This is a genomic window from Stenotrophomonas sp. YJH_SMC_65 (assembly GCF_059369475.1).
Genome location: NZ_JCAFSR010000007.1, coordinates 1 through 222,554, shown reverse-complemented (window position 1 = coordinate 222,554; position 222,554 = coordinate 1). Strand labels below are relative to the sequence as shown.

Sequence of the window (222,554 nt, the reverse complement as noted above, 5' to 3'; positions counted from 1 at the left end):
GGGGCGCCGGCACCGGGCCGGGCAGGGGGATGACCTGCGGTGGCGGCGGCGGAGGGGGTTCCGGAGCGGGTGGCGGCACCGGCCAGGGAGCGTTGATCATCTTCGCGCAGGTGGCGGTGACCGCTGCGTTGCTGACCATGCCTGCACCCTGCTGGCGCGCGACGGCGTTGTGCATGGCGGTGCCCAGCGTCTCCAGCATCACCATGTCCAGCATGCTGAAGGACTGCGCCGGACCCTGGGCTACCAGCAACGTCGAGGCGGCGCTGACGCTGTCGACGATCTGGCTGTTGACGGTGTTCTCACTGCTCATGACGGAACGGCTCCCTTCTGGATGATCAGGGCCAGGACCTGGGCCAGGCTTGCGCCGGCGGTCACCTGGCCGCGTTGCTGGTTGGCCACCGCGTTCTGCATTGCCAGGCCGAGGCTGTCGGCCATCGCCAGGTAGGTGGCGGACATCGCGAACGAGGGGGCAAGGGCGATCGCCACACCGGATCCGGCGCTGGTGGTTGCCAGCAGGTAGCCGGTGGCGGGCGATGCGGCCATCGATCAGGGGCCCGACGTGACGCCGCCCTGGGCGGGGGCGCGGTGGTTGGCGTCACGCCGGGCCGACACGTCAGCGCAGGCCCAGGATTTCGCGGGTGGCCACGCCGTTGGAGGCGGTGTCGATCGCATACAGCGTGGACACCCCCTGGGTGGTCGACGCCTGCATGGTCACGTAGGACTGCTGCTGGTTGTTGGTGGCGTTGTGCGCGGCGTTGGACAGCGCCTGGCTGGTGGCCACGAACAGGTTGCCCATTGCGATGGCCGGCGCATCGCCAAGCACCTTGGTGTTGACCTGCGAGACCGAATCGGTGATCTGGCTGTTGACGGCGGTGGGAAATGCCATGGTGGAAGCTCCTAGGGTGGACAGCACTACAGGAACGGAGATTGCCGGCACTCAATGGAATCAGCCGAGAATCTTCCGGGTGGCGGCGCCGGTGGCGCCGGTATCGACGGCGTAGAGCAGCGCGACGCCCATTGTGGTCGCGGCCTGCGCCGTGACATACATCTGCTGCTGGGCGAGCGTCGCGTTGTGGGCGGCATTGGCCAGCGCCTGCGCGGTGGCCTGGTACAGCGTGCCCATTGCCGTGGCAGGCGCCACGCCCAGCACCTGCAGGTTGGCCTGGCTGACCGAGTCGGTGATCTGGTCGTTGACGGCCGTGGGAAATGCCATGGCTCAGCTCCTTGCCTGCCGGCGCATCACGCGCCGAGGATCTGCTTGGTGGCCACGCCGGTGGTGGCGGTGTCGATCGAGTACAGCGTGGCCACGCCCATGGTGGTGGCCGCCTGCGCCGTCACATAGGACTGCTGCTGCGCATTGGTGGCGTTGTGGGCGGCGTTGGCCAGCGCCTGCGCAGTGGCCTGGTACAGATTGCCCATGGCCACGGCGGGCGCGTCGCCCAGCACCTTGGTGTTGGCCTGGGTGACCGAATCGGTGATCTGGTCGTTTACAGCGGTCGGGAATGCCATGTCGATCTCCTTGAGGTTGGCGGGTCAGCGATGGAACGACAGATCAGGAGCCCAGGCCGCGGACGCGGGTGCTGAGGATTTCCTTGCTCGCTACCGCCGTGGTGGCGGTATCGATCGAGTACAGAGTGGCCACGCCCATGGTGGTGGCCGACTGCGCGGTGACGTAGGACTGCTGCTGCGCGTTGGTGGCGTTGTGGGCGGCATTGGCCAGCGCCTGTGCGGTGGCCTGGTACAGATTGCCCACTGCCACGGCGGGCGCGTCGCCCAGCACCTTGGTGTTGGCCTGGGTGACCGAATCGGTGATCTGGTCGTTTACCGCGGTTGGAAATGCCATGTCCTGCTCCTGCGAAAGGGTGGAAGTGCGTGGTATCCAGTGTCACGGTGCGTTGCCTGCAGCGGCCTGGGCTTCACCGTGGGGCCAGAGTAGGAAATGGCGCCGCCGCCGGATTGGCGGAATCGACGGAGAATGCGGTGGGATCACCGTGAAGGTGCGGCGTGAATACGGCGGAACTGATGATCATCGCCGTCGTCGCCAGCGCTGGCGCGTTGCCCTGGAGCACACACAGGGCCTGCGCGTGGGCAGCGCGATCCGGCGGCGAGGGGCTGTCGGCCACAGCGTCGCCGGATCGGGCGGGTCAGAGCATGTAAGGGATCTTGAACGCCAGCGTGAAGTCCGGTGCATCCGGGGTCAGCCCGATGCCCAGCAGGGTCACCAGCGTGGTGTGCTGGTTGAGCGCATACGTCACACCCAGATTCAGTGACGCCGCGTTGGCGTCGCTGCCAATCACTTTCATCCACTTCCCGCCCTGGAAACGGGTGGAAGCGCGGGCGCTGATGCGGTCGCTGAAGGACAGGCTGAGACTGGTGCGCTCGTTGAACGCAAAGGCCACGCCGGCGCCGAAGTAGACCGAGCCGCCGAGCTTCACGTCACCTGGGTTGACCGTGTCGGGGTTGCTGTCGATGTCACTGAAACCACGCGGGAACGAATGCACGTAGCCGAGGTTGGCGAACAGGATCGCCGGATCGGCTGTCTTGACCATCGACAGCCCGACGTTGGCCTGCCACACGCCATTGCCGGTTGGTTGTTCCTTGGGCACGGCGAAGCGGATGTAGTCATCGTCATCGCGCTCGATCACTTTCCAGTCCAGGCCGTAAGGCGCACGCCCGGTGGGCGCGGTCACTCCGGCGGTGAGTACGGCTTCCGGGAGCCAGCCGCGCTCGCCGAACAAGCGGTAATTCGCACTCAGGCCGATATCGCCCAGGCCGTTGCCATTGGTCTCTTCCTGCGCGATCGCGGCCGCCGCACCGCCGGCACCGCCCTTCTGGTAGACGGTGCGCCGCGCCAGGTATGGCACGTCCAGGTTGAGCGTCAGGTTCGGGCTGACGCCCCAGCGCGCGGCCAGATTGTAGGTGAGCGAATCGGACTCGACGTTCTCGATGGCGATGTTGCCGAGGAAGATTGCATCCAGCGCCAGGAAGCCATTGAGGGTGAGCTGCTTGCGGTCGTAGCGGGCGTAGGTGAGGCTGTTCTCGACGGTGAAGCGGCGCGAGAACAGCGCCGACTGCTGCTGTTTCACATCATCCACGCTGCGCCGCGATTCCTGCTTTGCCTGCTGCGCCTCGGCGGCACTGCTGGCATAGCCTTCGCTGCCCGGTGACGTCTGCAGCGGCGAGCCATGCTCGACGGGCGCAGCCGTAGACGGGGCCATCGGGCCAACCTTCCCACTCAGGCGCGCCTGCATCGCCTGCACCTGCATGTCCAGTTCGCGCAGCCGCCGCACTTCCTGCGCGTAGTTGGATTTGAGCTGCTCCAGCTGGCTGGCCAGCGCCTGCACGTCGGCGCCATCATCCGCCGCGGGTGGCGCGGCGAAGGCGGTGCCCGCCAGCGCCGCCAGCGCCAACGGGGTGATCCTCATCAGGGTGTGCATGTTCGTGTCCTGCGTTGTGGAGCGCTTCCCCCAACGCCGTGCCGTGGTACTACCGGCCCGGCCCCATGCCGCGGTTCATCGCAATCGCCTGGGCCACGTTCTGGCTCAACGGCAGGTTGCCGCCCGCGGTATCCCGCACCAGCTCCAGCCGCAGCTGGTTGCTGGCGATCTGGCCGTCACCGGCCAGGGCGATGCCCTGGCCGACGCTGCCGTTGCGTATCCATTGCTGGACCAGGCCCTGGCCATCCACCTGCAACAGCAGGCGTGCCTGGTTGCCGTCGAGCACCGCAGAGGCCGAGACGCCTGCGGCGTGTGCACTGATCGAATGGGCACCGTCATCCGGCAGGGCCGGCACCGCGCCATTGCGTACCACCAGCGTGGTCGCATTGCGGGCGACGTTGCCATCGCCGGCCACCTGCACGCTTTGCACCACGCCGCTGGCGTTGGCCAGGCCGCTGCTGTCGATGTGGCGACCCTGCGTGTCCGGCAGCGGCGCATCTGCGGCGGTGACGTGCACGCTGGGCTGGAAGCTCAGTTTCGGGCTGCCCCCGCCGCGGAAGTCCATGCCCAGGGTCAACGCACCCTGCAACACGCTTCCGTTGCTGGCCTGCCACTGCGAGACCATCGTCACCCCGAACCAGGCGACAGTATTGCCGCCCACGGTGTAACGGCCCCGCATCAGGTTCAGTTCGGGATCCGGGATTTCCTTCAGGCCGCGCCCGGGCGCCGCGTCCGCCGCCTGCAGGGGCAGGGCGGGGCAGGCCAGCAGCAGGACCATCAACAGGCGGTGACGGAACATGGCGGAACCTCCTTCAGAACAGGTCGGCGTGGCTGAAGCCGAAGTCGACCAGTTCGGCATCGGTGATCGGCCCCTGTCGCGCGTAGAGCGCGCGGGCACTGGGCCGTTCGCTGGGTTGCAGCAGAACCGTGTTGCGATCGAAATCGCTGCCGATCACCACGAAGACGGCACGCGATGGCCACGCAGCGAGGAATTCAGGCAGCGCCAGGCTGCGGTTGCCGAGGATGGGATCTGCCACCTCGACCACACCGTCGCGCACCTGCTTGAGCACCACGAAGTGGCGGAAGCCGCGCACGTCCATCAGCACAAGACCGGGAACGCGAAGCGTGCGCAGGCGTGTTTCATCGATACGATAGCCGCGCCCGCGCATGCCCAGCGATTCCACGTAGCGCTTGATGTCGAGCAGCGAGAAACCACGCTCGGCCACCAGTGCTGGATCGGACACCCCCATCATTCCTTCGATCACCGTCGCTTCGTCGGTCTGCAGGTGATAGGCATGGCGCAGGATGGTTGCCAGTGCGGCCGCCCCGCAGCTGTAATCGGTGTGCTGGCGCACCACGTTGCGGTAGCGCCGTTCCTGCATGCTTTCCACCTTCTGCTGCAGCAGTGCGCCATTGGGTAGCACGCTGGCGAAGCCGACATCGCCCGCCCACGCCGATACACCGCCCAGCAACAGCAGGCAGGCCAGCAGGCATATCGACAGACGGTGGCCGATCATCACGTTCTCCAGCAGCAGGAGGGAGCCCCTGCCCCAAGGGGGAGGAGGAACAGGGGCTCCCGGGAACCCGGCCATTGGCGGACGGCCGGGGTGGTGCTCTTACTCGCCGTTGCCGCCACCACCGCCGGTGCTGGGCTGGGCTACGGCCAGGGCCAGGCTGTTGGCCTGCAGGTTGCCGGTGCCCGCCGCCACGTTCACGCCGATGTTGCCGGAGGCGCCGGAGAAGGCACTGCCGGACAAGGCCGACGTGTTGGTGGCGTTGACGTTCACCCAGCGCGTGGTGCTGACCGTGCCGCTCAGGCTGGCGTACAGATCGGCCACGCCCAGTTCGACGAACTGGCTGGTGCCGCTTTCACGCGTATCGAAGCCCAGCCCGCCCACCCCCGGCCGGTTGGGGTTCATCGTGGCGTTCTGGATCTGGTTGTCCAAGTCGATGTGGCCGGTGCTGTTGCCACCCGGGTGCGGCAGTTCGCCATTCCAGGTGTCCAGATAGTAGTTCGCCATCTGGTAGGCGTTGCCGGTGCCGCGGTAGGTGCCCGCGCCATAGGCCAGGGTCAGGCCGCTGACACCGCCACGCATGCCGACCTGCACGGTATCCGTGTAGGACTGCACGAAGCCGGCGTTGCTGACCGTGTTGCCGGTGGAGACCTGGTTCGAACTGATGCTCGACTGCGCTACCGCCGTGGTTGCGACCGAGGCCGCGAGCGCGTTCTTCTGCTCGTTGTTGTTGCCCGAAGCAATGTTGACACCGATGTTGCCTGACGCACCGCCGAAGGCATTGCCACCGAGACCTGCGGCATTGGTGACGCCGGAGTTCATGGTCGCGTTGCCGAAGCCGGCCTGGTTGACGAACACCTCGGCGTCGGCCATGCCGAAGCTGAAGGACGCATCGGCAGCGGACAATGACGCGGCATTGTCCTGGGCGTTGTTGTCCCCCGATACCACGTTGAAGCCGAGGTTGCCGGAGGCGCCGGCACCCACGCTGTCACCGATGGAGGCACTGTTGGTGACCAGGCTGTTGCTGGTGGCGTTGTTGCTGATCGACTGGCGGTTGTCGATCACCGCAATGGCCGCCGAGTCGAGGTCGATGTCACCGGTGATGGTGGGGTCGCCGGAGAAATTGACGTCGGTGCTGAGGCGCAGGTCCTTCTCCAGGTTCACGTCGACGCCGTGGTTGTTCTTTTCCTTGCGCTCGTCGGCCTGGATGGTGCTGTGCTTCTGAACATTGACGTTGACGTTGACGGTGCGGTTGCGTACGTCGTTGTGGGTGTCGTTGCGGGTTTCGCTGACGGTGTGGTTGTGGTTGATGTTCGCGTTGGCGTTCTGGTTGTCCCAGCCATTGGCCGCAGCGGCGGTCGAGGCAGTGGCAATCGCCATGGCGAGCATGGTCCGTTTGACGGTCGCTTTCATGGTGCCCTCTCTCTCATCGGGTGGTGCATCGGTTGGGTGGTTGTCACGGGCGGTCCTGCACGACCAGGCCCAGCACATTGGCCGTGTCGTTGCCGCTGCCCGCGATCTGATTGAGTTGCAGGACCCCGTCGAATCCCCGCAGCGCGGTGCTGGTGACACCGGCGCTGCGGGTGCCGGTCGCGACGCCGCGACCGGCGTCGTCCCGCCCCCCTGCCAACGCGGAACCTTCGGCGGCCAAAGCCGTATCGTCGGATTCGCGTATGCCCTGTCGAGCCAGCGTCGCGCTGACGACGTTGAGCGTCGTGTTGGCGATGCCGCTGGCCTGGTTGATGGATGCGATGCCGCTGGCACCGGCCAGCGCGTTGCCGTCGATGACGGCGGTGGCGTGCGCCGGTGCGCTCAGCACGCGGTTGCCGGCCCGCAGTTGCCGGTTGCCGATCAACACGTCGGCGCGTTCGCCGGTGGCGATGCCATGCAGGTTGGCCTGCAGGTTGAGGTCACCGGCCGCCTGGTTCAACGCGATGGCGCCGTTTGCACCCGCCAGGGCGTGACCGTCGATGCGGGCCACGTCGAGGTAGGCGAGCATGCCGCTGTAGTCGTCGGCCTGCGCCATCAACGGCGTGGCAAACAGGACCAGCAGCAGCCAACGTGCCCGCTTCACTTGCCACCTGCCGGGGCCGGGCCCTGCAACGGGAACTGGGCGAGCGCGCCGCGCACGGTATCGCCGATGCCGCGGGTGCTGTTCCCGACCGCGCCCAGTGGGTCACCCAGTGCGCCACCGAGGCTGCTGCCGAGCATGCCGTCACTGCTGCGTCCCAGCGTGCCGCCCAGGGCCTGCTGGGCGACCCGTTCGACGGTGGTGCCCGTGGGGGTCGCGGTCGCAGCCGTGTGCCCCGCCCCCATGCCGGCATAGTCCTCATCGCTCAGCTCGTCCATCGCGTTTGCCGGGGTACCCGCACCGAGCGCCGTCGTAATCTCGCGCTGCGGTTTCGGGTCGGCGATCAGCGCCATGCCCGGGGGCGCCATGCGATAGGCCGGCCGCGCGGCCACATCCCGCAACAGGACGATTTCGCCCGGTTGTGCCTTCACGCCCTGGCGGGCACCGGAGGCAGAGGCGCCCGCGGCGCCCGACAGCAGGGCCACGGCCAGCATTGCCAGCAGGCCGCGAATGGGGGTGATGCCGTCCATGCCGATCTCCCGTGATGGGTGCGGCGGAACCACGCATCAACCGTGCCAACCCTGAAAGTCTTGGCAGCCAGGGGGGCGGGCACTGGCAGGCGTGGGGCGTTGCTGCCGCGTCGTTACAGCAGCGTGGGAAAAATGTTGGGATTGCGCAGCGCCAAGCGCCGCAGGGCAAGGCGGGCGCCCGACTGTCGCACGGGTGTTACAGGTGCCGCCGCGGACTGTAACGATGCCGCTTCAGCCAGTGCTTTCTTGACGCGCCGCTCATTGCGCCGCCGTTTAGCGCAGCGCTAGGATCCGCGCAACAAAGGCCGCCGCGGTGGCCGTAGAGGTCCCGGCGGAGGGGCGGCACGCCGGTGATTGCCTGACAGTCCGCCGACGGTGTCCGGATGCTGGGGGAAGCATGGCAGCGGTCCCGGAGGCTTCTGCGTCACGATGCGTGCTCTGGTTCGGCGAGCCGCTGGCGAACGAGCGCAGCGCGCTGGCAGCCGCAGGCTGGTACGTGCGTCGCATCCATCCCGACCCGGCGATGGCCATCGGCCTGCGCGGGCGCGACCGGCTGCTCGCCGTGCTGGATCTTCGCCATCTGGATGCGCCGGCCCTGCAATTGCTGGCGCCGTGGATCGAACAGCACGCGCATCTGACGTGGCTGGCGGTGCTGCCGCCTGGCGCAGGGCCCACGCCTGCCGCGTGGCTGCCCTTGTTGCAGCGTTGCATCTCGCGGTTCACGCTGCCTTTCGGCCTGCAGGACCTGGTGGCGGCGATGCGCCAGCAGTTCGACGCGGAGGATACGTCTGCCGACGAAGTGTGCAGCGGGCAGGGGCCGCGCGCATTGATCGGCGAGAGTCCTGCGCTGCATGCGGTGCGCACCGTACTGCACAAGTTCGCGCCGGTCGATCTGCCGGTGCTGGTCACCGGCGAGACCGGCACCGGCAAGGAGTTGGCGGCACATGCACTGCACGCGTTGTCCGGCCGTGCGGGCAAGCCGTTCATCGCGGTCAACTGCGGTGCCATCCCTGCGAACCTGGTGCAGTCGGAGCTGTTCGGCCACGAGCGTGGCTCGTTCACCGGTGCTGACAAGCGCCAGATCGGCGTATTCGAGGCCGCATCCGGCGGCACCGTGTTCCTTGACGAGGTGGGCGACCTGCCGGCCGAAGCGCAGACCAGCCTGTTGCGCGTGCTGCAGGAAGGTACGTTCGAGCGCGTGGGCAGCAGCCAGCCGCTGCGGGCGGACGTGCGTGTACTGGCTGCCACCCATGTGGAACTGGAGCACGCGGTGGCGCAGGGGCGGTTCCGCAGCGATCTCTACTATCGCCTCAACGTGCTGCGCCTGCTGATGCCACCGCTGCGCGAGCGCGGCGCTGATGTGCAGCTGCTGGCGGAGCATTTCCTGCGCTGCTTCCGCCTGCGCCACAGCGTGCGTGCACGTGGCTTTGCACCCGCTGCGCTGCAGGCGATGCGGCGTTTCGAATGGCCCGGCAACGTGCGCGAACTGCTGAACCGGGTGCAGCGGGCGGCGATCATGGCCGAAGGCGAGCTGATCAGCGAGCGTGACCTCGAACTGGGAGGGCCCGTGCATGCGCCGCCGGGGGCGATGCTGCACGATGCCCGCGGCCAGGCCGAACGTGATGTGCTGCTGCAGACGCTGCGGCAGACCGGCTACAACGTCTCCGAGTGCGCGCGGCAGATGCAGATCTCGCGGGTGACCGTGTATCGGCTGTGCCGCAAGCATCGGCTGGAGCTGCCGGCGCAGCGCTGATCAGCCGGCCGGCACGTGCTTGAACAGGCGCAATGGCGTGCCTGGAAGACGCTCGATCACGCCCTTGGCCTCCAGGTCCAGCTGCACGGCTTTCAGCCACCAACCGGCCGTGGCGCCTTGCGGAAACAGCGATGCGGGCAGGTGCGGCAACAGCGCCTGCTTCGCCTGCGCCACCGTCATCCCGGGAGGTTGCCTGGGCAAGGCACGCAGCAGGGCCGCGCGCATGGCCATGTACTTGGCGCGATCCACGCGCTGGATGTGCCCGGGCGTGGTGATGCTCTCGATCTCGATCCGCTCGGGCTCAGGCATGGCTGTCTCCCGTGATCTCGATGCGTGGGCTGCGGAAGCCCATGGAGATCCACGCCTTCAACAGCCGGGCATGGAACCGCAGCGAGTGGGTCTTCAGGTTGGGCACATCGCCGGGAAGGACAGACGCGTCGGGAAGATCGTTGACCATCGTCCGCATCTCCACGGCGGGGCGTATCGCGTCCGGCCACAACAGCCCATACAGGCTCAGCCAATGGCCACCGCTGAACTCCAGGAAGAGCGGCGTATTGCAGCAGCCCGCCACGACGCGGCGGCTGCCGGCCGTGCTGGACAACCGCCACGCGTGCAGCCGGGAATGCCCGGCATCGATGCGGACGCGATCCTTGCGCTGCATTACGAAATGCGTCTGGCCCTGAGGCCCCAGCACCTGCGGTGCGCCGGGCATCGCCTGCATCCGGGCGCCGGCCCTGCGGCAGCTGTCGCAGCAGCATTCGACGCTGGCGATGGGGCTGCCGGTGGTGGTCAGGCGGACCTGGCCGCAGGCGCAGGCAAGGGACTGTTGGGAAGGCATCTGCATTTTCTCCTGGGGTACTCAACCTCTCGACGAACGGGCGCGTGGGAAATCGACACCCACTGCCTTCAGGGCGGCATCATCCGGTAGCGGACGCGGTACAGGTCCAGTCCCTCACCACCGGCGCGTCGCGCCGAGTAGGTCAGCGCGTCGCGGCGCGAGCCATCCAGCATCGCGCCGTAGCTGTCGCCGCTGGGCGCGTTCACGGGCGATGGCAAGGCATGGCCTGCGTCATAGCGGCCTCCACGTTCGTAGGCAATGAACTGGCGCACCGGTGCGCTGCCGAAGTCCTGGGCGCGGGCAAATACCACCGTTCGGCCGTCGCCCAGGAAGGTGGCATCGAACTCCTGCGCTGCGGTATTGAGGTCTCCCGCCAGCGGCCGTGCCGGCTGCGCGACGCCGCCGATCATCGCCGCGCTGTAGAGGTCATGGCCGCCAGCACCGCCCGCACGATCGCTGGAGAACAACAGCGTACGACCGTCGGGCGAGAGCATCGGCGCGAACTCATCGGCCGCGCTGTTCACTGCGGGGCCAAGATTGACTGGCTCCCCGAATCGACCGTCGCTCCCCATGCTGACCCGATACAGATCGTCACCGCCCTGGCCGCCTGCGCGGTCCGAGCAGAAATACACGACGCGCCCATCTGCGGAAAATGCGGGATCGAAGTCGCGCCCCGGCGTGTTGAACGGCACTGGCGTGGCCGGCCGCCAGCGGTCACCTTCGCGGTGCGAGATCCAGATGTCGTAGCCCCCAGGCCCCCCCGGCCGGTTGCGGCTGAACCACAGGGCGGTATTGCCGTCCGGACTCAGGGTCAGCCGGATCTCGTCATGCTGTGTGGAGGCAATGCCGGGGGCGAAGCGCTCGGCGGGACCGATGATCCGCAGCACCACGGGCGGGGAGGGCACGGGCAATGCCGATGCCAGCAGCATCACGGCCAGCAGCGCCTTCATGCCTGTCGCTCGAAGTCGCTGACCCAGTTGGTTTCCCAACTGCGTCCACCATCGGCGGAGGCCGCCTGTTCCCAGCGCGCCGAACGCGGGGTGATGCGTGACCAGATCACCCGCGTCTGGATCGCCCGTCCCTCGTGCTGGTCCTCGCCGAAGAAGCGGCCGACACCGGCCTCGAACCCCCCGCGCAGTGGCGCGCCGATCCGGGTCGGCGCGCGGCCATCCAGCCACCAGCTGAGCCAGTGCCGCTCGGCCGCATTCCAGGCGCGGATGCCCATGCCGCGCAGCGGTGCTCCAGGCACGTCCATCAGGTTGTCGCCCACGTTGCCGAATCCGCCCAGTACCGGCCAGTTGTGCAGGGTGCCGTTGAACGCGTCCCACGCATCGCTGCCTGCCAGCCGAGCGCGCAGGCGGCGATGGCGCACGTTCCAATGGCCCACCAGGAAATCAAAATCGCCCGGTGCATCCGGCAGCTTCGGAAGCGGAGTGGGGATCGCAGCAGTGCGGCGGAACCAGTTGCGCCAGTTCACTTCCCAATGGGCACCGGCATCGTCGGAGAACGCCTGCTCCCACCACGGCTCATCGCCGTGGATGTCATGCCAGCGGAACCAGACCTCGATGGGGCGTCCCTTGAAGTCATCGCGACCACGGAAGCTGCCGCCATCGCCTGCGAAGGCGCCGCGCACGGGCGCTTCGATATGGGCAGGGGTGCGCCCATCGATCCACCAGATCGACCAGGTGGAAGACACCGGATCGAAGGCACGCACGCCCAGGCCCCTGTAGGGGCCCGAAGGCAGTGCCATGACGTTGTCATCGATGGTGCCGAGCCCGCCCAGGGTGAGCCAGACCGCGCTGGCGCCGGTGAAGGCGTCCCAGCGGGTATCGCCCACCAGGCGCTCCTTCAGGCGTTGGTGCCGGACCTGCCAGTTGCCCTGCAACCATTTCCAGTCTGCGCTGGGGCTGGCCAGGGCCCACCCGGAGGGCAGGGCGGTGGACGCTGCCGTGGCGGCCAGGGTGGCCAGGAACTGCCGTCGATCCATGTGCGTTATCCCGTGCCGGAGGTGCCTCCATCGTTGCGCGTGCGAGGGGGATTGACCACGCGGAAATCGGGGCTCAGGCTAAGCCACACTTATGGTGACCCAACGCCAGCTGCCATCGCTTGTCGCCATCCGCGCCTTCGAGGCGGCGGCACGGCTGGGCAGCTTCGCCCGCGCCGCCGATGAGCTCGACACCAGTGCGGCATCGGTGAGTTACCACGTGCGCCGGCTGGAGGCCCAGACCGGGACCTGCCTGTTCCTGCGCCACGCCCAGCATGTGGAATTGACCGCCGCCGGTGCGAGCGTCGCAGTGGAGGCCACCCGGGCCTTCGACGCGCTGCGCGCCAGTTTCATGCGCGCCGCTGACATGGATGCGGCACGACTGCGCCTGTCCGTTCTACCGACGCTGGGCACCAGCTGGTTGACGCCGCGCCTGGGCAGTTTCCGCGCGCGCCATCCAAGCATCGTGCTGGAACTGGACCTGTCGGCAGAGCCGCAGGACCTGGCCGCCGGGCGTTTCGATGCCGCCATCCGCAACGGGCATGGTGCGTGGCCCGGGCTGCAGGCCACGCCCCTGTTCCCCAGCATTTTCACTCCGCTGTGCGCGCCAGCGCTGCTGCCGGCGGCAGACGGGCTCGGTCGGCGGGCGTTGGAGGTTCCACTGCTCGGCAGGCCTGACTGGTGGGCGCTGTGGTTTTCCGCACATGGTGCTGTTCCGCCACCGGACCCGGAGAGCTTCGTCACCCCCTTTGCGATGGAGCATCTGGATGTCGGTGCTGCCATTGCCGGGCAGGGCATCGCCATCGGCTCGCCGATCCTGTTCCAGGCCGAACTGGACAGTGGGCGCCTGGTGCAGGCACATCCCGGTGTGGCCAGCGACGGGCGTGGTTTCTGGTTCGTGGCACCGACGGCGCGCAGCCGCAGCACCAAGGTCATCGCATTCGGTGACTGGCTGGGCGAGCAGGCCGCGCAGGCCAGGCGTGCGTCGCGACATCATCTGGCACACGCGGTGACGCCATGAACCAGAGCCCGGAACTGTTGCGGCGCCTGCTGCGTGCCAAGGACCGGATGGACCACGCCAGTCACGAGGACTGGCCGGTGGCCCGCCTGGCCGAGGTCAGTGCGGTATCGCCTGCGCATTTCGCGCGTTCGTTCAAGCAGGCATTCGGCCTTCCGCCGCACCGCTACCTGCTCAGCCGCCGCATCGAACGGGCCGTGGCGATGCTGCGTGACACCGAGCTGCCGGTCACCGAGATCGCCGCGCAGACCGGCTGGAGCAGCCTGGGCACCTTCGGGCGCATCTTTCGTGACATCACCGGCGACAGCCCGGGCAATGTGCGCCAGCGCGAGCGCGCCGGCGAGGCGACGCCGGCCAGCGTGCCGGAATGCCACGCACGTGCCGCGCAGCGACCGGACCTGAACATCGCAGTTTTGGAGAAGCGCCGCCGCGAGGCGGTTGCTAACGTGGATCCCACCTGAGGGAGGTCCCATGACAAACACTGTGAACACGGTCGGCCTGTATGTGCGCGACCAGGATGAGGCGCTCGCGTTCTACGTCGGCACGCTCGGCTTCGAAGTGCATACCGACGTGCGCAATGGCAGCTACCGCTGGCTGACGGTGCGCAGCCCCGGCCAGGACGGATTCCAGCTGGGCCTGTTCGTGCCCGGTCCGCCCACCCACGATGCGGCCACCGCGCAGGCGCTGCAGCAGCTGGTGGCCAAGGGCGCAATGCCGCCGCTGGTGCTGGCCGTGGATGACTGCCAGGCGCGCTACACGCAATGGCTGGCGCAGGGCGTGGAGTTCACCCAGGCGCCGGTCGAACGCTACGGCGCCATCGATGCGGGGTTCCGCGACCCGTCCGGCAATGGCTGGAAGATGATCGAAGCGCGCTCCGAAGCGAGGCGCCGTCAATGAGCCGCGGTGGCTGGGCGCGGCCCGTACATCGCTGGACCTCGATCGTCTTCACCCTGGCGGTGATCGCCAACTTCGTCGTCCGCGGGCTGGGGCAGGGCGAGCCTGCAGCGTGGATCACCTATTCGCCGCTGCCGCCACTGTTCCTGCAGCTGTTCACCGGCCTGTACCTGTTCGTGCTGCATTATGCCGGGAAACGCCGCGGCGCCGCGCTGGGCGCTGCGGGCTGAGGCCGCCTCAGGCGGCTGCGTCGGCGGCGTAGGCCGCCAGCACTGCCGGCAGCTGCTCCATGCGCTGGAAGATCACCTTCGCGCCCGCAGCGCGCAGGGCCTCCGGCGTGCTGTGGTGCGGGCCGCCCTCGCTGAAACCAAACACGGTCGCACCTGCCGCGACGCCGGCGGTGGCGCCGGTCACGGTGTCTTCGATCACCGCGCAGCGCTTCGGGTCCACGCCCAGCGCTGCGGCGGCGGCCAGATAGACATCCGGGTGAGGCTTGGTGTTCGGCATGTCCTGGCCACTGAACACATGGGCACCGAAGGCATCAAGGATGCCGACCTTGCCCAGCTGCAGCTTCACCTTAAACAGGTCGGCACCGGAGGCGCAGGCAATCCGCCCGCCGGTGGCCGCGGCAATCGCACGCACGGCCTCGGGCGCCCCCTGGATCGCCTCAAGGTCCTGCTCCAGCGCACGGTTGCGCTGCTGGCGGAATTCCTCCAGCCATTGCTCGGTGAACGGCTTGCCGGTGCGCTCTGCGATCAGCCCGGCCAGATGAGCCACGGATTGGCCGAGGAAGACCTCGCCCGCCTGCGCCGGGGTCAGCGGCCAGCCGCGTGCGGTCAGCATTTCCGAGAGCACACGGGCCACCAGCGGCTCGGAATCGACCAGTACGCCGTCGCAGTCGAACAGCACGGCATCGAAGGGGAAACGGGACATCTACTACTCCGGGAACAGCCAAAGGGGCGACGTGCCCGCCATTTTCCCATAGCGGGTCGGGCGGGGCACGCGGGCCACAGGAACGCTAGACTGCCAGGTCAGCCCGCCCAGCGCCTGCACGGGAATACGCCTTGAACCGATTGCGATCATTCTTCAGTGCGTACCCCATCCAGTTCGCGATGGCCGCCAAGCTTTACGTGCTCTGCCTGTATCTGCCCGTAGCCCTCCGCCTGGTCGAATTCGGGCGCCGTCTGGGCCCGCCCGAGGCCTCACGTGAAATCGGCTACGCGCTGGCGGAGCTCGGTTTCAGGCTGAGTCTCTTCGCCGGAGCGGCGGTACTGGTGTCGATGCTGGTGTTCGGGCGTCGCGGCGCGCTGCGGATCCGCCACCCGGTGATCGCTTCGATCGCCTTTTTCGGGTTGCTCGTCGTGCTGGATCGCGCCATGCGCATTCCGATGGCGCAGTTGCCGTTTCCAGTCTACAGCGTCGCAGCCATCAGTCTGATGCCGCTTGCGCATGCACTGGTCCTCACGCTGCTGGCCTTGGTGCCGGCGCTGCTGATGCAGCGGCGCATCCCTGCCGAGGGCGGGCACCATCACCTCATCAGTGCCAGCATCGCCGGCGCGGTGACGCTGGTGGCCGGCAGCTGCCTGCTTCCCATCCTGGTGGCGCAGCTGCCGGTGGGATTCTCGCCCGGCGAGTTCATCATGCCCGTTGCCGACGGCGCCGCGCAGCTGCAGATTGCGAGCCTGATCCTGCTGGTGGCCTGCGCGCTGGCCACGTTTGCCGGCCTATGGGCCGGCGCGCCGTCGCCGGAACCCGCATCGACGGCGCGCACGATGGTGGTGTCGCTGATCCTGCTTGCCACGGCGCTGCTGATCATCCTGGCCAGCATGGCTTATCTTCTGCGAGCGCTGTCCGCTGGGGCGCCGACGACAGGTCGCGGGCTTGTCGTTGCCACCGTCGTCGGCGCCGCAGTGCAGTTCCTGCTGGCCAGAGTGCTGGCGTCACGATGGCTGCGCGCACAGGCATCGTGACGTTCCTCTGCCCCCCGATCAGCCCAGGTCACACCCGGCCGGCTGCGGCCAGGTGGTGGCCGGCAGCATGTTCTTCAGCGAGGCCGGCGCGTTGATCGCCACGTAGCTGGCGCCCAGCAGTTCCTCCAGATCCGCAATCGTCACCAGGTAGTTGTCCAGGCTGCCCAGGTTGGCCTCGTTGGGGATGATCCAGCTGATCGCCTTGGCGGTTCCGGTGTTAGGGTCGCGGGTGATGATCGTCTTCCAGAAGAACTCCGGCGTCGGAATGCCATGGCTGGCCAGGAAATAATCGTTGGCGGCATCGCCGTAGACCACGCCACCGTAGACGTCCACCGGCGCGATGTCGCGGTAGCACTCGGCCACGTTCTCGGCCTTCACCCAGATGCCCTGGTTGAAGCTGGACACCTGCGGCACGATGTTGGTCATGTAGTTGGCGCGACGGATGTAGGTCGCGTCGTAATCCATGTGGTTGGACGTGACCAGATGGCCACGGTCATAGCCGGATTTGATGCTGGCGTAGGACGCGGTGCTGGTCTGGCCCAAGCAACCGGCCGGCAGGTCCGGGTCCTTGTAGAAGCTGGACGGCCGTGCGGCCGAACCGGTATCGGCGGTGAGCGTGTACTCGTAACGGGTGGCGCTGTGGATGCCGCAGTCGTAGGTGAGCACGAAGCCGCCCTTGTTGAGGGTGACTACCTGGGCCTGGGCTGCGCCGGCAAAGGCGCTGAGGACGAAGGCAAAGACGAAGCTTGCAAGGCGCATTGCGATTCTCCAGCAAAGAGTTCAGGACGCAGCTGCCCGCCACGACCAGGCCCGGCCTGTGTCATGTGAAGGCGTTGCGGATACGGGTGATGCGGAGTGCAGTAGAGCGAGGCCGCGATGAGGAGGGCCCGGAAGGCCGCGCGGTGTCGCAAGCGTCACAAGCTGTCGTCTTTTGGTCAACGACGAGAACCCGAAGCTGTGACCGGGTGCAAGCACTGGTGATGTGTCAGATCACGCGGTCCGTGGCTGACATGCGTACGTGCTAAGCACCCTGCAGATGTGAAGTGCATGCTGGACCGCGCATCCTCCGCGGCCCGGCTCCGCACCGATTGGCTCTACAAGGAAGCCTCTTGCCCAGCATCCGGCGCCAGGCAGGCGGCCCTGCTTTGCTCGCTCGAGTCCGCAATGACCGCCTCGCTGAAACCACTTCGGCTCAAGTACAGGCGATTCCACCGATCCAGGGCATCGCCGTCACGCGCCCAACAGGCGTAGCGTGTAATGGTCTCCAGATTGTCGATGGTCGGGTAGCGCTGTGCGATTTCGTCCAGCCCCTGGCGCATCAGCGGCCAATCGGGTGTCGCCGCGCGGAAGTGATCGGCCGAATACGCGGTGGCTGACCAGTACAGCCGTGCGTAGCGCATGGCCCGCTTTTTCTTCGGGATACTGGCCATCGAGCGCCGTGCGAAGGCTTCCATCTTCCGTGCGCTGCCGCCCCAGGCCGGCGTGAAGTGCTGCAGGGCAATGAAGTGCAGCGGCTCGTAGTCGGGGAAGGCCTTCGCTGCACGGTCGACGAGCGTCAGTAGTTCTTCGTCATCCGCGCCCTCGCGCAGCGCGATCAGCACGCTCATCTCGTGCCAGAACGGGTCGCCGCCGGCAACGCCCTCATGCGATTGCAGGTAGGCCTGCGAAGCCGCGTTGTACTCATGGAACTGAGCCCAGTCTTCGGCATTGACGGTGTTGGCGTAACCATTTCCGCGGTAGCTCCAGGCCAGGTTGAGCGGAATCCGTGCAGTCATCAGGTGGGCTGCCGGCGACTTCGGCGCATGCTGAACCCAGCGCGCCGCCCAGGCCGACCAGCGGTTCCAGGCCTCCACCTCCTGCCGCGCCGTGCCGATTGCACGCGACATGCAGAGGTAGAAACGGCCCAGCCGGGATTCGCCGGCGGCGTTGAGCTCGCCCGTGCGGAGGCGCGCGGCCATCGCGTCCAGTGCCGGAAAGTCGTCGTTGGACATCAACTGCGCGATTTCGCTGCAGTCATCCGTGACGTCGGGGTCCCGGGCCGCCACGGCTGAAGGGGCGAACAGACTGGCCACGCTCAAGAGCGTGCCGACGAAGAGCGTCCTGCGCATCGGGGGGGGCATCCTTGCATTGATGGGAGCCTGCGGAGGACCGCAGTGCCGCGAAGCATACCAAGGTGCGCTTTGCGCCATGCTGCGTCGCAAGGTGCCAGCCACCATTCGCACTAGTACGGTCCGACCCGTTGCACCACCACCGACGGGGAGAGACGACGATGCGCAAGCTTTTGCTGCTGTTGATCCTGCTGACCGGCCTGGCGCCCACCGCCTGGGCCGCCACGGTCAAGACCACCCATCGCACCATTCCCAGCTGGGATGGCACGCCTCTCGGGGCCTTCGTCATCGAGCCGCAGGATGCCGGCAGCGGGCGCTATCCGCTGCTGGTCATGCCCAGCAGCTGGGCGGTGCCCAGCGTGGAGTACGTGGGCGTGGCACAGTCGCTGGCGCAGCGCGGCTATGTGGTCATCAGCTACAGCTCGCGCGGCTTCTGGGAGTCGGGTGGCAGCATCGACATCGCCGGGCCCGCCACGGTCGAGGATGTCAGCGCGCTGATCGACTGGGCGCTGGACAACACCCGCGCCGATCCGGCCAGGATCGGGGTCTCGGGCATCTCCTATGGCGCCGGCACCAGCCTGCTGGCGGCGGCGCGCGACCCCCGCATCAAGGCCGTTGCCGCACTCAGTGGCTGGGCCGACCTGCAGGCGTCGCTGTACAGCCATGACACACCCAGCGCCCAGGGCATCGCCCTGCTGGTGGCGGCGGGTCTGGCCACCGGCCGCCCCGGCGCGGAGCTGGCCACCATCAACCGCAATGTGCTGGTCGGCAATTACCAGGGGGCGGTGGACTCGCTGCTGCCGGTGGCCGCACAGCGCAGCCCGGCCAGCAGCCTTGAAGAGATCAACGCCAACCAGCCGGCAGTATTCCTCGCCAATGCCTTCAATGACAGCCTGTTCCCGCCGGGCCAGCTGGTCGATTTCTTCAACCGCCTGAAGGGGCCCAAGCAGCTGCAGTTGCGCCACGGCGACCATGCCCTCAACGAGGCCTTCGGTGCGTTCGGCATTCCCAATGAGGTCTATGCCGCCGTGGGCGACTGGTTCGACCACTACCTGAAGGGCGTGGACAATGGCATCGATCGCCAGGCAGCGGTGCAGCTGAAGTCGCAGAAGGGCAGCTGGAGCCGCTATCCGGACTGGCAGGCCACCAATGCGGGCGCCGTCAGCTACGGCCTGACCGCACCCTCCGGTTTGTTGCTGCCCACCGGCGGCCTGCCGGAGAACGGTGGCGCTACCGGCTGGAGCTACCGCATCGGCAGCGGGCTGCTGACGGCTGCCAGTTCCGGCGTGGTGATGGCCTCCGGTGCACTGCAGATGATCAACCTGCCGCCCGGCGCCTATGTACCGTTCGTCGGCCGCAACGCCGCCGGCGTCTGGCAGGGCCCGATCTACTGGAGCGCACGTCGCCTGGATGGCGCACCGGAGGTGCGGGTGACGGTGACGCCCAGCCGCGCCAATACCACGCTGTATGCCTACCTGTATGCCGAAGACGCGCTGGGCAACGGCCAGCTGGTCAGCCACAAGCCCTACACCCTGCGCGGGGCCACGCCCGGCCAGCCGAAAACAATCGATCTCCGCCTGGAAGCCAGCAGCTGGAACCTCCCGGCCGGCAGCCGCCTGACCCTGGTGGTCGATACCGTGGACCTGCGCTATGCAGGCATCAGCCAGCTGGGCGGTGCGGTGACCTTCAGCTCACCGGCCAACGCGCCTTCGGTGCTGAAGGTGCCCCTGCATTGAAGTGGCGCCGCGCCCGTTGCGGCGGGCGCGGCACGACAGACCTGAAAGCTGCCAGCCTGGAACGCAATCCAGTAGAGAGGTGAATCGATGGCGCTCGCATCGTTGCTGGTCGGTGCGGTACTGGCAGCAGGCACCCAAGGCTCTGCCACAGATTGGCCGAGCACGCTGTTGATGGATCTGGAGGCTGCTGACGCGGCCCTGCGCGACAGCCATCCCGGGGTGGTTGACCCGCACAATCCCGGCTTCGTCGCCCAGATGGACGGCGCCCTCAGTGTCTACATGGATATCAGGCCTCAGCCATTGCCCAGTGGGCTGAGCCGGATTTCGGTGCCCATGAAGGTCTACCGCGGTCGCGGGCGCGGTTCGAACGAGCCCTACGTGCCGGATCGCCGCTACGCGGGGGACATGCGGGACACGCAGGCGCTGGAGGCATGGATCCTGGAGGGCAGGGACTGATCGGACCTGATCGGAACCCGCCGCCCGCGCTGCGCTGATGGAGGATCATTCCCCCTGCGGCAACAGCACCCGGATCATCTCGTGCTGCCTGGACAGATTCGCCCGTTGCACGAAACCCTGGACGATCGAGGCTGCCACCTTGCGCTGGTTGTCCATGTCCAGCAACGGCGCGATGGCCTGCCCGGAACCGTCGGGGCTGTCCCGGAACGGGCAACCGACCGGGCCAGCCGTGGTGAATGTCAGGATCGCCTTGGCCACGCGCGCCGACGGCGAACGCGGCGCATCGAAGATCACCAGCGTTCGCTCGTAACTGATACCCGTCGCACGTACGGTCGAGTGCAGGGAATCCTCGATGGTCATGTGCGCGCCGAGATCCTCGGCAAGCGCATTCAAGCAGTTGGCCGCCGTCGCCCTGCGCAGCGTTGCAGGGTCGGTGCGGATGATCATCGCGCAGTCGACGTCGGAGATCGGTACCTGGGTGACATCCAGGTAGGGGTTCTGTGCCAGCGTCCCGATCAACGCCAGATCGTCGCTGTAGCCACAGGATGCGGCAGATGTCTGCAGGCGTTGCAGCAGCGTTGCGACCCGCTGCGCGACCCACTGCCGCCCCTGCCGCAGGCGATGCGTGTGGGTGGCCGACAGGGCGCCGTGATCGAATCCCGAAGATGACGCCTGCATGCGCATTTTGACCTCACGCATGCAGGCATCGACCTGCTGCATGCAGTCCCTGTCATCGGCGAACACCGGCGCGGCCGAGATGCCATCGATCACCCTGCCGAACGTCGCCAGGTCGCCCTGCTGGTCGCGGTACCAGTCGTGGATGCGCTGCACATTGCGGCGACGCTTCTCCAGCTTGTCCGCACCCGGCCAGCCCGGATAGGCGGCGATCTCGCACAGCATGGTCAGTCCTTCCCACAGGTGGTACTCCATGCTGGGCAGGGGCAGCCGCCAGCGCTCTTCCGCGCCGGCATCCTCGGCAATCACCAGATGGTTGCGGATGATGTCCGACCACACTGTCACGGCCTCCACGGTATCGCGGCGCGGCGTGGTCACATCGATCAGTTCCATCAGGATCGGCCGTGGCGTCACCGGGTCGTCGCCGGCAGGCGCCTTCGGATCCTTCACCCATCGCGCGTGCCAGGTGTAGCCCATGCGGTACAGCACGAACGGCTTGATGCCGTCGTTGAGGATGATGCCGGGTGGCGGCGGAGGGGCAGGGGGCGGCTGCACGGGCAGTGGCGGCTGCGGCGGGGGCAGCACGGACGGGCTGGCCAAGGCCGTGGAGGTGCCGATGCCCTTCAGCGGTTCGCTGGTGAACAGATGCAGGCCCGCGCGGTCACGCTGGTAGACCTTCCGGAACGCCTGCGGAGTGTCACAGGTCACCAGGCACTGCTGGCCGGGCGGCACATGGATGTCCACCGGTGCAAGATCCACCACTTGGCCGGCCAGCGGATTCTGGTTGGGTGGGAAGACACTGATCTCCAATGCGATGTTGAGGCCGGCGCCGAGCATCACCTCGATCACGATGTCCTCCACGCCGCCGTGCAGGGCGTCCTGGGCCGGGATCGGAATCCAGGGATTGATCACCACCTGCGTATCCCAGTCGGACCGGCCGAAATCGAACAGCGTCGGTGGCGGCTGGGCCGGGCGTTCAAGCAGTGCGTCCAGTGCGTTGCCGCCCTTGACGTAGAAGAACATCAGCGGCTCGTCGGGCTTCAGGCTGTAGTCGCGCCGTACCTTGCTGGACAGGCTGCGCAGCTGGTCCTTGATGTCCGACAGGGCCTTCACCACGACCGAGCGGACGTCGGGATACGCCTGCGCGTTGTTGATCTGCGCGGTGAGCTGCTTGCTGATGTGGCGCCGGGCCTCGCGCTCGGGCGTGCTCTCTTTCATGGTGGGCCTCGCTGGGCTTGCAGGGGATCACATGGGTTCGCGCTGGAGGCTCAGGCGGGTGACAGCAGAGCGGCGATCTCCCGGTACCAGTCGATCTCCTGGCTACCGGGCCTGGCGCCGGCCAGGGCCTCGTCAACCTCCGGTGTTCCTGCGCCCGGAACCTCCACCCTTGCTCCCAGGATGTTGCGCAGTTCGGTCACCGGTACCCGTCCGATGCTCGCCACCTCCCAGTCGGTCACCAGGCAGGACTGGGGGCGCGCAGGGCTGCTGGCACTGGCCTGGACGTTGTTCTCGGCCTCCTGCGCCATCCGCAGAAGCTCCTCGGCCGTGGTGCGGAAGCGAACCAGGGAGAAGCTGCCTCCCCCATCCGGAAACAGCCGGGCACGCAGATCGCATGCGGCGCGTCCCTGCCCAAGCCAGATGCCAAGCTCCTCCTCGAACTCGCGGCGCGCGGCGCGCTCCTTGCGTTCGTTGTTCAGGCGGCCGCCGCCGGGCAGGGCCCATTGCCCCGCCTGGTTCACCAGCGCCGGGGGCAGGCCATCCGACCACGCCCCGACTTCCGCCACCAGGCGTTGTGCCAGTATCAACGCAGCGGCCCAGTTCGGCGCACCCCGGGTGGGCGGCGGCAACGCGATGGAGAGCTCCCGCAAGGTTGCTCGCGCAGCGCTGAACGGGGGAGGGGTTCTTGCGTCCTCGCGGAACAGGCTCTGCAGAGCGGCCAGCGTCTCCATGGCGATGTCATCGGTCTGCGGATGCGTGCGTTCGGCGCTTTCAAGCGCCCGGTCCAGTGCGTCCATGGTGCGGGGCAGCGTGCGTTCGCCGCGGTAGGCGACTGACCCTGCGGCGCGCCAGGCGCCGGAAAGCAGCTTCTTCACCAGATCCCAGTCCTGCTCTGTGCCACCGCCGGACGCGTTGCGGATGGCCAGCACAGCGGCCATCGCCTCGGCAGAAAGTACGACCACGGAATTGCTGCCCCACCAGCTGTTGAGCACCCGTTTGCGGACGACCAGATAGTGGGCTCCATCCCAGACTGCGACGTAGACCTGGTTCATGGTGCACCCCTCCGTTCAACCTGCGTGGAGGGGGCTGGGCGCATTGCCGCTGTGCCAGCGATAGTCCGGGAAAGGCATGCCATGTCTCGCTCCTGTGGGCTCGAAAAGTGGGGGCGGCGGCGTTGCCATCGGGGGTGCAGGCCGTGCGTCGCCGCGAATCCACTGTAGGAGCGAGGGGCGAGGGAGGATCGGCGCCAGCCACGATGTATGCGGCGGAACCGACGGAACAGGAGCGCGGGTGCATTGATTTCCCCGCATTGGCGCAGAGCCCGTGGCCGCCCAGGGATCAGCGACTGCCGGCGCCTGCCTCCGGGGCGTGCAGCACGCGCAGCTTCTTCTTGTTGATCTTGCCGACGCTGATCACCTGGCTGTTCCTGAAGCACTACCTGCGTTGAGTGGCAGCCGCTGCAGCGTCAAGCCTGGCGGTCGAGACACCATGCTAGCCTTCCCCTTGGCAGAGGAGTGCCTGACAGGGGGAAGGCATGGACACACGACGCCGCGTTTCCAGCGTATTGACTGCATCCGGCATGCTCGCACTGGCACTGTCCGCCAATGCGCTCGCGCATCCGGGCGGGCTCGACAAGCAGGGGTGCCACACCAACCGGAAAACGGGTGAGTATCACTGTCATCGAGGCGCTCCAGCGGCACCTCGATACGTCGACACTCCGCGCAGCAGTTTCGCCCCCGCGCCCGCGCGCAGTTCCCGGGTGTTTGCCAACTGCGCGGAGGCCCGCGCCGCCGGGGCGGCGCCGGTACGGCGTGGTGATCCGGGCTATGGCCCGCACCTCGATCGTGACAATGATGGCGTGGGCTGCGAACCCTATCGCGGCCGCAGGTAGGGCATGGCCCGCCTGGCTTCAACTCCCGTTTCCCCGCATTCGTCGGCAATCGCCGGGGATCGGTCGCACGATCTCCCCGTATGGCAGGGCCATGCCCTAGGCTGTTGGGATTGAACTGCTGGGATGCAAGCAACCATGAACCGCTGGATTTTCCTGGCATTGGCCACGCTCCCGTTCACTGCCGGTGCCGTGGTCATCCGTGATGATGTGGACGACGCCCGGTATCAGATCGATGCATCGGCCTTCCCCGCGCTGGCCGACATGCCGGGCGAGGGGCACGGCGTCCTGATCGCGCCGCGCTGGGTGCTGACCGCCGCGCATGCCGCGCCGATGGAAGGGAGGGGCGCCACCATCACCATCAATGGGAACGGCTACGGCGTCGAGCGTGTCTTCCTGCACCCCGGCTACCGGAAGATGCCCGAGGCGCTGGGCAAGGAAGCGATGGCAACCGGGAGCGCGTCGAAAATCCACGCGTTCCTGGCAGCATCGGATGACATTGCGTTGATCAGACTTGCCGCACCGGTGAGCGATGTGCCGCCGGTCGCACTCTACCGGGGCGCCGACGAGGTCACGCAGGTCGCCGCCCTGATAGGGAGAGGCGCCACCGGCAATGGTGCGACTGGCCTGATGCCCGGCGGGCCGCATCGTACAACGCTGCGGCGGGCCTGCAACGCGATCACCGGCGGCAACACGCGCTATCTCTGGTACCGGTTTGATCCGCCTCCGCAGGGCCTTCCCCTTGAAGGCGTGCTCGGCAACGGCGACAGCGGCGGCCCGCTGGTGATCGAGAAAGATGGGGCCTGGCAGCTGGTGGGCCTCGGTTCCTGGATCACCGCCGTACCCGAGCATGCGCTGGAAGCGGGTTTCTATGGGCAGGTGGTCTACAACGTGCGTGTGTCCCGCTACATCGACTGGATCGAAAGCATCATCGAGCGTGACGCGTCACTTTAGTTCTTGTTCCCGTAGCCCGGCGGTGCGGAGCAGGCGTAGCGGAAGCAAGCGCGCCTTAACGATTCATGGTCTCGAACAAGCGCACGGTGCGGATCTCAGCCGGTGCGACGGGCGCTCGTATCCTTCCCGACATGAGTCCTCCCTTCGATCTTCCAGAGTTCATGACGGTCACCCGGCCCTCCGGCTGGGTACGGAGCGGCGAGCGCTGGGACCTGTGGTGGAACGGGCGCTCGGTGGCCAACATCGTGCCGCATGCCGAACTTGGCTTCCGGGTCTACCTGGATGCACGCAGGATGTCCCAGACCAAGGTGGTGGCCGCCACGAATGTGCGGCAGGCCAGGCGCTACGCCGAGCGCTGGTGTGCTGCGCGGCTCTGCCCACAGCTGCGGCTGCGCGAGGCAGTGGCACGCCTGGTGGACGTAGCGCCGGAAACAGGCGCTGCGCCGTCGCCCGCGCTTTCGCGGGAACAACGGCAGCAGGCCCGCCGCCTGGCCGAGGCCGGGGCGGGGGAGGTGGTACGGATCAAGCAGGCACTGGCGCCGCGACAGCCCGCGATGAAGACCCGACCGGAAGTGCAGGGGCGGGGTGGAGCCTGGTCGATACCCGGCCAGGCTCCGTCAAACCGACATTCGAACAACAATTCCTCCCCAGCCAGGGTTATGCCGAGAGTTCTTCGCGAACGATCCTCGCTCCCGCGCTGAGTGCGCGCAGCTTGCCCCTGGCCACGTCGCGCGCCAGTGGCGCCATGCCACAGTTGGTGCTCGGGTAGAGCTTGTCGGCGTCCACGAACTGCAGCGCCCTGCGCAGGGTGTTGGCCACGTCCTCCGGGGTTTCCACCGTGGTGGAGGCCACGTCGATGGCACCGACCATCACCTTCTTGCCGCGCACCAGCTCGATCAGGTCGATCGGCACATGGGAGTTGTGGCATTCCAGCGAGATGATGTCGAGGCTGGAGGTCTGCAGCTTCGGGAACGACTCCTCGTACTGGCGCCATTCCGAACCCAGCGTCTGCTTCCAGTCGGTGTTGGCCTTGATGCCGTAGCCGTAGCAGATGTGCACCGCCGTCTCGCACTTCAGCCCTTCGATCGCACGCTCCAGGGCGGCCACGCCCCAGTCGTTCACCTCGTCGAAGAACACATTGAAGGCCGGCTCATCGAACTGGATGATGTCAACGCCGGCGGCCTCCAGTTCCTTCGCTTCCTCATTGAGGATCTTCGCGAACTCCCAGGCCAGCTTCTCGCGGCTCCTGTAGTGCGCGTCGTACAGCGTGTCGATCATCGTCATCGGGCCCGGCAGCGCCCACTTGATCGGCTGCGTGGTCTGGCGGCGCAGGAACTTCGCATCCTCCACGAACACCGGCTTCGGGCGGCTCACCGCGCCAACCACGGTCGGCACGCTGGCGTCGTAGCGGTTGCGGATGCGCACGGTTTCGCGCTTCTCGAAGTCGACGCCGCTGAGATGCTCGATGAAGGTGGTGACGAAATGCTGCCGGGTCTGCTCGCCGTCGCTGACGATATCAATGCCGGCGTGCTGCTGTTCCTGCAGGGACAGGCGAAGGGCGTCCTGCTTGCCTTCAAGCAGCGCTTCGTCCTGCAGCTTCCAGGGTGACCAGAGTGTTTCGGGCTCTGCCAGCCAGGAGGGTTTGGGCAGGCTGCCTGCGGTGGAGGTGGGGAGCAGCGTCTTCGTCGGCATTGTGTCGTGTGTCCTGGGGCGGTTGGTAAATCGATGGATCAGCGGGCGGCCCACTGCTCAAGCACGGCGCGGTACGGCTTGATGAAGTGCTCTTCGGTGAACCTGCCCTGCTTGACCGCCAGCTGGCTGCGCTCTTCGCGGTCGTAGACGATGCGGGTGGAGGAGTAGTCCTGGTGCTTCAGGCTGGGCTGGTAGACCTTGCCGGCCACGGAATTGGCGTTGTAGATCTCCGGGCGGTAGATCTTCTGGAAGGCTTCCATGGTGCTGATGGTGCCGATCAGTTCCAGGTTCGAGTAATCGCCCAGCAGGTCGCCCTGGAAGTAGAACGCCAGCGGCGCGACGCTGCCCGGTGGCATGAAATAGCGCACCCGCAGGCCCATCTTGTCGAAGTACTGGTCGGTGGGGGAGCGCTCACCCTGGCGGTACTCCACGCCCAGGATCGGATGATGGTTCTCGGTGCGGTGGTAGGTCCTGCTGCTGGACACACTGATGCAGATGACCGGACCCTTGTTGAAGTTGGCGCGGTAGGCGTCCGACTCCAGGAAGTGCTTGAACAGCTTGCCGTGCAGGTCGCCAAAGCCCTCCGGAATGCCGAAGGTGTCCTTGCCTTCGTTGCTGGCTGGAAGCACGACGCTGAAGTCGTAGTCGCGCACATAGGACGAGAAGTTGTTGCCGACGATGCCTTCGGTGCGCGCGCCGGTCTGCGTATCGACGATGGTCGGCCGCAGCACTTCGATCAACGGGAACGGATCGCTGCCGTCGGCGCCGTCGATGTGCATCTCCACGGTGATGATGTCCAGCTCGACCGCATAGCGGTCCGCATTCGGGTTGTCCCAATGTGCCAGGTCGTTGAAGCGGTTGTTGATCATGCTGATCGTGTTGCGCAGGTTCTCCCGCCGCGACGCGCCACGGGCCAGGTTGGCGAAGTTGGTGGTGATGCGCGTGCCCTCGGCCGGCTGGTAATCCTCGTTGAAGGGGATGTGCGTGATGCTGAAGGTGAAGGTATCGGTCGTCATGGCGGCGTTCCGGGTTGCGGGGTGACATCCAGATGCAGGTCGGCGGCGTCTGGCATTCAAAGCGTTGCGGTGGCCTCTGCGGTAGCGGGAGGCGCGGCGCGATGGGACAGCGCCAGCAGGGGCATCGCCCGCTGCGCGGCCAGTCGCGCACGCTGGATCAGTGCGTCGTTGTTCACGCGGCCCTCGGCGAAATCGCGGTCGGTGGCGTAGACGCCCAGGGGCAGGGTGCGGGCCTGGAAGAAGCTGAAGAGCGGGCGCAGCTGGTGGTCGATCACGAGGGCATGGCGCTCGCTGCCGCCGGTGGCGGCCAGCAGGATCGGGGTGTCGACCAGCGCATCCTGGTCGATGAAGTCGAAGAAGTGCTTGAACAGGCCGGTGTAGGAGCCGCGGTAGACCGGCGTGGCCACCACCAGGACGTCGGCCTGTTCAACCGCAACCAGCTGCCGCTCCACGGCCTCGGGCAGCTGCGAGCGCCACAGCGCACCGGCCAGCTGCGGTGCCAGCTCACCGAGTTCGATCAGCTGCTGTTCGCTGTGGATGTCTTCGCCGATCAGGTCCAGCAGATGCTCGGCCAGGGCGGCGGCCCTGGAGGGGCGTTGCAGTCCGCCGGAAACGGCGACGATACGGAGGGGGCGGGTCATCTGTTCGCTATCAGCGGGGGAGGGGAGCGCCTTCGGGCATCTGCAGGTGCGCAGCCCTGCAGGCCGGCTGGGTCAGCAGGCTGGCAGGCAACCGAAGGCATGACCCGATCCTAGCCATGCCCTTCCATGACGTAAAATGGTATTACTTCACCAATCCATGAATGAGATTCATCGTCATGTTGGAACGGATCCACCTCAGCATCGTGCAGCAGGTCGAACAGCAGGGCTCGCTCACCGCGGCCGCCGGCGTGCTCAACCTGACCCAGTCGGCGCTCAGCCACAGCATGAAAAAGCTGGAGCAGCAGCTGGGCACCGATGTCTGGCTGCGCGAGGGCCGCAGCCTGCGCCTGACCCAGGCCGGGCAGTACCTGCTGGCGGTCGCCAACCGGGTACTGCCGCAGCTGGACCTGGCCGAGGAGCGGTTGGGCCAGTTCGCGCAGGGCGAGCGCGGCGCGCTGCGCATCGGCATGGAATGCCATCCGTGCTACCAGTGGCTGCTGAAGATCGTCTCTCCCTACCTGGCGGCGTGGCCGGACGTGGATGTGGACGTCAAGCAGAAGTTCCAGTTCGGTGGCATCGGCGCATTGTTCGGTTACGAGATCGACCTGCTGGTCACGCCCGATCCACTGCTGAAGCCGGGCCTGAAGTTCATCCCCGTGTTCGATTACGAGCAGGTGCTGGTGGTCGCCAGCAACCACGCCCTGGCCAAGGTGGACCACGTAAAGCCGCGCCAGCTCGGCCAGGAAGTGCTGATCAGCTACCCGGTGCCGTTCGAGCGCCTGGACATCTACAACCAGTTCCTGCTGCCGGCCGGCATCACCCCGCGGCGCCACAAGGCCATCGAAACCACCGACATCATGATGCAGATGGTGGCCAGCGGCCGCGGCGTGGCTGCCATGCCGCGCTGGCTGGTGGAGGAGTACGCCACGCGCATGGACGTGGTGCCCGTACGGCTGGGCGCCAAGGGCATCCCCAAGCAGATCTACCTGGGTGCGCGCGAGGCCGATACCGGTATCGACTACCTGCAGGCCTTCATCGAACTGGCCCGCAACAGCTCGCCGCTTGCCGGCAATGCACGCGAGGCGCGCTGATGCCGGCCGGTACCTCAGCGCACGCGGAATCCTTCATCAACGCCTTTTCACTGGAAGTCAGCGCGAAGGCCATGCCTGCGCTGCGCGCCGAGGCGGATCGGATCCCGCGCGGTACGGTCATCTCCATTCCCTGGCTGGCCAGCGAGGATGACGACGCCCGCCTGGCCGCCGTGCGCACCGTGCGCGCGCTCGGATTCGAGCCGATGCCGCATCTCTCTGCCCGCCGCATCCGGTCAGCCGCATCGCTTGCGCGCTTCCTGGAGCGCGCGGCCGGCGACGCCGGGGTCGCGCGTTGCCTGCTGATCGCGGGCGACCTGGCCACGCCCGCCGGACCGTTTGCCGATAGCGCTTCGATCATCCAGACCGGTGTTCTGGAGCACTCCGGGATCAAGGTCGTTGGTATCGGCGGACACCCGGAAGGGCATCCGGTAATGAGCAGTGACGAACGCTGGCAGGCGCTTGAGCGTAAATGCCAGAGCATCGAAGCGCGCGGCATGGCCCCCTTGATCGTCACCCAGTTCGCCTTCGATGCCGATGCCGTGCTGGCCTGGCTGGATGCACTGCGCGCGCGTGGCATCAGCGTCCCGGTGCTGGTCGGCGTGCCGGGCCCGGCCAGCGTCTCTCGCCTGCTGCGCTACGCCGCGATGTGCGGCGTGGGCGCCAGTGCATCGATGCTGGCCCGGTATGGCATCTCGATCGGCCGGCTGCTCGGCACGGCAGGGCCGGAGGTGTTCGTCGATTGCCTGGTGAAGGGGCTGACCCGCGCCCATGGCCAGGTCAGCCCGCATTTCTTCCCGTTCGGCGGTATTGCGCCGTCGCTGGAGTGGGTGGCGCAGTACCGGCGGCGCATTTCCGGCACCGATGGTTGAATCGCCTCAGCCCGGCAGGTCGCACTTCATCTTTCCGTCCACGTAGTAGGGCTTGGGCACGCTCGGGTTCGGGTTGGTCTTCTCGAAGACCACCTCGAACGAGGCGGTGTCGGCCGAGCCCTTGCGCTCGGTACACGCGTCCTGCAGCTTCTTCTTGACCGCAGTGATGCCGGCATCGCGGTTGGCACCCTCGGCACTGTTGGTCAGATTCACGGTCTCGGCCGAGGCCAGGGGGCTCAGCGCAAGCAGGGCGCCGGTCAGTATCAGGGTGTGCAGCTTCGTCATGGTTTTTACCTGGCAGGTCTCCAATGAGTGCCCCAGCATAGGGCCGGGCCGTCAACAGCATGTGCCCGGCCCGGCCCGCCCCGGCCGGGTCAGGCCAGGGCGTGCTCGCCACGGCGTAACCGGCGATGGCTGACAGCTGTCACTGGCTGCAACCCGGGCGGAAGCGAATAGTGAGCGCCAAGGCGAGGACACCTCGCCACCACTCAGCCACCACTCACCAGGGGGACCGCTCATGAACATGCTCCAGCAACTCGCCTCGCAGACGCCGATCTGGGTCTGGCTGCTCCTGGCCTTCCTGGTCACCCGTGGCATTGCCGCCATGAAGCCGGCCCAGACCTCGCTGCAGAAGCTGGCGATCGTGCCCGGCCTGTTTGCCGTCTGGGGCGCGTGGTCGATCAGCCATCGTTTCGGCGCGTCGCTGATCGCCTGGAGCGAGTGGCTGGCCGGCATCGCCACGGGGGCCGCGCTTGCCTGGCTGCTGTTGAGTCGATTGAAGCTGACGCTGGACCGCAGCACCGGCAAGCTCTGGCGCAGCGCGGACTTCAGCCTGCTGCCGCTGCTGCTGGTCACCTTCCTGGTGAAGTACGGCTTCGAGGTCGCATTTGCGGTGTCGCCGACGCTGACCGCCAGTGCCGGCTTCAGCGCCGCCTACCTGCTGCTGACCGGCGGGTTCACTGGCGTCTTCGTGGGCAAGTACTGTCGCTACCTGGCCTCGCTGCGGATGGATGCGGCGGGGAGGGGACTGGAAACCGCAGGTTGATTGACCTGGTAGTGCCGGTCGCTGGAGGCTCCGCAGGTCATCGGCAATCGAGTTTGGCGTTACCATCGGAGCGGCTGCACCTCCCGTGAGAGCCCGGGATGGATGGAACCATCTGAGCAGGAATCGATAGTGGAAGCGATATATCCGGTCGGCGTTGCAGGGGGAATGCGGATCATCTGGTTTGCCTGGGTATCAGGTGACCATGATCGGGTGATGTCCAGCAATGGAAGGCCTGTATGCGATAGCAGCAAGGAAGGGCTGGAGGGTCAGGTTGCCGCGCGCGGCCGAGTCCTGGACTGGGAAGGAGAGTCCGTCATTGACCTCGACTCGCTGATCTCGTCTGTAGATTCAGGGCGGGAGGTCGACCCCGGGGAGGTCGTGGATGCATGGAATTTCATGACGGACCTCTCCAGGGTGATCGACAACGCCCCCAATCAGCTGTTTCATGCCGAGTTGATGGAGACCTATGACATCTTCTTCTCGCAGTGCGAGGTCGCTCAATCGATTGGTCTGAGATCGATTTCCATTGCAAGGCGCGATCTGGATCGAGCCCTTGTTGTCCTGCGCGATGGAAGGCAAATGGTGCAGGGCATCCAGTTGAACATTGAAAGTCCTATGCCGTCGCCAACCGTCGGGCGCACGCATGAGATCCATTGATCTGTGGACAATGAAACGGAACGCCAGGAAGGCTGGGTTGCGGGTGGTTGGCAACTTTCTGATTGTTTCGTACACGCGCGATGTGATCTCCGGGTTTGCCATGGACCCAGCGCCGTCCTCCATCTATGTATGGACCTTCGCACTTCCGGTCTATGACGACCTGCCACACCTGCATATGTCTCTCGGCCAGAGGGTCGCTTGCCCGGAAGATCCAAAGGGCTTTTTCCGCGGCACGCACGAGGCTCACCTCGCAATGCTCGAAGGAGTGACAACAGCTGCGGACCTTCTGATGTATGTTGAAGAGGCCGGTTTCGAGGGCGATTACTGCCAATGGGTGAAGTACCTGTCCACCATTCGCCTGGGCGATTTCCCGGCCGCAGACGCTGCACTGAAGAATCTGCTCGCACTGCCGGTGTCCAGCGCGATCCGCGGAAGACTGGACAGGATGCTGGAGGCAATCGGGCGAGGTGGCGAATCAGGCGCGCGGCAGCTTCTGCAGGAATGGTCGATGCAGACGGCCCGATTGATAAGTGGCAGCAGCACATTCGCCTGGAGCCAGGACAGCACAAGCGCGTGAACCGCGCGGTTGCTCACGCCTCCCCACGCCACTGGCTCATCAGCATCTGAAGGAATCGCTCTGCGGTGGGCGAGAGCAGGGCACCCCGTCGGCGGACGATGCCGATCGTGCGCGACACCACCGGGTTGCCGATCGCGCGCGTCACCAGGGTGGGGTGATCCCCGTCCGGCGTGGCCATCTTCGGTAGCACCGACACGCCGATGCCGGCCTCGACCATGCCCAGTGACGTCGACAGGTGCGTCACCTCGTAGTGCCAGCTCAACTTGAGGTTCTCGCGCGCCAGCGCGCCGTCCAGCAGCGTGCGGTTACCGCTGGTGCGATGCACGGTGATCAGCTGGTGCTCGGCCAGATCAGCCCATTCCACTTTGCGCTTGCGGGCCAGCGGATGATCGCGCCGGCAGGCGAGGACGAAGGGATCCTCGGCCAGCACGTCGAAGTCGAGATTCGGATCGTTGGCGCCCATGAAGTTGATGCCGAACTCGACTTCACCACGTTCCACTGCCTGCAGACCCTCCGTGGCCGGGATATCCAGAATGCGGAAGCGCACGTTCGGGTGTGCTTCGTGGAAACGCGCCATCACGCTGGGCAGGAAGTAGAACGCCGCCGTCGGCAGGCACGCGATGGTCACGGTGGCGCCGCGGGTGTCCTCCCGGCCGCGCAGCGAGAACAGCGAGCCATCGAATTCCTCCAGCATGCGGCGCACCAGTGGCAGCAGGTTCTCGCCGACAGCGGTGGTACTGACGCTGCGCGTGGTGCGCTCCAGCAGCGGCGAACCCACGGCCTGCTCCAGCTTCTGTATCCGTCGGCTGAGCGCCGGCTGGGAGACGTGCAGGATTTCAGCGGCGCGATGGAAGCTGCGTGTCTCCGATACCAGCAGGAACGCGCGTAGATCCAGGATTTCGCAATTGATGCTCATTGGGTATCAATCATCCAAAAATCAGCAATTCACAGATCAATTAGGGTCATGCCAGTATCGAATCACAGAGGGGTCATTCATCCCCTATACGCATCAATCTAGCACACGTATGTCCAACGATCTGCTCAGCATTCCCTGCGTGCTCATGCGCGGCGGCACCTCCAAGGGCCCGTTCTTCCTGGCCAGCGACCTGCCGGCGGACACCGCCGAACGGGATCGCCTGCTGCTGGAAGTGATGGGCTCGGGCCATCCGTTGCAGATCGACGGCATCGGCGGTGGCAACGCACTGACCAGCAAGGTGGCGATCATCGACCGCTCGAGCCGGGCGGACGCCGACGTGGACTACCTGTTCGCCCAGGTCCGGGTGGAGCAGCAGGTGGTGGATACCTCGCCCAACTGCGGCAACATGCTGGCGGCCGTGGGCCCGTATGCCATCGAGCGTGGGCTGGTGCAGGCGCAGGATCCGCAGACCGAGGTGCGCATCCACAACGTCAACACCGGCAAGCTGATCATCGCCACGGTGGAAACGCCGGGCGGCACTGTGGCCTACCGCGGTGATACGCGCATTGCCGGCGCGCCGGGCGCAGCCGCGCCGGTCAGGCTGTCCTTCCTTGATGCGGCAGGCGCCCGCACCGGCAAGCTGCTGCCCAGCGGGCATGCGCAGGAAACCATCAATGGCGTGCCGGCCAGCCTGGTGGACTGCGCCATGCCGATGATGCTGGTGCGTGCCGAAGACCTGGGCGTGCGCGGTGATGCCTCGCCCGCCGAACTGAACGCGGACGCGGCGTTCATGCGCCGGCTGGAAGCGCTGCGCATCGAGGCGGGCGCCCGCATGGGCATCGCCGACGCCGGCAACAAGGTCATTCCCAAGCCGGTGCTGCTGTCGGCGCCGCAACAGGGCGGCGATCTGCAGGTGCGCTATTTCATGCCGCACCAATGCCACACCGCACTGGCCATTACCGGTGCGGTCGGCCTGGCCACCGCCGCCGTCACGCCGGGCACGCTGGCCCACACTTTGGTCGGATGCCGGTCCGTTCCCGGCAGCATTACCCTCGAACATCCGAGTGGGGCCCTGGAGGTGGGCCTCAGTCGCAGCTCGGGCGATTCGCCGGTGATTGCCAGCGTGGTCCGCACCGCACGCCGCTTGTTCGAGGGGCGCGTGTACGCGACTTCGCCCGCGCCCGCCACGGCCAGTGCCACCCAAGCCCGCCAATGGACGTCAGCGGCATGATCTGAACCCGGACGGGCCTGCGTAGACGCGCATGCCCGCCATTACAACGTAGATGCTTCACTCCTGGGAGGGATGATGTACAAGCAGTTCTTCTTGGCCGCGCTGTGCGCGGCCGGTCTGGCCGCGGCCGGATGCAGCAACAGCGGGCGCAGCGAAGGCGCATCCGCCGGCGGTGGCGACAATGCCCCGGTACGCATCAGCGTCGGCTCCTACAACCTCAACAACCTGCCGTTCTTCATCGCCGACGCCAAGGGGTACTTCAAGGACGTCGGCCTGCAGGTGAAGACCGAGAACTTCGCCCAGGGCGGCTCCAAGGTATTGCAGGCGCTGGTGGCCAATTCCACCGACGTGGCCGTCGGCTTCTACGACCACACCATCCAGATGCAGGCCAAGGGCAAGGACGTGGTGGCCTTCGTACTGCTCTCGCGCAACTCCGGCCTGGTGATGGCCGGCCGCGAGGATGCCACCTTCGATCCGGCGCGCCCGGAGACCATCAAGGGCCAGAAGGTCGGGATCACCGCGCCGGGCTCCTCGTCCGACTTCTTCGTCCGTCACTTCCTCGCCCAGCACGATATTCCGGCCGACAGCATCTCGTTGATCGGCGTCGGCTCGGGCGCCGCAGCGGTGGCCGCGCTCGAGCAGGGCAAGATCGACCTGCTCGTCAACTATGATCCTGCCGCCACCCTGATCACCGAGCGCAAGGTCGGCAGGATCATCCTCGACGCGCGCAGCGACGACGGCGCCCGCCAGGTCTATGGCGGCCTGTACCCGACCTCGGTGATGTACGCCAACCAGAGCTTCCTGGACACGCGACCCGAAGCGGCCGAGAAGATCGCCCGCGCCGAGCAGATGGCCTTGAAGTTCATCGCCGACAACAGTGCTGAAGACATCGTGGCCGCGCTGCCGGACAGCTACGTCTCCGGTGACCGCGCCACCTATGCCCGCGCGGTGGAGAACGCGCGCGCGATCTTCACCCGGGACGGTCACTTCACGCCTGCCGATCTGGAAACACCGCTGAAGGTGCTGCGTGAGTTCAACACGGATGTCGCCAAGGCCGATATCGATCTGTCCCGGACCTATACCAATGCCTTCGTCGAGCGTGCCAACGCTGCGGCGCCGGCTGCCCAACCGTAAGCGGAGGTAAACCATGGCCCTCAATGCCACCGTGCGCCAGTTCAATGGCGCGCCGCAGCTGGAGCCTGCACAGACCATGGTCGCCATCAACAAGGTGACCATGTCCTTCGGCGAATTCACCGCCGTACGCGATGTCGACATCCAGGTGGGTGACGGCGAGTTCCTTGCCATCGTCGGACCCACCGGCTGCGGCAAGAGCACCATCCTCAATTCCGTGGCGGGCCTGCTGAAGCCGTCGTCGGGCCAGGTCAGCATCGATGGCCGTGCCGTCAGCGGCGTGCAGGAGTCGGTCGGCTACCTGTTCCAGCAGGACGCGCTGCTGCCGTGGAAGACCGCGTACCAGAATGTTGAACTCGGCCTGCGCTTCCGCGGTGTGCCCGAGGCCGAACGCAAGGCCAAGGCCAACGCGTGGCTGGCCAAGGTCGGCCTGGCCGGCTTCGAGCATCGCTACCCGCACCAGCTGTCCGGTGGCCAGCGCAAGCGCGTGCAGATGGCCCAGGCGTTGATCGTCGAGCCGAAGGTGATCCTGATGGATGAGCCGTTCTCGGCGCTGGACATCCATACCCGCCACCTCATGCAGAACGAGCTGCTGCGGTTGTGGCAGGAAGACCGGCGCTCGGTGATCCTGATCACCCACGATCTGGAAGAAGCGATCGCCCTGGGCGACCGCGTGGTGGTGCTGTCCTCCGGCCCGGCCAGCCGCGTGGTGCGCAGTTTCGATGTGGATCTGGAACGGCCGAGGAACGTGGCCGAAATCAAGCTGGATGACCGTTTCACCGACCTGTACCGCGACATCTGGGCCTGCCTGCGCGGCGAAGTGGAGAAGAGCTATGCACGCCAAGACTGACAAGTTCATCCAGCTCGCGCTGGTGGTCGCCGTGTTCGGTGGCTGGGAAGGCGGCATCGCGCTGGGCGTGATCGATCCGTTCTTCTTCCCATCGCCAACCGCCATCGTGCAGCAGGCCTGGACCTGGCTGTCCGATACGTCGTTCTATCAGCATGTCTACATCACGCTGACCGAAACCGCGCTGGGCTACATCATCGGCACCGGCCTGGGTGTGGCCGGCGGCGTCTGGCTCGGCCTGAGCCGCCGCTCGGCACGCATCCTCGATCCCTTCATCAAGGGCTTCAACGCGATTCCACGCGTGGTGCTGGCGCCGATTTTCGTGCTGTGGCTGGGCCTGGGGCTGTGGTCGAAGGTGGCGCTGGCGGTCACGCTGGTGTTCTTCACCACATTCTTCAATGCCATGCAGGGCGTGCGCGAGGTGAATCCGGTGGTGCTGGCCAATGCCCGCATCCTGGGGGCGAGCCGCAGTGACCTGCTGCGCCATGTCTACTTCCCCGCAGCGGCGAGCTGGATCCTGTCTTCGCTGCGTACTTCGGTCGGCTTTGCCGTGGTCGGTGCGATCATCGGCGAATACCTCGGCGCCTCGGCGGGCCTGGGCTACCTGATCGCGCAGGCAGAAGGCAACTTCAACGCTGTGGGCGTGTTCGCCGGCATCATCATCCTGGCCGCCTTCGTGCTGGTCATCGACGCGCTGCTGGACGTGGTCGAGAACAAGCTGATCACCTGGCGTCCCAACGCCCAGGCACAGGCCACCAGCTGACCCGGACGGGCTGAGCCCGCCTGCCGCGCCGCCGGGCCGATCCGGCGGCGCGCGCTTCCTTCCCCGATCTTCCCCCGCACCACCGCAACGGGCCAGCGCCAGGCCAGGGGGCCGGCTGGCCGGAGAGAGCCCATGAACCATTCCAACGTGCTGCCGCTGGCAGCGCTGTCGGTCGCGCTCGGCCTGCTGTTGGCCAGTGGCCATGCCGACGCACAGTCCACGTCGTCGCTGCCCGCGCCGCTGAGCCAGGCCGAGCTGTCACGCCTGGTGCAGCAGCAGGCACTGCAGATCCAGCAACTGGAAGCACGCCTCCGCGCCGTCGAGGGCGGGCAGGGCAGTGCGAGGGCACCGTCAACGCCGCTCGCGCCTGCGCTGGAAACGCGGGTGGCCGCACTGGAAACCAGCCAGTCCAGGCTGCCGAAGGTCTCCTGGGCCAAGGGTGCACCGGAGTTCAGCAGTACCGACGGCACGACGGTGTTCCGCCCCCGTGGCCGCCTGTTCGTCGATGCCTCGAGCACCGACGGTTCGGCGGTCGCCGACCGCAACGTTTCGGGTACCGAGATCCGTTCGGTGCGCCTGGGGGCCGAGGGGCGCTACGGCACCCTGGGCTGGGTCGTGGAGGGCGACTTCGCCGACAACGCGGTGGCGTGGAAGTCGGTCTACGCCACGCTGGACCACACGCTGTTCGGCCTGCCGGCCGATCTCACGATCGGCAACCGCTTGAACGATCGCGGTATCGATGGCTCAAGCAGCACCTCCAACACGCCGTTCCAGGAACGCAACGTGGTCGGCACGCTGCTGCTGCCGCAGCGCGGCCTGTTTGGTGTCGGGCTCACCGAGCGGGTGCATGGAAGGGGCTGGCATGCCAGCCTGTCGGTGGCCGGCAACGACCTCAACAACGCCGGCACCGACAACGACAGCCAGACCTGGGCCACCCGCGTCCACTGGAATCCGCTGGACACCGCCGACGCCACGGTGCATCTGGGCGCATGGGCCTTCCACGAGAAGATTCCCGCCGGGGCCAGCGGCGTGGTGCGCAGTTCAGCCATCGCGGGGCATTTCAACGATCTGGTCAGGATCACACCGGGCACGCTGGTGGGCGCCGAGCGCAGCACCGCCTACGGCGCGGAACTGGCCGGCTTCTTCGGCCCGGCGTGGGCAACCGGCGAGTGGGGTACGCGAAGCCTGCGCGGGGCCGATGCCAGCGGGCGCTATGATCGCGACCACGAAGCGTGGGCGATCTCGGCCGGCTGGTTCCTGGCGGGCGCGCTGCCGTCCTACTCGGGCAAGGCCGGGACGTGGGGCAAGGTGAAGGTGGCCGATCCGGTGACGCGCGGCGGCAGCGGTGCGTGGGAGCTGAAGGGCCGCTATGAGGACGTGGACTATGCCGAACTGCCCAGTGGTGGTACCGGTCACGCGTGGACACTGGGCGCGAACTGGTACCTCAACGATTTCAGCCGGGTGATGTTCGAAGCCGTGCGTTGGCAGACCCGCCACCGCAGCGGCAGTGCTGCGGGCAGGGATGAAGGCACCACCTTCAATACCCGTCTGCAGCTGGTCTTCTAGGGCCGGGCCGCCGCCTGCATTCTGGTCACAGCAGCAACAACGCAGCGATGAGTGCAGGCGGCATCACCAGCGCGCCGACGCGCAGGAAGTCGAGCGCGCTGACATGCTCGCCCTCGCGGCGCAGCGCCACCAGCCACAGCATCGTGGCCAGCGAGCCGGTCACCGACAGGTTCGGGCCCAGGTCCACGCCGACCAGCAGTGCGGCACGGGTCTGTGCGGGCAGTTCAGCCATCTGGCCCAGCGAACCGGCGGCCAGGCCGACCGGCAGATTGTTGGCTACGTTGCTCAGCAGTGCAGCGGCGCCACCGGCCAGCCAGCTGGCCTGGTGGGGAGAAGCCTGCGCCATGGCCTGCAGCGCGCTTGCCGCAGTCTGGATGACGCCGGTCTGCGCCACCGCCTCCACCAGCACGAACAGACCGGCCACCAGCGGCAGCACGCCCCAGGCGACATGCCGCAGCAGCGGCAGCGGGCTATGGCGCTGGCGTATCACCACGACCGCCACGCTCAGCGCGCCGGCGCAGAACGTGGCCAGGCCCAGCGGTCCGTTCAGCGCGGACGTCACCAGCAGTACGCTGCCGGTGAACAGCACGCCCAATGCACTCAGTCGGCCACCCTCGGTCAGCGGGCGATGTTCCGGTGCGGCGACCAGCGGCTGCGCGATTTCGCGCCGGTGTACCCAGCGCAGCACCAGGTAGGTGGCACCGATCGCCGCCGCCGACGGCAGCGCGAACTGCGCCAGCCACTGCAGCAGTGGCGGCATGTGCTGGCCGTACACCACCAGGTTGGCCGGGTTGGAGATGGGCAGCACGAAGCTGGCCGCATTGGCAATGAAGGCGCAGACGAACAGGTAGGGCAGGGGATTGGCGCGCGCCGCCTTGCAGGCCGCGTAGACCGCCGGTGTCAGCACCACGGCCGTTGCATCGTTGGACAGGAACACCGTCACCAGCGTGCCGACCAGGAACACCAGGTCGAACAGGCGTCGCCCCGATCCGCCCGCATGCCGCACCGCGTACAACGCCAGCCAATCGAACAGGCCTTCGCGCCGCGCCAGTTCGGCCAGCACCATCATGCCGACCAGGAACAGGTAGACGTCGCGGCCTTCGGCTACCGCGCCCCATGCGGTCTGCAGCGATACCGCGCCCAGCAGCGGCAACAGGGCGGCAGCACCCAGCGCCCACACATACTCGGGGATGCGGAAGGGACGGAACAGCAGGCCGATGGTGGCAACGGCGACCGCTGCCCAGATCACGAGGGGGGAATGGGGGGCAAGCATGGAGTGGGGGCTTCAGCGGCACCGGCAGCGACCCCGGCGCAGGTGCTCCTGGCGCACGCGATCAGCGGATGGGCGGCCGCTGCAATCATCGCAGGTTCCGGGATCGCCGCATCATACCGTGCGCACTGGCATGGCGACTGCTGGGGGGCCGGGCGGGTTAGTGACGAACCCGGCGTCCAGTGCGGATGGGCAATCAAGCGCGGTATGACTTCAGGCACTGCAGTTTGACTACATGTGTAGTCAAACTGCGGGCACACTCACTGGAAGAGAACGCAATGCCAACGTCCTGCTGGTTGTCCTGCGCCCTGGCCCTCGTGATCGGCATCGCGGGGCCCACCCATGCGACGCCGCGTGCCGACGCCCTCGCCACGATCGAGCGCAACGCGCGTGCTTCGCATACCGATGCGGTGCTCGTGATGCACGACCGGGACACGCTGCTTGAGCTGAAGCCCGCCCCAGCGCAGGAATCCGTGCACCTGATGTCGGCAACCAAGTCCGTCGTCGCGCTGGGCATTGCGTTGCTGCTGGACGAAGGAAAGCTGGCTTCGATCGACGTACCGGTCAGCCAGATCTATCCGGAATGGAAACAGGGCAGGAAGAGCCGCATCACCGTGCGCATGCTGCTGGACCACACCTCCGGCCTGCAGAACGTGGCCAACGCGGGCGCCGAACTGGAAGGGGCCCCGGACCTGGTCAAACTGGCACTGGCAGCCGAGCTGAGTGACGACCCGGGCGCCGTGTTTTCCTACAACAACAAGGCCACCAACCTGCTGCCCGGCATTGTCGAGCGCCTGGCGGGCGAGCCGCTGGATGCCTACCTGGATGCGCGCCTGTTCAAGCCGCTGGGCATTGCCCACCACACCTGGATGAAGGATGAGGCAGGCACTCCGCTGGGAATGGCGGGCCTGTCCCTGCGTGCCGCCGATCTTGCCGCCATCGGGCAACTGTTGCTGGATGGAGGCGTGGCGCCGGATGGCAAACGACTGTTGAGTGAACGGTCAGTGGCATTGATCACTGCTGAAAGTGCCCGTTCGCCTGAGGTGGGCCTGTTGTGGTGGCGGATACCAGCGTGGGAACGCTATCAGCTCAAACCCCGGCTGGATGACCTGCTGGCCGGGCACGGCGTTGACGATGACGTGCGCCGCGCCGTGCAGGCCAGCGCGGGGCGCACGTTCGACAGCCGGGGGCAGTTGATCGCATTCCTCACCGAACGGTTGGGTGCGGACGGGCCGCAGGGTTACGCCAGCCAGATCGCCGCGCGCGGCCTGAAGCTCGCCGATCTCTACGACATCACACGGGGACCGGTCGTCGGCTTTGCCGCCAACGGCTACCTGGGCCAATACCTGATGATCGTTCCGGAACAACGCGTCGTCGCAGTGCGCCTGATCCATCGGCGCGAGAGCCACCACGCCCCACAGGACGACTACGCGTCCTTCTTCGCCGATGTCCTGCAATTGGCGCGGGCACTGCAGTAGGTGCTGCCATCATCATGTCCACGCGCTCTGAACAACTTCCTGGAGCCTTCTTCACTGTCGTGCCGCCTAAGGTGGGATGACCCCTTGGCCGCCGGGATACTGAAGCATGTTTGATTACCAGGACTGGACCTTCCACGCCAATGGGCGCACGGTGGTGGCGCGCGTGGCGCTGGACGGCGACGGGGGCGGCACCATCAACCGATACCAGCTGATGCCCGGGCCGGCGCAGTCGGGGCTGTGCATCAAGGTCGCCTCCCAGGACGAGGCCGCGCAGAAACTGGAGGTCGAAGTGATGAAGCTGCTGGGACCGGAGTGGTAGCCCCTGCGTAGCGCCACGGTGAGCGGCTCATCTGCTCCGTCCACGATCACGGCGTTGGCCGCGAAAACGGCGGAGCCGGACGGAACGAGTACGGCGAGCCGACTGCGGCGGCGATGCGCTGGAGAGCGTTCACGGTGCGTTCCTTTCTGGATGACCCGCAGGCGCGGGCATCTTTCCTGCGGCGGGTGAGCGGTGACCGGATGCAGCGGCAGCCCGGTCATCAGTAGCGGGGTGATTCCAGCGCCGCTACGCGCGCTGCCGATTTGCTGCGCTGCATGGTGACAAGCGCGAACCCGGGTGATTACTCTCCGCTGCAACGCGATGGTAGCGCTACCAGTCGGACGGGGATCCAGGGTCCAGGGGCTGCCTTCTTTGCCGCGTGTTTGTCCTGGCAGGCTTGAAAAGCAAGTGTAAGTCGCGGCGTGCTCCAGCAGCCGTGCTGTTCGGTTTGGAATGCGGGCCACGCCCGTGCGTGCCCCTGGGAGGGGGCGGTACATCCATTCGATCGTATGTCAGAGGGGACTTTCATGAGCACTTGCAGTTTCCGTGGCACCCCGGGCCCGAGGTCCGGTTCATGAGCCGCGCGTTGGCGAAGTTCCGGTCCCGGGCCATGTTCACCTTCGTGGGTGGCGCCCTGGTCATCAATCCTGCGTTTGCGCAGGACGCAGCACCGGCGACCGGGCAGCCGCAGAGCCAGCAGCCCACCCAGCTCGATGCAGTGCAGGTCACGGGCATACGCAACAGCCTGAGCCAGGCCATGGACATCAAGCGCGACTCGGCGGGCGTGGTCGACGCGATCAGCGCCGAGGACATCGGCAAGTTCCCCGATACCAATCTTGCCGAGTCGTTGCAGCGCATCACCGGCATCTCCATCGAGCGCCGTGACGGCGAGGGCGCGCAGGTGACCGCGCGTGGCTTTGGTCCGCAGTTCAACATGGTCACGCTCAATGGTCGCCAGATGCCCGGCGCCGATGCATTCGGTGCCTCCGGGCAGGTGGCCATCGGCGGTGTCGACGGCGGCACTCGCGCCTTCAATTTCGCGCAGCTGGCCGCCGAGGCCATCAATGGCATCGAGGTCTACAAGACCAGCCAGGCGCAGGTGCCCAGCGGTGGCATCGGCGCGACGATCAACATCCTGACCTCGCGCCCGCTCGACCACGCCGGCATCGTGGCCAATGCCGGGGCAAAGCTGGTCTCCGACCAGAGCCAGCCGTTCGACAACGACCTGACGCCGGAGCTGTCGGGCATCTTCAGTTACAGCAATCCGGAAAAGACCTTTGGCGTCAGCCTCAGCGCGAGCCAGCAGAAGCGCAAGGGCGGCTCGGTGCAGGCCACGGAGAACTACTGGAACGTGCAGCCCTGGACGGGGTCGATGCCGGGCAACCCGACCGTGGTGAACGCCCCGGCCGTCGGCCAGCTCTATGCGCGGCCCAACGACCTGCGCTACGCGTTCTCCGAATTCGAGCGCGAGCGAGTCAATGGCCAGGCCGTGCTGCAGTTCGCACCGACGGACAGCCTGACCCTGACGATGGATTACACCTACTCGACCAACGAGATCACCGAGAATCGTGGCGAGCAGGGCATGTGGCTGCAGAACAGCAACTACACCAATGTCCAGTTCGACACCTCCGGTGCGGTCGCCACCCCGGTCTACATCCGCGAGATCGCCGGCACCAAGGACTTCGGGCTGGAACAGCAGCGCAGCATGCAGGAGTACAAGCTGGGCTCGCTGGGCTTCAACGCGGTCTGGAATGTCAGCGACCGTTTCAAGCTCAGCTTCGATGCGCACAATTCGAAGAATGAAAGCCGCCCCAATGACCCACTGACCGGCGGCGGCTCCATCTTCATGAGCATTGCCGGCACCAACAACTGCACCCGTGGCCCGCATTGCGGTGGCTCCTGGGTACAGGAGTTGAACTTCAACAATGGCCTGCCGGTCGGCACCCAGGTCTGGTATCCCAGTACTGCCGATGCGATCGCCGGGACCAATGGCGTGGTCAACCCGGGCTTCCAGGAAGGCGAGATCGGCACCCAGGTGCTGCGCGTCAACGCGCAGACCCAGATCAGCAAGATCAAGCAGGCGCGTGTCGACGGCGAATGGAACTTCGACCACGGCCGCTTCCAGTTCGGCGTGGATACGAACAAGTCCACCACCCACCGCATCCAGGCCGCCGAGGCCTATTCGACACTGGGCGACTGGGGCGTGGCCAACGTGGACCGGGATACCGCCGCCGGCCTGATGGACCTGCTGCAGCCGGTCAGCATCGTCGGCCTGTTCGATGACTACAGTGCCAACAGCTGGCCGGCCTGGCGCGGCAATGCCGGGCAGCTCGCGCAATGGGCGTCGCGCGAGTACGGCGTCGGCCTGGGCGTGGATCCGCAACGCGCAGCCGACAACTTCGTGGAAGAGAAGACCAAGGCGGCGTACTTCCAGGTGGAGCTGGACGGGGAGCTGGGCGGCATGCCCACCAATACCCGCCTGGGCGTGCGCTATGAAACCACCGACGTGGTGTCGACCTCGGTCATTGCCGTTCCCGAGTCCATCGAGTGGCAGGCCAACAACGATTTCCGCATCGTGCTGTCCGATGAGCAGCAGCCCTTCACCGAGAAGGCCAGGTACAGCTACATCCTGCCCAACCTTGATTTCAGCATCGACCTCACCGAGGAACTGAAGGGTCGCGTTTCGTTCGGCAAGAGCATTGCCCGAGCGCCGTACGGCAACCTGTATGCAGGGCCCGGTGCCCAGCAGCCGTTCGGCTCGGTGCTGATCGATCCCTCGTCGCGCGCCAGCGGCAATTCGCAGAACCCGAGCTTGAAGCCGCTGGAATCGGACAACCTCGACCTGGGGCTGGAGTGGTACTTCGCCGACGCCAGCTATGTGTCATTGACCTACTGGAACAAGTCGGTCAGCAACTTCATCGGCAACACGGTCGTCCAGGAAAGCCTGTACAGCCTCACCGACCCGACCTCCGGGCCGGATGCGCGGGCGGCGTTGGACTTCCTGACCAGCGGCGCCTGCGTGGCCCAGGTCGGGCCGGCCAATGCGGCCGCCTGCTCAGCCAACGACACCTCGCTGTTCACCGCACTGGCGCTGCTGCGCAACAATCCAGCTGGCCTGGGCGCCTACAACGGCACCGATGCGCAGGTACTGGCCACCGAAGCGGCCTACGATCTGTATGGGCAGGCCAACGACCCGCTGTACCAGTTCAACGTCAATCGCCCGATCAACCAGAACAAGTCCAAGCTGCATGGCTGGGAACTGGGCGGCCAGTACTTCTTCGGTGACACCGGCTTCGGCGTGCTGGCCAACTACACCGTGGTCAAAGGTGATGTCGGCTACAACAATGGCGGCGATCCGGGTATCGACCAGTTCTCGCTCACCGGCCTGAGCGACACTGCCAACGCCATGCTGATGTACGAGAAGTACGGGTGGTCGGTGCGCCTGGCATGGAACTGGCGCGACCAGTACCTGATCCTGGCCAACCAGGGCTCCAGCCGCAATCCGTACTACGTGGAGCCGTACGAGCAGTGGGATCTCAGCGTCAACTACGCGCTGGATGACCACTGGTCCTTCAGCCTGGAGGCGATCAACCTGACCGGCGAGGATGTGCGGTGGCGCTCGCGCACCTCGCAGATGATCGTCAAGCTGGCCGACCAGAGCCCGCGCTACATGCTGGGCGTCCGCTACAAGTTCTGAGCCTGGTTGCCGATGCGTCCGGCACGGTACCGCTGCCCGCCAGCGGTGCCGTGCCGGGACGGTGTCGCCGCACCTGCCGCGCCTGCGCTACCCTGCTGGCCAGCCACCCCGCACTGGACTGGATACCTCGATGGCCCGCTATGAAATGCTCAACAACATCGCGCATCGGGACCTGAAGGTCGCCATCGGATTCGGGCCGCAGTTCGGCGATGCGGTGGGCATGGTGCCGGCCTATCCCAGCGAGTTCGCCGAACTGCAGCGCGAGTATCCGATCTTCCTGCGCCGGGAGGCCGGGACCGGGGCGTGGCAGTCCGTGGCCCTGCTGGGTTTCGAGCAGCACGAGAACCTGTACCTGCAGGACGGACGCTGGAATGCCTCCTACCTGCCCGGCGCGGCCGCAAAAGGGCCGTTCCTGATCGGCTTCCAGGAGCACTACGTGGACGGCCTGCTCACCCAGGACGCGGTGATGCACGTCGACCTGGACCATCCGCGTGTCACCTCCGGCGCCGGTGAGCCGGTGTTCCTGCCGCAGGGTGGAAACACGCCTTACCTGGACCACATCGCTGGCGTGCTGCGCGGCATCCACGAGGGCAGTGCCTTCGCGGCCGGCATGTTCACGATGCTCGACGACTGTGGCCTCATCCAGCCGGTCACGCTTGATGTGCAGCTCGCGCCGCATCACCGCGTGGGCGTGAGCGGATTGCACGGCATCGACCGCGAGCGACTGGCGGCGCTGGACAGTTCACGCCTGGCGGCGTTGAACCGCGCCGGTTACCTGGAAGGTGCGTACCTGATGCTTGCGTCGCTGCATAACATGCGCCGCCTGATCGCCGAGAAGCAGCGCCGTCTCCGCGTCCAGGACGGCACCGCGCAGGCGGTCAGGAACTGACCGGTGCAAGCCCGCCTGCCGATACGGATCCTGGAAGGCATCGATCCTGCTGGCTTGCCATTGGCCGCCCTGGTGGAGGCCGGTGAGCCGGTCGTACTGCGCGGCATCGCCAGCGGTTGGCCACTGGTCCAGGCCGGACTGGGTAGCGCGCGTGACGCGATGGCGTACCTGTGCAGCGTCGATGCGGGTGCGCCCATCCAGTACTCGTTCGGCGGCGCCGAGATCGCGGGTCGCCCGTTCTACAGCGCGGACTTCACCCGGCTGAACTTCGAAGTGCGGCGCGGTGTACTCGCCCAGGTGCTGGAAGAGATCGCCGCGACGTTGCATGCGCCGCGGCCGCCAACCTATTACGTGGCCTCGCTGCCGATCACGCGGGCACTGCTGCCGGCATTCGCGCAGGCCAACGATGCCGGGCTGGCGAAGCAGGGCATCGACGCCACAGCCAGCATCTGGATCGGCAACCGGGTGACGGCCTCGTGCCATTTCGACACACCCGACAACCTCGCCTGCTGCGCGGTGGGGCAGCGCGAGTTCACGCTGTTCCCGCCCGCCCAGGTCGACAACCTGTATCCGGGCCCGCTCGATCCCACGCCGGGCGGACAGGTGGTCAGCGTGGTGGACTTCGAGCGCCCCGACTTCGATCGGCATCCACGTTTCCGCGAGGCGCTGGCGCATGCACGCAGCGCGGTACTTGGGCCCGGCGATGCGATCTTCATTCCCAGCATGTGGTGGCACCATGTACGCAGCCTGGAACCGTTCAACGTGCTGGTGAACTACTGGTGGCGAAGCTCGCCGGCCTGGCTGGGGTCGCCGCTGGCGGCGCTGCAGCACGCGATGTGGTCCGTGCGCGACTTGCCAGCGCGTGAGAAGCAGGCCTGGGAAGGGCTCTTCCGTTACTACGTATTCGGCCCCGGCGAGCGCGCCGGGCAACACCTGCCTGACACGGCGCGCGGGGATCTGGCACCGTTCGACGAGCAGCGCGCCCGCCGCATGCGCGCGATGCTGCTGGGCAGGCTCAACCGTTGAGAGAGGGCACCGTGTTGGATACCCAGAGCACGCCTGCAGGGCGCATCCGCAAGGTGGTCATTGCCGGTGGCGGTACGGCGGGATGGCTGGCCGGCTGCGCGCTGGCGCATCAGTTCCGTGACCAGCTGCAGATCACGCTGGTCGAGTCCGAGCAGATCGGCACGGTCGGCGTCGGTGAGTCCACCGTGCCGCCGATCCGCACCTTCCATCGCTTCCTGCAGATCGACGAGCAGGAGTTCCTGCGCGCGGTGGCCGGCACCTTCAAGCTGTCGATCTCGTTCGAGAACTGGCACCTGTCGGGGGATCGCTTCTTCCATCCGTTCGGCACCATCGGCCACGGCACCTGGGCGGCACCCTTCCATCACTTCTGGCTGGACAGCCTGCGCCGCGGCATGCCCTCGGAGCTTGGCGACTTCAGCCTGGAGAGCATCGCATCGCATGGCGACCGCTTCTCGCTGCACACCCAGCCGCAGGCCAGCTATGCGTATCATTTCGATGCGAGCCTGTATGCGCGGTTCCTGCGCCGCAGGGCCGAGGCCCACGGCCTGCGCCGGATCGAAGGCAGGATCGCCCAGGTCAGGCAGAACGCGCACGACGGTTCGGTGCAGGCGCTGGTACTGGACGACGGCCAGGTGATCGAGGGCGACCTGTTCATCGACTGCACCGGCTTCCGTGGCCTGCTGATCGAGCAGACGCTGGGCACCGGCTACGAGGACTGGCACCAATGGCTGCCGTGCGACCGCGCCGTGGCGGTGCAGACCGAAGCGGTGGCACCGCCGGTGCCCTATACCCGGGCGATCGCCCACGAAGCGGGGTGGCGCTGGCACATCGCGCTGCAGCACCGCGTTGGCTGCGGGCTGGTGTATGACAGCCGCCACCTGTCCGATGACGAGGCCGCAGCGAAGCTGCTGCGCGATGCCGGGGCTCCACCCTTGCGCGATCCATGGAAGGTGCCGTTCCGCAGCGGGCGCCGGCTGAAGGCCTGGAACAGGAACGTGGTGTCGCTCGGGCTGGCCAGCGGCTTCATCGAACCGCTGGAGTCGACCAGCATCCATCTGACGATCAGCGCGGTAGTGCGCCTGATCCAGCTGTTCCCGTTCGATGGCATCAGTGCGTCGCTGGTGAAGCTGTACAACGATGTCAGCCGCCAGGAAATGGAGCACGTGCGCGACTTCATCATCCTGCACTACCACGCAACCCAGCGCCCCGAACCGATGTGGAAGGCGTGTCGCGAAATGTGCGTGCCCGAATCGCTGCAGCAGCGGCTGAGCGCGTGGCGCGAGCGTGCACATGCGTGGCAGGACCCCGGCGAGGTTTTCCGCGTGGAATCCTGGACCAGCGTGCTGCTCGGGCAGGGCATCGCACCCGGTCCCGCCCACCCGCTGGCGCGGGCCGTGAGCGACGCCGATCTGCGCACCCTGTTGAAGGGCATCCAACAGCCCGTGCAGCAGGCTGCCGCGCAGATGCCGGCGCAGGCGGAGTTCATCGCGCAGTACTGCAGGTCCGGCGTGGACGTGTGGCGTTCGACGGCAGCAGGCGCGTAACAGGGTTTTGCGTTGCAGCACGCTTTTTCCGCTGCAGCTGGTTACAGTGCGGCAACACCGCTGGCGATGACGCGCGCGGTGGCAACGAGGGGGCCGGACACCACGCCCCCTTTTTGAGTCCACGGAATGTTAGCGCTACCTTTTTTTGATCGGAGGCGGTTTCGATGGGTCTGGTTGCAGGGATCGATGCAGGGACGCAGAGCCTGAAGGTGCTGGTCTATGACCCGCGGACGCAGGTGGTGGTGGCCTCGGCCAGCGTGCCGCTCGCGCTGGACAGCGGTGCCGACGGCAGCCGTGAACAGGCGCCTGCCGGCTGGGTGTCGGCCCTGCGCGACTGCTTTGCCAGGATCGACCCCTCGCTGCGCGCTCGCATCGTCGCACTGGCGGTATCGGGGCAGCAGCATGGGTTTGTGCCGGTTGATGATGCTGGCGAGGTACTGGCGCCGGCCAAGCTGTGGTGCGACACCAGCACCTCGGCCGAATGCATCCAGATCATGGACGCCGTGGGCGGGTTCCAACGGACCATCGCGCTGGCGGGCAACCCGATCCTGGCCGGCTACACAGCGTCCAAGCTGCCCTGGACCCGGATCCACCGTGCCGACGCCTATGCGCGGCTGGCGACCATCCTGCTGCCACACGACTACCTGAATTTCGTGTTGACCGGGCAGCGGTTCTGCGAGCTTGGCGATGCGTCCGGAACCGGCTGGCTGGACGTGCGCACACGCACCTGGTCGCAGGAACTGCTGCGCGCCACCGATCCTGATCGTGATCTTGCCGCCTGCCTGCCGCCGATCGCCGCACCCGACGCCCTGTTCGATATCGCGCCGAAGGCCGCGGCCGCGCTCGGGCTTGCAGCGGCGGTGAAGGTGGCCGTTGGCGGCGGCGACAACATGATGGCGGCGATCGGCACCGGCTGCGTCACGGAAGGTCGACTGGCGATGAGCCTGGGAACCTCCGGAACGCTGTTCGCCTATTCCGGCTCGCCAATGATCGATCCGGACGGCGCGTGGGCGGCGTTCTGCTCGTCCACCGGTGGCTGGCTGCCGCTGATCTGCACCATGAACTGCACCGTAGCCACCGAACGCGTGGCCAGCGCCTTCGGTTTCCGCACCCGCGACGGCGATGCGCACCTCCACGCGACGCCGCCGGGCGCAGGGGGGCTGGTGATGCTGCCGTTCCTCAATGGCGAACGCACCCCCGACCTGCCGCTGGGCAAGGGCGTGCTGGCTGGCCTGGACATTGCCAATTTCACCCCGGCGCACGTGTACCGCGCCGCCGTGGAGGGCGCGACCTACAGCCTGAAGTACGGCTACGACGCCTTCGTCCGCGCGGGCATGCAGTTCGATCGCATCGTGCTCACCGGCGGCGGCAGCAACAGCGCGGCCTGGCGTCAGCTGGTGGCTGATGTGTTCGGCCTGCCGGTGGACGTCCCGGTGCAGGCCGAAGGCGCGGCGTTTGGTGCGGCACTGCAGGCGCTGTGGGCGCTCGCCCGGGCGCAGGGAGACGCCGCCTCGATCAGCGACATCACCGCGCGCCACGTCACCGTCGATCCGGCGCTGTCCGCACGGCCGGATCCGGCCCGCAGCGCTGCCTATGCACGGGCCTACGCACGCTTCCTCAGCCATCTTGATGCCATCACGCCGCTGCAGCGCGGCTGATGGCTCCTCCACGACACCCCGTACAACGACAGGAGCACGCACCATGAGCACGCAGCCCTTCATCGGCGCCAAGGAGTACTTCCCCGGCGTCGGCCGCATTCCGTTCGAGGGCAAGGGCTCGGACAATCCGCTTGCCTTCAAGGTCTACGATGCAAACCGGGTCATCGGTGGCAAGACCATGCAGGAGCATCTGCGCTTCGCCGTGTGCTACTGGCACACCTTCTGCAATGCCGGGCACGATCCGTTCGGCCCGGGTACCCGGCAGTTCCCGTGGGAGGCAGCCTCGCCACTGGCCACGGCCGAAGCGAAGGTGGACGCGGCGTTCGAGTTCTTCACCAAGCTGGGCGTGCCGTACTGGTGCTTCCACGATATCGACCTGGCGCCGGATGCCGACGACATCGGCCAGTACCAGAAGAACCTCTCGCACATGGTGGCCCTGGCCAAGGCGCGCCAGGAAGCCACCGGCGTCAAGCTGCTGTGGGGCACGGCCAACCTGTTCTCGCACCCGCGTTACATGAACGGCGCATCGACCAACCCCGACTTCGCGGTGGTCGCGCGCGCAGCGGTGCAGGTCAAGGCCGCGCTGGAGGCCACGGTCGAACTCGGCGGCGCGCACTACGTGTTCTGGGGCGGACGCGAAGGTTATGCGTCGCTGGCCAATACCCAGATGAAGCGCGAGATCGAACATTTCGCGCGCTTCCTCACCATGGCCCGCGACTACGGCCGCAGCATCGGCCTGAAGGGCAACTTCCTGATCGAGCCCAAGCCGATGGAGCCGATGAAGCACCAGTATGACTTCGACAGTGCCACGGTGGTGGGGTTCCTGAAGGAGCATGGGCTGGACAAGGACTTCAAGCTCAACATCGAAGCCAACCACGCCACGTTGTCCGGGCACACCTTCGAGCACGACCTGCAGGTTGCGTCCGACCATGGCCTGCTCGGCAGCATTGATGCCAATCGCGGCAACGCGCAGAACGGCTGGGACACCGACCAGTTCCCCAGCGATCTGTACGACACGGTGGGTGCGATGCTGGTCGTGCTGCGTCAGGGCGGGCTGGAGGGCGGGTTGAACTTCGATGCCAAAGTGCGCCGTGAGTCGACCGACCTTGAGGATCTGTTCATTGCCCATATCGGCGGCATGGATGCGTTCGCACGCGGGCTGGAGGTTGCCCATGCACTGCTGACCGAGTCGCCCTGGGAGCAATGGCGCAAGGAGCGCTACGCGAGTTTCGACAGCGGCGCCGGCCAGGAGTTCGAGCGTGGCACGCTCAGCCTGCCGGACCTGGCGGGCCTGGCCGCCCGCCTCGGCGAACCGCACCAGGCCAGCGGCAAGCAGGAGCGTTACGAAAACCTGCTCAACCAGTACCTGCTGCGCTGAGCGCGGCAACGGTGCACTCGAGGGGACGGGAATGAACCAGGCAGCAGGCAGCGGTGAGAACACCCGGCTGATCGTACTGATCAGCGTGGTAGCGACGATTGGCGGTTTTCTGTTCGGCTTCGACAGCGGCGTGATCAACGGCACCCAGGACGGCCTGCACCAGGCGTTCCGGTCCGGTGAATGGATGCAGGGGTTCGAGATCGCGTCGATGCTGCTGGGCTGTGCGGTGGGCGCGTTCAGTGCCGGCCGCCTGGCCGACCGCCTCGGCCGTCGCAACGTGCTGATCCTGTCGGCGGTGATGTTCCTGCTGTCGGCACTCGGTGCCGGGGCGGCGGCCTCGTCGGGCTGGTTCATTGCGGCGCGGGTGGTGGGTGGGTTCGCGGTAGGCGCGGCGAGCGTGATCTCGCCGGCCTACATTGCCGAGGTCGCTCCGGCCCGCTATCGCGGCCGCCTGGCCACGGTGCAGCAGATCGCGATCATCACCGGGCTCACCGCTGCCTTCCTGTCCAACTACCTGCTGGCGGCCGCAGCGGGCGCGTCGACCGAGCCGCTGTGGGCCGGGCAGGCTGCCTGGCGCTGGATGTTCTGGATGCAGGCCGCGCCATCGCTGGTGTTCCTGCTGCTGTTGCTGACCATTCCTGAGAGCCCGCGCTACCTGGTGGTGAAGCGGCGCAAGGACGACGCGCTGCGCGTGCTCACCCGGCTGCTCGGCAACGACAAGGCCCGCGCCACGCTCGAAGAGATCGATGCCTCGCTGTCCAACGACCACCATCGCCCGCGCCTGTCCGATCTGAAGAGCCGGGCGACCGGGCGGATCCGCCCGATTGTGTGGGTCGGCGTCGGACTGGCCTGCTTCCAGCAGCTGGTCGGCATCAACGTGGTGTTCTACTACGGCGCCGTGCTGTGGCAGGCGGTCGGCTTTTCCGAAAACGACGCGCTGCTGATCAACGTGCTGTCCGGCGCGCTGAGCATCGGCGCCTGCGTGGTCACGGTGCTGCTGATCGACCGGATCGGCCGCAAGCCCCTGCTGTGGTTCGGCTCGGCCGGGATGTCGCTGTCGCTTGCACTGGTGGTGGTCGCGTTTGCAAGTGGTTCACTGGCCGACGGGCATCTGCAGCTACCCGGGCGCATGGGCACGCTGGCGCTGGTGGCGGCCAATGCCTATGTCGTGTTCTTCAACCTGTCGTGGGGGCCGGTGATGTGGGTGATGCTGGGCGAGATGTTTCCGAACCAGATCCGCGGTTCGGCACTGGCGGTCGCCGGCGCAGCGCAATGGACCTCCAACTTCGTGGTCACGGTGACGTTCCCGATGCTGCTGGCCGCGGCCGGGCTGGCGGCCACCTACGGCATCTACCTGGTGGCGGCGATCATCTCGGTGATTTTCGTGGTCCGGCATGTGCACGAGACCAAGGGCAAGGAACTGGAGCAGATGGAAGGATGAGCGCCATGACATCGCAGACCTCCGTATCCCGCAGCGGCGTGCTGGTCGCCGTGCTGACGCTGGCGTTGCTGGGCTGCCACGGCCAGGACCGGCCCGCCGCCACTGCGGGAGCCGCCAGCGACCCGTGGCCGCAGGTCACCTGGCCACTGGCCGCGGATCCTGCTCTGGAGAAGCGGATCACCGACCTGATGGCCGGCATGACGGTGGAGGAAAAGGTCGGCCAGCTCGTGCAGGGCGACATTGCCAGCCTCACCCCCGATGACGTGCGGCGCTACCGCCTTGGTTCGATCCTGGCCGGTGGCAATTCCGACCCCGGTGGCCGCTACGATGCGTCGCCAGCCGAGTGGCTGGCGCTGGCAGACGCCTTCTACGACGCGTCCATGGACACGTCGAAAGGCGGCAAGGCCATCCCGCTGCTGTTCGGCATCGATGCCGTGCATGGGCAGAGCAACATCATTGGCGCCACGTTGTTCCCGCACAACATCGGGCTGGGCGCCACACGCAATCCGGAGCTGCTGCGGCAGATCGGTGGCATCACCGCGCTGGAAACCCGCGTCACCGGCATGGAGTGGACGTTCGCGCCGACCGTTGCGGTACCCCAGGATGATCGCTGGGGCCGCAGCTACGAGGGCTACTCGGAATCGCCCGAGGTGGTGGCCAGCTATGCCGGCGCCATGGTGGAGGGATTGCAGGGCAGGGTGGGAACACCGGAGTTCCTCGATGGCCGCCATGTGATCGCCTCGGTGAAGCACTTTCTCGGTGATGGCGGCACCACCGACGGCAAGGACCAGGGCGACACCCGCATCAGTGAGCCGGACCTGGTACGCATCCACGCCGCCGGATACCCGCCGGCCATCGCCGCCGGCGCGCAGACCGCGATGGCATCGTTCAACAGCGTCAACGGTGAAAAGATGCACGGGCACCGGCACTACCTCACCGATGTGCTCAAGGGACGCATGAACTTCGGTGGCTTCGTGGTGGGCGACTGGAATGGTCATGGCCAGGTCAAGGGCTGCACCACCACGGACTGCCCGGCCACGATCAACGCGGGCCTGGACATGGCGATGGCCTCGGACAGCTGGAAAGGCTTCTACGAGACGACGCTGGCTGCGGTGAAGGACGGCCGGATAACGCCGCAGCGCCTGGACGATGCGGTGCGCCGGATCCTGCGGGTCAAGTTCCGCCTGGGGTTGTTCGAGGCCGGCAGGCCGTCCACGCGGGCCGTTGGCGGCCAGTTCGCACTGATCGGCGCGCCGGCACATCGCGCGGTGGCCCGGCAGGCCGTGCGCGAATCGCTGGTCCTGCTGAAGAACCAGAACGGCGTCCTGCCGCTGTCGCCGAAGCAGCGGATCCTCGTGGCCGGCGACGGTGCCAACGATGTCGGCAAGCAGGCCGGGGGCTGGACGCTCAACTGGCAGGGCACCGGCACCACCCGCAAGGACTTCCCCAATGCGGACTCCATCTATGAGGGCATCGCGCACCAGGCCAGGGCGGCCGGTGGTGAAGCCGTGCTTGCCGTTGACGGTCGCTATGCAGTGAAACCCGACGTGGCGGTGGTGGTGTTTGGCGAAGACCCCTATGCCGAGTTCCAGGGAGACCGGCCGACGCTGGCCTACAAGCCCGGCAACGAAACGGATCTGGCGCTGCTCAAGCGGCTCAAGGCCGATGGCATACCGGTCGTCGCGGTCTTCCTGAGCGGGCGGCCGCTCTGGGTGAACCGGGAAATCAATGCCGCCGATGCCTTCGTGGCCGCGTGGCTGCCGGGCTCGGAAGGCGCCGGCATTGCCGATGTACTGCTGCGCGGAAGCGATGGCCGGGTGCAGCACGATTTCAAGGGCAAGCTCAGTTTCAGCTGGCCGCGCACCGCCACCCAGTACGCCAACAACGTCGGCCAGAAGGACTACGATCCGTTGTTTGCGTTCGGCTTCGGCCTGACCTACGCCGACAACGGCGACCTGGCCGCGCTGCCGGAGGCATCGGGCGTGACCGGCAACGAGGGCGCGACCGGCGTGTTCTTCGCGCGCGGTGATGCAGGCCCCGGCATGGCGCTGCGCCTTGAGCAGGCCGCAGGCCAGGGCCTGACCGTGACCCACGTGCCGGACGCGTTGCCCGATGATCGGCTGAAGATCACCGGCGTGGATCATCTGGCGCAGGAGGATGGGCGACGCCTGGCCTGGTCGGGCAAGGGCGAGGCCGTTGCTGCACTGCAGTCGCACACGGCGCTGGACCTGCAGCGCGAATCCAACGGTGACCTGATGCTGCTGACCACGCTGCGCGTGGACGCTGCGCCGGAGGGTGAGGCGTGGCTGTCGGTCGGTTGCGGCGTGGGCTGCTCGGCACGCATCGCCATCGGGCCGTCGCTGGCGGCCCTTCCACAAGGCCAGTGGAAGCGCGTTGGCGTGCCGCTGAAGTGCCTGGCCAAGGCGGGTGCAAAGCTGGACGCGATCGACCGACCGTGGTCGGTGGTGACGGCCGATGCGATGACGATCTCCGTGTCACGCGTCGCGCTGGGCGCACTGAACGAAGCCGAGGTCGCCCTTGGATGCGGCGCATGATTGCTGCCGGCCTGACCGGCACCCTGCCGCCTACTGCGCAGGCGCAGGCATGAGGGCGGGGCCTTCGCTACCGGCGCGTGGGCGGTGCGGCTACCGAACCGCGTGCGATCAGCCGATGCGGCATCACATGTTCGCGCAGCACCGTTGCGTCCCCCGCAGGCCGGCGGATGGTGCGCAGCAGGATGTCGATGGCCGCGTTGGCCATCGAGGCGATGGGCTGGTGGATCGTGGTCAGTTCCGGCCACACGGTGGTGGCGGCCGAGGTGTCATCGAAACCCACCACCGACAGGTCGCGTGGCACTTCCAGCCCGCGCCGATGCGCCACGGAGATGGCGGCGGCGCCCATGTCGTCGTTGCTGGCGAAAATCGCGGTCGGTGGCCGGCGCTGGGACAGCAGCTTCTCGGCCGCTGCCAGGCCGGACCGGTAGGTGTAGTCACCGTGCTGGACCAGGCCGGGCTCCACCGCCAGCCCGGCCTCGCGCAGGGCGGTGACGAAGCCGTCGTAGCGGAGCGCACTTGCGCTCAGGTCATCGCGCCCACGGATGAAACCGATGCGGGTGTGTCCCTGCCGGAGCAGGTGATCGGTCATTTCCCTGCCCGCACTGAAATCGTCGATGCGGACGCAGGACAGGGCCTCGCTCAGGCGACCCGATGCGATGGCCACCACCGGAATGCCAGCCTTGACCAGTTCGCTTACGGCGGCCTGCGATTCGCACAGCGGCGGCGGCAGGATCACCCCGTCGACGCGTCCGGCGAGCGCACGCGCCGCCCTGCGTTCGGATTCGGCATCCAGGTTGTCCCAGTAGTCGATGACCAGCTGGATGGCGGAACTGGAGGCGACGCGCAGCAGGCCCACCAGCAGTTCGCGCAGGTAGGCGCCGCTGGGGTTGGTGTAGATCAGCGCAATGCGCGTGTGCTGTGCAGCGGCCAGCGAACTGGCGGCAAGATTGGGCGTATAGCCCAGCTCACGCACGGCGCGCAGCACGCGCTCGCGGGTGACGTCGCGCACCTTGCCCTGGTTGATTACCCGCGACACGGTCATCGGCGAAACGCCGGCAAGGGCCGCAACCTCGTCGATCGTCACGCCTGCGGTTCTGCGGCGAACCGATTTCTTCGGCTTGTCCAATGCACGATCCCTTTGTTCTTGGTGGCGCTGCCGCGCGGGTGCGAAGGACGATGATGCGCTGCCCCGGGCCCGGACGTAGTCTACAAAGGCGCATGTTAACGCCGTTGTTGCGCGCTGTCGGCACGCACCTGTGGGCCCTGCTCGTGCTGCTGGCCTGTGTTGGCGGGGCACGGGCGGAGGATGGCTATGCGCTGTGGATGCGCTACCAGCCGGTTGCCGCAACGGTCGCTGCCGATTACCGGCGGCAACTGGCCGAAGTGGTGGCCCCGGATCGCACGCCAATGCAGCGCGCCACCCGCGACGAGCTTGCGCGCAGCCTCCCTGGATTGCTGGGAGCGTCGCCGCCAATGCGAACGGCAATCAGTACCGAGCGTGCCCTGGTGCTGGGCACGCCGCAATCTTCGACACTCGTCGCCGCGTACGGCAACGAGATCGCCACGTTGGGCAACGAGGGGTTCCTGATCCGGCGGGTCCGGATCGAGGGGCGCGACGTGCTGCTTGTGGCGGCACGCCAGGATGTCGGCGTGCTGTATGGCATGTTCCATCTGCTGCGGCTGATGCAGCGTGGCACCCCACTGCAGGCGCTGGATGTGCGTGAGTCGCCGCAGGTCGCACTGCGTGTGCTCAACCATTGGGACAACCTGGATCGTTACGTCGAGCGTGGCTATGCAGGCAGCTCGCTGTGGGACTGGCAGACGTTGCCGCAGTGGCGTGAGCCGCGCTACACCGACTACGCCCGTGCCAATGCCTCGCTCGGCATCAACGGCACCGTCCTCAACAACGTCAATGCCAGTGCGCTGAGCCTGTCGCCGGCCTATCTGGCCAAGGCCGCCGCGCTGGCCGACCTGTTCCGGCCCTATGGCATCCGGGTCTACCTGAGCGCGCGCTTCAGTGCGCCGATCGAGCTTGGCGGCCTGGCAACGGCTGATCCGCTGGATCCGGCTGTGCGGCGCTGGTGGCGCGACAAGGTCGATGAGATCCATGCGCGCATTCCGGATTTTGGCGGTTTCCTGGTCAAGGCGAACTCGGAGGGGCAACCCGGCCCGCAGGATTACGGTCGTTCCCATGCCGACGGCGCCAACCTGCTGGCCGAGGCACTGGCGCCCTACAACGGCGTAGTGATGTGGCGCGCCTTCGTGTACTCGCACCAGGTTCCCGAAGATCGCGCCAAGCAGGCGTACAGCGAGTTTGTCGGGCTGGACGGTGCCTTCCGCCCCAACGTGATCGTGCAGGTGAAGAACGGTCCCATCGACTTCCAGCCGCGCGAGCCGTTCCATCCGCTGTTCGGCGCCATGCCACGCACGCCGCTGATGATGGAACTGCAGATCACCAAGGAGTACCTGGGTTTTGCGACGCACCTGGTGTACCTGGGAACGCTTTACGAAGAAGTGCTGCAGGCCGACACCCATGCACGTGGCGAGGGCTCCACGGTCGCCCGCGTGATCGACGGCTCGTTGGAAGGTCATGCACTGACCGGCATCGCCGGCGTTGCGAACATTGGCGTAGACCGCACCTGGAGCGGCTCGCATTTCGACCAGGCCAACTGGTACGCGTTCGGGCGACTGGCATGGAATCCGCAGCAGTCCGCGCGCGGCATTGCCGAGGACTGGGCCGCGCTGACCTTCTCGCCCGACCCGCAGGTGACCGGCCCGATCGTGCGGATGATGATGGACTCGCGCGAGGCGGCAGTGGACTACATGACGCCGCTTGGGTTGCATCACCTCATGGCACGCGGCCATCACTACGGTCCCGGCCCCTGGGTGGACGGCGGCCCGCGTGCGGACTGGACGTCGGTCTACTACCACCGTGCAGACCGCAACGGCATCGGCTTTGACCGCAGCGCAAGCGGAAGCAACGCCGTGGGGCAGTACTTCCCGCCGGTTGCCGGGGTTTATGGCGATCCGGCGCGGGTGCCCGAGTCGCTGCTGCTGTGGTTCCATCACGTGCCGTGGGACCGCCGCATGCGCTCGGGCAGGACGCTGTGGGACGAACTGGTCGGGCGCTATTCGCGGGGTGTGCGCCAGGTGCAGTCGATGCAGGCGACCTGGGCGGGCCTGCGCGACCGGATCGATCCGCAGCGGCACCAGCAGGTGGCGGCGTTCCTGCAGATCCAGCGCGAGGAAGCGCAGTGGTGGCGCGATGCCAGTGTGGCGTACTTCCAGTCAGTCAGCGGCCGACCGCTGCCGGCGGGAGAACGGCCACCGCCACAGCCGTTGTCGTACTACCAGGCGTTGCAGTTTCCCTTCGCACCCGGAGATGGGCGATGAACCGGTTCGGATGGTCCGCGCGCGCGGCGGCGTTGATGGTGCTGGCGTGGCTTGCCGCACCGGTGGCGGCCGGCGAAACGACGGGTTTGCTGCACCCGCTGTTCCAGGACCATGCGGTCCTGCAGCGCGACCGGCCGATCACCGTCTGGGGCCAGGCAAGCCCTGGGCAGGCGGTATCGGCCACCTTCGCGGGCCAGACGGTGGCCACACAGGCCGATAGGGCAGGCCGCTGGCAGGCCATGTTCCCCGCCATCGCCGCAGGCGGCCCGTACACCCTCGAGGCAACCGCCGGGACCCGGCGTGAGACGGCGCAGGATCTTCTGGTCGGCGACGTCTGGTTGTGCGCGGGGCAGTCGAACATGGAGCTGCCGGTCTGGCGCTCGCTCAACGCAGCCAGCGAGATCGCCTCGGCCACGCTGCCACGGATCCGGCTGTTCAGCGTGCCGAAGGACGCGGCCGTGCAGGCGCAGGAGAGCTTCAAGGGTGACCCTGGATGGACGCGGGCAACGCCCGATTCGGTGCGCGGTTTCTCTGCAGCCTGCTTCTATTTCGCCCGCGAACTGCAGCGCACGGTTGCCGTACCGATGGGGCTGATCCAGGCAGCGTGGGGCGGCTCGCGGATCGAGGCCTGGACCAGTACCAATGCCCTGCGCGGGCAAGGTGGCATGGACGAGGCCCTCGATATTCTCGCGCGCTCTGCCCGTGATCCGCTGGAGGCACGCGCAGCCTGGGGCCGCCACTGGCAGCACTGGTGGGAGACGCGCGAAGGGGCGCTGCCGGGCGACGCACCTTGGCGCGCGGATACCGATGACCGCGCATGGTCGCACGCACCGGCCACACTGGGCGCATGGGAGCGGTGGAACGAGCCCGCGCTTGCCGATTACAACGGCATGGTCTGGTATCGCACGCAGGTGGTGCTGAGCGCTGAACAGGCTGCACGCGGCGCGACCCTGGAGCTGGCATCGGCCGACGAGGTGGACGTGACCTGGGTGAACGGGGTCGCCGTCGGCAGCCAGTACGGCGCCGGCCAGAGGCGCTATCCGTTGCCGAGCGGCCTGTTGAAGGCGGGATCCAACAGCATTGCGGTCAACGTGCTGGACACCTACGGCGAAGGCGGCCTGGCCGGCCCCTCAACGGCATACGGCCTGCAGTTCGATAACGGCGAGCGCGTGGCACTGCAGGGCCTCTGGAAATACCGGGTGGCGGCGGGCCAGCAGGCGCCGCCTTTCGCGCCATGGCAGGCCGCCACCGGGCTGTCGACGCTGTACAACGGGATGATCGCACCGCTCGGGGGCTTCGGGCTGCGCGGCATGCTCTGGTATCAAGGTGAATCGAACACCAGCGATGGTGCGGCGTATGCGATGCGGTTGCGTGCGCTGCGCGAGGACTGGCGGCGGCAGTTCGGTGCGCGCACGCCACTGCTGCTGGTGCAGCTGGCCGGCTACGGCCAGCCGCCGGTTGTGCCCGCCGCCAGCGGTTGGGCGCAGGTGCGTGAGGCGCAGCGGCGCGTCGCCGCCGAGGATGCGCGGAGCGGGCTCGCCATTGCCATCGACATCGGCGACGCCTACGACATCCATCCGCCGAACAAGCAGGAGCTCGGGCGCCGCCTGGCGCGCGTGGCGCGCCACGTGGTGTACGGCAAGCAGGACGTGGCGCCGTCGGGTCCGCGAGCGGTAACGGCCGTGCGGACGCCCGCTGGCGTGGCCATTGCGTTCGAGGATGTCGAAGGCGTGCTCACCGCGACCGGCGCGCTGCGTCCGATTGGTTTTGAACTGTGCGGGACCAGGGGTGATACCCGCCACTGCGACTACGGCGACGCCGAACTGGATGGGCGCCGGATCCTGCTGCGCGGCCCGCTGTCGACGCACGCAACGCATGTCCGCTATTGCTGGGCCGATGGCCCGGTGTGCACGCTACGCGACCGCAGCGGGGCACCGGCAGGCCCGTTCGAACTTCCCATTGCCGAAGCCGAGACGCGACGATGATGACGTTGTCCACGCAGTCCCCTCCGGTCCGCGACAGGGCCGGCCTGAGGTCGATGGCGCGCCACCTGCTGGCGGCGGCACTCCTGCTGTCGGCCGCAACCAGCCCGGCCAGCGCGCCGCCGGACGCACCGCCGGTGTACTTCGACTGGTTCGAATACCGCGGCAACGACGCGGCCTTCGACACGCCGCTGCCGGCCGGCCACTACCGCAATCCGGTGCTGGCCGGCTTCCATGCCGATCCCAGCATCGTGAGCGCGAACGGCCGGTTCTACCTGGTCAATTCCAGCTTCACCTATTTCCCGGGCATTCCGGTGTTCGAGAGTGCCGACCTGGTTCACTGGAAGCAGATCGGCAACGTGATCGACCGCGCCACGCAGCTGGATTTCGACGGGCTGAGCGTCTCGCGCGGCATCTTCGCGCCCACCATCGAATACCACGATGGGGTCTTCTACGTGGTGACCACGGCCACCGACAGTGGTGGCAACTTCATTGCCACCGCGCGCGACCCGGCCGGTCCGTGGTCCGATCCGCACTGGCTGCCCGGCATCGATGGCATCGATCCATCACTGTTCTTCGATGACGACGGCAAGGTGTACCTGGTCAACAACGATGCACCGCCCGGCCCGCCGCGCTACGACGGGCACCGCGCCATCTGGATGCAGCAGATCGATCTGGCTGCCTTCAAGCCGGTCGGGCCGCGCCGGGTGCTGGTCGACGCGGGCGTGGAGCCGGCGAAGAACCCGATCTGGATCGAAGGACCCCACATCTACAAGCGCCAGGGCTGGTATTACCTGTCCGATGCCGAAGGCGGCACCGGGCCGCAGCACTCCCAGGTGGTGCTCCGCAGTCGCACCGTGTGGGGCCCGTATGACCCCTACGCGGGCAATCCGATCCTGACCCAGCGCGAGCTGCCCGACGACCGACCGCTACCGATCACCAATGCCGGCCATGCCGACCTGGTCGAAGGCCCGGACGGTTCGTGGTGGGCGGTGTTCCTGGCCAGCCGCAACTATCAGACGCGGCACTACAACACCGGGCGCGAGACCTATCTGCTGCCGGTGCGCTGGCAGGACGGCTGGCCACGGATCCTGCCGGCCGACCAGCCCATCCCCTACGTGGTCAAGGCGCCGTCGTGGATGCAGGGCGAGGCATCCCAGGCCCCCTCGACCGGCAACTTCGTCGAGCGCGACAACTTCGATGGACCGAGGCTCGATCGCCAGTGGCTGCGCGTGCGGGTGCCCAAGCACGCCTGGGCCGACCTGGCCACGCGCCCGGGAATGCTGGCCGTGCACCCGCTTGCCGAGGATCTGGACACGCTGCGCAATCCCGCGTTCCTTGGCCGACGCCAGCAGCACCTGCGCTTCGAGGCGAGCGCCGCGATGAGCCGACCGGGGCCTGGCGTGGCGGCCGGCCTGGCGGCGTTCCAGAGCGAGGCGTACTGGTACTTCCTTGGCGTTCGCAGCCTTCCGGACGAGCGACTTTCGCTCTTCCTGGAAGTTCGTGATGGCGGTGGCAGTACGCGCATCGTGGCGACCCGCGAGGTGCGGGCACCGGACGCGTTGCGCCTGAAGATCGACGGCAACGAGGGCGACTACGCGTTCTCGTTCGATACCGGCGACGGGCAGGGCTGGCAACTGCTTGCAGGCAAGGTGGATGGCACCGTTCTGAGCACGGACCGGGCGGGCGGCTTCGTAGGCGCACTGCTGGGTCCCTTCGCGCGCGATGAGCGCACCGGGAGAAGCAAATGAGGCTGTCGCTGTCGTCCAACGCCCGTCGCCGCACGTTGCGCCGCGGGCTCACTGTGTTCGTTCTGACCTGCATCGCGGCGGCCGCATCCGCAGCCGCGCCGCGGCCCTGGCTGGACGTTTCGGCCAGCTTCGAGCAACGGGCTGCCTCACTCGTCGCGCAGATGACGCTGGATGAGAAAGCCGCGCAGATGCAGAACGCCGCGCCGGCAATCGAACGCCTGGGTGTGCCCGCCTACGACTGGTGGAATGAGGGACTGCATGGCGTGGCACGGGCAGGGCAGGCCACGGTCTTTCCGCAGGCGATCGGCCTGGCCGCGACCTTCGATGTGCCGTTGATGGGGCAGGTGGCCACGACGATCAGCGATGAGGCCCGCGCAAAGCACCACCAGTTCCTCCGCGAAGGCGCGCACGGCCGTTACCAGGGGCTGACCTTCTGGTCGCCGAACGTCAACGTCTTCCGCGACCCGCGCTGGGGCCGCGGACAGGAAACCTATGGCGAGGACCCGTACCTCACCGCGCGCATGGGCGTGGCCTTCGTACGTGGCCTGCAGGGCGACGACCCCGTCTACCGCAAGCTGGACGCCACCGCCAAGCATCTGGCCGTGCACAGCGGGCCGGAGGCCGACCGCCATCACTTCGATGCACGGCCCAGCCGGCGCGACCTGTATGACACCTACCTGCCGGCATTCGAGGCGCTGGTCAAGGAGGGCGACGTCGATGCTGTGATGGGCGCCTACAACCGCGTGTACGGCGAGTCCGCCAGTGCCAGCCGTTTCCTGCTGCGCGATGTGCTGCGACGCGACTGGGGCTTCAAGGGCTACGTGGTCTCGGACTGCTGGGCCATCGTCGACATCTGGAAGCACCACCATATCGTGACCACGCGCGAAGCCGCTGCGGCGCTGGCGGTCAGGAATGGCACCGAGCTGGAATGCGGCCAGGAGTACGCCACGCTTCCGTCGGCCGTGCGTCAGGGTCTGATCAGCGAAGCGGAGATCGACGATGCGGTGACCCGTCTGTTCACCGCACGGATGCGCCTGGGCATGTTCGACCCGCCGGAGCGGGTGCGCTGGGCGCGCATTCCGGCCTCGGTGAACCAGGCCCCGGCCCATGATGCGCTGGCGCTCAAGGCCGCGCAGGCGTCGCTGGTGCTGCTGAAGAACGACGGCATCCTGCCGCTGTCACGCGACATCAAGCGCATTGCCGTGGTCGGACCCACTGCCGACGACACCATGGCGCTGCTCGGCAACTACTTCGGCACACCGGCCGCGCCGGTCACGATCCTGCAGGGCATACGCGAGGCGGCCAAGGGCGTCGAGGTTCGCTATGCCCGCGGCGTGGACCTGGTGGAGGGCCGCGACGATCCCGGTGCCACGCCGTTGATCGAGCCGACCTTCCTGCGGCCTTCGGCGGACTCGCCCGAGCGTGGCCTGCGTGGCGAGTACTTCCGCACGCCCGACCTGTCCGGTACGCCGGCCCTGGTGCGTACCGACGCGCAGATCGGCTTCCGCTGGGACCGCGGCTCGCCGACCGACAACCTGCTGGCACGCGGCGAAGCGGCACCGGGGCAGGGGATCCCGAACGACCGCTTCAGCATCCGCTGGAGCGGCCAACTGCTGCCACCCGTGTCCGGCCGCTACCGGCTGGAGGTGGCCGGCGATGATGGCTACCGCCTGTACCTGGACGGGAAGCGCGTGATCGATCACTGGGTGAACACAGATCGCCTGCATGCCGAGGGCATCGAACTGGAGCTGCAGGCCGGGCGTGCCTACGCGCTGACGCTGGAGTACTACGACGACGAGCGCGATGCCGGCGTGCGCCTGGGCTGGCGCATGCCCGGCGCCAAGGCGCCGTTCGATGAAGCGCTCGATGCCGCACGCGAAGCCGATGTGGTGGTGTTCGTCGGTGGCCTTACCGGCGATGTCGAAGGCGAGGAAATGACGGTCAACTATCCAGGCTTTGCCGGTGGCGACCGTACCGACCTGCGGTTGCCCGCGCCGCAGCGCACCCTGCTGGAGGCCCTGCACGCTACCGGCAAGCCGGTGGTGATGGTGCTCACCGGCGGCTCGGCCATTGCCGTGGACTGGGCGCAGTCGCATCTGCCGGCGATCCTGATGAGCTGGTACCCCGGGCAGCGCGGCGGCACCGCCGTCGGCCAGGCGCTGTTCGGCGACATCAATCCCGCCGGCCGGTTGCCAGTGACGTTCTACAAGGCCAGCGAAGCGTTGCCGGCATTCGACGACTACGCCATGGAGGGCCGCACCTATCGCTACTTCCGCGGCACGCCACTTTATCCGTTCGGTCACGGCCTGTCGTATACGCGGTTCGACTATGGAACGCTCCGCCTCGATGCAGCCAGGCTCCGGGCCGATGGCCGCCTGGGCGTTGCGGTCGATGTGACCAACGCAGGCACGCGCAGCGGTGACGAAGTGGTGCAGCTGTACGTGCGGCGCGAGCACGCTGGCAGCGGCGATGCCGTGCAGGAGCTGCGTGGCTTCCAGCGGATCCATCTGGCCCCGGGCGAACACCGCACGGTGACGTTCACCCTGGAGGCAGCGCAGGCCCTGCGCCACTATGACGAAGCGCGCGCCGCGTATGAGGTGCGGCCCGGTGCCTACGAGGTCAGGGTGGGGGCGTCCAGTGCCGATGCACGCGCGCAGGGCAGGTTCACGGTGGTGTCCGCGCATGACTGATCGCTCTCGCCGGCATCGATTTCCCTCCGCCCAGATCCCTTTTCCAGGACGTCCGCTGCATGGCAAGCACTGAACACGCGCTATCGGTACGCGAGAAGCTCGGCTACAGCCTGGGCGATCTCGCCGCCAACCTGATCTTCCAGACCCTGATCACCTACCTGGCGTTCTTCTACACCGACGTCTACCGCCTGCCAGCTGCGACCGCGGCCACGATCATCTTCGTGGTGGGCCTGCTGGGTGCGTTCGTGTTCACGCCGTTGATCGGCATCGCGGCTGACCGGACGACCACCCGTTGGGGCCGCTTCCGGCCGTGGATCCTGTGGACGGCCATTCCTTTTGGCGTACTGTCCCTGCTGGCGTTCAGCACGCCGGACCTGGGCGAGCGCGGAAAGGTGATCTATGCACTGGCCACCTACGCGCTGCTGGTGTGCGTGTACGCAGCGAACAACCTGCCGTACTCGGCGCTGAGCGGCGTGCTGACCGGCAGCATGGCCCAGCGCAACAGCCTTTCGGCCTACCGCTTCGTGGCCGTGATGATCGCGCAGTTCATCATCCAGGTGCTGCTGATGCCGCTGGTGCTGATCCTGGGTGACGGCGACCGGGTGCGCGGCTTCGAGCAGGTCATGACCGCATTCGCCATCATCGGCACGGCGTTCTTCCTGATCACGTTCGCCACCACCCGCGAACGCATCGTGCCGACGCGTGAACAGACCGGCGGCATAGTGCAGGACCTGTCGGACCTGCTGCACAACCGCCCGTGGCAGGTGATGCTGGCCCTGACCGTGCTGGTGTTCATCAACCTGGCATTGAAAGGCGGTACCTACATCTACTACTTCCAGTACTACATGAGTGAAGCGGCGCTGGCCGGCTTCCTTGAAAACTCGGGGTTCAACGGCCTGGTCAGCGCGTTGAATGCTGCGCTGGCCAGCGCCGGCTTCGCGGCGTTCACCTGGCCGAAGGACGCGGCCACCTCGGCGTTCAGCCTGTTCAACGCGTGCGGCATCCTCTGCATGATCCTGGGTATCGGCGCATCGCGACGGCTGGCGGACCGCTTCGGCAAGCGCGACGTCTTCGGTGGCGCCCTATTTGTCTCGACCCTGTTCCTGCTTGCCTTCTACCTGTTTCCACCCACGGCGGTGGCGGTGGCGTTCGGCGCCTTCATGCTGCATGGCTTCTGCTACGGCATCACCATCCCGTTGCTGTGGGCGATGATCGCCGACGTCGCGGACTACTCGGAGTGGAAGAACCATCGGCGGGCAACCGCGATCATCTTCTCGGCGATGCTGTGCGGGCTGAAGATCGGCCTCAGCGTGGGCGGCGCGCTGGTCGCCGCGATCCTCGCCCACTACGGCTACCAGGCCGGCCTGGCGCAGCAGCCTGAGGCCGTGGTGCAGGGCATCCGCCTGACCGTAAGCGTCTACTGCTCCCTTCCTTTCCTGCTCGCCGTGGCGCTGCTGGTCTTCTACAGGATCGACAAGCGCACCGAAACCCGCATCGAGCAGGACCTCCACCTGCGTCGCCGTTCCGCCGACGCCTCCGTGTAACTCCAAGATGACGACCATGATCGACCTCTCTGCCGGCGAAGACGGCCAGGCCAGCGAAGCCCGTCTTGCGCAGCTCACCGCGCACGCCATTTCGCAACCGCTGGTGACCCACATCTATACCGCCGACCCTTCGGCGCATGTGTTCGAGGGGCGCCTGTACATCTATCCGTCGCACGACATCGACGGCGGCCAGCCATTCGACGACGAAGGTGGCCACTTCGGCATGCAGGATTATCATGTGCTGAAGATGGATACGCCCGACGGCACGGCCGTCGATTGCGGCATGGCGTTGCATGTGCGCGATGTGCCCTGGGCCCGGAAACAGATGTGGGCCCCCGATGCCGCCTGCCGTGATGGCCGCTACTACCTCTACTTCCCGGCCAAGGATGCCGAGGGCCGGTTCCGCATCGGCGTGGCGATCGGTGCGCGGCCGGAGGGCCCGTTCGTGCCCCAGCCGGAGCCGATCAAGGGTGCGTACTCGATCGACCCGGCCGTGTTCGAAGACGAGGATGGCAGCCACTACCTGTACTTCGGCGGCATATGGGGCGGGCAGCTGCAGAAGTATCGTGACAACCAGTACAGCGAGGCCCACGAGGAGCCCGAGGGCAGCGCACCGGCGCTGGGCCCGCGCGTGGGCCGCCTGGATGCCGGCATGACCGAGCTGGCCGAACCCACCCGCGAAGTGCAGATCCTGGATGAGCATGGCCAGCCGCTGCGCGCGGACGACCATGCGCGCCGCTTCTTCGAGGGTCCGTGGCTGCACAGTTACCAGGGTCGCTACTACCTGTCGTACTCCACTGGCAACACCCACCAGCTGTGCTACGCCATCGGCGACAGCCCGTATGGACCGTTCACCTACGCTGGCGTGATCCTCACCCCCGTGGTCGGTTGGACCACCCACCACTCCATCTGCCAGTTCGAAGGACAGTGGTACCTGTTCTATCACGATGCACTGATGTCCGGCGGCATCACCCACCTGCGCTCGGCCAAGTGCACGCCGCTGCACATGGAGCCGGACGGAAGCATCCGCACGATCAACCCGTATGGGGCCTGAGCGGATGCTGCCGGTGGATGATGCGCTGGCTCCGCTGCCAGCCGGCGAGCTGCACTGGCTGAGGTGCGGCGAACTGGAGGTTGCGTTCGCCGCAGGGGCGGGCGGGCGCGTGGCGCACCTCCGCTACCAGGGCGTGGAATGGCTGGTGAATGCGCAGCAGGCAGGCCCGGCGGCGATCGCGTGGGGCTGCTACCCGATGGTGCCGTGGGCCGGGCGCATCCGCCGTGGACAGTTCCATTTTGACGGCAGGCCGCATCGGCTGCCGCTCAACTTCGACGGGCACGCCATCCATGGGGTGGGTTTCTCGCGACCCTGGCGGATCGACCGCTTGGACGCGGCGGCAGCCCGGTTGTCGCTGGAGCTGCCGCGCGACGGCTACTGGCCTTTCGGTGGCGCTGCCGTGCTGGACCTGCAGTTGCAGGCTCACAGCCTGCGGATGGACCTCTCGGTCCAGGCCGGCGGCCAGGCGATGCCGGCGGTGCTGGGCTGGCACCCCTGGTTCCGGAAGCCGGAACGACTGCTGTTCAGTCCTCGCTCGATGTATCCGCGGGACAGGGAAGGTATTGCCACGCTGCCCCGCGTGGAGCCCACCACCGGCCCCTGGGATGACTGCTTCATCGCCGACGGTGACGTCACGCTGATACGCGAAGGCCAGCACCTGCGGCTGAGGTCGGACCACGACCACTGGGTGGTCTACGATGGTACGCCGCACGCCACCTGTGTCGAACCGCAGAGCGGCCCGCCAGATGGCTACACCCTGGCACCGCACCGGCTGGAGCCCGGCCAGCGCCTCGCGTTGACATTCGAACTGGCGTGGGCGGCGGACAGCACCTGAAACCCCGGCCAGGGCAGGCGATCACCCGGGTGCCGGGCGGTCGGTACGCCGCCTGGACCGGCCGTGGACCCGGTGCCTGACACGGGCCGCGCCCCAGGACCACCTGACATTTCCTACAGGTTCCAGTCGATCCGCATGCCCGCGATCAGCGCATCCGGCAGGTCGTGCTGGCGTGCGGGCTCATTGAACTGGTCGGGGTGCACGATGTAGTGCAGGTTCGGTGCAACACGAAGCTGCGGGGTGAGCTGGATGCCATAGCTCAGCTCCATCATCACCTGGCTCCCGTGCGGGGTGCCGCTGCCACCGGCTGCGGCGCGGGCGAGGCGCAGGTCTTCCAGCGCGATGCTGCTGTACTTCTGCTGGGTCACGACGAAAGCGATGCTGTCCTGCGGCCGCCGGGCGAACGTGCCTTTCTGCACCAGCCCGGCCTGCAGGAAATGATCCTCGATCAACTGGCCGGAGGTGCCCTTGAGCGCCGCACCGAAAAGGGTCAGGCCGCGGCCGGCACCATCACTGGTGAGTTGCTGCTCGAAGCGGGCGAACGCACCGGAACGACCGTGACGCGTCGCGTACTCCTGGCCACTGAGCAGCGCGGGAATGCCGTTGGCATCGCGCAGCGGATCGCGATAGGTCGAGTTGTCCTGCCAGCCACCGAGTTCGTAGCGGGCTTTCAATCGTGCCGAAGCAGGGCTGCGCCAGCCGATCGTGTAGGGCACGATCCAGCCGGTGGCCTGGTTCGTATTCCACTTCAGGCCATGCTGGCCATCCTCGGCCTGGCTGGGATCAACCTGGTAGGCGCCGACGCGGACATAGACATCGGGCGTCACCCAGGCCGTGGCATCGGCCATCCAGCTCGACACCGGCCACCAGGTGAAACTGCTGGTGCGGAATATGTAGGTCGGGTTGCCACAGGCCGAGTTGCCCTGGAAGTACCGGCACAGGTCCGAACCCAGGTGGTGGATGTTGGCGACGCTGCGCCCTGCTTCCAGTACCAACCGGTCGTTGAACAGCTTCTGTTCGAGGGTCAGGTTGGCCAGGCGCGTGCCTTGGCCGCCGTAGATCTCCTGCACCGAGGTGCTGTTGCCCGTACTGCTGTTGGCGAGATTGGTGCCATGGCGGTTGATGCCGTAGGCCTTGACCGTCGCACCTCGCCAGCCAAACGCCGCGTCCAGGTCCACGTCGGCACCGAACATCAGCTGGCCGGCATAGGCCGTGCCGCTGCGCTTGCCACCGTCGAGCGTGGCGGCCGCTTCGCCGGTGTAGGCGAGCTTCGGAGCGAAGACGTCGCTCGCGTCGGCGGCTGCGGCCAGTGATGGCAGGGCCAGCAGGATCACTGTCGGCAGCAGGCGGCGGGAAGGGGAGGTCATGGGCGGGTTCCTTTTTACAGGGTGGGAGCCGTGACCGGCTTCTTGAGCACGCGCAGCGCGACCGCGGTGACGGCCACGCCGGCCACGAGTGCCAGCAGGTAGATGCCAAGGTGGGTGACTGCGTTCGGGATCGGCAGCACGAACACGCCGCCATGCGGCACCTTCAGTTCGACGCCTGCGGCCATCGAAATCGCACCGGCCACGGCAGAACCAAGGATCAGCGCCGGAATGGTGCGCAGCGGATCACGCGCGGCATAGGGGATCGCGCCTTCGGTCACGAAACTGAGGCCAAGCACGCCAGCGGCACCGGCCGTGCCACGCTCCTCGGCAGTGAAGCGGCTACTGAACAGCCATGTCGCCAGTGCGATACCCAGCGGCGGCGTCATACCGCCGATCATCGTCGCCGCCATCGGCATGTAGACCTGGCTGGAAATCAATGCGGTGGAGAAGGCGTAGGACGCCTTGTTGACGGGTCCGCCCATGTCCACCGCCATCATGCCGCCCAGCAGCAGGCCAAGCAGGATCGCGCTGCTGCCTTGCATGCCGCGCAGCCAGTCGGTCAGCCAGGCCAGCAGCCCAGCCACCGGCGTACCGATTACATACATCATCAACAGGCCGACCAGCAGCGTGCCCAGCACCGGCAGGATCAGCACCGGCTTGAGGCCTTCCAGGCTGCGCGGCAGCCGCAGCGCACGGTTGATCCAATGCACGCCGTAGCCGGCGATGAAACCGGCCAGGATGCCGCCGATGAAGCCCGCATCCATGTTGACTGCCACCAATCCCCCGATCATGCCCGGGGCGATGCCCGGGCGATCGGCGATGGAGTAGGCGATGTAGCCGGCCAGTGCCGGCACCATCAGCATGAAGCCGGACTTGGCGCCGATCTGGAACAGCGACCAGGCCAGCGTGCCCTTGTGTGCATCGTCGAAGGCATAGATGCCGCCGAGCGCGAACGCCAGTGCGATCAGCAGGCCGCCGGCAGTTACGAACGGCAGCATGAACGACACGCCGGTCATCAGGTGCTTGTAGGGGCCGGTGACCCTGGCCTTCTCGGTGGTGCGACCTGAAGCCACCGTGCCGGTCTGCACGCCAGCCTCGGCCAGCGCCTTGCGGATCAGGTTCTGGCCGTCATTGATCGCCGGCTTGGTGCCGCTCTTGAACAGGCGTTTGCCAGCAAAGCGCGACAGATCGACTTCGCGGTCGGCGGCGATCAGCACCAGGTCGGCGGCAGCGATTTCGCCGTCGCTCAACGCATCCTGCGCGCCGACCGAGCCCTGGGTTTCCACCCGGATCGCGTGGCCCAGTGCCTTGGCCGCCTGCTGCAGGCCTTCGGCCGCCATGAACGTGTGGGCGATGCCGGTCGGGCAGGAGGTGACGGCGACGATGCGCTTGCCCGCGTCATCCCTGGAAGGGGGTGCCGATGCTGCGGCGAGCTGCGCCAGCACGGCGAGCGGGTCGTCCAGCACTTCACCGAGGCCGGCGCGCACGATCTGGGCATTGCCGAAGCGGGCGCTGTCCACCTCGCCGTCACCCACCAGCAGCAGCTGCGTTGCGGCGGCAGCCTGCGCGTCGGGCAATGCCCCGGTCACGCCCTGATTGCTGCGGATTTCGATCGCCAATTCGACCCTTTGCTGGCGTGCGGCGCGGCGCAGCGCTTCGGCGGCAAGAACGGCCTCGATGCTGCGTTCGCCAGCGGCGATGACTACGGTGGAAGCTTGCATGGCAACTCCTGGAATTCTTCGGGTTCGTCCTTGCAGCAGGGGCCATCGGTGGCCCAAGGCCAGCGGCAGCCCCCTCTGCAGGGGTTTCAATCCAACCGCTCGATCAGTACATCGCCGGTCCACGCGCGCACCTGCGCCGGGTCCAGCCGCCGCGCGTCGCCACTCTCCAGCCGGCTCATCGAGAACGCCGTGGCCAGTCGCGCACAACCGGCCAGGTCGGGGGAGGGCTCCAACAAGGCGGCGGCGATGCCGGCGACCATGGCGTCGCCGGCACCGACCGTACTGCCCTGCGCCAGTCGCGCCGGTCGTGCGACCAGGGCGCCGCTGCGATCAATGAACAGCGCGCCGTTGGCGCCCATCGAGATCGCTACGAGTGCAACTCCGCGTTCGACCAGGGCCCGGCCCGCGGCGCGCAGGGCGCTGCGATCCAGCAGCGGCGTGCCGGCCCAGGCCTCCAGTTCATGGCGGTTGGGCTTGACCGCGTAGGGCAGTGCACCCTGTGCACCACTCAACGCCGCGGCAAGCGCGTCGCCACTGGTATCCAGCAGTACGCGCGCGCCGGCGGCGCGCACCTGCGCCTGCAGTCGGGCCCATGCATCGGCTTGCAGCCCGGACGGAAGGCTGCCGGACAGCACCACCGGCAGCTGCGGCTGGAGCAGTGCGTCGAGTCGGCGCGATACCGCGTCCAGATCGGCGTCGCACAGTGACAGGCCGGGCAGGTTGATGTCGGTGGTCTCGCCGTTGGCATCTTCCACCAGCTTGATGTTGGTGCGGGTACGGCCCGGAATGCGCAGACACGCGTCTGCGATGCCCCGATCGGAAAACAGTGCGCTGAACACGCCGTCGTTGCCATCGCCGAGCACACCCAGCGCAGTGGTCGGCACGCCCCAGTCTGCCAGGCAGGCGGCCACGTTGATGCCTTTGCCGCCGGCGTCGTCGCGGGAACTGCGGGCGCGATGCACGTGACCCGGTTGCAGGTTCGCCAGCCGCACGGTCTGGTCGATTGCCGGGTTCAGGGTAATGGTGACGGCGCGGGAACTCATGCGCGCGCTCCATCGAGGGCACGCACCTGCTCGGCGGTCTCGCAGTCCAGCGCCGTCGCAGCCAGCGTTCGCAGATCGGCCAGCGCGCTGCCACGCAGGCGTGCTTTCACGGCCGGGATGTCGTTCGGGGTCATCGACAGTTCGTCCACGCCCAGGCCGGCCAACAGCAGTGCGCCGAACGGATCGCCGGCCAGCCCGCCACAGACGCCCACCCAGCGCCCATGCAGTCGTGCGCCTTCCACCGTGGCGCGGATCGCGCGCAGCACGGCCGGATGCAGGCTGTCGGCCTCGGCGGCCAGTTCCGGATTCTGGCGGTCGATCGCCAGCACGTACTGGGTCAGGTCGTTGGTACCGATCGAGAAGAAGTCGGCGTGGCGGGCCAGCACATCGCTCTGCGCTGCAGCGGCCGGCACTTCGATCATGATGCCGATCGGTACCCCGGGCGCCTGCAGTGCTGCGCGCTGGCGCTCGCAGATGGCGCGCAGTGCGACCAGCTCGCTCACCGAGGTGATCATCGGGAACATGATGGACAGGCGCGCGCCGTCTTTCGCCGCGCGGTACAGCGCACGCAGCTGCGGTTCCAGCAGGTCCGGCCGGCGCAGCAGCAGGCGCGCGCCGCGCACGCCCAGGAACGGGTTTTCTTCATGCGGCAGCTCCAGGTGCGCCACCTGCTTGTCGCCACCGATATCGAGCGCACGCACGATCAGTGGGCGGCCGCCGAGTGCCTTGGCCATCGCCACATACGTGGTGTACTGCTCATCCTCGCTGGGCGTACTGCCACGTTCAAGGAACAGGAATTCGGTACGCATCAGGCCGACGCCTTCCGCGCCTTGCTCCAGTGCCAGCGGCACCTGCTCGGGCAGGTTGACGTTGGCGCCGATGTCGATGCGGTGGCCGTCCGGCGTCTGTGCCGGCTGCGCACGTTGCGCCGCTTCACGCTCGCGGATCTGCTGCTGTTCGGCGATCCACGCGCGCGCCGAGGCGAGGTCGGCCTCGGACGGAGACAGGTAGAGCCGCCCGCTGCTGCCGTCGATGATCGCCTCGCGACCGGCGCTGATCGCGAGCAGCTCGCCCCCCCCGGCGACCAGCGCCGGCAGGCCGAGGGTGCGCGAGAGGATGGCGGTGTGCGAGGTCGGCCCGCCCTGCGCGGTGGCCAGGCCAATCACGCGGGTAGTGTCGAGGTTGGCCGTGTCGGACGGCGACAGGTCCGCCGCGATCAGGATGCACGGGTGCGCGGGCAGGTCGGCCAGGCCGCCACCGGCGGCCGACGGATCAAGCTGCGCCAGCACTCGGCGGCCAACGTCACGCAGGTCGGCGGCGCGCCCGGCCAGCACCGGGTTGCCCAGCGCGGCCAGGCCCGAGGCGATGTGTTCGATGGCCTGGTGCCAGGACCATGCGACGCCATGGCCTTCGACCATCAGCTGGCAGGTACGGGTAATCAGGTCGGTGTCGTCCAACAGCGCGGCATGGGCCTTGAAGATGGCGGCGTCCGAGGCGCCAAGCCGGCGCTGGGTGTCATCCTGCAGCGCGGCCAACTGCTGGCGGGTACGTGCGAGCGCGTCCTGCAGACGCGCCCCGCCTTCGCCGAGCGGGGCCGGGCGATCGGCGACCTCGGCCTGCGTGCTGGCCAATACATGCACCGGGCCGATTGCCAGCCCAGGGCTGGCACCGATGCCGACGATGGCAGCCTGTGCCTCGGGCGGATTCCAGCCTGCCACCGGCGTGGCCTTGCGTTGTGCTGCGCGTTCGGCGTCGGCCTTTTCCTGTGCCACCAGGTCCTCCATGACCCTGCGCAGCGCGGTCAGCAGGGCAGGGGCATCCGCCCCCTCGGCAGACACGCTGACGGCATCGCCATGACGCAGGCCAAGTTGCAGCAGCGCGACCAGACTCTTGGCGTCCGCTGCCTGGTCGCCGGCACGCACCTGGGCGCGGGCCGCAAAGCGGCGCGCCGTCTCTGCCCAGCGCGTGGCCGGGCGCGCGTGCAGGCCGCTGGGGTAGGCAATGGTCCAGTCAAAGCGCTCGGCCAGATCGGTGGCCGGTACCTGGGCGGTCGTGATCGCAATGTCGCCGGTCAGCGCGTTGACGATCTCACCCGCATCGGTGGTCGCAAACAGGCGCTGCAGCGTTGCCTCATCCTGGATCAGGCGGGTCAGGCGGCGCAGCAGGGTAATGTGGGTATCGGACTGGGCAGCGATGCCAACCACCAGACGGGTGACCTGCCCCGGATTCCATTCCACGCCTTCCGGCAACTGCAGCACGGCAATGCCATCGCGGCGCACCAGATGGCGGTCCTCGCCAAGCCCGTGCGGGATTGCCACGCCATGGCCGAGGAAGGTGTTGGCCAGCGCTTCGCGCCGTCCCATGCTGGCCTCGTACCCCGGCGCCACGCAGCCGGCCGCGACCAGCATCTGCGCGACCTGGGCGATCGCATCGGTCTTGTCCTGCGCCCGCGCGTCCAGGCGGATCAGTTCCCGGCTGACGGGGGAGGGGAAGGTCTGGGGCGACAAAGGGCGGCTCCGGCAAAAGGATGGCTGGGCACATTGGGAACGTTCCCACCGCCTATTTCAATGTGCACTGCACAAAATGCCAACAGCTCTTTGGCGTTAGCATTGTCCTGAACAGCCGCCGGACCATGGCAGGCGCACTTTTCCGGGAACGTTTCCAATGAGTATCAGCATCAATGACGTCGCGCGTGTAGCGGGGGTATCCAAGTCCACCGTGTCGCGGGTGCTCGGGGGCGGCCCGGTCAGCGAAGAGGTTCGCGGCCGGGTCGAGGTGGCGATCCGCCAGACCGGCTATCGGCCGAACCTGCAGGCAAGGCGGCTGCGCTCCCGGCACACCGGCATCATCGGGTTGATCGTTGCGGATATCCGCAACCCGTTCTTCACTGCGCTTATCCGTGCGGTGGAGGAGGTCGCCTATCGCGAAGGCCTGCGCGTCACGCTCTGCAACACCGACGAAGACCCCGAGCGCGAGGCGCTGTACCTGCAGTTGATGCACGAGGAGCGCATCAGTGGACTGATCTTTGCGCCCACACGGACCACGGTGGGGCGGCTGGAACGGCTCACGCTGGACTTCCCGACGGTACTGGTGGACCGCGCCGCGGCCAGCGGGTCGATCGACAGCGTGGTGCTGGACAATCCCGCGGCGATGGGCGCCCTGGTCGAGCATCTCGTCGAGCGTGGCTATCGCCGCATCGGCGGCCTGTTCGGCAGCACCAGCACCACGGCGGCCGAGCGCCGCGACGGCTATCTTGCTGCGATGCGCACGCACGGATTGGAGCCGGATTACCGTGAAGTCGAGCCAACGGCCGAGGCCGCCATCGCAACGGTCGACCAATGGCTGGCCGGCCCTTCGCGTCCCGACGCGCTGGTCACCAGCAACAGCCTGCTGCTCATGGGTGCAGTGAAGGCGGCACGCAGCGCCGGTCTCGCCATTCCAGGAGAGCTGGCGCTGGCAGGGTTCGACAACGAGCGCTGGACCGAGCTGGTCGAACCTGGCATTACCGTGGTCGAGCAGCCGGTTGAAGCCATGGGGCGCGCTGCGATGTCGCTGTTGCTGGAACGCCTGCGCATGCCGGAGCTGCCCGTGCGCAGGCTGGTGATGACGGGAAGGTGCGTGGTGAGAGGGTCGACGGCTGGGCGATAGTCCGGCACCGGCCTGCGGCAGCCGCCAGATGTTGGCGGGTCATGCGTTGTCTGCTACAAGCCAACTGTACGCAGACACAGTGGAGGATCGCCTTGTCAGAGCCCTATTCAGCACTGCTCCGCCTGAAGATTTCCCACCACGATCTTTCCAGATGGCTGGCAGCGCCCGTGCCTTCATCATCCCGTTGGTCCGACTGGCGAGGCATCTCCGGGCAGTGGCGCATGGAAAACGGTCAATACCTTGCCTCGTGCAGCGACGAGGCGTTGGACCACCTGCTCGCGGATTGCCAGGCGCTGTTGGCCCGCTACCCCGACAATCGCGCCGCATTGAAGGCTTTCCTTGCCTCTGCACAGGCCGGGAATATCCAGATTGCCGCCTATGACCGCACTGCTACGCACTTTGTCGCAGGATCGCTGACGTATTCGGAGAGCCTTTACGATCTCATCGCGTTTCTTGCCGTGGCACGAGGCGCCGCCGACTTCCTGAAGGGGGGCGACGAAGGCGTGGCACTGATCCACGACTATCTCTGGGCCGAGGAAGGTGAGCAGGAGACGGTTGCTGCGATTGGGCTGGCCGGCCCCGGAGAATCCGGATTCCTGTCATCCGCAGACCTGGATGCCGCCACCGAGCCCTTCGAAACATTGGTGGAGGCCATGCTGGAAGCCGAGGACGACCCGGAGTTTCGTCCGCGCAACCAGCTTGATCGGCTTTGACCTCTGCCGCGTGGCGTCCATGAAAGCAACAGCCAGGGCCTCAACATGAAGAGACATCACCAACCCCAGGCGCGCCGCGTCATGCGTCGGCTCCTCGCACTTGGCCTCTGCGCGCTGGCTGGGTCCGCTTTGGCCGGAACAATGCAGCCGGTACGGACCTGGCTTGTCAGCGGCACGGAACTCATCACCCTCCTGCAGGGGAAAGGCGATGACGGGTTCTGCGACGGTGAACAGTGCCGGATCCTGTCCAGCGCTCGCGCCAGCGGCTATATCCTGGGCGTCGCCGATGCCAGCCGCGGACAGTGGTGCGGGCAGGGCCAGATCCTTCCGCATGAACTGGTCGACCATGTGTCTTCCCATCTCCGGCAACTGCCCCGCGAGCGATTGCAGCAGGATGCGTCGCCACTGGTTGTCGAAGGGCTGCGCACGGCGTTTCCCTGTGGTCGCGGCACACCACGTGGCAACAGTGCCGAGCCCGGCAATGACCAATGAAGCACGCCGCGCCCGCTTGGCGACGATGCGGACGTCCTACACCCTCGCGACACGGTGCATTCACGACCACCGACATTCGCGCTTGCCAGACTGCATGTTCCTTCCACAGCACGAGGTGCCCCATGGCTACCTGTGATGTGTGCGGCAACAACTACGACAAGAGCTTTACCCTGCAGCAGGGCGGGCGCAGCGGCACGCTCGATTCGTTCGAGTGCGCGATCCACGCATTCGCACCCCGCTGCGCACACTGCAAATGCGCCGTCATTGGGCATGGCGTTGAAGGAAATGGCCAGATCTTCTGCTGTGCACATTGCGCCGGTCATGCCGGCGTACAGGGGATAGCCGACCGGGCCTGAGCTGCCTTCAGCGCCCTCCTGCTTCCTGCCCAGAGACAAGCGAAGAAAGCCGCGCGATCCGGGCTGCACCCGAATCAGCCAGCAGCGCCAGTGCGCGCCGCTTCCGGGATGGCAGCCCCGCCACGACCTCCGATGCCAGCACGACGTCGAACTCTCTGGCGTTGGCATCCAGCGCGGTGGCCAGAACGCACGAATCGGCCGTCATGCCACTCAGGCACAGGCGGCGCACTCCCAATTTGGCCAGCAGAATCGGCAAGGGACTGGCCAGGAACGCCGAGTGCTTGGGCTTGAGCACGAAGTAATGACCGGGCAAGGGCGAGAGAAGGCTGGCAATTCGCCCCGCCGGACCGCCGTCGCGCCGGCACTGTTCCACCTGCTGGCGGAAATCGCGCTTCCAATCCGAGAAATTGTCATTGGCGTAGATGACCGGCCACCTGCGTTCGTCGAAGTGATCCCTCAGGCGCCGGATCTGCCGGGCCGCCCGCTCTGCCGCGGGCGCCAGCTCCTGCGCGCCCGGGAAATCGAAACGGCTGAACATGTCGATGATCAGCAAGGCCGTCGACGGATCATCTGCCATGGTTCAATCTCCTGTCTGGGTATGCGGCGCCTCGACCGGCTTGGACTGCGGCGAATCTTTCTGGCGCAGGAAGATCGTCAGCACCACCAGAGACAGCACGGCCAGGAACTCGCTTTGCCAGTTCTGCATGGATTCGAACCAGAATGTGCTGCTGGCGAGGTGCTCCACAAAGCCTGGCGGCGGCAATCCCTTCAACTGCTGTTCGGCCTCCTCGGCGCGCCAGCTTCCCAATGCATGCAGCGTAAAGCTGAACAGGAACAACAGCCCGAACGCAATCGCCAGCGAATGACCGTAAAGAACCTTCCACAGGCCACCGCGCCTGACCGGCCAGGGCGTGCGGCCGGGTTCGATGCGATTCTGTTCCTGCGCGGGGTCCAGCGGCCGCGATTCGGCCGAACCGCGCTGGCGCAGGCTGACCGTCAGCAGAACGTACATCCCCATCTGCAGGAATTCGCTCTCCCAGTTCTCGAACGTAGCGCTGACGAAGTGCCCGGTAGCCAGGTAGTGCCAGAAATCGATCGGCATGCGTCCGTGCTCGACCAGTTCCTGGTTGTGCACGTGATGCCCCGCAACTGCCTGCCCCACAATGAACACCAACGTGAGCGCAAGCAGCACCAGCGAGAGACCGTTGCGTTTCCACATGCAACACCTCGTTCAGGCTGTTCCAAAGATCGTCCATGAAGCTTGCGTGGGCAAAGGGCCATGCCTCGTGATTGCTGCGCATCCGGAATGTGAGGCGGACTCAACGCTTCCCCGTCGGATCGGGATCAGGGCGCTCGTAGTCCTCCGGTACCGCCTTGGGGCCATCGCCGTCGTCGGGCATGTCGTGCTCCTTCCATCTGGCTCGATCGTTGCGCCGTTTGTCCGGCGTGTGCGCCTTTGACTGATCGTCCACATCCGTCGTTGGATTGAAGGGCAGTTTGTCGTTCATGGGCAGCTCCTGCGGCGAGAGAGTGAAGCCTGCACCGCGCCGGGTTAACGCCACGACGCTGCAGAATGAACGCCGCGCACACCGGGATGTCACTGCAGCCGGATGGCGGCCTTGCGATGCTGAAGGCCCGAGCTCCTGGAGCAGCACGATGCAGGCATTGACCTATCACGGCCGCAGGGATGTGCGCGTCGAGACTGTGCCCGACCCGGTACTGGCGGCGGATGACGATCTGATACTGCGGGTGACCGCCACCGCCATCTGCGGTTCGGACCTGCACCTCTACCGCGGCAAGATTCCTGATCTGCACGATGGCGATGTACTGGGCCACGAATTCATGGGCGTGGTGGAAGAGGTCGGCAGCGGCGTGACCCAGGTGAAGCCGGGCGATCGCGTGGTGATTCCCTTCGTGATCGCCTGTGGTGAGTGTTTCCACTGCAGGCTGGCCGAATATGCCGCATGCGAGACCACCAATGCTGGCAAGGGCGCGGCGCTGAACCAGAAAGGGCTGCTGCCTCCAGCTGCTTTGTTCGGATACAGCCATCTGTATGGCGGCGTAGCCGGTGGCCAAGCCGAATTCGTACGCGTGCCGAAGGCCAACGTGGGCCCGTTGCGCATTCCGGAAGGCGTGGCCGATGAGCAGGTGCTGTTCCTGTCTGACATTCTCCCGACCGGCTATCAGGCCGCGCTGAACGCGGGTGTGAAGCCCGGCTCGACGGTGGCCATCTTCGGCGCCGGTCCGGTTGGGCTGATGAGCGCGGCCTGTTGCCGACTGCTGGGAGCAGAGACCATCTTCATGGTCGACCACCTCCGTTACCGCCTGGACTATGCACGCCGTGCTTACGGCGTGACCCCCATCGACTTCAAGGAGATAGAAGACCCGGCCGATTACATCCTTACCCAGACCAGTGGGCGGGGCGTAGACGCCTGCATCGAGGCCGTAGGCTTCGAGGCCGAGGGCAGTGCGCTGGAGTCAGCGTTGACCGCTGTAAAGCTGGAAGGCAGCAGTGGCGTGGCGATACGGCAATGCATCGCGGCAACGCGCCGTGGCGGCGTGGTCAGCATTCCAGGCGTCTATGCCGGCTTCATCCATGGTTTTCTGCTGGGTGATGCGTTCGACAAAGGTCTGACATTCAAGATGGGCCAGACCCATGTTCAGGGACTCATGCCGGAACTGCTCGACGCAATCATGGAAGGAAAGCTGGATCCGGGTGACATCATCTCACACCGGATGCGCCTGGCCGACGCTGCGCAGGGCTACGCGATATTCGATGCCAAGGATGACGACTGCCGCAAGATCGTACTGACACCCTGAGCATGCTGCCATGAGCGCGATTGCCGCCGGTGTCTACGCACTGTGGCTGGCTGCCGGCTGGCTGGACTTCCATTTTCACCGGCGGACCGACCTTCCACATACCTCTGCGATGCGCGAAAGCCTGTTGCATGGGGTGCAGTTGCTGCTGATCGGAAGCGGGGTGCTCGCATGGCTCCTGCTGGAAAACACGCTGTCGCTCGTCACGTTTCTGGCACTTCTGGTCCTCGCGCACGCAATCGCCGGCTACTTCGACACCGTCAGCGCGGACGGTAGACGACGCATCAGCCCGGCAGAGCAGCATGTGCACAGCGTGCTCGATGCCGCGCCGTGGGTCCTGCTGGGCTGGGTGGGCTGGCAGGTCCACCCCCGGTGGTCGCTCGAAGTGAAGCCTGCAGCACCGGGCGTCTGGTGGCTGGTCCTGCTGCCGGCGCTGGGCGTGGTCGTGCTGCCATGGTTGTGGGAGTTGCTGCAGTGCCTGCGCGCACGACGGCAGCGCAGGCAAGCGAGCGCGTGAGGATCATCGCGCAGAGAATTCATGCGCCGGCTACACCTCCCAGACAGCGATGTGACCGCTTGCGGCCTACGTTCGACATGTCTCTCCATTTCAGGCTCCTTCATGCAGCATGTGACGTCGCCATCCCCGCTGGAGGGCCGCGCTCGCGAGTTAGTGGTCCAGCGGCCCGACCTGCCATTGCCCGGAAGCGGCCGCACGCTGCAGCGGTGGCAGGCGCTGGCGGCATGGGGGGCGGAAGACCTGTGCCTGGCCAAAGTGCTTGAGGCGCACTACGACGCCCAGGCGATCATTGCCGAACTGAACGCGCCCGCCCTGGCTGAAGGCCAGCTACTGGCGGTCTGGGCGGCGGAAGGTCCAGCCAGCACACTCCGCTTCGATGCCCACGGCCAGCTCCATGGTGACAAGCCCTGGTGTTCCGGCAGCGCGTGGGTGGATGCGGCATTGGTAACCGTCCGCAACGCGCAGGGCGTGTGGCTGTGCCAGGTTGCAGCGACGCACTGGCGCACGCTTGCAGATGAGCCCTGGCCGGCCGTTGGCATGGCCGGCGTTCCGTCCACCACGGTGCGATTCGACGGCGCACCGATGGCGCTTCTGGGAACGCGCGATGAGTACCTGCAGCGACCGGGTTTCTGGCACGGCGGTGCGGGCATCGCGGCAGTCTGGTTCGGCGCGGCGGCCGCCCTGGCCGAGCGCATGCGGCCAGCCTGCACCGAGGGGAATCGCGCGCGATTACTGGGTGAAGTGGACCTCGCCTTGGGCCCGGCGGCGGCGCTGCTTCGCGAAGTGGCGGCGCGCATCGACGCCGCGCCGGAATCGGCGCACCGCGAAGAGGTCGTGCGCCTGCGCTGCGTGGTCGAGCGCGCGGCGACGCGTGTCCTGGATCTGGCGGGGCGCGCACTGGGCCCGGCGCCGATGTGCCTGGAAGATGCCCACGCCCGTCGCTGCGCGGACCTGACCGTGTTCCTTCGGCAGAACCACGCAGATCGCGATTGGGAATGGCTGGGCGGCCAGCGGGCGAGCCAGGAGGCGACATGGGCGCTGTAGCCAGGACACCCCTGCAGGGGGAGGGAACGCAGGAGCAGGCATGGCTGCGCTGCGATTGGCTGTGGCAGCGGCCGGCAACATCGGCCAATGCCCTGTGCGCCGGCCATGATCGCGTCGTGGTGGTCGCACCCCATCCAGACGACGAGATCCTCGGCTGTGGTGGACTGCTCCGTCACGCTGCGGAGCAGGGCATGGAGGTACGCGTCGTCGCCGTGACTGATGGCGAAGCGTGCTATCCGGACGAGCACTGGTGGACGCCAGAACGCCTGCGCTCGGCGCGACGCGCCGAGCTTGCCGCAGCGCTGGGCGAACTCGGTATCCGGCCTGGATCCGCGTTTCATCTCGGCATCGCCGACGGCGCGGTCAGTGCGCACGAACAGGGCCTGGAAGATTGGCTGCAGCAGCACCTCCAGCCGAGCGACCTGGTCCTGGCACCCTGGCGCTTTGATGGGCATCCCGATCATGAAGCCGCAGGGCGTGCTGCCTGCAGGGCGGTGCGGACAGTGGGCTGCCGACGCCTGGAGTACCCGGTGTGGGGCTGGCACTGGCTTGACCCCGCCTGCGCACACATGGCGTGGGAGGTTCCCAGGCTGATCGACATTTCAGCAGTGGCTGCCGCAAAACGAAACGCCATCGCGCACTTCCGGACCCAGACCGGCGAGGTGCCGGAACTGAACAGCCCGCCGGTGCTGCCCGCACATGTACTGACCCGATTCTTCCGGAACTACGAGGTATTCCTGGCATGAGCGCGCAACCGTACTTCGATGAACTGCATGAGCAGGAGGATCCCTTCGGCTATCGCAGCCGATGGTATGAAGAACGCAAGCGTGCGCTGCTGCTGGCCAGCCTGAGCCAGCGCCAGTTCATTCGGGGCTGGGAGCTGGGATGCTCCAACGGCGTGCTGACCGAGGCCTTGGCCGCCCGCTGCGAGCGCCTGCTGGCCACCGACATCAGCCCACGCGCAGCGTTCCGGGCCCGCCGCAACCTGGCCCACCTGCCGCATGTGCAGATCCATTGCGCCAGCCATCCCGAGCAATGGCCGCCGGGCCGCTTCGACCTGATCGTCTGCGGGGAAATGGGCTACTACCTGGGTGCAGCAGCGCTACACGAGCTGCGCGCCGGCATCGATTCGGCCCTTCGCAACGACGGACTGCTGGTCGCCTGCCATTGGTTGCCTTCGTTCCATGGGCGCGCAAGTCGCACCGACGTCGTGCATCGGTGCCTTGGCCAAGGCCTGCACGAAGCCTTCCACTATCGTGATGCGGACTTCGTGCTGCAGGGCTGGACGCGCAGCGCACTATCGCTGGCCCGCAACGAGGGCCTGCGATGATCGGCATCCTGGTTCCGGCCCATGACGAGGCAGCCAGCGTGGAGCGCTGCCTGCAATCGATCCGAAGGGCAGCCCTGCATCCCGGGCTGCACGGCGAAGCAGTGCAGGTGGTGGTTGCACTGGACAGCTGCTCGGATGCCACCGCGTCCATCTGCCAGCAGCAGCGGGTCGATACGGTGCGCCTGGAAGCACGCTGCGTCGGCGTTGCCAGGGCAGCGGCCGCCGCTGAGCTGCTCGGACGCGGTGCGAGATGGCTGGCGAGCACCGATGCCGACAGCGAGGTACCTCCCGAATGGCTGGTTGCCCAGCTTGAGGGCCGGTGCGACGCCTTCTGCGGACTGGTGGACATAGCAACCACCTCCAGGACGGAGAAGCGCCTGCGACGCGCGTTCCAGAAACGGCAGCAGTGGGGCGACGATCATGGGCGCATCCACGGTGCCAATTTCGGCGTCTCCGCCCAGGCCTATCTGGCGGCAGGGGGATTTGCTCCCCTGCGCTGTGGAGAGGATGTTGCACTGGTGAGGAGGCTGCAATGCCTCGGCGCTGACGTAAGGTGGGCCGGCGCCCCCATCGTCATGACCAGTGCCCGCCTGGTGGGACGCGCGACCGGAGGGTTCTCGGCCTACCTGGCCGGAATGGAGGGTGCGCGCCCCGCCACGGCGGCAGATCGGCGGATGGCGGTACCTGGAAGCGCCTCGGAAACCACGCTGAATTGGGCATGATGTGATGTTTTCCCGGCTGGCGTTTACGGTTTCGCCACGATGCCCGTCCTAGAGTGAAGCGCTGGGAGAGCAGGAGTGGCACCATGCCGAATCGAGCCATCGCCTACGTCAGCGAGGCCGTCAGTGGATTCTCGCCGGAACGTCTGAAAGCGCTGATGGACGATGCCGCGCGCTTCAATCGGGGCGCAGGGGTGACCGGGGTGCTGCTGTTCGACGGCGAACGCTTCCTGCAGTACATGGAGGGCCCTGCCGATGGACTGGATGTGGCCTTCTCCCGTGTCGCCGGCGCCAGCAGTCACATCCACCTGATCGAACTTGCGCGGGGGCGTGTCGGCCAGCGGCGGCTGCCGTTCTGGCCCATGCGTTGCCTGTCCGTCACTGCAGATGAGCTGCGCGAGATTGCCTGTGCCGACTGGACCAGCTTCATCCAGCGGGCAGCGACCGAACAGGCCGATGCCACGGCGATGGGCAAGCTGCTGCTGATTGTCGAGCCCTACGCAAAGGCCGCCTGAGCCGGAAACCTGTTACTGCAGTGTGCCGCAGGGGAGAGGATGGAGCGAGGCAGGTTGTGAACCGCCTCATTTGGCGCTACGGCAAGGGCAGCATCATGGAAGGGCAGGACACTTCCTGCGTCAGAAGGAATCAACGTGCCCCTCCGCGCAATCGCTTACGCAAGTGAGGCGATACCGGGGCTTTCCATGGACCCTGTGGACGACCTCGCCAGGGCCGCTGCCCGCTTCAACTTCGAAGCAGGCGTGACGGGTGTGCTTCTTTACGATGGGCACCGCTTCCTCCAGTACATGGAGGGACCGGAAGACAGCATCAACGTGGTGTACAGCCGCATCCTCGGTGCCCGCAGCCATTGCGAACTGCTTGAGCTGGGCCGGGGCAGGGTGTCCGGCCGGTTCTTTCCCTATTGGTCGATGCGGCTGCTCTGGACCGACCCTGCCGACATCCGCAGCGTCGCTCGTGGCAACTGGAGCGGGCTCTCCCGCGGTGGTGCGCTGCGCCAGCTGGGGCAGGTGGTAGCCCCACACCTGGCGTAATCCCGGCGTCTGCCGCTCAATGCGTGGCAGGGGGCGCGCAGGCGTCTCCCACGACCTGCTGGACGGCTTCCTGCAACTGGTCGATGTGGAACGGCTTGGCCACGAAGGTTGCGCGGCGGTGGCGCAGCGGCACCAGCTGGTCATAGACCGCAGAGACGAACAGGTAGGGAATGCCGAGTTCCGCCAGTCGATCGGCCACCGGGAACACCACGCCATCGCGGAGCTCCACATCCAGAACCGCGCCATCGAAACGTTGCGTATCCAGCAGCCCCAGCGCATCGAACACGCTGTAGGCGTGGGTCACCCGGCCGCCGCCGTCTTCCAGCGCCTGTTCCATCAGTGCAGCCAGGTCGAGCTGGTCTTCAACCAGCAGCAGGTTGCACCTGCGCTGGTCCATTTCCGATTGCATGCGCGCATGCCTGTGTTGCCTTGGGAACTGCAGTGTGTGCTGTATTGCATCAACGGCGCGCGTGGGCCGTGTCAGCCCAGCGCGAAGCCGCCCCGCGAAGGTGCTCCATGCCGTCGATGCGGCGTGGAAGGCGGTGCGCCTTTTTTGACGGCGCGTTGGCGGCGGCCATGGATACTGCCGCCGTCCCCCAGCACTGGAGCCATGACCATGCCTCGATCCGCCACCGACCCCACCGCCCCCTGCGCATTGCGCGTGGAGTGCATGTCCCTGGATTGCGGCGGCGCTGCGATCGTCGTGGAGCTGGATCGCACCCCCGAACGGGCATGGATGAAGTCGCTCAAGCGCGCCCTGCAGGAGGATGACGTGCTGGAGGGTGCCCAGGCCAAGTTCGATGGCCGCTTTGTCTACGTCGTGGGCGTGGAAGGTGGCGCGCACCGTGCGCAGCACCGGGTGATCCAGGCGTTGAAGGCGTCCGCAGGCGCGCGCGCACCCGCAGCAAGCCCCCGTCGCGACGCCGGCAGCGCTGTAGTGTCCGGCGCGATGCCCGCCTGAGTTCGCGGCAGGCGTTGCCACGCAACAGCGGATGTTATGGCCGCATCAGCGCCAGGTGCAGCGCGCACGCCCGCCGGCTCACGCCGGCCGACGGGGCAGTGATTGCTGCCTCGCCACCATGGTCTCCGGAGGCATGTCGCCCCACTACCGGAGACCGTGATGGCAGACCCGAACACCGTCCGCAGCGAGCGCCTGCTGAAATGGCTGCAGGATGCCTACGCCATGGAGCAGGAGGCGGAGACCATGATGAAGGCCATGGCTTCGCGCATCCAGAACTATCCCCATCTTGCCGCACGCATCGGCCAGCACGTACTGGAGACGCAGCAGCAGGCCGCCTCCCTGCGCGAGTGCATTGAAGCGCTCGGCGGAAGCGTGCCCACCGCCAAGGGGCTGTTCGCGAGCATGACCGCAGCGATCCACGCTGCCGGCAACACCCTGATGGAGGACGAGGTCGTCAAGAGCATCGGCATCTCCTTTGGCTTCGAGAACACCGAGATCGCCACCTACCGGGCACTGGTGATCGCGGCCGAGCGGGCCGCCGCGCCGGATATCGCGGCCGTGTGCGGCCAGATCCTGCAGGAAGAGATCGCCATGGCGCGCTGGCTGGAAGAGCACCAGGACAGCCTGGTCGGCGCCTTCCTCAACCGTGACGAAACGCCTGGCGCCCAAGCCAAGCGTTGATCCCGATCCCGCCTGCCATACACAGGAGACAGTCCCATGTTCTTCCACCACAGGAAGCTGATGTACACCGTGCGCGTGCGCGAATCCAACCCGCAGCTTGCCAGCCTCATGCTGGAACAGTTTGGCGGCCCCCAAGGCGAACTGGCGGCTGCAATGCGTTACTTCACCCAGGGACTCGGTGAATGCGATCCGGGCCGCAAGGACCTGCTGATGGACATTGCCACCGAAGAGATCAGCCACCTGGAGATCATCGGCACCATCATCGCCATGCTCAACCGCGGCCCGAAGGCCATCCAGTCCGAGGGTCTTGCCGAAGCCGAGGACATGCGGCTGCTGGGCCAGAACAGCACCAGCCATACCGAACAGATCCTGTATGGGGGCGGCCCGGCGCTGGTCAATTCCAGCGGGGTGCCGTGGACGGCGGCCTACGTCGATTCGATCGGGGAGCCCACCGCCGACCTGCGCTCGAACATCGCCGCCGAAGCCCGCGCCAAGCTGGTCTACGAACGACTGATCACGGTGACCGATGATCCAGGCATCAAGGACGCACTGCGCTTCCTGATGACGCGCGAAATCGCCCACCAGAAGTCCTTCGAAAAGGCATTGCACAGCATCCAGCCCAACTTCCCGCCGGGCAAGCAGCCGGGTGACCCCGCCTTTACCGACCTGTACATGGACATGTCGCAGGGCGACGGCGCCGATGACCTGCTGGGCAGCTGGAACAGCGGCGAGCTGTGGGAGCGGGTCAGCGACCGCGAGGCCCAGGCCGCTGTGGACGGCGGTGACGGCAGCGCCACGGTGGGCCTGGACCCACGCGAGCAGGCGGCGGTGCAGGCCATGACCCTGCGAACGCTTTCCGATCCCGAAGCACGGCCGACAACCGGTGCCGAACTGGGCGCCGGGCCGGGCGCCGGTGCGCTCGACCTGCCGCCACGGGAGCCTTGACGCGGGACAGGCCGGGGCGGGCCTCCGCCCCACGTTTCGCGTGAAAAAAAGTGGGCGGACACGCTGTCCGCCCACATGGGGTGCAACCGGTCAGTCTCGATCAACGCTGCTGGCCACCGCGGTTGTTGTTGCCGCCACGTTCCTGCTGTTGCTGACGAGCGCCCTGGTTGCCACCCTGGTTGCCGCCGCCATGGCTGTTCTGGCCGCCTTCGCGGCCGATGTCGGCCATGTGCTGGCGATCCTGGCTCACCGCTTCGCCGCCCTTGCGACCGGCTTCGCGCGCTTCTTCAGAGCTGAATTCATGGGCGTTGCCCGACTCATGCGCGGCGCGGCCGCCCTTGGCGGCGATCTCGCGCTGCTTGTCTTCGTCCATCGAAGCGAAGCCGCGGTTGCTGCTGCCCTGGTTCTGGTTCTGGTTGGCCATGGAAAGTCTCCTTGGAGTGAGCCGCCCGATTGGCGGCAGCGACCATCTTCCAGATCCGCCGCTAGACGGCGGTGGCACCACCGCCAACGTGATGTCATGCGCAGGCACGCGCTTCCTCATGCATTCTCCACGAAAGCAAATCCATCGGCGGAAGACACGGCATGCCGGTCGTGGTGCTCGAGCCGGGTGTCAACGCAGCGCGGCGTTGGCACGTACAGGTTCAACGCCGCCTCCACGCCGGTGTCACCGCGCGTTTGATCCGCACCGCTAAGGTAGAGCCATCTGCAACAACCCGGTGCTGTCATGCCTCTTCGTGCCATTGCATATGTAAGTGAAGCCACCCGAAACCTGACTGCAGAACGGCTGCAGCAGCTTGTCGCGGACGCGATGCTGTTCAACGAGTCGGTTGATGTGACCGGCGTCCTCCTGTTCGACGGCACGCGCTTCCTGCAATATCTCGAAGGCCCGGAGTCCGGTGTCAGCGCGGCGTACACCCGCATCCTGGCGGCCGGCAGCCACAACGGTCTGGTCGAACTCAACCGGGGCAGGGTGGGGCGGCGGCAGTTCCCGCACTGGCGCATGCACAGCGTGCGCGTGGATGAGCTGGCGCTGGGAAAGATCGCGATCTCCGACTGGACCGGCTTCGTGCGCAGCGCCTCCGCGCTCGCTCCTGGCACCAGTGCGCTTGATCGACTGCAATCGGTGGCGCAGGCGCCGCCAAGCGCCGGCGATGGCCGGTTGCTGGAGCCGGACGGACCGGTAGCACGATGAGCGCAGGCGCCGCCCCGGGCACGCCAGGACATGTACGGATCGGCTGCGCAGGCTGGTCGCTGTCGCGCGCGGCGCAGGCGGCGTTCGGCGCAGGCGACAGCGTACTGCAGCGCTATGCCACCCGCCTGCCGATGGTCGAGATCAATTCCTCGTTCTACCGCCCCCACCAGGCGGCGACCTACGCCCGGTGGGCGGCGAGCGTGCCCGCGGGTTTCCGCTTCGCGGTGAAACTGCCGCGCTTGATCAGCCATGAACGCCGGCTGCGCGACGCGATGCAGCCGCTGGCGCTGTTCCTTGATGGCGTGATCGCGCTGGGGGACCGGCTGGGGCCGCTGCTGCTCCAGCTGCCGCCCAGCCTGGCGTATGAGCCGGCAACCGTAAAGGCATTCCTGCACGGACTGCGCGCACGCACCTCGGTTGATGTCGCCTGCGAACCGCGCCATCCCAGCTGGTTCACTGCGGAGGTCGATACGCTGCTGGGCGACCATGGCATCGCACGGGTCGCGGCTGACCCGGCCCGGGTACCGGCAGCAGCTGTCCCGGGCGGTGACCGCACGTGGAGCTACTGGCGCTGGCACGGGCAGCCGCAGATCTATCGCAGCCCCTACAGCGAACAGGCGCTGGCGGGGCTGGCCCAGCACCTGCAGCGTGAAGCCGCTGCGCAGCGCCGCGCCTGGTGCGTACTGGACAACACCGCGCTGGGCCACGCGACCGGCAACGCCCTGCACCTGCAGGCACTGCTGCAGGAGAACGCGCATGCCTGAGGGCCCGTCCATTGTCCTGCTGCGCGAAGCCGCCACCCGCTTCAAGGGTCACGTCGTGCGCGGCGTCTCCGGCAACAGCCGCATCGACCTGTCACCGCTGCAGGGACGCAGGGTCAAGGCGGTTCGCAGCTGGGGCAAGCACTTCCTGCTGGAGTTCAGCCACCACACGCTGCGCATCCATCTGATGATGTTCGGCAGCTGGCGCATCGACGAACGGAAGCCAGCTCCTGCACGGGTGTCGCTGGCATTCGACAACGGGGAACTGAATTTCTACGCGTGTTCCGTCCGACTGATCGACCAGCCGTTGGACGACGTCTACGACTGGCGGGCGGACGTGATGAACGACGCCTGGGATCCAAAACTGGCCCGGCGCAAGCTGAAGGCACTGCCGGACACCCTGGTCTGTGATGCGCTTCTGGACCAGACGATCTTCGCGGGCGTCGGCAATATCATCAAGAATGAGGTGCTGTTCCGCATCCGCGTGCATCCGGCCACGCGACTGGGCGACCTGCCACCGCGCAAGCTCACCGCCCTGATCAACCAGGCCCGTGCCTACAGCTTCGACTTCCTGGAATGGAAACGGCGCTTCGAATTGAAGAAGCACTGGCAGGTGCATACGCGAAAGGTGTGCCCGCTCTGCGGTGGCCCCATCAGCAAGCTGTACATGGGTACGACGCGGCGACGCACGTTCTTCTGCCCAAACGATCAGGTGCTCTACCCACCCTGAGGCCGCCTTCCATGGCGGCCGAGGGGCATGCGATTCGACTCAGGCGGCCTGCGCGGCCTTGGCATTGCCGCCGCCCTTGGCCAGCAGGGTCAGCTTCTCATCGGTCGCCTTTTCTTCCTCCAGCGTCTCCAGCAGCAACGGCAGGGCATCCTTGTAGCCCAGCTGCTTGGCCAGCGCGGCGATGGTGCCGTAGGAGGCTATTTCATAATGCTCGACCTTCTGCGCGCCACCGATCAGGGCAGCATCGCGCACCGGCCCCTTGTCGATGCTGTCGATCACCTCCTTGCCTTCCTCGACCAGGCCTTCCATCGCCGCGCACTTGATGCGCTTCAGGCGGATGCCGAGCACCTCGACCACCTGGTCGATGCGCTCGATCTGCCCCTGGGTTTCTTCCAGGTGCGTTTCGAACGCTGCGGCCAGATCCGGATTATCGGCCGCACGGGCCAGGCGCGGAAGCGCCTTGGTCAGCTGCTTCTCGGCGCTGTAGATGTCCGAGAGCTCGTGGATGAACAGATCTTCCGCCGTCTTGATAGCCATGCTGGGCTCCGCTGTGAATGGAGTGCCCAGAGTAGGTCCCGTCCGGTTGCGATCAGGCGGGGAAGGAGTGAAGGCGGCATGTGAATTCCCACGCGGACCCTGCGCGCTGCCTTCACGAAGCAGCGTCTTTCGCGCATCGGCAGGACGCCGTGCCGGCGGCCTTCGCCATGGCTTCACAGTGGCATCGCTCCGTGCCCATGGAATGGCCGGTACGGTCAGTTCACCCCCGATCACGCTGGAGACTCCCATGAGCGATGACAAGAACAACGCCGGCAGCCCGGACCGGGACCGCATCAACGTCAATGAGGATTACGAACTGCGGTACTGGACCACGACGCTGGGCGTGTCCGCCGACGAACTTCGCGCGGCCGTCGCGGCAGTCGGGCCCACGGCGGTTGCTGTCCGGAAGCACCTGGGCAAATAGCGCGGAGCTGGCCATGTCCCTGGTCGAGTATCGCCGCAAGCGTCGTTTTGACCAGACCAAGGAGCCCGAGCCGGGCAAGGCGCTGCCGAAAGGCCAGCGCGCCATTTTCGTGGTGCAGCTGCATCATGCCAGCCGCAGGCACTATGACTTCCGCCTGCAGGTTGGCGATGCGCTGAAGAGCTGGGCGGTGCCCAAAGGCCCCAGTTACGACCCGAAGGTCAAGCGCATGGCGGTGGAAGTGGAAGACCACCCGGTGGACTACGCGGCGTTCGAGGGTGATATTCCCAAGGGCCAGTACGGCGGCGGCCATGTCGCCCAGTTTGACCACGGTGTATGGGCCACGCAGGGCGATCCGGAAGCCCAGCTCGCCAAGGGCCATCTGCGCTTCGAGCTGTTCGGTACCAAGTTGAAAGGCGGCTGGCATCTGGTCCGGTCGGGAAAGCCCGCGCGCCAGCCACAGTGGCTGCTGTTCAAGGACGACGACGAATTTGCCAGCGATATCGAGGCAGACGATCTGCTGGGGGGCGTCGCTGAAGCGCCACCGGAGGATCTGAAGCGTGCCGGTGCCGGCAAGGCCGCGAAGAAGCGGCTGACGGCGGTACCTGCCAGACGCGCCCGGCGGAAGAACTGGTCGAACAAGGCCCTGGCGCTCAGCAAGGCGAAAAGGGCGGCAGCGCCGTCCGGGCCGTTTGAGCCGCAGTTGGCCAAGCTGGGCGAAGCGCCGCCCCAGGGCGGGCAGTGGGTGCATGAGATCAAATGGGACGGGTACCGCATCCTTGCTACGGTGGCTGAGGGCAACGTGCAGCTGTGGTCACGGAACGCGCTGGAATGGACCGCCAAACTTCCCGAAATACGTGACGCGATCGCGGCCCTGGGCCTGACTTCGGCGGCACTGGACGGCGAGCTGATCGCCGGCGCCGGCACCAAGGAAGACTTCAACCTGCTGCAGGCCACGCTTTCCGGCGAGAAGCAAGGCGTCCTGACGTATGCGCTGTTCGATCTGCTGCATCTTGATGGCGTGGATGTCGCCGATGCGCCCCTGCTGGAGCGCAAGGCCCTGCTGCAATCGGTGCTGGAGGGGCAGGGCAGCCCATTGGCATTCAGTTCGCATGTACAGGGGGATGGCGACCAGGCCTACCGACTGGCCGGTGAGCGGCACTTCGAAGGCATCATCTCCAAGCGCGCCGATCGCAGCTACCACAGCGGCCGCAGCGAGGACTGGCGCAAGACGAAGCAGCTGGCCAGCGACGAGTTCGCGGTGGTGGGCTACACCACACCCAAAGGCAGCCGCACCGGCTTTGGTTCGCTGCTGCTGGCCCGGCCAGACGCAACGCATGGCTGGCTCTACGCAGGGCGCGTCGGGTCCGGGTTCTCGGATGAACTGATTGGCGACATCAGCAAGCGCATCAAGGGCGGCGGCGGCCGCAAGCCAACCGCGTACGTGCCCACGCAGGACACCGATCTGCGCGCTGCGACCTGGTTCGAACCGCGTTTCGTGGTGGAGGTCTTCTACCGCGGAATCGGTGGGCAGCAACTGTTGCGCCAGGCGTCGCTGAAGGCGGTGCGGGCGGACAAGGATATCGCCGACCTCGCCGATTCCGATCGCGCCGGAGCGGCCCCCGCCGCAGCGCGGTCGCAAGCGCCCGCGCGGCGTGGGCGCCGGGTGGAAAGGGCGCCGGCAACGGATCGCGCGCCCCCCGTGCTGTCGTCCCCAGGCAAGATCCTGTTTCCCGGCGACGGCTACACCAAGCAGGACGTGTGGGATTACTACGCAGCAGTGATGGAGCACCTCCTGCCCGAGGTGGTGGATCGTCCGCTGTCGATCATCCGCTGCCCCAGTGGCACCGCAAAGCCCTGCTTCTTCCAGAAACACCATACGGCCGGGCTGGCGCTGGTCGATTCGGTACGGCTGAAGGAGGAAAGCGGCATCAACGCCCATTACCTGGTGGTGCGGGACGCAGCCAGCCTGCTGGAACTGGTGCAGTTCAACGCGTTGGAGTTCCACCCTTGGGGCAGCCACGCCGAGGCGCCCGACAGGGCCGACCGGGTGGTGTTCGATCTGGATCCCGGACCGGATGTGCCCTTTGCCGAAGTCAAGAAAGCGGCAACCGACATCCGGAAACTGCTGGCGCAGCTGGAGCTGGAATCGTTCCTGCGAGTCTCCGGCGGCAAGGGCCTGCACGTGGTCGTGCCGCTCAACCCAGGGTGCGATTGGGACCTGACCAAGCGTTTTGCGAAGGGTTTCGCCGATGCATTGGCACAGTCCGAACCGCAGCGGTTCCTGGCAACCGCCACCAAGAGCCTGCGCAACAAGCGGATCTTCGTCGACTATCTGCGCAATGGGCGCGGTGCAACGGCGGTCGCGTCCTATTCGTTGCGCGCCCGGCCGGGCGCACCGGTGGCACTGCCGATCGCCTGGGGTGATCTGGCGAAACTCAAGCGCGCCGACGCCTTCACGATCAAGGACGTGCCCGCAAAGCTCAGACGTCGCCGCAAGGACCCTTGGGCCGGCATCGCGGAAGTGAAGCAGAATCTCGCCCGATGGGCCCAGGCAGACCCGTAGGCCAGGCCCGTGCTGCGTACCGTCTGTCAGCCCGAACCCAACTGATTCGCAGAATACACGGGGCCGGAACATATCGTCGGCGCGGTTGGCCTATGCTTGCGGTACGGAATCTGGGGGGATTCGCTACAGGAGCAGCCAATGCCGATCAGGGCAGTCGCATACATAAGTGAAGCGGGCCCGGCCGTTGCGGGTGATCCTTTGGGCCTGCGCAGCGGGAAGCTGGACGACCTGGTCGATGATGCCTCCCGCTTCAACCGGAATGCCGGCGTTACCGGCGTACTGCTGTTCGATGGCGCCCGTTTCCTGCAGTACATGGAAGGACCCGAAGATGGCTTGAATGTGGCGTACTCGCGGGTACTCGGTGCTACAAGCCACACGGGACTGATCGAACTGCAGCGCGGCAGGGTAGGCAACCGGCGTCTCCCGTTCTGGCCGATGCGCTGGCTGCCGACGCAACCCGAGCAGTTGAAGAGTCTTGCCCGCGCAGACTGGTCAGGGTTCGCCCAGCGGACCGGTGACGATGCGCCAACCGAGACGGCGATGGATGTCCTGGCCAGGTTGGTGGAACCCTATGCCGTCGCGGCGTGATCGATCGGCCTAGCGGTCTCCATACCGCGCCGCCCAGGGGATCTCGCCGCTGCACGAATCGAGGTGCCCGGTGCGCATCACGCAGTACAGGCGGGCATCCGGGTCAGCACTGGCAGCGATGTAGTCCAGCGCCTCGGCGAGCATGCGGATGAACTGCGGCTCGGGATAGAACGCCGCCCAGGTGGGCAGCATTTCCTCCAGTTGCGCGATCATCAGGTCGATTTCCAGGTGCGTGCTCACTGCCTGGCCCTCCATGCAGCCAAGTTAGCAACCACGCTGCAAGCAGAGGGTCGCGGTTCGCACAGGCGACGCAGGCATCGTGTCCATGCGGCACTCACCCCGTCTTGATCCTCACCGCGGCACTGCCACGCACGTGAGGATTTCCTGCACGGGCACGCCACCGTCGTTTCACCCGGCAGGGCGTATCAGGGAAGGCTCTCCGATGAACCTGCAAGGATCCTTTTCATGGCCGACCCGTCCCCGCGCGCCAGCTTATGGTCAGCTGACTCCGATCCGCACGGCTTCCGCCCTCTCGCCGGGGCCACGCGCGCGGACGTGCTCGTGGTCGGTGCAGGCATGACCGGCCTGTTGACCGCCGCCCGCTTGGCCGACAGCGGCCTGGATGTGGTGGTGGTGGATGCCGGCCCCATCGGCGGGCGCAACACGGTGATGTCAACCGGCAATCTTTACGCTCCCGTGTCCCGGATGGCAGACCTGATCGCGCGTTGGGGCGGTGACACGGCACGTCGTGTCGTGCAGTGGCGGCAACACGCGCTGCGTTCCATCGAAACACTGGTCCACCGCTACGATCTGCACTGTGGCTTCGAGCGCGTGGCCATGCAGTACGGCGTGCAGGAGCGTTCGCGCGAGGCCACGGCGCAGTTCGAACGCGAGCTGCAGGCCTACCAACGCGTTGGCCTGCATTGCGAGCACCGCCAATCCGGGCTGCCGTTCACCTTGGGCCACGCTTTCCGCGTTCCCGACCAGGCGCAGTTGCATCCGGCGGCGTTCTGCAGGGAACTGGCCCGTCATCTGGTGGGCCGCGTGCGCATCCACGACTGGACCCGGATCACCCGCATCGAGGCTTCAGCCGGAGTGGCGACGGCCCCTGGTGCCCGCATCCATGCCAGGCACTTTGTGCTGGCCACCCACTCGCCAGCAGGATTCAACCTGGTGCAGGCCGAGATGGAGGTGTACCGCGAATACGGCGTAGCGGTACCGGTGGCCAATCCGCCAGCGGCAGGCATTCACTGGATCGCCGACCGGCACCGCTCGCTGCGCGGGGTGCATGGCGCTGATGGCCGCGACTGGCTGGTGCTGGTCGGGGAGACACATCGCACTGGCGAAACCCCGGCGATGGATCCGGCCCAGCATCTGGTCGCCGACGCGCGTCGCAACTTCAGCGTGCAGGGCGAGCCGCTGTGCTGGTCCGCGCAGCAGTTCCGGGCCGCGGATCAGCTGCCCTACATCGGCAGCAGCGCGCACGACAATGTATGGGTCGCTACCGGCTATGGGCCGGACGGATTGACCTGGGCGGGCGTGGCCGCGCGCGCGATCACGGAGGGAATCACGGGAACGACCAGCGAGATCGAGCAGCTGCTCAGCCCCATGCGCTTTACTCCGCTGCGCTCGGCTGCAGGCTGGGCCCGCACCAACGCCACGGTTGCGCGGCACATGGTGGGCGATCGCCTTGGAACCGCGTCGTCGCGCGCTCCCAGCGAGCTGGGCCGCGGGTGCGGTGCGCTGCTGGACGTGGGCGGAGAGCGCACCGCGATCTACCGCGATGATGATGGCCAGCTGCACGCAATGTCGGCGCTGTGCCCGCACCTCAAGTGCGTCGTCCAATGGAATGGCCATGAACGCACATGGGACTGCCCGTGCCACGGCAGCCGCTTTTCCGCCACCGGGGCCCTGCTGGAGGGCCCCGCCAGGCAGGGCCTCACACCGGCGGCGCTGTAGGCCGCCGCCGCAGCGGTGACCTCAGGCTTCGGCGGTTGCATCAGCTTCGCAGGGCATGCAGCGCTCCTTCTTGGACTTGATGTCTGCAGCGGTCTTCGCCAGTGCCTCGTAGCGCTGGCGTATCTCTTCAAGATGGGCCGGCTCCATCGATTCCAGGTTCAGCAGCTCCTGGTTGGCGTCCTTGCTGACCCGGATCAGCTCATCCAGCTTGATGTGCAGCGCAGCGGTGTCAGCGTTCTGGGTATGCTGGATCAGGAATACCATCAGGAACGTCACGATGGTGGTGCCCGTGTTGACCACCAGCTGCCAGGTGTCATTAAAGTGGAAGGCCGGCCCGCTGGCGGCCCAGGCGATGATCACCCCCAGTGCCGCGACGAACGCCCCAAGACTGCCGGACAACCGCGCCGTGGCCGCCGCGACGCGCGCAAAGCCGCGCCGGATCACTGCTCACCTCCGCCGGCCTCCTCATCCGTCCGGCGGTCTGGCAGTTTGACCCGCTCACCCAGACGCGCGGCCTGCTCGTCGGGCGTCGGGGCTGCGACGAAGGGCGAGATCGGGTCACTGGCCGGGAACGTCTCCTGCAACGCCTCGTCATGATTGCGATGGTTATGCAGCTTGGCCTGAAGCGGGCTGACCGGATCGGTGCGCTGTGCTTCCGGGTCCGGGTGGGGCAGGTCTTTCTGATCGCGTTGCATGGTGAATCTCCAGGTGGGTCCCACTGCCGTAGTGGCGGGCCCAGCATAGGAGCCGCACTGTGAGCGGCTGCATCAAGGGTGCGGCAACGTGGCGTCAAGCCTTCAGCCAATGCAGGTTAACAATCAGCCGTATAGCGCGGTTGGCGTCGGCCACCTGGTGTTCCGACGCTGCACGCAATCAACATCCCCTCACTCCATTCACCCTGCAGCAGCGACAATAGCCGCCCGTGTGCGCATGCATGTATTCCACTCATTGGTAGCAGGATCGCGAAGATGTCCAACACCCCCTTTGGCGAGTCGTCATGCGCTGCCGCAGCCAGCGGCTGCATCGAGGTCCGCGGCGCACGCGAGCACAACCTGAAGAACGTCGACGTCTCCATTCCGCGCAATGCGCTGGTGGTGTTCTCCGGGGTATCGGGTTCGGGCAAATCCTCGCTGGCGTTCGGCACGGTCTTCGCCGAGGCCCAGCGGCGCTACTTCGAATCCGTCGCACCGTATGCGCGCCGCCTGATCGACCAAGCGGGCGTGCCCGACGTGGATGCCATCGACGGCCTGCCGCCGGCGGTGGCCCTGCAGCAGCAGCGCGGTGCCAGCAACGCACGTTCATCGGTGGGCAGCGTGACCACGCTGTCCAGCCTGGTACGCATGATGTATTCGCGTGCAGGCGCGTACCCGGCCCACCAGCCCATGCTGTACGCCGAGGACTTCTCGCCCAATACGCCGCAGGGGGCCTGCAGCACCTGCCATGGGTTGGGCCACGTCTACGAAGTGACCGAAGCGCTGATGGTGCCGGACCCGTCGCTGAGCATCCGCGAGCGCGCCATCGCCTCCTGGCCGCCGGCCTGGCATGGCCAGAACCTGCGCGACATCCTGGTCACCCTGGGCTACGACATCGACGTGCCGTGGAAGAAGCTGCCGAAGAAGGACCGGGAGTGGATCCTGTTCACCGAGGACACGCCGACCGTGCCCGTCTATGCCGGCTTCACGCCTGCCGAGACGCGTGCCGCACTCAAGCGCAAGCTGGAGCCCAGTTACATGGGCACCTACACCGGCGCCCGCCGCTACGTGCTGCACACCTTCGCCAACACTCAGAGCGCGCTGATGCGCAAGCGTGTCTCGCGCTACATGGAAGGCAAGCTGTGCCCCGCCTGCAAGGGCAAGCGACTGAAGCCCGAAGCGCTTTCGGTCACCTTTGCCGGTGTGGACATCGGCGAGTTCATGCGGCTGCCGCTGGATCAACTGGCCGGGCTGCTCGAGCCCATCGCGCAGGGCGACTTCAGTGCACACAGCCACGGCGCACGCACCCGCAGGAGTGCGACGCCCCGCGATCGCGCCAAGCGGGCAGCAAGTGGCCACGCGACCCACGAAGGCGCGCCCGATGTGCGGCTGACCTCGGCCCTGTCGGAGGAGAAACGCCTGGCCGCGCAGCGACTGGCGGGTGGGGTCATGGCGCGGGTACGGCAGCTGCGCGAGCTGGGCCTGGGGTATCTCTCGCTGGATCGCGCCACGCCCACGCTGTCGGCCGGCGAACTGCAGCGCCTGCGGCTGGCCACACAGCTCAGCTCGTTGCTGTTTGGTGTGCTGTACGTGCTCGATGAGCCCTCGGCCGGCCTGCATCCGGCCGACAGCCAGGCGCTGTACGACGCGCTGGACCGGCTGCGCGATGGCGGCAACTCGGTGTTCGTCGTTGAACACGATCTGGACCTGATGCGACGTGCACAGTGGCTGGTGGACGTGGGACCGCAAGCGGGCGAGCACGGCGGGCGCGTTCTCTACAGTGGCGAGCCCGACGGCCTGCGCCGCATCGAGGACTCGCGCACCGCGCGGTACCTGTTCGACCAGGTGCCTGCGCCTGCCAGCCGGCAACGCAGCGCCGACCGCTGGCTGGAGCTGAAGGGCATCCACCGCCACAACCTGCAGGGCGTGGACGCGCAGCTGCCGCTGGGAGTGCTGACCGCAGTGACCGGCATTTCCGGATCGGGCAAGTCCAGCCTGATGGCGCAGGCGCTGCCCGAGCTGATGCTGCTGCACCTGGGGCACGAGCCCGTGGACGACAGCGCCGACAGTACGCCCGAGGACGGGCCAACCGTGATCGAAGCGACGCGGGGCCAGCTTGCCGGAGCCGTGGATGCCATCCAGCGCGTGGTGCAGGTGGACCAGAAACCGATCGGCCGCACGCCACGCTCCAACCTGGCCACCTATACCGGCCTGTTCGATCACGTCCGCAAGCTGTTCGCCGCGACCCCCGACGCGCGACGCCGCCGCTTCGATGCAGGTCGCTTCTCGTTCAACGTGGCCAAGGGCCGGTGCGAGACCTGCGAAGGCGAGGGTTTCGTCAGCGTCGAACTGCTGTTCATGCCCAGTGTCTATGCGCCATGCCCCGCCTGCCATGGCGCCCGCTACAACGAGGCCACGCTGAAGGTGTTGTGGAACGGCCGCAACATTGCCGAAGTCCTGCAGATGACGGTCGACCAGGCACAGGCATTTTTCGCCGGTGAGGAAGCCATCGCGCGGCCGCTGCAGCTGCTGCAGGAGATCGGCCTGGGCTATCTCAGGCTCGGCCAACCGGCCACGGAGCTTTCAGGGGGCGAGGCGCAACGCATCAAGCTGGCGACCGAGCTGCAGCGCAGCCAACGCGGCCGCACGCTCTATGTACTGGACGAACCCACCACCGGCCTGCATGCGTTGGACGCAGACAGGCTGCTGGTGCAGTTGCAGCGGCTGGTGGACGCGGGAAACACCGTGGTGATGATCGAGCACGACATGCGGTCTGTCGCACAGGCCGACTGGGTGATTGACGTCGGCCCGGGCGCAGGCGGCGCAGGTGGAACCATCGTGGCGAAGGGTACGCCACGTCAGGTGGCCCGCGCCAAGGGCAGCAGGACGGCGCCGTTCCTTGCCAGGGAACTGGCGCTGTAGCGACGTCATCCCCGGCTATCGCATTCCACCACGCCGGGCATCTGCAAGCCGTTCGGCGATCAGGCGCCGCTCACATAGCGCGGCGCCGGCTGCGCACGCGAAAGGCCCGGTGCCATTGCCTTGCGTGCCTGCTCGAAGGCGTCCCACTCAGCGATGTCCGGAAGCGCGGGAATGGTCACAAGTTCACCCTGCGCCAGCCCGGCCAGGGACGCGTCCACCATGTCTTCGGCGCTCATCACGATGCCCTGTGGCAGGTGCTCCACCGGCAGGCCGGAAAGGTGCCAGAAGTCGGTTGCGGTGGCGCCCGGCAGGACGACCTGGACGCGCACGCCCTTGTCGGCCAGCTCATGGTGGAGCGACTGCGAGAACGCCAGCACGAACGCCTTGCTTCCCGCGTAGACCCCGTTGAGCAGCTCCGGTGCCAGCGCGACGATGGAGGCGATGTTGATGATCGTGCCCCGGCCACGTGCCACAAACACCGGCGCTGCGGCGTAGGCCAGGCGCATCGCGGCGTTCACGTTGAGCGTGATCAGGCGCTCCATCTCGCCGATGTCCGACTGCAGCAGGGGCGCCGTAGCGCCGATGCCGGCATTGTTGACCAGCACCTGGATATCCGCTCGGCCTTGAATGACCTTTTCAACTTCGGCACGCCCGTCGGAGGTGGTCAGGTCCGCGGCGATGATGTCCACCGTGCGGCCGGTGCTGCGGGCCAGCGCTTCGGCCAGTTGGCGCAGGCGGTCGGCGCGTCGCGCGACCAGGATCAGGTCATGGCCGGCGTGGGCCAGGCGATCGGCATAGATCGCCCCGATGCCGGACGATGCGCCAGTGATGAGTGCGGTGCCGTGATGGGTAGGGTCGTTCACAGAGGTCAGTCCGAACCGGCGAACGTCGCCGGGGTCAGGGGAAATCTAGGCCGGCTTGTACGTGGCGTAAATGTCGTATATACCTCGTTTACGGCCACCCCTGAAAAACCGTCATGCCCAGTGTTGGATTTGTCCTGCCCGCCGGATTCCAGACCATGGCGATCGCCGCGGCGTCCGCCTTCGAACTGGCCAATGCCACCGAAGGCGCGCGCCTTTACGATCTGCACATGCTGTCCGAACAGGGCGGGCTGGTGCCCAGCTCGCTTGGCATGGCCATGCAGACAGCGCCGCTTGCGCAGCAGCCGCTGGATACCATGATCGTGGCCGGCCTGCTGGAGCCAGCCCCGTCCAGCGGCGCGCTGATCGATCCGATCCGTCACGCGGCCGCACGCACGCGCAGGACCGCGTCGGTGTGCACCGGCGCGTTCCTTCTCGGCGAAGCGGGGTTGCTGGACGGGCGCCGCGCCACTACGCACTGGTTCCACGCACGTGCGCTCAGGCAGCGCTTTCCCGCCGCGCAGGTGGAGGAAGACCGCATCTTCATCACCGATGGCCCGATCTGGACCTCCGCCGGCATGAGCGCGGGGCTGGACCTGGCGCTTGGCATGATCGAGCAGGACTTCGGTGCGGATCTGTGCAGGGCGGTGGCCCGGAAGCTGGTGATCTACCATCGGCGCGGAGGCGGGCAGTCCCAGCATTCGGTGCTGCTCGAGCTGGATGCCCGGTCTGATCGCATCCAGAACGCGCTGACCTTTGCACGCCGCAATCTGCGCGCCACCTTGTCGGTTGAAGAACTGGCGCAGGCCGCGCATCTGAGCACCCGCCAGTTCAGTCGCGCGTTCCGCGAGGAAACCGGGCAATCCCCCGCCAAGGCAGTGGAGGGCCTGCGGGTGGAGGCCGCTCGCGTGTTGATCGAGCAGAGCCGCTACACGATGGATGAAGTGGCGACTGAAACGGGCTTCGGTGATACCGAACGCATGCGACGTGCCTTCCTGCGCGCCTTCGGCCAGCCGCCGCAATCGCTGCGGCGCAACGCACGGGGCGGGGCGGACTGAGTGTTCATGGCTGGATTCATGGGATGATGCACCACTGCGCCCGACTGCCACTACATGCACACACTGACCGATCCCCACCTGCTGAATGACATCGCTGAGATCGGCCGTATTGAAGCAGTGCCGCGCATCCTTGAAACCGTCGCCCATATCACAGGCTCAAGATTCACCGCGATTGCCAGGGTGACAGAAACCACGTGGACCGCCTGCGCCACCCTGGACACCTTGGGGTTCGGGCTCGTTCCGGGCGGGCAGCTGGTCCTCGAAACCACCCTCTGTGACGAGATCAGGCAGTCATCGACCTCCGTGGTGTTCGCGCACGCCAGTGCACATCCGCTGTATTCCAAACACCATACGCCCAGGATCTATGGGCTGGAGAGTTACGCCTCCGTGCCGATCCATCGGCCGGATGGCAGTTTCTTCGGCACCCTGTGTGCCATTGATTCGTCGCCGGGCAACTTCGATGAGGCGCATGTCCAACGATCCATGGAGCTGCTTGCCGACCTCGTTGGCAACTACCTCGACAAAGAGGATCAGCTGCTGGAGGCAGAGACAGCCCTTTCAACGGCACAGCGTGTTTCCGATCTGCGCGATCAGTTCATCGCGGTGCTGGGCCATGACCTCCGCAGCCCGCTGCAGGCCATCAGCGTGGCCGCCGATTCACTGGAACTTGAGGCAACGTCCGAGCGCCAGCAGCGGATGCTCGCGCACATCGCCGCCGGCGTCACCCGGATGGATGGCCTCATCGGTGATGTGCTTGATTTCGCCAGGGGGCGGCTGGGAGGAGGCATTCCGGTTTCGCTCCAGGAAAGCCACACCTTGCAGGCGGCGCTTGAACAGGTTGCAGAAGAAGTGGCGATCGCTACCGGTCGGCAGGACATCAACGTCCAGATGCGGATCGAAGGTGGCGTGGTCTGCGACACCGGCAGGCTGTCGCAGCTGCTGGCCAACCTGCTGACCAACGCAGCCCAGCACGGCGAGCGCTCCGCCCCAGTCACGCTGAGGGTTCAGGCCGCATCCCATCGCCTCACGCTGGATGTGCATAACGCCGGCTGCATTGCGCCTGAGCGGCTGGGGACGATTTTCAGCCCGTTTTCGCGTGAGCAGGGCGAGCTGCCCAGGCCAGGGCTTGGCCTGGGCATCTACATTGCATCGGAAATTGCCAAGTCCCACGGCGGAACACTGGACGTGCAGTCGAGTGAGAGCGACGGCACCGTGTTCACATTCCAGATGCCGACCGCGGCGCGTCCATGAAGGTGGGCGCCAGGCAACAGAAGGGCTCCGGCACCGCGCCGGAGCCCTGGCCACTCACTTTTCCTGCAGGAACGTCAGCAGGTCCTGGTTGACCTTGTCCTTGTGGGTGTCAGTCAGGCCATGCGGCGCACCCGGGTAGACAATCAGCCTGGCGCCCTTGATCAGTTTCGCTGACTGGCGGCCAGAGATATCGATCGGCACGATCTGGTCGTCGTCACCGTGGATCACCAGGGTGGGGACATCGAACTTCTTCAGGTCGGCGCGGAAATCGGTGGCCGAGAACGCGGCGATCGAATCGTAGGTGTTCTTGTGGCCGCCCTGCATGCCCTGCGCCCACCACGCATCGATCAGCCCCTGCGACACCTTCGCACCGGGGCGGTTGAAGCCATAGAACGGGCCCGACGGAATGTCCCGGTACAGCTGCGCGCGGTTATCCATCTGTGCCTTGCGGATGCCATCGAACACTTCGATCGGCAGGCCGTTGGGGTTGTCGGCGGTCTTCAGCATGAACGGCGGCACCGAGCTGATCAGCACGGCCTTCTTGACCCGGCCGGTGCCATGCCGGCCGATGTAGCGCGCCACTTCGCCACCACCGGTGGAGAAGCCCACCAGGGTCACATCGTGCAGGTCCAGTGTGTTGATCACCGTGGCCAGGTCATCGGCGTAGTGATCCATGTCGTTGCCGTCCCACGGCTGGCTGGAGCGCCCGTGGCCGCGACGGTCATGCGCGATGACGCGGTAGCCATGGTTGGCCAGGAAGATCATCTGCGACTCCCAGCTGTCCGAATTCAACGGCCAGCCATGGCTGAAGGTCACGACCGGGCCGTCCTTCGGGCCCCAGTCCTTGTAGTACAGCTGCACGCCGTCGGCGGTGGTGATGTAGCTGGCAGTGCGCGCGATGGCGGTTACCGGAGCCGGCTTGGCTGGTTCGGCGGCCTGCGCGGACAGGCCGGCCTGGACCGAGAGGGCGAGGGCGGCAACGGCCAGGGTACGGGCGAAGGTGTTCATGCGGAAACTCTCATGGGTGGGTGGTGAGACGTACTTTGCGCCTGCAATCAGGCGTTCGGGTGATGAAGTGTCCGGATTTCTTGATAGATCGTCTTGCACGGATGTGCGCGTACGAATCGATCGTGATCGCCTGTTGACAAGGTAGAACGCCCGTTCTACCTTGCAGCCATGAGCAAGGTCACCGCCGACACCCAACAGAAGATCCTGGCCACGGCCGAGGCGCTGATCTACCAGAACGGGATCCACGCCACCGGCATGGACCTTCTGGTGAAGACCTCGGGCGTGGCGCGGAAGAGCATCTACCGCCACTTCGAGAACAAGGACGACGTGGCCGCCGCTGCATTGAAGGCGCGCGACGTGCGTTGGCTGGCCTGGTTCCGGCAGGAGTGTGAGAAGGCGGATACCCCGGAAGCACGCATCCTCGGCATGTTCACCGTGCTCAAGAACTGGTTCCAGTCCGAGGGCTATCGCGGGTGTGCGTTCATCAATACCGCGGGCGAGGTCGGCGATCCTACCGATCCGATCCGGCAGATCGCGCGTGATCACAAACAGAAGCTGCTCGATTACACGCTGGAACTTACCGAACAACTGGATGTGGAGCAGCCGGCGGACCTGGCCCGTCAGCTGCTGATCCTGATGGAAGGCGCCATCACCCTGTCGCGCGTGATGGGTGATTACGGCGCCGCAGACACCGCGAAGGACGTTGCAAAGCTGTTGTTGGAACAGGCCAAGCGTTAGCGCCTGGGTACGCCAGATCCTTTGAAGCAACCCGTATATCCATTTCTATTGGAGGTCTCCCCGTGTCCGCAGAACAGCCCCGTCCGCCGCTTCCTCCGTTCACCCTTGAATCGGCCATGCAGAAGGTGCGTCTTGCCGAGGATGGCTGGAATTCCCGCGATGCCGACAAGGTGTCGCTTGCCTATTCGCTCGACACCCAGTGGCGTAACCGTGCCGAATTCACCAACGGCCGGGAGGAAGCCCGGCAGTTCCTGGCACGCAAATGGAACAAGGAACTCGAGTACCGCCTGATCAAGGAGCTCTGGGCTTTTACCGAAAACCGCATTGCTGTCCGCTACGCGTACGAATGGCACGACGACTCCGGCAACTGGTTCCGTTCCTATGGCAACGAAAACTGGGAATTCGGAGAGGATGGCCTGATGCAGCGCCGCTTCTCCTGCATCAACGACCTGCCGATCAAGGAAAGCGACCGCAAGTTCCATTGGCCGTTGGGGCGTCGCCCGGACGATCATCCGGGGTTGTCGGAACTGGGTATGTGATTCCCGCTGAGGCGCCTTCCGAAGCTCGCTCAGGTACGATGGGGCGGCCGGCATCTGCGCCGGCCGGGGCAGGGGCGCAATGGACATGCAGGCAGGGGGCGGCGTCGATCCGCCGGCAACGACCGATTCGCAGGAACTGACATTCCACTGGCTCTACCAGCGGGTGCAGGGGCTGGTTGAGCACAGCATCTACCCGAAAGCGGGCAGGGTGGAGACGTGGGCGTTCCGGGTGGGCGCACTGGCGGCCGCCATCGGCATTCTCGGTAGCCAGCTGCCTGATCGATGGCTTCCGCTTGCGGCTGCACTGGTTTTGGTCAGGGTCTGCCTGGCGGTGGAAATCGGAGGTTTTGTCATCGGCGGGTTTCTCGCAGCCCGCCGCGGACTCCGGCAGTTCGTACAGCCACGGCTGTCGCACGCGCAGGAAATGGATGGCGAATTTACACAGTGGCAAGCGGTGATCGCCGAGCTTCGGAAGTTTCCCAGAGTCGAGCGTGAGCGCCGCCTCAAGTATGTCAGCCACTTGCGATCCAGCATGATCGAGCGCATGGGATTAATGTACGGAGGGCTGCAGCGCCTTGGGCCATTCCCACTCTTGATTGCCCTCTATCTGCAGTTCCGCCAATGGAGATGGGGTGACTGGAGCAGCGCCTTTGATGTTGGCGCGCTGGGGGCTTTCATCATCTACGCCCTCGTACTGCTATACCTCACAGGATGGCTATTGATCGGGCTGCGTTCGCGCCTGGATACCTACGTCGCCCTGCTTGAAGGCTCCATCCACGAACCCGAACCCTCGCAACCAACGTCCCTGTAGAGCCTAGCCACGCTCGGCTACTGCGGGCGACATCGCGCCCCATCAGGTACCTCAGCAGCAACAACCCGCAGCGTCCGCTCCATCAGAACAGGCTCAGGCACCCCGGCCAGCGCCTGCTGCAGAACGCCCAAAGGTTCCATCTGCCATTGAAGAAGCGCCCGCAACTGCACAACGACCGGCGCCCGCTGCCGGGCATCCAGTGACACCCGCAACAGCAGATAATTCGGGTGCCTCTCCAGCCACAGCACCGGAACGTCGCGGCAATAGATCTGCAAAGCGGCGCCCTCACGCTGATCGACGAATTGATAGCCCTGTCGTGACCGAGCTTCCACGAACTGCATCGCTTGGCGGCGCAGTTCAGGAAGCGATCGTTGGGGGTGTTCTGGAACCCGATAGGCGAAGGCACGGGCGGGGCAAGCCACTGCGTTTGCGACGCGACTAGCGCCACGAGGCACAGCGCCGTGGCCGCCCATCGGCACCCTGCCACTCACCCTTCCGGATGGAGGCGCGTACTGGCGTGTGCGGCGAGGCCGAGTCCGGCCATCATCAGGCCCTCCATCACCCGCGGACCGACGTACTGTTCCAGTTCGCCGTTCTCGCGGGCACGCTGCGCGGCCAGCAGGATCTCCAGCACCACGCGTAGCCCAGCCAGCGAGCAATCGGTATCCGCCAGCGCGATGCGTCGGCCGGGCATCTGATGGCGTTCAGGCCAGGGCTGACCATCCGAGGCGGCGCCAGAGCCGATGCTGTGCAGCAGGGCGATGAGCGTGTTCGGGTCCAACGCAGGGCCATTCGCGGACGCGTCGTGGATCGGGTGCGGGGCAGGGGAGTGGAGCGGGTTCATGACTGGCTCCTTGCGTGCATGCAGAAGCCGCCACCGATAAAGGTGGCGGACGGTGCGGGGCTCGAAATCCGGTGTGCAATCTTTCCGGCGGGCACAAGGCCTCCACGCACCGCCCGCCATAGCCGGCCGACGGATTGCCAGCCGGCACCACAGAAGGTGGTGCCGGCTGGCAAGCGCATACTTCTCTTGCACAACCGAGGATTTCGAGGCCTCGGCCACCCGTTTTCGGTGGCATGAACAGGAATACCCCTGGCTGTGCGAGATGCCAACGCAGTAGGGCTGATGCCGACACCACTTTCAACATTTTCAGAATCGTTGCATGCGGCCCAATAGGGCTGGGGCCATGCCCTGTAAGGCTATCGGCGATGCCGGCGGTGCACGCGTCAAGAGTGTCGGCATCCACCCGGCGAGGCCGTGAGTGAGGCAGATGCGACAGGATTGCCAAAGGCCGTCAGGCGCCAGTAGGCCTTCAACGCGACCTTGGTCCGCTCCAGCCACGCGGCATTGTGGCTGCGCGCGTGGCGCGTTGCTCGTGGGCACGCGAAGTTGTATGGCGAAGAGCGTACCGTCGTCCAAGGAGTAGCCCCTGCCGGCGTGATAAATTCAGCATCGAAGGCCCTGCTCTCGGACGTGCATGGCGTCCCGATGCAATCAATCAATGTGCCAAGCACGCAATTTCACAGAGTCCAATGTACTGGCTCGCACATCAAGCAGAAGAGTTGCTGAGATGACGATTGTTTTCCCGAACATGGTTGCAGCGCGAGCTGAGATCCACTTGGATATGGTTGATTCTTTGGGCGGACCCGTTCTTGAGATGCGTCAGAACAACGCACGCCCCATGGCATTGTCGCGACGCGGCGGTGAGCTCTGGTACGGATTCGTGATCAATGACAGTACCGTCGACGTCATTCTTCCCGGCGAGAGAGCGGCGTGTGTGGTGTCTTTCCTCAATCATGAGGACGCGCAACATGCGTTCCCGCGCGGCGCGTCTATTTTGTTCGGTGACGGAGTAAGTACAAGAGGCGTGCTGAGGTTAAAGTAGAGTCAGGATTGCCAGCACGGCTACAATTGAGCCTGGTGAATTATGGGCTTCGGTGGCCAAGGGCATGCTCCCGCGAACAACGAGACGGGAGGGGGCGTGCGTAACTTGGCGAGGCGTCACGCAAAGCTCTCCGGAGAGTGTTAGCTGAAAACTGGGTACACGGTGGCCGGGCCTGAAAATTCACCCAAGCGAAACCATCTTCGCTGGTCATGTTGATTCCAGAATTGAACGCCCGCGCGTGCTCGATAACGTTCAACGGCTAGCAAATGGGGCAGGGAAGCTGTCGCCCGGCTGGGGGATTAGGAAGATTTATCGAGGGTGGGGCTGGTGTCCGTTTCCAGCCGATACAGGGCACAAAGGGGAATTAAGACCGCGCCCGGCATCGGCATCCACGTCACCTATCCAGCTTCCACCACGCAACCAGCGCTGCAAATGCCGGCGACGGCTGCCGACGGTTCGGGTAGTAAAGGTGATAGCCGGGGAAGGGGACGCACCACCTGTCCAGCACTGCCACCAACCTGCCTTGCGCGATGTGCTCGGCCACCAGCGGTTCCGGTGCATATGCCAAGCCCAAGCCATCCAGTGCGGCATTGATAACGTGGGTCATGCTGTTGAAGACCAACGGCCCGTCGCCGCGCACGGTGAATTCCTTGCCCTTCTCTTCGAACTCCCACGCATAGATGGCACCGTTTGGGCGATGTCGGATGTGGATGCAGCGGTGGCGCGTAATGTCGGCAGGCTTCTTCGGCTTCGGATACTTCTCGAAGTAGTCGGGTGAGCCCACCACGACCAGACGCCAATCGGGGCCGACCCTGACAGCAACCATGTCCTTGCTCAGTGCCTCTCCGAGCCGGATGCCCGCATCGAAGCGCTGCTCCACCACATTGGTAAAGCCGTAATCTACGTAGAACTCAAGCGTAATGTCCGGGTATGCGTCCAGGAATCCGGCAAGCCGCGGACGGATGATGGTCTCCATGGAATCATCCGTGCAGGAGATTCGTAGCGTTCCAGCTGGGCGGTCGCGCAGGTCACCCAGCGCCTCCACGCTGGCACCGATGGCCTCGAAATGTGGTGCGATGGAGCGCATCAGGCGCTCGCCCGCTTCAGTGGGAGAGACATTGCGCGTGGTCCGCGCGAGCAGGCGAATTCCCAGGCGCTCTTCCAGCAGGCGCATCGAATGGCTCAGCGCAGAGGGCGTTACCCCAAGACGAACCGCCGCCTTGGTGAAACTCTGCTCCTGCGCCACTACCAGGAACGCTTGCAGGTCATGGGTCTTCACGGTGCTCATGGGTCAATTGTGAGCGCAACTCAGTAATGCATCAACTTTCAACCGGCTTATCGATATAGGGGCTGGGGCCTATCGTGGCGACCCGTGTCCCCAACCGAGGCCATACGCCCATGAAACGCACCACGCTGTTACTGGCGCTGCTCGCCAGCCTCTACGTTCCAGCTTCGGCCATGGCCGCTGACGCACCGGTGCCGGCCCCGCGCCATGGATCCGACAACTTCTACCGCAGCCCCACGGTCAAGGGGGAGCGCGTGAGCTTCCACAACCAGTACGAGATGCAGGTGGTGGGTACGCTTTACCGCCCTCAAGGCCTGCCCGACGGCAGCCGCGCCCCCGCAGTGGTCGTTGGCCACCCGATGGGCGCAGTGAAGGAGCAGAGTTCCCAGCTCTACGCGCAGAAGCTGGCCGAGCAGGGCTTCGTCACGCTGGCGATCGATCTTTCCTTCTGGGGCGAGAGTGGCGGCGCACCGCGACACCTGGTGGCGCCGGAAATCTATTCGGACGACATCAGTGCGGCCGTGGATTTCCTGAGCACGCAGTCATTTGTGGACCCGGACCGCATCGGCGGCTTGGGCATCTGTGGCAGCGGCAGCTTTGTAATCAGTGCCGCCAAGATCGACCCACGCATCAAGGCCATCGCCACGGTCAGCATGTACGACATGGGTGCGGCGGCACGGCAGGGGCTGAACAGTGGCCAGTCGCTGGAGCAGCGCAAGGCGGTGATCCAGTCCGCGGCAGATCAGCGTCTGGCCGAATTCAAGGGCGGGGCGCCGGTGTTCGTGCCTGGCACCGTGAACCACCTCGATGCTGACACGCCCGCCATCCAGCGTGAGTTCTTCGACTTCTACCGCACCCCGCGCGGCGCCTATACGCCAAAGGGTGACAAGGCCGAACTGACAACCCAGCCGCTCTTCAGCAGCCTGGTCAAGTTCATGAACTTCTATCCCTTCAACGACATCGAGACGATCTCGCCCCGACCAATGCTCTTCGTCTCCGGCGACGTCGCGCATTCCCGCGAGTTCAGCGAGGACGCCTACCGAAGGGCAGGGCAGCCGAAGGAGATCTACTGGGTAAAGGGTGCCGGCCACGTGGATCTGTACGACCGCATTCAGCTAATTCCCTTTGACAAGCTGGCCACGTTCTTCCAGCGCGGCCTGGCCGGGAAATGAGCCGCACCGACGCCCCCGCACATCGCGCCAACTGGGGCGGCGTGCTCGCAATGACGCTGTGCGTCTTCGCGTTGATCGCCTCGGAATTCATGCCCGTGAGTCTGCTCACTCCCTTGGCAGCAGACCTGGGCGTGAGCGAAGGCCTTGCCGGCTACGGCATTGCGATTTCGGGTGTGTTTGCGGTGTTGACCAGCCTGTCTATCTCGCGATTGGCGGGTAGCGTGAACCGCCGAACGTTGCTGTTGTCCCTCACGGCGTTGATGGCGGTGTCGGGACTGGTGGTAGCGCTGGCCCAGAACTATCCGGTCTACATGACAGGCCGTGCGCTGATCGGCGTAGTGATCGGCGGTTTCTGGTCATTGTCCGCCGCAACCGCGATGCGGCTGGTACCGGAGGCCGAGGTCCCGCGAGCCTTGGCGATATTCAACAGTGGCAACGCCCTTGCAACGGTCATTGCGGCACCACTGGGCAGCTATCTCGGCAGCATGATCGGATGGCGCGGCGCATTCCTCTGTCTTCTGCCCGTGGCAGCTGTCGCCCTGGCCTGGCAGTGGGTTTGTCTGCCGTCCATGGAAGCGGAGGAGGGCCGATCACGCGGCGGGGTCGTCGTGTTGCTGCGACGACGCGTGGTGGCACTGGGCATGATGGCCTGCGCTGCGTTCTTCATGGGGCAGTTTGCCCTGTTCACCTACGTGCGGCCGTTCCTGGAGCGTGTCACGCATGCTGGGGTATCTGCCGTTCCGTGGGTTCTGCTGGCGATCGGAGTGAGTGGTTTCGTGGGCACACTTGCCATCGGGGCATTCATCAGGCGCGGGCTCTACCGCACGCTGGTGATTCTTCCCGCCCTCATGGCGCTGATTGCCGTCACTCTGGTTCCACTCGGGCCCCACCTTTGGCCGACCGCCGCACTGCTCTCGGCGTGGGGTCTGCTGGCCACGTCCGCGCCGGTCGGCTGGTGGAGCTGGCTGGCGCGCACCTTCACCGACAATGCCGAGGCTGGCGGCGGGCTGATGGTTGCGGTGGTTCAGTGCTCCATTGCGCTGGGCGCCACCCTCGGCGGACTGCTGTTCGACAGCCTTGGCTTTGCCAGTACGTTCTTGGCGAGTGCGGGCATCCTCTTGTTTGCCGCGCTGCTTGCCTACGCCACCGCGACTGAAGAGGTGCACACGTCAGCCGCGGCGATTGCCACAGGGGCTCCGAAGCGATGACACGCCTCACTTCGATAACGGCGAAGCTGCTCGTGCTCCTAGTTGGCTTTGGGGCGGTAGCGGCATGCTCAGTCGCGCCCGATCATCAAGCCGTCGCAGCCACCAGTACTGGGGCCAACCCGGAGATTCATCCTATGAAAATTCGACTGATCATCAATGATCAAGTGCTGTCGGCCACCCTGGAGGACAGCCTTCCTGCACGCGAGTTCATCGCCCAGTTGCCACTGACCCTTCAGCTTGAAGACTACGCCGCGACTGAGAAGATTGCGCAGCTCCCGCGCAATCTAAACGTGGCGGGTGAGCCGGAAGGAATCACGCCCTCGGCAGGCGATATGGCTTTTTATGCACCTTGGGGAAACCTGGCGATTTTCCACAGGCCATTTGGCTACTCGAAAGGTCTCATAAGGCTGGGTCGCATCGAAGGAGGGCTGCAGATCCTTCGCAAGGAGGGGCCCATGGAGGTCCGCATTGAGTCTTTCTAGAGGCTGGCTGCACACCTTGGGGTTCAGCCATCTCGCCATTCTGCTGGGTACGGCGATGCTGGCTACCGTCCCTGGTCAGATGGCTTTCGCACACGGAGGAATAATCATGCACACCAAATCAAATCAAGCTCCCACAACCGAACTGGATCCGCGCCGACAAGCCATCATTCCGATCGGCGCCTTCGCAGCGGCCGGCAACTTGGATGGCCTCCGCCAGGCGTTGAACCAAGGCCTGGATGCGGGGCTAAGTTTGGCCGAAACGCGAGAGCTGCTGGTGCAGCTCTACGCCTATGCGGGGTTTCCTCGGAGCCTGAACGCGCTGGGCGAACTGATGAAGGTGGCGGATGCGCGTAGACAGCAGGGCATCCAGGATGACGCCGGCCACGAGCCCCGCAAGCCGATTCCCACAGGCGACGCCTTGCTCGCTGCAGGCACGGCAAACCAGACCAGGCTGGCCGGCGCTCCTGTCTCAGGGCCTTTGTTCGATTTTGCCCCGCAAGCAAATCAATACCTCCGTACGCACCTCTTCGGCGACATCTTCGAGCGCGACAATCTTGATTGGCAAAGCCGCGAATTGGCTACGGTCAGCATGCTGGCCGCCATGTACGGAGTGGAGCCCCAATTGCAGTCCCATATTGGAATCAGCATGAACATCGGCCTGCGGCCAGAGCAGCTATACGAGCTGGCCGATGTACTTGAGGAGCGCGTCAGCCTCGAGGCTGCCGAACGTGTTCGCGTCGCGATTCAACGTCAGCTTGAGGTTCGGAAAGAATGACGGTCGGGAAGATGCTCCTTCGGCTTGCCTTGCGCGATGTGCTCGGCCACCAGCGGTTCCGGTGCGTTTGCCAAGCCCAAGCCATCCAGTGCGGAATTGATAACGTGGGTCATGCTGTTGAAGACCAACGGCCCGTCGCCGCGCACGGTGAGTTCCTTGCCCTTCTCTTCGAACCCCCACGCATAGATGGCACCGTTTGGGCGATGTCGGATGTGCACGCATCAGTGAGGAAGTGGCGCAGATCAGTGTCAGTGGCGCACTCTTGCCAGAGGCGGCGTTGAAGATGACCGGCCAGTAGGCTCGGCCAATGATGCCGGCGCGCCTCCGACCGACTTCACAGACCTGTACCCCGCAGATGGGCATAGTGCCCCTTGAGTAGTGTGAGCGCGTCCATCCAGCCACGGGATTGTCCCGAACGCCAGGAGGTCACTGTGCCAAGTTGTGATGAAGGAATGAAGTTGACGCGTCGCCAGGTGATCGCCGGCGGCGTCACGACCGTGGCAATGTCCGCCGCACCGGGGGCGTCATCGCTCGCCGCCGAACTGGCGACGCCCCCGCCGCCCAGGCCGCCGGTCATCAGCACGGTGGCCTTGACCGTCAACGGCAAGCGGCGGGAGCTTGAGCTCGACACGCGGACTACGCTGCTTGATGCCCTGCGCGAACATCTGAAGCTGACCGGGACCAAGAAGGGCTGCGACCACGGTCAATGCGGTGCCTGTACCGTGCTGGTCAACGGTGAGCGCATCAATGCCTGCCTCAGCCTGGCGGTGCAGCACCAGGGCGATGCCATCACCACCATCGAAGGCCTCGGAACCCCCGATGACCTGCATCCGCTGCAGGCCGCCTTCATCAAGCATGACGGCTACCAGTGCGGGTACTGCACGCCGGGGCAGATCTGCTCGGCGGTGGCGGTACTGGACGAGATCAAGCGGGGTGTCCCCAGTCATGTGCAGGCAGACGTCAGCGCACGGCCCCGGGCCACCAACATGGAGATGCGCGAACGCATGAGCGGCAACCTCTGCCGCTGCGGAGCCTATTCCAACATTGCCGAGGCGATGGAAGAGGTTGCAGGCGTGACCCCTGGGAGGCGCGCATGAGGGCCTTCAGTTACGAACGCGCGAGATCCCCGGCCGAGGCCGCCAAGGCCGTCGCCGGTATCGAGGGCGCGAAGTTCCTGGCCGGAGGGACCAACCTGCTCGACCTGATGAAGCTGGAGGTCGAGACGCCAGCGCACCTGGTCGATGTGCAGGACATCGGCCTGGACAGGATCGAACCCACCGACGAGGGTGGCCTGCGCATCGGCACGCTGGTCACCAATACCGCGCTGGCCTCGCATGAGCGCGTGCGCCGCGACTACGCGGTGCTGACCCGCGCGATCGTGGCAGGCGCCTCCGGGCAGCTGCGCAACAAAGCCACCACCGGCGGCAACCTGCTGCAGCGCACGCGCTGCCCGTATTTCTACGATCCCCATCTGCCCTGCAACAAGCGCCTGCCCGGATCAGGGTGCGGCGCACTCGAGGGGTTCTCCCGGCAGATGGGCGTGATCGGCACCTCGGACAGCTGCATCGCGACCTATCCGGGCGACATGGCGGTGGCCCTGCGGGTGCTGGACGCCTCGATCCAGACCGTCAGCGGTGACGGCAGTACGCGCAGCATCCCGATTGCCGATTTCCATCGTTCCCCCGGCGACAGGCCGCAGCAGGACAACGTGCTGCAGCGCGGTGAGCTGATCACCCACGTCACGCTGCCGGAGCCCCTGGGCGGTCGGCACGTGTACCACAAGGTACGTGACCGCGCGTCCTATGCGTTCGCACTGGTGTCGGTCGCCGCGGTCGTGCAGCGAGACGGGTCGGCGCGGTTCGCCTTCGGTGGAGTTGCGCCGAAGCCGTGGCGCGTTGAGGCAGCCGAACCACTGCTGCGCGACGGCGTAAAGGCCGCGGCCCGGCGGGTGTACGCCGGTGCCCGTCCGACGCGGGAGAATGCGTTCAAGATCGCGCTCGCCGAGCGCACCCTCGCAGCCGTGCTGGTGGAAGGAGAGCGCTGATGCCCCTTGAATTCAACGCCCCCGCCGGCGACAACCTGTTCGACAAGGCCAAGGTCGTCGGCAAGTCGACGCCGCGCATCGACGGTCCACGCAAGACCACCGGCACCGCCCCCTATGCCTACGAGCGCCACGACGTGGCGCCAAACCAGGCCTACGGCTACATCGTCGGTGCGGGCATCGGCAAGGGGCGCATCATTTCGATGGATGCCTCCCGCGCACGTGCCGCGCCCGGCGTACTGGCGGTCATCACCGCACCGGAAACCAAGCCGGTCGGCAAATCGAACTGGAACAATGCGCCGCTGTTCGGCGGACCCGAAGTGGCCCACTACCACCAGGCCATCGCCTGCGTGGTGGCAGAGACCTTCGAGCAGGCCCGCGCCGCCGCGGCGCTGATCCGCACCCGCTACGAGCGCAGCAAGGGCCGCTTCGATTTCCCGGCCCTGGCACCGTCCGCACCGCTGGCAAAGGGGCGTGACGGCAAGCCCGACCGGCAGGCGCTGGGCGATTTCGACACCGCCTACGCGAGCGCCGCGGTCAAGCTCGACGAGACCTATCACACCTCCGACGAAAGTCATTCGATGATGGAGCCGCACGCCACCATCGCCGCCTGGGAGGGTGACACGCTCACGCTGTGGACGGCGAACCAGATGATCGACTGGGCCAGGCAGGGCATGGCGGCGATCCTCGGCATCGATCCTGCCAAGGTGCGCGTGGACTCGCCCTATATCGGCGGCGGCTTCGGCGGCAAGCTGTTCATCCGTGCCGACGCGGTGCTGGCCGCGTTGGCGGCCAAGCAGGTCGGGCGACCGGTGAAGATCGCACTGCAACGCCCGTTGATGCCCAACAACACCACGCACCGGCACGCCACCCTCCAGCGCGTGCGGATCGGCTGCGGAAAGGATGGCCGGATCTCCGCCATCGCCCATGAGAACTGGTCGGGCAACATCAACGGCGAGGATGGCGAAAACGGCACCCTGCAGACGCCCAAGCTCTATGCAGGCGCCAACCGCCTGGTGGCCAACTACATCGCCACGCTCGACATGCCCGAAGGCAATGCGATGCGCGCACCGGGTGAAGCACCGGGCCACATGGCGCTGGAAGTGGCGATGGACGAAATGGCCGAGAAGCTGGGCCTCGATCCGATCGCGTTCCGCATCCTCAACGAGCCCGAGGTCGTGCCCGGCGATCCGTCCAAGAAATTCTCCGACCGCAACCTGGTGCGCTGCCTGCGCGAAGGCGCGGAGCGCTTCAACTGGAACAAGCGCAACGCCCGGCCGGCGCAGGTCAGGGAAGGGCATTGGCTGGTCGGCATGGGCGTGTCCGCGGGCTACCGCGGCGCACCGACAATGAAGTCGGCGGCGCGGGTCCGGCTTGACGGCCAGGGCGGGGTGGTTGTCGAGACCGACATGACCGACATCGGCACCGGCTCCTACACGATCATCGCGCAGACGGCAGCCGAGACCATGGGCGTGCCGCTGGACCAGGTCCAGGTCACCCTCGGTGACTCCCGTCATCCCGCCTCCGCCGGTTCCGGCGGCCAGTGGGGCGCGGCAAGCTCCACCGCGGGCGTGTACGCGGCGTGCGTCAGCCTGCGCCGCAAGGTGGGAGAGAAACTCGGCTTCGACGGCGACACCGCAAACTTCGCCAATGGCCGCATCCAGGCGGATGGGCGGACCATCACGCTGGCGGAGGCGGGAACCCTGTCGGCGGAGGACGGCATTGCCTTCGGCGACTTCAAACAAGGCTACGACGTCGGCACCTATGCAGGACATTTCTGCGAGGTCGCCGTGCATGCCTACACTGGAGAAACGCGCATTCGCCGCATGCTTGCCGTATGCGATGGCGGCCGGATCCTCAATCCGCTCTCCGCACGCAGCCAGGTCATCGGCGGGATGGTGATGGGTGCGGGCGCGACCCTGATGGAGGAGCTGGTGGTCGACAAACGGCTTGGTTTGTTCATCAACCACGACCTGGCCGGCTACGAGGTTCCCGTGCACGCCGACATCCCGTACCAGGAGGTGGTCTTCCTCGACACGCTGGATCCGGTGATCTCGCCGATGAAGGCCAAGGGTGTGGGTGAACTGGGCATCTGCGGGGTTGGCGCCGCGATCGCCAATGCGATCTACAACGCAACCGGCGTGCGCGTGCGCAGCTATCCCATCACCCTGGACAAGCTGTTGCCCGGCTTGCCCGACATAGGCTGACGTTGCGCATGGACCGACCCGTAGCCTCGCCCACTCTGGAGGTCTCCGCCGCAGGCGGAGGGGAGCCCGGCGATCTTGCCGAGGACCTGTCCGCAGCGCCGGGCTTCCTCGCCGAAGGCAGCCCGCGCGGCGTACTCGAGACGGCCTTGACGCGCGTGCGCGCGGGGGAGCACGCCGTGCTCGCGCTGGTGCTGGAAACCGATGGCTCCACCTACGCCGGTGCCGGCGACATGGTGCTGTTCTGCAACGGCAGCCAGGTCGGCTGGCTGAGCGGCGGATGCCTGGAGCCCGAGCTCGCGCGACGCGCGGAGCAGGTGAGCGCGGCAGGGCGGGTCGACTGGATCGAGATCGACACCCGCAGTGACGACGACCTGTTGAGCGGGTCCGCGCTCGGCTGCCGCGGCCGGCTTCGGATTGCGCTGCTGCCGTTGCGTGCCATGGCCGGCATCGACGACGTGATCGAGGCTTGGTTGCGCGAGGGCGTGTCACTCCAGCGCGACCTTCGCACGTCGGGGCAGGTCGTTTTCCGTGCCGGCCATCGCGAGCAGGCGTGGCAGCTGCATCCGATGGAGGGTACACAGCCCTTTGGCGAGGGCGCGTGGCGTTTGCCGTTGCCCCGGCTTCCGCGGGCCCTGGTGTTGGGGGGCGGTCCCGAAACGCCCTTCCTGGTTCCGCTGCTGCGCGGCCTGGGGTGGCGGGTCAGCGTGGCCGAACGGCGAGCGCGCTGGGCCCCAGCCGGGCAGTGCGCGGATACGCATCTTCAGACCAGCCCGGCCGAGGCCCTTCATGGCGACCAGTGCGACGCGGCACTGGTGATGCATCACGATTTCGAACTGGACCGGGAGGCGCTGGTGGCCCTGGCTGATACCAACGTCGCGTTCATTGGACTGCTGGGTCCGCGGCGAAGGCGCGAGGACCTGTTCAAGCTGCTGACACCGGATCAGCGCCACTACCTTTCCCCGAGACTTCAATCACCGGTCGGCCTGAACATCGGCGGCCGAGGGCCAGAGGCGATTTCGCTCAGCATCGCCGCGCAGCTGCAGCAATGGCGAGGCGCGCACGGCAGGTGACTGACGCGCATGCGATCGTCGTGCTTGCTGCCGGCGGGAGCACCCGACTTGGCCAGCCCAAGCAGCTTCTGACCCGGCAGGGCGAGACCCTGGTACATCGCGTAGTGCGGCTAGCGCTGGAGCTCGCGCCAGCGCAGGTCCTGGTCGTGGTGGGCGCGAACGCACAGGCCGTGACATCCAGCGTTGCCGGGTTGGATGCCACTCCGGTAACCAATCCCCACTGGGAGCGTGGCCTGGCGAGCAGTCTGCAGGTTGCCGGCGCACACCTGCTGCCCACGGTGACCGCGGTGATGATCGTGGCATGCGACCAGCCCGCAATCGAGCGCTCCCATCTGCAGGCGCTGCTTTCCGGTGCCCGCGCCGCAGCGTCAACGTGCGCGGGCACCCGCCACGGAAATGCGCTTGGCGTTCCCGCAGTCGTGCCGCGCGCCTGGTTCACCCCTGTCGGTGCATCCGGTGACCGCGGCTTCGGAGCGCGCCTGCGGCAACTTCCTGTCGATACAGTGCATGTCCTACAGGCACCGGAACTCGGCCTGGATATCGATACGCCAGAAGATCTCGCGCGTGCGCGCGATGCGGGCTGGATCGATGCCGGGAGGTGACCCGCATGGTCACTGGGCCAATGCCTGTCGCGCAGGTGACTAGTGCGGGCCACATCGCGCGCCCTCAGGCACCTCGCCCCCGAACATCTGCAGCACCCGATCCGACAGAACAGGTTCCGGCACGTCAGCCAGCACCTGCTCCAGATAGCCCACCGGCTCCAGCTGCCATTGAAGCAACGCACCAAGCTGCACAACGACGGGCGCCCGCTGCTCCGCGTCCAGTGAGACCTGCAACAGCAGATGGTGCGAGCGCCTCTCCAGCCACAGCACGGGTATGCCCCGGCAAAGAACTTGGAACTCGGCATCTCGGTGCCGCTCTACGAACTGGAAGCCCTGTCGTGGCCGAGAGTCCACGAACTGCATCGCCTGGCGGCGCAGTTGTGAGAATCGATCGTCGTTGATGCTTTGGAACGCGACAGGCGAGGGCGCCGGCGTCGCCGGCCACTGCGCCTGTGCCGCGACCACCACCACAAGACAGAGCGCGTTGGCCGCCCAGCGGCACCACGCCACTCACCCCTCCGGATGCAGTCGGGTACTGGCGTGTGCGGTAAGGCCGATGCCAGCCATGATCAGGCCCTCCATGACGCGAGGGCCGACGTACTGCTCCAGCTCACCGTTCTCGCGGGCGCGCTGTGCGGCCAGCAGGATCTCCAGCACCACCCGAAGGCCGGCCAGCGAGCAATCGGTGTCCGCCAGGGCGATGCGTCGGCCGGGCATCTGATGGCGTTCCGGCCAGGGCTGGCCATCGGAGGCGGCGCCCGAGCCGATGCTGTGCAGCAGGGCGATGAGGGTGTTCGGGTCCAGCGCAGGGCCATTCGCAGGCGTGTCGCGAATCGGGTGCGGGGCAGGGGAGTGGGGCTGGTTCATGGCTGGCTCCTTGCGTGCATGCAGAAGCCGCCACCGATAAAGGTGGCGGACGGTGCGAGGTTCGAAACCCGGTGTGCAATCAGACCGGCGGGCGCAAGGCCCCCACGCACCGCCCGCCATAGCCGGCTGACGGATTGCCAGTCGGCACCACGGGGGGTGGAGCCGACTGGCAAGCGCTTTTTACGATTGCACAACCGGGGTTTCGAAGCCCGGCCACCTGTTCAAGGTGGCACAGCAAGGAATACGCCCGGTTGTGCCCGTTGCCAATGCAGTAGGGCCGATGCCGTCACCACTTTCAACATTTTCAGAATCGTTGCATATGGCGCAACGGGGCTGGAGCCTTGTGCTGCAAGGTTGTTGTCGGTGTCGGCGGTGCACGCCTTACGAGTGTCGGCATCCGCCCGGCGAGGCTATGAGCGAGGCGGATGCGACAGGATCGCCAAAGGCCGCCAGGCGTCAGTAGCCCTTCAACGCAACCTTGGTTCGCTCCAACCACACGGCATTGTGGCTGCGCGCGTGCCGCGACCAGTGCTGGGCATCATCGATGATGCTGGCGAACAGGCTGCGGGCCTGCTCGCGGTCGTCGGGCTGCGGCTGTGCCATCAGCCACTCGGCGTACAGGCAGCGGGCGGCGGCATCGTTTCCGCATTCCACGGCCCGCTCGAACGCGGCGCGGGCTCCGGGTGCTTGGGCAGCCGCCAGTGCCTGCGCGTAAAGCAGCGTCTGTTCCGGCTTGCGGCGTACATCCGGATGGCGGGCGAACAGTCCGTCCAGCGTCTCCACCGCAAGCGCGGGTTGCCCGGAATCGAGGCGGGCACGGGCAAGGCCGGTCAGGATGTAGGGATCGTCGCCCAGCGGCGAGCTGGCCGCCTGCTCAAGCAGGGTGCTGGCTTCCTCCGCCTGGCCGGCATCCAGCAGCGTCATGCCCAGGCGAACCCGGTTCTGCACGGTGGGCGTGCGCGCCAGTTCGGCACGGGCGCTGCGCAGGTCCTGGCCCGGGTCCATGAGCTGCTTGGCGGAACGGATTGCCTGCCGCGCGCCGCGCGAGTTGCGGGCTTCCGGGAAGTAGATCGCCAGGAAGTAGACGATGCTGCCTAGCAGTGGGAAGGAGAAGAGCAGGATGAGCCAATAGAGGCTCTGGCCCGAGCGGATGGCGTGCACCGCGAAGTAGATGGCCGCCAGTACGTGGAGTCCGATTCCGATATAGGGCATGTGTGCCGCCTCGTCCTTGTGAGGGGTGGAACTATAGTGGGGGAGGGGTACGGTGGAAACGGGTAATTACCAGAATGACCCTCACATGGTCATAACGTATGGCCGCCCCGGAGCAAATTAGACTCTGCTGCACTCACTGGCTGCTGTTGCGGCGGTGAACGACGCCGGAAGGATGCCGCGTTAATGCGGGTTCTGCAGCTTAAATGGATTGCCGGGAGACCACAGGATGGGTCGAATTGCATGGATGGGTGTCTTCGCTTGCTTGGCTGCAGGACCGGCGTGGGCTGAAGTCCCTCCCGAATGTGTGGAGCTGTACCAGGAGGCGGGCGCGAGCCCTGGGTCACAATCGTGCCGGGATAATGCATCAAACGCCTTGTTCGGTCTCGGGACCTACCACTGCGAAAACCCGCGAATCATCGACGAGTACTGCGGCGGCGTGGTGCTGCGGCCTTGGGATCCTGGCAAGAACAACCAGTGCGACGTGACCACCGGCGCCACGCAGGTCGGTAATCCGATCAATGCGCTGCTGGGCATCAAGGTTCAGACCGAGACGGATGTGTCGGACGCGTCTGGCCACCTATCGTTGCAACGTCATTACAACAGCCTGTCCATCGACAGCAATCCCGGCATCGAGCTGACGGATTTTTCTGGGCGAGACCTAGATCCAATAGTATCCGACCTTGTCAAAAGATTGGCAGGGACGCAGAAGCAGCGCCAGGCCGCTGTTGATCAGATCGAGTTACTGGGGGGAGGTGCAATCCCTTATCTTGTTGGGCATCTTGAAGATAATCGACCGCTCGCCTCCCCAGGCCTCGTAATGACGAATAGAGATCCTTCTGGATTTGAAAGTCGCCGCGAATACACCCCGGAGACTGTTCACGATGTAATTTCAGCAATACTCAATGAGGCTACTGGCCAGAGTTTTGTATTTGTATATAACGGCGGCACAGCAATAGAGCGGAAGAATAACGCATCTCAGTGGGTGCTTTGGTGTCAAAAATCCTTTCCAGATATGCGAGATATTTGCGCAAAAAACGAGCCACTCCCGAAAAATCCGAGCCAGGGCAAAGTCGAGACTTCGCCTCGCAAGGGCTCCGTGGATCGCAAGGAATCAGGCCTCGACATTCACTAGCGGGTTGCTCGATGGAAGGGATGCACGGGTCGTAGCCCATGCAGTCGCGACAAGGGGTTTTTTATCGAGGGGGGGGGGGCACACAGCCACCTCACAACTGGGATGCGGATAGTCGAGCCGATATCGACGCAGGTGCAATCGAAGCGATGCATGAGACGCTGGGCAACCGGCCTACAGGCTGCGGCTGCGGGGGATAGAATGATGACCTGGACGCTGCTTGCCTTCTACGCTGTTCTCGCGGTGCTTACGTATTTCGCAATGACCGGCAGAACTCCTACCAGACGGCTGTTATCCGCGATTGGAATAGCTGCCGTTCAGATTGCTGCGCTTGCGTGGATTCAGATCATTGCCAGAGCGCTGGGGTCGCAGTCCACTCATGGACCTTATTCCATCGGAGTCGGTGAACTCTATCTCGCCATACGCCCCATTCTCTTGTTCAACGTGGCAGTGTGCATTGCGCTTGTTCTGATATTTTTGACTGCGCTATCGGGAAAGAAGGCAGCTGGCAAGTAGGTTCCCGCGCTTCAACTTGGGTTGGACAACATTATTTCTGCTCTCGAACGGATGGGAACAGCTACGGAATGCCAAAGGCGACTGGCTACGTTGTCGAGAGGGGTAGATCGTGGCACTAGGAAGACCGTCTTTGTGTAGAAGCTCCTCCCGCAATGTGGCTGCAATTAAATGGTGGAAGGCTCTCTCGATAGCGAGTTCTTTCTTATTGACTATCAAAGCGTCGGGAAAAGGCGCGCGGCGAAGATCAATGACGATGGCGTTCTTGTAGTATCCGATTCCGCTTCTTCTTCGGGAGCGCTTCCTCTACGAGGTGTTGTAGGGGAGGGGAGGTCTGGATCGAGGTACGTGCCAATGGCATTCCTCTCGTGGCATCTGGATGCTTCGCATGGGACGCCAGATTATTCCCGCAGCCTTGTATTGATGATCGACGGAAAGTTGATGGGAGATGGCTTCTCGTTGCCAGTGATTTCTTGGTCGAAGCGATGCTTATCGAGAGAGTTTGATGTCAATCTTGAGGATGGTTGGAACTTCAGAGCGAAGTACACGGCGCCATTCATTAGGCAATTCCTTATGCAGATGAATGTTGGTGGGACTTTGGACACGCAGCCCGTGGATTTTATTGAGCAGATCATGACGATCGTTGCAGAATTGAGGCCTGATTGGATCGTGGGGTTTGCGAATAAAAATGTCTCTTAGGTGACGTGCTCTATCTGGCGCGTGCGCAACCTGGCGCTTCTGGTGGCGCTTGCCCTGCAGTCATTGTTTAGCCGGGCGAGTTCGAGAGGTCGCGCCAGCCAGCGGGTGCCAGTGCCGCGGCCCCGGCAGATCAAAGCACGATTCCCAATCTGCCGGGTGTGCCTGCGCCCAAGGCCGCACCTGATCCTATGGACGCGTCGACGCCAGAGCAGCGCTACGTGGCGCAGCTGCCGAAGGCCAAACGTATCCGACTGACGCTCACGGCTGTCTTTGGCGACCGCCAGGTCGGCACGGTCGAGTGGATGGACAGCAGTAACAACACGCTTCATGGGGCGCAGGATGCGCAATGGAATGGGACGGAATCTGTTGATCGCCTGCATGGCCCTGGCTGTTGCTCCAGCGGCGGCAACAGCGGCTGCACCACCGGGTGATCGTGGGCAGGATTTCGTGCAGACACAGGCGATCGCCGCGCGCTGCCAGAAGAGCCTGGTCGATCAGCTCACGTTTGACGCATTGGTCGCGCTGGGCTTCCGGGTGGGGGTATTCGCCTAATGGCGCCAACATCAGCGCCGACAATTACAAGCTGGTCGCTACACCATGGCCGCGCCAAGCGCCGCGACGGGAGGAGGACCCGACGCTCTATCGCCTGGACAAGCCGGACGCTGGCACCGGCATTGCGACCGCAGGGAGTGAGGCCGGTGCCAGCGTCCGGATCGTGAGCGCACAAGCGGCGGTATCCACTGCCGGAGGCACGCTGGTTCGGGTAGGTGAGCGTCCTATGGGGACTTTCCCCGAGTCGAAGCCGTACCCGCCCAGCTTCTGAGCGTTTACTGCCTCATGGTATGTTGGGCCTGTTCTAACGGACGTTTGCTATGGACAATGATCGATTGGCGAACATCTCTCCGCAAGATAGGGAGTACTTTGAAGCTCTTGAGGCGCGTATCAGCCAAGCTCACTGGGACTTCGTTGAGTATCGGACTATGTTCTATGAAGATAGTGACATGACCCTGCTCAATGAGACTGCCCCTCACTTTTTCGGCATCGTGCAGCGGGCGTTGATTGTCTCCATCTTTACGTGCATTCGGGCGCTTACGGATCCCCCGGAATCAGGTCGGAAGGAGAACATATCGTTGCTCGGGCTCGCATCTCGGCTGACCGCATCCGGCCATCCGTTGGCAGACATGTTTTCGGCAATGGCAAAGGACTACGTTGCTAAGGCAAGGCCCGTGTATCAGGCTGTGAGCAAGAAGATTGCGCATTTCGACGCTGATCACGTTATTGGGGAAAACAGAAAAACCTCGTTCGCGATCCGGGGCGACGACATTGAAGTCTTAATTGATGACGCGGCCCGGCTACTCGATTTTTCATCGGGCACCTTCACTATTCGCCCCAAGCAGGAGCAACCAGGTGGCGCTGCTGAGGTCCTGCGCCTACTCAGAGCTCAAGGGAGGTCCCTTGGCACGAGTTGAAATCAAGTAGGATTCCCCTCAATTCTGGAGGGAATATGGATATTCGACCTGGCGTCGTATGTTTGCTCTTGATGGTCGCCAGCAGCGCGTCCGCGCAGCAGATTCACTCCGCAAGGGGGCCAACCTCAAAGCCGCTTCCAGCCGCACCGAGGCCCGCGCATAACTCGATGGCAAAGACCACTACGCCATTCAACTGCGAACAGTACCGCTGGCCGAACCATCCTCATCCGGGCATGAAACCGCTCTGTGATGGGCTTGAGGCCAATGCATTACAGCAGGAGTCCAGGCAGGCGGGACGCCCAAGTCCATCTGCCGAGGTGGTGGTGCTGCCTGCGATGGGTACGGATGCAGCCAAGCGCTCAGGAATGGCGTGCATTGGCGGTCAGGCGATGCGTAGGCTGCCAAACGGGTGGGAACAGGTGTCCTCGCGTTCTGGCGGCTGGTTGCGCTGTCGGGAGCAGTGATCCGGGGTGTAGGGGCAGCGCGCCTACGGAAGCGCCTCACACGCGCTGGCGAGGTCTCGGCCCACGGCTCATATAGACAACATTGGACGCCCCGGCGTCGGAACCGTGGGCGCCCACGCCGAACCGCCGTTCTCGGCGAATTCTGAGCGCTTCGGCTAGGTAGATGACACTAGATTTCGCCGTAGTTGACGCCTTCCGGGCAGTTGCAGCCCGGGGAGGCGCCTCAGCCATCATCAGCCGCCATTCGCGTGCAATGTTGCAGGTCAGGGACCACCAGGCCATGTCGCACGGCTCCAGCTGATGGCCTTCGAGAGTGAACATGTGCCCGCCTTGGAATCCGAAACCGGCCCAAGGGCCGGTTAGATCTATGCGGTCGTGGGGATCCATCTTGATCATGCTGCGAGCTCGTCCTTGTCGGGGAACGAACAGGCAGGCAAGAGCCGAGCCAGAGCCGCAGCCATTGCCAAGCAGAGCCTACGAACCGGGTCACGCCCGATACCGCATTTCGCATAATGTATATTATGTTCAAGCTGCTGCGGGGCTGGCTGGCACGCCGCTTGCCTCGCCCCCTGATCCCACTGAGGCATGGAGCCTGATTGTGCGTGATCGGAACCTGACCGGCCCTTGGGCCGGTTTTTCGTTTAAGGCCGGCCGACTGGTCACACCCGAAGGCCGCGAGCTGGAACCGCAGGATCTGGCATGGCTGTCGCTCACCGCTGCCCAGGCACAGGAATGGCGCCGGATGATGGAGAGCGGCCGCGCGATCGGCAAGCCCCGGAAACCCTTGTCTTTCAACGCCGCCAGCGTGGTGAACCTCTCCGATGCCCTGGCTCAGCGCCGGAAAAAGCGGTCATCGGTGGCGATGGCTGGCCCTGACGCCGAACCACCAGCGGCAGTCCTGCCGGTACCGGGGCCGAAGCCTCGCCAGCGCGTGTAAGGCGCTCCCGTAGGGGCGCTGCCCCTACACCCCGGCTAGAATGCGCGCAGGACGCCTTGGGGGCCGTATGGAACGCGAACGACCGGAGTACCTACAACCCATCCCGCGCGCACGCTGGGAGTTTCCATGGCTCGGCCTGTGGGCCATGCTGCTACTGGGCATGGCCGGTGCTGGAATCTGGCTGCACCTGAGGACAGGTGACGCATGGAATACACGATTCACGCGCAACGCCGAAGCGACGCCGCCGGTAATGCCAAGCACTGCCGCGATACCTGCGCCCGGCGCGATTGCCGAAGCCGAAAAACAGGCAAAAATAGCGGAAATTCGGCTGCGCCGAGCAGCTGCCGAAAGGGACGCCGAGGCGAAAAAGCAACGCGAAGAACTACGCTGCATTAGTGGCGTTGCGTTCCGCCGTATTCCTGGGGGCTGGGAGAACGTACCGGGCAAAACCTGCCAGTGATCGATTAGCTTTTCCTGCGCGCATGCTGACGCGCGAACGCCCGATCCATCCATCGGGCAACCCAGTAGTGAAAGTCGAGATAGCGGCGCACGTTCATGCCCGCAGTATAGGCGCCAGCAGCCCGACGCACGCAAGGTGGCCAACGTAATAGCCATAGAAGGCCCACCGCCCACGTGGTACCGGCCACGCCACCCGGGACACGGCCAGCGCAACCGGAATCGCCGCAAGTGCCCACAGGTTGCCATTGAACCAACAGATCGCACCGAATGCCGGCACCATCGCCCAGCACTGGCGCCACTTGAAGGCGCACCACGCCAACAAGACGAACCCCACCCCGGCCCACTGGTAGTCCACGAACAGGGGCAATATAGCCGCGGCTAAAGCCAGGCCTACCCATCTACGTTGGTCCGCCAGCCAGATCACTGCCGCACACAGGGCGAACGTGAGCAGGATGTTCAACGGAAGCCAGTATCCGAAAGCCAGTACATGCACCGGCTGCGCGATCAGCCCCCAAGCGCAGAGCCTGCGCACCGACTTGACAGCGTCGGCGCCGGGCTGGGCGAGGTTATAGGCCATCACCAGCGCGAACAGAGGGAACGCTACCCTGCCCGCCTCGCTGAGACCTGGCACATAGCCGCCGTAGATGACCTTTGCGACGTGGTCGCACGTCATGAGAACGACGGCCAGCCACTTCAACACTTCGCGTGCGCTGCTGGTCATAGCTTGTTCGGTCCCGGCGCCGTGGTCATGTAGCTTTCCGTTGGGAACGGTGCCGACTCGGGGAAGCTCCCCATGGTGCGTTCTACGTGCTGTACCACGCTTCCCGCGAGCCCTACCGATTCAGCTGGGCGAGGCTGGCTTGCCGCCTCAAAACGCTGGTCCCGCCGATCTTCCGACCGCTCCCGATATGGGTTGTAGACAGGCCCATTGCGCGCCAGCGTGCGGCACTCGGGCTGGCTCAGCTCGTAGGCTGTGCCTTGCTCAGTGAGGCAACGGCAGCTCGCCTCTTGGCGAACGCCCTGCGCGTCCAGTCCCTCCATAGACGACATGCACACCAACTGGGGATCGGATCGGGCCTGCCGATCATCGAATACCGGTGCAGTCCAGGGCATGGTGCTGATGCGCGGCAAATGGTCCTTGGCATAGGCAGCGGCTGAGGGCCAGCGCGGAGCGCCTTCCTTGCGCGATCCGCCGCCCGGCGGCGAAGGGGCCGCATCGGCTAACGCCGATTGCGTCCCTTCTTTGCCCGCGCCACCTGTGACCGCAGGCGAGACAAGGGACCGATAAGCCAAATAGGCGAACACCGCGCCAACGACCATCAGTGCCGGGAGCAGCAGCACCCTGAGCGGGATTCGCGCCTTGATCGTGTGAACCTCGGCAGACTTGTACTGTCCGAACACCTGCGACGGTAACAAGCGTGTGGTGCGCTGGGCCATATCGCGCTTGGCGAGTGACTTGATTTCTTCGTTGAGTTCGCCCCAGCGATAGACGTCAAGCATCTTCGTGCCGAAACGCCGCACCACGTGCGAGTGCGCACCGATCAGGCCACGAACGAACGGATACAACTGGTTCGGTTGCTGCGTGGTCCACACGAAGTCCAGGCCACGGTGCCGGTGTTCGGCCAGTTCCAGTACGTGCCTCGGCGTCTGCTGCCGCGTGGCGTCATGCAAATGCCCAAACCACTTCCACGCTTCGTCCACGAAGATCAGCGAGCCGTCCGGAACGATGTAATTGCCCTCAGCATCCTTGTCGTTCCAGTGCCGCGCGTCATCGAGCACAGTGGCAAGGCCGGGATCAAGGCCATCAATGCCGATGGCGAAAATCGGGCGAGTCGCCGCTTTTGCCTCCGCAACAAGGCGCTCCATCATGAGCGCAGTTTTGCCGTTGCCGGGCTGGCCGGTGAACAGTTCGATAGGCATGTCAGGTCCGCTTCGTGAGGAACGTCTTCGCGGCACCGACAGCGAACTTAGCTGTCACAGCGGAGGCGATCATGGTGCAAGCCACATCGAATTTCATGATGCCCGCATAGGACACCAACAGTGCGCCCCACTCGCCACCGGGTGCGCCGGCACGCATTGCGTCTTCCATTTGGCTGATCCATGGATCAACGAGGAACTCATTCGTCGCCCAGGAAATCCCCAGCCAGACCATGGCCTCGGCGACCCATGGGCCCCACTTCGAGCGGAACAGCGCAGCTAGCGCGGTCAGCAACGTGCTGATGAGCATCGGCATGGTTAGGCATCCTTACTGGCGATGATTCGGAGACAGAACAGCGCGGCAAGACCCACAACGAAGTAACTGCCGAGGCCGAGCCACCGGCACAACGGCGTAGTGTCGAACGCGATGGTTCTGCCCATGACCTCGATGGCTGGCGGTTGCGGGCATCCCCTGCCCCAGCCGTAACCCGAAGCGTCAGGCCGCGTGGGCTGCCCACTGCCCGGCGACCACACGTCGGAGGCTGGTCGATCAGCGGGTGTAGTGACAGATCCACCCGTGCCGGTCAGTGCGTCACGTATCGCCTTTACGTCTGCGCCATCACCGCCATTGCCCGAGCCGCTGGCCATCTTTTCCAACGCACAGGCGGATCGCCATTGCATAAGAAGCCCCGCATACTCCATGGCGTCACATTTCTCGCCCGTGCAGACCGGCATCGAATTGCACAGGCCGCCGGCGATGTTTCGATTCTTTCGTGTGTTGCAGTCAATGCGCCACTGGATGCGCGCCTGACCGCACATGATCGGTGAACCACTACACGACGGCGGCGAATTGCAATCGTCACCGCCCGAGAATGTGTCTTTGTCGCCCGGTTCGTCTGGCTGACCATCCCCGTCTCCATCCTTCTTGCAAGTGCCATCCGGGCCGCGAACTTCGCCGCTGGCGCACTGACCATCACCGGGCAAACACTTGCCATCCGGTGAACGCACCTGCCCGGCCGGACACTCGTTTTCCTTCTTCTTGCATGTGCCATCAGCCTGTTGCGCCATTCCATCCGGGCAAGGTTCTGGCGCGCATTGCCCCAACGAATTCTGCTTCCCGCCGTCCTTGCACTTGCCGTCATCGGGCTCGCACGCAGACATGCCAGCATTCCAGTGGTAGCCGTCACCGAACTGAGCTTTGCACTCGTTGTCGTCATAGTTGTTGCAGGTTCCTGGAACCGATGAGTACTTGCCATTGAAGTAGCCATCGCCATTCGAATACCACGCCTGCTTGCAGCCGGCATTACAAGTGACAGAGCCATTCTTCGGCTTGCCACCGTTCAAGTAGGGGTAAGGGCCATTCCAGTCGGGGCGACTCTCGCAAGATTTCGTGAAATAAAACTCTTTCGTGGAGACGCGCGAGCCACTGCAACTGCCGCTGTAGCCCGCTGCAACGAAGGTCTGAGTACCAGACTTGTATACACAGGGAACGTTGTAAGCCGGATTCTGTGCAGCCTCTCGCGCATGGGCCCACGCCTCAGAATATGCCTCGCCTTCGTCGCACATGGCGCCAAGATCAGTGCATCGATAGGTAGCAGCTTGAACCGGCACTGCGACAAAGGAACCGCAGCACAAAGCGACTATCAGCAACGCGCCCAAACAAAGCGTGCTTAGGCGTTCCATCAGCTGAAGTCCACAAAGATGATTGCGCAGGCCACCAGCCATGCGCAGAGCCAGATCCACCCTTCCATTCCAAGCCCCCTGCCCTGTCCAGGGCGTTGAAAGACCGGGGGGAGGGAGTCGGCCCTGCCCCCCGGTTGCCCTTACATCGCGCGGCGCACCCACTTGTAGACCTTGACGCCGACCAGCACGGTCAGCACCGCAGCGCCGATCTGACCGATCGGGCCGAGCGCGGCGTTGATCGCCGTGACCACGGGACCCACGTCCACGCCACCACCACCCGACGCGAATGCCGGAGCCGACACCAGCGCGGCAGTGCCGACAGCCGCCAGAGCGGCACCCTTGCCCTTCAGGGCGTTGAACATCTTGTGCATGTGTCCTCCTAGGACTGTTCGATTTTCTTGCGGATGAGCCGGAACACGTACGCGACAGCCCACAGAAGCGCGATCTTTGCGCCAATGGCCTGTGCATCCTCAATCGGCAGTTCCGGCAGTAGTGCCGGCTGAGGAATCCAGATCACAGCCGTGCAGGTCCCCGTGGCCGTGTCCAGGTCGGCTTCGCGACATGCGGGGATCAGCACGGCCATGGCATTACGCCTTCGACACCGGCGCAGCCTTGAAGCCGATGGGCACAAGGTCCACGTAGCGCTTCAGGACAAGATCGCCATAGGGCGACAGCGCGAACGACTTGGGATCGATGTCGTACTCCCCAGCCGGATACGGCGGACGCTGGCCGAGGCCGACACGGAACGGCAACTCGAAGCCGTTGCCGAGGTCAAGGCCGACCATCTGGGAGCGGATGATGGAGTTGGTCTTGGCGTTGTGCTGTTCGTCGACAGCAGCCGACTTCACGCGGCAGATGGGCATAGTTCTTCCCTCACATAACGATGGAGTGCGTCACCCTTGGCAATACCGCGAAAGCGTCCGGGGTGACCGTCACGGACGATGCGGGCCTCGCAGAAGTCGGACCATGAATCTCCGAACGCTCCGCGCAGAACACTGAGAGCCGGGCCCACCTGACGCTCCATCCAGAGCACCATTGCCTCGGCAGAAACTTCGACGTGCTTGCGGATCGTGCGCAGCCGTGTGCACACGCCCTTGATGAGATCGTGCAGCGCGCTGTACGAACCCCGCAGGTACGCACCCGGGTTCAACAGCACATCCAGCGGGATTTCCATGTGCTTGCCATACAGGCGCACTTCCGCGCGCACCCAGCGCGAGGACGGCAGCCCCTCAGCCTTGCCTTTCTCGTACACACACAGTTCCTTGTGGCCTTTGCCGCCGACATACAGCGTGCAGCCGGTGTTGTGGCCTTCATCGGAAATGAAGCGGTGACGCGGAGGACATCCGCCCTCGGTAAAGCCGCCCTGCGCTGCAACCTCGCGGAGCGCATGCACGTCCAGGCGTTCGCCCTCGTAGTCGTCGTGCGCGCAGTCAACGCGGGTAATCTTGGCGTCCAGCATCGCGCACTGCTTGTAGACGCGCGCCCAGTCACGAACCCACTTGCAACCCATGCCGGTCAAGCTCAGGCATACGGTGCTTTTCTTGCCACCGATGCCGACACGACCAACCACCTCGTTCTCCCGGTCGATCAACACCGCCGACTGCTCGTAGAAGTTCCAGTTCTTCTCACGAATCGCACCGGCAACAACCTCCCCACGGAAGCCGAAGATCCGGAACAGCAAGAGGTCCAGCTTCTTGCAGTTCACTTCTTCAAGGGCGGAGAGCGGGACCACAATGGTCAGGTAGTCGATGATTGCGTCCTGCTGACCCTTTTGGCCCGTGTTACTCCCCGGGCCAATCTCCGCCGCCGCTCGCTGCCCCTTTTCACCGCGCGAAAGCGGGGAAAAGCCCCCTACCCCATTCCCGGTGAGAACGGTTCTCACCGGCTCAGCCACCGCCATGCGGAAGCGAGCGCGATCAACGGCCATTGCCAGCCCCCTTGCCTCGCAGCACGACCACGAGCGTCCAATACAGGGCTGTCACTAGGACGCCGCCGATCACAGTCACAACCAACGGATCGCGCAGGAGTTCACCCATGGCGGCCACCGTGGCGTCGGGACTGGTAGCGGTCTTCGTCCTGAGGGGTCCAGCCTGATGCGGCCACTTCGGCGCGTGCCTGGGCGACGACGGCCGCTTCCTTGGCGCGCTGAGCGGCGGCACGATCACGCCGGTCCAGCAGCCACGACACGATGCGAGCCGCACCAATGGACACAGCGGAAATGGCCCCTAGCAGGGCGAAGGCCAGAACAGGCTCCGTCATGGCAGAATCCCCCGCACTTCATAGGTGCCACAGGGGGTGGCATGAAAATCAAGATCAAGCTTGGCCTGAACCAGGCCTCGATAACCTTCCTTTTCTTCTCCGGCTTCTTGCTTGGCGTGGTGATCGCCGGCGTTGCACTTCTCGGGAGCCAGATCCCATTGAAGTGCTTCGACGCGGGCAACGCTGCGGACTGGATCGCCGCGATCGGCACTTGGGTCATTGGTATAGGTGCGATGAAGATCGCTTATGACGCAAATGTCAGGCGAAAGCAGGACGTTGAGGCGGAAAGGCTCGCCAAGCTGAACGCAAGAGAGGCAGCCTTGCGCCTGATTGGGACCGATGCTCGTACTGCCCAAGCATTCGAGTCGAACCTCCAGTCCAAGTTCGACGGAGCTGGCAATGTGAAATTGGAGAGCCTTCGAATTTTCTTGGAAATAGCAAAGAAGAAGCTCGGAACTATTCGCTGGGATTTCTCGCAGAAGACTGAGCTTGGCCTGGATATCGATACACTTCAGGCTCTCATTGGGACTGAGCATGAGCTGCTTGCAGTGATCGACTACTGCGAGCGATTCCTTGCGCTGTACCCGGCTGACTTGCAGTCGTACGATCCGAACAACTGCCAGATCATGCGGTGGATGAAGGAGTGCGCTACGAGCCTGACAAAAGACGCGAAAGCGCTGGAGAGAAGCATCTATAAAGAACTGTTTGGCAGCTTCAAACATCAGCAGTCCCCTTCCGGCGATCCCTCAGCAGAACCCGCCAGCGGCCCTGGGGTGCCGGCGACGGTTGTTGAGTGATCACTCAACGTGGGGCATGTAAACTGATCAGGAAACATGTGTCAACTGATCGATCAACCGGAGCCACCATGACCGCCGTCAACGAACTACTTGACAACGTGAAAATTCGCTTGAATCTCGCGTCCGATATGGCTTTGGCTGAAAGGCTGACCGTTACCCGGTCGCTGGTGTCCCGATGGCGGAAGGGCGACACACCGCTGGCTGATGAGCGAATTGCGCAGATTTGCGCGCTGGCGAAGCTGGATGGCCCCACTTGGATCGCGATGATCCATGCCGAACGCGCCACGTCTGCAACCGAACGTGCCCTCTGGCGCCTGATGCTGGACAGAATGAGCGCGGCGGCTGCGGTCGTCGCGCTGGTGGCGCTATCGATGCCGGGCCTCGCGAACGCAAAAACCGCCCAGATGCAGGCGGTTAGCGGAGCCGACAACGGCGGTATGTATATTATGTTCTAGCCAGACTGGCCCGGGCGACCGCCGCCCGGGCCCAACCCGCGCTGCAGGCTCCCCCTTCAGCGGTGGCATTTGCCGAAACGCAGGCACCCGATACCGTCGAGTTCAGCGCAAAGCAACTTCGGAATCATCTTCCCCAGATTCTTCAGGCGGTCATAGACGATCTCAGATCGCCGCAGACAGACTCCCAGCAGCTCGCAAAGTCCCACGGGCTTGCACCGTTGAAACCCGGCCCCGAGTCCGCCGCGTCCTATCATGGCCGAACCCGCGCCATCGCCGGCTTTGGCCTCAACCAGATGGTGGCTGAGTATCGAGCGCTTCGGGCTTCGGTACTTCGGCGATGGGCATCCGACCAGCGGCTGGTCACTTCATCGATCGATGACATCCTTCGTTTCAATGAGGCCATCGACCAGGCGGTGGCCGAATCCCTTGCTCAGTTCTCTGCCGAGGTCGAATCCTGGCGGCAGATCTTCCTCGCGGCGCTCGGGCATGATCTCCGAGGCCCCTTGGCAGCGATCATCTTCTCGGCAGACACCCTGGCCAGTGGGCTGCAGGACCCAGCTTTGGCCAAGCAGGCCGAGCGGATCATCAACGGCAGCATGCGCATGAAAAAGCTGCTGGACGACCTGCTGGCTTACAGCCGCAGCAAGCTGGGCGATGGGATGGCCATTCATCCGGTGGACTGCGATCTTGCCCAATCGCTTGGCGAGGAAGTCGAATTGCTTCGCGCTGCCCTGCCCCACGTCCCTATCACGTATGAGGCTGAAGGCGATGCCCGCGGTTGCTTCGATGCCTCTTCGTTGCGCGAGGCGGTTCACAACCTCACGACCAACGCCGCAAAGTACGGCGAACACGGCACCGATGTGCGGATCAGCCTTGAGAGCCTCGCCGACCAGACCCTGATCACGGTGAGCAACGCGGGGGCCGAACTGTCGGACGAAGCGTTCAACAGCCTGTTCGATCCCTTGCGCCGAGGCTCGCACAACGCGTCACAGGGAGAACACGCGAGCCTTGGCCTCGGCCTGTTCCTGGTGCGGGAAATCTGCCACGCGCACCGCGGCACTGTTCGTGGACGATGGCGTGATGGCCGCACCTCATTCGTCATCACACTCCCGAAGAATGCTGATTGATGCGGCCGACCTGGCGACGGCACTACAGGAACCTGTGCATTACGAAGACATCGACCAACCCGCGCCTGCCATGCCGGAAGGCCTCTGGCAGCGTTCCAACCACCGCAAACCCCAGCTTCCGGTACAGCGCCACCGCCGGGCCGTTGGTGCTGACCACGTAATTGAACTGCATGGCCAGGAACCCTTCCGCCCTCGCCCGCTCCAGGCTGTGTTCCACCAAGGCTCGGCCCACGCCCCGCCCCTGTGTCGCGGCGTCGACCACATACGTGGCGCTGGCCACATGCGCCCCAAGGTCAGGGAAATTCGGGCCCATCTTGTACATGCCCACAACCCGGCCCTCCAGCACAGCTACATGAGGTGCCTGGGCCTGGAACCAATGCGCGCGAAACGTCTCGACGGCGAAAGAGCCAGCAAAGGGCAGTGCATCCTGCGTCGCAATGGCTTGCTTGAACATGCCCCACATCACGTCGAAATCGCCTGCACGGGCGGGCCGGATATCCATGCGACTCCTGCAGATCTGTGGTGGTGACCAAGCCGGACACTACCAGAATCCAACGCCTGCTCCGTAGCTGCTTCACGCGCCACCGCCATCGGCTCGGCAATAGTTGCAGATATTCCGGCCTTCAGAGCAGTAGATGCCCCCTGTTTCCGCGCACATCCCGCACCGGCTTCGACGGTGGCGTGTTCCTGCCTGCGTCCTGCTGGGCATCTACCTGCTGTACCTGCTGGCCGGCAACATCTTCCTCAACACACCGCTGTTTGACCAGGTCACCAACCGCAAGCCGCACAAGTTCGTGATGACCACTGGGCCGGCCATTACCGTGCTGCCAGGCCACGTGATCGCCTGGAATGTACACATGCGCGGCCATGTGAACCACACGGTCTACGTGCTGCACGCCGACCGCGCCAGCGCTCGTCTGGCGGTTCTGCCCCTGTTCCAGCGCGAGGTGCGGGTGCCCCGGCTGCAGGCCACAGGGGTTTCGGCCGAGATCAGCCGCGTGGAAGAGGCCATCCCGCCACCGCCGCGCAGCGACCGCGGCTGGACCCTGCGCTTCGATGCCATCCACAGCGACAGTATCCGCAGCGCACGTTTCGGCAAGCTGCTGATCATCGGCCAGGGCCAGGGCACGGTGGGCTTCCTCAAGCAGCTGCGCGGCGGGCCGTCGGAACTGTTCGAATCCGAGGTTGCATTCAGCGATGCGGACACCAGTTTTGACGGCGTGCAGCTGTTGGGCGACACGGATCTCACCGCGCGCTTCAGCTATCCGCGCCATTATCGGGACCAGGCGCCCGGCCTGGCCAAGTTGAAGCTGCTGCATGCCCAGCTCGAGGTCGATGCCCGCAGCCAGGGCCTGCGCATGGACACCAATGCCACAACGCCGAAGATCTCCAGCGCACCAGTGCCCGGACGGCTGCAGGCCGCACTCCACCTGATCGATGGCCAACTGCAGCCCGGCGACCACGCGCTGTGGCAGGTGCCGCTCTACCTGGGCGACGGCGCCCCCGATCGCGGCATGCTGGCGCTGCAACTCAATGTGGCCAGGGACGTGCGCCTGCAGGCCCGCTTGCCGCCAAAGTCCGGTTCAGGCAGCGAGGTGGATGCCGATCTGCATATCAGTGGCCGGGACATTCCCTTCCAACAGCCCGCACTGCTGCTGGAACGCAGCTCTGGCAAAGTGCGCGGCGAATGGACGTTCACCTCGCTCAACTGGATCCCTGCCCTGTTCGTGCGCAAGCCGTGGCTGCAGCTGGATGGCGGCGGCACGCTGAAGGCGGACCTGCGCCTTCGCAACGGCGAGCTGACCGAAGGCAGCACCGTGGACATTCCTGCAGCCGAAGCCGTGGCCGAGGTGGCGGGTGTGCGCTTGGCGGGCACGGCCAGTGCCCACGGCGAACTGAAGGCCGGCACGCCCAGCCAGGCGCGGCTGGCCGTCCGGTTGCCCCGCTTCACCGCGCGGCCAGGCGATGCCAAGGACGTACGCCTGTTCGACGGCCGGGATCTGGCCCTGGACCTGACCGGCGATGGCCGCCTGCAGGAACTGCGCAAAGGCGTCCGCGCGCAGCTGCGCTTCAGTGAAGCCACCATCCCTGACCTGACCGCCTACAACCGCTACCTGGGTTCGCCCCAGGTGCGACTACTCCGTGGCACCGGCACCGTGAGTGGTGATGCGACCCTCGATACCGACGGGCGCGTCGGCCATGGCACGGCCCGGCTGTTGGGGCGCAACGCCAGTGCAAAGGTGGCAGGGCTGGACATGGGCGGCGATATCGACGTGAACGCAACACTGCGCCGGGGAGACTTCAACCAGCGTCATTTCGATCTGTCCGGCACCACGGTCGAGCTGCGCAACGTGCAGGTGGCGGGCACGCAGGGCTCGACGGCATGGAAAGGCCGCGCGGCCTTCAGGCGTGGGCGCATCGATGCGCAGTCGCCGTTCCAAGTGGATGCCACCACGGACCTCGATCTCAGCGATGCGCGACCGTTGCTGGCGCTGTTCGCAGAGCGCACCGACTACCCGCGCTGGACCTTGTCCCTGCTGGATTCCGGACAGGTACAGGCGCAGGCGACGCTGCGCTGGCGCCCTGGCCATCTGGTCATCGATGGCCTGCAGGCCGAGAACGACCGCCTGTCGGTACGCGCGCGGCTGGATCTGCTGGAACAGCGCAAGCGCGGTGATCTCTATCTACGGTGGGGGCTGCTGGGTGCGGGCATCGAGCTGGACGGCGACCAGCGCCAATGGCATCTGGCCAAGGCACGCGAGTGGTTTGACCAGCAGCCTTCGCTGCTGCCAGCGGGCCAGGGCACGGGAGCTGCAGGCTCGTCGCACTGAAGGCAAGCGGCTGCATCCATTCCCGGCCCCGGTGCGTATACACCGACGCCCCAATTGACGAGTTGCACGCAATGAACAAGCGAACACAGGCCTATGGCTTTCTGGGATGGGTGGCGATCACCTTCGCCGCCGCCGCACTGGGCGCGTGGGCCTCGACGTCCGCCGCCAGCTTCTATGCCACCCTCGCCCTGCCTGCATGGGCGCCGCCTGCCGGTGTGTTTGGCCCGGCATGGACCCTGCTGTACGCCATGATGGCGATTGCGGCGTGGCTGGTCTGGCGGGAGCGCGGCTGGCGCGGCGCGCGGCCTGCGCTGTGGCTCTATCTGGTGCAGCTGGCCATCAATGCACTGTGGAGCTGGCTGTTCTTCGGCTGGAAGCTGGGCGCCCTGGCCTTCGTCGACATCCTGGTGCTGGTGGCGCTGGTGTGCGCGACGATGCTCGCGTTCGTGCGCGTCCGCACGATGGCAGCCGTACTGCTGCTGCCCTATCTGGCCTGGATTTGCTTCGCCTCGGCGCTCAACTTCGCAGTCTGGCGTGCCAACCCCGGGCTGCTGTGATAGCGCGCCGCATCGCTTACGCCTGGGCCACGACCTGTGGGCGCCAGTTCCTCAACAGTGCCGGCTTGAACGCCTGCTGCCCGCAGCCGGTGGGGCAACGCACCACACGCGCCGACGAATGGCTGACCAGGCCTTGTCCTTCTTCGGCCTTGAACACCGTCTCGCAGGACAGGCAACGGGCCACCAGCGAATACAGGTGCAGCAACCGGCCACTGGCGGGGTCCTGCAGTGCATCCACATCCAGCAGTTCGAACTGGCAACTGTCAGCCAGCATGCGGTACGGCGTAGAAGGCAGGGTCTGCAGGTTCACGGGCGTGGTATCCGACGGAAGTCGAGCCACCCTAGGGCAGCCGCTGTCGAGCCGGCGTGCAGCGCAGATGCACTGGCCGCGAAGCCGGCAGAGACGCCTGACGCATGCGCATCGCTGCTTGTATGAAGAATTCAGTTTCAGATGGAGGACACGCCACATGCACAGGGAGGTAGGCGGATACGCTCTTTTGCTTCACCATCCATGGTTACCGGATACACCGCTGGGTCGTTCCTGCCCTTCACGAATCATGAGTCCCGCCCTTGATGCCTTCTGCTGAGCCCACGCACGACGCTGCCCTGTCGCGTTGCGCGCGCGAACCGATCCATACCCCCGGCGCGATCCAGCCGTACGGTGTGCTTCTGGTGGTGGAACCGCACTCGCTGCAGGTGCGTGAGCGCGCCATCAGCCACCCCGCCCTGCTGCAGCAGTTCGGCGAGCCATTGATGCAACACGTCGCCGAGGTGCTGGGTGGCGTGCTGGCGCCGTTCCAGGCGGTGTTGCAGCAGGCCACGGTCGGCAGCAGCGCACACGTGGGCGCGGTGCATCTGGATGGCCATGGCCGCCACCAGCTGCTCGTGCACCGGTCTGCAACCGACCTTCTGGTTGAACTGGAGGCGCCGGTTCCGGGCCAGCCCGGTTCGCTGGAAGAGCTGTACCCGGCGATCCGCGAGCTGATGTCCGGCATCGAGACCGCCACGACGGTGGAAGACCTGTGCAGGCTGGCCGCCGCGCATGTGCGACGCCTCACCGGCTTCGACCGCACCCTGGTCTACCAGTTCGATGCAGGCTGGAATGGCACGGTGGTGGCCGAGGACGGCAACGGCCTGCTGCCATCCTATCTGGACCTGCGCTTCCCCGAATCGGACATCCCCGCCCAGGCGCGTGAGCTGTACCGCCGCAACCGGGTGCGCCTGATTGCGGACAGCGATTACACCCCTGCGCCGCTGTTGCGCGCGGAAGCGCATCGCGACGCGCCTCCCACCGACCTGAGCCTGGCCGTGCTGCGCAGCGTCTCGCCGGTGCACCTGCAGTACATGCGCAACATGGGCACCGGGGCATCAATGTCGGTGTCGCTGGTGCACGAAGGCCGGCTGTGGGGCCTGGTGTCCTGCCACGCGGTGCAGCCGCGCCGCCTGCCGTACCACGTACGTACGGCCTGTGAGTTCATGGGCCAGATCCTGTCGCTGCAGATCGCGCTGAAGGAGCGCGCGCGCGCGATCGAGGAACGCGTGGCCCGTCGCTCGGTGCTGGTCAAGCTGCTGGCACGCATGGCCGGGGACGAAGAGTTCATGGCGGCGCTGCGCCACGATGAGGCCAGCCTGCTGTCCCTGACCGGCGCGGCCGGCGCGGCCATCGTGCACAAGGGGGACTGCATGCGCGTGGGGCAGTGCCCGCCCCCCAGCGAGGTGCTGGCCCTGGCCGACTGGCTGGCCAACCAGCACGCCGGGCAGGAAATGTACTGCACCGATCATCTCGCCGGCGACTGGTCGCCTGCCGCGCACCTGACCGACGTGGCCAGTGGCCTGCTGGCGGTGTCGATCTCGCAGCTCCATCACAGCTACCTGATGTGGTTCCGGCCGGAGGTCGTGCGCACCGTGCGCTGGGGGGGCGACCCGCGCAAGACCGATGCGCCCGGCATGGCCCTGTCGCCGCGCAACTCGTTCGAGGCGTGGAAGGAGACCGTGCAGCAGCGCAGCCTGCCGTGGAGTGATGCCGACTGCGATGCCGCGCACGAAATGCGCACCGCCATTGTCGACATCGTGCTGCGCAAGGCCGAGGAAATGGCGGAGCTGAACGAACAGCTGGTGCGCAGCAACAAGGAACTGGAAGCGTTCTCCTATTCGGTCAGCCACGACCTGCGCGCGCCCTTCCGCCACATCGTCGGCTACTCGGAGCTGCTGGGCAGCTCTGCGGGCGAGCGCCTCAACGACACCGAACGTCGCTTCCTCGACACCATCGTGGAATCGGCGAAATCTGCCGGCACGTTGGTAGATGACCTGCTCAGCTTCTCGCAGATGGGCCGCTCGACGGTGGGCCGGGTGCGACTGGACATGGCTGCGCTGGCCGAGGACGTACGCAGGACGTTGGCCCTGGACTATGCCGGCCGCGAGGTGCAGTGGACGCTGGCGCCGCTGCCGGAAGTCGAGGCCGATCCGACCATGCTGCGCCTGGTCTGGCAGAACCTGCTGGGCAACGCGATCAAGTTCACCCGCGAGCGCGAGCAGGCGGTTATCGAGGTCGGCCACGAACGCAACGACGACGAAGACCATTTCTTCGTGCGCGACAACGGCTGCGGCTTCGACATGCGCTACGTGGACAAGCTGTTCGGCGTGTTCCAGCGCCTGCATCACGTCGAGGAATTCGAAGGCACCGGCATCGGCCTGGCCAATGTGCGCCGCATCATCGGCCGCCACGGCGGCCGCACCTGGGCCGAGGGCGAACCCGGCAAGGGCGCCACGATCCATTTCACCCTACCCCGTTCCACAGGAGATCACCCATGAGGGACCTGCGGCCGATCCTCCTGGTCGAGGACAGCCCCAAAGACGCCGAGCTGACGATGGCCGCGTTGTCACGCTGCCAGCTGCTGAACGACGTCATCCACGTGCGCGATGGCGCCGAGGCGCTGGACTACCTGCGCTGCGAAGGCAAGTTCGCCGGCGCCATGCACGGCGGCCCGGTCGTGGTGCTGCTGGACCTGAAGCTGCCCAAGGTCAATGGCCTGGAAGTGCTCGAACAGGTCCGTGGCGACGCGCAGCTGAGCAGCACCCCGATCGTGATGCTGACCTCCTCGCGCGAGGAACAGGATCTGGTGCGGAGCTACGAACTGGGCGTCAATGCATTCGTGGTCAAGCCGGTCGATTTCAAGGAGTTCTTCGATGCCATCCAGGGGCTGGGCATGTTCTGGGGCATCACCAACCAGCCACCGCCGCACCGGCCCAACGGTTCGGGGCGGCACCATGCGTGATGGATCGCGCCGCAGTGAGCGCCTGCGCATCCTCATGCTGGAGGACAGCGCGCTTGACGCGGAGCTGATCAGCGCACAGCTGCAGCGCGCAGGCCTCGACTTCGAGGCCGAGCGGCTGTGGACCCGCAATGCGTTCATCGAGGCGATCGACAATCGCCCCTTCGACATCATCCTGGCCGACCATGTACTGCCCGGATTCGATGGCGATGCCGCCCTTGCGCTGGCGCGCGAGCGCATCCCGCACACGCCTTTCATCTTCGTCTCCGGCACCCTGACCGAAGAGCTGGCCGTGCAGGCCTTGACCCGCGGCGCACGCGACTATGTGGTGAAGCAGCGCCTGCAGCGCTTGCCGGATGCCATCCGTCGCGCGCGGCAGGAAGCCCACGAGCGCAACCAGCTGGTGCAGGCGCAGGCTGCGCTCAATGAGAGCCAGGCGCAGCTGCAGCAGGTGACCGACGCCGTTCCGGCGCTGATCGCCCGGCTCGACAAGGACCACCGCTACCGCTTCGCGAACAAGGCGTTCCTGGATTGGCATGGCGTGAGCCAGGCCGAACTGCTGGGCCGCCTTGCCCGCGATGTCAGCGGCATCAGCGCCTTCGAACATGCCCTCCCCAGCCTGGAACGCGTGCTGCAGGGCGAGCGCACCAGCTTCCAGGTCGAGCTCGTGCATCGCAGCGGCGAGTCACGATTCGTGCAGATGGACTGCGTGCCGGAGCATGCCGCCGATGGCAGCGTGGTCGGCTACATCTGCATGGGCAGCGACGTATCGGTGTTGAAGCAGGCCGAACTGGCCCTGCGTGAGGACAACCAGGCCCTGGAGCAGCAGGTGCAGGCGCGCACCGCCGAACTGCGGGCCAGCAAGCGGCGGCTGCAGGCGATCTTCGAATCCAGCTTCCAGCATCAGGTGCTGCTGGATCTGTCCGGGCGCGTGGTCGATGCCAATGACGCCTCATTGGCCGCCGTGCTGGCCGACAAGAAGGACATTGTCGGCCAGCGCTTCGGCGAATCCCTGTGGTTCGCCAACACCGACGGCGTCGGCGCGGTGGTTGACCAGGCCGTCGCCGCGGCGGCACAGGGTCGCAGCTCGCTGCATTCCCTCGAGCTGGAGCTGCCCACCGGCCGGCGCAGCTTCGATGTCTCGCTGCGCCCGCTGCTGGACGCCGACGGCGTGGCCACCGCCGTCGTATCGGAGGCGGTGGAAACCACTGCGCGGCGGCAGGCCGAGCATGCGCTTCGCCAGTCGCAGAAGATCGAGGCGGTCGGCCAGCTCACCGGCGGCATCGCGCATGATTTCAACAACATCCTGACGGTGATCTCCGGCAACATCGAGCACGCCATGCTGCTCAGCGAACGGGCCGGCGAGCCCGGCGCGATGGCCAGCCGCGCCCTGGACAATGCCCTGAAGGGGGTTGGCCGTGCCGCCAGCCTCACCCAGCGCCTGCTCGCCTTTGCCCGGCGCCAGCCGCTGCGCAGCCAGGCAGCCAACCTCAACGAGTGCCTGCTGGACATGCAGGACATGCTGCAGCGGGCACTGGGCGAACTGGTGCAACTGGACATCCGCACCGCCGAGGACATCTGGTGCGTGGAGATCGACATCAGCCAACTGGAAGCCTCGGTGCTGAACCTGGCGGTCAATGCGCGCGACGCGATGCCGCACGGCGGCCGCCTGGTGATCGAAGTCGACAACAGCCACCTCGACCACGACTATGCCGCATTGTTCCCGGATGCGTCCCCCGGCGAGTACGTGATGCTGCGGGTGCGCGACAACGGCCACGGCATGGACGCGGCCACCCTGGCGCGCGTGTTCGAGCCGTTCTTCACCACCAAGCAGGTCGGCCGCGGCACCGGGCTCGGCCTGTCGATGGTGCACGGCTTCGTCAAGCAGTCCGGCGGCCACGTACTGATCGATTCGGTGGAAGGCGGCGGTACCAGCATCACCATGATGTTCCCGCGCTCGCCGCTGGCGCTGCCTAGCGAGGCTCGCGTTCCGCAGACGGGCCTGGCTGGCTACTCGCCACGCGAGGAAACCGTGCTGGTGGCCGAGGACAACGACGATGTCCGTGCGCATACAGTCGATGCGCTGCGCCTGCTGGGCTACCGCGTGCTGGAAGCGCACGACGGCCCCTCGGCGTTGCGGCTGCTGGAACGGCCGGACACCAAGGTCGACCTGCTGTTCTCGGACGTGGTGATGCCGGGCATGTCCGGCTGGGAGCTGGTGCGTGAGGTGCGTGAACGCTGGCCGGCAATCGCGGTCCTGTTCACGTCAGGCTATCCACGCGACCACGATGCGGTTGGCGCGCTGGGGCGTGCAGCCGCCCTGCTGCCAAAGCCATTTACCCGCAGTGACCTTGCGCTGGCAGTGCGCACCGCGCTGGAGGCTGCGCCGCGCTGAGGTCAGGCGGACGCATCGCGCATGCCTGCCGCGATCCGGTTGATATCCGCGCACTCGATCGTGGCCGGCGGGTTTTCTCTTCCGGCCAGGGCGATCATGGCCATGCCCAGCGCCAGGTTGCTGGTCATCAGCGAGGGCGCGAGCGCACCGGCCAGTTTCATCAACGGTGCGCCGCCCCAGTACAGGGGTTTCAACAGGGCATGCCGGGTACCTGTCCCCGGCACCGGCCGGACCCCGCCCGGACGCAGCATCACCGCGCGCAGCGGCAGCGCCTGCAACGCCCGCTCGGTCTCGCCCTTCACCCGCAGCGGCATCAGCCGGCTTTGCGGGTCCGCGCCTGCGCCGGAGACATACAGGAAGGCCCCCTGCGGATTCACCGCAGCCCAGGCGCGGGCCACTGCCAGTGTGGTGTCCAGGGTCACGCGCCGGTACTCGGCCTCGGCAGTGCCAACCGGTGGCGCACCGGCACAATAGAAGCATGCGTCGTACCCGGCCAGTTCATCACGCTGCGCGTCGATGTGCAGGAAGTCCGGGACCACCCGTTCGCTGCCGGGTCCGCGCAGGCTGCCCGGGCGCCGCACCAGCGCGGTCAAGCCGGCAACCTGCGGCGAACGCTGGCAGGCCAGGGCAACGCCCTGCCCCACCAGGCCTGCAGCGCCGGTCAGGAGAATCCGCAATGTCTGTGCCTGAGCCATGGCCAGGGCCGCACTAGAGTTTCACGAACCGCTGGATCTTGCGCGCCAGCCACCCGCTGAACACCAGCGGTGCATCCAGCGCCGACACGCAGATGCACGGCACCCCCGGCGCGGTCACCGGCTGATGCTCCACGTCTTCATCCAGGTCCGCCACGTCGCCGGGTGCGAACAGCCCCAGCGCATCGTTGTAGGAACCGCGCAGGATCTGGGTCAGCTCGCTGCGGCCATGGCTGTGCATGGGCAGGCATTTGCCCGGGGCGATCTTCAGCATGATCAGCGAAGGCATCTGCTCGGCACGGATGCAGTGCACGCCGGGCGCCATCCAGCGCCAACGCAACCCACTGAGCGATGCCCCGAAGTAGGGGTGCAGCGAGGCAGGCAGATGGTCCGGGTCGGCCTCGGGCCGCTCCATCGGCACGGGACGCGCGGCCTGGTCCATGGCAATCGGCATTTCCGCAGCCAGCTGCATCAGCATGGCCTCGCGCAGCTGTTCGCGGCGTGGATCAGGCGCGGGCGGCTGGGTCTGCTCGAGCAGCACCGAGCCGATCGCCTCGGCCTCGCGCAGGCGCTGGCGGCAGTGCGGGCACTGCTCCAGATGCGTACCAGCGACCACGCTCAGTGGCGTGGGCAGCGCGCCTGCGGCATAGCTCATCAACGTCGATTCGTGCAGGTGGTGGCGCGGGTTCACAGCGCACCTCCCACTTTGGCCTGCAGCTGCAGGAACGCGCGCCGCAGATGCGACTTGACGGTACCCAAGGGCATGCCGATCGCCTCGGCGATCTCGCTGTGGCTCTTGGCCTCGAAATAGGACATGCGCACCAAGCGCGCCTGCACGGCGGGCAGTTCGTTGATGCGCTGGCGCAGCCGGGCTTGGTCGGCAAACTGTTCGGCGCTGCTGCGTTCGATCACATCCAGGGTTGCTGCGTCCTCGACGGCTGCCTGCACCTGCATCCAGCTGCGCTCGCGGCGGATGCGGTCAATGTGCAGGTTACGGGCGATGCGATACAGCCACGTGCTCAGCGCACCCTGCGCGGGATCGAAGTCGGCCGCGCGCAGCCATAGCCGCAGCAGGCTCTCCTGCGCCAGTTCCTCGGCCACCGCGTCAGGCACGCCCAGGCCCCGCAGGTATACGCACAGCCGCGGCATGAAGTAATCATAGATCCGCATGAAACAGTCGCGGTCACGAAGCCGTGCCACGCCGTCCATGTCACCGGCCCAGTTCGTCGGCTCGCTGCTCGGCTGCTGGGAACTGGACACGATGCGTGCGGTATCGAAGTTGAGGGGGTTGCTGGCGGCGTCAGGGTACATCGGCGTTCGCGGCGGGCGGGTGAAGGTCTGTCCTCTTTACGCGCAGGGGCCGTGATTGGATGCAGCCGCTGCAGGCGCATCCAACCGCCCATCCCCGCCGTATGACCTCAGCCCTCCTTTCCCGGATGAACGCGATGCGTACCGCTTGGCTGCTGCTGTGCCTGCCCCATGTTGCGCTGGCCGCGCCCTGGCTGCGAAGCGAGGGGGTAGCAACGTCGTCGCGCGGCGACCTGCTCTACCGCGAGGTGCACTGGCGACGCGATGCGGCCGAGGGTGCCGAGCGCTGGGTGCTGTACCAATGCGCGGACGGGCGACCTTTCGCCCGCAAGCACCTGCCGGCCAGCGCGGCCCCACAGGCGCGCGGCTATACCCTGGAGGACCGGCGCAGCGGCCAGAAGGCCGAGGTCGAGGCCGCCAGCGGCAGGGTCTCGATCGCGTGGAAGGAGGATGCCGGCAGCCCACCGGTGCAGCGCGAGCTCGACCTGCCGACCGGCGCGGTCATCGACGCAGGGTTCGACGCGGCGGTGCGCCTGCATTGGCAGGCGCTCATGCGCGGCGAGCGTGTGACCCTGCCCTTCCTGGTCCCAGCGCGGCAGCGCTACTTCCCGGTGCAGGTAAGGCGCATCGGCCCGCAGCGCTGGCAGGGGATCGATGCGCAGTCGATCGAGGTCAGCCTGGACACCTGGTACGGCGGCATCGCGCCACGCCTTGCGCTGGTATACGCCAGCGCTGACCAGCGCCTGCTGGAGTTCCGTGGCACCAGCAACCTGCGCGATCAACGCGGTGCCTATCCACAGGTGACGGTGCGCTTCATCGCCGCAGCGGCTGGTCGCCCCGCCAGCGAATGGCAGCAGGCCTGGGCGCAGCCGCTGACAGATCGCTGCACCGTTACGGCCAGGTGAAATCTAAATTTCCTGCCGCGCTCCGCATCCAGTGGGCCTTCTGCCGCGTAGAGGAAGACACGAAACCCGCCGAGATCCGCCATGGCCTCTGTAGCGCCCCTCCCCCGTCAACGCTGGCGCCTGCTGCGCACGCTGCAGCGCTGGTTCGATACCGGCAACGCCGCAGAGGCCACCGACGAGCGGCCGGGGCGGATCGACTGGGTGCGCGCCGTGCCCTTCGCGCTGATGCACCTGGCCTGCATCGCGGTGATCTGGGTGGGCATCTCGTGGACAGCGGTGATCGTGGCTGCAGCACTCTATGCGGTGCGCATGTTCGCCATCACGGCGTTCTACCACCGCTACTTCTCGCATCGCACCTTCCAGGCATCGCGGCCGGTGCAGTTCGTGTTCGCGGTGATAGGCGCCTCCAGCGTACAGCGCGGGCCGCTGTGGTGGGCCGCCCACCATCGCCACCACCACCGTCACGCCGACCAGCCGCTGGACCCGCACTCCCCCCGTGAGGGCGGCTTCTGGCGCAGCCACATGGGCTGGTTCCTGACCCGCGAGGCCTTTGCCACCGACCTGTCGCGGGTGCCCGACCTGGCGCGCTACCCGGAGCTGCGCTGGCTGGACCGCTTCGATACGGCTGTGCCGGTACTGCTGGCCGCAGCGCTGTATGCACTGGGCGCCGGGTTGGAGCGCTGGGCGCCAGGCTTGCATACCTCCGGCTCGCAATTGCTGGTGTGGGGCTTCTTCATCTCCACGATCGTGCTGTTCCACGCCACGGTCACCATCAATTCGCTGGCCCATCGCTTCGGTCGCCGCCGCTTCGAGACCCGCGATGACAGCCGCAACAATCTCTGGCTGGCGCTGCTCACCTTCGGCGAAGGCTGGCACAACAACCACCACTTCTTCCCGGGCACCGTCCGCCAGGGCTTTCGCTGGTGGGAAGTGGACCTGACCTGGTATGGACTGCGCGCGATGGCGGCGCTTGGGCTGGTCAAAGGGCTCAAGCCGATTCCCGAATGGGTGCTGGCCAAGGCGAGGTACTGACATGCGCATCGCGATCATCGGTTCGGGCATTGCAGGACTGGCCAGCGCCTGGTGGCTGGACGGCGAACACGACGTCACGCTGTTCGAGGCCAACGACTATCTGGGCGGCCATACCCACACCCACGACGTGCAGGTGGATGGCGTCCGCATGGCGGTGGACACCGGCTTCATCGTGTTCAATCCCCAGCACTACCCGCTGCTGACCGCACTGTTCGACGAGCTGGGCGTCGCCTCGCAGCCGACCACGATGAGCTTCTCGATGCACAGCGAGCGCAGCGGCGTGGAGTACAACGCCACCTCGCTGGATGGCCTGTTCTGCCAGCGCCGCAACCTGGTGTCGCCGCGGTTCTGGGGCATGCTGGCCGACCTGCGCCGGTTCTACCGCGATGCCCCCCTGTTGCTGGCAGAAGACGAGGGCCCAACGTTGGGGCAGTACCTGCGCAGCCAGCGCTACGGCGATGCCTTCATCGACGAGCACCTGCTGCCGATGGCCTCCGCGCTGTGGTCGTCCCCGACGGCCACGGTGATGGACTTTCCGGCGCGCTATCTGGCCCAGTTCATGGCCAACCACCAGATGCTGCAGATGACCGGGCGTGCACCGTGGCGGGTGGTGAGCGGTGGATCGGCCCGCTATGTCGATGCCCTGCGCGCCCGCTGGCGGGTGCATGAGCGGCTGGAGTGCCCGGTACAGTCGGTCGAGCGCATGCCGTGGGGCGCTCGCGTGCACAGCGCGGCCGGCGTGGAAGGCTTCGATGAGGTCATCCTGGCCTGCCACAGCGACCAGGCCCTGGCGCTGCTGCGTGACGCCGACCCCATCGAACGCGACGTGCTCGGCGCCATCCGCTACCAGGCCAACGAAGCGGTGCTGCACACCGACGCGTCATTGCTGCCGCGCAACCGCAAGGCGTGGGCGGCATGGAATGCCCATGTGCCCCGCGACCCTGCTGCGCCCTGCACGGTCAGCTACTGCATGAACCAGCTGCAGGGCCTGCCCGGCAGCACGCCCCTGGTGGTAACGCTCAACCGCAGCGAGGCAATCGACCCGGGCAAGGTGCTGCGCACCCTGCATTATGCGCACCCGGTGCACGACCATGCCGCAGTGCGCGCGCAACAGCGCTGGGCCGAGCTGCAGGGCCGCCGCCACACCTGGTTCGCAGGCGCCTATTGGGGCTGGGGCTTCCATGAGGACGGCATCCGCAGCGCCCGCCGCGTGGTCGATGCACTGCGCACCTGTGAACCGCACCACGTCATGGCGGCTCCCGGCGAGGTGGCCGCATGAGCGCCAGTGCGCTCTACTTCGGGCAGGTGGCGCACCGCAGGCACCTGCCACACCCGCATGCGTTCCGCTATCCGATCGCACAGCTGCTGCTCGACCTGGATGAACTCGACAGCGTGTTCGCCGGGCGCTGGCTGTGGTCGATCAATCGCCGCAATCTGGCCGAGTTCCGTCGCAGCGATTACTTCGGCGATCCCGCGCGGCCCTTGGCCGATGCAGTGCGCGACCACGCTGCATCAACCCTGGGCTACCGGCCCACCGGCCCGGTCCGCCTGCTCACCCATCTGCGCTTCGCCGGTCACGTGTTCAACCCGGTCAGCTTCTACTACTGCTACCGGGCCGATGGCAGCACGCTGGACTGCATCGTCGCCGAGATCACCAACACACCCTGGAAGGAACGTCACGCCTACGTGCTGCCGGTCGCAACGGCCACGCAGGAAGGCACCTCGCTGCGCTGGCGGTTCGACAAGTGCTTCCATGTCTCGCCCTTCATGCCGATGGATTGTCATTACGACTGGCGGTTCAACTGCCCTGATGAGGACCTGCGCGTGCACATGCAGGTCTGGCGCGACGGCGCGCGCCAGTTTGATGCCACCCAGGTCATGCAACGACATCCCCTGGATGGCCGCGGGCTGGCCCGCGTCCTGGCCTGCTATCCACTGATGACCACCCAGGTGGTGGCCGCCATCCACTGGCATGCGTTGCGGCTGTGGCTGAAACGCAATCCCGTACACGACCACCCTACCCTTGCCGAGAAACCGCGATGAATTCGATGATTCCTTCGGTCGCGCTGCCGCGCCCCGGCGCATTGGATGCCTTCCTGCGCCGCCGCCTGCTGGCCCAGCTCGCCCCGATGCGCGACGGCCGCCTGTGCGTGCGCGACGCGCTGGGCGAAGTCTGGTTGGGCGATGCCCGCGGTGAGCTGCATGTCACCGTCACCATCGAGGACCCGGCGTTCTATCGCAAGGTGGCGGCCCAGGGCAGCGTCGGCGCCGGCGAAAGCTACATCCATGGCGAATGGCGCTGTGACGACCTGGTCGCCCTGATCCGGCTGCTGGTGCGCAACCGCGATCTGCTCGACAGCATGGAACACGGCCCGGCGCGCGTGGGAGGCTGGCTGCTGCGCGGCTGGAACCGCCTGCGCCGCAACAGCCGCGAAGGCAGCCGCCGCAACATCGCCGCGCACTACGACCTCGGCAACGACTTCTTCGCCCTGTTCCTGTCACCGGACCTGATGTACTCCTCGGCCCTGTTCGCCGAAGAGGGCGAGTCGCTGGAATCCGCCTCGCGGCGCAAGCTGGACCGCATCTGCCAGCAGCTGCAGCTCAAGCCGGGCGACCGCGTGGTGGAGATCGGTACCGGCTGGGGTGGTTTTGCGCTGCACGCGGCGCAGCACTACGGCTGCCACGTCACCACAACCACGATCTCCGCCGAGCAGCATGCACTGGCCAGCGAGCGCGTCCGCGTAGCCGGGCTGCAGGACAAGGTCACGTTGTTGATGCAGGACTACCGCGACCTGCAGGGCCAGTTCGACAAGCTGGTATCGATCGAGATGATCGAAGCCATCGGCGCCGAATACCTGGACACCTACATGGCAACGCTGCAGCGCCTGCTCAAGCCCGATGGTGTCGCCCTGCTGCAGGCCATCACCATCGAAGATCACCGCTACGAGCAGGCACGGCGCAGCGTCGACTACATCAAGCGCTATGTGTTTCCGGGCAGCTTCATTCCGTCGATCAACGCGATCATGGCGGCCAAAACCCGATCCAGTGACCTGCAGCTGGTCGCCCAGCAGGATTTCGGCCACTCCTACGCACTGACCCTGCGCGCCTGGCGCCAACGCTTCCTTGCCCAGCTGCCCGCTGTGCAGGCACAGGGCTTTGATACGCGCTTCTGCCGGATGTGGGAGTTCTACCTGGCCTATTGCGAGGGCGGCTTCCTGGAGCGTTCGATCGGCGTTTCGCATCTGCTGCTGGCGCGCCCCGGGCATCGTCCCGCTGGCGCATCGGGTCAAGGCGGCTGAGGTGCGCCGGTTCTGGGCCAATCTGCTTGGCAACCAGCTGGTCTGGCTGTGCGCCGTGGCCGGCGCCGGGCGCGGCTGGCAATGGCCGGCGCTGCTGGCAGCGTCGCTCTACATCGGCAGCCAGCTGCTGACCTCGCCGCAACCTCGGCTGGATCTTCGGCTGATGCTGTTGGCGCTGGCCTGCGCGTGGCTGGTCGACGCCAGTGCCGCCGCCAGCGGCACCGTACGCTACGCCGCGGCCCCGCTGGGCTGGACGCCACCCCTTTGGATCATGGCGTTGTGGGCCGCGTTTGCGATGACGCTGACCACTTCGATGCGCTTCCTGCTTCGCCACCCTGCCCTGCCAGCCGCGTTCGGCCTGCTGCTGGCCCCGCTGGCCTATCTCTCCGCAGCGCGCGGTTTCGATGCGGTTCGATTCACTACGCCGCTGTGGCAGGGCCTGCTGGTACTGGGGGTGGGCTGGAGCATCGCGCTTTCGCTGCTGTGCATGGCCGCTCGTCGCGGCTCCCGCACCATTCCACCGCCCTTGGCCGGAGCGCCGTCATGATCAATCTGGTGTGGGTACTGCTGTATGCCGTGCTTGTGATGAGCTGGGGCTGGGCCTGGCAGCGGCGCCACCGCAACATCGGCGTGGTCGATGTGCTCTGGGCCAAGGGCGTGGGTGCTTCGGCCCTGTTGCTGGCGTGGCTCGGCGATGGTGCGGCGGCGCCACGCATTGCACTGGGCGTGCTCGGTGGCCTGTGGGGCAGCCGACTGGCACTGCACCTGTGGCATCGGGTCCGCCATGAACAGGAAGACGGTCGCTACCGTTATCTGCGCGAGTACTGGCAAGGGCATCAAGCCAAGATCTTCGGCTTCTTCATGGCCCAGGCACTGCTGGTCGTGCTGTTCGCCCTGCCCTTCGTCGCGGTGGCTGCCAATCCACAGACCAGCATGACGTTGTGGGTCGTGGCCGCCGCACTCGTCTGGCTGCTGAGCGTCGGCGGCGAGAGCCTGGCCGACCATCAGCTGGCCCGGTTCCGCGCGGATCCTGCAAACCAGGGTCGCACCTGCCGCGACGGGCTCTGGCGTTACTCCCGCCACCCGAACTACTTCTTCGAGTGGCTGCAGTGGTTCAGCTATGTCCTGCTCGCGGTCGGCTCGCCGCTGTGGTGGCTGGCGTGGTCCGGCCCGCTGCTGATGTATGTGTTCCTGCGCTACCTGAGCGGCATTCCGTTCACCGAAAAGCAGGCGCTGCGCAGCCGCGGCGACGATTACCGCGCCTACCAGCGCAGCACGCCGATGTTCTTCCCCTGGTTCCCTCGTCCTTCCAAGGAGCATTCCGCATGAGCGCGATTCCGTCACTGACCCCGGCCGACGACGCGGAAACCGGGCTGATCGCCTGGGCCGAACGCGGCCTGGTTCCCGATGCCGCGCTGCGCGCCGGCATCCGTCGCCTGTGCGCGCAACGCCTGCACGAGGAAATGCTGGGCGGTATCGAAGCACAGTCCGCACGCTTCAGCCGTCGCATCGCCGAGCTGGCCGACAGCCCGCTCGCGCTGCATACCGACGCGGCCAACCGCCAGCACTATGAGGTTCCGGCGGCCTTCTTCCAGGCCTGCCTGGGCAGGCGCCTGAAGTACAGCAGCTGCTACTACCCAACCGGGCGCGAAACGCTGGACCAGGCGGAGGACGCCATGCTGGAGCTGTACGGCCAGCGCGCCGGACTGGCCGATGGCCAGCAGATCCTCGAACTGGGCTGCGGCTGGGGTTCGCTGACCCTGTGGATGGCCGAGCGCTATCCCACCGCCGCGATCACCGCCGTGTCCAATTCGCACAGCCAGCGCCAGCACATCATGGCGCAGTGCCAGGCCCGGGGGCTGCACAACGTCGAGGTGATCACCCGCGACGTCAACCAGCTCGAGCTGCCAACCGCACGCTTCGACCGCTGCGTCTCGGTGGAAATGTTCGAGCATGTGCGCAACTACGAGCGCCTGCTGGCGCGCATCAGCCAGTGGCTCAAGCCCGACGGCGCGCTGTTCGTGCACATCTTCGCCCACCGCACGCTGATGTACCCGTTCGAGACCGAGGGCGGCGACAACTGGATGGGCCGCCATTTCTTCACTGGTGGCCTGATGCCGGCGGCCGACACGCTGCTGCATTTCCAGCGCGACCTGCGGCTTGACCAGCGCTGGTTGCTGGACGGCACCCACTACCAGCGCACGGCCGACCACTGGCTGGCCAACCAGGATGCAGCACGCGAGGCGGTGATGCCGGTGCTGGTCGCGACCTACGGCCAGGCCGCCGCGAAGATCTGGTGGCAGCGCTGGCGCATGTTCTGGATGGCATGCGCCGAGCTGTTCGGCTACGACGACGGCCAGCAGTGGCTGGTCGCCCACTATCTGTTCCGCCCCCGTTGAGGTGTGACATGCGCATGCGCTCGCTGCTTCCCCTGCTGGCATTGAGCCTGTTTGGTTCCGGCTGCAGTTCCACCGATACCCGTCCCCTGCCCCGCCCGCCCTCAGTGGACGTGCCACGCTTCATGGGCGACTGGTATGTGATCGCCCACATCCCCTCATGGCCGGAGCGCAAAGCTTTCGACGCGGTGGAGAGCTACGCATTGAAGCCCGACGGGCGCATCCAGACCACCTTCACCTATCGCAAGGGCAGCTTCGACGCCCCCCAGAAGTCGATGCACCCTGTTGGACGGGTCGAGAAGGACGGCAACGGCGCCATCTGGGGCATGCAGTTCATCTGGCCGATCCAGGCCGAGTATGTGATTGCCTGGCTGCGCGATGACTACGGCCAGACCATCGTCGCGCGCAGCAAGCGCGACTACGTGTGGTACATGGCACGCACGCCACAGGTGTCCGAGAGCGACTACCAGCAGGCCGTGCAGCGCATCGCGGCCATGGGTTACAACACCGCAAAGCTGAGGCGCGTGCCGCAGTCGGTGCGCTGAGCCATCGGTCATCCCCACGCAGCACCTGCTGACGGCAGGGCGTGTCGACATCTGCTTGCGCCGGATGTCGCATTCATCACCGCTGCCGCATTGTTCATCCAGCACGCGCGCAGCCGCTGCCGGACCCGTGCGTACAGCGACGCCGCCCCTGCCCTGCCTGCAGTAGCTGGCGCCGGGGTCGCGAACACTCAAGACTCGACCGCGGCGGCCGCTAATGGCCAATGCAGGGCTGTGCGCGCCGGCCACAATGGCCGACGAAGGGTGCATTCCGGTCGTGGCCGATTTCACAATGGAAGGAACAGGCAGTTGAAGGAAGAACGACGCAACACGTTGCAGGCCAGTCATCGCGCGATCCTCAGCTTCTGGCACAGGGTTGAGTTCTTCATACCCTACGATCTCCAGGGCCAGGTCCTTGAGTCGAAGGACGCGGACTGGAGCGTACGGCAGCTGTCCAGGGATCAGCTCGAGCGATTGGACCCGAAGGATCTGTGGTCCCCACCCCTGCCATTCGGTCGCAGGCTGAGCGGATTCGATGTCTACCTCGGCATATTCGACAAAGCCCAGCTGGCCGATATCACCCAGCGGGTACTGGCTGAGACGCCAAGCGGAGACGAGTCGCTGGAACAGGACGAACGGGCCGAACTGGAAGGCCTGACCTGCGCGGCCAGCCTGCGGGCAAGCGCCGAGGGCGTGCTGCAGCTGGGTGAAATCTCGGTATCGACCGTTCCGTGGGCACTGGGCACGATCTCCAGGCGTGGCTTGCAGGGCCTGGACTTCGACGCCTTCCAGGCAAGCCTTGAAGCACTCAAGCGCGACGTAGCAACGTTCCGCAGCGCCGCTGCCACCCCCGCCGGACAGGGTGAGGGCCCAACGCCCTGCAGCCCCGACGACCTGTTGCGCCTGCTCGACATCCTGTGCAACTGGTCGGGTCATGACCCTTCCGCGGGCGACGCGTCCGCTCCGCTGCTGGTCATCCGGGCGAAAAGCGTTGAAGACAAGCCGAAGCCGGGACGGGCAGCAAAAGCCACACCCCCAGGGCCGGACAACGAGCCAACGGCGGAAGCGGACGACGCCGAGGACGACGAGGCCCAGCCCGAAGAGGACGCGGAGATCAGCATCCTCAACAGTTTCTTCGTCGAGGATATCGCGCGGGCCATCGGCGCACTCGACCAGGGCAAGGCCAGTGCGCCCCTACGCGCCTATCTGAGCCCATTGCCTGAAAGCCGACGCGAAGACCTTTACACCCCAGAAGGCCATGCGCTGATTGCCGACCGGCTGCGCCCGCGCCACATCAATCGGGGCCACTGGCCCGGCGATCCTGCACACACGATGAGCCTGATGCAGCAGTTCGCTGTGAACAGCATCTTCGAGCAGGTGCGCGATTCAGGCATCTTCTCGGTCAATGGCCCGCCCGGAACCGGGAAGACCACGCTGTTGCGTGAGGTCTTCGCTGAGAACATCGTGCGGCGCGCACGTGCATTGTCACAGTACGCGACGCCAGCCGCTGCGCTCGGCCCAGCCCGCGAAGTGAACTTCGAAGGTGAGAAGCCGTGCAGGGTCTCGCCACTGAAGGCCGACCTGACCGGCTTCGAGATGGTGGTCGCATCGTCGAACAATGCCGCCGTGGAGAATATTTCGCGTGACCTGCCGAAGAGCCGGTCACTGGGCAAGCCCGGAGGATCGCGCTGGCGCAACAGCACAGGGGACGTGACCTTCGACTACCTGCGGCCACTGGCCCGCAACCTGCTCGAATGGAACGGCAGGGGCGCCTATGAACGACCGGCGGCAGACAGCGATGCCTGGGGGTTGATCAGCTGCGCGCTGGGCAGGAAGGCCAACCGCGAGGCACTTGTGCGGGCCATCAGCAGGAGCGCCCCAAAAGATGGCAAAACCCCGAAGGGCTACAACCGCGCCCGCCACCAGTCGCTCTGGGAGTGGCGGGACAACCCAGCAGCCATGAGCTTCCAGCAGGCCAGGCAGGCGTTCGGCAAGGCCGATGCGATCGTCAATGGCCTGGTCGAAAAGCTGGATCGGCTTGCCTCGCTCAGCCGTGAAATCAGCGGCAACGATGAGGAGAGCTTCTGCCGGCAAACGACTTCTCAGCTTCGCGATGCACAGCGCGCGCATGAGGAAGCTGCACAGCAGTGCCGTGCACTCGAGGGCCAGCGCAGCAGATCCGATGAACAGCTCGCCCTGCTCAAGGCGCAACGCATCCTGCTCAAGGAAGAGAAGCCTGGCTGGTGGGCCCGCATCTTTGACCGGGAGCGCGCGCACAGCCATGCGGCCGCAATGGTGCAGAACGCAGATCATCAACACCGATGGACCCAGCGCGGGCTCGAACTCGGGACGCAATGTGATACGGCGCAACAGCACCTGGGCCAAACCGCGAGCACCCTGGCCGAGGCATCGGCCGCCGCGCAGGCACGGGCGCAGCAATGGGCTGGAATGACGCAACAGCTCGAACAACTGAAAGCCGAATTCGGCACCGCGTCCCATCCCGCCAACGCGGCCGAACTGGAAGATCAGGACTGGCAGATCAAGGGAGTCTGGAACAGCGAGCAGCTCAACGAGCAGCGCGCCAACCTCTTCGTGGCGGCACTGCAGCTTCACCAGGCCTGGCTGCACGAAGTGGTGCAGAAGGGGGGCGGCTTCGCCCAGAACGTCATTGCACTGTGCCACCTGCTGAGTGGCAAGCGGCTGCAGGAGCCACGCGATGCGCTGGCCATCTGGCAGAGCCTGTTCATGATCGTGCCGGTTGTCTCCAGCACGTTCGCCTCGGTCGCACGCCAGTTCCGACATCTGGGGCCGGACTCGATCGGCTGGCTGTTCATCGATGAAGCTGGCCAGGCCGTGCCGCAGGCGGCAGTCGGTGCACTGCTGCGCTCCAGGCGCGCGGTCGTGGTGGGTGATCCGCTCCAGATCGAGCCGGTGTTCACCGTGCCGGTCAAGCTGCTGCAAGCGCTGGGCCGAACCAGCGCACTGCCCGCAGGCGTGAACGTCTCGCCCGACAAGACCTCCGTACAGGTACTGGCCGACGAGGCCAACCCGCTCGGTGCCCGCATGGAGTCCGGCGGCTCGCCGCTCTGGATCGGCAGTCCGCTGCGCGTGCATCGTCGCTGCGTCGAACCGATGTTCTCCATTGCCAACACGATTGCCTACGAGGGGAAGATGATCTTCTCCAACCCCTGGGAACCCAGTGCGGCGCGGCCACCCGCCGACAGCCTGGACATCGGCAGCAGCGCCTGGGTACACGCCCCCGGCCGCACCAGCGACAAGCAGGTCGTGCCGTGCCAGATCGACCTGGTGCAGCAGGCGTTGGCCGCGCTCTACCACAGCACCGGGAGCCTTCCCCCGGTCTACATCATTTCGCCCTTCAAGCGCATCAAGAATGCCCTGCTCGAGCGACTGCGGAGCCAGGACGCCTGGCTTGGCCCGGATGCCCCACCCGGCACGCAGGCGCCACGCACCACCGAACTGCGCACGTGGTGCAGGGAGCGCGTCGGCACCGTGCACACCTTCCAGGGCAAGGAGGAAAGCATTGTCTGGATGGTCCTGGGCTGCGACACGGACACGGTGGGCGCGGCGCACTGGGCCTCCAGCAAGCCCAATCTGCTCAACGTCGCCGTCACCCGTGCCCAGCACCGCTGCTTCCTGATCGGAGACACCGCACTCTGGGGCGGCCTGCGCCACTTCTCAGACGCCCATGCCAAACAGTTGCCCCGCATCACCCCGGCGCAGTTCCTGGGTCGCATGTCGATCCCCCGCGTGCAGACTCGATAGCCCTGCCCTGACGGCGTCAACGACTCAGGTCAGGGGCGCAGGGTCACGCCAGCGTGACGCGTCACATTAATGGTTCCGGCAGCCACGACGGGACGCCTGCAGCACCCCATCCATTTACGTCACGAATGCGTAAGCCCCGGCCGATCAACTGCATCCATCGATCTTTAGGAATAGTCGTAAAAACGCAACGAATTCGATGTTCGACGCGACAGCGGCGCCAGAATGGCGGCCACGCCCATGGGCGCCGACCACCTCCCGCGCATGAATGGATTTCCTGCACCGCGTCGGCTTCGCCTGGCGCTCCTGGACGATCACGAAGTCGTCCGTCGCGGCACCGCCCTGCACCTGTCAGGCGATCTCCGCTTCGACATCGTCGCCAGCCACGGTTGCAGCAACGAACTGCTCTGCAGCCTGCAACACACACCGGTAGATGTGGCCATCATCGATCTCACGCTTGCCCGTGACGACCTGGGTAGCCTCGAGCTGGTTGCGCTGCTGCGCCGGGAATTCCCGCGCACGCAATTGCTGGCCTTCGCCACGCTCTGCCCCACCACCAACCTCAACAGCCTGATCGATGCCGGACTCCACGGATTCGTCAGCAAGGCCGAACCGCTTGCTGCATTATCCGACGCCATCGTACGTGTTTCCCAGGGCCTGACCCGGGTTCCACCGGACGTCAGGCTGGCCGGCGATCGCGGCGAGCTCAGCCGCAACGAGCGCGAAGTGCTGGGCCTGCTGCTGGAAGGCTTGACGGTCTCCGAGATCGCATTGCGGCGGCACCGCAGCATCAAGACTGTCAGCACGCAGAAGGTTGCTGTGCTGCGCAAGCTGGGATTGCGCAGCGACGTGGAAATCTACGCACTGCGCGAACGACTGGAGACACCGTGAGGCGCCAGCCGCCGTTGCGCCGCCGCTTCCTGTCCACGGGGCTGCTGGCGCTCCTTCTCCTGCCGGCTGCCTCGGCCGAAGATATCCGCTCGCCACGCTGGCTGCCGGGCAGCACTGTACGGGTCGCCACGACTCCCTCCCTGCGCCCCCTGCCCGCGGCCCTGGCCGATCCGTCATCACCGCCAACGCTCGCCCATGGCTATGCCAACCTGGTGGCGCGGCACGCCCAATTCCGTTTCCTGGAACACCCCTACCCGACAACCGCCGCATCAATCCTCGCTGTATGCCATCACGAGGCTGACCTGGTCATGGTGTTTGGCGGCGCAAGGCACCAGCCGCTGCCCTGCCCCGGCCTTGCCGCGTCCACCGCATTCCGTGGCGGCGCCACCCTGTTGGCCGGACGCGCCGGCGAGTGGCTGCCACGGGAGATGCGCGAACTCGACGGCCGGGTCATCGCCGTCGTTGAAGGCGGGCCCTACGCCAGCTGGCTGCACGCGCATCACCCGCAGGTCCGGCTGCGGCAGCTGCCAGACCGGCATGCAGCACTGGCGGCAGTCGAAAGCGGGCTGGCGGACGTGGCGATTGGCCTGGAGCCCACGCTGCGCCCCCTGGTTCGACGCCATTTCAATGGCAGCCTGCGCCTGCAGCCGTTCGATAGCGGTTTCTCCACCGACCTTTACCTGCTGGTTCGCCGGGAAGACCAGCAACTGCTTGGGCGCATCGAACAGGCATTGCGGGAGATCACACTGGAAGAGCACGCAGGCCTGCTCCACCTATGGGCAGGCCAGACCCTGCCTGCCGCGGCCGGGAATGCACTGGACTGGATGCAGGCGTCGCCCCCGCGCGGGTGGCTGCTGCTGGCCCCACTGCTGATTGCCCTGCCGCTGCTGTGGCTCGCAATGCGCCACCTGCGGGCGCGCGGTGACCGAAGCAGCGCGCATGCCATCGGCGTGATCAGCCACGAGATGCGCAACTCGGCGCAGGCCGTGCTGACCTCGATCGAGCTGCTGGGGCAATCGACATTGCCCAAGGGCGAGCGTGACCTGCTCGCCGCTGCCAGCAGCGCCAGCCAATCCCTGCGCAGCCTGTTGAATCGCGCACTGGATTTTTCGCGCCTTGCGAGCGGCGCTTTCAAGCCGCATGCGCAACCCTGCGATGCAACCCAGCTGTGCCGGCAGGCTCTGGAGGCAATCCGGCCACAGGCCCAGCGGAAAGGCCTGCAGCTGCATCTCGATGCCCAGGGCGCATCCCCGTCGAACATCCTGGTGGACGCCGATGCGCTACGCCAGATTGCCAGCAATCTGTTGGCGAACGCAGTGAAGTTCAGCGATTCCGGCCGCATCGAGCTGCGCCTGCAACTGATGCCGGCGGCGCGTCCGCGGGCGCTGCTGCTAGAGGTGATCGACAGCGGCATCGGCATCGCGCCGGCGCAGGTAGCCACCCTGTTCCAGCCTTTCCAGCAAGGCAGCAGCGGACAGCGGCGTGGCGGAAGTGGGCTGGGGCTTTCCATCGCGCGCGAGCTGGCCCGCGCAATGGGCGGCGACCTCACCGTGCACAGCGTGCTGGGCCGTGGCAGTCGCTTCATCCTGCGCCTGCCGGTGTGCCCGGCTGGCACCGGCGTGGATGCCCAGGACATGCCCGTGGGCGATACGCCACTGGCCGGACTGCACCTGCTGCTGGTCGAGGACCACGAGCTCAATCGCCACGTGATCGCCGAACAGCTGCGGCGCTGGGGCGCAGAGGTGTGCGCCGTGAAAGATGCGGCCAGTGCCCTGGCCGAACAGGCACGACAGCCCCGCTCCGTTGCTCTGATCGACATTGGGTTGCCTGGCGCCGATGGTCACGTGCTGGCGCGCGAGCTACGCGGGCCTGCCGGGCGCACCGTTCGCCTGATCGCATTGTCTGCCCGCACCGGACGGCGTCATCGCGCACGCTGCCACCGCTCGGGCTTCGACGCGGTGCTGGCCAAGCCGCTGCGCGCCGCCCAGCTGCTGCCTGCGCTCGGCATTGCGCGACCAGAGGGCCTGGGCGCAGCCGCGCAGACGATTGACATGGACGCGGCCTACATCGCCGACATCCACGATGAGCTCGGCAGCATGGAGCGGGTTATTGATCGAGCGGATGCATCGGCACTGGGCCATCACGCGCACCGATTGCAGGGCACGCTGCAGATGCTGGGCCAATGCGAGCATGCGGCCATCGCGGCGGAGCTGGTCGACCTGGCGCATGACGCCGCGCCGGACTGGGCCGATGCGCGGCGCCTGCTGGACGTGCTGAAGGCCGGACAGGGCTCCCGCCCAGCGGGAACCCTGCCAATGCCTTGATCAGGCGGCCAGGCGCTCGACCTGGCGACGGGTCAGGTCATTGAAGCGACCCAGCGACATCAGGTGCTGGTGGATCAGTGCCAGCCAGCCGCTGCGGTGCCACTCGACCACGGTGGCTTCCGGCAGCGCAACGAACTTCTCGACGTCCACCACCAGGAAGCCATTGAGGTTGAACTCGCGGCCATCCGGGGTACGCACGGTGGCGTTGCGCTCGACCAGCAGGCCGTTGTCGGTCAGGGCCTTGGAGAAGGCCAGGGTCTGTTCGTGCTCGCGGGTGTACTGGCCGCAGAACTCCAGCGCCTGCTGCACCATTTCGGTGGCCTTGCCGTCAACGAACAGCGGCTGGCCTTCCTCGCCGCCCTTGACCACGCGCGGGCTCTCTTCGTCGATGCCCAGCAGGAAGTCATTCTCCGCGCCGGTGTCGATGAAGATGAAGGGGTGGCGGCGCAGGTAGGCCGGAATATAGGCCTCGTCTTCCCACAGGCCGTCCTTGATGAACAGGTTCTGGTCGGACACGCCGACGGCAGCCATCGGAACCGCACCGGGGCCGGCGAACAGGATCGGGAAATGATGCAGCGCCAGCGAGAACTCGCCCAGCACCAGCGGAATGGCGTTGTTGCCGGCGGCGAACTCGAGCTTGCCCGGCAGGATGCGCAGATCGGCGTGCACATCGGCCTGCAGCGGCACCGGACGGGTATAGAACAGGGGAGCGCCGCTCGGCGCCGCTTCGGTGGTGGTGTCGCTGGTGGTGGTCATCTTGGGAACCGTTCGATCATGCGCGCCTGCCATCCCGGGCACGCCAGCGGGAACAACCTGAATCCCGCATTATCAACAAGCTCGATGACAACGACCACCCCGCCAGCGAACTATTTCAGCTGCAGGGGGTAGCGCTGCCAGAGCACGTGGACCAGGAATCCGGCCAGTTCGGTGTCGCGCGCGCTCACCGCTGCACGGATCTTGTCCAGCAGCACCATGTCGCTGCAGGAGCGCACATCGGCGTGGTTGGCCTGCCCTGCCCGGCGCGCACGATAGCGTGCGGCCCGCTGCGCATCGCTCATCGCATACCCGAACTTGGGCGGACGACCGCGCTTGCGCGGCAGGGTCAGCTCCAGGGTTCCGGGGTCTTTGTCATCACGCATGAGAGGGGTGCGGGCGGCGGCGAGCAACGGGGGGTGCGCAATTTATCGTGAGGCATCACTTTAATCCAGCTTTTTCTGCAGTTTTGTTGCATCGCAATGCAAAAAAACGCATCGCGAGGGCCCCATCCACGCATGGCGTGGATCTAGTGCAGAGCTCGCGACCCGATCACCCGGTAGATCCACGCCATGCATGGATGCGGAAACCCGAACCCACAGAAAAGGAAGCCCGCGAACGGGCTCCCCTCACCTTCTTCATGCAGCGCGCACCGGCTCGTAGCCATGCAGGTGCGCCTCGCTGCTGGCCCGCCCCTGGCTGAGCGAACGCAGCGAGGTGGTATAGCCCACCAGCTGCGCCAGCGGTGCGAAGCCACTGACCTCGGCGCGACCATCCTGATCGTCGATGCGGGCAATGCGACCATGGCGGCGGTTGAGGTCGCCGACCACATCACCCACCGACGCTGACGGCGAATGCACCGTCACCGCCATCACCGGCTCCAGCAGCTGCGTGCCGCCTTCGGCCAGCGCCGCCTTGATCGCCTCGGCGCCTGCGCGATGGAACGCCATCTCCGAGGAGTCCTTGGCATGGGTCTGGCCATCGACAAGACTGACCTCGATGCCGACCACCGGATGGCCCTGGGGGCCTTCCGACAGCGCAGCACGCACACCTTTCTCCACCGCCGCGATGAAGCTGCGCGGCACCACGCCACCGACGATGCGGTCGTTGAATACGACCTGGTCGTCCTCGCGCGGCGATACGTCCAGCACCACGTGCGCGAACTGGCCCTGGCCGCCGGTCTGCTTGACCAGCCGCCCCACGACGCCGGTCATCGCACGCATCGGCGTCTCCTGGTAGGCCACGCGCGGCGCACCTACGCCTACGTCGACCTTCCATTCGCTGCGCAGGCGCTCGACCATCACCTCCAGGTGCAGTTCGCCCATGCCCCAGACCAGGGTCTCCGCCGTGTCGCGATCGGTTTCGACGCGGAACGAGGGATCTTCCTGGGCCAGGCTGGCCAAACCCTGTGCCATCCGGATCAGGTCGGCCGCACGCTCCGGCTCCAACCGCCACGCCAGCACCGGTGCCTGTGCCTGGATGTTCTCCAGGCGCAGCGGCTGCGCACGACCGCTCAGCGTTTCACCACTGACCGCATCCTTCCAGCCCAGCACTGCAACGATGTCACCGGCCACGGCCTGTTCGATGTCGTGGGTCTGGTCGGCCTGCACCCGCACCAGGCGACTGACACGCCGCCCCTGCGGATGCTGCGAACTGGCCACCGCATCACCCACCTTCAAGGTGCCCGAGTACAGCCGCACGAAGCTCAACGCGCCGTGCTGCTGGTGGGTGATCTTGAACAGCAGGCCGGCCAGCGGACCGTCCGGGTCCGGCGGCAGCACGACCTCGCCCTCATCGCTTTCGGCGCTGACGGCAGGGCGATCCAGCGGCGACGGCAGGTAATCGACCACGGCGTCCAGCAGCGTCTCGATACCCTTGTCCTTGAACGCAGCACCGGCCAGCACGGGCACGCCCGCACCCGCCAGCGTCGCCCGGCGGATCGCCGCGCGCAGCTGCCCGGCATCGATCACGCGACCTTCCAGCCAGGCATCGGCCAGTTGCTCATCGTGATCGGCCACGGCCTCGACCAGCGCATCGCGCTGGGCTTGCCACTGGGCCCGCGTCGCTTGCTCCCACGGGGTCACCGTGGTTGCGGCACCATCCTGCCACTGCAGCACGCGCTCATCGACCAGATCGACCCAGCCGTTGAAGCCACTTTCGCTGCCCAACGGCACGCCCAGCGCCCACGGCCGCGCCCGCAGCTTGTCCCGCAGCTGCTCCAGTACGCGCTCGAACGAAGCGCCGACGCGGTCCATCTTGTTGACGAAAGCGATCAGCGGCACGCGGTGGCGACGCGCCTGGCGCCACACGGTTTCGGACTGCGGCTGCACGCCATCCACGGCCGAGAACACGGCCACGGCGCCGTCGAGCACGCGCAGTGAACGCTCGACCTCGATGGCGAAGTCGATGTGGCCAGGGGTGTCGATCAGGGTCAGCCGATGCGGCGGCAGGTCGCGCGGCGCCCACTGCGCCTGCACGGCGGCAGCGCCGATGGTGATGCCGCGTTCGCGTTCGATCGCCGAGAAATCGGTGGTCGCGTTGCCGTCGTGCACTTCACCGACGCGGTGGATCTCGCCGCTTTTCCACAGCAGGCGTTCGGTCAGCGTGGTCTTGCCGGCGTCGATGTGGGCAATGATGCCAAGGTTGCGACGACGGGAAAGGGTCTGGGTGTTCATAAAGAGGTTCCTGCAAGGCCAACTTCAGGGGCCGCGCACCCCGGTTGGCGACAGGGTGCGCGGCTAGCGTTCGGTCTCGGCGATCTGGTGCATGGCACGTTCTCCTTTGCGGTGCTGGGTAGCGTCGGCTGGGTAGCGTCGACTGGGTAGAGTCGACTGTTAGTCGACTAACAAAAACAAAAAGAGCGCCCCGGGGGGCGCTCTGTCGAAGGTCCAGCGATGGCCGCTTCAACGGCCTCGTGGGGCTCCAGGCAGACACGCCCGTTCCGCGTTGGCGCGGGTCAGGGTGAAAAACTTCAGGAGCGGCATCCGGTTCATGGGGCGCATTCTAGACCTGCCAATCTGGCGCGCAAGTGAATATTGCAAACATAAATGGAACGATGAGGCCGACAATGATCGGGGTCAGATCCCTTTGCCCCTGGGCAAAGGGATCTGCCTCCTCTCAGCCCTTACTTGCAGCCGTGCAGCGTGCGCGCCTCGGCCACGGTCGCCGCCTGGTCATCCCCCATCGAAACCCAACCCTTCAGCGACGTCGCCGGGTCAATGTGCGGCAGCCGCGGGCCACCATGGATCAGCACCTCGGTCCAGCTCCCCACCGGCGCCAGTTCGGACAGGCGTGCCGCCTGGTCATCCTCGGTGCTGAACGTGTCGTCCGGGCTCGCCGGGGGCGTCGTGTTCACGGTCTCGGTCTTGCGGGAATGCACACGCAGCGCGCCGCCCGGCATGCGCTGGGTGGTGACGTCGTAGCGCTCGATACCGTACGCCCAATGGCTTTCACCAATGCTGCGGGTCTCGCTTCCGTCATCCGCCACAGCCACCACCTCGCCCGCCGGCCCGACCACGCCCGCGACAGCACCCAGGCCGGACATCAGCGCCTGGTAGACGATCATCTGCCGCTGCTCGGTGCTCAACGCACCGGCCTTGAGCTTGGCAGGGGGAATCTGCAGGTATGCCGCCTCCTTGCAAAGCACCAGCACCTGCTGGTCATCCCAACTCACGGACATTTCCTCGCTGGCGAAGTACTGCGTCCGGATGGACGCAACAGGAGAACCCGCGCCAGCGGAATGCCGTATCTCGATCAGCGAGGCATTCTCCGCCGCATCGGTCAGCGAAACCGGAGAGGTGGAAGCCGCAGTCGCAGCGCCTGCGAAGCCAACCAACACGGCCAGCAGCGTGCCGCGCGAAATGCTACAGATCATTGCATCAGTCCATTGGGGGAATACCGGTCAGACATGATACGCGGCGACGGCAGCAGATCCGGACTACGTCACCACCACCAACGGCACCCCGCGCCGCGGATGCTCCAGCACCACCACATCCTGCTGATAGACCCGCTGCAGCTTGTCTTCGGTGAGCACCTGCAGCGGCGTGCCATCGGCGGCCACCCTGCCCTGTTCCAGCAACACGATGCGGTCGGCATAGCCGGCGGCCAGGTTCAGATCGTGCAGCACCACGATCACGCACGCACCGGCTTCGGCACAGGCACGCACACTGCGCAACGTACGCTCCTGGTGGCGCAGATCCAGCGCCGCGGTCGGTTCATCAAGCAACAGCAGCGGCGTGTCCTGCGCCAGCACGCGCGCGAACGTGGTCCGGGCGGACTCGCCACCGGACAGCTGCTGCACTTCGCGCAGGCGTAGCGCCTGCAGTTCGGCGGCATCGATGGCAGCTTCCACCTGTGCATCGTCCACACGCGGATCCGGCGGATGCGGCAACCGTCCCATCGCCACCACTTCCTCCACGCTGAAGGCGAAGCGCACGCCATGCTCCTGCGGCATCACCGCGCGCTCGCGTGCCAGCGGCCCGGCCTTGTAGCTGGCCAGCGGTTTGTCCAACAGGCTCACCTCGCCCGCATCGGCGCGCAGGTCACCGGCCGCCACCGCCAGCAACGTAGACTTGCCCGCGCCGTTCGGGCCAACCAGCGCGGTCACCGTGCCCGGCTCGAACGCCAGCGAGATGCCATGCAGGATCTCGCGCTGCTGGCGGCGCACCACCACCTGGTGCAGTTTCAGCAGCACGCTCATGGCGCCGCCTTGCGGCGCTGCTGCAGCACCAGCCAGAGGAAGAACGGAGCACCCAGCGCGGCCGAGAACAGGCCCAGCGGAATCTCCGCAGGTGGATCGAGCGTGCGTGCGGCGGTGTCGGCCACCACGATCAGCAGCGCACCGAGCAGCCCGGACAACGGCAGCAGCCAGCGATGACCCGGGCCGACCAGCAGTCGCGCCACGTGCGGCACCACCAGGCCGACGAAGCTGATCGAGCCCGCGAACGCCACCGCTGCGCCCACCAGCAGCGCACTGAACGCGACCAGGCGACGCCGCGTACGGGTCACGTCCAGCCCCAGGTGCTGCGCCTGGCGCTCACCCAGCGCCAGCATGTCCAGCGGCGTGGCCAGTCGCTGCAGCGCAAACACGCCGAGCGCAAACAGCGGCACCACCGCGGCCACGTCGGCCCAGTTGGCGCGCGCCAGCGAGCCCATCTGCCAGAACACCAGCGACTGCAGCTCGCTTTCGCTGGCGATGTAAGTAAGGAACCCAATCAGCGCCGAGCAGAACGCGGCCATCGCGATGCCGACCAGCAGCAGCGTGGCATTCCCACTGCCTTTGCCGGGCCGGGCCAGCGCATAGGTCAGGCCGATCGCCAGCGCGCCGCCGACGAAGGCTGCCACCGGCACCAGCCAGCCGGCCGCACCGGCAGCGCCGAGAACAATGGCAGCCACCGCACCCAGCGCAGCACCCTGGCTGACACCGACGATGCCGGGGTCGGCCAGCGGATTGCCAAACAGGCCCTGCAGGCTGGCACCGGCCATCGCCAGCGACGCACCGACCATCGCGCCCAACAGGGCGCGCGGAATGCGCAGCTGCCAGACCACGGCCAGATCACGGCTGCTGACTGCCCCTGGGTCAAGCAGGCCCAGCTTCACCGCAAGCGCCTGCATCACCTCCAGCGGCGGCAACCGCAACGGACCCACGGCGAACGACGCCAGCACTGCTCCCAGCAGCGCCAGCAACGCCACCATCAACATCGTCCGCCCGCGACGGCGGCGCCGATCCGCCGGACTCATGCCTTCGGCAAGGCTGCCAGGGCCTTGGCCAGCGCCAGCGCGCCCGCACCAGAACCCACGCTGGTGTACTTCAGCTGCACATCCGGCATCACCCAGACCCGATTGGCCTGCCCGGCCGGCGTCTGCTTCAGCGTCGGGTACGCCTTCCACAGGCCTTCGGCACCGCCGAACAGCCGCAGGTCATGCTCGGTCACCAGGATCACCTCCGGTGCCGCGGCGACCACCCCCTCGTTGCTCAGCTGCGAGTAGTTCTTCACCCCGGCCTCGGTGCCGATGTTGATGCCGCCGGCCAGCGCGATCAGCTGCGCTGACGCGCTGTCGGCACCGGCAACAGTGGGCGAGCCGCCAGCGCCGGTGGCCGATACGTGGATCAGTCGTGGCGCATGGCCCAGGCCCTTGCCAATCGCTGCAGCCTCGTCGAGCTGGCGCTGCACCTGCGTGGCCAATGTTTGCCCCGCTTCGGCCAGCCCTAGTGCGGCGGCGACCTTGCGCACCTTGTCCGGGGCCGGCTGCAGATCATCGATGACCACCGCCGGCTCACCGACTTCGCGCAGCTTTTTGGCCAGCTCGGTGTGGCGGCGCAGGCTGTTGCCGAGGAACAGCGAGCCCTGCAGGCTCAGCACGCCCTCCACGCCGGTGGTGCGGTTGAACAGGAACTGGTGCGGCGCGGCCAAGCCGGCCTGGGTGGTGGTGTTGGTCGGCGCGGCGAATACCTGCGTGCCCAGCCCCAGTGCTTCGATCACCGCGATGACGTCGTCGCCACCGGCAATGATCCGGCTGGTATCAGTCACCTCGATATCGGCGCCGTCATCGGAATGCACCTTGGCCGGCAGCACCGCCTTCTGGTCATGCACGGCCGGCAGCTCGGCACCGGCCACGCGCTGCCAGCCTGCCGGCAACGCGGTTTCGGCAGCGGCCGGTGCGGCGGGCGGCTCGGCGGCCTTCTGGCCATCAGGCGGTGTCGACGCGCCGCCACAGGCGGCCAGTACCAGCGAAACAGCCAACGGAAGCGCACACAGGCGCAGACGGGACGCGATGTTCATGCTCGTTCTCCTTGCTGGCAGGGCGGCGCGCACGCCGCCCCACCGTGTGACTTACTGCTTCGGGGTGATGCGGGTGATGCGGTCACCCTTCGGGTCCTCAGCGCCGCGCGACTTGTTCACCGCGAACACGTTGCCCTTGCCATCGGCGCGGACGTGGTTCGGCAGCGTGCCGCCATCAAGATTGGCGACCACCTTGCCGTCACCATTCACCACGGTGACCGTGCCAGCGCCACGGTTGCTGACATAGGCCAGGCCGGAGGCATCATCGAAGGCGACGTTCAGCGCACCGGCGCCGACCGGCACGTCATGCAGCACCTTGCCGGCAACCACGTCGACGATCAGCAGGTTGTCGGTGCCCTGCGAGGCGACGTACAGGCGGTTGCGTGCCGCATCGAAGGCCACGCCCGAGGCACTGATCGAATTGCCCAGATCGATGACCTTCTCGACCTTGCCGCTGGCCACATCGATCACCGCCGCTTCCGGGGTGCCGATGCTGACGGTGAACAGCTTGCCGCCCTTCTCGTCCAGCACCAGGCTCATCGGGGTGAACGTGCCGTCGTCCACGCCGGATTCCAGCGTCACTGCCGGCAGCTCCTTAAAGGTCCTGGCGTCGAACACCGAAAGGTGGTCCTCGCCCGTTGCCGAGGCGAACACCTTGCCGCGGGTGCCATCGACCACCACGTCGCGCGCGTGCGGCACAGTGTCGGCCGGGAACTGGTGGACCAGCGACAGGTCCTTCTGCCGGTAGACCGCGATCGAGTTCTGGCGGGTGTTGGTCACCCAGACATTGCCGTTGGCGTCATCCACGCCCACGCCGTAGACCGCGTACACCGCACCATTGGTGCTGCCCGGCACCTGCGCCGGGGTGATCGCCCTGGTCACCTTCAGCGACGTCGGGTCCAGCTTCAGCAGCTGCGACTGGGTCACCGGCGGGCGACCCACCGCCGAGGTCACGAACACTGCGTTGCGGGCGGCACTGTAGGCGGACTGGTACAGGCCCGGCACCAGCTTGCTGGACCGGGTGGCGAACTGCGCCTGGCCGGACAGCGGCAACTGCGGCGACACGCGCAGCTTCAGCACCGTGGCCGCAGCCGGCTGGCTGGCGCGCACCACCACCGGGTGGGTGCCCGGCACCGCGTCGGCCGGAATGCTCAGCTGGGTCTTGAAGTTGCCATCGGCATCGACCACCACCGGCTGTGCGTTGAGCACGCTGTCGCCACGCAGCAGGCTGACCTTCTGGCCCGGCACGAAACCACGGCCGACCACGTCGGCGGTGCTGCCGGGAACCACGTTCTCACCGCGTGAGACGACCTCACCCTTGAAGGTGGCGTTGGCCGGCTGGTCGAACACCGGCTGCGCGGTGGCGGTCACTGCCAGCAGCAGGCCGGCAGCGAGAGAGGTAAGACGGAGAGACGGACGGAACGACATGGCAGGCTCCTTGCACACGTAGGCCGCGCCACGTGGCGCGGGGGTCATCGGTTGCCTGGGCCGCTGCACGTCGGCAGCCTCGCCTGGGTAGTGGGGTCGCACGGCAGCGCGTGCGAAGGGATTCATTCGGCGGCGTTGTCACCGCCATTGGGCGCGCCATCGCCGGCGCTGCGATCGGTCACGCCGTACAGCTCATGCAGCGCCGCATGGAGGGACGCCGGCAGCATCGGGCCGTGGCCAAGGCCGGGGAACTCGCGGTACTGCACGCTCAGGCCCGGCACCTTGCCCAAGCGCTCGGACAGCTGCATCGCCGCATCCGGGGTGGCGCCACCGATGCGGCGCAGGTGCGCGACCACGCGCGGATTGTTCATGTCGCGCTTGCCGCGATCACCGACACGCTCGGCACCGCCCAGCATCAGCCAGAGCCTTGCCGGTTGGCCGTGCACGTTCTGCACGAACTGTTGTTCCGGATCCCCCAGCGCCGCACCCTGGCTCCACCACAGCGACGGGCTGGCGGCCAGATAGGACTGGAAGGCGGCCGGACGCGTGTACAGCGCATTGAGCACGAACAATCCACCCAGCGAGTGGCCCCACAGCGCTTGCTGCTGCGTATCGATGCGTGCGCGACGCTCGACTTCCGGCTTGATGCGGCGTTCGATCACATCCAGGAAGGCCGCAGCACCACCGCCGACCGCCTGGGTCGTACCGCTCTCATCGTCGGCACGGTCGATCCATGCGGTGTAGTCGCGGGTGCGCGCCTTGGAATCGATGCGCAGGTCGTTGTCGTAGCCGATCAGCACCAGCACCGGCGGCGCCTTGCGCGCGGCCAGCTCGGCCAGCAACGGCTGATCCAGGACCATCGCGACGGCGTTGCCGTCCAGCGCGTACAGCACCGGAGAGGGCACCTTGCCGGCCTTGGCCGGGATCGCCAGGTTCACCCGCCAACGGCGCTGCTGGTCCGGGCTGTCCACCACGAAATGCTCGAAGCGATAGCTGGCCGCCGGCTCGTCGAGCACGGTGCGGCCGATCTTCTGCAGCGGGTTGCGCTGCTGTGCATGGGCATATGGGGTGACCAGGAGCAGACCCATCATCAAGGCGGCCAAGCCGCGGGCCAGCGGACCACGGCGCGAAGGCGGAACAAAGTGCTTCATCAGCGGCGGCAGAAGCGGCCCAGGGCCGCCGGTTCACAAGGGACCGCAGTCTACCTTAAACGCGAATGATTATCACATCGATCAAACGTCACGCTGTGTATCACGCGCGCGCATGCCCGGGTTGCGCAAGGGGCAGCAATTCCCCTATTTTGCCGCCCATCGGGGCATTGGATCGCCCCGCTTCCAGCGCAGCCATGGATGGCGGGCACTTGCCGCCATCCGGGTCGCGTTCATCTGCACACAACCGCCATGGGATTGGATCCCATGATTGTGAGACTCCCTTGAAGCACACCACCCTGATCGCCCTCTCCCTCGGCCTGCTTGCGCCGCTGGCCGCCCATGCCGCGCAGGACCTGCCAACGCTCTACCAGGCCTTTGAAGAAGCCGGCAATTCGTCACTGGGCATGGACCAACTCAACCAGACGGTGACATTCACTGCCGTAGCCCTGAGCGTTTCCAGCAACCTGGCGGGCGAGCCGCTGATCGAGGCCGGCGACGACCAGGGCAATGTCCTGGCCCGGCTGACCAGCGACGACGAACAGCAGGCGGCCAAGCTGGGCGCACTGGAAGAAGGCGCGACGTTCACCGCCAGCTGCACGCTGCAGTTCAGTTCCGGCACGGACTACCTGTCCTTCGGCGACTGCACCATCAAGTAAAGACGAAGCCGGCGAAATGCCGGCTTCTTTTCTTTGCCTCTTGTGGAGTCGAGCCATGCCCGACTCGCGAAATGTCACGGCCCCGAAGGCACCGGACCATAAGCATTTTCCTGCGGCGTGCCCGGCAGCAGCGCGAATACGAAGATCACCAGGCCGCCGAACGGAACGAAGGCCAGCAGGTACATCCAGCCCGACTGGTTGCAGTCGTGCAGGCGGCGCACGGTGACGGCGATGACCGGCACGAACGTGGCCAGCCAGAACACGACAAACAGGATGATCGACGCGATGCCCAGGACGTCGGACTGCATCACCAGCCCGGCAACGAGCGGCACCATCAGGACGGCGGAGACGATCAGCATGAACAGCTGGAACATCCAGTACTCACGACGGTTGGCACGCCCCTCGAACTGGGCGTAGCGCTTCAACGGCAGAATCATTTCCTGCACGGCATCAATCCTTGAAAAAGTGGCCGCGCAGTGTGCCAAAGACCGCCGCCGGGAACACTGTGGAGCCGAGCCATGCTCGGCTGCCATTGGCCCTGTAGAGCCGAGCCCATGCTCGGCTGCCGTTGCCGCAGGCGCTGCTGGCCCGGTCCAGAGCGGAGTCGAGCGCGGCTCGACGCTACATAAATCGGGTCAGCGACCCTTTGCCGCCCTCGCCGCTTCGCGCTCGGCACGCAGCCGGTCCAGCTTTTCCTTCAGCTTGATTTCCAGGCCGCGCGGCACCGGGTTGTAGTACACCCGTTCGCCCATCGCATCCGGGAAACCCGTCTGGTCCAGCGCGATGCCACCCTCGGCGTCATGGTCGTACTGGTACTCGGCGCCGTAGCCGAGCTCCTTCATCAGCTTGGTCGGTGCATTGCGCAGGTGCAGCGGCACTTCTTCGGTACCACTCTCGCGCACGTCGGCCTTGGCCTGGTTGAAGGCGGCATAGCCGGCGTTCGACTTGGCGGTGCTGGCCAGGTAGAGCACCAGCTGGGCGAACGCCAGCTCGCCTTCCGGGCTGCCCAGCCGCTCGTAGATGTCCCAGGCTTCCAGCGCCATGCTCTGCGCGCGCGGATCGGCCAGGCCGATATCCTCGATGGCCATGCGGGTCAACCGGCGCGCCAGGTAGGACGGGTCGCAGCCACCATCGAGCATGCGGGTCAGCCAGTACAGCGCGGCATCCGGGTTGGAGCTGCGTACCGACTTGTGCAGCGCCGAGATCTGGTCGTAGAACTGCTCGCCACCCTTGTCGAAGCGACGGGTACGGTCGGCCAGCACCTGGGCCAGGGTCTGCGGGGTGATGCGTCCCCCCTCCCCGCCCGCCAGTTCCGCGGCGATCTCCAACAGGGTCAGCGCACGGCGCACGTCGCCATCGGCGGCGGTGGCGATTTCCAGCAGCAGTTCGGGGGCGACCTCGATACCCTCTTCGCCCAGGCCGCGCTCGCGATCACCCAGCGCACGTTCCAGCGCCTCGACGATGTCGGTGGGCGAAACGCCTTCCAGGACATGCACGCGGCAACGCGACAGCAATGCGGAATTCAACTCGAACGACGGATTCTCGGTGGTGGCACCGACGAACAGGATCGTGCCGCGCTCGATGTGCGGCAGGAAGGCGTCCTGCTGCGCCTTGTTGAAGCGATGCACCTCATCCACGAACAGCACGGTGCGCCGGCCCTCCGCGAAGCGTTGCGCGGCTTCGGCCAGCACCTGGCGCACCTCCGGCAGCCCGGACAGCACGGCAGAGATGGCACGGAATTCCGCATCGGCGTACTCGGCCAGCAGCAGCGCCAGCGTGGTCTTGCCGCAGCCCGGCGGCCCCCACAGGATCATTGAATGCACGCGACCGGATTCAACCGCGCGACGCAGCGCGCTGTCCGGCGCCAGCAGGCGCTTCTGCCCAACCATTTCGTCGAGAGTGCGCGGCCGCATGCGCTCGGCCAGCGGGCGCAGGTGTTCCCGATCGACGCTCAGCAGATCGGGACCAGGGAAGGAAGTTGAACGATGTCTTGCCACCCGGTCATTGTACCGCGCCGCCCAACGGTAGCGCCGGGCCGTGCCCGGCGGCGGGACGCGATGTCTGGTAGTGCCGGCCGCTGGCCGGCAGATCCCAAGCGTGCCAACCAACGGTTGACACCCACCAAGGCGGTCCCGGTTGAAACCCACCAGAGCAGAAAGCGCCGGGCCATGCCGGCGATCAGGCCGCACGGGTGGTAGTGCCGGCCGCTGGCCGGCAGCCACGCGATGTGTCGGAAATGAACCGAAGCCGGCGCAGCCAATCCACCGGTAAGCCGCTGATTCACATGGAGCATGCTTTCGCGGGGCCCTTGTGTCCTCATCAGTAACCGAGAATTTGGAACTCAACCATTCAGGACCCATTCGTGCGCGATCCCGAATCCAATGTCTTTGAGTTCATTGCTGGCTGCGCGGTCGATGCGGACATCTACTATCTGGCTGCAGCCCTTGGCCCTGGGCATGAATACTACGACCCGGATCCCGGCCCACCCACCCGCATGTTCGTCTTTGGCCGCACCCCCAAAGAGGAGTGGTTCTACCATGACCTGCAGGACTTCCAGGTCATGTCCACAGAGCTTGTCCCAGAGGAAGAAGGCGGTCGCCCCCGTCGTGTGCTTGCCCTTGATTTCTATGGGCAGCTGGAAGATTACTCCCGTGCTGGGGCCACGATCGAGTACGTCTCGGCGGAAGGCGCCGACTTCCCCGGAGGTCTTACCCGTTTGCGACTGCTGGGCGACGCCCTTTTCTGCGCGGGCCCAAGAGGACAGATCTATCATCGGGGCGACGGCGGATGGCGGCAGCTTCCAACCCAATTCGCGACTGCCTTCTGCGAGGAGGACGAAGACGAGTTGGATCTGGATGACTTCGACAGTTGGCTCGAAGATTTCGGCCACCTGCTCGAACTGGGCGATGCTCCCGCACTTCCTCGAGATCCGATGGAACGCGACGCAGAGCTTCGCCGGAGATTCGCCGATTGGCGCGCCCACATGACCCATGTCCGGGAGGATGAGCGATTCAACCAGCTACTCGCTGAGTTCCGCGTGGGCAGCGTGAACGACCTCTGCGGAACGGGCTTTGCTGACCTCTACGCAATCGGCTCCCAAGGCTTGATTGCGCACTGGGATGGCTCGAGCTGGACCGTGCCCGAACAAGTCACTACTGCCGAGCTGCTTCATGCTTGCAGGACCGACCAGGGCCGCCTCGTCCTTGTAGGAATGCACGGCACCATCGTTACGGGCGACATCTCCACTGGATTCGAGTGCCTCCAACACGAGGTCGGCGAAGGCATCAACTTCAACTCTGTGTGCCAGTACAAGCAACAGGTTTACATCGGCTCTGAGAATGGCGGCCTCTACGTCTACAGTCTAGAAACCGGCGTAGTTGAACCGTTGCTGGAAGGCATCCCCGAAGAACTGAGAGATGCAACGATTGTTGATATCAGTTCCGTCGGTAGCGTGCTGTGGGTGCTGACGCCCTGGGACCTGGTTCGATTTGATGGCACCGCGTGGCAGGTGATCGTTCACCCGGACAACGGATGAGCTGGCCGAGCGCTTGCCAACCAAGGTTGGCACCCACCAGAGCGGGTCAGGTCGGATTGCGGCAGCGCCGAACCCTGCCCGACGGATCAGGCCGCAAGGGTCGGTAGTGCCGGCCGCTGGCCGGCAGATCAAAACATGTCAACCAAGGTTGACACCCACCAAGGCGGTCCCGGTTGGCACCCACCAGAGCAGGCAGGGCCAGGCCATGCCCGGCAGATCAGGCCACAGGATCGGTAGTGCCGGCCGCTGGCCGGCAGATCAAAGGCATGTCAACCAAGGTTGACACCCACCAAGGCGCCTCCGCCCACAGGTCAATTACCGATGACGTCGGTACCCTTCGGCGGGGTGAAGCTGAAGGTGCCGGCCGCGAAGCCCGGGTTGCGCTTCCAGCCGCTGAAGCTGATCACAGTGCGCTGGCCAACCGCATCGGTGATTTCCATCTTGGCCAGGCCCTGGGCATTGAAGCCCAGCGCGGCGTACTGGAAGCTGGCTTCGGTCTCGCGCTTCGGCGACAGCGACAGCCACTGCAGGCCGTCGCGCTGCGCAGCCTCTTCACTGACGTCGTACTGCTGTTCCAGCAGCGCTGGGTTGATCAGCGCGGTCAGCGGACTGTTCTGCTCTTCCTTGCCCTGCTCGCGCACGGTGGCCTGCTCCAGGTCCGGTTCGTACATCCAGACCTTCTTGCCGTCGGCCACGATCAACTGCTCGTGCGGGCGCACGTATTCCCAGCGGAACAGGCGCGGCGCCGACAGGGCCACGCGGCCACTGGTCGATTCCTTCACCTTGCCGCGGCTGTCGAACACCTGCTGGCTGAACTGGCCATCCAGGCCCTTCAGGCCACTGGTGAAGGTCTTCAGGTCATCGCGGGCGCCTGCCCAGGCGCTGCCGGCGGCGGCGCAGGCCACGGCCAGGGTGGTGGTGGCAAGGAAACGACGGAAGCGGAAGTTCATGCGGGAATCCTGTGGGCGCGGGCGCCAGGAAAGGTGGTTGCCAGTGTGCCCGGGGAAAGATGAATGGGCGATCAGGGCGACATTATGCCGCCCTGAACGTCCATCGGCGATTCAGCCGCCCGAGCCCGGCAGCTTGCCGTACAGCACCTGGCCACGGAAGCCACGCCGCACTTCGCGATACAACGCGCGGAATGCGGTGTAGTCCTGCGGCTGGCACAGCGCCTCCGGCCCACGCACCGCGTTCTGCTGCAAGCGGTGGTGCACGATCACGTCCTGGCCCTCGCGACTCCAGTCCACCCGATACTCACCGGCGGCGTTGCTGAAACGCTGGCTGGCCGGGATGGCGATGATCGGTGCATTGGCCGGGAACTGCAGGCGATAGGTCTCTTCGCGCAGGCTGGCATTGCAGTAGAACGGCGTCTCGTTGGCCGGCGCCGAGGCGGTGGCGTACAGGCCGCGCACCGATTCGCCACCCGGCGGATCCGGCACGGCCATGCCGCCGGCCACGCTGAAGTCGGCGTAGTCCTCGGCCTGGAACGCCATGCGATAGCCAAACGGCCGGGTCAGGTCGACCGGCACGCCCTGGATCTGCAGCTGCCCTCTCCCGTCGAAACCGGACGCGGCCATGATCTGCTCCTCGGCGCGCGCACGGTTCTGCGCGTTGAGCTGGGAGAACTGGGCGCGCATGCCGATCTCGGCGTTCTCGCCCAGCTTCGGAATGGTCTCGCCGCGCAGGTTGCCGTTGGCGTCGAAGGTGAAACGCACTTCCATCGAGGTGGCGTTGCGCTCCGGCGTGTTGGCCGGGGTGCGCGCCAACGAGGCGTCGCGGGTACGCATCACCGGTGCGCCGAGGTCGCCTTCCGGCAGCTGCCCGAAGCGCGCCCACGCGGTGGTCGAATCCAGATACAGATCGAACTCGGGGATGTAGGTGATGGCGTGGTTGAAGCGGCCCAGCACCGGAATCTTCGGCAGCGTGGGGCCGCCGCCGGCACCGATCAGCACCGGCGAGCTGGCGATGCCCTTGGCCGCCAGCAGCGCCTCCAGGATCGTCACATGGTCCTTGCAGTCACCGTAGTGGTTGTCGAGGATGCTCTGCGCGCTGTTCGGCTCCAGGCCGCCATTGCCCAGGTACACCGCCACATAGCGGATGTTCTGCGCCACCCAGCGGTAAAGCGCATCGGCCTGCTCGCGCCGGTCGCTGATGCCAGCGGTGATCTCATCAGCCAGCGCCTGCAGCGCCGGGGTCACGTCGGCCGCCGGGCCGGCCTTGAGCTGGTAGGCGCGTCCCATCTGCGACCAGTCACGATAGGTGCTGGCCATGATGTTCGGGCCGAACTCCCAGCCCGCCGCCGACCAGTTCTGTGCCGGCATGGCTTCGCGCCGCTGGTAGCGCCAGCGCCACTGTGCCTGGCCGTTCTTCACCGTCGGGCGATCGCTGCCCTGCACGCCGCGGCTGTCGACGAACATCGGCAGGTTGGCCGGCGCAGTCAGGGTGACCTCGGCGTCTTCGTACTCGGTGAAGACGTTGAAGGTCTCCCACAGGCCGAAATAGCCCGGGAAGTACGGCGTGGCCTGGGTGCGGCGCACCTGGTAGTACAGGCGCGTGCCCGGGGCCAGGTTCGGGAACACGATCACCCGCACCTTGCGGTCGGCATACATCGCCGCCGAGGCGCTGGAGTAGCTCTCCTGGGTGTAGATGCGATCGGCCGGCACGTCGCGGCGCTGGCCGTCGGCGGTGATGGTGTAGGCGCCAAGCACCTCCAGGGTTTCCATCTTCTCGCTGTAGCTCAGCCGCACCTGGCTGAACTGCTCGACCGAGGCCTTGGTCTTGAGCAGGACTTCGTAGGTTTCGGTCTGCACATTGCCCGCATCCGGCCGCACCTGGTAGTCGGCGCGGTAACGGACAATGCTGAAATTATTGCTGGCTTCCGTATCGCCGCTGGTGGAAGGCGGCGCCGTGGCGGGCGCGGAGGTGGCGGATTCTGCCAGTGCCGGGCCGGCAGCCAGGAAGGCTGCCAGCGCCAGCGCCAGCGCGCTTGGTACGGGGTGAAGCATGCGTCGGTTCCTTGGACGTCGTGGGGGATACGTCGGGCCTTACTTCGGCGGCGGCGGTGCCAGCACCGTGCGGTCGCCGTTGTGCTCGGGCGGGCTGACCACGCCGGCCGCTTCCATGGCCTCGATCAGTCGCGCTGCACGGTTGTAGCCGATCTTCAGCCGGCGCTGCACGCCGGAAATCGAGGCGCGGCGGGTCTCGGTGACCACCCGCAGCGCTTCGTCATACAGCGGGTCGGACTCGTCGCCGGCCGCACTGGTCTCGGGCAGGCCGGTGGCACCGACGACCACGCCGTCGCCCATCGTCTGCACCTCGTCCAGCACCCCGTCGATATAGTCGGCCGGGCCCATCGCCTTGAGGTGCTCGACCACGCGGTGCACTTCGTCATCGGACACGAACGCACCATGCACGCGCTCGGGCAGCGCGGTGCCCGGCGGCAGGTACAGCATGTCGCCGTGGCCCAGCAGGGTCTCCGCGCCGGACTGGTCGAGGATGGTGCGCGAGTCGATCTTGGAGCTGACCTGGAACGCGATACGGGTCGGGATGTTGGCCTTGATCAGGCCGGTGATCACGTCCACCGACGGGCGCTGCGTGGCCAGGATCAGGTGGATGCCGGCCGCACGCGCCTTCTGTGCCAGGCGCGCGATCAGCTCTTCCACCTTCTTGCCGACGATCATCATCATGTCGGCGAATTCGTCGATGAAGATGACGATGAACGGCAGCGTCTCCAATGGACGCGGCGCCTCGCCCAGCTCCGGGTTCGGCTTGAACAGCGGGTCCATCAGCGGCTGGCCGGCATCCTGCGCTTCCTTCACCTTCTTGTTGAAGCCGGCCAGGTTGCGCACGCCCACCGCGCTCATCAGCTTGTAGCGGCGCTCCATCTCGGCCACGCACCAGCGCAGGCCGTTGGCGGCCTCCTTCATGTCGGTGACCACCGGTGCCAGCAGGTGCGGAATGCCCTGGTAGACGCTCAGTTCGAGCATCTTCGGGTCGATCATCAGCATCCGCAGGTCTTTCGGCGAGGCCTTGAACAGCAGGCTCAGCACCATCGCGTTGACCGCCACCGACTTGCCCGAACCGGTGGTACCGGCCACCAGCAGGTGCGGCATGCGCGCCAGATCGGCCACGGTCGAGCGCCCGGCAATGTCCTTGCCCAGCGCCAGGGTCAGCACGCTGGCCGACTTGTCGTATTCCTTCGAGCGCAACAGCTCGGACAGGTAGATCATCTCGCGGGTGACGTTGGGAATTTCCAGGCCGATCACCGACTTGCCCGGAATCACGTCGACCACGCGCACCGACTTCACCGACAGGCCGCGCGCGATGTCCTTGTCCAGCGAACTGATCTGGCTGACCTTGATGCCCGGCGCGGGCTCGATCTCGAAGCGGGTGATGACCGGCCCGGGGTTGGCGCCGACCACCTGGGCGTCGATGCGGAAATCCTTCAGCTTGAACTCGATCTGCCGTGACAGCGCGTCCAGGGTTTCCTTGTCGTAGCCAACCGGCTGCGGCTTGGGGTCGTCCAGCAGGGCCAGCGGCGGCAGGTCCGAGCCGTCGCCGTTGACGCCACGGAACATCGGGATCTGCGTGTCGCGCTTGGCCCGGTCACTCTTCTCGATCACCGGTTCCGGGCGCGGCTCGATCTTCACCGGCTCGCGCTTGGCGCGGACCTCGGCATCGGCCTTGCGCACTTCCTGGCGCTCCTCGCGCATCACCCGGGTCTGCTGCCACTCGGTGACTTCTTCCTTCTTGCGCGCCAGCAACGGTGCCAGCGACATCACGCCACGGCCGATCTTTTCCATCACCGTGAACCAGGACAGCCCGGTGGCCAGGGTAATCGAGGCCAGCAGCAGCACCAGCACGAACAGGTTCGCGCCCAGCGCACCGAAGCCCACCGTGAGCGAATTGCCAACCAGCTTGCCGAGAATGCCGCCGGCGCTGGAGACATCGCCACTGAACAGGCGTACATGCAGGAAGCCGGTGCCAGCAATCAGGAAACCGACCAGGCCGACCAGGCGCAGCGCCGGGTCCAGGTCGTTCTCGCCCTTGCTCTCGCGCTTGAGGCCGAACATGGCAATCCACGACAGCGCACCGAGCACCACCGGCAGCAGGAAGGCGATGTAGCCGAACAACTGCAGCAGCACGTCGGCGATCCAGGCGCCCGCGCGACCACCGAGGTTGTGCACCGGCGCGACCACGCTGCCGGTATGCGACCAGCCCGGATCCGTCGCTGAATAGGTGAAAAGACTCGCCGCCAGATAGAGCAGGGCCGGCGCGATCGCGATCAGGCCCAGGTCGCGCCAGAGGCGCTGGCGGCGTGGATTGTCGGTCGTCGCCGCCGCGGCCGTGCGACGTGACGCCTTGCTGTCGTCCGACTTGGAGCGTTCAGGGACCTGCTTCGCCACCTTAGACCATACCTTTGGAATGCGCTGTTAGTGATTGATAATAAATGAGACGGCGTCAGTTTTCAGTTATGCGACTTCTGACCGGGCCCGGACAGGGCCGAAACCACCGCTGGATGACGGCGTTCTGTTCATCGGCTTGAATCGCCCTGCCCCAGCCGCCACTCTATGACCAGCCACGGATGCTGCGCAAACATCGCCAGCGCCTTGTCCCATCTACCTTTTCGCGAGTCTACATGAGCACCAGCCTGCCCTCCCGCCACCAGCGCCTCGTCATCCTCGGTTCCGGACCGGCCGGCTGGACCGCCGCCGTCTACGCCGCCCGTGCCAACCTGAAGCCGGTCGTCATCACCGGCCTGCAGCAGGGCGGCCAGCTGATGACCACCACCGAGGTGGACAACTGGCCGGGTGACGCCCACGGCCTGATGGGCCCGGACCTAATGGCGCGCATGCAGGCCCACGCCGAGCGCTTCGAGACCGAGGTCATCTTCGACCACATCCACACCGCCGACCTGTCGCAGCGCCCGTTCAAGCTGATCGGCGACAGCCACGAGTACACCTGCGACGCGCTGATCATCGCCACCGGCGCCACCGCCAAGTACCTGGGCATCCCGACCGAAGACGAGTTCAAGGGCCGCGGCGTGTCCGCCTGTGCCACCTGTGACGGCTTCTTCTACCGCGACCAGGACGTGGTCGTGGTCGGCGGCGGCAACACCGCGGTGGAAGAGGCCCTGTACCTGTCCAACATCGCCCGCAAGGTCTACCTGGTCCACCGCCGCGACACCCTGAAGGCGGAGAAGATCATGCAGGACAAGCTGTTCAGGAAGGTGGCCGAAGGCAAGATCGAGACCGTCTGGCACCACCAGGTGGAGGAAGTGCTGGGCAACGACGCCGGCGTGACCGGCGTGCGCGTGAAGTCCACCCTGGACGGCGGCACCCGCGACATCGATGCCCACGGCTTCTTCGTGGCCATCGGCCACCACCCGAACACCACCCTGTTCGACGGCCAGCTGGCGATGAACAACGGCTACCTGGAAATCCGTTCGGGCCTGGGCGGCAACGCTACCCAGACCTCGGTGGAAGGCGTGTTCGCCGCCGGCGACGTGGCCGACCAGCACTACCGCCAGGCGATCACCTCGGCCGGCTTCGGCTGCATGGCCGCTCTGGACGCCGAGCGCTATCTGGACGCGCAGGGCAAGGCCAGCTGAAGCGCTGATTATGCTCTGTAGAGTCGAGCCATGCTCGACTCAGGAGAAAGGCCGACGCGAAAGCGTCGGCCTTTCTCGTTACATCCCTGCGGCAGCCGTATTCTCAGGCAAGCCATTTCGATCAGGGCCGGCCGCATCGGGAACACAACGAACGGTGTGAGGCACGGGCTGCGACTTGACCCCATCCGCATCCAACACATGCGTCTCCCAGCCGAGCGTCCCCACGCTGTCGCGACCGCAGCTGAGTTGCATCCTGCTGGGCTGGTCAGACGAATCGATGACCACCGTCCGTCCGCTGCAGCTCCACCCTGATGGGCACAGCGTATTGCGGGTGATCAGGCTGATCGGGAATTGCGGATGGCCCGCAAACGCCACGTCCACCTCGCGCGAGTCGCCGGATGGAACGTCGACATCTGCGATCGGCTGCCCGGACAGCGGCTCACACGACTTTCCCGTTGCCCACAGGCGATAGCCCTTCTCCACCCCTTTCATCGACGCCGAGCGGAAGACGGGGTCCTGCAAGGCGGCCACATCGTCAGGATTGGAGTGGTAGGCGGTTTCGATGATCACCGAGGGCATCTTCCCGATGCGGTTCTCGCCGTGCCTGGCCGAGGTCGAACTCTCGCGAATCGGGAAATCCCGATAGCCCGGTTGCGCTCGGATGATTTCACGCATCCCACAGAGAATGCTATCCGCCAGCGCCTTGTCCTGCGGTTTGTCCTGATGATAGTAGACCTCGGTTCCACGCAGACTGGCTGAATCGCTGCCATTGGTGTGCAGGCTCAGCATCACATCCACACCCAGATGGTTTGCGTAGTTGGGGCGAGCCCGTATGTCCTCTTCCTTTTCGCGAGCAGACTCTGGGCTGTTCGGAAACTCATTCCACATGTCGGTGCGTTCGGGGAAAAGCGCCTTGAGGTGGTAGCGGGATGACATGTGCTCCCATGGCTTCCCGGACTCCGGATGGAGTTCCGTGGAGCGGCTGCGTGCCCGGTGCACCGTCAAACCGCTACGTTGTTCGATCAATCCTTGCAGTTCGTCACCAAACAGTGGACTCAGCGTGTCTTCCTGAATGCCGAGAGGCGCTGGGCGCTGAAACTTCCATTCTCTGCTGGGATGCAAGCTGATGTAGCCATGGCTTGCTGACACCAAAGCTGATGTATGCGTCGACTTCTCGTTCGTCTTCGGCGGAACGGCCAGATCCTCGGGGTAGTATTCCTCAAGGGTTTTTCCGTCAAACAGGAAGTCAATATCATTCACATCCAGTCCCGACTTCTCGGCGTAGTACCTCAACGTAGACGCCATCGGAATCAGGAAGAGCTCGTCATAACCGCGATCCGGGCCGGGAAGGTATCCAGGCCCAAAGCTGATCACCATCGATCTTGCCTTCACATCCAGACGGATGCTGACGCTGATTTGTCGCAGCTCACCCCTCTCCTGCAAATGACGCGTCAGCTGGTTCGAAGCTTCACGCTCCAACAGCGCAACCGCCTCCGCGTGAGCACCTGCATCCTCAAGCACTTTCGCCGGCTGATCTCCAGAAGCCAACACGGGCGGCACAAAGATCAGGCCGCACGCGACCGCGGCAGTTGCAAGCTTCAATCCCTTCATTGTTGATTCCTCCATGTGGTGGGACACACGCCGCTCATGCGGCGTCCCGCCACCCTGCCCAGCCGCGCGACGGCGATTCCGCAACACAGCGCACACGGATGGAGAATTCAAATTTTCCTCACCTCCAACCGAAACAAACCAACCCAGCTCCGCCAACACCGTTCGCGATCCACCTGGCCTATCCTTGCCAACCATGCCCTCCACCCGCTTCCTCCACTCCCTTCAGTCCATTCCCGCCACCGACTGGGATGCCCTGCACGACGGCCAGAATCCGTTTATCAGCCACGCCTTCCTCTCAGGCCTGGAAGAGCACGGCTGCCTGCGCGAGGACTGGGGCTGGCAACCCCGGCACTTCACGCTGTGGGAGGGCGAGCGCCTGATCGGCGCAATTCCGGGCTACCTGAAGACCAACTCCCACGGCGAATTCGTGTTCGATCACGCCTGGGCCAATGCCTATGCCCGCCATGGCCGCGACTACTACCCGAAGTGGCTGGGCGCGGTGCCGTACTCGCCGGTCACCGGGCCGCGCCTGCTGGCCCGTCACGATTCAGAGCGCACTACGCTGCTGTCGGCGTTGCGCGATGCACTGCCGGCACTGGAGGTGTCATCGGCCCATATCAACTTCCACACCGCAGCGGACGAAGCGCTGTTCGGCGATGACTGGCTGCTGCGCGAGGACGTGCAGTTCCAGTGGCAGAACCCGGGTGACTGGGCGACATTCGACCAGTTCCTCGGCGCGATGAACCACAAGCACCGCAAGAACATCCGCCAGGAACGGGCCAAGGTCGCCCGCCAGGGCATCACCTTCCGCGTGGTGCACGGCGACGACGCCAGCCGCGCCGACCTGCAGGCGATGTACCGCTTCTACCTGCAGACCTTCCTGGAATACGGCAATGCCCCGGCGCTGACCGAGCCCTTCCTGCGCCATCTGGCCATTTCATTGGGACGCGGGCTGGTGCTGTTCCTGGCCGAGCAGGAAGGCCAGCCGATTGCCGGCGCGCTGTGCCTGCGCGGCGGTGACACGCTGTACGGCCGCTACTGGGGCGGCGCCACCCTGCCCGGCCTGCACTTCGAAGCCTGTTACTACCAGGGCATCGAGTACTGCCTGCGCGAAGGCCTGAGTCGTTTCGAACCCGGCGCACAGGGCGAGCACAAGCTGGCGCGCGGCTTCCTGCCTACACTGGTGCGCAGCCGGCACTGGGTAGCCGATCCGGAGTTCGCCGAGGCGTTGCAGGACTGGTGCCGGCAGGAACGGCGCGATGTGCGGCGCTACCAGCAGGAGCTGCAGGGGCATGGGCCGTTCCGCGTAGAGCCGTAGCGGGAAGGCGTGCCAACCAAGGTTGGCACCCACCAGTGCATTGGGCGGGGACAACGTTGGCGTCTGCCAGAGCAATGGCGCGCGCCACGCTCAGGTGCACTGCCAGAAGTGCCCGCTCACCCGGCACGTCGCGCACCAGAACGTATAGAGCATGCCGCCGCTGCCCCACAGCAGGGTGCCCTCACCCGTGGTCGGCAGCGTCGAATCGAGCTGCATCACGAAGGGCATCTCCTCGCCACAGTCGATGCATGCCGGATACCAGGCGCTCTGCACCCAGCTGGGCGCGCCGCCCACACGCGACAGGTTCTGCCGATGGTTGGACTGGCCCCAGTCCTGTTGCTGCCAGCGCGCACCGTCCATGGCGGCCAGACCCACCTCGGCCTGCATCAGATCACCGCTGTCGGTCGGCGTGGCCGGCACCTCCAGACGCTGGCTGGGGTGGCAGCTGGGCAGGCCGGCAGCATCGTGGCGATAGAAACGCACAGGCGGATCTTCCCAACCGCAGCAGTCCAGGCACAGGCCCAGCGTGATCTCACCCGCCGCGCCCGGCTGCAGCGCGGCAGCATCGGTTCGCAGCAGGCGCTGCAGCGGCGCATGGCAGCTGCCACACAGCGCTTCCAGCGGTCCGCCCATGTGGCCGGCGTGCTGCACCTGTCCGCCATTCCAGGTCGGGTGCAGGTGCCAGATGCGCTTGCGCCAGCTTGGCTCGTCGGCCAACTGCGCGCGGTGCTGCTCACGGCCGAAGCGGATGTGCAGCGGCTTCTCGCCGTGCAGGCGACGCGGCCGCGGACCGTTGGCCACGCCAGCCCAGTGCGCCCAGATGTCGGCATCCAGCTGGCCCCAGTCGACGAGGTAGCCCCGGGCAACGGCATAGGTTTCGGGCTGAGCAGCGAGCAGCAGCACGCTCGCGCGCACCATCTCCCGATCGTCCCCGGCCTCGGCCAGCAACTGCGCCCAGTGCGCGGCAATCGCGCCGGGCAAGCCCCGCCAGACCTGCGAGGCCAACTGCACCTCATCCTCATGGGCCACCACCAGCAACGCCTCCCAATCGTCCTGCAGCACCTGCGGCGCCTGGTAGCTGGCGAACTCCATCACCCTGGCCAGCAGTTCACCTCGCTCGCCCTCGCGATAGCGGCGCCAGGCCTCGGCCGCGACTGCTGGCACCGCCTCGTCCGGCAGCAGGTCCAGCGCCATATCGAGGAAGGCCGAGCCCGGCGAGCGACGCGCCATGGCCTGCAGCATCAACTCACCCAGCTGGTGCGGATGCTCGGTGGCCAGCGACAGCAGCATGCCCTGGCTGTCGTTGCGCGTGCGCGGGGTGTCATGCAGGTCGAGGATGGCTGAGATCGGGTCGCTCATTCGCAGGCTCCTTGCCGGTGAAGCGTGATGGTGCCAGACATCATCCATCACCACGGCGAATACAATGGCGGCATGACCCGCCAGCTGCCCTGGCGCCTGGCCGACGCGCCGGACGCCCCCTTCCCGCCGGCCGAGACTGCCCTGCGCCAGCCCGACGGCCTGCTCGCCGTGGGCGGCGACCTGCACCCGGCGCGCCTGCTCAACGCGTATGCGGGCGGCATCTTTCCATGGTTCAGCGAGGGCGAGCCGATCCTGTGGTGGTCGCCCGACCCGCGCATGGTGTTCCGTACCGATGGCGTGCATCTGTCCAGCCGCTTCCGGCGCCAGTTGCGCGGCAGCACATGGGAGGTCACCGCCGACACCGCCTTCAGCCGGGTGATGCGCGCCTGTGCGGCGGCACCGCGGCCCGGCCAGGACGGCACCTGGATCAGCCCCGACATGGTCGAGGCCTACAGCCAGCTGCATGACCTCGGCTTTGCCCACTCCTTCGAGGTCTGGGACCGGCAGACGCTGGTCGGCGGCATCTACGGGGTGGCGATCGGGACGATGTTCTTCGGCGAGAGCATGTTCAGTGGCGCCAGCGGCGGCTCCAAAATCGCCCTGGCCGCGCTGGCATCCACGCTTCACGGCTGGGGCTGGGCGCTGATCGATGCCCAGGTGGAGAATCCGCACTTGCTGCGGATGGGCGCCGAGCACCTGCCGCGCGCGGCGTTCCTGCAGCACGTGCGCCACGCGGTGCGCCATGACGGCCGTGAAGGCCCCTGGACGCAGGCGGTCGGACGCCTGCCGGCACAGCGTTTGGCCGGGGGTTAACACAAACTTTGCAAGCTGGGCCGGTCACGCGTAAAATACTGCGCCTTAGGCCCAGCGTGGCCGTTTTCTGAACCGCACAGGACTACATGTCGAAAGACGATTCCATCGAGTTCGAGGGCACCGTCAGCGAGACGCTGCCGAACACCACTTTCCGCGTTCGCCTGGAAAATGGGCACGAAATCATCGCCCACATTTCCGGCCGCATGCGCAAGAACTACATCCGCATCCTCACCGGTGACCGGGTCAAGGTTGAAATGACCCCGTACGACCTGACCAAGGGTCGTATCACCTACCGCATGAAGTAAGCGGTCGGCGCGTTGCGCCACTGCGACAAGGCCAGCCCTGGTTGCTGGCCTTTTGTCATGCCTGCAATCCGGCCCTGCCGGAGGTCATCGTGACCGAACGCACCGTGGCGTCGGTCAGCCCTGCTTGCGGCAGATTCGCATCTTCATCCGTGGCGGCATCGTGGGACCCGATCCAGTCCGGATCGCCATTCCCCTGCCCCGCCATGAACATGCTCACGTTGACCGCCCTGCTCGTCGCCGTTGCCGCGTCCGCCAGCGCATCGCCTGTGCGCGCCGCCGAGCCCCCTTCCACGGCCAGTGACTGCATCCAGCTGGGCAGCGACCAGCAGATCGTGCGCGCCGGCGTTTCGCGAAACATCCTGCTGCGCAATGGCCAGGACCACTATGTCGTGCACTTCCAGAACGACTGCTCCACTGCCGGCTACTCGCGGAAACTGAGCTTCATCACCGAAGGCCAGCAGGGCCTGCTGTGCAGCGCCGGCCGCAGCCAGCTGCGCACCGATGCCGACCACTGCCGGGTGGCGCAGATCGAACCGATCGACGAAGCCACCTTCCAGAAGAAGGCCCGCCAGCGCGGCCGTTGATGGCGCATATGACAAGGGCGGCCGAAGCCGCCCTTGTCATTTCAGGTCCGCCGGGCCAGGCCCGGCGTCAGCTCACTCCACCGTGACCGGCAGCAGGCGCTCCGGCTCGGCCTGGGTCTCGACGACCAGCTCGTCGTCGCGGACATCGATGTTCACCTTGCCGCCGTTGACCAGTTTGCCGAACAGCAGCTCGTCGGCCAGAGGACGCTTGATCTTGTCCTGGATCACGCGGGCCATCGGGCGCGCACCCATCAGCGGGTCGAAGCCGTGGTGGGCCAGCCAGTCGCGCGCGGTCGGCGTGGCCGACAGGCTGACGTGCTTGTCCTGCAGCAGCATCTCCAGCTCGATCAGGAACTTGTCGACCACGCGCAGGATGTGCTCGAAGCCCAACGCCTGGAACTGCACCACCGCATCGAGTCGGTTGCGGAATTCCGGGGTAAAGCTGCGGCGGATGGTCTCCATCGCGTCGGTGGCATGGTCCTGCTTGGTGAAGCCGATCGAGCGCCGCGAGGCCTGCGCCGCGCCGGCATTGGTGGTCATCACCAGCACCACGTTCTTGAAGTTGGCCTCGCGACCGTTGGTATCGGTCAGCACGCCGCGGTCCATCACCTGCAACAGGATGTTGAAGATATCCGGGTGCGCCTTTTCGATTTCGTCCAGCAGCAGCACGCAGTGCGGCGTCTTGACGATCTTTTCGGTCAGCAGGCCGCCCTGGTCGAAGCCGACATAGCCCGGAGGGGCACCGATCAGGCGGCTGATCGAATGCGGCTCCATGTACTCGGACATGTCGAAGCGGACCAGCTCGATGCCCAGCTGCAGCGCCAGCTGCTTGGTCACCTCGGTCTTGCCGACACCGGTCGGGCCGGCGAACAGGAAGTTGCCGATCGGCTTTTCCGGATTGCCCAGGCCCGAGCGGGCCAGCTTGATCGCCGAGGACAGCGTCTCGATGGCCGGGTCCTGGCCGAAGATCACCATCTTCAGGTTGCGCTCCAGGTGCTGCAGCACATCCTTGTCGGTGGCACTGACCTGCTTGGTCGGGATGCGCGCCATCTTGGCCACGATCGCCTCCACTTCCTCGACGTCGATCAGCTCCTTGCGCTGGCCTTCCGGCAGCAGCCGCTGGCGGGCACCGGCCTCGTCGATCACGTCGATGGCCTTGTCCGGAAGCAGGCGGTCGCCGATGTGCTTCACCGACAGATCCACCGCCGCCTGCAGCGCTTCGTCCGAATAGGTCACGCCGTGGTGCAGCTCGTACTTGGACTTCAGGCCCTGCAGGATCTCGTAGGTCTCGCCCACGGTCGGCTCGACGATGTCGATCTTCTGGAAGCGGCGGGCCAGCGCCCGGTCCTTCTCGAAGATGCCGCGGTACTCCTGGAAGGTGGTCGAGCCGATGCAGCGCAGCTCGCCGGAGGCCAGCGCCGGCTTGATCAGGTTGGACGCATCCATGGTGCCACCCGAGGCCGAACCGGCACCGATGATGGTATGGATCTCGTCGATGAAGAGCACCGCATTGGGGACCTTCTTCAGTGCGGTCAGCACGCTCTTCAGGCGCTTCTCGAAGTCGCCGCGGTACTTGGTGCCAGCCACCAGCGCGCCCAGGTCGAGCGAGTAGATCACCGCGTCGGCCAGCACGTCGGGCACCGAGCCCTCGACGATGCGGCGGGCCAGGCCCTCGGCAATCGCGGTCTTGCCCACGCCGGCCTCGCCCACGTACAGCGGGTTGTTCTTGCGGCGGCGGCACAGGACCTGGATGGTGCGCTCGATCTCGTCGGCACGGCCGACCAGCGGATCGATGCGGCCGGACCGCGCCTGTTCGTTGAGGTTGCTGGCGAACTCGGTCAGGGCATCACCCTTCGGCTCGCCCTCCCCGCCTTCGATGCGGCCTTCGCCCTCGGAGGAGGAGGACGGCTGCTCGCCTTCCTCGCCCAGCTTGGCGATGCCGTGGGACAGGTAATTGACCACGTCCAGACGGGTCACGTCCTGCTGGTTGAGGTAATAGACGGCATGGGAGTCCTTTTCGCCGAAGATGGCGACCAGCACGTTGGCGCCGGTGACCTCCTTCTTGCCCGAGGACTGCACGTGGTACACGGCCCGCTGCAGCACGCGCTGGAAGCCCAGGGTCGGCTGGGTATCACGGCCGTCATCTTCGGCCAGGCGGGACACGGAAGCCTCGATGGCCTGCTCCAGCTCCTGGCGCAGGCGTTCGGCGTCGGCACCACAGGCCTTCAGTACGGCCTGGGCGGACGGGTTGTCGAGCAGTGCCAACAGCAGGTGTTCGACCGTCATGAATTCATGCCGGGCCTCACGGGCGCGCTTGTAGCACTGGCCGATGGTGTGTTCGAGGTCTTTGCTGAACATGGATTACTCCGGCGGCAGATGGGGACAATATGCGGCCTGACTACGCGATTTCCATCACCCTAGCGGATTGCTGCGTTCAGATGGCGTTAGCAGTGCAGATCGCTTGATCTTCATTCACTCCAGGACAGCCCACCCAGCATGAGCGAACCCTACCTGAGCCGCTGGCGATTGCGGCGTGATGGCGCGGCCATCGAGACGCCCCACGCCCAGCTCTGGCCGGTGCTGACCGCCGACGGCGAACCGGCGATGCTGAAGGTCAGCAGCGAAACCGAGGAGCAGAACGGCCATCGCCTGCTGCGCTGGTGGGACGGCGATGGTGCCGCCCGCCTGCTGGCACACGAGGGGCCGGCGATCCTGATCGAGCGTGCCGGCGGCGATTCGCTGCGGCAACGTTCGATCGAGGGCGACGATGATGCCTGTACCACGATCCTGTGCCAGGTCCTGCGGCAGCTGCACCGGCCACGGAGCGCGCCACCAGCGGAACTGGTCTGCCTGCGTACATGGTTCGCCGACCTGCTGCAGCCAAGGGCCGCGCTGCCGCCACTGCTGGAACAGTGCAGATCACTGGCGGAGCGGGTGTTGCAGGAAGAACGTGAGATCCGGCCGCTGCACGGCGACCTGCACCACGACAACGTGCTGGATTTCGGCACGCGTGGCTGGCTGGCGATCGACCCGAAGCGGCTGCTGGGCGACCGCGCGTTCGACTACACGACGATGTTCAGCAACCCGGACCTCTGTGGCCCGGGCATCCATGTGGCCACCCGGCCCGAGCGGTTTGCCGCCCGGCTGGAACAGGTCAGCGCGCTGGCTGGGCTGGAACGGGCGCGCCTGCTGCGCTGGATCGCCGCCAGCGCGGCACTGTCGGCCGTGTGGTTCCGGGACGATGGCGACCCCGCCGACATCGACGAAGCGGTGGCGCGGATGGCGCTGGAGGCGTTGGCGGAGGCGTGACCTCCGCGCGTGGTGGGCGCACTCCATCCGGGACATTGCGCCGGGACGAAAAGCAGCCGAGCATGGGCTCGGCTCTACAGGTTTCTGCCTTGGTAGGTGCCCACCTTGGTGGGCACGCCGTGTCCGGAGTCGATGTACCCGGACGAGGATCGGCAGCCGGTCAGGCCTTTTCCATCGTGCACAGCAGCGGGTGCTGGTTCATCCGCGAATACTCGTTGACCTGGGCAACCTTGGTCTCGGCGACCTCGCGGGTGAACACGCCGCAGACCCCGCGGCCGCGGGTATGGACGTGCAGCATCACCTGCGTGGCCTTGTCCAGGTCCATGCTGAAGAACTGCTGCAGTACATCCACCACGAAATCCATCGGGGTGTAGTCGTCGTTGAGCAGCATCACCTGGTAGAACGGCGGCGGCGCCACTTCCGGGCGCGCGGGCTCCACGGCAACGCCGTGCTCGTGATGGGAATCGGGGGAGGACTCATGGGGCATCCATCCATTATAGAGGTTGCACCGCGCCTGCGTCGGCCCGCCGCGGATTGGACGGCACGCACGCCCAACGTCACAATTGCAGCTTCTTTCAACACTGCTTCACAGGATCTTCATGAAAAGGACCCTTCTGCCCGCCCTGCTGATCACCCTGGCCGCTGCCGGTGCTGCCACCGCCGCGCCCCAGGCCGACAAGTCCGTGGCCCGCCACCTGGACAAGCTGGGTTACACCTACGAGGTCGACGAGGATGGCGACTACCGCATGGTCTTCGACGTCGAGGGTGACCGCACCCAGATGGTCTACGTGCGCTCGGCGGTGGAAGACTTCGGCAGCCACAACATCCGCGAGATCTGGTCGCCGGCCTACAGCGCCAAGACCAAGCAGTTCCCGGTGGCCGTGGCCAACCGCCTGCTGGAAGATTCGCAGGACGCCAAGATGGGCGGCTGGGTAAAGCAGGACACCACCGCCATGTTCGTGGTGAAGATCGACGCCGATGCCACCGCCGACCAGCTCAGCGACGCCATCGATGCGGCCATCCGCACCGCCGACGCGATGGAGCTGGAACTGACCAAGAAGGACGAGTTCTGAGTTGAACGCCACGCCGGACCCGCGCTGGGCACCGCACGCCACCGTTGCCACCGTGGTGATCGACGGCGGCCGCGTGCTGCTGGTCGAGGAGACCATTGACGGCCGCCAGGTGCTGAACCAGCCGGCCGGCCACCTCGAGCCGGGCGAAAGCCTGGCCGAGGCCGCCCTGCGCGAGACCCGCGAGGAAACCGGCTGGACGGTGCAGCTGACCCACTTCATTGGCTGCTACCAGTGGACTGCCGGCGACGGCACGGCCTTCCTGCGCTTCTGCTACGCGGCGCGCCCGGTTTCGCACGATCCGGCGCAGCCGCTGGACACCGGCATCGACCGCGCGCTGTGGCTGACCCCGGCCGAGCTGCAGGCCGCCGGCGAGCGCCAGCGCAGCCCGCTGGTGTGGCAGGTGGTGGCGGATTACCTGGGTGGCCAGCGCCACCCGCTTTCGCTGGTCCGGGAGGTCGCATGAGCACTCCGCGTGTGATGGTGGGCGTCTCCGGCGGCGTCGATTCCTCGGTCGCCGCCTGGCGCCTGGTACAGCAGGGCGAGGCCGTGGCCGGCCTGTTCATGCAGAACTGGGCCGACGATGGCAGCGGTGATTGCCGTGCCGAGGATGACCGTCGCGACGCGGTGGCCGTGTGCGGCCTGCTGGGCATCCCGTTCCACTTCCGGGACTTCTCCAGCGAGTACTGGCAGGGCGTGTTCGAGCACTTCCTGGCCGAGTACGCGGCCGGCCGCACCCCGAACCCGGACGTGCTGTGCAACCGTGAAGTGAAGTTCAAGCATTTCCTGGACGCCGCCCGCGAGCTGGGCGCCGAGCGCATCGCCACCGGCCATTACGCACGGGTGGCCCAGCGCGGCCACCAGTGGCTGCTGCTGCGCGGCGCCGATCGATCCAAGGACCAGAGCTACTTCCTGCATCAACTGGGCCAGGAACAGCTGGCAGCCACCCTGTTCCCGATCGGCGACCTGGAAAAGAGCGACCTGCGCCGGATCGCGCGCGACGTCGGCCTGCCGACCCACGCCAAGAAGGACTCCACCGGCATCTGTTTCATCGGCGAGCGCGACTTCCGCGAATTCCTCGGCCGCTACCTGCCGGCCAAGCCCGGCCAGATCCTCGACCCGGCCGACGGCAGCGTGATTGCCGAACACCCGGGCGTGTTTTATTTCACCCTGGGCCAGCGCGAGGGTCTGAACATCGGCGGCGTGCGTGGCCGCCCGGCCGCGCCGTGGTACGTGGTTGGCAAGGATGTGGCCAGCAACGTGCTGTACGTGGACCAGGACCGCGACAGCAAGTGGATGCTGTCCGACCGCCTGCGTTCGGAAACCGCGCACTGGATCGCCGGCTCACCGCCGGCACGGCGCTTCGAATGCACCGCCCAGACCCGCTACCGCCAGCCCGACGAGCCGTGTACGGTCCAGGTGCTGGACGATGGCAGCGTGCTGGTCACCTTTGCGCGCCCGCAGCGTGCCGTTACCCCCGGTCAATCGCTGGTGCTGTATGACGGTGATGTGTGCCTGGGCGGCGCGGTGATCGCCGCCACCGATGCGCCGCTGGAACAACGCCTGCGCACCACCCCCTCCCCTTTTGAGGTAATCGCTGCATGAGTTTCACTGTCGACGACCGCGTCCTGGCCTTGGCCGGCATTGCCCAGGCCCTGCAGCAGGTGCGCCGCATCGCCGATACCGGCCATTCCGACGCCGCCGCCGTGCGCACCGCCGTGGACAGCGTGTTCCGCGTCGATGCGTCCTCGCCGCAGGCGGTGTTCGGTGACCGTCATGCACTGAAGTCCGGCCTGCGCCTGCTGCACAACTACTTCCGCAGCCAGGGCCAGGACCCGATCCTGCCCAAGCTGGCCCTGTCGGTGCTGCAGCTGGAGCGCCGCTTCGTGCAGGATGGGGCGACCGTGAACAAGGTCGCCTCGGGCATCGAGCGCGCCCAGCGCCAGGCCACCGAACTGGGCGACAGTGGCCACCCGGACGTACTGGCCAACCTCGGCGGCCTGTATGCCGACACCATCAGCCACCTGAAACCGCGGGTGATGGTGCAGGGCAACCCGCACTACCTGGGCCAGGCCGGCGTGGTGGCGGAGATCCGTGCCCTGCTGCTGGCCGCGGTGCGTTCGGCGGTGTTGTGGCGCCAGCTGGGCGGCAGCTACTGGGACTTCCTGTTCAGCCGCAAGGCGATGATCGAGGCCGTGGACCGCCTGCTGGCCTGAGGGTGTGGGGTCAGAGCCCTTTTCCATGGAAAAGGGATCCGACCCCGTTGCGCCTGCCCAAGGGGTCGGATCCCTTTCCGGCACGGAAAGGGCTCTGACCCCGAGGCCGCCAAGGCGCCGGAAAACCGGCGCATTCAGAATGCACTTCGAGGCACATCGACGTTAAAGAGAAAGGGGGTACGGCCGATACATCCTCCGTGCACCTCCCGAGAACGTCCATGTACTCACGCATTTTCATCCGTCTGGCCGCCCCCCTGGCTCTGACCCTGCTGCTCCCCTTCGCCATCGGTTTCGAATGGCCGGCCGCCCTGCGCTGGGCGATCCTGACCACGATGACGCTGAGCTGGCTCGGCTTTGCGTGGTGGACCACCCGCGCCCAGGCACATCGTTCCCCCGAGCACGCCCGTGTCCTGCGCGAACAGGACCAGCTGCTGACCGAGCTGCGCAACTTCGTCGGCAACGAGATCGACGGTTCGCGTGGCGAAGTGGAACGCGCCCGTGACCTGATCCGCCAGGCCGTCTCCAGCCTGGGCGGCAGCTTCGATGCCATGAACCGCAAGTCGCGCCAGCAGAGCCAGGCCCTGTCGCGCATCGTCGACCGCGCCGGTGATGAAGGCAATGCCGGCCTCGACGTTGCCCGTTTCGCCCAGCACGCCAGCCACCGCATGGAACAGCTGGTGGAAGCACTGGAGCAGGTAAGCGGCCAGAGCAGCACCACCGTGCAGCACATCGACCAGATGGCGCAGCACCTGGATGGCATCTTCGCGCTGCTGGAAGACGTCAAGTCGATCGCCGACCAGACCAACCTGCTGGCGCTGAACGCGGCCATCGAAGCGGCGCGTGCCGGTGAAGCCGGTCGTGGCTTCGCCGTGGTCGCCGACGAAGTGCGCAACCTGTCCGAGCGCTCGACCACCTTCAACGAGCAGATCCGCAAGCTGGCGCACAGCTCCAAGGACGCCATCGCCAAGGTGCGCGAGACGGTTTCGCACATGGCCTCGCGCGATATGGACCGCTCCCGCGAAGCCCGCCAGGAAGCAGCAGCGATGCTCGACAACGTCGCGCAGATCAACGCCTCGCTGGGCGACGGCATGCGCGAAGTGTCCGAGTGCGCCCGTGCGATCGATGGCAGCGTGGCCGAAGCCGTGCGTGCCCTGCAGTTCGAAGACATCGCCACCCAGGCGCTGGGCGGTGTGCACACCCACCTGGACCGCCTGACCGCGATCAACCGCGAAGCGGTGGCCCTGCAGGAACTGCTGCACCGCAATGGCGGCGTGTTCGACGAAGAGATCGCCAGCGCCCTGCAGCGCACCGGCAACCGTCTGCGCGAGCTGCGCAGCGAATGGGAACGCCCGCCGCACAAGCCCGTCGCCCAGCAGAGCATGGGCGCCGGCACCGTCGAGCTGTTCTGATCCTGATGTCCGCTGCCCTCGCCGGCAGCCCGCAAGGCCCCGGTTCGCCCGGGGCCTTTGCCTGTAACCCGCCATTGGATGCATCCTGTACGCGCACCATGACCCTGATCCGCGCCCTGCCCGCCCTCACCGATACCGAGCGCCCGCGCAACGCGAGCGTGCGTGAGCAGCTGCAGCGGCTGGAAGACGTGGCCCGCGAGGAACTGCTCGAACTGCAGCAGCTGGCCGATGCGCGCCCCGCCCCCTCCCGAGCCGACGATGAACTGCTGGGCCTGGCATGGGACTTGGGCCTGGATGGCGAAGCCCTGAAGTAGATCCACGTCCTGCGTGGATGGGCCGTCGTGATATCTGCACCTCTGCTTTGGCTGTCGCCTTTTAGGATTTGTTGCATAGCCTGAGGAAGGGGACGAGGACACACTGCCCACTCCCCCTGTCTCTCTGGCCTCCGCATGACGTTCAATCTGGAAGAAGCCCGCGAGGCTTTTGAGCAATTCCTTATGCTGATGGACGGCCAGATAGAATGGCTGGTCGCGCAGGCTCAAACGCATGGCATTGAACTGGATGGCAGCCCCGAAAGCCTCGACAGGCTGGAACGCCTCCATGACTTGATGGCAGCCACGCTGTCTGAGGACGAGCGGGACTCTCTGAGGGTCGTGTTCGCCCGATATCTAGGGGAGACCGTCAGGCTGGTGCACGGTGGGAAGTGGGCCCTGCCACTTGATGACCCTAAGGACATCCACTTCAACAGGCCCGTCATCATTGGGCACTCACGCTACCCCCTGTGTGAATTCAGTCCCATCCATGCGATTCACGCCTACTCGCTTCGCCGCCGCCCGGGGCTGATCAGAAGCATCGTAGCCAGCAGCGTTGATCCGCAGATCCTGGACCTAAGCGATCTCGCCGAAGAAGGTTGACCCAAGTCGCCCCCGAGAAACGCACGACCTGCTGCACGGACTCGCCCCCCTCGCGGGGCCGGCCACGGCTGCCCATGGCATGATTGCCCGGTCCCGTTCATGGAAGACCGATGGCCATCGCCCTGATCGCAGTGCTCCTGTTCGAAGCCGTCCTTCTGATGGCCTGGGTGGCCGGCTATTTCAGCTGGGGCATCACCCTGTTCAACGAACGCATCGCGGCGTCACCGGCCATGCAGGCCCGGCTTTCGCTGGGCAGCCTGGAACGTGACCTGCCGCAGGACAGATGGCTGCAACTGGCCTTCCATGCGCTGCCCGATGGCAGCATGGCGTTCCGCGAGAGCTTCGCACCGAGCTTCGGCCTGCGCTACTTCCCGGTGATGCGTGGACGCATCGTTCTCAACGCGCGACGGCACGAGGTGCGGGTGATCGGCCTGTGCAGCTGGTTCGTGGCAATCCTGTCGCTGCTGCTGTTGCCACTGGTGGCGATGCGCCCGATGGTGGCACCGATGCTGCTGGTGCTGCCGCTGTTCCTGGCCAGCTATCTGGTCCAGAAGCGGCGCTATGCGGCCATCGTCGAGGCCCTGCGCATGCAGTTGAAGGCGGAGTTTCCCAGGTAGTTCCACGCCATGCGTGGATGATCGCGAGCGCCAGGGCATCCGTGCCGACCAACGGTCGGCACCCACCAGAGCTGGGCGCACCAGAGTCAGGCCACACCGCGCCGGCATCCGCCAGCGCAGATCCTCAGCGCACCAGCACCGCTTCGCCGCTGGCGTCGGTGCGCATCGGCGCCGGGCGCTGCTGGCGCAGCCACTGCGCCAGATCACGCGGACTGAGCGGGCGCGAGTACAGGTAGCCCTGGATCTCGTCGCAGCCCTGGCGGCGCAGCATGTCTTCTTCCTGGTGGGTTTCCACGCCTTCGGCCACCACCTTCATGCCCAGCGCGTGGCCCAGGTGGACGATGGCCTGGGTGACTTCGGCCGTGCCCGAATCATGCAGCATGCCCTGCACGAAACTGCGGTCGATCTTCAGGCGCCCCACCGGGAAGCGGTTGAGGTAATTGAGGTTGGAGAAGCCGGTGCCGAAGTCATCCACCGCCAGCGGCACGCCGTGCCGTTCCAGCACGTCGAAGCAATGGCGCAGGATGTCGGTATCACGGATCAGCGCCGACTCGGTCAGCTCCAGTTCCAGCCGTTGCGGCGGCCAGCCATGGGCATGGCAGATCTCGATCACGCGCTCGGCGAAGCCGCGATCACGCAGCTGCACCGCCGACACGTTGACCGCGATGCGATCAAAGTGCAGTCCGGCACGGTCCCAGGCGGTCGCCTGGCGGCAGGCCTCGTTCAGCACCCAGTCGCCGATGCGCACGATCTCGCCGCACTTTTCGGCAATGGGAATGAACTCGGCCGGGCTGCAGTAGCCGATGCCGGGGCGGTGCCAGCGCAACAGTGCCTCGATCGCCGGTGGCTCGCCGTGGTGGGCGTGCAGCAGCGGCTGGTAGGCCAGGCTGAACTCGTCGCGCTCGATCGCCCCATGCAGGGCATGCTCGACGTCCAGCCGGCGCTGGATGCGGGCCAGGGCGTCCTGGCTGTAGTACTGGTAGGTGTTGCGCCCGGCTTCCTTGGCCGCATACATCGCGGCGTCGGCCGCGCGCAGCAGTGAGTCGAAATCGGTCTGCGCATCGCCCAGCATCGCGATGCCGACGCTGGCGCCGACTTTCAACGTGGTCTCGCCACGGCGCAGCGGCTCAGCCAGCGAGGCAATCAGCTTGCGGGCGACATGACCGGCATCTTCCGGCTCGGCCAGGTCGCGCAGCACCACGATGAACTCATCGCCACTGAAGCGGCCGAACAGGTCGTTGTTGCGCAGGTTCTGGTGCAGGCGGGTGGCTGCGGCCTTCAGCAGCGCATCGCCGGTGGCGTGGCCGAAGCTGTCGTTGATGGTCTTGAAGCCGTCCAGGTCGATGAACAGCATGGCCAGCGAGGTACCGCGGTCGCGTGCTTCCTCGATGGCTTCGGCGGTCTGTTCGCCGAGCAGTACGCGATTGGGCAGGCCGGTCAGCAGGTCGTAGTGGGCCAGCAGTTCGATGCGTTCGTTGGCTTCGCGCTCGCGGGTGATGTCACGGAACAGGACAACGAACCGCGGCGGCAGGCCGTCACGGCGGTCCAGTTCGATCAGCACCTGCACCCAGACGCGCAGGCCGGACTGGCGGTAGAAGCACAGGTCCAGCTGCTCGGGCAGGCCGCCGTTGGCGATACGGGCGAGCGCCGCCTCGAACGCGTTGCGCGAGTCCTCCGTGTACAGCGCCAGCGCCTGGTCGAGGGTGATCGGTTCCTTGCGCAGGCCATGGATGCGGTAGCACTCCTCGGTCCATTGCATGCTGCGGGTCTGCACTTCGATCTCGCAGCCGCCGATGCGGCCCAGCGCGGAGACCCGGTTCAGCAGTTCGGTGCGCCAGCGGATCAACGCATCGGTCTGGTGCTGTTCGGTGATGTTCTGTACCTGGCCGAGCAGGCGCTTGGGTTGCCCGTCCATGTCCAGCAGCGGCTGCATCCATAGCCGCAGGTGCTGCGAAGGCTCATGGCCGCGGGTCAGCTCCAGCTCGAGGTTGGCAGCGCGGCCATCGCGCCACAACCGCCGCCATGCCGCGCGCAGCGCGCCGCGGGAGCGTGGATGCAGCTGCTTCAGCCAGCGCCGCTGGCCCGGAACGGCGCCCTGCTCCAGTGCCAGAAGCGAACGCAGTTCCGGCGACCACCAGAAATGCCCGCTGTTGGGATCAAACGACCAGCTGCCCATGCTGGCGATGCGCTGGGCCTCGCTCAGGTGCAGCTGCTGTTCCTGCAGCAGCGATTCGAGCTGCTTCTGCTGCTCGATATCGGTATGCGTGCCGACCATGCGCAGGGGCTGGCCATCGGCGGTGCGAGCGACCACGCGGCCGCGATCGAGCACCCAACGCCACTGGCCATCGGCCTGGCGGAAACGGAACTGTGCGCTGTACTGCTCGCTGTGCCCGCGCAGGTGCTCGTCGAGCGCGGCGCGCACCTGGGCGATGTCCTCGCCGTGCACGCGAGACAGCAATTCAGTGGCGGTCTCGTCGCCCAGCGCCGGCGTGCGCACCACCCGGTCACTGGGGATGTCCCAGTCCCACAGGCTGTGGCCGGCGCTGTCCAGTGCCAGCTCCCAGCGCCCGCCCGCATCGACCGGCACCGGCTCGGGAATGCTCAGGGTGAACGCCAGCAGGTTGCCGGCACCGTCGTGCACCGCACGCAGGTGACCGTCGTAGTGCCCCCGCGGGCCGCCCGGCAGCGTGCAGGCGACGATGCCACCATCGGCGGCCATCAGGCGCAGATCTTCCAGCATCGGCGCATAGGCCGCCACGGTGGCCGGCAGGCCATGCTCGCGCGCGGCCGGATTGGCCGCCAGCGGGCGCCCGGCACGGTCGACGATGACCAGCGCCGACGCAAGCGGGTGCTGCAGCAGGCTGGCGATGATCCCTTGGTCCACGCGATCTTGCTCCGGATGACACGCCCGTCAGCGGGGCACGCAGTGGTTAACGGCGCCTGCGGCGGATAATTGAGTGGTCACGGCACGCTGCGGGGTAAGATGACCGGCGCCCCTGTCACCCGCCCCGTCCATGCCCGCAGAACCGACCGGCAACGCCCCAGTTCCCGACCCGCGGATGGCGCAGGCGCTGAGCCGTGACCGGCGCCGGTTGGTGCTGAGCTATCTGGTGATGGCGCTGGCCTGGATGATCTCCACCGACAGCGTGGTGCAGGCGCTGGTGCCCGATCCGCAGCAGGCGGCCCTGTGGCAGGGCCTGAAGGGCTCGTTCTTCGCGCTGGCCAGCGCGGGCCTGCTCTATCTGCTGCTGCGCCCGCTGGCCGAACACGTGCTGCATACCCATGCGCGCCAGCAGGCCTCCGAGCTGCGCCTGCGGCAGATGTTCGAGGGCAACCCCGGGCCGATCCTCGTCTACGACCTGGACACGCTGGCGATCCTCGATGCCAACCCCGCCGCCTGCAGCGCCTTCGGCTGGGACCGCGACGAGCTGCTGGAACAGACCATCGACGCCTTGTGGCCGCCGGGCCAGGACCAGGCCCTGCAGACCAAGCTGGAGGCGATCCGCGAGGCGCCCGAGGAGCTGTGCATCCTGCGCGCTCAGCTGCAGCTGCGCGATGGCGCGCTGCGGCAGATGGAGCTGCGCTCCAACGCCATCAGCTACGACGGCCACAACGCCCGCCTGCTGATCGCCATCGACCGCACCGCCGAGGATCTGGCCCAGCTGCGCCGCGACCAGGCATTGGCCCGGGTGGAGGAAGCCCATGAGCTGGCCCGCATCGGCGCCTGGGAACTGGACCCGTCCACCGGGCTGGGCCGCTATTCCAACCAGGTCTATCGCCTGCTCGGCCGCCGCCCGCCCGAGGCCCGGCGCTGGCACCGCTTCGATGAGCTGCTGGTGCCGGCCGACCCGGCCACCGCCACCCAGACCGAACAGCTGCTGGCCGAACTGTGCTCCGGCGAGCCGGTACAGGTGGACGTGCTGCTGCCGCTGCTGTCGATGGACGGACGTGCATTGATGGTGCACCTGCGGGCGGCCAGCGGTATCGACGAAGCCGGCCGCAGCCGCGTGCTGGGGACGCTGCAGGACGTGACCGAGCGCGAGCAGTCGCGGCGCCTGCTGCGCGAGCGCGAGGAACAGTTCCGCGAGCTGGTGCGGGTACTGCCCGACGGCGTGGTGATCCTCTCCGACGAGCACGTGCTGTACGCCAACGCCTGGGCCGCCGGCCTGTTCGGCTACGGCAGCCACACCCTGCTGGGCGAGCCGCTGTCGGCACTGGTCGCTGCCGCCGACCTGCCACGGGTGCGCAGCCAGCTGCGCGCCGGCCAGCCCCACCTGGGGCCGGGCCACAGCAGCGTGGTGGCCATGCAGCGTGCGGACGGCCGCAGCTTCCATGCCGGCCTGGCGGTGGGCGAAGTGCGCTACGGCGGTCGTGACTGCAAGCTGCTGATCGTACGCGACCTGAGCGATTCCGAACGCACCCGCAGGGCGCTGGAAACCAGCAATCGCGAGCTGCAGGCGATGGCCGGGCGGCTGTTCTCGCTGCAGGAGGACGAGCGTCGCGCGATCTCGCGCGACCTGCACGATGACATCGGCCAGGCCATTACCGCGATCAAGCTGTCGGCGCATGCGGCGCAGGATGAGGACGATCCGAAGCGTCGTGGCGAGGACCTGGCGCAGATCGTCAGCCTGGCCGACACCACCGTGGCCAAGCTGCGCGACATCTCCACCCTGCTGCGCCCGCCGCAGCTGGATGCACTGGGCCTGGAGGCGGCGCTGAGCTGGCAGGCGCGGGTGCTGTTCCGCTCTTCGCCGGTGGAGCTGCTGGCCGAGATCGAGCCGCTGCCGCACCGCCCCGACAACAGCATCGAACAAGCCTGCTTCCGCATCGCACAGGAAAGCCTGACCAATGCGCTGCGCCATGCGCGCGCCAGCCAGGTCCTGCTGCAGCTGCGCGACGTCAGCCAGCGTGGCCTGCACCTGCAGATCCGCGATGATGGTGAAGGCTTCGATCCGGACGGCCCACGTGGCCTCGGCCTGATCGTGATGCGCGAGCGCGCGCAGAGCGTCGGTGGCCACGTGCGGATCGAATCCGCGCATGGCGAAGGCACCCTGATCGACGTCCACCTCCCCTACCAGGCGACCAGCATGGCCGCCGTCGATTCACCGGAATACTGAGCCTATGTGGAATCCCAACCTGCCCCCGGTCAGCATCGATGATGCCCCCGACCGCCTTGGCGCCGGCAACCCCGAGCTGCAGGCGATGGTTGCCGAGGCGGCCTCCGGCGGCATCGCGCTGATGCTGATGCACGTGGACATCGACCACTTCGCATCGGTCAACGAGAACATGAGTGCCGAAGTGGGCGATCAGGCGCTGGTACTGGTGGCGCAGCGCCTGCAGTCCTACCTGCGCGGGCGTGGCAAGCTGTGGCGGCATGGCAGCGACGAGTTCCTGATCGCGGTGCCCCGCACCGCGGACCTGCCGCTGCCGGAGGACTTCGCTGAAGAGATCCGCCAGCAGATGGAACTGCCGCTGTCGGTGCTTCCATACACGCTGTTCATGACCGGCAAGCTGGGCGTGAGCCTGTGCCCGGAACATGCCAGCAGCGCCTCGCGCCTGCTCGACCATGCCGAAGATGCGCTGTACCAGGCCGCCCGCGAAGGCGGCAATGCCGTGCGCATCCATGCCGTGGATACCCCGCCGAGCGCGCACAGCGAGAGCATCATCGCGCGCCAGATCGTCGATGCCATTCCCAATGGCGAGCTGAAGCTGCGTTACCAGCCGCTGGTGAGCGCCCGCGACGGCCACGTGGTCGGCATGGAAGCGCTGCTGCGCTGGCAGTCGCCGACCCTGGGCATGCTGGTGCCGGAGCGCTTCATGCGCACCGCCGAGCGCCTGGGCATCATCGTGCAGATCGGCACCTGGGTGCTGGAAGGCGCATTGAAGCAGGCGCGGTTGTGGCGCGACCAGGGCTTTGATGACTTCACCATCGCGGTGAACGTGTCCACCCTGCAGCTGCTGCGGCCGAACTTCTTCGCCGAGGTGATGTCCCTGCTGCAGGCCGCGGGCGTGCCGGCGCACATGCTGACGCTGGAGATCAACGAGAGCGCGCTGACCAACAACGTCAATTTCGTCCATGAAACGCTGGCCAACCTGCGCAACGAAGGCATCAGCCTGAGCCTGGACAACTTCGGCACCGGCGATTCCAGCCTCAGCGCGCTGGTGCGCTACCCGGTGGACAAGCTGAAGATCGACCGCAGCTTCATCAAGAGCGCACCGGCTGGCAATCGCGAAGCAGCCATTGCCCGCGCGATCATTGCCATGGGCCACCAGCTGGGCATGACCGTGATTGCCAACGGCGTGGAATCGCAGGCCCAACTGGGCTTCCTGCGCCGCAACGACTGCGATGTGTTCCAGGGCTACCTGTTCGGCGAGCCGATGTCGGCCGATGCCGCCGGCATGACCCTGCGCCGCCGCTACCTGCGCCCGGAAGCCTTCGCCGAAACGCGCCCGGACCGGACGCTGCTGCTGCTGGATGACGAGGAGAACGTGCTGCGCTCGCTGGTGCGCCTGTTCCGCCGCGACGGCTACCGCATCCTGGCCGCTGGCAACGTGCGTGACGCCTTTGATCTGCTGGCGATCAACGACGTGCAGGTGATCCTGTCCGACCAGCGCATGAGCGACATGAGCGGCACCGAGTTCCTGGGCCGGGTGAAGATGCTGTATCCGGATACGATCCGCCTGGTGCTGTCGGGCTACACCGATCTGAACACGGTGACCGATGCGATCAACCGCGGCGCGATCTATCGCTTCCTGACCAAGCCGTGGAACGACGACGAGCTGCGCAAGCACATCCACCAGGCATTCCGCACGTACGAAGAACAGCGCCGTAGCAATGCCGGCCCGGCACCGGTGGAAACCGGGGATGGTGGCGAGGATCGGCCGCTGCGGTGATGATCGGGTAGAGCCGGCCGCTGGCCGGCTGCCTTGGGTGCCCGGCTTCAATGAGGTTGCCGGCCAGCGGCCGGCACTACCATCGATAGGCCCCGGTAGAGCCGGCCGCTGGCCGGCTGCTCTGGGTGTCCGGTTCCACTTCGGAAGCGGTCAGCGCGGCTGCTTCACCGGCAGCACCACGCGGAAGCGCGAGCCCACGCCCGGGGTGCTGTCCAGGTCGATGCGGCCGTGATGCTTGTTGATGATGCTGTAGGAGATCGACAGGCCCAGACCGGTGCCACTGCCGACCGGCTTGGTGGTGAAGAACGGATCGAAAATGCGCTGGCGCAGTTCCGGCGAGATGCCGCCGCCGGTGTCTTCGAATTCAACCCACACGTGATCGCCATCAACGCCGGTGCGCACGGTGATCGTGCCGCGCTCGGCGATGGCATGGCCAGCGTTGAGCAACAGGTTCATGTAGACCTGGTTCAACTCCGACGGCAGGCACTCCACCAGCGGCAACTGGCCGAATTCGCGTACCAGGGTGACCTTGTACTTGAGTTCGTTCCAGATGATGTTGATGGTCGATTCCAGGCCCGCGTGCAGGTCGACCAGCTTCCACGATTCGTCGCGACCGGAATACGAGAAGTCCTTCAGGTCGCGCACGATGCGGGTAACGCGCTCGATGCCTTCGCGCGATTCCGCCATCAGCTGCGGCAGGTCGCGGCTGATGAAGTCGATGTCCAGGCGGTCACGGATGTCATCGATTTCCGGAATCAGTGCCTTCGGGTCCGGCGCGCGCAGGGCGCGCTCGTAGGCTTCGATCACGGTGAACAGGCTGCGCAGGTACTCCTGCAGGCTGCCCAGGTTGGAGTGCACGTAACCGATCGGGTTGTTGATCTCGTGCGCGACGCCGGCGGCGAGCTGGCCGATCGAGGCCATCTTCTCCGACTGCAGCAGCTTTTCCTGGGTGCCATTGAGGCGCAGGTAGGCCTGGCGCAGCTCGGCGTGGCGCTGCTGCAGTTCGCGCTCGTAGTCTTCCTGCCCTTCGATGTGGCGGAACAACGCAAGGAAATGCCCTTCGCCGACCGGACCATGGTGGTACAGGTGGGCGATGACCACGCCCTCGCCCAGCGGCAGGCTGCCATTCCAGTGGCCATGCTGGCGGGCCTGCTCCAGTGCATCAGGGGGGAGCAGCTCGCGCAGCCGCTGCGGCGGCGGCAATCCGCCGTCCGAGCCACTGGCCAGCAGGTTCTGCGCGGCCGGGTTGGCCAGGGCCACCTGCCCGTCTTCAGTGAACAGCAGCAGGCCTTCGCGCAGGCGCTCAAGCAGGGCCTGCAGCACCGGCTGCGGCGGAAGGGGGGCGGTAACCAGGGCGTTGGCAGCGGACACGGCGACTCGGGGCGTTCGAACAGGCGCCCAATATACGCGGTCATGCAGCGGGCTTCAGCCCACCGGGAGGGGGTGTGCGACCGCCGTCGCGTCAGGCGACGGCGAGTGGCCGGCCGATGCTGACCGTGTGCGACTGGCCCTTGGCATCGTAGGCCGAGGCATCTTCGGTACGGCCGAGCTGGCGCAGCGCCCAGTTCACCTCGCGGCGACGGCGCGACAGCAGCACGCCGTTGGCGCGGTTGCGCTCGGCCAGTTCCTGCAGCTGTTCGCCCTCGCCCACCGGCGGCGCGCCTTCCAGCGCACGCAGCGCTTCCAGCTTGGCGCCGGTGGCCCGGATCAGGGCGTGCACGTCGTGCTCGACCAGGGCCTGGCGCTCAACGTCCAGGGCCTGGGCGAGGCGCTGCAGCGGCTCGCTCATCGCCGCAGTCATCCGTGCAGCTGCTGGTCCAGATCGAGCATGCGCGATGCGATCGCGTCCGGATTGATCTTGTAGGTGCCGTTCTGCAGTGACTCGCGCACGGCCGCCACGCGCTGGGCGTCGATCGCCGGGGCGGTGGTCAGCTCACGCTCGATGGCCTGCAGATTGGTGGCCTCGCCGGTCAGGCGCAGGCTGTCGGCCGCCTCGACCGGGCGCGCCGCCGCATCGGTGCTGACGCCGGGCTTGCTGGCCGGGGTCGTCACGCTGCGCAGTGCCTGGGGGACCTGCAGGTTGCCGTCGATTTTCTGGCTCATGGGGTGTCCTGGAGTTGCCGTTCACAAGGGATAACGGCCGCAGGGCCGTGATCTTTAGGGATATTTTGCGGTAAATCAACGCGCCACGATTACGTCACCTGCGGCGTCGACCGTGCCCTGCACGATCCGCCGCGAGGACAGGTTCTCGACCGAGACCCGCTCGTTCTCACCGGCATCACCCATCGCACGGCCGGCAATGCGCACCTCGACCGAGCCGCGACGCGACACCAGGGCTACATTGTCTCCTCGCTTGATGAGACGCTGGACCACCAGATCGTTGTTCGACAGCAGGGCTCCGGCCTGCAACGGACGGCGGGCGATGCGACCGATCGCTGCATTGGGATCGGACAGCACCGCGCCGGCAATCCGGGCAGCGTCACGCTGGGCAGTGGTGATATCGGCGGCCGTGAGGGTTTCTCCAGTGCCGATTCCGCGGTTGAGCACCAGCACGGTCTGGTTGCGCCGCACCTTCACCGGCACGAACAGGCGCCAGCCGCCCGCATCGGGACAGCTCACCTCCACCGTGGTGTTGGCGGTGGGCTGCACCTGCAACGCGCTGCCGCATTTCGGCAGGCGCAGCGCATCGGCCACCTGCGCCTCGCCTTCACTGCCGGCAGGCAGCGTCGACAGCGCCGCAGTGCGGATGCTGGCCACCGGCTGCCAGTCCGTGGCGCCCGCCCACGGCGCGGCCAGGGCGAGCGCGATGGCGAACAGCGATGTGACCCGGCGCATGGCACCTCCTGTCGATGGGATCTGGCCCAGCAGCGTGCAAGGGGTGTGCCAGAGACCGGGTCCCGTTGATCGGATCCGGGATGGGGATTCGACCGGATGGGTAGAGTCGACTGCCAGTCGACTTTCGCGCGAAGCGCGGGGTTTCCCGTGATCGGATCGAAGAGCAGTCGACTGACAGTCGACTCTACAAACGCGGTGCGGAGCGCGCGGACGACAGAGCGCCCTCAAGTTCCGCCCCCACCACGCCGATACAGCAGCCATGTCCCATGACCTGCTCAACCGGATCGACCAGCGGACCCGACTGGCCGGCCACAACCGCTTGGCGCTGCTGCTGTTCCGCCTCGGCGGACGTCAGCTTTTTGGCGTCAATGTCTTCAAGGTGCAGGAAGTCCTGCGCCGCCCGGAGCTGTTCCAGGTGCCCGGCCTGCCCAGCCAGTTCTCCGGCGTGGCCGACGTGCGCGGCCGCTCGGTGCCGGTACTGGACCTGGGCCTGGCGATCGGCCACCCCGAGCGCGAACCGGACGCGGACACCTCGCCCGGCTACCTGGTCGTCACCGAATTCAACCGCTCGATCCAGGGCTTCCTGGTCAGTGGCGTCGAACGCATCGTCAACATCGCGGTGGAAGACATCCACCCGCCACCGGAGCTGGGCGCCGAGTCGAGCTACCTGACCGCGGTGACCCGCTTCCAGGGCGAGCTGATCCAGGTGATCGACGTTGAGAGCGTGCTGGCCGATATCGCCCAGGTGCGCGGAGAAGCGGTACTCGACCCGGCAATGGCCATGCCCGCCGACGGCCCGCAGCTGCAGGTGCTGGTGGTGGACGACTCGCGCGTGGCCCGCCAGCAGATCCGCAGCGTGCTGGACCAGCTGGGCGTGGGTGCCACCCTGCTTTCCGACGGCAAGCAGGCGCTGGACCACCTGCTGCAGGTCCACGCCTCGGGGGAAAACCCGACCGAGCGCTATGCCATGGTCATCTCGGACATCGAGATGCCGGCCATGGATGGCTACACGCTGACGACGGAAATCCGGCGCCACCCGGGCCTGGCCGGCCTGTACGTGCTGCTGCACACCTCGCTGTCGGGCGTCTTCAACAACGCCATGGTCGAGCGCGTCGGCGCCAATGCGTTCGTCGCCAAGTACTCGCCGCACGAGCTGGCCGACTTCGTGCTGGACCGCCTGCGCAAGGTGGCGCTGGCGGCGTAAGGCCCGCCGAGGGGTCGGATCCCGGAACGGGCTCCGACCCCGCATCGCAACGCGTCAACCACGGGGTCAGAGCCCCTGCGGGGATCTGACCCCCTCTCCATTTGGCACACCCCTTGCAGCTTCCCGGGCAACGTTCCCGTGGGAGTGCACCGTGCGCAACCTGATTACCGACTACCTGGGCGTCCACGCCCAGGCCATGCCGTTGCGCGAACAGCGGATGAAGCTGATCGCCAGCAACCTCGGCAATGCCGACACTCCCGGCTACAAGGCCCAGGACCTGGACTTCGATGCCGCCCTGCGCCACGCCCAGGGGCAGGATGCCAATGGCCTGATGGCCACCACCCATGAGCAGCACTACGAGATCAGTAGTGGCCTGAACCCGTTCCAGATCGCGCGCGAAGGCGTGCAGCCCAGCCTGGACGGCAACACCGTCGACCCCGATGCCGAGCGTGCCGCCTATGGCCGCGCCGCACTGGAATACCGCGCCTCGCTCAGCTTCGTCGAGAGCAAGGTGCGTTCCATGCTGACCGCGATCACGGGGCAATAAGCCATGAGCAACCTGCCGATCTTCGACATCGCCGGCTCCGCGCTGCAGGCGCAGTCGGTGCGCATGAGCACCATCGCCTCCAACCTCTCCAATGCCGACACCGTCGCCGGTTCCGCCGACGCCGTGTACAAGCCGCTGGAACCGATCTTCCAGGCCGTCACCAGCAAGAACGATCCCAACATCACCTCGGTGAAGGTGAAGGAGATCACCCAGAGCGAGGCCGCGCCGATCAAGCGCTACGAGCCGGGCCACCCGCTGGCCGACGCCGATGGCTACATCTACCAGCCCGATGTCGATCCGGTGGCGCAGATGGTCAACCTGATCTCGACCTCGCGCAATTACCAGGCCGGCGTGGAGATGTTGACCACCGCCAAGGAACTGGCCCTGGCCACCCTGACCATGGGCCGCTGAGGCCCGCAGCACCGGATACCGCCATGACCACCGCCGTCAACAACCAGACCAGCCAGGACGTCTATTCCGCGCTGGGCCTGAACGCCCCCAACAGCAACGCCACGAAAAAGAAGAACACGCTGGACCAGGCCGACTTCCTGCGCCTGATGACCGAGCAGCTGCAGCACCAGGATCCGCTGAAGCCGATGGACAACACGCAGATGGTCGCGCAGATGGCGCAGATGTCCACCGTGCAGGGCATCACCGATCTGAACAAGACGGTGAAGGGCTTCCAGGAGTCGATGGCCAGCGACCAGGTGCTGCGTGGCGCTGCGCTGGTCGGCCACCAGGTGCTGGTGCCGTCGGAAAAGCTGGTGCTGGAGAAGGAAGGCAATGTCGAAGGCACGGTGGCTGCACCGTCGGCCGGCATCATCACCGTGGACATCACCGACGCCAACGGCGCCAAGGTCACCTCGCTGAGCGTGGAAGCCAAGGCTGCCGGCGAAACCGCCTTCCAGTGGGACGGCAAGGATGCCAACGGCAAGCGCATGGAGCCGGGCAAGTACTCCATCGTCGCCAACCATGTCGACACCGCCGGCAAGAGCACCAAGCTGTCCACCTACGTACAGGCGCCGGTGGAGAGCGTGACCGTTGGTTCCGACGGCCTGTACCTGAACCTCAAGGGCCTGGGCACGGCCCCGATCGACTACGTGCTCCGCGTCAGCTGAGCCGCACCTTCCGCATCAACCAGGAGCATCCCATGGGCTTCAATGTCTCGCTGTCCGGCATCAACGCCGCCAACACCGACCTGAGCGTCACCGCCAACAACGTCGCCAACGTCAACACTACCGGCTTCAAGCAGTCACGCGCGGAGTTCGCCGACCTGTTCGCTTCGACCAGCTACGGCCTGTCGAAGAACCAGACCGGCTCGGGCGTGCGCGTTTCCAACGTCGCCCAGCAGTTCATCCAGGGCCACAACGAGCAGACCGGGCGCAGCCTGGACATGGCCATTTCCGGTGAAGGCTTCTTCACCATGAACATGAATGGTTCGCGCGTGTACTCGCGCGCCGGCAACTTCCAGACCGACTCGGCCGGCTACGTGGTCAACCCGCAGGGTGCGCGCCTGCAGGTGTTCGCGCCGAATGCCGATGGCACCAACTTCGATGCAGGCCGCCTGGTCGACCTGCAGCTGCTGACCACCGACAGCCCGCCGAAGCAGACCAGCGAAGTGAAGGTTGGCTTCACCCTGCCGGCCAACGCCAAGCAACCGACGGTGGCGACCTTCGACCCGGCCGATTCGAACAGCTACAACCACTCCAGCGGTGGCATCACCGTGTACGACTCGCTGGGCGTGAGCCACATCCAGGTCTCGTACTTCGTCAAGGGCGCCAACCCCAACGAATGGACCGTGCGCAATTACGTCGATGGCCAGCCGGCCGGCGCACCGACCCCGGTCACCTTCGACAACAGCGGCAAGCTGGTCGCACCTGCCAACGGCAAGGTCAGCCTCGGCACCTTCACCCCCACCACCGGTGCCGGCCAGTTGAACATGACGCTGGACATCAGCGGCTCCACCCAGTACGGCGAGAAGTTCGCCCTGCGCAATACCCAGCAGGACGGCTATGCCGCCGGCAAGCTCAACGAAGTGACCGTGTCCGAATCCGGCGTGGTCTACGCCCGCTATTCCAACGGCGACGACAAGCCGCTGGGCCAGGTCGCCCTGACCACCTTCAACAACACGCAGGGCCTGGAATCGAAGGGCAACAACCTGTGGGTGGAGACCTTCGAATCGGGCACGCCGCGCACCGGCATGCCGGACACCTCCAACCTCGGCAAGATCCAGGCCGGCTCGCTGGAAGCATCCACCGTCGATCTCACCGAGCAACTGGTCAACATGATCACCGCGCAGCGCAACTTCCAGGCCAACGCGCAGATGATCACCACGCAGGACCAGATCACCCAGACCGTCATCAACATCCGTTGATGAGCTGCTGACCCCGTCACGGAACTCCCCGCATGGATAAAGCTCTTTACGTGGCGATGACCGGTGCCCGCGCCTCCCTGCAGGCGCAGGGAACGCTCAGCCACAACCTCGCCAACTCGGACACCCCTGGCTTCAAGGAAGCGCTGGCCAACACCGAAGCGTTCCCGATCAAGGGCCCGGGCTTTGCCTCGCGGGTGGATGCGCTGCACGTCGACGCCGGCTTCAACCGTACGCCCGGCTCGCAGCACATCACCGGCAAGCCGCTGGATCTGTCCCTGCAGACCGGCACCTGGCTGGCCGTGCAGTCCAGCGACGGCAGTGAGGCGTACACGCGCGGCGCTGCATTGTCGGTCACCCCGAACGGCCAGCTGGTGACCTCCAGCGGCCGTCCGGTACTGGATGACAACAACAACCCGATCGCCATTCCGCCCTACCAGGCGATGGAAATCGGTGCCGACGGCACGCTCTCGATCATCCCGCAGGGCGAAGGCCCGCAGACCATGGCGCAGATCGGCCGGATCAAGGTGGTACAGGCGCCGGACGAGCGCCTCGAGCGTGGCCTGGATGGCCTGTTCCGCAACACCGACCCACTGCAGCCGTTCGCACCGGCACAGGGCACGGCCGTGCACAGCGGCCAGCTGGAAGGCAGCAACGTCGATGCCGCCGGTGCACTGGTGCAGATGATCCAGCTGCAGCGCCAGTACGAAATGCAGGTGCAGGTGATCAAGCACGGCGACGACAACGCGCGCAGTGCCAACAGCCTGCTGCGCCTGGGCAGCTGACGGAATTCCGGCGCCGCCCGGGCGCGGCGCTGGCACACCGCTTGCACACCCGTTACCAGGGGCCGCATCGCGCGGCCGGCTTTACCCAGACAGGACACCGAAGATGAACCAGGCATTGTGGATCGCGAAAACCGGACTGGATGCGCAGCAGATGCGCATGTCGGTGGTTTCCAACAACCTCGCCAACACCAACACCACCGGCTTCAAGCAGGACCGTGCCAGCTTCGAGGACCTGCTGTACCAGCAGGTGCGCCAGCCCGGCGGCTCTTCGTCGGCGCAGACCCAGTTGCCGACCGGCCTGCAGCTGGGTACCGGCGTACGCGTGGTCGCCACCGCCAAGAATTTCGAGCAGGGTGGCCAGCAGCAGACCGGCCGTGCGCTGGACGTGATGGTCAACGGCCGCGGCTTCTTCGAAGTGCAGATGCCCGACGGCAGCTCGGCCTACACCCGTGATGGCTCGTTCAAGATCAACCAGGACAGCGAGCTGGTCACCAACAGCGGCTACCCGGTGCAGCCCGGCATCCAGATTCCCGAGGGCGCACAGTCGGTGACCATCGGTACCGACGGCACCATCAGCGTGAAGATGGCCGACGGCGCGGCGTCAGTGGAAGTGGGTGCGCTGACCCTGACCGACTTCGTCAATCCGGCCGGCCTGCAGGCGCGCGGCGAGAACCTGTTCCTGGAAACCACCGCTTCCGGTCCGGCACAGAACGGCAATCCCGGGCTCAACGGCCTCGGCACCGTGGTGCAGGGCGCGCTGGAAGGCAGCAACGTCAATGTGGTCGAAGAGCTGGTGTCGATGATCGAAACCCAGCGCGCCTACGAAATGAACGCCAAGGCAATCTCCACCACCGATTCGATGCTCGGCTATCTCAACAACAAGCTCTGACCGGCCCAACCGGGAAACCGCCATGTCGCCCATTTCCAGATTCACCCGCACTGCCCTCGCCTGCGCCGTGGTCGCCCTGCTCGGTGGCTGCGTGATCGCCGGCGACGTGCGCCCCTACGCGGCGATGGCACCGATCCAGCCGATCATGCCGCCGCAGGCCGCGCCGACCGCCGGTGCGATCTACGCTGCCGGCCCGACCCTGCAGCTGTACTCGGACCGCCGCGCACGCGATGTCGGCGACCTGCTGACCATCACCCTGCTGGAAAACACCACCGCGCAGACCAGCGCCAACACGGCCACCAACAAGGAATCCAACCTGAGCCTGGGCACGCCGTCCATCCTCGGTGCGCCGGTCACCCTGGGCGGCAAGGACATCCTCAGTGCGACGGCCAAGGGCGCGCGTGACTTCACCGGCAAGGGCAACAGCGCGCAGAGCAACCGCCTGCAGGGCAGTGTCACCGTCACGGTGATCCAGCGCCTGCCCAATGGCAACCTGGTGGTACAGGGGCAGAAGAACCTGCGACTGAACCAGGGTGATGAACTGGTGCAGGTGCAGGGCATCGTGCGCCCGGGCGACATCAGCCAAGACAACACCATTCCTTCCAGCCGCGTGGCCGAAGCCCGCATCGTCTACGGCGGCCGCGGCCCGGTCGCGCAGTCCAACGCGATGGGCTGGCTGAGCCGCTTCTTCAATTCCGGCCTGACGCCGTTCTGAGTATGGCCATGAAACTCCTCCCCTCTTCTTCCTGGCATCGCCGCGTGGCGTCGTTCGTCGCGCTGATGCTGCTGGTCGTGGCAGCCCCGGCCAGCGCCGAGCGCATCAAGGACCTGGCCCAGGTCGGCGGCGTGCGTGGTAACGCCCTGGTGGGCTACGGCCTGGTGGTCGGCCTGGATGGCAGCGGCGACCGCACCAGCCAGGCGCCCTTCACCGTGCAGAGCCTGAAGAACCTGCTCGGCGAGCTGGGCGTGAACGTACCGGCCAACGTCAATCCGCAGCTGAAGAATGTTGCGGCCGTCGCGATCCATGCCGAGCTGCCGCCGTTCGCCAAGCCGGGCCAGCCGATCGACATCACCGTGTCGTCGATCGGCAACGCCGTCTCGCTGCGCGGCGGCTCGCTGCTGATGGCCCCGCTGCGCGGCGCCGACGGCCAGATCTATGCGATCGCGCAGGGCAACCTGATCGTCGGCGGCTTTGGCGCGCAGGGCAAGGATGGTTCGCGGGTTTCGGTGAACGTACCGAGCGTGGGCCGCATTCCCAATGGCGCCACGGTCGAGCGTGCCCTGCCCGACCCGCTGGCCAATGGCGGCGACATCACGCTGAACCTGCACAACAACGATTTCACCACCGTTTCGCGCATGGTCGCCGCACTCAACAACGCGTTCGGCGAAGGCGCCGCGCGTGCGGTCGACGGCGTGACCGTGGCCGTGACTGCGCCGACCGATCCGGGCGCACGCATCGGCCTGCTGGCCCGCATCGAGAACCTGGAGCTGACCCCGGGCAGCGCCCCGGCCAAGGTCGTGGTCAATTCCCGCACCGGCACCGTGGTCATCGGCCAGCAGGTGCGGGTCGGCCCTGCCGCGATCTCGCATGGTTCGCTGACGGTGACGATCCAGGAGAACACCAACGTCAGCCAGCCCAATGCCCTGTCCGGTGGCCGTACCGTGGCCAGCCCACAGTCGACCATCACCGCCACCAACGACGGCAGCCGCATGTTCAAGTTCAGCGGCGGCACCACCCTGGACGAGATCGTGCACGCGGTGAACGCCGTGGGCGCGGCGCCGGGCGACCTGATCGCGATCCTGGAAGCCCTGAAGCAGGCCGGCGCATTGAGTGCCGAGCTCGAGGTGATCTGACATGCGCATCAATCCCGCATTCGACCTGCACCCGGCGCAGCAGAACGACCCGGCGAAGATCGACAAGGTCGCACGCCAGCTGGAAGGCCAGTTCGCACAGATGCTGGTCAAGAGCATGCGTGATGCCAGTTTCGGCGACTCGCTGTTTCCCGGCGAGAACAAGATGTTCCGCGACATGTACGACCAGAAGATCGCCGAGGCGATGACCCGCGGCAAGGGGCTGGGCCTGTCCGGCATGATCAGCCGCCAGCTGTCCGGCCAGGCCGCCGACGGCCCCGCGCTGGATACCCGCGTGGATCCGGCCAAGGCCAGCCGCGCCTACCAGCTCAACGCGCCGGACAAGCCGGCACCGTCGCTGCCGTTGGAAGATGGCAGCCAGGCCGTGCGCATGCTGCAGCAGATGGCGGCCGGCGCACAGCACGGCGCGCAGGCCGCGCTGGCACCGATGGAACAGGCACTGGACCTGATCGCCGGTCGCGAAAGCAGCAGCCTGCACCGCTCGCTGGGCACCGAGGATCCGTACATCGGCAACCTGCAGGGCGAGGACTGGTCCACCAACAACGACCAGTGGTCGGCGACGGCCAGCAACCGCGGTACGGCCATGAGCCAGGCCGATGCGATGGCTACCCGCACCGCCGTGGCCCAGCTGGGGCCGCACACGCCGGAAGGTTTCGTCGCCAGCATCTGGCAGCACGCGCAGAGCGCGGCCAGGGAACTGGGCGTGGATGCCCGTGCGCTGGTCGCCCAGGCCGCGTTGGAAACCGGCTGGGGCAAGCGCCACATCCGCCAGTCCGACGGCAGTACCTCGCACAATCTGTTCGGCATCAAGGCCACCGGCTGGAGCGGCCAGCGCGTTGAAGCCGGCACCCACGAATACGTGGATGGCGTACGCCGCAACGAAACCGCCAGCTTCCGCGCCTACAGCTCGCCGGCCGAAAGCTTCGCCGACTACGTGCGCCTGCTGAAGACCAGCCCGCGCTACCAGCAGGCCCTGCAGGCCGGCACCGACGTGCAGGGCTTCGCCCGTGGACTTCAGCGCGCCGGCTATGCCACCGACCCGCGCTATGCGGCCAAGATCGCCGCGATCGCCGGTGGCCCGACCATCGAGCGTGCCGTAGCGGCCGTGACCGACGCCGGCGCGCGCCTTGGCCAGACCTTCGCCAGCACCGCGACCGCGGCGCTGGGTATCACCCGTCGTTGAGGAACCCCATGTCCAGCGTACTTTCCACCGGTACCGGTGCCCTGCTCGCCTTCCAGCGTGCGTTGGCGACCACCAGCCACAACGTGGCCAACCTCAATACGCCCGGCTACAGCCGGCAGAAGGTCAACTTCGCTACCGCCGACCCGCAGAACTACGGCTATGGCACGGTCGGCAACGGCACCCGGATCACTGACATCCGCCGCACGGCCGACCAGCTGGCGGTCTCGCGCCTGCTCGACAGCAGCGGTGAACTGGCGCGCCTGAAACAGCTTTCGGGCATGGCCGACCGGGTCAACGCGCTGTTCTCCGATGCGGCCACCAATGTGGCCGGCGTCTGGTCGAACTTCTTCGATTCGGTCAGTGGCCTGTCGTCCAACGCGGCCGGCACCGCCGACCGCCAGAACATGCTCGACGGCGGCAAGGCGTTGGCCAACCGCTTCGTGCAGCTCAACACGCACTTGAACAACCTCAACAGCGAGGTCAACAACGGCCTGCTGGCCGGTGCCACCGAGGTCAACCGCCTGGCGCAGGAAATCGCGCAGATCAACGGCGCCATCGGCACCAACATCGCCTCTGCCGCACCCGATCTGCTCGACCGCCGCGACCAGCTGATCACCCAGCTGATCGGCTACACCGGTGGCACGGCGGTGATCCAGGACGGCGGCATCATGAATGTCTACACCGCCGGCGGCAACGCGCTGGTGGTGGGTACCACGGCGACCAAGGTCACCACCGTGGCCGACCCGTACCAGCCCGAGCGCCTGCAGTTGGCGCTGGAGACCCAGGGCAACACCATCCGCCTCGACCCGAAGGCGGTCGGCGGCCAGATCGGTGGCCTGCTGGAATTCCGCGACACCGTGCTGACCCCTGCCCAGGCTGAACTGGGCAAGCTGGCGGTGGGCCTGGCCGAGAGCTTCAACCAGGCGCACCACCAGGGCGTGGACCTGTATGGCCAGCTGGGCGGGGACTTCTTCACCATCGGCAACCCGCGCGTCACCGGCAACAACAGCAATACCGGCACCGCCAGCCTCAGCGCAACCTACGGCGACCTGGGCAAGCTGGACGCGCAGAACGTGGTGCTGCAGTTCGATGGCACCAACTGGAAGGCCAGCCGCGCCGACACCGGCGCCAGCATCCCGCTGACCGGCACCGGCACCGCCGCCGATCCGCTGGTGATCAACGGCGTCAAGCTGGTCGTCGGCGGTACGCCGGCTGCAAATGACCGCTTCCTGCTGCAGCCGACCGCGGGCGTGGCCGGCAGCATGGAAGTGGCAATCACCGATCCGTCGCGCATCGCCGCCGCTGCAGCGGTGAAGGGCGCGGCCGCCACCGCCAACACCGGTACCGGCAAGCTGAGCGGTGTCACCGTCACCGATTCGACCAACGCCAACCTGCGCAATCCGTCGGCGATCGTGTTCACCTCGGCCACCACCTACACCATCGACGGTGGGCCGCCGCAGACCTACACGCCCGGCCAGACCATCAGCGCCAACGGCTGGAGCTTCGTGCTGGACGGTGCACCGAAGGTGGGCGATACCTTCAACATCACCCCGACCCCGGCCGGTTCGTCGGACAACAGCAACGCGTCGAAGCTGGCCAAGGTGGAAAGCGCGAAGGCGTTCAACGCCGGAACGGTGACACTGAACGGTGCACTGGGTGGCCTGACCACCCAGGTCGGCGCCGCCGCCCGCTCGGCCGAGTACTCGCTCGACGCGCAGCTGGTGATCAATGACAAGGCGCAGGAAGCCCGCGACGAAGTCTCCGGCGTGAACCTGGACGAGGAAGCGGCGGACATGCTGCGCCTGCAGCAGGCCTACCAGGCCGCCTCGCAGCTGATCTCGACCGCCGACAGCATGTTCCAGACCATCCTGGGAGCCGTCCGCCGATGAGCAGCCGCATCTCCACCAGCATGATGTTCAACCAGTCGGTGTCGCTGATGATGGCCAAGCAGGCCAAGCTCAGCCATCTGGAGCAGCAGATCGCCACCGGCAGCAAGATCGTCAGCGCCAAGGACGATCCGGTTGCCGCCGGCACCGCGGTCGGCCTTGACCGCAGCCTGGCTGCACTGGACCGCATGAAGCTCAATGCCGGCAACGTGCAGAACCGCCTGGGCGTGCAGGAAAACACCCTGGCACAGGTCAACGACCTGATGGCACGCGTCAACGATCTGACCATCCAGGCCAGCAATCCGGCGCTGAGCGCGGCGGACAAGAAGACGCTGATCACCGAGGTCAACCAGATCCGCGACGGCCTGCTGTCGCTGGCCAACGCCGATGATGGCACCGGCCGCTACGTGTTCGGTGGCACCAACGACGGCGACCCGCCGTTTGCCAAGATCAACGGCAAAGTGGTCTACCGTGGCGACCAGACCCAGCGCCAGGTCGAAGTCGGTCCGGATACCTACGTGAAGGACGCGCTGCCCGGCAGCGAGATCTTCATGCGCATTCCCACCGGCGATGGCTTCGTCGACGGCAGCGCCGCGGCCGGCAACACCGGCAACGGCGTGCTGACCAACATCACCCGCGACGGCAGCGACAGCTGGAACGGCCAGGGCTTCAGCGTGCGCTTCACCACTGGCAACCAGTACGAGGTGGTGGATGGTGCGGGCAACGTGACCGGAGCCGGCACCTACAAGGCCGGCGACGATCTGGAAGTGAACGGTGTGCGCCTGCGCATCACCGGCGCACCGGCAGCGGGCGACAGCTTCAGCGTACAGGCCGCCAGCAGCCGCGACATCTTCTCCACCATGGACAACCTGGTGGCGGCGCTGGGTGCCGACACCGGTACCACCGCGCAGATGACTGCGCAGCAGAACCAGCTGCAGAGCGCACTGCGCGACGTGGCGCGCGCTTCCGAGCGGATGATCGATTCGCGTGCCGCAGGCGGTGCGCAGTTGAAGGCGCTGGACAATGCCGCCGACATGCGCGAGGCCAATGGCGTGACCCTGAAGACCACGCTGTCGCAGATGCGCGACCTGGATTACGCCGATGCGCTGAGCCAGTACCAGCTGCAGAGCACCGCGCTGCAGGCGGCGCAGACGATCTTCTCGCAGATGCAGTCGATGTCGCTGTTCAACAAGCTGCGCTGACGCGCCGCCCGCGTCAGTCCCGAAAGGCCGCGATGCCCTGCATCGCGGCCTTTTTCGTTTGCGCGCCTGCCCGCCGCTGCGCGGCCACCTGGCCGTCGCCGGCCGATTTTCCGTGATTCTCCATCAAGCCCGGCCCGACCCCGCCGATACCTTCATCAGCGCTGGTCAGGCCCTGCCCGACCGCCCCTCCCGGGGCCGCTTCCACCCTGGCAACAGGGCTGAAAACCCCGGGAAAACAGCTTCAGGCAACGAATTCTGGCTTCAACGGAATTCACGGCTAAAGGTTGTTGACAAAGCGCCGTTATTCATTTGGCAACGGCGAAGCACACAGCCACACAAAAAAACAGGCGGCGCTTCGTTTCATTCACCAACGGGTTCCATATAAGAGGAGACGACCCCATGGCACAGGTAATCAACACCAATACGATGTCGCTCAACGCTCAGCGCAACCTGAGCACCAGCGGCAGCTCGCTCGCCACCACCATCCAGCGCCTCTCGTCCGGCCTGCGCATCAACAGCGCGAAGGACGACGCGGCCGGCCTGGCCATCAGCGAGCGCTTCACCACCCAGATCCGTGGTCTGGACGTGGCCATCCGCAATGCCAACGACGGCATCTCGCTGGCCCAGGTCGCCGAGGGTTCGCTGAACGAAGTCGGCAACAACCTGCAGCGCATCCGCGAACTGGGTGTGCAGGCCTCCAATGCCACCAACTCGGCCAGCGACCGCAAGGCCCTGCAGGCTGAAGTGACCCAGCTGGTCAGCGAGATCGACCGCGTCGCCAAGCAGGCCGACTTCAACGGCACCAAGCTGCTGGACGGCAGCTTCACCAGCCAGCTGTTCCAGGTGGGTGCCAACGCCGGACAGGCCATCGCCATCAACAGCGTGGTCAACGCCAAGGCCGATTCGCTGGGCGCGGCCACCTTCGCCAACGGTTATACCGGCACCGCACTGGCGGTGGACAAGGCGACGGCCGACACCACCTTCTCCGGCCTGCAGGTCTCGGTCACCCCGCCGGGCGGCACCGCCACCACGGTCACCATCAGCGACTTCACGGTGAAGGCCGGCGAATCGATCACCTCGGCCACCGCCGCGGCGATCAACAACAAGCTGGGCGAAACCGGCGTGGTTGCCTCGGTCAATGCCGGCGTCGTCAGCCTGGCCTCGGTCAAGGATGGCCAGACCTTCGCGCTGGGTGTCAGCGCGGCGACTCCGCCGGCCGGCGCCACCGCCGCGACCCTCGCCGGCCTGGGCCTGACCGAGACCAGCACCAACGGCGGCACCCTGACCGGTGCAGCGGCCAGCTTCGTCAAGGACCTGAACGTCACTACCGCCGAAGGCGCACAGAAGGCGATGTCGATCGTCGACAAGGCCCTGGAATCGGTCAACAGCGTCCGCGCCGACCTCGGCGCGATCCAGAACCGCTTCACCTCGGTGGTGGCCAACCTGCAGACCTCCTCGGAGAACCTGTCCGCGTCGCGCAGCCGCATCCGCGATACCGACTTCGCCAAGGAAACCGCCGAACTGACCCGCACCCAGATCCTGCAGCAGGCCGGTACGGCCATGCTGGCCCAGGCCAACCAGGTACCGCAGAACGTGCTCAGCCTGTTGCAGCGCTGACATGAGCCGCCCCCGGGGCACGTCGGGGGCGTCTAACCCAACTCACGTGCAACCGCTCAAGGACCTCTCCTCATGGCACAAGTCATCAACACCAATACGATGTCGTTGAATGCTCAGCGTAACCTGAGCACCAGCGGCAGCTCGCTGGCTACCACCATCCAGCGCCTGTCCTCCGGTTCGCGCATCAACAGCGCCAAGGACGACGCCGCCGGCCTGGCGATCTCCGAGCGCTTCGGCACCCAGATCCGCGGTACCGACGTC

At 66.3% G+C, this 222,554-nt stretch carries 222 protein-coding genes and 1 pseudogene (1 of these 223 running past the window's edge); 135 read left to right on the top strand and 88 right to left on the bottom strand.

Annotation, left to right across the window (positions count from 1 at the left end; all coding sequences use genetic code 11):
- The 12 genes from AC5P7A_RS15125 to AC5P7A_RS15070 form a co-directional block, all read right to left on the bottom strand.
- Positions 1-310, bottom strand: the 5' portion of a protein-coding gene (locus AC5P7A_RS15125) for a RebB family R body protein (protein ID WP_481452577.1). It extends 293 nt beyond the left edge of the window; 310 of the gene's 603 nt are visible here — the first part of the coding sequence; it begins with the start codon at positions 308-310; its stop codon lies off the left edge, out of view.
- Entirely contained in the window at positions 307-543 is a 237-nt protein-coding gene (locus AC5P7A_RS15120; protein WP_032957589.1) for a RebB family R body protein, read from the bottom strand. The genes AC5P7A_RS15125 and AC5P7A_RS15120 overlap by 4 nt, the downstream gene beginning before the upstream one ends.
- A 70-nt stretch (positions 544-613) precedes the next feature.
- Complete coding sequence (locus tag AC5P7A_RS15115) at positions 614-886, bottom strand: RebB family R body protein (protein ID WP_005416651.1); 273 nt, start codon at positions 884-886, stop codon at positions 614-616.
- Positions 887-946: 60 nt separating this feature from the next.
- Positions 947-1,213, bottom strand: coding sequence for a RebB family R body protein (locus AC5P7A_RS15110; protein ID WP_006446865.1), 267 nt, complete (start codon positions 1,211-1,213; stop codon positions 947-949).
- A gap of 26 nt (positions 1,214-1,239) precedes the next feature.
- The gene (locus AC5P7A_RS15105; protein ID WP_005416649.1) at positions 1,240-1,509 is read right to left on the bottom strand and encodes a RebB family R body protein; all 270 of its coding nucleotides are present in this window, start codon (positions 1,507-1,509) and stop codon (positions 1,240-1,242) included.
- Positions 1,510-1,552: 43 nt separating this feature from the next.
- Positions 1,553-1,843: a RebB family R body protein gene (locus AC5P7A_RS15100; RefSeq protein WP_005416648.1), complete on the bottom strand. Its 291-nt coding sequence runs from the start codon at positions 1,841-1,843 to the stop codon at positions 1,553-1,555.
- Between the two features lie 301 nt (positions 1,844-2,144).
- Positions 2,145-3,437, bottom strand: coding sequence for a transporter (locus AC5P7A_RS15095; RefSeq protein ID WP_495220285.1), 1,293 nt, complete (start codon positions 3,435-3,437; stop codon positions 2,145-2,147).
- A gap of 49 nt (positions 3,438-3,486) precedes the next feature.
- Positions 3,487-4,236, bottom strand: a complete 750-nt coding sequence (locus AC5P7A_RS15090; protein WP_049439623.1) for a hypothetical protein — start codon at positions 4,234-4,236, stop codon at positions 3,487-3,489.
- Between the two features lie 13 nt (positions 4,237-4,249).
- Entirely contained in the window at positions 4,250-4,954 is a 705-nt protein-coding gene (locus AC5P7A_RS15085) for a C39 family peptidase (protein WP_495220284.1), read from the bottom strand.
- A gap of 99 nt (positions 4,955-5,053) precedes the next feature.
- Positions 5,054-6,364 carry a FapB/FapC family functional amyloid domain-containing protein gene (locus AC5P7A_RS15080; protein ID WP_495220283.1) on the bottom strand — a complete coding sequence of 437 codons (1,311 nt, stop codon included), beginning with the start codon at positions 6,362-6,364 and terminating at the stop codon, positions 5,054-5,056.
- Positions 6,365-6,407: 43 nt separating this feature from the next.
- Complete coding sequence (locus AC5P7A_RS15075; protein WP_049439918.1) at positions 6,408-6,977, bottom strand: FapB/FapC family functional amyloid domain-containing protein; 570 nt, start codon at positions 6,975-6,977, stop codon at positions 6,408-6,410.
- A gap of 44 nt (positions 6,978-7,021) precedes the next feature.
- Entirely contained in the window at positions 7,022-7,552 is a 531-nt protein-coding gene (locus tag AC5P7A_RS15070) for a FapA family amyloid fibril periplasmic chaperone (protein WP_495220282.1), read from the bottom strand.
- Between the two features lie 397 nt (positions 7,553-7,949).
- Between AC5P7A_RS15070 and AC5P7A_RS15065 the strand changes: the two genes are divergently transcribed.
- Positions 7,950-9,305, top strand: a complete 1,356-nt coding sequence (locus AC5P7A_RS15065; protein ID WP_111207016.1) for a sigma-54 interaction domain-containing protein — start codon at positions 7,950-7,952, stop codon at positions 9,303-9,305.
- Here AC5P7A_RS15065 and AC5P7A_RS15060 read toward each other — a convergent pair whose 3' ends face one another.
- The 4 genes from AC5P7A_RS15060 to AC5P7A_RS15045 all read right to left on the bottom strand — a co-directional run bounded on the left by AC5P7A_RS15060 (position 9,306) and on the right by AC5P7A_RS15045 (position 12,130).
- Complete coding sequence (locus AC5P7A_RS15060; protein WP_014647247.1) at positions 9,306-9,614, bottom strand: DUF6958 family protein; 309 nt, start codon at positions 9,612-9,614, stop codon at positions 9,306-9,308.
- Positions 9,607-10,143 carry a GFA family protein gene (locus AC5P7A_RS15055; RefSeq protein WP_478408893.1) on the bottom strand — a complete coding sequence of 179 codons (537 nt, stop codon included), beginning with the start codon at positions 10,141-10,143 and terminating at the stop codon, positions 9,607-9,609. The genes AC5P7A_RS15060 and AC5P7A_RS15055 overlap by 8 nt, the downstream gene beginning before the upstream one ends.
- Positions 10,144-10,211: 68 nt before the next feature.
- The gene (locus AC5P7A_RS15050) at positions 10,212-11,093 is read right to left on the bottom strand and encodes a TolB family protein (RefSeq protein WP_495220281.1); all 882 of its coding nucleotides are present in this window, start codon (positions 11,091-11,093) and stop codon (positions 10,212-10,214) included.
- A complete protein-coding gene (locus AC5P7A_RS15045) occupies positions 11,090-12,130 on the bottom strand; it encodes a hypothetical protein (RefSeq protein ID WP_046430789.1) in 1,041 nt (346 codons plus the stop codon). The genes AC5P7A_RS15050 and AC5P7A_RS15045 overlap by 4 nt, the downstream gene beginning before the upstream one ends.
- A 91-nt stretch (positions 12,131-12,221) precedes the next feature.
- Between AC5P7A_RS15045 and AC5P7A_RS15040 the strand changes: the two genes are divergently transcribed.
- The 4 genes from AC5P7A_RS15040 to AC5P7A_RS15025 are packed head-to-tail and all read left to right on the top strand — an operon-like array spanning position 12,222 to position 14,269.
- Entirely contained in the window at positions 12,222-13,148 is a 927-nt protein-coding gene (locus AC5P7A_RS15040; protein WP_481452565.1) for a LysR substrate-binding domain-containing protein, read from the top strand.
- Positions 13,145-13,606: a helix-turn-helix domain-containing protein gene (locus AC5P7A_RS15035; RefSeq protein WP_014647242.1), complete on the top strand. Its 462-nt coding sequence runs from the start codon at positions 13,145-13,147 to the stop codon at positions 13,604-13,606. Before AC5P7A_RS15040 ends, AC5P7A_RS15035 begins: the two co-directional genes overlap by 4 nt.
- A 10-nt stretch (positions 13,607-13,616) precedes the next feature.
- The gene (locus AC5P7A_RS15030) at positions 13,617-14,042 is read left to right on the top strand and encodes a VOC family protein (RefSeq protein WP_075076944.1); all 426 of its coding nucleotides are present in this window, start codon (positions 13,617-13,619) and stop codon (positions 14,040-14,042) included.
- Complete coding sequence (locus tag AC5P7A_RS15025) at positions 14,039-14,269, top strand: hypothetical protein (protein ID WP_032957563.1); 231 nt, start codon at positions 14,039-14,041, stop codon at positions 14,267-14,269. The genes AC5P7A_RS15030 and AC5P7A_RS15025 overlap by 4 nt, the downstream gene beginning before the upstream one ends.
- Positions 14,270-14,276: 7 nt before the next feature.
- Here AC5P7A_RS15025 and AC5P7A_RS15020 read toward each other — a convergent pair whose 3' ends face one another.
- The gene (locus AC5P7A_RS15020) at positions 14,277-14,972 is read right to left on the bottom strand and encodes an HAD family hydrolase (RefSeq protein ID WP_014647239.1); all 696 of its coding nucleotides are present in this window, start codon (positions 14,970-14,972) and stop codon (positions 14,277-14,279) included.
- Between the two features lie 179 nt (positions 14,973-15,151).
- On the opposite strand from AC5P7A_RS15020, the gene AC5P7A_RS15015 reads away from it, so the two are divergent.
- Positions 15,152-16,009, top strand: coding sequence for a hypothetical protein (locus AC5P7A_RS15015; protein WP_495220280.1), 858 nt, complete (start codon positions 15,152-15,154; stop codon positions 16,007-16,009).
- A gap of 18 nt (positions 16,010-16,027) precedes the next feature.
- Here AC5P7A_RS15015 and AC5P7A_RS15010 read toward each other — a convergent pair whose 3' ends face one another.
- Positions 16,028-16,768: a DNA/RNA non-specific endonuclease gene (locus tag AC5P7A_RS15010; protein WP_032957559.1), complete on the bottom strand. Its 741-nt coding sequence runs from the start codon at positions 16,766-16,768 to the stop codon at positions 16,028-16,030.
- Between the two features lie 335 nt (positions 16,769-17,103).
- Positions 17,104-18,117, bottom strand: a complete 1,014-nt coding sequence (locus AC5P7A_RS15005; RefSeq protein WP_134808895.1) for a DUF4034 domain-containing protein — start codon at positions 18,115-18,117, stop codon at positions 17,104-17,106.
- A 161-nt stretch (positions 18,118-18,278) separates the two neighbouring features.
- Between AC5P7A_RS15005 and AC5P7A_RS15000 the strand changes: the two genes are divergently transcribed.
- Complete coding sequence (locus AC5P7A_RS15000; protein ID WP_495220279.1) at positions 18,279-19,853, top strand: S15 peptidase family protein; 1,575 nt, start codon at positions 18,279-18,281, stop codon at positions 19,851-19,853.
- A 270-nt stretch (positions 19,854-20,123) separates the two neighbouring features.
- A pseudogene (locus tag AC5P7A_RS14995) lies at positions 20,124-20,309 on the top strand (S41 family peptidase); the annotation flags it as partial.
- A gap of 45 nt (positions 20,310-20,354) precedes the next feature.
- On the opposite strand, the gene AC5P7A_RS14990 reads toward AC5P7A_RS14995, so the two are convergent.
- Positions 20,355-22,202, bottom strand: coding sequence for a hypothetical protein (locus AC5P7A_RS14990; protein ID WP_049439644.1), 1,848 nt, complete (start codon positions 22,200-22,202; stop codon positions 20,355-20,357).
- A gap of 50 nt (positions 22,203-22,252) precedes the next feature.
- A complete protein-coding gene (locus tag AC5P7A_RS14985; RefSeq protein ID WP_495220278.1) occupies positions 22,253-23,254 on the bottom strand; it encodes an NUDIX domain-containing protein in 1,002 nt (333 codons plus the stop codon).
- A 482-nt stretch (positions 23,255-23,736) separates the two neighbouring features.
- Between AC5P7A_RS14985 and AC5P7A_RS14980 the strand changes: the two genes are divergently transcribed.
- The 3 genes from AC5P7A_RS14980 to AC5P7A_RS14970 all read left to right on the top strand — a co-directional run bounded on the left by AC5P7A_RS14980 (position 23,737) and on the right by AC5P7A_RS14970 (position 25,745).
- Positions 23,737-24,093 carry an excalibur calcium-binding domain-containing protein gene (locus AC5P7A_RS14980; RefSeq protein WP_111206845.1) on the top strand — a complete coding sequence of 119 codons (357 nt, stop codon included), beginning with the start codon at positions 23,737-23,739 and terminating at the stop codon, positions 24,091-24,093.
- 135 nt (positions 24,094-24,228) lie between these two features.
- Positions 24,229-25,044 carry a S1 family peptidase gene (locus AC5P7A_RS14975; RefSeq protein ID WP_111206848.1) on the top strand — a complete coding sequence of 272 codons (816 nt, stop codon included), beginning with the start codon at positions 24,229-24,231 and terminating at the stop codon, positions 25,042-25,044.
- Positions 25,045-25,109: 65 nt separating this feature from the next.
- A complete protein-coding gene (locus tag AC5P7A_RS14970) occupies positions 25,110-25,745 on the top strand; it encodes a hypothetical protein (RefSeq protein ID WP_111206846.1) in 636 nt (211 codons plus the stop codon).
- Here AC5P7A_RS14970 and AC5P7A_RS14965 read toward each other — a convergent pair.
- Genes AC5P7A_RS14965 through msuE form a run of 3 tightly spaced genes read right to left on the bottom strand, consistent with a single transcriptional unit; the run spans position 25,702 to position 28,393 of the window.
- Positions 25,702-26,736, bottom strand: a complete 1,035-nt coding sequence (locus AC5P7A_RS14965) for a methionine synthase (RefSeq protein WP_014647229.1) — start codon at positions 26,734-26,736, stop codon at positions 25,702-25,704. The two genes, AC5P7A_RS14970 and AC5P7A_RS14965, sit on opposite strands and share 44 nt — an antisense overlap.
- A 38-nt stretch (positions 26,737-26,774) precedes the next feature.
- A complete protein-coding gene (locus AC5P7A_RS14960; protein WP_346601068.1) occupies positions 26,775-27,752 on the bottom strand; it encodes a DUF1852 domain-containing protein in 978 nt (325 codons plus the stop codon).
- A 56-nt stretch (positions 27,753-27,808) separates the two neighbouring features.
- Positions 27,809-28,393, bottom strand: a complete 585-nt coding sequence (gene msuE, locus AC5P7A_RS14955) for an FMN reductase (protein WP_495220277.1) — start codon at positions 28,391-28,393, stop codon at positions 27,809-27,811.
- A gap of 176 nt (positions 28,394-28,569) precedes the next feature.
- Here msuE and AC5P7A_RS14950 point away from each other — a divergent pair, with 176 nt between their 5' ends.
- Together AC5P7A_RS14950 and AC5P7A_RS14945 are read left to right on the top strand one after the other, a co-directional pair.
- Positions 28,570-29,484, top strand: a complete 915-nt coding sequence (locus AC5P7A_RS14950; protein ID WP_014647226.1) for a LysR family transcriptional regulator — start codon at positions 28,570-28,572, stop codon at positions 29,482-29,484.
- Positions 29,484-30,353 (top strand): methylenetetrahydrofolate reductase, encoded by an 870-nt coding sequence (locus tag AC5P7A_RS14945; RefSeq protein WP_495220276.1) that lies wholly within the window; start codon positions 29,484-29,486, stop codon positions 30,351-30,353. Before AC5P7A_RS14950 ends, AC5P7A_RS14945 begins: the two co-directional genes overlap by 1 nt.
- A gap of 6 nt (positions 30,354-30,359) precedes the next feature.
- On the opposite strand, the gene AC5P7A_RS14940 is transcribed toward AC5P7A_RS14945, so the two are convergent.
- Positions 30,360-30,638 carry a hypothetical protein gene (locus AC5P7A_RS14940; protein WP_481452546.1) on the bottom strand — a complete coding sequence of 93 codons (279 nt, stop codon included), beginning with the start codon at positions 30,636-30,638 and terminating at the stop codon, positions 30,360-30,362.
- 232 nt (positions 30,639-30,870) lie between these two features.
- Between AC5P7A_RS14940 and AC5P7A_RS14935 the strand changes: the two genes are divergently transcribed.
- The 3 genes from AC5P7A_RS14935 (at position 30,871) to AC5P7A_RS14925 (ending at position 32,632) form a co-directional block, all read left to right on the top strand.
- Positions 30,871-31,398, top strand: coding sequence for a DUF6622 family protein (locus AC5P7A_RS14935; RefSeq protein WP_288496180.1), 528 nt, complete (start codon positions 30,871-30,873; stop codon positions 31,396-31,398).
- A 129-nt stretch (positions 31,399-31,527) separates the two neighbouring features.
- Entirely contained in the window at positions 31,528-32,055 is a 528-nt protein-coding gene (locus AC5P7A_RS14930) for a hypothetical protein (protein ID WP_495220275.1), read from the top strand.
- Between the two features lie 10 nt (positions 32,056-32,065).
- Positions 32,066-32,632 (top strand): hypothetical protein, encoded by a 567-nt coding sequence (locus AC5P7A_RS14925; RefSeq protein ID WP_288496184.1) that lies wholly within the window; start codon positions 32,066-32,068, stop codon positions 32,630-32,632.
- Between the two features lie 13 nt (positions 32,633-32,645).
- Here the strand turns inward: AC5P7A_RS14925 and AC5P7A_RS14920 are convergent, their stop codons facing one another.
- On the bottom strand, positions 32,646-33,548 hold the full coding sequence (locus AC5P7A_RS14920) for a LysR family transcriptional regulator (RefSeq protein WP_010485668.1): 903 nt from the start codon (positions 33,546-33,548) through the stop codon (positions 32,646-32,648).
- Positions 33,549-33,657: 109 nt separating this feature from the next.
- Here AC5P7A_RS14920 and AC5P7A_RS14915 point away from each other — a divergent pair, with 109 nt between their 5' ends.
- From AC5P7A_RS14915 to AC5P7A_RS14895, 5 genes are all read left to right on the top strand, one after another.
- On the top strand, positions 33,658-34,779 hold the full coding sequence (locus tag AC5P7A_RS14915; protein WP_049439659.1) for a 4-oxalomesaconate tautomerase: 1,122 nt from the start codon (positions 33,658-33,660) through the stop codon (positions 34,777-34,779).
- A gap of 75 nt (positions 34,780-34,854) precedes the next feature.
- Positions 34,855-35,913, top strand: a complete 1,059-nt coding sequence (locus tag AC5P7A_RS14910) for an ABC transporter substrate-binding protein (RefSeq protein ID WP_041864185.1) — start codon at positions 34,855-34,857, stop codon at positions 35,911-35,913.
- A 13-nt stretch (positions 35,914-35,926) separates the two neighbouring features.
- Complete coding sequence (locus AC5P7A_RS14905; RefSeq protein ID WP_014647218.1) at positions 35,927-36,760, top strand: ABC transporter ATP-binding protein; 834 nt, start codon at positions 35,927-35,929, stop codon at positions 36,758-36,760.
- Complete coding sequence (locus AC5P7A_RS14900) at positions 36,744-37,520, top strand: ABC transporter permease (protein WP_005409726.1); 777 nt, start codon at positions 36,744-36,746, stop codon at positions 37,518-37,520. Before AC5P7A_RS14905 ends, AC5P7A_RS14900 begins: the two co-directional genes overlap by 17 nt.
- Positions 37,521-37,652: 132 nt before the next feature.
- Positions 37,653-39,086: an OprO/OprP family phosphate-selective porin gene (locus AC5P7A_RS14895; protein WP_495220274.1), complete on the top strand. Its 1,434-nt coding sequence runs from the start codon at positions 37,653-37,655 to the stop codon at positions 39,084-39,086.
- Positions 39,087-39,111: 25 nt separating this feature from the next.
- Here AC5P7A_RS14895 and AC5P7A_RS14890 read toward each other — a convergent pair whose 3' ends face one another.
- A complete protein-coding gene (locus tag AC5P7A_RS14890) occupies positions 39,112-40,359 on the bottom strand; it encodes an arsenic transporter (protein WP_164165598.1) in 1,248 nt (415 codons plus the stop codon).
- A 293-nt stretch (positions 40,360-40,652) separates the two neighbouring features.
- Between AC5P7A_RS14890 and AC5P7A_RS14885 the strand changes: the two genes are divergently transcribed.
- From AC5P7A_RS14885 to AC5P7A_RS14840, 10 genes are all read left to right on the top strand, one after another.
- On the top strand, positions 40,653-41,834 hold the full coding sequence (locus tag AC5P7A_RS14885) for a serine hydrolase domain-containing protein (protein WP_495220309.1): 1,182 nt from the start codon (positions 40,653-40,655) through the stop codon (positions 41,832-41,834).
- 106 nt (positions 41,835-41,940) lie between these two features.
- Positions 41,941-42,153 carry a hypothetical protein gene (locus AC5P7A_RS14880; protein ID WP_032957243.1) on the top strand — a complete coding sequence of 71 codons (213 nt, stop codon included), beginning with the start codon at positions 41,941-41,943 and terminating at the stop codon, positions 42,151-42,153.
- Between the two features lie 574 nt (positions 42,154-42,727).
- Positions 42,728-45,850 carry a TonB-dependent receptor gene (locus tag AC5P7A_RS14875; protein WP_495220273.1) on the top strand — a complete coding sequence of 1,041 codons (3,123 nt, stop codon included), beginning with the start codon at positions 42,728-42,730 and terminating at the stop codon, positions 45,848-45,850.
- A gap of 130 nt (positions 45,851-45,980) precedes the next feature.
- Positions 45,981-46,739 carry a SapC family protein gene (locus AC5P7A_RS14870; RefSeq protein ID WP_049439668.1) on the top strand — a complete coding sequence of 253 codons (759 nt, stop codon included), beginning with the start codon at positions 45,981-45,983 and terminating at the stop codon, positions 46,737-46,739.
- A 3-nt stretch (positions 46,740-46,742) separates the two neighbouring features.
- Positions 46,743-47,765, top strand: a complete 1,023-nt coding sequence (locus AC5P7A_RS14865) for a cupin-like domain-containing protein (protein ID WP_049439670.1) — start codon at positions 46,743-46,745, stop codon at positions 47,763-47,765.
- An 11-nt stretch (positions 47,766-47,776) separates the two neighbouring features.
- Positions 47,777-49,309, top strand: a complete 1,533-nt coding sequence (locus AC5P7A_RS14860) for a tryptophan halogenase family protein (RefSeq protein WP_049439678.1) — start codon at positions 47,777-47,779, stop codon at positions 49,307-49,309.
- Positions 49,310-49,473: 164 nt separating this feature from the next.
- Entirely contained in the window at positions 49,474-50,967 is a 1,494-nt protein-coding gene (xylB, locus tag AC5P7A_RS14855; protein WP_495220272.1) for a xylulokinase, read from the top strand.
- 43 nt (positions 50,968-51,010) lie between these two features.
- Positions 51,011-52,345 (top strand): xylose isomerase, encoded by a 1,335-nt coding sequence (xylA, locus tag AC5P7A_RS14850; RefSeq protein ID WP_495220271.1) that lies wholly within the window; start codon positions 51,011-51,013, stop codon positions 52,343-52,345.
- Between the two features lie 31 nt (positions 52,346-52,376).
- Positions 52,377-53,786: a sugar porter family MFS transporter gene (locus tag AC5P7A_RS14845; protein ID WP_046430740.1), complete on the top strand. Its 1,410-nt coding sequence runs from the start codon at positions 52,377-52,379 to the stop codon at positions 53,784-53,786.
- The gene (locus AC5P7A_RS14840) at positions 53,783-56,341 is read left to right on the top strand and encodes a glycoside hydrolase family 3 protein (protein WP_495220270.1); all 2,559 of its coding nucleotides are present in this window, start codon (positions 53,783-53,785) and stop codon (positions 56,339-56,341) included. Before AC5P7A_RS14845 ends, AC5P7A_RS14840 begins: the two co-directional genes overlap by 4 nt.
- Before the next feature lie 67 nt (positions 56,342-56,408).
- On the opposite strand, the gene AC5P7A_RS14835 is transcribed toward AC5P7A_RS14840, so the two are convergent.
- Positions 56,409-57,467, bottom strand: a complete 1,059-nt coding sequence (locus tag AC5P7A_RS14835) for a LacI family DNA-binding transcriptional regulator (RefSeq protein WP_014647205.1) — start codon at positions 57,465-57,467, stop codon at positions 56,409-56,411.
- 92 nt (positions 57,468-57,559) lie between these two features.
- Here AC5P7A_RS14835 and AC5P7A_RS14830 point away from each other — a divergent pair, with 92 nt between their 5' ends.
- The 7 genes from AC5P7A_RS14830 to AC5P7A_RS14800 are packed head-to-tail and all read left to right on the top strand — an operon-like array spanning position 57,560 to position 69,590.
- Positions 57,560-59,734 (top strand): alpha-glucuronidase family glycosyl hydrolase, encoded by a 2,175-nt coding sequence (locus tag AC5P7A_RS14830; RefSeq protein WP_126412254.1) that lies wholly within the window; start codon positions 57,560-57,562, stop codon positions 59,732-59,734.
- Positions 59,731-61,719, top strand: a complete 1,989-nt coding sequence (locus AC5P7A_RS14825) for a sialate O-acetylesterase (protein WP_495220269.1) — start codon at positions 59,731-59,733, stop codon at positions 61,717-61,719. Before AC5P7A_RS14830 ends, AC5P7A_RS14825 begins: the two co-directional genes overlap by 4 nt.
- Positions 61,720-61,772: 53 nt before the next feature.
- Positions 61,773-63,467: a family 43 glycosylhydrolase gene (locus tag AC5P7A_RS14820; protein ID WP_126412252.1), complete on the top strand. Its 1,695-nt coding sequence runs from the start codon at positions 61,773-61,775 to the stop codon at positions 63,465-63,467.
- Positions 63,464-66,157 (top strand): glycoside hydrolase family 3 protein, encoded by a 2,694-nt coding sequence (locus AC5P7A_RS14815; RefSeq protein WP_080355729.1) that lies wholly within the window; start codon positions 63,464-63,466, stop codon positions 66,155-66,157. Before AC5P7A_RS14820 ends, AC5P7A_RS14815 begins: the two co-directional genes overlap by 4 nt.
- 59 nt (positions 66,158-66,216) lie before the next feature.
- Entirely contained in the window at positions 66,217-67,701 is a 1,485-nt protein-coding gene (locus AC5P7A_RS14810) for an MFS transporter (protein WP_049439691.1), read from the top strand.
- A 16-nt stretch (positions 67,702-67,717) separates the two neighbouring features.
- On the top strand, positions 67,718-68,755 hold the full coding sequence (locus tag AC5P7A_RS14805) for a glycoside hydrolase family 43 protein (RefSeq protein ID WP_262225115.1): 1,038 nt from the start codon (positions 67,718-67,720) through the stop codon (positions 68,753-68,755).
- Entirely contained in the window at positions 68,745-69,590 is an 846-nt protein-coding gene (locus AC5P7A_RS14800; RefSeq protein ID WP_049439694.1) for an aldose epimerase family protein, read from the top strand. Before AC5P7A_RS14805 ends, AC5P7A_RS14800 begins: the two co-directional genes overlap by 11 nt.
- Before the next feature lie 113 nt (positions 69,591-69,703).
- On the opposite strand, the gene AC5P7A_RS14795 is transcribed toward AC5P7A_RS14800, so the two are convergent.
- The 4 genes from AC5P7A_RS14795 to ptsP form a co-directional block, all read right to left on the bottom strand.
- Positions 69,704-70,957: a carbohydrate porin gene (locus AC5P7A_RS14795; protein ID WP_495220268.1), complete on the bottom strand. Its 1,254-nt coding sequence runs from the start codon at positions 70,955-70,957 to the stop codon at positions 69,704-69,706.
- 14 nt (positions 70,958-70,971) lie between these two features.
- Positions 70,972-72,678: a PTS fructose transporter subunit IIC gene (locus AC5P7A_RS14790; RefSeq protein WP_495220267.1), complete on the bottom strand. Its 1,707-nt coding sequence runs from the start codon at positions 72,676-72,678 to the stop codon at positions 70,972-70,974.
- An 86-nt stretch (positions 72,679-72,764) separates the two neighbouring features.
- Entirely contained in the window at positions 72,765-73,721 is a 957-nt protein-coding gene (locus AC5P7A_RS14785; RefSeq protein ID WP_495220266.1) for a 1-phosphofructokinase family hexose kinase, read from the bottom strand.
- Positions 73,718-76,228 carry a phosphoenolpyruvate--protein phosphotransferase gene (gene ptsP, locus AC5P7A_RS14780; RefSeq protein ID WP_069116758.1) on the bottom strand — a complete coding sequence of 837 codons (2,511 nt, stop codon included), beginning with the start codon at positions 76,226-76,228 and terminating at the stop codon, positions 73,718-73,720. The genes AC5P7A_RS14785 and ptsP overlap by 4 nt, the downstream gene beginning before the upstream one ends.
- Before the next feature lie 157 nt (positions 76,229-76,385).
- Between ptsP and AC5P7A_RS14775 the strand changes: the two genes are divergently transcribed.
- The 4 genes from AC5P7A_RS14775 to AC5P7A_RS14760 all read left to right on the top strand — a co-directional run bounded on the left by AC5P7A_RS14775 (position 76,386) and on the right by AC5P7A_RS14760 (position 78,930).
- Positions 76,386-77,369 (top strand): LacI family DNA-binding transcriptional regulator, encoded by a 984-nt coding sequence (locus tag AC5P7A_RS14775; RefSeq protein ID WP_495220265.1) that lies wholly within the window; start codon positions 76,386-76,388, stop codon positions 77,367-77,369.
- Positions 77,370-77,461: 92 nt separating this feature from the next.
- On the top strand, positions 77,462-78,082 hold the full coding sequence (locus tag AC5P7A_RS14770) for a hypothetical protein (RefSeq protein WP_227863764.1): 621 nt from the start codon (positions 77,462-77,464) through the stop codon (positions 78,080-78,082).
- Positions 78,083-78,163: 81 nt separating this feature from the next.
- A complete protein-coding gene (locus tag AC5P7A_RS14765) occupies positions 78,164-78,574 on the top strand; it encodes a Rap1a/Tai family immunity protein (RefSeq protein WP_262225119.1) in 411 nt (136 codons plus the stop codon).
- A gap of 122 nt (positions 78,575-78,696) precedes the next feature.
- Positions 78,697-78,930: a metallothionein gene (locus AC5P7A_RS14760; RefSeq protein WP_495220264.1), complete on the top strand. Its 234-nt coding sequence runs from the start codon at positions 78,697-78,699 to the stop codon at positions 78,928-78,930.
- Between the two features lie 7 nt (positions 78,931-78,937).
- On the opposite strand, the gene AC5P7A_RS14755 is transcribed toward AC5P7A_RS14760, so the two are convergent.
- The 3 genes from AC5P7A_RS14755 to AC5P7A_RS14745 all read right to left on the bottom strand — a co-directional run bounded on the left by AC5P7A_RS14755 (position 78,938) and on the right by AC5P7A_RS14745 (position 80,438).
- Entirely contained in the window at positions 78,938-79,507 is a 570-nt protein-coding gene (locus AC5P7A_RS14755; protein ID WP_495220263.1) for a cysteine hydrolase family protein, read from the bottom strand.
- A 3-nt stretch (positions 79,508-79,510) separates the two neighbouring features.
- Positions 79,511-80,149 carry a DUF6766 family protein gene (locus AC5P7A_RS14750; RefSeq protein WP_125436965.1) on the bottom strand — a complete coding sequence of 213 codons (639 nt, stop codon included), beginning with the start codon at positions 80,147-80,149 and terminating at the stop codon, positions 79,511-79,513.
- 100 nt (positions 80,150-80,249) lie between these two features.
- Complete coding sequence (locus tag AC5P7A_RS14745; protein WP_014647187.1) at positions 80,250-80,438, bottom strand: hypothetical protein; 189 nt, start codon at positions 80,436-80,438, stop codon at positions 80,250-80,252.
- Positions 80,439-80,586: 148 nt separating this feature from the next.
- On the opposite strand from AC5P7A_RS14745, the gene AC5P7A_RS14740 reads away from it, so the two are divergent.
- The 8 genes from AC5P7A_RS14740 (at position 80,587) to AC5P7A_RS14705 (ending at position 86,406) form a co-directional block, all read left to right on the top strand.
- Positions 80,587-81,750, top strand: coding sequence for a zinc-dependent alcohol dehydrogenase (locus AC5P7A_RS14740; RefSeq protein WP_481439358.1), 1,164 nt, complete (start codon positions 80,587-80,589; stop codon positions 81,748-81,750).
- A gap of 10 nt (positions 81,751-81,760) precedes the next feature.
- Entirely contained in the window at positions 81,761-82,264 is a 504-nt protein-coding gene (locus AC5P7A_RS14735; protein WP_401746101.1) for a hypothetical protein, read from the top strand.
- A 102-nt stretch (positions 82,265-82,366) separates the two neighbouring features.
- A complete protein-coding gene (locus tag AC5P7A_RS14730) occupies positions 82,367-83,308 on the top strand; it encodes an acyl-CoA dehydrogenase (RefSeq protein WP_329767812.1) in 942 nt (313 codons plus the stop codon).
- On the top strand, positions 83,296-84,054 hold the full coding sequence (locus tag AC5P7A_RS14725; protein WP_032955969.1) for a PIG-L deacetylase family protein: 759 nt from the start codon (positions 83,296-83,298) through the stop codon (positions 84,052-84,054). The genes AC5P7A_RS14730 and AC5P7A_RS14725 overlap by 13 nt, the downstream gene beginning before the upstream one ends.
- On the top strand, positions 84,051-84,638 hold the full coding sequence (locus AC5P7A_RS14720) for a class I SAM-dependent DNA methyltransferase (RefSeq protein ID WP_329767811.1): 588 nt from the start codon (positions 84,051-84,053) through the stop codon (positions 84,636-84,638). The genes AC5P7A_RS14725 and AC5P7A_RS14720 overlap by 4 nt, the downstream gene beginning before the upstream one ends.
- Positions 84,635-85,360, top strand: coding sequence for a glycosyltransferase family 2 protein (locus AC5P7A_RS14715; RefSeq protein ID WP_049439714.1), 726 nt, complete (start codon positions 84,635-84,637; stop codon positions 85,358-85,360). The genes AC5P7A_RS14720 and AC5P7A_RS14715 overlap by 4 nt, the downstream gene beginning before the upstream one ends.
- A gap of 83 nt (positions 85,361-85,443) precedes the next feature.
- Positions 85,444-85,872 carry a BLUF domain-containing protein gene (locus AC5P7A_RS14710; protein ID WP_069116770.1) on the top strand — a complete coding sequence of 143 codons (429 nt, stop codon included), beginning with the start codon at positions 85,444-85,446 and terminating at the stop codon, positions 85,870-85,872.
- A gap of 135 nt (positions 85,873-86,007) precedes the next feature.
- Positions 86,008-86,406, top strand: coding sequence for a BLUF domain-containing protein (locus AC5P7A_RS14705; RefSeq protein ID WP_180834660.1), 399 nt, complete (start codon positions 86,008-86,010; stop codon positions 86,404-86,406).
- A 16-nt stretch (positions 86,407-86,422) separates the two neighbouring features.
- On the opposite strand, the gene AC5P7A_RS14700 is transcribed toward AC5P7A_RS14705, so the two are convergent.
- Positions 86,423-86,815, bottom strand: coding sequence for a response regulator (locus AC5P7A_RS14700; RefSeq protein WP_014647178.1), 393 nt, complete (start codon positions 86,813-86,815; stop codon positions 86,423-86,425).
- Positions 86,816-87,022: 207 nt separating this feature from the next.
- On the opposite strand from AC5P7A_RS14700, the gene AC5P7A_RS14695 reads away from it, so the two are divergent.
- From AC5P7A_RS14695 to AC5P7A_RS14685, 3 genes are all read left to right on the top strand, one after another.
- Entirely contained in the window at positions 87,023-87,367 is a 345-nt protein-coding gene (locus AC5P7A_RS14695) for a hypothetical protein (RefSeq protein WP_100450505.1), read from the top strand.
- A gap of 159 nt (positions 87,368-87,526) precedes the next feature.
- Complete coding sequence (locus AC5P7A_RS14690; RefSeq protein WP_053494316.1) at positions 87,527-88,048, top strand: ferritin-like domain-containing protein; 522 nt, start codon at positions 87,527-87,529, stop codon at positions 88,046-88,048.
- A 36-nt stretch (positions 88,049-88,084) separates the two neighbouring features.
- Positions 88,085-88,993, top strand: a complete 909-nt coding sequence (locus AC5P7A_RS14685; RefSeq protein ID WP_046430681.1) for a manganese catalase family protein — start codon at positions 88,085-88,087, stop codon at positions 88,991-88,993.
- Between the two features lie 100 nt (positions 88,994-89,093).
- Here AC5P7A_RS14685 and AC5P7A_RS14680 read toward each other — a convergent pair whose 3' ends face one another.
- A complete protein-coding gene (locus tag AC5P7A_RS14680; RefSeq protein ID WP_014647174.1) occupies positions 89,094-89,417 on the bottom strand; it encodes a KGG domain-containing protein in 324 nt (107 codons plus the stop codon).
- A gap of 303 nt (positions 89,418-89,720) precedes the next feature.
- Here AC5P7A_RS14680 and AC5P7A_RS14675 point away from each other — a divergent pair, with 303 nt between their 5' ends.
- The 3 genes from AC5P7A_RS14675 to AC5P7A_RS14665 are packed head-to-tail and all read left to right on the top strand — an operon-like array spanning position 89,721 to position 91,679.
- Positions 89,721-90,188 (top strand): BLUF domain-containing protein, encoded by a 468-nt coding sequence (locus AC5P7A_RS14675; RefSeq protein ID WP_075076905.1) that lies wholly within the window; start codon positions 89,721-89,723, stop codon positions 90,186-90,188.
- Entirely contained in the window at positions 90,185-90,952 is a 768-nt protein-coding gene (locus AC5P7A_RS14670; RefSeq protein ID WP_329767810.1) for a DUF72 domain-containing protein, read from the top strand. The genes AC5P7A_RS14675 and AC5P7A_RS14670 overlap by 4 nt, the downstream gene beginning before the upstream one ends.
- The gene (locus AC5P7A_RS14665; RefSeq protein WP_495220308.1) at positions 90,945-91,679 is read left to right on the top strand and encodes a DNA-formamidopyrimidine glycosylase family protein; all 735 of its coding nucleotides are present in this window, start codon (positions 90,945-90,947) and stop codon (positions 91,677-91,679) included. Before AC5P7A_RS14670 ends, AC5P7A_RS14665 begins: the two co-directional genes overlap by 8 nt.
- Before the next feature lie 39 nt (positions 91,680-91,718).
- Here the strand turns inward: AC5P7A_RS14665 and AC5P7A_RS14660 are convergent, their stop codons facing one another.
- Positions 91,719-92,216, bottom strand: a complete 498-nt coding sequence (locus tag AC5P7A_RS14660; RefSeq protein ID WP_180834663.1) for a YciE/YciF ferroxidase family protein — start codon at positions 92,214-92,216, stop codon at positions 91,719-91,721.
- A gap of 247 nt (positions 92,217-92,463) precedes the next feature.
- On the opposite strand from AC5P7A_RS14660, the gene AC5P7A_RS14655 reads away from it, so the two are divergent.
- From AC5P7A_RS14655 to AC5P7A_RS14645, 3 genes are all read left to right on the top strand, one after another.
- On the top strand, positions 92,464-92,640 hold the full coding sequence (locus tag AC5P7A_RS14655) for a DUF3606 domain-containing protein (RefSeq protein WP_014647169.1): 177 nt from the start codon (positions 92,464-92,466) through the stop codon (positions 92,638-92,640).
- Positions 92,641-92,653: 13 nt separating this feature from the next.
- The gene (gene ligD / locus AC5P7A_RS14650; RefSeq protein WP_495220262.1) at positions 92,654-95,203 is read left to right on the top strand and encodes a DNA ligase D; all 2,550 of its coding nucleotides are present in this window, start codon (positions 92,654-92,656) and stop codon (positions 95,201-95,203) included.
- Between the two features lie 138 nt (positions 95,204-95,341).
- The gene (locus tag AC5P7A_RS14645; RefSeq protein ID WP_126412216.1) at positions 95,342-95,791 is read left to right on the top strand and encodes a BLUF domain-containing protein; all 450 of its coding nucleotides are present in this window, start codon (positions 95,342-95,344) and stop codon (positions 95,789-95,791) included.
- A gap of 9 nt (positions 95,792-95,800) precedes the next feature.
- Here AC5P7A_RS14645 and AC5P7A_RS14640 read toward each other — a convergent pair whose 3' ends face one another.
- The gene (locus AC5P7A_RS14640; RefSeq protein WP_126412214.1) at positions 95,801-96,031 is read right to left on the bottom strand and encodes a hypothetical protein; all 231 of its coding nucleotides are present in this window, start codon (positions 96,029-96,031) and stop codon (positions 95,801-95,803) included.
- 225 nt (positions 96,032-96,256) lie between these two features.
- Here AC5P7A_RS14640 and AC5P7A_RS14635 point away from each other — a divergent pair, with 225 nt between their 5' ends.
- The gene (locus tag AC5P7A_RS14635) at positions 96,257-97,750 is read left to right on the top strand and encodes an FAD-dependent oxidoreductase (protein WP_329767807.1); all 1,494 of its coding nucleotides are present in this window, start codon (positions 96,257-96,259) and stop codon (positions 97,748-97,750) included.
- A gap of 21 nt (positions 97,751-97,771) precedes the next feature.
- Here the strand turns inward: AC5P7A_RS14635 and AC5P7A_RS14630 are convergent, their stop codons facing one another.
- Complete coding sequence (locus AC5P7A_RS14630) at positions 97,772-98,194, bottom strand: low affinity iron permease family protein (protein ID WP_014647164.1); 423 nt, start codon at positions 98,192-98,194, stop codon at positions 97,772-97,774.
- A complete protein-coding gene (locus AC5P7A_RS14625) occupies positions 98,191-98,445 on the bottom strand; it encodes a hypothetical protein (protein ID WP_164076882.1) in 255 nt (84 codons plus the stop codon). The genes AC5P7A_RS14630 and AC5P7A_RS14625 overlap by 4 nt, the downstream gene beginning before the upstream one ends.
- A 273-nt stretch (positions 98,446-98,718) precedes the next feature.
- On the opposite strand from AC5P7A_RS14625, the gene AC5P7A_RS14620 reads away from it, so the two are divergent.
- Positions 98,719-101,364 (top strand): excinuclease ABC subunit UvrA, encoded by a 2,646-nt coding sequence (locus tag AC5P7A_RS14620; RefSeq protein ID WP_495220261.1) that lies wholly within the window; start codon positions 98,719-98,721, stop codon positions 101,362-101,364.
- Positions 101,365-101,423: 59 nt separating this feature from the next.
- Here AC5P7A_RS14620 and AC5P7A_RS14615 read toward each other — a convergent pair whose 3' ends face one another.
- A complete protein-coding gene (locus tag AC5P7A_RS14615; protein ID WP_495220260.1) occupies positions 101,424-102,227 on the bottom strand; it encodes an SDR family NAD(P)-dependent oxidoreductase in 804 nt (267 codons plus the stop codon).
- Between the two features lie 155 nt (positions 102,228-102,382).
- Here AC5P7A_RS14615 and AC5P7A_RS14610 point away from each other — a divergent pair, with 155 nt between their 5' ends.
- The gene (locus AC5P7A_RS14610) at positions 102,383-103,282 is read left to right on the top strand and encodes a GlxA family transcriptional regulator (RefSeq protein WP_229653766.1); all 900 of its coding nucleotides are present in this window, start codon (positions 102,383-102,385) and stop codon (positions 103,280-103,282) included.
- Between the two features lie 54 nt (positions 103,283-103,336).
- A complete protein-coding gene (locus tag AC5P7A_RS14605; RefSeq protein WP_164109255.1) occupies positions 103,337-104,533 on the top strand; it encodes an ATP-binding protein in 1,197 nt (398 codons plus the stop codon).
- Positions 104,534-104,587: 54 nt separating this feature from the next.
- Here the strand turns inward: AC5P7A_RS14605 and AC5P7A_RS14600 are convergent, their stop codons facing one another.
- Positions 104,588-105,541, bottom strand: coding sequence for an alpha/beta fold hydrolase (locus tag AC5P7A_RS14600; protein WP_049407332.1), 954 nt, complete (start codon positions 105,539-105,541; stop codon positions 104,588-104,590).
- A 168-nt stretch (positions 105,542-105,709) separates the two neighbouring features.
- On the opposite strand from AC5P7A_RS14600, the gene AC5P7A_RS14595 reads away from it, so the two are divergent.
- The 3 genes from AC5P7A_RS14595 (at position 105,710) to AC5P7A_RS14585 (ending at position 107,629) form a co-directional block, all read left to right on the top strand.
- Positions 105,710-106,279 (top strand): TetR/AcrR family transcriptional regulator, encoded by a 570-nt coding sequence (locus AC5P7A_RS14595; RefSeq protein ID WP_495220259.1) that lies wholly within the window; start codon positions 105,710-105,712, stop codon positions 106,277-106,279.
- A gap of 116 nt (positions 106,280-106,395) precedes the next feature.
- Positions 106,396-106,818 (top strand): nuclear transport factor 2 family protein, encoded by a 423-nt coding sequence (locus AC5P7A_RS14590; protein WP_014647156.1) that lies wholly within the window; start codon positions 106,396-106,398, stop codon positions 106,816-106,818.
- A 79-nt stretch (positions 106,819-106,897) separates the two neighbouring features.
- A complete protein-coding gene (locus tag AC5P7A_RS14585) occupies positions 106,898-107,629 on the top strand; it encodes a hypothetical protein (protein WP_169411889.1) in 732 nt (243 codons plus the stop codon).
- Positions 107,630-107,646: 17 nt separating this feature from the next.
- Here the strand turns inward: AC5P7A_RS14585 and AC5P7A_RS14580 are convergent, their stop codons facing one another.
- Positions 107,647-107,970 (bottom strand): hypothetical protein, encoded by a 324-nt coding sequence (locus AC5P7A_RS14580; protein WP_495220258.1) that lies wholly within the window; start codon positions 107,968-107,970, stop codon positions 107,647-107,649.
- A 146-nt stretch (positions 107,971-108,116) separates the two neighbouring features.
- Positions 108,117-108,473: a hypothetical protein gene (locus tag AC5P7A_RS14575; RefSeq protein ID WP_197604587.1), complete on the bottom strand. Its 357-nt coding sequence runs from the start codon at positions 108,471-108,473 to the stop codon at positions 108,117-108,119.
- A gap of 727 nt (positions 108,474-109,200) precedes the next feature.
- On the opposite strand from AC5P7A_RS14575, the gene AC5P7A_RS14570 reads away from it, so the two are divergent.
- Positions 109,201-109,515 (top strand): hypothetical protein, encoded by a 315-nt coding sequence (locus AC5P7A_RS14570; protein ID WP_346601081.1) that lies wholly within the window; start codon positions 109,201-109,203, stop codon positions 109,513-109,515.
- A 394-nt stretch (positions 109,516-109,909) separates the two neighbouring features.
- On the opposite strand, the gene AC5P7A_RS14565 is transcribed toward AC5P7A_RS14570, so the two are convergent.
- Positions 109,910-110,803 (bottom strand): LysR family transcriptional regulator, encoded by an 894-nt coding sequence (locus AC5P7A_RS14565; RefSeq protein WP_088475915.1) that lies wholly within the window; start codon positions 110,801-110,803, stop codon positions 109,910-109,912.
- Positions 110,804-110,913: 110 nt separating this feature from the next.
- On the opposite strand from AC5P7A_RS14565, the gene AC5P7A_RS14560 reads away from it, so the two are divergent.
- From AC5P7A_RS14560 to AC5P7A_RS14545, 4 genes are all read left to right on the top strand, one after another.
- A complete protein-coding gene (locus tag AC5P7A_RS14560) occupies positions 110,914-111,972 on the top strand; it encodes an alpha/beta hydrolase (RefSeq protein ID WP_169411882.1) in 1,059 nt (352 codons plus the stop codon).
- Positions 111,969-113,180: an MFS transporter gene (locus AC5P7A_RS14555; protein WP_180834670.1), complete on the top strand. Its 1,212-nt coding sequence runs from the start codon at positions 111,969-111,971 to the stop codon at positions 113,178-113,180. Before AC5P7A_RS14560 ends, AC5P7A_RS14555 begins: the two co-directional genes overlap by 4 nt.
- A gap of 134 nt (positions 113,181-113,314) precedes the next feature.
- Entirely contained in the window at positions 113,315-113,662 is a 348-nt protein-coding gene (locus AC5P7A_RS14550) for a cyclophilin-like fold protein (protein WP_227863783.1), read from the top strand.
- 106 nt (positions 113,663-113,768) lie between these two features.
- Complete coding sequence (locus tag AC5P7A_RS14545; protein ID WP_495220257.1) at positions 113,769-114,437, top strand: carboxymuconolactone decarboxylase family protein; 669 nt, start codon at positions 113,769-113,771, stop codon at positions 114,435-114,437.
- Here the strand turns inward: AC5P7A_RS14545 and AC5P7A_RS14540 are convergent.
- A complete protein-coding gene (locus AC5P7A_RS14540; RefSeq protein ID WP_495220256.1) occupies positions 114,413-114,655 on the bottom strand; it encodes a hypothetical protein in 243 nt (80 codons plus the stop codon). The two genes, AC5P7A_RS14545 and AC5P7A_RS14540, sit on opposite strands and share 25 nt — an antisense overlap.
- A 234-nt stretch (positions 114,656-114,889) precedes the next feature.
- On the opposite strand from AC5P7A_RS14540, the gene paoA reads away from it, so the two are divergent.
- Genes paoA through AC5P7A_RS14515 form a run of 5 tightly spaced genes read left to right on the top strand, consistent with a single transcriptional unit; the run spans position 114,890 to position 120,357 of the window.
- Positions 114,890-115,534 (top strand): aldehyde dehydrogenase iron-sulfur subunit PaoA, encoded by a 645-nt coding sequence (gene paoA, locus AC5P7A_RS14535; RefSeq protein WP_346601104.1) that lies wholly within the window; start codon positions 114,890-114,892, stop codon positions 115,532-115,534.
- Positions 115,531-116,481 (top strand): FAD binding domain-containing protein, encoded by a 951-nt coding sequence (locus AC5P7A_RS14530; RefSeq protein WP_495220255.1) that lies wholly within the window; start codon positions 115,531-115,533, stop codon positions 116,479-116,481. Before paoA ends, AC5P7A_RS14530 begins: the two co-directional genes overlap by 4 nt.
- Positions 116,481-118,685, top strand: coding sequence for an aldehyde oxidoreductase molybdenum-binding subunit PaoC (gene paoC / locus AC5P7A_RS14525; RefSeq protein WP_111205749.1), 2,205 nt, complete (start codon positions 116,481-116,483; stop codon positions 118,683-118,685). The genes AC5P7A_RS14530 and paoC overlap by 1 nt, the downstream gene beginning before the upstream one ends.
- An 8-nt stretch (positions 118,686-118,693) precedes the next feature.
- Complete coding sequence (locus tag AC5P7A_RS14520) at positions 118,694-119,755, top strand: XdhC family protein (RefSeq protein WP_495220254.1); 1,062 nt, start codon at positions 118,694-118,696, stop codon at positions 119,753-119,755.
- Positions 119,731-120,357 carry a nucleotidyltransferase family protein gene (locus AC5P7A_RS14515; RefSeq protein ID WP_495220253.1) on the top strand — a complete coding sequence of 209 codons (627 nt, stop codon included), beginning with the start codon at positions 119,731-119,733 and terminating at the stop codon, positions 120,355-120,357. Before AC5P7A_RS14520 ends, AC5P7A_RS14515 begins: the two co-directional genes overlap by 25 nt.
- Positions 120,358-120,396: 39 nt before the next feature.
- On the opposite strand, the gene AC5P7A_RS14510 is transcribed toward AC5P7A_RS14515, so the two are convergent.
- The 3 genes from AC5P7A_RS14510 to AC5P7A_RS14500 form a co-directional block, all read right to left on the bottom strand.
- Positions 120,397-120,867: a hypothetical protein gene (locus AC5P7A_RS14510; RefSeq protein ID WP_329767792.1), complete on the bottom strand. Its 471-nt coding sequence runs from the start codon at positions 120,865-120,867 to the stop codon at positions 120,397-120,399.
- Positions 120,868-121,224: a hypothetical protein gene (locus AC5P7A_RS14505; RefSeq protein ID WP_197561096.1), complete on the bottom strand. Its 357-nt coding sequence runs from the start codon at positions 121,222-121,224 to the stop codon at positions 120,868-120,870.
- Positions 121,225-121,680: 456 nt separating this feature from the next.
- The gene (locus AC5P7A_RS14500; RefSeq protein WP_495220252.1) at positions 121,681-122,436 is read right to left on the bottom strand and encodes a tetratricopeptide repeat protein; all 756 of its coding nucleotides are present in this window, start codon (positions 122,434-122,436) and stop codon (positions 121,681-121,683) included.
- Between the two features lie 226 nt (positions 122,437-122,662).
- Between AC5P7A_RS14500 and AC5P7A_RS14495 the strand changes: the two genes are divergently transcribed.
- The 7 genes from AC5P7A_RS14495 to AC5P7A_RS14465 all read left to right on the top strand — a co-directional run bounded on the left by AC5P7A_RS14495 (position 122,663) and on the right by AC5P7A_RS14465 (position 128,107).
- Positions 122,663-123,568 (top strand): hypothetical protein, encoded by a 906-nt coding sequence (locus tag AC5P7A_RS14495; protein WP_495220251.1) that lies wholly within the window; start codon positions 122,663-122,665, stop codon positions 123,566-123,568.
- Positions 123,569-123,769: 201 nt separating this feature from the next.
- Complete coding sequence (locus tag AC5P7A_RS14490; protein WP_495220250.1) at positions 123,770-124,081, top strand: hypothetical protein; 312 nt, start codon at positions 123,770-123,772, stop codon at positions 124,079-124,081.
- A gap of 351 nt (positions 124,082-124,432) precedes the next feature.
- Entirely contained in the window at positions 124,433-124,777 is a 345-nt protein-coding gene (locus AC5P7A_RS14485; RefSeq protein ID WP_495220249.1) for a hypothetical protein, read from the top strand.
- Positions 124,778-125,155: 378 nt separating this feature from the next.
- A complete protein-coding gene (locus tag AC5P7A_RS14480; protein WP_495220248.1) occupies positions 125,156-125,329 on the top strand; it encodes a hypothetical protein in 174 nt (57 codons plus the stop codon).
- Between the two features lie 320 nt (positions 125,330-125,649).
- Positions 125,650-126,246 (top strand): AbiU2 domain-containing protein, encoded by a 597-nt coding sequence (locus AC5P7A_RS14475; protein ID WP_495220247.1) that lies wholly within the window; start codon positions 125,650-125,652, stop codon positions 126,244-126,246.
- 1,062 nt (positions 126,247-127,308) lie between these two features.
- Positions 127,309-127,647: a DUF3653 domain-containing protein gene (locus AC5P7A_RS14470; protein WP_495220246.1), complete on the top strand. Its 339-nt coding sequence runs from the start codon at positions 127,309-127,311 to the stop codon at positions 127,645-127,647.
- Positions 127,648-127,714: 67 nt separating this feature from the next.
- Positions 127,715-128,107: a hypothetical protein gene (locus AC5P7A_RS14465; protein WP_495220245.1), complete on the top strand. Its 393-nt coding sequence runs from the start codon at positions 127,715-127,717 to the stop codon at positions 128,105-128,107.
- A gap of 93 nt (positions 128,108-128,200) precedes the next feature.
- On the opposite strand, the gene AC5P7A_RS14460 is transcribed toward AC5P7A_RS14465, so the two are convergent.
- The 9 genes from AC5P7A_RS14460 to AC5P7A_RS14420 all read right to left on the bottom strand — a co-directional run bounded on the left by AC5P7A_RS14460 (position 128,201) and on the right by AC5P7A_RS14420 (position 133,965).
- Complete coding sequence (locus tag AC5P7A_RS14460; protein WP_495220244.1) at positions 128,201-128,827, bottom strand: TraX family protein; 627 nt, start codon at positions 128,825-128,827, stop codon at positions 128,201-128,203.
- Positions 128,824-130,026 (bottom strand): zonular occludens toxin domain-containing protein, encoded by a 1,203-nt coding sequence (locus AC5P7A_RS14455; RefSeq protein ID WP_495220243.1) that lies wholly within the window; start codon positions 130,024-130,026, stop codon positions 128,824-128,826. The genes AC5P7A_RS14460 and AC5P7A_RS14455 overlap by 4 nt, the downstream gene beginning before the upstream one ends.
- A gap of 1 nt (position 130,027) precedes the next feature.
- The gene (locus AC5P7A_RS14450) at positions 130,028-130,339 is read right to left on the bottom strand and encodes a DUF2523 family protein (protein ID WP_065198582.1); all 312 of its coding nucleotides are present in this window, start codon (positions 130,337-130,339) and stop codon (positions 130,028-130,030) included.
- A gap of 2 nt (positions 130,340-130,341) precedes the next feature.
- Positions 130,342-131,766 (bottom strand): virulence factor TspB C-terminal domain-related protein, encoded by a 1,425-nt coding sequence (locus AC5P7A_RS14445; RefSeq protein ID WP_495220242.1) that lies wholly within the window; start codon positions 131,764-131,766, stop codon positions 130,342-130,344.
- An 80-nt stretch (positions 131,767-131,846) separates the two neighbouring features.
- Positions 131,847-132,077: a major capsid protein gene (locus AC5P7A_RS14440; RefSeq protein ID WP_130768080.1), complete on the bottom strand. Its 231-nt coding sequence runs from the start codon at positions 132,075-132,077 to the stop codon at positions 131,847-131,849.
- Positions 132,078-132,085: 8 nt separating this feature from the next.
- Positions 132,086-132,289 (bottom strand): hypothetical protein, encoded by a 204-nt coding sequence (locus AC5P7A_RS14435; RefSeq protein WP_065184837.1) that lies wholly within the window; start codon positions 132,287-132,289, stop codon positions 132,086-132,088.
- A gap of 4 nt (positions 132,290-132,293) precedes the next feature.
- Positions 132,294-132,569: a single-stranded DNA-binding protein gene (locus AC5P7A_RS14430; RefSeq protein WP_153643323.1), complete on the bottom strand. Its 276-nt coding sequence runs from the start codon at positions 132,567-132,569 to the stop codon at positions 132,294-132,296.
- Positions 132,551-133,633, bottom strand: coding sequence for a replication initiation factor domain-containing protein (locus AC5P7A_RS14425; protein WP_495220241.1), 1,083 nt, complete (start codon positions 133,631-133,633; stop codon positions 132,551-132,553). Before AC5P7A_RS14425 ends, AC5P7A_RS14430 begins: the two co-directional genes overlap by 19 nt.
- A gap of 101 nt (positions 133,634-133,734) precedes the next feature.
- Complete coding sequence (locus tag AC5P7A_RS14420; protein ID WP_495220240.1) at positions 133,735-133,965, bottom strand: hypothetical protein; 231 nt, start codon at positions 133,963-133,965, stop codon at positions 133,735-133,737.
- 41 nt (positions 133,966-134,006) lie between these two features.
- Here AC5P7A_RS14420 and AC5P7A_RS14415 point away from each other — a divergent pair, with 41 nt between their 5' ends.
- The 3 genes from AC5P7A_RS14415 (at position 134,007) to AC5P7A_RS14405 (ending at position 136,344) form a co-directional block, all read left to right on the top strand.
- Entirely contained in the window at positions 134,007-134,762 is a 756-nt protein-coding gene (locus AC5P7A_RS14415; RefSeq protein WP_495220239.1) for a hypothetical protein, read from the top strand.
- Positions 134,763-134,830: 68 nt separating this feature from the next.
- Entirely contained in the window at positions 134,831-135,217 is a 387-nt protein-coding gene (locus tag AC5P7A_RS14410) for a DUF3693 domain-containing protein (protein ID WP_495220238.1), read from the top strand.
- 62 nt (positions 135,218-135,279) lie between these two features.
- Entirely contained in the window at positions 135,280-136,344 is a 1,065-nt protein-coding gene (locus tag AC5P7A_RS14405) for an ATP-binding protein (protein WP_495220237.1), read from the top strand.
- A gap of 22 nt (positions 136,345-136,366) precedes the next feature.
- Here the strand turns inward: AC5P7A_RS14405 and AC5P7A_RS14400 are convergent, their stop codons facing one another.
- Positions 136,367-136,846 (bottom strand): GNAT family N-acetyltransferase, encoded by a 480-nt coding sequence (locus AC5P7A_RS14400; protein WP_046430525.1) that lies wholly within the window; start codon positions 136,844-136,846, stop codon positions 136,367-136,369.
- Positions 136,847-136,979: 133 nt separating this feature from the next.
- Between AC5P7A_RS14400 and AC5P7A_RS14395 the strand changes: the two genes are divergently transcribed.
- Entirely contained in the window at positions 136,980-139,175 is a 2,196-nt protein-coding gene (locus AC5P7A_RS14395) for an AsmA family protein (protein ID WP_288496341.1), read from the top strand.
- A 71-nt stretch (positions 139,176-139,246) separates the two neighbouring features.
- A complete protein-coding gene (locus AC5P7A_RS14390) occupies positions 139,247-139,732 on the top strand; it encodes a TspO/MBR family protein (RefSeq protein ID WP_288496343.1) in 486 nt (161 codons plus the stop codon).
- Positions 139,733-139,748: 16 nt separating this feature from the next.
- On the opposite strand, the gene AC5P7A_RS14385 is transcribed toward AC5P7A_RS14390, so the two are convergent.
- Positions 139,749-140,042 (bottom strand): hypothetical protein, encoded by a 294-nt coding sequence (locus tag AC5P7A_RS14385; RefSeq protein ID WP_014647137.1) that lies wholly within the window; start codon positions 140,040-140,042, stop codon positions 139,749-139,751.
- A gap of 263 nt (positions 140,043-140,305) precedes the next feature.
- Between AC5P7A_RS14385 and AC5P7A_RS14380 the strand changes: the two genes are divergently transcribed.
- From AC5P7A_RS14380 to AC5P7A_RS14370, 3 genes are read left to right on the top strand one after another with little or no spacing between them, the layout of a single operon-like run.
- Positions 140,306-142,543 carry an ATP-binding protein gene (locus tag AC5P7A_RS14380; RefSeq protein WP_197605005.1) on the top strand — a complete coding sequence of 746 codons (2,238 nt, stop codon included), beginning with the start codon at positions 140,306-140,308 and terminating at the stop codon, positions 142,541-142,543.
- Complete coding sequence (locus AC5P7A_RS14375; RefSeq protein WP_134808851.1) at positions 142,540-143,007, top strand: response regulator; 468 nt, start codon at positions 142,540-142,542, stop codon at positions 143,005-143,007. The genes AC5P7A_RS14380 and AC5P7A_RS14375 overlap by 4 nt, the downstream gene beginning before the upstream one ends.
- The gene (locus AC5P7A_RS14370; RefSeq protein ID WP_495220236.1) at positions 143,000-145,399 is read left to right on the top strand and encodes a response regulator; all 2,400 of its coding nucleotides are present in this window, start codon (positions 143,000-143,002) and stop codon (positions 145,397-145,399) included. The genes AC5P7A_RS14375 and AC5P7A_RS14370 overlap by 8 nt, the downstream gene beginning before the upstream one ends.
- A gap of 2 nt (positions 145,400-145,401) precedes the next feature.
- Here the strand turns inward: AC5P7A_RS14370 and AC5P7A_RS14365 are convergent, their stop codons facing one another.
- The 3 genes from AC5P7A_RS14365 to AC5P7A_RS14355 are packed head-to-tail and all read right to left on the bottom strand — an operon-like array spanning position 145,402 to position 147,402.
- Positions 145,402-146,094: a Rossmann-fold NAD(P)-binding domain-containing protein gene (locus AC5P7A_RS14365; protein WP_495220235.1), complete on the bottom strand. Its 693-nt coding sequence runs from the start codon at positions 146,092-146,094 to the stop codon at positions 145,402-145,404.
- A gap of 13 nt (positions 146,095-146,107) precedes the next feature.
- The gene (locus AC5P7A_RS14360) at positions 146,108-146,782 is read right to left on the bottom strand and encodes a ChrR family anti-sigma-E factor (protein ID WP_126412151.1); all 675 of its coding nucleotides are present in this window, start codon (positions 146,780-146,782) and stop codon (positions 146,108-146,110) included.
- Entirely contained in the window at positions 146,779-147,402 is a 624-nt protein-coding gene (locus AC5P7A_RS14355; protein ID WP_014647131.1) for a sigma-70 family RNA polymerase sigma factor, read from the bottom strand. The genes AC5P7A_RS14360 and AC5P7A_RS14355 overlap by 4 nt, the downstream gene beginning before the upstream one ends.
- 134 nt (positions 147,403-147,536) lie before the next feature.
- Between AC5P7A_RS14355 and AC5P7A_RS14350 the strand changes: the two genes are divergently transcribed.
- The 12 genes from AC5P7A_RS14350 (at position 147,537) to AC5P7A_RS14295 (ending at position 162,568) form a co-directional block, all read left to right on the top strand.
- Positions 147,537-148,304, top strand: a complete 768-nt coding sequence (locus AC5P7A_RS14350) for a hypothetical protein (RefSeq protein ID WP_049439851.1) — start codon at positions 147,537-147,539, stop codon at positions 148,302-148,304.
- Between the two features lie 81 nt (positions 148,305-148,385).
- Entirely contained in the window at positions 148,386-149,336 is a 951-nt protein-coding gene (locus AC5P7A_RS14345; RefSeq protein ID WP_049439853.1) for an acyl-CoA desaturase, read from the top strand.
- 1 nt (position 149,337) lies between these two features.
- The gene (locus AC5P7A_RS14340) at positions 149,338-150,615 is read left to right on the top strand and encodes an NAD(P)/FAD-dependent oxidoreductase (RefSeq protein WP_049439856.1); all 1,278 of its coding nucleotides are present in this window, start codon (positions 149,338-149,340) and stop codon (positions 150,613-150,615) included.
- Positions 150,612-151,379 carry a DUF1365 domain-containing protein gene (locus AC5P7A_RS14335; protein ID WP_014647127.1) on the top strand — a complete coding sequence of 256 codons (768 nt, stop codon included), beginning with the start codon at positions 150,612-150,614 and terminating at the stop codon, positions 151,377-151,379. The genes AC5P7A_RS14340 and AC5P7A_RS14335 overlap by 4 nt, the downstream gene beginning before the upstream one ends.
- Positions 151,376-152,635: an SAM-dependent methyltransferase gene (locus AC5P7A_RS14330; protein WP_041863424.1), complete on the top strand. Its 1,260-nt coding sequence runs from the start codon at positions 151,376-151,378 to the stop codon at positions 152,633-152,635. Before AC5P7A_RS14335 ends, AC5P7A_RS14330 begins: the two co-directional genes overlap by 4 nt.
- 1 nt (position 152,636) lies before the next feature.
- Positions 152,637-153,182, top strand: a complete 546-nt coding sequence (locus AC5P7A_RS14325) for a DUF2878 domain-containing protein (RefSeq protein ID WP_014647125.1) — start codon at positions 152,637-152,639, stop codon at positions 153,180-153,182.
- Entirely contained in the window at positions 153,179-153,964 is a 786-nt protein-coding gene (locus AC5P7A_RS14320; RefSeq protein ID WP_495220234.1) for a DUF1295 domain-containing protein, read from the top strand. Before AC5P7A_RS14325 ends, AC5P7A_RS14320 begins: the two co-directional genes overlap by 4 nt.
- The gene (locus AC5P7A_RS14315) at positions 153,961-155,034 is read left to right on the top strand and encodes an SAM-dependent methyltransferase (protein WP_014647123.1); all 1,074 of its coding nucleotides are present in this window, start codon (positions 153,961-153,963) and stop codon (positions 155,032-155,034) included. The genes AC5P7A_RS14320 and AC5P7A_RS14315 overlap by 4 nt, the downstream gene beginning before the upstream one ends.
- Before the next feature lie 8 nt (positions 155,035-155,042).
- Positions 155,043-155,576 carry a lipocalin family protein gene (locus tag AC5P7A_RS14310; RefSeq protein ID WP_495220233.1) on the top strand — a complete coding sequence of 178 codons (534 nt, stop codon included), beginning with the start codon at positions 155,043-155,045 and terminating at the stop codon, positions 155,574-155,576.
- 306 nt (positions 155,577-155,882) lie between these two features.
- Positions 155,883-159,356, top strand: a complete 3,474-nt coding sequence (locus AC5P7A_RS14305; RefSeq protein ID WP_495220232.1) for a DEAD/DEAH box helicase — start codon at positions 155,883-155,885, stop codon at positions 159,354-159,356.
- 237 nt (positions 159,357-159,593) lie between these two features.
- Positions 159,594-160,244 (top strand): LuxR C-terminal-related transcriptional regulator, encoded by a 651-nt coding sequence (locus AC5P7A_RS14300; RefSeq protein ID WP_495220231.1) that lies wholly within the window; start codon positions 159,594-159,596, stop codon positions 160,242-160,244.
- Complete coding sequence (locus AC5P7A_RS14295) at positions 160,241-162,568, top strand: ATP-binding protein (protein WP_495220230.1); 2,328 nt, start codon at positions 160,241-160,243, stop codon at positions 162,566-162,568. Before AC5P7A_RS14300 ends, AC5P7A_RS14295 begins: the two co-directional genes overlap by 4 nt.
- Here AC5P7A_RS14295 and AC5P7A_RS14290 read toward each other — a convergent pair whose 3' ends face one another.
- The 9 genes from AC5P7A_RS14290 to AC5P7A_RS14250 form a co-directional block, all read right to left on the bottom strand.
- Positions 162,569-163,324 (bottom strand): SapC family protein, encoded by a 756-nt coding sequence (locus tag AC5P7A_RS14290; RefSeq protein ID WP_032961063.1) that lies wholly within the window; start codon positions 163,322-163,324, stop codon positions 162,569-162,571.
- Between the two features lie 110 nt (positions 163,325-163,434).
- Complete coding sequence (locus tag AC5P7A_RS14285) at positions 163,435-163,707, bottom strand: hypothetical protein (protein ID WP_005409616.1); 273 nt, start codon at positions 163,705-163,707, stop codon at positions 163,435-163,437.
- A 252-nt stretch (positions 163,708-163,959) separates the two neighbouring features.
- The gene (gene fusA / locus AC5P7A_RS14280) at positions 163,960-165,996 is read right to left on the bottom strand and encodes an elongation factor G (RefSeq protein WP_495220229.1); all 2,037 of its coding nucleotides are present in this window, start codon (positions 165,994-165,996) and stop codon (positions 163,960-163,962) included.
- Positions 165,997-166,445: 449 nt separating this feature from the next.
- Complete coding sequence (locus AC5P7A_RS14275) at positions 166,446-167,195, bottom strand: hypothetical protein (RefSeq protein ID WP_495220228.1); 750 nt, start codon at positions 167,193-167,195, stop codon at positions 166,446-166,448.
- Positions 167,196-167,258: 63 nt separating this feature from the next.
- Entirely contained in the window at positions 167,259-168,020 is a 762-nt protein-coding gene (locus AC5P7A_RS14270; protein ID WP_495220227.1) for a heme ABC transporter ATP-binding protein, read from the bottom strand.
- On the bottom strand, positions 168,017-169,060 hold the full coding sequence (locus AC5P7A_RS14265) for a FecCD family ABC transporter permease (RefSeq protein WP_046430486.1): 1,044 nt from the start codon (positions 169,058-169,060) through the stop codon (positions 168,017-168,019). Before AC5P7A_RS14265 ends, AC5P7A_RS14270 begins: the two co-directional genes overlap by 4 nt.
- Positions 169,057-170,103 (bottom strand): heme/hemin ABC transporter substrate-binding protein, encoded by a 1,047-nt coding sequence (locus AC5P7A_RS14260; protein WP_014647095.1) that lies wholly within the window; start codon positions 170,101-170,103, stop codon positions 169,057-169,059. The genes AC5P7A_RS14265 and AC5P7A_RS14260 overlap by 4 nt, the downstream gene beginning before the upstream one ends.
- A 51-nt stretch (positions 170,104-170,154) precedes the next feature.
- Positions 170,155-171,531, bottom strand: a complete 1,377-nt coding sequence (locus AC5P7A_RS14255) for a YncE family protein (RefSeq protein ID WP_495220226.1) — start codon at positions 171,529-171,531, stop codon at positions 170,155-170,157.
- Between the two features lie 122 nt (positions 171,532-171,653).
- Positions 171,654-172,682 carry an alpha/beta hydrolase gene (locus AC5P7A_RS14250; RefSeq protein ID WP_495220225.1) on the bottom strand — a complete coding sequence of 343 codons (1,029 nt, stop codon included), beginning with the start codon at positions 172,680-172,682 and terminating at the stop codon, positions 171,654-171,656.
- 281 nt (positions 172,683-172,963) lie between these two features.
- On the opposite strand from AC5P7A_RS14250, the gene AC5P7A_RS14245 reads away from it, so the two are divergent.
- On the top strand, positions 172,964-173,338 hold the full coding sequence (locus AC5P7A_RS14245; RefSeq protein WP_014647092.1) for a hypothetical protein: 375 nt from the start codon (positions 172,964-172,966) through the stop codon (positions 173,336-173,338).
- 74 nt (positions 173,339-173,412) lie between these two features.
- Here AC5P7A_RS14245 and AC5P7A_RS14240 read toward each other — a convergent pair whose 3' ends face one another.
- Together AC5P7A_RS14240 and AC5P7A_RS14235 are read right to left on the bottom strand one after the other, a co-directional pair.
- Positions 173,413-173,784, bottom strand: coding sequence for a DUF805 domain-containing protein (locus AC5P7A_RS14240; RefSeq protein ID WP_014647091.1), 372 nt, complete (start codon positions 173,782-173,784; stop codon positions 173,413-173,415).
- 189 nt (positions 173,785-173,973) lie between these two features.
- The gene (locus tag AC5P7A_RS14235) at positions 173,974-175,251 is read right to left on the bottom strand and encodes a replication-associated recombination protein A (protein ID WP_329767776.1); all 1,278 of its coding nucleotides are present in this window, start codon (positions 175,249-175,251) and stop codon (positions 173,974-173,976) included.
- 449 nt (positions 175,252-175,700) lie between these two features.
- On the opposite strand from AC5P7A_RS14235, the gene AC5P7A_RS14230 reads away from it, so the two are divergent.
- Positions 175,701-176,873 carry a hypothetical protein gene (locus AC5P7A_RS14230; RefSeq protein WP_495220224.1) on the top strand — a complete coding sequence of 391 codons (1,173 nt, stop codon included), beginning with the start codon at positions 175,701-175,703 and terminating at the stop codon, positions 176,871-176,873.
- 311 nt (positions 176,874-177,184) lie between these two features.
- Here AC5P7A_RS14230 and lolA read toward each other — a convergent pair whose 3' ends face one another.
- The 3 genes from lolA to AC5P7A_RS14215 form a co-directional block, all read right to left on the bottom strand.
- Positions 177,185-177,823, bottom strand: coding sequence for an outer membrane lipoprotein periplasmic chaperone LolA (gene lolA / locus AC5P7A_RS14225; RefSeq protein WP_005413289.1), 639 nt, complete (start codon positions 177,821-177,823; stop codon positions 177,185-177,187).
- 111 nt (positions 177,824-177,934) lie between these two features.
- On the bottom strand, positions 177,935-179,878 hold the full coding sequence (locus tag AC5P7A_RS14220; RefSeq protein ID WP_329767775.1) for a DUF3857 domain-containing protein: 1,944 nt from the start codon (positions 179,876-179,878) through the stop codon (positions 177,935-177,937).
- Between the two features lie 39 nt (positions 179,879-179,917).
- Positions 179,918-182,278: a DNA translocase FtsK gene (locus AC5P7A_RS14215; protein ID WP_014647088.1), complete on the bottom strand. Its 2,361-nt coding sequence runs from the start codon at positions 182,276-182,278 to the stop codon at positions 179,918-179,920.
- A 233-nt stretch (positions 182,279-182,511) separates the two neighbouring features.
- Here AC5P7A_RS14215 and trxB point away from each other — a divergent pair, with 233 nt between their 5' ends.
- Entirely contained in the window at positions 182,512-183,483 is a 972-nt protein-coding gene (gene trxB, locus AC5P7A_RS14210; RefSeq protein WP_014647087.1) for a thioredoxin-disulfide reductase, read from the top strand.
- Positions 183,484-183,561: 78 nt separating this feature from the next.
- Here the strand turns inward: trxB and AC5P7A_RS14205 are convergent, their stop codons facing one another.
- Complete coding sequence (locus AC5P7A_RS14205) at positions 183,562-185,094, bottom strand: N-acetylmuramoyl-L-alanine amidase family protein (RefSeq protein WP_495220223.1); 1,533 nt, start codon at positions 185,092-185,094, stop codon at positions 183,562-183,564.
- A gap of 193 nt (positions 185,095-185,287) precedes the next feature.
- Here AC5P7A_RS14205 and AC5P7A_RS14200 point away from each other — a divergent pair, with 193 nt between their 5' ends.
- Positions 185,288-186,412 (top strand): GNAT family N-acetyltransferase, encoded by a 1,125-nt coding sequence (locus AC5P7A_RS14200; RefSeq protein ID WP_445978973.1) that lies wholly within the window; start codon positions 185,288-185,290, stop codon positions 186,410-186,412.
- A 90-nt stretch (positions 186,413-186,502) separates the two neighbouring features.
- Here the strand turns inward: AC5P7A_RS14200 and AC5P7A_RS14195 are convergent, their stop codons facing one another.
- A complete protein-coding gene (locus AC5P7A_RS14195; RefSeq protein WP_495220222.1) occupies positions 186,503-187,771 on the bottom strand; it encodes a hypothetical protein in 1,269 nt (422 codons plus the stop codon).
- 72 nt (positions 187,772-187,843) lie between these two features.
- Here AC5P7A_RS14195 and aat point away from each other — a divergent pair, with 72 nt between their 5' ends.
- Positions 187,844-188,584 (top strand): leucyl/phenylalanyl-tRNA--protein transferase, encoded by a 741-nt coding sequence (gene aat, locus AC5P7A_RS14190; protein WP_014647084.1) that lies wholly within the window; start codon positions 187,844-187,846, stop codon positions 188,582-188,584.
- Between the two features lie 86 nt (positions 188,585-188,670).
- Positions 188,671-188,889: a translation initiation factor IF-1 gene (gene infA / locus AC5P7A_RS14185; protein ID WP_005409596.1), complete on the top strand. Its 219-nt coding sequence runs from the start codon at positions 188,671-188,673 to the stop codon at positions 188,887-188,889.
- 55 nt (positions 188,890-188,944) lie between these two features.
- Here infA and AC5P7A_RS14180 read toward each other — a convergent pair whose 3' ends face one another.
- Complete coding sequence (locus AC5P7A_RS14180; RefSeq protein ID WP_153643327.1) at positions 188,945-189,106, bottom strand: hypothetical protein; 162 nt, start codon at positions 189,104-189,106, stop codon at positions 188,945-188,947.
- Between AC5P7A_RS14180 and AC5P7A_RS14175 the strand changes: the two genes are divergently transcribed.
- Positions 189,099-189,473: a hypothetical protein gene (locus AC5P7A_RS14175; RefSeq protein WP_229767389.1), complete on the top strand. Its 375-nt coding sequence runs from the start codon at positions 189,099-189,101 to the stop codon at positions 189,471-189,473. The genes AC5P7A_RS14180 and AC5P7A_RS14175 overlap by 8 nt on opposite strands.
- Before the next feature lie 72 nt (positions 189,474-189,545).
- On the opposite strand, the gene clpA is transcribed toward AC5P7A_RS14175, so the two are convergent.
- A complete protein-coding gene (gene clpA / locus AC5P7A_RS14170; protein ID WP_032961881.1) occupies positions 189,546-191,831 on the bottom strand; it encodes an ATP-dependent Clp protease ATP-binding subunit ClpA in 2,286 nt (761 codons plus the stop codon).
- A 138-nt stretch (positions 191,832-191,969) separates the two neighbouring features.
- Here clpA and AC5P7A_RS14165 point away from each other — a divergent pair, with 138 nt between their 5' ends.
- Positions 191,970-192,782: an APH(6) family putative aminoglycoside O-phosphotransferase gene (locus AC5P7A_RS14165; protein WP_126412127.1), complete on the top strand. Its 813-nt coding sequence runs from the start codon at positions 191,970-191,972 to the stop codon at positions 192,780-192,782.
- Positions 192,783-192,942: 160 nt separating this feature from the next.
- Here AC5P7A_RS14165 and clpS read toward each other — a convergent pair whose 3' ends face one another.
- Positions 192,943-193,269, bottom strand: coding sequence for an ATP-dependent Clp protease adapter ClpS (clpS, locus tag AC5P7A_RS14160; protein WP_006444529.1), 327 nt, complete (start codon positions 193,267-193,269; stop codon positions 192,943-192,945).
- A 112-nt stretch (positions 193,270-193,381) separates the two neighbouring features.
- Here clpS and AC5P7A_RS14155 point away from each other — a divergent pair, with 112 nt between their 5' ends.
- The 8 genes from AC5P7A_RS14155 (at position 193,382) to AC5P7A_RS14120 (ending at position 199,008) form a co-directional block, all read left to right on the top strand.
- Positions 193,382-193,855, top strand: a complete 474-nt coding sequence (locus AC5P7A_RS14155; RefSeq protein WP_014647079.1) for a hypothetical protein — start codon at positions 193,382-193,384, stop codon at positions 193,853-193,855.
- A gap of 1 nt (position 193,856) precedes the next feature.
- On the top strand, positions 193,857-194,318 hold the full coding sequence (locus tag AC5P7A_RS14150; protein WP_014647078.1) for an NUDIX hydrolase: 462 nt from the start codon (positions 193,857-193,859) through the stop codon (positions 194,316-194,318).
- On the top strand, positions 194,315-195,457 hold the full coding sequence (gene mnmA / locus AC5P7A_RS14145; protein WP_032961890.1) for a tRNA 2-thiouridine(34) synthase MnmA: 1,143 nt from the start codon (positions 194,315-194,317) through the stop codon (positions 195,455-195,457). The genes AC5P7A_RS14150 and mnmA overlap by 4 nt, the downstream gene beginning before the upstream one ends.
- Positions 195,454-196,068: a high frequency lysogenization protein HflD gene (hflD, locus tag AC5P7A_RS14140; RefSeq protein ID WP_032961893.1), complete on the top strand. Its 615-nt coding sequence runs from the start codon at positions 195,454-195,456 to the stop codon at positions 196,066-196,068. Before mnmA ends, hflD begins: the two co-directional genes overlap by 4 nt.
- Before the next feature lie 218 nt (positions 196,069-196,286).
- Complete coding sequence (locus tag AC5P7A_RS14135) at positions 196,287-197,477, top strand: methyl-accepting chemotaxis protein (RefSeq protein ID WP_014647075.1); 1,191 nt, start codon at positions 196,287-196,289, stop codon at positions 197,475-197,477.
- A gap of 98 nt (positions 197,478-197,575) precedes the next feature.
- On the top strand, positions 197,576-197,791 hold the full coding sequence (locus tag AC5P7A_RS14130) for a hypothetical protein (protein WP_032961894.1): 216 nt from the start codon (positions 197,576-197,578) through the stop codon (positions 197,789-197,791).
- Positions 197,792-197,926: 135 nt separating this feature from the next.
- A complete protein-coding gene (locus AC5P7A_RS14125; protein WP_164110737.1) occupies positions 197,927-198,391 on the top strand; it encodes a hypothetical protein in 465 nt (154 codons plus the stop codon).
- 110 nt (positions 198,392-198,501) lie between these two features.
- Positions 198,502-199,008 carry a hypothetical protein gene (locus tag AC5P7A_RS14120; protein WP_164076833.1) on the top strand — a complete coding sequence of 169 codons (507 nt, stop codon included), beginning with the start codon at positions 198,502-198,504 and terminating at the stop codon, positions 199,006-199,008.
- 124 nt (positions 199,009-199,132) lie between these two features.
- On the opposite strand, the gene AC5P7A_RS14115 is transcribed toward AC5P7A_RS14120, so the two are convergent.
- The gene (locus AC5P7A_RS14115) at positions 199,133-201,892 is read right to left on the bottom strand and encodes a bifunctional diguanylate cyclase/phosphodiesterase (RefSeq protein WP_495220221.1); all 2,760 of its coding nucleotides are present in this window, start codon (positions 201,890-201,892) and stop codon (positions 199,133-199,135) included.
- A 130-nt stretch (positions 201,893-202,022) separates the two neighbouring features.
- Here AC5P7A_RS14115 and AC5P7A_RS14110 point away from each other — a divergent pair, with 130 nt between their 5' ends.
- The gene (locus AC5P7A_RS14110; protein WP_495220220.1) at positions 202,023-204,125 is read left to right on the top strand and encodes a PAS domain-containing sensor histidine kinase; all 2,103 of its coding nucleotides are present in this window, start codon (positions 202,023-202,025) and stop codon (positions 204,123-204,125) included.
- Between the two features lie 4 nt (positions 204,126-204,129).
- Positions 204,130-205,902, top strand: coding sequence for an EAL domain-containing protein (locus tag AC5P7A_RS14105; protein ID WP_014647070.1), 1,773 nt, complete (start codon positions 204,130-204,132; stop codon positions 205,900-205,902).
- Positions 205,903-206,052: 150 nt separating this feature from the next.
- Here AC5P7A_RS14105 and AC5P7A_RS14100 read toward each other — a convergent pair whose 3' ends face one another.
- From AC5P7A_RS14100 to flgA, 4 genes are all read right to left on the bottom strand, one after another.
- Entirely contained in the window at positions 206,053-207,273 is a 1,221-nt protein-coding gene (locus tag AC5P7A_RS14100; RefSeq protein WP_014647069.1) for an ATP-binding protein, read from the bottom strand.
- A gap of 91 nt (positions 207,274-207,364) precedes the next feature.
- Positions 207,365-207,703: a FlgN family protein gene (locus tag AC5P7A_RS14095; RefSeq protein ID WP_014037132.1), complete on the bottom strand. Its 339-nt coding sequence runs from the start codon at positions 207,701-207,703 to the stop codon at positions 207,365-207,367.
- Positions 207,700-208,005, bottom strand: a complete 306-nt coding sequence (flgM, locus tag AC5P7A_RS14090; protein ID WP_014647067.1) for a flagellar biosynthesis anti-sigma factor FlgM — start codon at positions 208,003-208,005, stop codon at positions 207,700-207,702. Before flgM ends, AC5P7A_RS14095 begins: the two co-directional genes overlap by 4 nt.
- A gap of 75 nt (positions 208,006-208,080) precedes the next feature.
- Positions 208,081-208,737, bottom strand: a complete 657-nt coding sequence (flgA, locus tag AC5P7A_RS14085; protein ID WP_032961903.1) for a flagellar basal body P-ring formation chaperone FlgA — start codon at positions 208,735-208,737, stop codon at positions 208,081-208,083.
- 259 nt (positions 208,738-208,996) lie between these two features.
- Between flgA and AC5P7A_RS14080 the strand changes: the two genes are divergently transcribed.
- The 14 genes from AC5P7A_RS14080 to AC5P7A_RS14015 all read left to right on the top strand — a co-directional run.
- Positions 208,997-209,941, top strand: coding sequence for a chemotaxis protein (locus tag AC5P7A_RS14080; RefSeq protein WP_049439361.1), 945 nt, complete (start codon positions 208,997-208,999; stop codon positions 209,939-209,941).
- Between the two features lie 151 nt (positions 209,942-210,092).
- On the top strand, positions 210,093-210,488 hold the full coding sequence (flgB, locus tag AC5P7A_RS14075; RefSeq protein ID WP_005409576.1) for a flagellar basal body rod protein FlgB: 396 nt from the start codon (positions 210,093-210,095) through the stop codon (positions 210,486-210,488).
- 3 nt (positions 210,489-210,491) lie between these two features.
- Positions 210,492-210,899, top strand: coding sequence for a flagellar basal body rod protein FlgC (gene flgC, locus AC5P7A_RS14070; protein WP_005416461.1), 408 nt, complete (start codon positions 210,492-210,494; stop codon positions 210,897-210,899).
- A gap of 23 nt (positions 210,900-210,922) precedes the next feature.
- The gene (locus AC5P7A_RS14065) at positions 210,923-211,606 is read left to right on the top strand and encodes a flagellar hook assembly protein FlgD (protein ID WP_014647064.1); all 684 of its coding nucleotides are present in this window, start codon (positions 210,923-210,925) and stop codon (positions 211,604-211,606) included.
- Between the two features lie 32 nt (positions 211,607-211,638).
- Positions 211,639-212,862: a flagellar hook protein FlgE gene (flgE, locus tag AC5P7A_RS14060; protein ID WP_014647063.1), complete on the top strand. Its 1,224-nt coding sequence runs from the start codon at positions 211,639-211,641 to the stop codon at positions 212,860-212,862.
- A gap of 32 nt (positions 212,863-212,894) precedes the next feature.
- Entirely contained in the window at positions 212,895-213,644 is a 750-nt protein-coding gene (locus tag AC5P7A_RS14055; protein ID WP_032961905.1) for a flagellar basal body rod protein FlgF, read from the top strand.
- A gap of 103 nt (positions 213,645-213,747) precedes the next feature.
- On the top strand, positions 213,748-214,533 hold the full coding sequence (gene flgG / locus AC5P7A_RS14050; protein ID WP_005409571.1) for a flagellar basal-body rod protein FlgG: 786 nt from the start codon (positions 213,748-213,750) through the stop codon (positions 214,531-214,533).
- Positions 214,534-214,555: 22 nt separating this feature from the next.
- Positions 214,556-215,248: a flagellar basal body L-ring protein FlgH gene (gene flgH / locus AC5P7A_RS14045; RefSeq protein WP_014647061.1), complete on the top strand. Its 693-nt coding sequence runs from the start codon at positions 214,556-214,558 to the stop codon at positions 215,246-215,248.
- A gap of 2 nt (positions 215,249-215,250) precedes the next feature.
- On the top strand, positions 215,251-216,387 hold the full coding sequence (locus tag AC5P7A_RS14040; protein WP_126412115.1) for a flagellar basal body P-ring protein FlgI: 1,137 nt from the start codon (positions 215,251-215,253) through the stop codon (positions 216,385-216,387).
- Between the two features lies 1 nt (position 216,388).
- The gene (gene flgJ / locus AC5P7A_RS14035) at positions 216,389-217,588 is read left to right on the top strand and encodes a flagellar assembly peptidoglycan hydrolase FlgJ (protein WP_014647059.1); all 1,200 of its coding nucleotides are present in this window, start codon (positions 216,389-216,391) and stop codon (positions 217,586-217,588) included.
- A gap of 8 nt (positions 217,589-217,596) precedes the next feature.
- Positions 217,597-219,477 (top strand): flagellar hook-associated protein FlgK, encoded by a 1,881-nt coding sequence (gene flgK / locus AC5P7A_RS14030; RefSeq protein WP_227864654.1) that lies wholly within the window; start codon positions 217,597-217,599, stop codon positions 219,475-219,477.
- A complete protein-coding gene (flgL, locus tag AC5P7A_RS14025) occupies positions 219,474-220,676 on the top strand; it encodes a flagellar hook-associated protein FlgL (protein WP_346601577.1) in 1,203 nt (400 codons plus the stop codon). Before flgK ends, flgL begins: the two co-directional genes overlap by 4 nt.
- 399 nt (positions 220,677-221,075) lie before the next feature.
- Entirely contained in the window at positions 221,076-222,293 is a 1,218-nt protein-coding gene (locus tag AC5P7A_RS14020) for a flagellin (RefSeq protein WP_227864653.1), read from the top strand.
- Positions 222,294-222,365: 72 nt separating this feature from the next.
- Positions 222,366-222,554: flagellin N-terminal helical domain-containing protein (locus AC5P7A_RS14015; protein ID WP_180850687.1), on the top strand; the 189-nt coding region annotated here is incomplete at its 3' end.

What these genes read in the sequence shown, in the direction of transcription:
- AC5P7A_RS14570 (WP_346601081.1), top strand. Translation starts at nt 109,201, where the DNA reads ATGACGATTGTTTTCCCGAACATGGTTGCAGCGCGAGCTGAGATCCAC.
- AC5P7A_RS14765 (WP_262225119.1), top strand. Translation starts at nt 78,164, where the DNA reads ATGCGTCGGCTCCTCGCACTTGGCCTCTGCGCGCTGGCTGGGTCCGCT.
- AC5P7A_RS14415 (WP_495220239.1), top strand. Translation starts at nt 134,007, where the DNA reads ATGAAAATCAAGATCAAGCTTGGCCTGAACCAGGCCTCGATAACCTTC.
- AC5P7A_RS14635 (WP_329767807.1), top strand. Translation starts at nt 96,257, where the DNA reads ATGGCCGACCCGTCCCCGCGCGCCAGCTTATGGTCAGCTGACTCCGAT.
- paoA (WP_346601104.1), top strand. Translation starts at nt 114,890, where the DNA reads ATGAAGTTGACGCGTCGCCAGGTGATCGCCGGCGGCGTCACGACCGTG.
- AC5P7A_RS14440 (WP_130768080.1), bottom strand. Translation starts at nt 132,077, where the DNA reads ATGCACAAGATGTTCAACGCCCTGAAGGGCAAGGGTGCCGCTCTGGCG.
- AC5P7A_RS14825 (WP_495220269.1), top strand. Translation starts at nt 59,731, where the DNA reads ATGAACCGGTTCGGATGGTCCGCGCGCGCGGCGGCGTTGATGGTGCTG.
- AC5P7A_RS15065 (WP_111207016.1), top strand. Translation starts at nt 7,950, where the DNA reads ATGGCAGCGGTCCCGGAGGCTTCTGCGTCACGATGCGTGCTCTGGTTC.
- AC5P7A_RS14105 (WP_014647070.1), top strand. Translation starts at nt 204,130, where the DNA reads ATGTGGAATCCCAACCTGCCCCCGGTCAGCATCGATGATGCCCCCGAC.
- AC5P7A_RS15055 (WP_478408893.1), bottom strand. Translation starts at nt 10,143, where the DNA reads ATGCCTTCCCAACAGTCCCTTGCCTGCGCCTGCGGCCAGGTCCGCCTG.
- AC5P7A_RS14725 (WP_032955969.1), top strand. Translation starts at nt 83,296, where the DNA reads ATGGGCGCTGTAGCCAGGACACCCCTGCAGGGGGAGGGAACGCAGGAG.
- AC5P7A_RS14975 (WP_111206848.1), top strand. Translation starts at nt 24,229, where the DNA reads ATGAACCGCTGGATTTTCCTGGCATTGGCCACGCTCCCGTTCACTGCC.
- ligD (WP_495220262.1), top strand. Translation starts at nt 92,654, where the DNA reads ATGTCCCTGGTCGAGTATCGCCGCAAGCGTCGTTTTGACCAGACCAAG.
- AC5P7A_RS14870 (WP_049439668.1), top strand. Translation starts at nt 45,981, where the DNA reads ATGGCCCGCTATGAAATGCTCAACAACATCGCGCATCGGGACCTGAAG.
- AC5P7A_RS14565 (WP_088475915.1), bottom strand. Translation starts at nt 110,803, where the DNA reads ATGAGCACCGTGAAGACCCATGACCTGCAAGCGTTCCTGGTAGTGGCG.
- flgA (WP_032961903.1), bottom strand. Translation starts at nt 208,737, where the DNA reads ATGCGCCGGGTCACATCGCTGTTCGCCATCGCGCTCGCCCTGGCCGCG.
- AC5P7A_RS14465 (WP_495220245.1), top strand. Translation starts at nt 127,715, where the DNA reads ATGGAACGCGAACGACCGGAGTACCTACAACCCATCCCGCGCGCACGC.
- AC5P7A_RS14680 (WP_014647174.1), bottom strand. Translation starts at nt 89,417, where the DNA reads ATGGCCAACCAGAACCAGAACCAGGGCAGCAGCAACCGCGGCTTCGCT.
- AC5P7A_RS14200 (WP_445978973.1), top strand. Translation starts at nt 185,288, where the DNA reads ATGCCCTCCACCCGCTTCCTCCACTCCCTTCAGTCCATTCCCGCCACC.
- AC5P7A_RS14285 (WP_005409616.1), bottom strand. Translation starts at nt 163,707, where the DNA reads ATGCGTGATGACAAAGACCCCGGAACCCTGGAGCTGACCCTGCCGCGC.
- AC5P7A_RS14455 (WP_495220243.1), bottom strand. Translation starts at nt 130,026, where the DNA reads ATGCCTATCGAACTGTTCACCGGCCAGCCCGGCAACGGCAAAACTGCG.
- AC5P7A_RS15035 (WP_014647242.1), top strand. Translation starts at nt 13,145, where the DNA reads ATGAACCAGAGCCCGGAACTGTTGCGGCGCCTGCTGCGTGCCAAGGAC.
- mnmA (WP_032961890.1), top strand. Translation starts at nt 194,315, where the DNA reads ATGAGCACTCCGCGTGTGATGGTGGGCGTCTCCGGCGGCGTCGATTCC.
- AC5P7A_RS14330 (WP_041863424.1), top strand. Translation starts at nt 151,376, where the DNA reads ATGAATTCGATGATTCCTTCGGTCGCGCTGCCGCGCCCCGGCGCATTG.
- AC5P7A_RS14255 (WP_495220226.1), bottom strand. Translation starts at nt 171,531, where the DNA reads ATGTCGTTCCGTCCGTCTCTCCGTCTTACCTCTCTCGCTGCCGGCCTG.
- AC5P7A_RS14310 (WP_495220233.1), top strand. Translation starts at nt 155,043, where the DNA reads ATGCGCATGCGCTCGCTGCTTCCCCTGCTGGCATTGAGCCTGTTTGGT.
- AC5P7A_RS14600 (WP_049407332.1), bottom strand. Translation starts at nt 105,541, where the DNA reads ATGAACACCTTCGCCCGTACCCTGGCCGTTGCCGCCCTCGCCCTCTCG.
- AC5P7A_RS14755 (WP_495220263.1), bottom strand. Translation starts at nt 79,507, where the DNA reads ATGGCAGATGATCCGTCGACGGCCTTGCTGATCATCGACATGTTCAGC.
- msuE (WP_495220277.1), bottom strand. Translation starts at nt 28,393, where the DNA reads ATGACCCGCCCCCTCCGTATCGTCGCCGTTTCCGGCGGACTGCAACGC.
- AC5P7A_RS14715 (WP_049439714.1), top strand. Translation starts at nt 84,635, where the DNA reads ATGATCGGCATCCTGGTTCCGGCCCATGACGAGGCAGCCAGCGTGGAG.
- clpA (WP_032961881.1), bottom strand. Translation starts at nt 191,831, where the DNA reads ATGTTCAGCAAAGACCTCGAACACACCATCGGCCAGTGCTACAAGCGC.
- AC5P7A_RS14905 (WP_014647218.1), top strand. Translation starts at nt 35,927, where the DNA reads ATGGCCCTCAATGCCACCGTGCGCCAGTTCAATGGCGCGCCGCAGCTG.
- AC5P7A_RS14365 (WP_495220235.1), bottom strand. Translation starts at nt 146,094, where the DNA reads ATGGCTCAGGCACAGACATTGCGGATTCTCCTGACCGGCGCTGCAGGC.
- AC5P7A_RS14685 (WP_046430681.1), top strand. Translation starts at nt 88,085, where the DNA reads ATGTTCTTCCACCACAGGAAGCTGATGTACACCGTGCGCGTGCGCGAA.
- AC5P7A_RS14055 (WP_032961905.1), top strand. Translation starts at nt 212,895, where the DNA reads ATGGATAAAGCTCTTTACGTGGCGATGACCGGTGCCCGCGCCTCCCTG.
- AC5P7A_RS14485 (WP_495220249.1), top strand. Translation starts at nt 124,433, where the DNA reads ATGGCATTCCTCTCGTGGCATCTGGATGCTTCGCATGGGACGCCAGAT.
- AC5P7A_RS14350 (WP_049439851.1), top strand. Translation starts at nt 147,537, where the DNA reads ATGCGTACCGCTTGGCTGCTGCTGTGCCTGCCCCATGTTGCGCTGGCC.
- AC5P7A_RS14890 (WP_164165598.1), bottom strand. Translation starts at nt 40,359, where the DNA reads ATGCTTGCCCCCCATTCCCCCCTCGTGATCTGGGCAGCGGTCGCCGTT.
- AC5P7A_RS15010 (WP_032957559.1), bottom strand. Translation starts at nt 16,768, where the DNA reads ATGCGCCTTGCAAGCTTCGTCTTTGCCTTCGTCCTCAGCGCCTTTGCC.
- AC5P7A_RS14830 (WP_126412254.1), top strand. Translation starts at nt 57,560, where the DNA reads ATGTTAACGCCGTTGTTGCGCGCTGTCGGCACGCACCTGTGGGCCCTG.
- AC5P7A_RS14460 (WP_495220244.1), bottom strand. Translation starts at nt 128,827, where the DNA reads ATGACCAGCAGCGCACGCGAAGTGTTGAAGTGGCTGGCCGTCGTTCTC.
- AC5P7A_RS14515 (WP_495220253.1), top strand. Translation starts at nt 119,731, where the DNA reads ATGGCGAGGCGCGCACGGCAGGTGACTGACGCGCATGCGATCGTCGTG.
- AC5P7A_RS15040 (WP_481452565.1), top strand. Translation starts at nt 12,222, where the DNA reads ATGGTGACCCAACGCCAGCTGCCATCGCTTGTCGCCATCCGCGCCTTC.
- AC5P7A_RS14095 (WP_014037132.1), bottom strand. Translation starts at nt 207,703, where the DNA reads ATGACTGCGGCGATGAGCGAGCCGCTGCAGCGCCTCGCCCAGGCCCTG.
- AC5P7A_RS14620 (WP_495220261.1), top strand. Translation starts at nt 98,719, where the DNA reads ATGTCCAACACCCCCTTTGGCGAGTCGTCATGCGCTGCCGCAGCCAGC.
- AC5P7A_RS14580 (WP_495220258.1), bottom strand. Translation starts at nt 107,970, where the DNA reads ATGCAGTTCGTGGAAGCTCGGTCACGACAGGGCTATCAATTCGTCGAT.
- AC5P7A_RS14990 (WP_049439644.1), bottom strand. Translation starts at nt 22,202, where the DNA reads ATGAAAGAGAGCACGCCCGAGCGCGAGGCCCGGCGCCACATCAGCAAG.
- flgH (WP_014647061.1), top strand. Translation starts at nt 214,556, where the DNA reads ATGTCGCCCATTTCCAGATTCACCCGCACTGCCCTCGCCTGCGCCGTG.
- AC5P7A_RS14945 (WP_495220276.1), top strand. Translation starts at nt 29,484, where the DNA reads ATGCCGGCCGGTACCTCAGCGCACGCGGAATCCTTCATCAACGCCTTT.
- AC5P7A_RS15030 (WP_075076944.1), top strand. Translation starts at nt 13,617, where the DNA reads ATGACAAACACTGTGAACACGGTCGGCCTGTATGTGCGCGACCAGGAT.
- AC5P7A_RS14750 (WP_125436965.1), bottom strand. Translation starts at nt 80,149, where the DNA reads ATGTGGAAACGCAACGGTCTCTCGCTGGTGCTGCTTGCGCTCACGTTG.
- infA (WP_005409596.1), top strand. Translation starts at nt 188,671, where the DNA reads ATGTCGAAAGACGATTCCATCGAGTTCGAGGGCACCGTCAGCGAGACG.
- AC5P7A_RS14375 (WP_134808851.1), top strand. Translation starts at nt 142,540, where the DNA reads ATGAGGGACCTGCGGCCGATCCTCCTGGTCGAGGACAGCCCCAAAGAC.
- AC5P7A_RS14610 (WP_229653766.1), top strand. Translation starts at nt 102,383, where the DNA reads ATGGCGATCGCCGCGGCGTCCGCCTTCGAACTGGCCAATGCCACCGAA.
- AC5P7A_RS14270 (WP_495220227.1), bottom strand. Translation starts at nt 168,020, where the DNA reads ATGAGCGTGCTGCTGAAACTGCACCAGGTGGTGGTGCGCCGCCAGCAG.
- AC5P7A_RS14550 (WP_227863783.1), top strand. Translation starts at nt 113,315, where the DNA reads ATGAAAATTCGACTGATCATCAATGATCAAGTGCTGTCGGCCACCCTG.
- AC5P7A_RS14645 (WP_126412216.1), top strand. Translation starts at nt 95,342, where the DNA reads ATGCCGATCAGGGCAGTCGCATACATAAGTGAAGCGGGCCCGGCCGTT.
- AC5P7A_RS14875 (WP_495220273.1), top strand. Translation starts at nt 42,728, where the DNA reads ATGAGCCGCGCGTTGGCGAAGTTCCGGTCCCGGGCCATGTTCACCTTC.
- AC5P7A_RS14395 (WP_288496341.1), top strand. Translation starts at nt 136,980, where the DNA reads ATGCCCCCTGTTTCCGCGCACATCCCGCACCGGCTTCGACGGTGGCGT.
- AC5P7A_RS14110 (WP_495220220.1), top strand. Translation starts at nt 202,023, where the DNA reads ATGCCCGCAGAACCGACCGGCAACGCCCCAGTTCCCGACCCGCGGATG.
- AC5P7A_RS14950 (WP_014647226.1), top strand. Translation starts at nt 28,570, where the DNA reads ATGTTGGAACGGATCCACCTCAGCATCGTGCAGCAGGTCGAACAGCAG.
- lolA (WP_005413289.1), bottom strand. Translation starts at nt 177,823, where the DNA reads ATGAACTTCCGCTTCCGTCGTTTCCTTGCCACCACCACCCTGGCCGTG.
- AC5P7A_RS14290 (WP_032961063.1), bottom strand. Translation starts at nt 163,324, where the DNA reads ATGACCACCACCAGCGACACCACCACCGAAGCGGCGCCGAGCGGCGCT.
- AC5P7A_RS14660 (WP_180834663.1), bottom strand. Translation starts at nt 92,216, where the DNA reads ATGGCTATCAAGACGGCGGAAGATCTGTTCATCCACGAGCTCTCGGAC.
- AC5P7A_RS14960 (WP_346601068.1), bottom strand. Translation starts at nt 27,752, where the DNA reads ATGACGACCGATACCTTCACCTTCAGCATCACGCACATCCCCTTCAAC.
- AC5P7A_RS14625 (WP_164076882.1), bottom strand. Translation starts at nt 98,445, where the DNA reads ATGCAACGCGATCAGAAAGACCTGCCCCACCCGGACCCGGAAGCACAG.
- AC5P7A_RS14505 (WP_197561096.1), bottom strand. Translation starts at nt 121,224, where the DNA reads ATGAACCAGCCCCACTCCCCTGCCCCGCACCCGATTCGCGACACGCCT.
- AC5P7A_RS15115 (WP_005416651.1), bottom strand. Translation starts at nt 886, where the DNA reads ATGGCATTTCCCACCGCCGTCAACAGCCAGATCACCGATTCGGTCTCG.
- fusA (WP_495220229.1), bottom strand. Translation starts at nt 165,996, where the DNA reads ATGAACACCCAGACCCTTTCCCGTCGTCGCAACCTTGGCATCATTGCC.
- AC5P7A_RS15060 (WP_014647247.1), bottom strand. Translation starts at nt 9,614, where the DNA reads ATGCCTGAGCCCGAGCGGATCGAGATCGAGAGCATCACCACGCCCGGG.
- AC5P7A_RS14120 (WP_164076833.1), top strand. Translation starts at nt 198,502, where the DNA reads ATGGCCATCGCCCTGATCGCAGTGCTCCTGTTCGAAGCCGTCCTTCTG.
- AC5P7A_RS15095 (WP_495220285.1), bottom strand. Translation starts at nt 3,437, where the DNA reads ATGCACACCCTGATGAGGATCACCCCGTTGGCGCTGGCGGCGCTGGCG.
- AC5P7A_RS15045 (WP_046430789.1), bottom strand. Translation starts at nt 12,130, where the DNA reads ATGGATCGACGGCAGTTCCTGGCCACCCTGGCCGCCACGGCAGCGTCC.
- AC5P7A_RS14500 (WP_495220252.1), bottom strand. Translation starts at nt 122,436, where the DNA reads ATGCCCTATATCGGAATCGGACTCCACGTACTGGCGGCCATCTACTTC.
- AC5P7A_RS14920 (WP_010485668.1), bottom strand. Translation starts at nt 33,548, where the DNA reads ATGAGCATCAATTGCGAAATCCTGGATCTACGCGCGTTCCTGCTGGTA.
- AC5P7A_RS14880 (WP_032957243.1), top strand. Translation starts at nt 41,941, where the DNA reads ATGTTTGATTACCAGGACTGGACCTTCCACGCCAATGGGCGCACGGTG.
- AC5P7A_RS14595 (WP_495220259.1), top strand. Translation starts at nt 105,710, where the DNA reads ATGAGCAAGGTCACCGCCGACACCCAACAGAAGATCCTGGCCACGGCC.
- AC5P7A_RS14670 (WP_329767810.1), top strand. Translation starts at nt 90,185, where the DNA reads ATGAGCGCAGGCGCCGCCCCGGGCACGCCAGGACATGTACGGATCGGC.
- AC5P7A_RS14370 (WP_495220236.1), top strand. Translation starts at nt 143,000, where the DNA reads ATGCGTGATGGATCGCGCCGCAGTGAGCGCCTGCGCATCCTCATGCTG.
- AC5P7A_RS15025 (WP_032957563.1), top strand. Translation starts at nt 14,039, where the DNA reads ATGAGCCGCGGTGGCTGGGCGCGGCCCGTACATCGCTGGACCTCGATC.
- AC5P7A_RS15050 (WP_495220281.1), bottom strand. Translation starts at nt 11,093, where the DNA reads ATGAAGGCGCTGCTGGCCGTGATGCTGCTGGCATCGGCATTGCCCGTG.
- AC5P7A_RS14895 (WP_495220274.1), top strand. Translation starts at nt 37,653, where the DNA reads ATGAACCATTCCAACGTGCTGCCGCTGGCAGCGCTGTCGGTCGCGCTC.
- AC5P7A_RS14545 (WP_495220257.1), top strand. Translation starts at nt 113,769, where the DNA reads ATGCACACCAAATCAAATCAAGCTCCCACAACCGAACTGGATCCGCGC.
- AC5P7A_RS14475 (WP_495220247.1), top strand. Translation starts at nt 125,650, where the DNA reads ATGGACAATGATCGATTGGCGAACATCTCTCCGCAAGATAGGGAGTAC.
- AC5P7A_RS14745 (WP_014647187.1), bottom strand. Translation starts at nt 80,438, where the DNA reads ATGAACGACAAACTGCCCTTCAATCCAACGACGGATGTGGACGATCAG.
- paoC (WP_111205749.1), top strand. Translation starts at nt 116,481, where the DNA reads ATGCCCCTTGAATTCAACGCCCCCGCCGGCGACAACCTGTTCGACAAG.
- AC5P7A_RS14730 (WP_329767812.1), top strand. Translation starts at nt 82,367, where the DNA reads ATGCAGCATGTGACGTCGCCATCCCCGCTGGAGGGCCGCGCTCGCGAG.
- flgC (WP_005416461.1), top strand. Translation starts at nt 210,492, where the DNA reads ATGAGCAACCTGCCGATCTTCGACATCGCCGGCTCCGCGCTGCAGGCG.
- AC5P7A_RS14065 (WP_014647064.1), top strand. Translation starts at nt 210,923, where the DNA reads ATGACCACCGCCGTCAACAACCAGACCAGCCAGGACGTCTATTCCGCG.
- AC5P7A_RS14250 (WP_495220225.1), bottom strand. Translation starts at nt 172,682, where the DNA reads ATGAAGCACTTTGTTCCGCCTTCGCGCCGTGGTCCGCTGGCCCGCGGC.
- AC5P7A_RS14315 (WP_014647123.1), top strand. Translation starts at nt 153,961, where the DNA reads ATGAGCGCGATTCCGTCACTGACCCCGGCCGACGACGCGGAAACCGGG.
- AC5P7A_RS15110 (WP_006446865.1), bottom strand. Translation starts at nt 1,213, where the DNA reads ATGGCATTTCCCACGGCCGTCAACGACCAGATCACCGACTCGGTCAGC.
- AC5P7A_RS14220 (WP_329767775.1), bottom strand. Translation starts at nt 179,878, where the DNA reads ATGCTTCACCCCGTACCAAGCGCGCTGGCGCTGGCGCTGGCAGCCTTC.
- AC5P7A_RS14205 (WP_495220223.1), bottom strand. Translation starts at nt 185,094, where the DNA reads ATGAAGGGATTGAAGCTTGCAACTGCCGCGGTCGCGTGCGGCCTGATC.
- AC5P7A_RS14125 (WP_164110737.1), top strand. Translation starts at nt 197,927, where the DNA reads ATGACGTTCAATCTGGAAGAAGCCCGCGAGGCTTTTGAGCAATTCCTT.
- AC5P7A_RS14345 (WP_049439853.1), top strand. Translation starts at nt 148,386, where the DNA reads ATGGCCTCTGTAGCGCCCCTCCCCCGTCAACGCTGGCGCCTGCTGCGC.
- flgG (WP_005409571.1), top strand. Translation starts at nt 213,748, where the DNA reads ATGAACCAGGCATTGTGGATCGCGAAAACCGGACTGGATGCGCAGCAG.
- AC5P7A_RS14915 (WP_049439659.1), top strand. Translation starts at nt 33,658, where the DNA reads ATGTCCAACGATCTGCTCAGCATTCCCTGCGTGCTCATGCGCGGCGGC.
- AC5P7A_RS14940 (WP_481452546.1), bottom strand. Translation starts at nt 30,638, where the DNA reads ATGACGAAGCTGCACACCCTGATACTGACCGGCGCCCTGCTTGCGCTG.
- AC5P7A_RS14655 (WP_014647169.1), top strand. Translation starts at nt 92,464, where the DNA reads ATGAGCGATGACAAGAACAACGCCGGCAGCCCGGACCGGGACCGCATC.
- AC5P7A_RS14260 (WP_014647095.1), bottom strand. Translation starts at nt 170,103, where the DNA reads ATGAACATCGCGTCCCGTCTGCGCCTGTGTGCGCTTCCGTTGGCTGTT.
- AC5P7A_RS15085 (WP_495220284.1), bottom strand. Translation starts at nt 4,954, where the DNA reads ATGATCGGCCACCGTCTGTCGATATGCCTGCTGGCCTGCCTGCTGTTG.
- AC5P7A_RS14335 (WP_014647127.1), top strand. Translation starts at nt 150,612, where the DNA reads ATGAGCGCCAGTGCGCTCTACTTCGGGCAGGTGGCGCACCGCAGGCAC.
- AC5P7A_RS14560 (WP_169411882.1), top strand. Translation starts at nt 110,914, where the DNA reads ATGAAACGCACCACGCTGTTACTGGCGCTGCTCGCCAGCCTCTACGTT.
- AC5P7A_RS14675 (WP_075076905.1), top strand. Translation starts at nt 89,721, where the DNA reads ATGCCTCTTCGTGCCATTGCATATGTAAGTGAAGCCACCCGAAACCTG.
- flgE (WP_014647063.1), top strand. Translation starts at nt 211,639, where the DNA reads ATGGGCTTCAATGTCTCGCTGTCCGGCATCAACGCCGCCAACACCGAC.
- AC5P7A_RS14760 (WP_495220264.1), top strand. Translation starts at nt 78,697, where the DNA reads ATGGCTACCTGTGATGTGTGCGGCAACAACTACGACAAGAGCTTTACC.
- AC5P7A_RS14815 (WP_080355729.1), top strand. Translation starts at nt 63,464, where the DNA reads ATGAGGCTGTCGCTGTCGTCCAACGCCCGTCGCCGCACGTTGCGCCGC.
- AC5P7A_RS14480 (WP_495220248.1), top strand. Translation starts at nt 125,156, where the DNA reads ATGGCCCTGGCTGTTGCTCCAGCGGCGGCAACAGCGGCTGCACCACCG.
- flgJ (WP_014647059.1), top strand. Translation starts at nt 216,389, where the DNA reads ATGCGCATCAATCCCGCATTCGACCTGCACCCGGCGCAGCAGAACGAC.
- clpS (WP_006444529.1), bottom strand. Translation starts at nt 193,269, where the DNA reads ATGCCCCATGAGTCCTCCCCCGATTCCCATCACGAGCACGGCGTTGCC.
- AC5P7A_RS14490 (WP_495220250.1), top strand. Translation starts at nt 123,770, where the DNA reads ATGACCTGGACGCTGCTTGCCTTCTACGCTGTTCTCGCGGTGCTTACG.
- AC5P7A_RS14690 (WP_053494316.1), top strand. Translation starts at nt 87,527, where the DNA reads ATGGCAGACCCGAACACCGTCCGCAGCGAGCGCCTGCTGAAATGGCTG.
- AC5P7A_RS15070 (WP_495220282.1), bottom strand. Translation starts at nt 7,552, where the DNA reads ATGGACGGCATCACCCCCATTCGCGGCCTGCTGGCAATGCTGGCCGTG.
- flgM (WP_014647067.1), bottom strand. Translation starts at nt 208,005, where the DNA reads ATGAGCCAGAAAATCGACGGCAACCTGCAGGTCCCCCAGGCACTGCGC.
- AC5P7A_RS14800 (WP_049439694.1), top strand. Translation starts at nt 68,745, where the DNA reads ATGGGGCCTGAGCGGATGCTGCCGGTGGATGATGCGCTGGCTCCGCTG.
- AC5P7A_RS15080 (WP_495220283.1), bottom strand. Translation starts at nt 6,364, where the DNA reads ATGAAAGCGACCGTCAAACGGACCATGCTCGCCATGGCGATTGCCACT.
- AC5P7A_RS14390 (WP_288496343.1), top strand. Translation starts at nt 139,247, where the DNA reads ATGAACAAGCGAACACAGGCCTATGGCTTTCTGGGATGGGTGGCGATC.
- AC5P7A_RS14805 (WP_262225115.1), top strand. Translation starts at nt 67,718, where the DNA reads ATGATCGACCTCTCTGCCGGCGAAGACGGCCAGGCCAGCGAAGCCCGT.
- AC5P7A_RS14785 (WP_495220266.1), bottom strand. Translation starts at nt 73,721, where the DNA reads ATGAGTTCCCGCGCCGTCACCATTACCCTGAACCCGGCAATCGACCAG.
- AC5P7A_RS14080 (WP_049439361.1), top strand. Translation starts at nt 208,997, where the DNA reads ATGTCCCATGACCTGCTCAACCGGATCGACCAGCGGACCCGACTGGCC.
- AC5P7A_RS14810 (WP_049439691.1), top strand. Translation starts at nt 66,217, where the DNA reads ATGGCAAGCACTGAACACGCGCTATCGGTACGCGAGAAGCTCGGCTAC.
- AC5P7A_RS14450 (WP_065198582.1), bottom strand. Translation starts at nt 130,339, where the DNA reads ATGCCGATGCTCATCAGCACGTTGCTGACCGCGCTAGCTGCGCTGTTC.
- AC5P7A_RS14400 (WP_046430525.1), bottom strand. Translation starts at nt 136,846, where the DNA reads ATGGATATCCGGCCCGCCCGTGCAGGCGATTTCGACGTGATGTGGGGC.
- AC5P7A_RS14935 (WP_288496180.1), top strand. Translation starts at nt 30,871, where the DNA reads ATGAACATGCTCCAGCAACTCGCCTCGCAGACGCCGATCTGGGTCTGG.
- AC5P7A_RS15005 (WP_134808895.1), bottom strand. Translation starts at nt 18,117, where the DNA reads ATGCGCAGGACGCTCTTCGTCGGCACGCTCTTGAGCGTGGCCAGTCTG.
- AC5P7A_RS15100 (WP_005416648.1), bottom strand. Translation starts at nt 1,843, where the DNA reads ATGGCATTTCCAACCGCGGTAAACGACCAGATCACCGATTCGGTCACC.
- AC5P7A_RS14300 (WP_495220231.1), top strand. Translation starts at nt 159,594, where the DNA reads ATGGGCGCCGACCACCTCCCGCGCATGAATGGATTTCCTGCACCGCGT.
- AC5P7A_RS14575 (WP_197604587.1), bottom strand. Translation starts at nt 108,473, where the DNA reads ATGAACCCGCTCCACTCCCCTGCCCCGCACCCGATCCACGACGCGTCC.
- AC5P7A_RS14700 (WP_014647178.1), bottom strand. Translation starts at nt 86,815, where the DNA reads ATGCAATCGGAAATGGACCAGCGCAGGTGCAACCTGCTGCTGGTTGAA.
- AC5P7A_RS14665 (WP_495220308.1), top strand. Translation starts at nt 90,945, where the DNA reads ATGCCTGAGGGCCCGTCCATTGTCCTGCTGCGCGAAGCCGCCACCCGC.
- AC5P7A_RS14585 (WP_169411889.1), top strand. Translation starts at nt 106,898, where the DNA reads ATGGACATGCAGGCAGGGGGCGGCGTCGATCCGCCGGCAACGACCGAT.
- AC5P7A_RS14135 (WP_014647075.1), top strand. Translation starts at nt 196,287, where the DNA reads ATGTACTCACGCATTTTCATCCGTCTGGCCGCCCCCCTGGCTCTGACC.
- flgL (WP_346601577.1), top strand. Translation starts at nt 219,474, where the DNA reads ATGAGCAGCCGCATCTCCACCAGCATGATGTTCAACCAGTCGGTGTCG.
- AC5P7A_RS14985 (WP_495220278.1), bottom strand. Translation starts at nt 23,254, where the DNA reads ATGAACCAGGTCTACGTCGCAGTCTGGGATGGAGCCCACTATCTGGTC.
- AC5P7A_RS14925 (WP_288496184.1), top strand. Translation starts at nt 32,066, where the DNA reads ATGAAACGGAACGCCAGGAAGGCTGGGTTGCGGGTGGTTGGCAACTTT.
- AC5P7A_RS14965 (WP_014647229.1), bottom strand. Translation starts at nt 26,736, where the DNA reads ATGCCGACGAAGACGCTGCTCCCCACCTCCACCGCAGGCAGCCTGCCC.
- AC5P7A_RS14155 (WP_014647079.1), top strand. Translation starts at nt 193,382, where the DNA reads ATGAAAAGGACCCTTCTGCCCGCCCTGCTGATCACCCTGGCCGCTGCC.
- AC5P7A_RS14695 (WP_100450505.1), top strand. Translation starts at nt 87,023, where the DNA reads ATGCCTCGATCCGCCACCGACCCCACCGCCCCCTGCGCATTGCGCGTG.
- AC5P7A_RS14790 (WP_495220267.1), bottom strand. Translation starts at nt 72,678, where the DNA reads ATGCAAGCTTCCACCGTAGTCATCGCCGCTGGCGAACGCAGCATCGAG.
- AC5P7A_RS14720 (WP_329767811.1), top strand. Translation starts at nt 84,051, where the DNA reads ATGAGCGCGCAACCGTACTTCGATGAACTGCATGAGCAGGAGGATCCC.
- AC5P7A_RS14320 (WP_495220234.1), top strand. Translation starts at nt 153,179, where the DNA reads ATGATCAATCTGGTGTGGGTACTGCTGTATGCCGTGCTTGTGATGAGC.
- AC5P7A_RS14410 (WP_495220238.1), top strand. Translation starts at nt 134,831, where the DNA reads ATGACCGCCGTCAACGAACTACTTGACAACGTGAAAATTCGCTTGAAT.
- AC5P7A_RS14590 (WP_014647156.1), top strand. Translation starts at nt 106,396, where the DNA reads ATGCAGAAGGTGCGTCTTGCCGAGGATGGCTGGAATTCCCGCGATGCC.
- AC5P7A_RS14355 (WP_014647131.1), bottom strand. Translation starts at nt 147,402, where the DNA reads ATGTACCCTGACGCCGCCAGCAACCCCCTCAACTTCGATACCGCACGC.
- AC5P7A_RS15020 (WP_014647239.1), bottom strand. Translation starts at nt 14,972, where the DNA reads ATGTCCCGTTTCCCCTTCGATGCCGTGCTGTTCGACTGCGACGGCGTA.
- AC5P7A_RS15075 (WP_049439918.1), bottom strand. Translation starts at nt 6,977, where the DNA reads ATGGCGCAGGCCGACGACTACAGCGGCATGCTCGCCTACCTCGACGTG.
- AC5P7A_RS14195 (WP_495220222.1), bottom strand. Translation starts at nt 187,771, where the DNA reads ATGAGCGACCCGATCTCAGCCATCCTCGACCTGCATGACACCCCGCGC.
- flgK (WP_227864654.1), top strand. Translation starts at nt 217,597, where the DNA reads ATGTCCAGCGTACTTTCCACCGGTACCGGTGCCCTGCTCGCCTTCCAG.
- AC5P7A_RS14340 (WP_049439856.1), top strand. Translation starts at nt 149,338, where the DNA reads ATGCGCATCGCGATCATCGGTTCGGGCATTGCAGGACTGGCCAGCGCC.
- AC5P7A_RS14265 (WP_046430486.1), bottom strand. Translation starts at nt 169,060, where the DNA reads ATGAGTCCGGCGGATCGGCGCCGCCGTCGCGGGCGGACGATGTTGATG.
- AC5P7A_RS14495 (WP_495220251.1), top strand. Translation starts at nt 122,663, where the DNA reads ATGGGTCGAATTGCATGGATGGGTGTCTTCGCTTGCTTGGCTGCAGGA.
- AC5P7A_RS14020 (WP_227864653.1), top strand. Translation starts at nt 221,076, where the DNA reads ATGGCACAGGTAATCAACACCAATACGATGTCGCTCAACGCTCAGCGC.
- hflD (WP_032961893.1), top strand. Translation starts at nt 195,454, where the DNA reads ATGAGTTTCACTGTCGACGACCGCGTCCTGGCCTTGGCCGGCATTGCC.
- AC5P7A_RS14430 (WP_153643323.1), bottom strand. Translation starts at nt 132,569, where the DNA reads ATGCCCATCTGCCGCGTGAAGTCGGCTGCTGTCGACGAACAGCACAAC.
- AC5P7A_RS14840 (WP_495220270.1), top strand. Translation starts at nt 53,783, where the DNA reads ATGAGCGCCATGACATCGCAGACCTCCGTATCCCGCAGCGGCGTGCTG.
- AC5P7A_RS14530 (WP_495220255.1), top strand. Translation starts at nt 115,531, where the DNA reads ATGAGGGCCTTCAGTTACGAACGCGCGAGATCCCCGGCCGAGGCCGCC.
- AC5P7A_RS14980 (WP_111206845.1), top strand. Translation starts at nt 23,737, where the DNA reads ATGGACACACGACGCCGCGTTTCCAGCGTATTGACTGCATCCGGCATG.
- AC5P7A_RS14420 (WP_495220240.1), bottom strand. Translation starts at nt 133,965, where the DNA reads ATGACGGAGCCTGTTCTGGCCTTCGCCCTGCTAGGGGCCATTTCCGCT.
- AC5P7A_RS14235 (WP_329767776.1), bottom strand. Translation starts at nt 175,251, where the DNA reads ATGCGGCCGCGCACTCTCGACGAAATGGTTGGGCAGAAGCGCCTGCTG.
- AC5P7A_RS14175 (WP_229767389.1), top strand. Translation starts at nt 189,099, where the DNA reads ATGCTCACGTTGACCGCCCTGCTCGTCGCCGTTGCCGCGTCCGCCAGC.
- AC5P7A_RS15105 (WP_005416649.1), bottom strand. Translation starts at nt 1,509, where the DNA reads ATGGCATTCCCGACCGCTGTAAACGACCAGATCACCGATTCGGTCACC.
- AC5P7A_RS14970 (WP_111206846.1), top strand. Translation starts at nt 25,110, where the DNA reads ATGGTCTCGAACAAGCGCACGGTGCGGATCTCAGCCGGTGCGACGGGC.
- AC5P7A_RS14130 (WP_032961894.1), top strand. Translation starts at nt 197,576, where the DNA reads ATGACCCTGATCCGCGCCCTGCCCGCCCTCACCGATACCGAGCGCCCG.
- AC5P7A_RS14435 (WP_065184837.1), bottom strand. Translation starts at nt 132,289, where the DNA reads ATGGCCGTGCTGATCCCCGCATGTCGCGAAGCCGACCTGGACACGGCC.
- AC5P7A_RS14910 (WP_041864185.1), top strand. Translation starts at nt 34,855, where the DNA reads ATGTACAAGCAGTTCTTCTTGGCCGCGCTGTGCGCGGCCGGTCTGGCC.
- AC5P7A_RS14380 (WP_197605005.1), top strand. Translation starts at nt 140,306, where the DNA reads ATGCCTTCTGCTGAGCCCACGCACGACGCTGCCCTGTCGCGTTGCGCG.
- AC5P7A_RS15090 (WP_049439623.1), bottom strand. Translation starts at nt 4,236, where the DNA reads ATGTTCCGTCACCGCCTGTTGATGGTCCTGCTGCTGGCCTGCCCCGCC.
- AC5P7A_RS15120 (WP_032957589.1), bottom strand. Translation starts at nt 543, where the DNA reads ATGGCCGCATCGCCCGCCACCGGCTACCTGCTGGCAACCACCAGCGCC.
- aat (WP_014647084.1), top strand. Translation starts at nt 187,844, where the DNA reads ATGACCCGCCAGCTGCCCTGGCGCCTGGCCGACGCGCCGGACGCCCCC.
- AC5P7A_RS14165 (WP_126412127.1), top strand. Translation starts at nt 191,970, where the DNA reads ATGAGCGAACCCTACCTGAGCCGCTGGCGATTGCGGCGTGATGGCGCG.
- AC5P7A_RS14820 (WP_126412252.1), top strand. Translation starts at nt 61,773, where the DNA reads ATGGCGCGCCACCTGCTGGCGGCGGCACTCCTGCTGTCGGCCGCAACC.
- xylA (WP_495220271.1), top strand. Translation starts at nt 51,011, where the DNA reads ATGAGCACGCAGCCCTTCATCGGCGCCAAGGAGTACTTCCCCGGCGTC.
- AC5P7A_RS14795 (WP_495220268.1), bottom strand. Translation starts at nt 70,957, where the DNA reads ATGACCTCCCCTTCCCGCCGCCTGCTGCCGACAGTGATCCTGCTGGCC.
- AC5P7A_RS14710 (WP_069116770.1), top strand. Translation starts at nt 85,444, where the DNA reads ATGCCGAATCGAGCCATCGCCTACGTCAGCGAGGCCGTCAGTGGATTC.
- AC5P7A_RS15015 (WP_495220280.1), top strand. Translation starts at nt 15,152, where the DNA reads ATGGCCGCCAAGCTTTACGTGCTCTGCCTGTATCTGCCCGTAGCCCTC.
- AC5P7A_RS14605 (WP_164109255.1), top strand. Translation starts at nt 103,337, where the DNA reads ATGCACACACTGACCGATCCCCACCTGCTGAATGACATCGCTGAGATC.
- AC5P7A_RS14555 (WP_180834670.1), top strand. Translation starts at nt 111,969, where the DNA reads ATGAGCCGCACCGACGCCCCCGCACATCGCGCCAACTGGGGCGGCGTG.
- AC5P7A_RS14775 (WP_495220265.1), top strand. Translation starts at nt 76,386, where the DNA reads ATGAGTATCAGCATCAATGACGTCGCGCGTGTAGCGGGGGTATCCAAG.
- xylB (WP_495220272.1), top strand. Translation starts at nt 49,474, where the DNA reads ATGGGTCTGGTTGCAGGGATCGATGCAGGGACGCAGAGCCTGAAGGTG.
- AC5P7A_RS14845 (WP_046430740.1), top strand. Translation starts at nt 52,377, where the DNA reads ATGAACCAGGCAGCAGGCAGCGGTGAGAACACCCGGCTGATCGTACTG.
- AC5P7A_RS14040 (WP_126412115.1), top strand. Translation starts at nt 215,251, where the DNA reads ATGGCCATGAAACTCCTCCCCTCTTCTTCCTGGCATCGCCGCGTGGCG.
- AC5P7A_RS15000 (WP_495220279.1), top strand. Translation starts at nt 18,279, where the DNA reads ATGCGCAAGCTTTTGCTGCTGTTGATCCTGCTGACCGGCCTGGCGCCC.
- AC5P7A_RS14900 (WP_005409726.1), top strand. Translation starts at nt 36,744, where the DNA reads ATGCACGCCAAGACTGACAAGTTCATCCAGCTCGCGCTGGTGGTCGCC.
- AC5P7A_RS14735 (WP_401746101.1), top strand. Translation starts at nt 81,761, where the DNA reads ATGAGCGCGATTGCCGCCGGTGTCTACGCACTGTGGCTGGCTGCCGGC.
- AC5P7A_RS14425 (WP_495220241.1), bottom strand. Translation starts at nt 133,633, where the DNA reads ATGGCCGTTGATCGCGCTCGCTTCCGCATGGCGGTGGCTGAGCCGGTG.
- AC5P7A_RS14275 (WP_495220228.1), bottom strand. Translation starts at nt 167,195, where the DNA reads ATGATCTGTAGCATTTCGCGCGGCACGCTGCTGGCCGTGTTGGTTGGC.
- AC5P7A_RS14740 (WP_481439358.1), top strand. Translation starts at nt 80,587, where the DNA reads ATGCAGGCATTGACCTATCACGGCCGCAGGGATGTGCGCGTCGAGACT.
- AC5P7A_RS14520 (WP_495220254.1), top strand. Translation starts at nt 118,694, where the DNA reads ATGGACCGACCCGTAGCCTCGCCCACTCTGGAGGTCTCCGCCGCAGGC.
- trxB (WP_014647087.1), top strand. Translation starts at nt 182,512, where the DNA reads ATGAGCACCAGCCTGCCCTCCCGCCACCAGCGCCTCGTCATCCTCGGT.